Origin of the sequence: Micromonospora lupini, from assembly GCF_026342015.1 — a bacterium.
GTDB lineage: Bacteria > Actinomycetota > Actinomycetes > Mycobacteriales > Micromonosporaceae > Micromonospora > Micromonospora lupini_B.
This window is the reverse complement of record NZ_JAPENL010000003.1, coordinates 168,807-396,535: the sequence shown is the minus strand read 5'-3', so window position 1 is coordinate 396,535 and position 227,729 is coordinate 168,807. Positions and strand designations below refer to the sequence as shown.

The 227,729-nt window shown below is 72.4% G+C and carries 205 protein-coding genes and 2 pseudogenes (2 of these 207 cut by a window edge); 98 read left to right on the top strand and 109 right to left on the bottom strand.

The features are described from left to right. Positions 1-738, bottom strand: partial view of an ABC transporter ATP-binding protein gene (locus OOJ91_RS29895; RefSeq protein ID WP_266251486.1) — the 5' portion only. Its footprint begins 72 nt before the window's first position; only the first 738 of its 810 coding nucleotides appear in the window; its start codon is at positions 736-738; the stop codon falls past the left edge of the window. 4 nt (positions 739-742) lie between these two features. Beyond that, a complete protein-coding gene (locus OOJ91_RS29890; RefSeq protein WP_266250184.1) occupies positions 743-1,636 on the bottom strand; it encodes an ABC transporter permease in 894 nt (297 codons plus the stop codon). Positions 1,637-1,853: 217 nt separating this feature from the next. On the opposite strand from OOJ91_RS29890, the gene OOJ91_RS29885 reads away from it, so the two are divergent. From OOJ91_RS29885 to OOJ91_RS29875, 3 genes are all read left to right on the top strand, one after another. Further along, on the top strand, positions 1,854-2,453 hold the full coding sequence (locus OOJ91_RS29885; protein ID WP_266251484.1) for a TetR/AcrR family transcriptional regulator: 600 nt from the start codon (positions 1,854-1,856) through the stop codon (positions 2,451-2,453). 136 nt (positions 2,454-2,589) lie between these two features. Continuing rightward, positions 2,590-4,722, top strand: coding sequence for a DUF6077 domain-containing protein (locus OOJ91_RS29880; RefSeq protein WP_266250183.1), 2,133 nt, complete (start codon positions 2,590-2,592; stop codon positions 4,720-4,722). A gap of 235 nt (positions 4,723-4,957) precedes the next feature. After that, positions 4,958-6,715 carry a CDP-glycerol glycerophosphotransferase family protein gene (locus tag OOJ91_RS29875; RefSeq protein WP_266250181.1) on the top strand — a complete coding sequence of 586 codons (1,758 nt, stop codon included), beginning with the start codon at positions 4,958-4,960 and terminating at the stop codon, positions 6,713-6,715. Between the two features lie 84 nt (positions 6,716-6,799). On the opposite strand, the gene OOJ91_RS29870 is transcribed toward OOJ91_RS29875, so the two are convergent. Next, positions 6,800-7,138 (bottom strand): DUF952 domain-containing protein, encoded by a 339-nt coding sequence (locus OOJ91_RS29870; RefSeq protein ID WP_266250179.1) that lies wholly within the window; start codon positions 7,136-7,138, stop codon positions 6,800-6,802. Positions 7,139-7,264: 126 nt separating this feature from the next. Here OOJ91_RS29870 and OOJ91_RS29865 point away from each other — a divergent pair, with 126 nt between their 5' ends. The 3 genes from OOJ91_RS29865 (at position 7,265) to OOJ91_RS29855 (ending at position 9,786) form a co-directional block, all read left to right on the top strand. Further along, positions 7,265-7,576, top strand: coding sequence for a hypothetical protein (locus tag OOJ91_RS29865; protein ID WP_007457840.1), 312 nt, complete (start codon positions 7,265-7,267; stop codon positions 7,574-7,576). Between the two features lie 98 nt (positions 7,577-7,674). Further along, the gene (locus tag OOJ91_RS29860) at positions 7,675-8,343 is read left to right on the top strand and encodes a response regulator transcription factor (protein WP_007457842.1); all 669 of its coding nucleotides are present in this window, start codon (positions 7,675-7,677) and stop codon (positions 8,341-8,343) included. Between the two features lie 9 nt (positions 8,344-8,352). Beyond that, positions 8,353-9,786 (top strand): sensor histidine kinase, encoded by a 1,434-nt coding sequence (locus OOJ91_RS29855; RefSeq protein WP_266250176.1) that lies wholly within the window; start codon positions 8,353-8,355, stop codon positions 9,784-9,786. Between the two features lie 66 nt (positions 9,787-9,852). On the opposite strand, the gene OOJ91_RS29850 is transcribed toward OOJ91_RS29855, so the two are convergent. The 4 genes from OOJ91_RS29850 to OOJ91_RS29835 form a co-directional block, all read right to left on the bottom strand. Further along, complete coding sequence (locus OOJ91_RS29850; RefSeq protein ID WP_439117141.1) at positions 9,853-10,806, bottom strand: TAXI family TRAP transporter solute-binding subunit; 954 nt, start codon at positions 10,804-10,806, stop codon at positions 9,853-9,855. A gap of 81 nt (positions 10,807-10,887) precedes the next feature. Further along, entirely contained in the window at positions 10,888-11,568 is a 681-nt protein-coding gene (locus OOJ91_RS29845; protein WP_266250174.1) for a hypothetical protein, read from the bottom strand. 106 nt (positions 11,569-11,674) lie between these two features. After that, complete coding sequence (yaaA, locus tag OOJ91_RS29840) at positions 11,675-12,472, bottom strand: peroxide stress protein YaaA (protein ID WP_266250172.1); 798 nt, start codon at positions 12,470-12,472, stop codon at positions 11,675-11,677. 52 nt (positions 12,473-12,524) lie between these two features. Then, positions 12,525-14,198 carry an ArnT family glycosyltransferase gene (locus tag OOJ91_RS29835; RefSeq protein ID WP_439117140.1) on the bottom strand — a complete coding sequence of 558 codons (1,674 nt, stop codon included), beginning with the start codon at positions 14,196-14,198 and terminating at the stop codon, positions 12,525-12,527. A gap of 229 nt (positions 14,199-14,427) precedes the next feature. Here OOJ91_RS29835 and OOJ91_RS29830 point away from each other — a divergent pair, with 229 nt between their 5' ends. Next, the gene (locus OOJ91_RS29830) at positions 14,428-15,468 is read left to right on the top strand and encodes an App1 family protein (protein ID WP_266250171.1); all 1,041 of its coding nucleotides are present in this window, start codon (positions 14,428-14,430) and stop codon (positions 15,466-15,468) included. Between the two features lie 501 nt (positions 15,469-15,969). Further along, the gene (locus tag OOJ91_RS29825) at positions 15,970-16,257 is read left to right on the top strand and encodes a hypothetical protein (RefSeq protein WP_266250170.1); all 288 of its coding nucleotides are present in this window, start codon (positions 15,970-15,972) and stop codon (positions 16,255-16,257) included. On the opposite strand, the gene OOJ91_RS29820 is transcribed toward OOJ91_RS29825, so the two are convergent. The 4 genes and pseudogenes from OOJ91_RS29820 to OOJ91_RS29805 form a co-directional block, all read right to left on the bottom strand. Beyond that, positions 16,239-16,820 (bottom strand): dihydrofolate reductase family protein, encoded by a 582-nt coding sequence (locus tag OOJ91_RS29820; protein ID WP_266250169.1) that lies wholly within the window; start codon positions 16,818-16,820, stop codon positions 16,239-16,241. The genes OOJ91_RS29825 and OOJ91_RS29820 overlap by 19 nt on opposite strands. A gap of 65 nt (positions 16,821-16,885) precedes the next feature. Next, positions 16,886-17,725, bottom strand: coding sequence for a helix-turn-helix domain-containing protein (locus OOJ91_RS29815; RefSeq protein ID WP_266250168.1), 840 nt, complete (start codon positions 17,723-17,725; stop codon positions 16,886-16,888). A 65-nt stretch (positions 17,726-17,790) separates the two neighbouring features. Continuing rightward, positions 17,791-19,893 (bottom strand): 1,4-alpha-glucan branching protein GlgB, encoded by a 2,103-nt coding sequence (gene glgB / locus OOJ91_RS29810; protein ID WP_266250167.1) that lies wholly within the window; start codon positions 19,891-19,893, stop codon positions 17,791-17,793. Between the two features lie 260 nt (positions 19,894-20,153). Further along, a pseudogene (locus tag OOJ91_RS29805) lies at positions 20,154-22,202 on the bottom strand (maltotransferase domain-containing protein); the annotation flags it as partial. Between the two features lie 314 nt (positions 22,203-22,516). On the opposite strand from OOJ91_RS29805, the gene OOJ91_RS29800 reads away from it, so the two are divergent. After that, positions 22,517-22,705, top strand: coding sequence for a hypothetical protein (locus OOJ91_RS29800; RefSeq protein ID WP_266250165.1), 189 nt, complete (start codon positions 22,517-22,519; stop codon positions 22,703-22,705). Here the strand turns inward: OOJ91_RS29800 and OOJ91_RS34500 are convergent. After that, complete coding sequence (locus OOJ91_RS34500; RefSeq protein ID WP_353962112.1) at positions 22,698-23,066, bottom strand: hypothetical protein; 369 nt, start codon at positions 23,064-23,066, stop codon at positions 22,698-22,700. The two genes, OOJ91_RS29800 and OOJ91_RS34500, sit on opposite strands and share 8 nt — an antisense overlap. A gap of 355 nt (positions 23,067-23,421) precedes the next feature. After that, a complete protein-coding gene (locus OOJ91_RS29795) occupies positions 23,422-24,675 on the bottom strand; it encodes a DUF222 domain-containing protein (protein ID WP_439117139.1) in 1,254 nt (417 codons plus the stop codon). A gap of 338 nt (positions 24,676-25,013) precedes the next feature. Between OOJ91_RS29795 and OOJ91_RS29790 the strand changes: the two genes are divergently transcribed. Continuing rightward, complete coding sequence (locus tag OOJ91_RS29790; protein WP_266250163.1) at positions 25,014-26,057, top strand: inositol-3-phosphate synthase; 1,044 nt, start codon at positions 25,014-25,016, stop codon at positions 26,055-26,057. A gap of 189 nt (positions 26,058-26,246) precedes the next feature. Here the strand turns inward: OOJ91_RS29790 and OOJ91_RS29785 are convergent, their stop codons facing one another. Together OOJ91_RS29785 and glgA are read right to left on the bottom strand one after the other, a co-directional pair. Beyond that, positions 26,247-26,711 carry a hypothetical protein gene (locus OOJ91_RS29785; protein ID WP_266250162.1) on the bottom strand — a complete coding sequence of 155 codons (465 nt, stop codon included), beginning with the start codon at positions 26,709-26,711 and terminating at the stop codon, positions 26,247-26,249. A 14-nt stretch (positions 26,712-26,725) separates the two neighbouring features. Further along, positions 26,726-27,931 (bottom strand): glycogen synthase, encoded by a 1,206-nt coding sequence (glgA, locus tag OOJ91_RS29780; protein ID WP_266250161.1) that lies wholly within the window; start codon positions 27,929-27,931, stop codon positions 26,726-26,728. A 72-nt stretch (positions 27,932-28,003) separates the two neighbouring features. Here glgA and glgC point away from each other — a divergent pair, with 72 nt between their 5' ends. After that, the gene (gene glgC / locus OOJ91_RS29775; RefSeq protein ID WP_007457878.1) at positions 28,004-29,236 is read left to right on the top strand and encodes a glucose-1-phosphate adenylyltransferase; all 1,233 of its coding nucleotides are present in this window, start codon (positions 28,004-28,006) and stop codon (positions 29,234-29,236) included. Between the two features lie 29 nt (positions 29,237-29,265). Then, positions 29,266-30,909, top strand: a complete 1,644-nt coding sequence (gene pgm / locus OOJ91_RS29770) for a phosphoglucomutase (alpha-D-glucose-1,6-bisphosphate-dependent) (protein ID WP_266250160.1) — start codon at positions 29,266-29,268, stop codon at positions 30,907-30,909. Between the two features lie 123 nt (positions 30,910-31,032). Here pgm and OOJ91_RS29765 read toward each other — a convergent pair whose 3' ends face one another. The 3 genes from OOJ91_RS29765 to wecB (OOJ91_RS29755) all read right to left on the bottom strand — a co-directional run bounded on the left by OOJ91_RS29765 (position 31,033) and on the right by wecB (OOJ91_RS29755) (position 36,364). After that, on the bottom strand, positions 31,033-31,944 hold the full coding sequence (locus OOJ91_RS29765) for an NAD(+)/NADH kinase (protein WP_439117156.1): 912 nt from the start codon (positions 31,942-31,944) through the stop codon (positions 31,033-31,035). Between the two features lie 102 nt (positions 31,945-32,046). After that, the gene (locus OOJ91_RS29760; protein ID WP_266250158.1) at positions 32,047-35,148 is read right to left on the bottom strand and encodes a M14 family metallopeptidase; all 3,102 of its coding nucleotides are present in this window, start codon (positions 35,146-35,148) and stop codon (positions 32,047-32,049) included. Between the two features lie 133 nt (positions 35,149-35,281). Beyond that, complete coding sequence (gene wecB, locus OOJ91_RS29755; RefSeq protein ID WP_266250157.1) at positions 35,282-36,364, bottom strand: non-hydrolyzing UDP-N-acetylglucosamine 2-epimerase; 1,083 nt, start codon at positions 36,362-36,364, stop codon at positions 35,282-35,284. Positions 36,365-36,488: 124 nt separating this feature from the next. On the opposite strand from wecB (OOJ91_RS29755), the gene OOJ91_RS29750 reads away from it, so the two are divergent. After that, entirely contained in the window at positions 36,489-38,657 is a 2,169-nt protein-coding gene (locus OOJ91_RS29750; RefSeq protein ID WP_266250156.1) for a Gfo/Idh/MocA family oxidoreductase, read from the top strand. A gap of 30 nt (positions 38,658-38,687) precedes the next feature. Here OOJ91_RS29750 and OOJ91_RS29745 read toward each other — a convergent pair whose 3' ends face one another. Both OOJ91_RS29745 and OOJ91_RS29740 read right to left on the bottom strand, forming a co-directional pair. Further along, positions 38,688-39,875, bottom strand: a complete 1,188-nt coding sequence (locus OOJ91_RS29745) for a glycosyltransferase family 4 protein (RefSeq protein WP_266250155.1) — start codon at positions 39,873-39,875, stop codon at positions 38,688-38,690. After that, on the bottom strand, positions 39,872-41,872 hold the full coding sequence (locus OOJ91_RS29740; protein WP_266250154.1) for a heparinase II/III domain-containing protein: 2,001 nt from the start codon (positions 41,870-41,872) through the stop codon (positions 39,872-39,874). Before OOJ91_RS29740 ends, OOJ91_RS29745 begins: the two co-directional genes overlap by 4 nt. Before the next feature lie 392 nt (positions 41,873-42,264). On the opposite strand from OOJ91_RS29740, the gene OOJ91_RS29735 reads away from it, so the two are divergent. Both OOJ91_RS29735 and OOJ91_RS29730 read left to right on the top strand, forming a co-directional pair. After that, positions 42,265-43,470 carry an O-antigen ligase family protein gene (locus OOJ91_RS29735; protein ID WP_266250153.1) on the top strand — a complete coding sequence of 402 codons (1,206 nt, stop codon included), beginning with the start codon at positions 42,265-42,267 and terminating at the stop codon, positions 43,468-43,470. 206 nt (positions 43,471-43,676) lie between these two features. Then, entirely contained in the window at positions 43,677-45,134 is a 1,458-nt protein-coding gene (locus OOJ91_RS29730; RefSeq protein ID WP_266250152.1) for a hypothetical protein, read from the top strand. Here the strand turns inward: OOJ91_RS29730 and OOJ91_RS29725 are convergent. From OOJ91_RS29725 to OOJ91_RS29700, 6 genes are all read right to left on the bottom strand, one after another. Continuing rightward, complete coding sequence (locus tag OOJ91_RS29725; RefSeq protein WP_266250151.1) at positions 45,092-46,288, bottom strand: glycosyltransferase family protein; 1,197 nt, start codon at positions 46,286-46,288, stop codon at positions 45,092-45,094. The two genes, OOJ91_RS29730 and OOJ91_RS29725, sit on opposite strands and share 43 nt — an antisense overlap. Beyond that, positions 46,285-47,679 (bottom strand): glycosyltransferase family protein, encoded by a 1,395-nt coding sequence (locus OOJ91_RS29720; protein WP_266250150.1) that lies wholly within the window; start codon positions 47,677-47,679, stop codon positions 46,285-46,287. The genes OOJ91_RS29725 and OOJ91_RS29720 overlap by 4 nt, the downstream gene beginning before the upstream one ends. Further along, complete coding sequence (locus OOJ91_RS29715; protein WP_266250149.1) at positions 47,676-49,094, bottom strand: lipopolysaccharide biosynthesis protein; 1,419 nt, start codon at positions 49,092-49,094, stop codon at positions 47,676-47,678. Before OOJ91_RS29715 ends, OOJ91_RS29720 begins: the two co-directional genes overlap by 4 nt. 128 nt (positions 49,095-49,222) lie before the next feature. Continuing rightward, on the bottom strand, positions 49,223-51,097 hold the full coding sequence (locus tag OOJ91_RS29710) for a polysaccharide biosynthesis protein (protein WP_266250148.1): 1,875 nt from the start codon (positions 51,095-51,097) through the stop codon (positions 49,223-49,225). Between the two features lie 235 nt (positions 51,098-51,332). After that, positions 51,333-52,535 (bottom strand): DegT/DnrJ/EryC1/StrS family aminotransferase, encoded by a 1,203-nt coding sequence (locus tag OOJ91_RS29705; RefSeq protein WP_266250147.1) that lies wholly within the window; start codon positions 52,533-52,535, stop codon positions 51,333-51,335. A 202-nt stretch (positions 52,536-52,737) separates the two neighbouring features. Beyond that, positions 52,738-53,835, bottom strand: a complete 1,098-nt coding sequence (locus OOJ91_RS29700; RefSeq protein ID WP_266250146.1) for a hypothetical protein — start codon at positions 53,833-53,835, stop codon at positions 52,738-52,740. 117 nt (positions 53,836-53,952) lie between these two features. On the opposite strand from OOJ91_RS29700, the gene OOJ91_RS34440 reads away from it, so the two are divergent. Next, the gene (locus OOJ91_RS34440; RefSeq protein WP_323178585.1) at positions 53,953-54,651 is read left to right on the top strand and encodes an acyltransferase; all 699 of its coding nucleotides are present in this window, start codon (positions 53,953-53,955) and stop codon (positions 54,649-54,651) included. Between the two features lie 20 nt (positions 54,652-54,671). Here OOJ91_RS34440 and OOJ91_RS29690 read toward each other — a convergent pair. Beyond that, positions 54,672-55,733, bottom strand: a pseudogene (locus OOJ91_RS29690) (glycosyltransferase); the annotation flags it as partial. Positions 55,734-56,069: 336 nt separating this feature from the next. Between OOJ91_RS29690 and OOJ91_RS29685 the strand changes: the two are divergent. Together OOJ91_RS29685 and OOJ91_RS29680 are read left to right on the top strand one after the other, a co-directional pair. Next, positions 56,070-57,173 (top strand): glycosyltransferase family 4 protein, encoded by a 1,104-nt coding sequence (locus tag OOJ91_RS29685; RefSeq protein ID WP_266250144.1) that lies wholly within the window; start codon positions 56,070-56,072, stop codon positions 57,171-57,173. Next, positions 57,170-58,441 (top strand): glycosyltransferase, encoded by a 1,272-nt coding sequence (locus tag OOJ91_RS29680; RefSeq protein ID WP_266250143.1) that lies wholly within the window; start codon positions 57,170-57,172, stop codon positions 58,439-58,441. The genes OOJ91_RS29685 and OOJ91_RS29680 overlap by 4 nt, the downstream gene beginning before the upstream one ends. Positions 58,442-58,484: 43 nt before the next feature. Here OOJ91_RS29680 and OOJ91_RS29675 read toward each other — a convergent pair whose 3' ends face one another. Then, the gene (locus OOJ91_RS29675; protein ID WP_266250142.1) at positions 58,485-59,720 is read right to left on the bottom strand and encodes a glycosyltransferase family 4 protein; all 1,236 of its coding nucleotides are present in this window, start codon (positions 59,718-59,720) and stop codon (positions 58,485-58,487) included. Between the two features lie 220 nt (positions 59,721-59,940). Between OOJ91_RS29675 and OOJ91_RS29670 the strand changes: the two genes are divergently transcribed. From OOJ91_RS29670 to OOJ91_RS29660, 3 genes are read left to right on the top strand one after another with little or no spacing between them, the layout of a single operon-like run. Next, positions 59,941-60,876, top strand: a complete 936-nt coding sequence (locus tag OOJ91_RS29670) for an NAD-dependent epimerase/dehydratase family protein (protein WP_266251479.1) — start codon at positions 59,941-59,943, stop codon at positions 60,874-60,876. Positions 60,877-60,884: 8 nt separating this feature from the next. Beyond that, the gene (locus OOJ91_RS29665; protein ID WP_266250141.1) at positions 60,885-62,288 is read left to right on the top strand and encodes a lipopolysaccharide biosynthesis protein; all 1,404 of its coding nucleotides are present in this window, start codon (positions 60,885-60,887) and stop codon (positions 62,286-62,288) included. Next, positions 62,278-63,717, top strand: coding sequence for a glycosyltransferase family protein (locus tag OOJ91_RS29660; RefSeq protein WP_266250140.1), 1,440 nt, complete (start codon positions 62,278-62,280; stop codon positions 63,715-63,717). Before OOJ91_RS29665 ends, OOJ91_RS29660 begins: the two co-directional genes overlap by 11 nt. 21 nt (positions 63,718-63,738) lie before the next feature. Here the strand turns inward: OOJ91_RS29660 and OOJ91_RS29655 are convergent, their stop codons facing one another. Further along, positions 63,739-65,088: an O-antigen ligase family protein gene (locus OOJ91_RS29655; protein WP_266250139.1), complete on the bottom strand. Its 1,350-nt coding sequence runs from the start codon at positions 65,086-65,088 to the stop codon at positions 63,739-63,741. 405 nt (positions 65,089-65,493) lie between these two features. Here OOJ91_RS29655 and OOJ91_RS29650 point away from each other — a divergent pair, with 405 nt between their 5' ends. Genes OOJ91_RS29650 through wecB (OOJ91_RS29640) form a run of 3 tightly spaced genes read left to right on the top strand, consistent with a single transcriptional unit; the run spans position 65,494 to position 68,799 of the window. Continuing rightward, entirely contained in the window at positions 65,494-66,534 is a 1,041-nt protein-coding gene (locus OOJ91_RS29650; RefSeq protein ID WP_266250138.1) for a polysaccharide biosynthesis protein, read from the top strand. Next, entirely contained in the window at positions 66,528-67,652 is a 1,125-nt protein-coding gene (locus OOJ91_RS29645; RefSeq protein WP_266250137.1) for a polysaccharide biosynthesis C-terminal domain-containing protein, read from the top strand. The genes OOJ91_RS29650 and OOJ91_RS29645 overlap by 7 nt, the downstream gene beginning before the upstream one ends. Before the next feature lie 22 nt (positions 67,653-67,674). Continuing rightward, the gene (gene wecB / locus OOJ91_RS29640; protein ID WP_266250136.1) at positions 67,675-68,799 is read left to right on the top strand and encodes a non-hydrolyzing UDP-N-acetylglucosamine 2-epimerase; all 1,125 of its coding nucleotides are present in this window, start codon (positions 67,675-67,677) and stop codon (positions 68,797-68,799) included. Between the two features lie 82 nt (positions 68,800-68,881). Here wecB (OOJ91_RS29640) and OOJ91_RS29635 read toward each other — a convergent pair whose 3' ends face one another. From OOJ91_RS29635 to OOJ91_RS29620, 4 genes are read right to left on the bottom strand one after another with little or no spacing between them, the layout of a single operon-like run. Then, positions 68,882-70,102, bottom strand: a complete 1,221-nt coding sequence (locus OOJ91_RS29635; RefSeq protein WP_266250135.1) for a glycosyltransferase — start codon at positions 70,100-70,102, stop codon at positions 68,882-68,884. Continuing rightward, positions 70,099-70,746 (bottom strand): acetyltransferase, encoded by a 648-nt coding sequence (locus OOJ91_RS29630; RefSeq protein ID WP_266250134.1) that lies wholly within the window; start codon positions 70,744-70,746, stop codon positions 70,099-70,101. The genes OOJ91_RS29635 and OOJ91_RS29630 overlap by 4 nt, the downstream gene beginning before the upstream one ends. Further along, the gene (locus tag OOJ91_RS29625; RefSeq protein WP_266250133.1) at positions 70,743-71,408 is read right to left on the bottom strand and encodes a sugar transferase; all 666 of its coding nucleotides are present in this window, start codon (positions 71,406-71,408) and stop codon (positions 70,743-70,745) included. Before OOJ91_RS29625 ends, OOJ91_RS29630 begins: the two co-directional genes overlap by 4 nt. Next, positions 71,405-72,589 (bottom strand): DegT/DnrJ/EryC1/StrS family aminotransferase, encoded by a 1,185-nt coding sequence (locus OOJ91_RS29620; RefSeq protein ID WP_266250132.1) that lies wholly within the window; start codon positions 72,587-72,589, stop codon positions 71,405-71,407. The genes OOJ91_RS29625 and OOJ91_RS29620 overlap by 4 nt, the downstream gene beginning before the upstream one ends. A gap of 183 nt (positions 72,590-72,772) precedes the next feature. On the opposite strand from OOJ91_RS29620, the gene OOJ91_RS29615 reads away from it, so the two are divergent. Then, the gene (locus OOJ91_RS29615; RefSeq protein ID WP_266250131.1) at positions 72,773-73,720 is read left to right on the top strand and encodes a DUF389 domain-containing protein; all 948 of its coding nucleotides are present in this window, start codon (positions 72,773-72,775) and stop codon (positions 73,718-73,720) included. Here OOJ91_RS29615 and OOJ91_RS29610 read toward each other — a convergent pair. The 3 genes from OOJ91_RS29610 to OOJ91_RS29600 all read right to left on the bottom strand — a co-directional run bounded on the left by OOJ91_RS29610 (position 73,650) and on the right by OOJ91_RS29600 (position 77,688). After that, complete coding sequence (locus tag OOJ91_RS29610) at positions 73,650-74,117, bottom strand: hypothetical protein (protein ID WP_266250130.1); 468 nt, start codon at positions 74,115-74,117, stop codon at positions 73,650-73,652. The genes OOJ91_RS29615 and OOJ91_RS29610 overlap by 71 nt on opposite strands. A 24-nt stretch (positions 74,118-74,141) precedes the next feature. Further along, the gene (locus OOJ91_RS29605; protein ID WP_266251477.1) at positions 74,142-75,023 is read right to left on the bottom strand and encodes an aminoglycoside phosphotransferase family protein; all 882 of its coding nucleotides are present in this window, start codon (positions 75,021-75,023) and stop codon (positions 74,142-74,144) included. A 178-nt stretch (positions 75,024-75,201) separates the two neighbouring features. Continuing rightward, positions 75,202-77,688 (bottom strand): Tex family protein, encoded by a 2,487-nt coding sequence (locus tag OOJ91_RS29600; protein WP_266250129.1) that lies wholly within the window; start codon positions 77,686-77,688, stop codon positions 75,202-75,204. Between the two features lie 234 nt (positions 77,689-77,922). Here OOJ91_RS29600 and OOJ91_RS29595 point away from each other — a divergent pair, with 234 nt between their 5' ends. Then, positions 77,923-79,434, top strand: a complete 1,512-nt coding sequence (locus OOJ91_RS29595) for a deoxyguanosinetriphosphate triphosphohydrolase family protein (RefSeq protein ID WP_266250128.1) — start codon at positions 77,923-77,925, stop codon at positions 79,432-79,434. Positions 79,435-79,471: 37 nt separating this feature from the next. Here the strand turns inward: OOJ91_RS29595 and OOJ91_RS29590 are convergent, their stop codons facing one another. The 7 genes from OOJ91_RS29590 to OOJ91_RS29560 all read right to left on the bottom strand — a co-directional run bounded on the left by OOJ91_RS29590 (position 79,472) and on the right by OOJ91_RS29560 (position 88,216). Next, a complete protein-coding gene (locus OOJ91_RS29590; protein ID WP_266250127.1) occupies positions 79,472-80,614 on the bottom strand; it encodes an MBL fold metallo-hydrolase in 1,143 nt (380 codons plus the stop codon). A gap of 113 nt (positions 80,615-80,727) precedes the next feature. Continuing rightward, positions 80,728-81,738: a serine hydrolase gene (locus OOJ91_RS29585; protein WP_266250126.1), complete on the bottom strand. Its 1,011-nt coding sequence runs from the start codon at positions 81,736-81,738 to the stop codon at positions 80,728-80,730. A gap of 105 nt (positions 81,739-81,843) precedes the next feature. Beyond that, positions 81,844-82,068, bottom strand: coding sequence for a hypothetical protein (locus tag OOJ91_RS29580; protein WP_266250125.1), 225 nt, complete (start codon positions 82,066-82,068; stop codon positions 81,844-81,846). 76 nt (positions 82,069-82,144) lie between these two features. Next, positions 82,145-83,329, bottom strand: a complete 1,185-nt coding sequence (locus OOJ91_RS29575; protein ID WP_266250124.1) for a zinc-dependent alcohol dehydrogenase — start codon at positions 83,327-83,329, stop codon at positions 82,145-82,147. 1,455 nt (positions 83,330-84,784) lie between these two features. Next, complete coding sequence (locus OOJ91_RS29570; protein ID WP_266250123.1) at positions 84,785-85,549, bottom strand: succinate dehydrogenase/fumarate reductase iron-sulfur subunit; 765 nt, start codon at positions 85,547-85,549, stop codon at positions 84,785-84,787. After that, entirely contained in the window at positions 85,546-87,483 is a 1,938-nt protein-coding gene (locus OOJ91_RS29565) for a fumarate reductase/succinate dehydrogenase flavoprotein subunit (RefSeq protein WP_266250122.1), read from the bottom strand. The genes OOJ91_RS29570 and OOJ91_RS29565 overlap by 4 nt, the downstream gene beginning before the upstream one ends. Before the next feature lies 1 nt (position 87,484). Beyond that, on the bottom strand, positions 87,485-88,216 hold the full coding sequence (locus OOJ91_RS29560) for a succinate dehydrogenase cytochrome b subunit (protein WP_266250121.1): 732 nt from the start codon (positions 88,214-88,216) through the stop codon (positions 87,485-87,487). Positions 88,217-88,251: 35 nt separating this feature from the next. Here OOJ91_RS29560 and OOJ91_RS29555 point away from each other — a divergent pair, with 35 nt between their 5' ends. Both OOJ91_RS29555 and rfbB read left to right on the top strand, forming a co-directional pair. Next, the gene (locus OOJ91_RS29555; RefSeq protein WP_266250120.1) at positions 88,252-89,181 is read left to right on the top strand and encodes a LysR family transcriptional regulator; all 930 of its coding nucleotides are present in this window, start codon (positions 88,252-88,254) and stop codon (positions 89,179-89,181) included. 165 nt (positions 89,182-89,346) lie between these two features. Further along, on the top strand, positions 89,347-90,387 hold the full coding sequence (gene rfbB / locus OOJ91_RS29550) for a dTDP-glucose 4,6-dehydratase (protein ID WP_266250119.1): 1,041 nt from the start codon (positions 89,347-89,349) through the stop codon (positions 90,385-90,387). Between the two features lie 25 nt (positions 90,388-90,412). Here rfbB and hrpA read toward each other — a convergent pair whose 3' ends face one another. After that, positions 90,413-94,486 (bottom strand): ATP-dependent RNA helicase HrpA, encoded by a 4,074-nt coding sequence (hrpA, locus tag OOJ91_RS29545; protein ID WP_266250118.1) that lies wholly within the window; start codon positions 94,484-94,486, stop codon positions 90,413-90,415. Positions 94,487-94,607: 121 nt separating this feature from the next. Here hrpA and OOJ91_RS29540 point away from each other — a divergent pair, with 121 nt between their 5' ends. Then, positions 94,608-94,976 carry a cytidine deaminase gene (locus tag OOJ91_RS29540; RefSeq protein WP_266250117.1) on the top strand — a complete coding sequence of 123 codons (369 nt, stop codon included), beginning with the start codon at positions 94,608-94,610 and terminating at the stop codon, positions 94,974-94,976. 48 nt (positions 94,977-95,024) lie between these two features. On the opposite strand, the gene OOJ91_RS29535 is transcribed toward OOJ91_RS29540, so the two are convergent. Then, on the bottom strand, positions 95,025-95,384 hold the full coding sequence (locus OOJ91_RS29535; protein ID WP_266250116.1) for a YciI family protein: 360 nt from the start codon (positions 95,382-95,384) through the stop codon (positions 95,025-95,027). A 129-nt stretch (positions 95,385-95,513) separates the two neighbouring features. Between OOJ91_RS29535 and OOJ91_RS29530 the strand changes: the two genes are divergently transcribed. Genes OOJ91_RS29530 through OOJ91_RS29510 form a run of 5 tightly spaced genes read left to right on the top strand, consistent with a single transcriptional unit; the run spans position 95,514 to position 101,519 of the window. Continuing rightward, positions 95,514-97,448 (top strand): multicopper oxidase family protein, encoded by a 1,935-nt coding sequence (locus OOJ91_RS29530; RefSeq protein ID WP_266250115.1) that lies wholly within the window; start codon positions 95,514-95,516, stop codon positions 97,446-97,448. Between the two features lie 60 nt (positions 97,449-97,508). Then, the gene (locus tag OOJ91_RS29525; protein ID WP_266250114.1) at positions 97,509-98,555 is read left to right on the top strand and encodes a FecCD family ABC transporter permease; all 1,047 of its coding nucleotides are present in this window, start codon (positions 97,509-97,511) and stop codon (positions 98,553-98,555) included. Further along, positions 98,552-99,649, top strand: a complete 1,098-nt coding sequence (locus OOJ91_RS29520; RefSeq protein ID WP_266250113.1) for a FecCD family ABC transporter permease — start codon at positions 98,552-98,554, stop codon at positions 99,647-99,649. The genes OOJ91_RS29525 and OOJ91_RS29520 overlap by 4 nt, the downstream gene beginning before the upstream one ends. 20 nt (positions 99,650-99,669) lie before the next feature. Next, on the top strand, positions 99,670-100,572 hold the full coding sequence (locus OOJ91_RS29515; RefSeq protein WP_266250112.1) for an ABC transporter ATP-binding protein: 903 nt from the start codon (positions 99,670-99,672) through the stop codon (positions 100,570-100,572). Then, on the top strand, positions 100,572-101,519 hold the full coding sequence (locus OOJ91_RS29510) for an ABC transporter substrate-binding protein (protein ID WP_266250111.1): 948 nt from the start codon (positions 100,572-100,574) through the stop codon (positions 101,517-101,519). The genes OOJ91_RS29515 and OOJ91_RS29510 overlap by 1 nt, the downstream gene beginning before the upstream one ends. 118 nt (positions 101,520-101,637) lie before the next feature. On the opposite strand, the gene OOJ91_RS29505 is transcribed toward OOJ91_RS29510, so the two are convergent. The 4 genes from OOJ91_RS29505 to trmB form a co-directional block, all read right to left on the bottom strand. Then, positions 101,638-102,540 carry a hypothetical protein gene (locus OOJ91_RS29505; protein WP_266250110.1) on the bottom strand — a complete coding sequence of 301 codons (903 nt, stop codon included), beginning with the start codon at positions 102,538-102,540 and terminating at the stop codon, positions 101,638-101,640. Between the two features lie 212 nt (positions 102,541-102,752). Beyond that, complete coding sequence (locus OOJ91_RS29500) at positions 102,753-103,397, bottom strand: hypothetical protein (protein WP_266250109.1); 645 nt, start codon at positions 103,395-103,397, stop codon at positions 102,753-102,755. Positions 103,398-103,553: 156 nt separating this feature from the next. Next, on the bottom strand, positions 103,554-106,067 hold the full coding sequence (locus OOJ91_RS29495; protein ID WP_266250108.1) for a DEAD/DEAH box helicase: 2,514 nt from the start codon (positions 106,065-106,067) through the stop codon (positions 103,554-103,556). 76 nt (positions 106,068-106,143) lie between these two features. Further along, positions 106,144-106,845, bottom strand: a complete 702-nt coding sequence (gene trmB / locus OOJ91_RS29490) for a tRNA (guanosine(46)-N7)-methyltransferase TrmB (RefSeq protein WP_266250107.1) — start codon at positions 106,843-106,845, stop codon at positions 106,144-106,146. Positions 106,846-106,975: 130 nt separating this feature from the next. On the opposite strand from trmB, the gene OOJ91_RS29485 reads away from it, so the two are divergent. Both OOJ91_RS29485 and OOJ91_RS29480 read left to right on the top strand, forming a co-directional pair. Next, positions 106,976-107,602 (top strand): hypothetical protein, encoded by a 627-nt coding sequence (locus OOJ91_RS29485; protein WP_266251475.1) that lies wholly within the window; start codon positions 106,976-106,978, stop codon positions 107,600-107,602. A gap of 157 nt (positions 107,603-107,759) precedes the next feature. Next, on the top strand, positions 107,760-108,425 hold the full coding sequence (locus OOJ91_RS29480) for a class F sortase (protein WP_266250106.1): 666 nt from the start codon (positions 107,760-107,762) through the stop codon (positions 108,423-108,425). A gap of 121 nt (positions 108,426-108,546) precedes the next feature. Here OOJ91_RS29480 and OOJ91_RS29475 read toward each other — a convergent pair whose 3' ends face one another. Next, a complete protein-coding gene (locus OOJ91_RS29475; protein WP_266250105.1) occupies positions 108,547-109,422 on the bottom strand; it encodes an alpha/beta fold hydrolase in 876 nt (291 codons plus the stop codon). Between the two features lie 216 nt (positions 109,423-109,638). Between OOJ91_RS29475 and OOJ91_RS29470 the strand changes: the two genes are divergently transcribed. Then, positions 109,639-110,181: a DUF1877 family protein gene (locus OOJ91_RS29470; RefSeq protein ID WP_266250104.1), complete on the top strand. Its 543-nt coding sequence runs from the start codon at positions 109,639-109,641 to the stop codon at positions 110,179-110,181. 52 nt (positions 110,182-110,233) lie between these two features. Here OOJ91_RS29470 and OOJ91_RS29465 read toward each other — a convergent pair whose 3' ends face one another. Beyond that, entirely contained in the window at positions 110,234-110,464 is a 231-nt protein-coding gene (locus tag OOJ91_RS29465) for a winged helix-turn-helix domain-containing protein (RefSeq protein ID WP_266250103.1), read from the bottom strand. Between the two features lie 679 nt (positions 110,465-111,143). Here OOJ91_RS29465 and OOJ91_RS29460 point away from each other — a divergent pair. Further along, positions 111,144-112,268: an IS30 family transposase gene (locus OOJ91_RS29460; protein WP_266244630.1), complete on the top strand. Its 1,125-nt coding sequence runs from the start codon at positions 111,144-111,146 to the stop codon at positions 112,266-112,268. Positions 112,269-112,384: 116 nt separating this feature from the next. On the opposite strand, the gene OOJ91_RS29455 is transcribed toward OOJ91_RS29460, so the two are convergent. From OOJ91_RS29455 to OOJ91_RS29445, 3 genes are read right to left on the bottom strand one after another with little or no spacing between them, the layout of a single operon-like run. Further along, on the bottom strand, positions 112,385-112,702 hold the full coding sequence (locus OOJ91_RS29455; protein WP_266250102.1) for an antibiotic biosynthesis monooxygenase family protein: 318 nt from the start codon (positions 112,700-112,702) through the stop codon (positions 112,385-112,387). Between the two features lie 28 nt (positions 112,703-112,730). Next, on the bottom strand, positions 112,731-113,528 hold the full coding sequence (locus OOJ91_RS29450; RefSeq protein WP_266250101.1) for an exodeoxyribonuclease III: 798 nt from the start codon (positions 113,526-113,528) through the stop codon (positions 112,731-112,733). Between the two features lie 37 nt (positions 113,529-113,565). Then, the gene (locus OOJ91_RS29445) at positions 113,566-114,486 is read right to left on the bottom strand and encodes a proteasome assembly chaperone family protein (protein ID WP_266250100.1); all 921 of its coding nucleotides are present in this window, start codon (positions 114,484-114,486) and stop codon (positions 113,566-113,568) included. 400 nt (positions 114,487-114,886) lie between these two features. Between OOJ91_RS29445 and OOJ91_RS29440 the strand changes: the two genes are divergently transcribed. From OOJ91_RS29440 to OOJ91_RS29430, 3 genes are all read left to right on the top strand, one after another. Then, entirely contained in the window at positions 114,887-115,735 is an 849-nt protein-coding gene (locus OOJ91_RS29440) for a peptidase M23 (RefSeq protein WP_266250099.1), read from the top strand. Between the two features lie 106 nt (positions 115,736-115,841). Further along, positions 115,842-115,988 carry a hypothetical protein gene (locus tag OOJ91_RS29435; protein WP_007457988.1) on the top strand — a complete coding sequence of 49 codons (147 nt, stop codon included), beginning with the start codon at positions 115,842-115,844 and terminating at the stop codon, positions 115,986-115,988. 49 nt (positions 115,989-116,037) lie between these two features. Beyond that, entirely contained in the window at positions 116,038-116,793 is a 756-nt protein-coding gene (locus tag OOJ91_RS29430; RefSeq protein WP_266250098.1) for an EcsC family protein, read from the top strand. A gap of 21 nt (positions 116,794-116,814) precedes the next feature. On the opposite strand, the gene OOJ91_RS29425 is transcribed toward OOJ91_RS29430, so the two are convergent. Then, complete coding sequence (locus OOJ91_RS29425) at positions 116,815-117,666, bottom strand: GDSL-type esterase/lipase family protein (protein WP_266250097.1); 852 nt, start codon at positions 117,664-117,666, stop codon at positions 116,815-116,817. A 187-nt stretch (positions 117,667-117,853) separates the two neighbouring features. On the opposite strand from OOJ91_RS29425, the gene OOJ91_RS29420 reads away from it, so the two are divergent. From OOJ91_RS29420 to OOJ91_RS29400, 5 genes are read left to right on the top strand one after another with little or no spacing between them, the layout of a single operon-like run. Then, a complete protein-coding gene (locus OOJ91_RS29420; RefSeq protein ID WP_007457994.1) occupies positions 117,854-118,117 on the top strand; it encodes a DUF6343 family protein in 264 nt (87 codons plus the stop codon). Between the two features lie 12 nt (positions 118,118-118,129). Beyond that, positions 118,130-119,545: an NADP-dependent succinic semialdehyde dehydrogenase gene (locus tag OOJ91_RS29415; RefSeq protein WP_266250096.1), complete on the top strand. Its 1,416-nt coding sequence runs from the start codon at positions 118,130-118,132 to the stop codon at positions 119,543-119,545. Positions 119,546-119,598: 53 nt separating this feature from the next. Continuing rightward, entirely contained in the window at positions 119,599-120,564 is a 966-nt protein-coding gene (locus OOJ91_RS29410; RefSeq protein ID WP_266250095.1) for a TIGR03885 family FMN-dependent LLM class oxidoreductase, read from the top strand. Between the two features lie 38 nt (positions 120,565-120,602). Then, entirely contained in the window at positions 120,603-122,177 is a 1,575-nt protein-coding gene (locus OOJ91_RS29405; protein WP_266250094.1) for a Na+/H+ antiporter, read from the top strand. After that, a complete protein-coding gene (locus tag OOJ91_RS29400) occupies positions 122,174-122,431 on the top strand; it encodes a UBP-type zinc finger domain-containing protein (RefSeq protein WP_266250093.1) in 258 nt (85 codons plus the stop codon). The genes OOJ91_RS29405 and OOJ91_RS29400 overlap by 4 nt, the downstream gene beginning before the upstream one ends. Before the next feature lie 276 nt (positions 122,432-122,707). Here OOJ91_RS29400 and OOJ91_RS29395 read toward each other — a convergent pair whose 3' ends face one another. The 3 genes from OOJ91_RS29395 to OOJ91_RS29385 all read right to left on the bottom strand — a co-directional run bounded on the left by OOJ91_RS29395 (position 122,708) and on the right by OOJ91_RS29385 (position 127,549). Next, positions 122,708-123,958, bottom strand: coding sequence for an HNH endonuclease signature motif containing protein (locus tag OOJ91_RS29395; protein WP_266250092.1), 1,251 nt, complete (start codon positions 123,956-123,958; stop codon positions 122,708-122,710). A gap of 642 nt (positions 123,959-124,600) precedes the next feature. Beyond that, the gene (locus OOJ91_RS29390) at positions 124,601-124,864 is read right to left on the bottom strand and encodes a hypothetical protein (protein ID WP_266250091.1); all 264 of its coding nucleotides are present in this window, start codon (positions 124,862-124,864) and stop codon (positions 124,601-124,603) included. A 75-nt stretch (positions 124,865-124,939) separates the two neighbouring features. After that, positions 124,940-127,549 carry a glycoside hydrolase family 9 protein gene (locus OOJ91_RS29385; RefSeq protein WP_266250090.1) on the bottom strand — a complete coding sequence of 870 codons (2,610 nt, stop codon included), beginning with the start codon at positions 127,547-127,549 and terminating at the stop codon, positions 124,940-124,942. Between the two features lie 271 nt (positions 127,550-127,820). Here OOJ91_RS29385 and OOJ91_RS29380 point away from each other — a divergent pair, with 271 nt between their 5' ends. Beyond that, positions 127,821-128,546, top strand: coding sequence for a PP2C family protein-serine/threonine phosphatase (locus OOJ91_RS29380; RefSeq protein WP_266250089.1), 726 nt, complete (start codon positions 127,821-127,823; stop codon positions 128,544-128,546). Positions 128,547-128,553: 7 nt separating this feature from the next. Here the strand turns inward: OOJ91_RS29380 and hrpB are convergent, their stop codons facing one another. The 3 genes from hrpB to OOJ91_RS29365 are packed head-to-tail and all read right to left on the bottom strand — an operon-like array spanning position 128,554 to position 132,246. After that, positions 128,554-131,151: an ATP-dependent helicase HrpB gene (hrpB, locus tag OOJ91_RS29375; protein ID WP_266251473.1), complete on the bottom strand. Its 2,598-nt coding sequence runs from the start codon at positions 131,149-131,151 to the stop codon at positions 128,554-128,556. 28 nt (positions 131,152-131,179) lie between these two features. Continuing rightward, positions 131,180-131,380, bottom strand: a complete 201-nt coding sequence (locus tag OOJ91_RS29370; RefSeq protein WP_266250088.1) for a DUF397 domain-containing protein — start codon at positions 131,378-131,380, stop codon at positions 131,180-131,182. A 41-nt stretch (positions 131,381-131,421) separates the two neighbouring features. Next, positions 131,422-132,246, bottom strand: a complete 825-nt coding sequence (locus OOJ91_RS29365) for a helix-turn-helix domain-containing protein (protein ID WP_266251471.1) — start codon at positions 132,244-132,246, stop codon at positions 131,422-131,424. Positions 132,247-132,431: 185 nt separating this feature from the next. Between OOJ91_RS29365 and OOJ91_RS29360 the strand changes: the two genes are divergently transcribed. The 3 genes from OOJ91_RS29360 to OOJ91_RS29350 are packed head-to-tail and all read left to right on the top strand — an operon-like array spanning position 132,432 to position 135,215. Continuing rightward, complete coding sequence (locus OOJ91_RS29360; protein ID WP_266251469.1) at positions 132,432-133,058, top strand: GOLPH3/VPS74 family protein; 627 nt, start codon at positions 132,432-132,434, stop codon at positions 133,056-133,058. A 46-nt stretch (positions 133,059-133,104) separates the two neighbouring features. Then, positions 133,105-134,628 (top strand): APC family permease, encoded by a 1,524-nt coding sequence (locus OOJ91_RS29355; protein WP_266250087.1) that lies wholly within the window; start codon positions 133,105-133,107, stop codon positions 134,626-134,628. Further along, entirely contained in the window at positions 134,625-135,215 is a 591-nt protein-coding gene (locus OOJ91_RS29350) for a GNAT family N-acetyltransferase (RefSeq protein WP_266250086.1), read from the top strand. Before OOJ91_RS29355 ends, OOJ91_RS29350 begins: the two co-directional genes overlap by 4 nt. Positions 135,216-135,346: 131 nt before the next feature. On the opposite strand, the gene OOJ91_RS29345 is transcribed toward OOJ91_RS29350, so the two are convergent. Then, on the bottom strand, positions 135,347-136,180 hold the full coding sequence (locus tag OOJ91_RS29345) for a SigB/SigF/SigG family RNA polymerase sigma factor (RefSeq protein ID WP_266250085.1): 834 nt from the start codon (positions 136,178-136,180) through the stop codon (positions 135,347-135,349). Between the two features lie 380 nt (positions 136,181-136,560). On the opposite strand from OOJ91_RS29345, the gene OOJ91_RS29340 reads away from it, so the two are divergent. Continuing rightward, entirely contained in the window at positions 136,561-137,316 is a 756-nt protein-coding gene (locus OOJ91_RS29340) for a hypothetical protein (RefSeq protein ID WP_266250084.1), read from the top strand. On the opposite strand, the gene OOJ91_RS29335 is transcribed toward OOJ91_RS29340, so the two are convergent. Beyond that, complete coding sequence (locus tag OOJ91_RS29335) at positions 137,265-138,854, bottom strand: phospholipase D family protein (RefSeq protein WP_266250083.1); 1,590 nt, start codon at positions 138,852-138,854, stop codon at positions 137,265-137,267. The two genes, OOJ91_RS29340 and OOJ91_RS29335, sit on opposite strands and share 52 nt — an antisense overlap. Before the next feature lie 124 nt (positions 138,855-138,978). Here OOJ91_RS29335 and OOJ91_RS29330 point away from each other — a divergent pair, with 124 nt between their 5' ends. After that, positions 138,979-139,107, top strand: a complete 129-nt coding sequence (locus OOJ91_RS29330) for a hypothetical protein (RefSeq protein ID WP_255545605.1) — start codon at positions 138,979-138,981, stop codon at positions 139,105-139,107. A gap of 83 nt (positions 139,108-139,190) precedes the next feature. Here OOJ91_RS29330 and OOJ91_RS29325 read toward each other — a convergent pair whose 3' ends face one another. The 3 genes from OOJ91_RS29325 to OOJ91_RS29315 form a co-directional block, all read right to left on the bottom strand. Continuing rightward, on the bottom strand, positions 139,191-140,315 hold the full coding sequence (locus OOJ91_RS29325; protein WP_266250082.1) for an IS30 family transposase: 1,125 nt from the start codon (positions 140,313-140,315) through the stop codon (positions 139,191-139,193). A 102-nt stretch (positions 140,316-140,417) separates the two neighbouring features. Then, a complete protein-coding gene (locus OOJ91_RS29320) occupies positions 140,418-141,404 on the bottom strand; it encodes a pirin family protein (protein ID WP_266250081.1) in 987 nt (328 codons plus the stop codon). 11 nt (positions 141,405-141,415) lie between these two features. Further along, entirely contained in the window at positions 141,416-141,898 is a 483-nt protein-coding gene (locus OOJ91_RS29315) for a MarR family winged helix-turn-helix transcriptional regulator (RefSeq protein WP_266250080.1), read from the bottom strand. 156 nt (positions 141,899-142,054) lie between these two features. On the opposite strand from OOJ91_RS29315, the gene OOJ91_RS29310 reads away from it, so the two are divergent. Next, positions 142,055-142,588: a GNAT family N-acetyltransferase gene (locus OOJ91_RS29310; protein WP_266250079.1), complete on the top strand. Its 534-nt coding sequence runs from the start codon at positions 142,055-142,057 to the stop codon at positions 142,586-142,588. 179 nt (positions 142,589-142,767) lie between these two features. Here OOJ91_RS29310 and OOJ91_RS29305 read toward each other — a convergent pair whose 3' ends face one another. Continuing rightward, entirely contained in the window at positions 142,768-143,181 is a 414-nt protein-coding gene (locus OOJ91_RS29305; protein ID WP_266250078.1) for a VOC family protein, read from the bottom strand. Beyond that, the gene (locus OOJ91_RS29300) at positions 143,178-144,185 is read right to left on the bottom strand and encodes a hypothetical protein (protein WP_266250077.1); all 1,008 of its coding nucleotides are present in this window, start codon (positions 144,183-144,185) and stop codon (positions 143,178-143,180) included. The genes OOJ91_RS29305 and OOJ91_RS29300 overlap by 4 nt, the downstream gene beginning before the upstream one ends. Before the next feature lie 94 nt (positions 144,186-144,279). On the opposite strand from OOJ91_RS29300, the gene OOJ91_RS29295 reads away from it, so the two are divergent. Both OOJ91_RS29295 and OOJ91_RS29290 read left to right on the top strand, forming a co-directional pair. Next, complete coding sequence (locus OOJ91_RS29295; RefSeq protein WP_266250076.1) at positions 144,280-144,684, top strand: winged helix-turn-helix transcriptional regulator; 405 nt, start codon at positions 144,280-144,282, stop codon at positions 144,682-144,684. Next, entirely contained in the window at positions 144,681-145,268 is a 588-nt protein-coding gene (locus tag OOJ91_RS29290; protein ID WP_266251467.1) for a DUF1684 domain-containing protein, read from the top strand. Before OOJ91_RS29295 ends, OOJ91_RS29290 begins: the two co-directional genes overlap by 4 nt. A gap of 103 nt (positions 145,269-145,371) precedes the next feature. Here OOJ91_RS29290 and OOJ91_RS29285 read toward each other — a convergent pair whose 3' ends face one another. Beyond that, a complete protein-coding gene (locus OOJ91_RS29285) occupies positions 145,372-145,962 on the bottom strand; it encodes a general stress protein (protein WP_266250075.1) in 591 nt (196 codons plus the stop codon). Between the two features lie 119 nt (positions 145,963-146,081). Between OOJ91_RS29285 and OOJ91_RS29280 the strand changes: the two genes are divergently transcribed. Together OOJ91_RS29280 and OOJ91_RS29275 are read left to right on the top strand one after the other, a co-directional pair. Then, positions 146,082-147,911: a glycoside hydrolase family 15 protein gene (locus OOJ91_RS29280; RefSeq protein ID WP_266250074.1), complete on the top strand. Its 1,830-nt coding sequence runs from the start codon at positions 146,082-146,084 to the stop codon at positions 147,909-147,911. 67 nt (positions 147,912-147,978) lie between these two features. After that, a complete protein-coding gene (locus OOJ91_RS29275; RefSeq protein ID WP_266250073.1) occupies positions 147,979-148,479 on the top strand; it encodes a metallophosphoesterase family protein in 501 nt (166 codons plus the stop codon). Positions 148,480-148,488: 9 nt separating this feature from the next. Here OOJ91_RS29275 and OOJ91_RS29270 read toward each other — a convergent pair whose 3' ends face one another. Continuing rightward, positions 148,489-148,704: a DUF3072 domain-containing protein gene (locus tag OOJ91_RS29270; protein ID WP_039905876.1), complete on the bottom strand. Its 216-nt coding sequence runs from the start codon at positions 148,702-148,704 to the stop codon at positions 148,489-148,491. A 115-nt stretch (positions 148,705-148,819) separates the two neighbouring features. Here OOJ91_RS29270 and OOJ91_RS29265 point away from each other — a divergent pair, with 115 nt between their 5' ends. Beyond that, positions 148,820-149,758: an NAD(P)/FAD-dependent oxidoreductase gene (locus OOJ91_RS29265; protein WP_266251465.1), complete on the top strand. Its 939-nt coding sequence runs from the start codon at positions 148,820-148,822 to the stop codon at positions 149,756-149,758. A gap of 21 nt (positions 149,759-149,779) precedes the next feature. Here the strand turns inward: OOJ91_RS29265 and OOJ91_RS29260 are convergent, their stop codons facing one another. From OOJ91_RS29260 to OOJ91_RS29250, 3 genes are all read right to left on the bottom strand, one after another. Next, positions 149,780-151,075, bottom strand: coding sequence for a cation:proton antiporter domain-containing protein (locus OOJ91_RS29260; protein WP_266250072.1), 1,296 nt, complete (start codon positions 151,073-151,075; stop codon positions 149,780-149,782). A gap of 106 nt (positions 151,076-151,181) precedes the next feature. Further along, positions 151,182-151,859: an HAD family hydrolase gene (locus OOJ91_RS29255; RefSeq protein ID WP_266250071.1), complete on the bottom strand. Its 678-nt coding sequence runs from the start codon at positions 151,857-151,859 to the stop codon at positions 151,182-151,184. A gap of 63 nt (positions 151,860-151,922) precedes the next feature. After that, positions 151,923-154,058, bottom strand: coding sequence for an ATP-binding SpoIIE family protein phosphatase (locus OOJ91_RS29250; RefSeq protein WP_266250070.1), 2,136 nt, complete (start codon positions 154,056-154,058; stop codon positions 151,923-151,925). 198 nt (positions 154,059-154,256) lie between these two features. On the opposite strand from OOJ91_RS29250, the gene OOJ91_RS29245 reads away from it, so the two are divergent. Beyond that, positions 154,257-155,120 (top strand): mechanosensitive ion channel family protein, encoded by an 864-nt coding sequence (locus tag OOJ91_RS29245; RefSeq protein ID WP_266250069.1) that lies wholly within the window; start codon positions 154,257-154,259, stop codon positions 155,118-155,120. An 89-nt stretch (positions 155,121-155,209) separates the two neighbouring features. Here the strand turns inward: OOJ91_RS29245 and OOJ91_RS29240 are convergent, their stop codons facing one another. Next, positions 155,210-155,563, bottom strand: coding sequence for a DUF6401 family natural product biosynthesis protein (locus OOJ91_RS29240; RefSeq protein ID WP_007458067.1), 354 nt, complete (start codon positions 155,561-155,563; stop codon positions 155,210-155,212). A 191-nt stretch (positions 155,564-155,754) separates the two neighbouring features. On the opposite strand from OOJ91_RS29240, the gene OOJ91_RS29235 reads away from it, so the two are divergent. Further along, positions 155,755-156,204 (top strand): hypothetical protein, encoded by a 450-nt coding sequence (locus tag OOJ91_RS29235; RefSeq protein ID WP_266250068.1) that lies wholly within the window; start codon positions 155,755-155,757, stop codon positions 156,202-156,204. Here OOJ91_RS29235 and OOJ91_RS29230 read toward each other — a convergent pair. After that, the gene (locus tag OOJ91_RS29230; protein ID WP_266250067.1) at positions 156,201-156,410 is read right to left on the bottom strand and encodes a hypothetical protein; all 210 of its coding nucleotides are present in this window, start codon (positions 156,408-156,410) and stop codon (positions 156,201-156,203) included. The genes OOJ91_RS29235 and OOJ91_RS29230 overlap by 4 nt on opposite strands. A 157-nt stretch (positions 156,411-156,567) precedes the next feature. Between OOJ91_RS29230 and OOJ91_RS29225 the strand changes: the two genes are divergently transcribed. Then, positions 156,568-158,007 (top strand): MFS transporter, encoded by a 1,440-nt coding sequence (locus OOJ91_RS29225; protein ID WP_266250066.1) that lies wholly within the window; start codon positions 156,568-156,570, stop codon positions 158,005-158,007. Here the strand turns inward: OOJ91_RS29225 and OOJ91_RS29220 are convergent. From OOJ91_RS29220 to OOJ91_RS29205, 4 genes are all read right to left on the bottom strand, one after another. Further along, positions 157,962-158,219, bottom strand: a complete 258-nt coding sequence (locus tag OOJ91_RS29220) for a hypothetical protein (RefSeq protein WP_007458074.1) — start codon at positions 158,217-158,219, stop codon at positions 157,962-157,964. The genes OOJ91_RS29225 and OOJ91_RS29220 overlap by 46 nt on opposite strands. 107 nt (positions 158,220-158,326) lie before the next feature. After that, positions 158,327-158,788: an SRPBCC family protein gene (locus tag OOJ91_RS29215; protein ID WP_266250065.1), complete on the bottom strand. Its 462-nt coding sequence runs from the start codon at positions 158,786-158,788 to the stop codon at positions 158,327-158,329. Positions 158,789-158,840: 52 nt separating this feature from the next. Beyond that, the gene (locus tag OOJ91_RS29210; RefSeq protein ID WP_266250064.1) at positions 158,841-159,257 is read right to left on the bottom strand and encodes a DUF2795 domain-containing protein; all 417 of its coding nucleotides are present in this window, start codon (positions 159,255-159,257) and stop codon (positions 158,841-158,843) included. Between the two features lie 91 nt (positions 159,258-159,348). After that, entirely contained in the window at positions 159,349-160,335 is a 987-nt protein-coding gene (locus tag OOJ91_RS29205) for a YihY/virulence factor BrkB family protein (protein ID WP_266250063.1), read from the bottom strand. 194 nt (positions 160,336-160,529) lie between these two features. On the opposite strand from OOJ91_RS29205, the gene OOJ91_RS29200 reads away from it, so the two are divergent. After that, a complete protein-coding gene (locus tag OOJ91_RS29200) occupies positions 160,530-160,931 on the top strand; it encodes a ChaB family protein (protein ID WP_266250062.1) in 402 nt (133 codons plus the stop codon). Positions 160,932-160,986: 55 nt separating this feature from the next. Here OOJ91_RS29200 and OOJ91_RS29195 read toward each other — a convergent pair whose 3' ends face one another. Then, on the bottom strand, positions 160,987-162,420 hold the full coding sequence (locus OOJ91_RS29195) for an aldehyde dehydrogenase family protein (protein WP_266250061.1): 1,434 nt from the start codon (positions 162,418-162,420) through the stop codon (positions 160,987-160,989). A gap of 72 nt (positions 162,421-162,492) precedes the next feature. On the opposite strand from OOJ91_RS29195, the gene OOJ91_RS29190 reads away from it, so the two are divergent. Then, positions 162,493-164,103, top strand: coding sequence for a phytoene desaturase family protein (locus OOJ91_RS29190; RefSeq protein ID WP_266250060.1), 1,611 nt, complete (start codon positions 162,493-162,495; stop codon positions 164,101-164,103). Between the two features lie 75 nt (positions 164,104-164,178). Here OOJ91_RS29190 and OOJ91_RS29185 read toward each other — a convergent pair whose 3' ends face one another. Beyond that, positions 164,179-164,943: a polyprenol monophosphomannose synthase gene (locus OOJ91_RS29185; protein WP_266250059.1), complete on the bottom strand. Its 765-nt coding sequence runs from the start codon at positions 164,941-164,943 to the stop codon at positions 164,179-164,181. Positions 164,944-165,087: 144 nt separating this feature from the next. Then, entirely contained in the window at positions 165,088-165,534 is a 447-nt protein-coding gene (locus tag OOJ91_RS29180; RefSeq protein ID WP_266250058.1) for an SRPBCC family protein, read from the bottom strand. 155 nt (positions 165,535-165,689) lie between these two features. On the opposite strand from OOJ91_RS29180, the gene OOJ91_RS29175 reads away from it, so the two are divergent. Genes OOJ91_RS29175 through OOJ91_RS29140 form a run of 8 tightly spaced genes read left to right on the top strand, consistent with a single transcriptional unit; the run spans position 165,690 to position 174,392 of the window. After that, a complete protein-coding gene (locus tag OOJ91_RS29175) occupies positions 165,690-167,363 on the top strand; it encodes an HAD-IIIA family hydrolase (RefSeq protein WP_439117138.1) in 1,674 nt (557 codons plus the stop codon). Next, a complete protein-coding gene (locus OOJ91_RS29170; RefSeq protein ID WP_266250056.1) occupies positions 167,360-168,334 on the top strand; it encodes a glycosyltransferase family protein in 975 nt (324 codons plus the stop codon). Before OOJ91_RS29175 ends, OOJ91_RS29170 begins: the two co-directional genes overlap by 4 nt. Next, complete coding sequence (locus OOJ91_RS29165) at positions 168,319-169,536, top strand: glycosyltransferase (protein WP_266250055.1); 1,218 nt, start codon at positions 168,319-168,321, stop codon at positions 169,534-169,536. Before OOJ91_RS29170 ends, OOJ91_RS29165 begins: the two co-directional genes overlap by 16 nt. Further along, the gene (locus OOJ91_RS29160; RefSeq protein ID WP_266251463.1) at positions 169,533-170,225 is read left to right on the top strand and encodes a D-sedoheptulose-7-phosphate isomerase; all 693 of its coding nucleotides are present in this window, start codon (positions 169,533-169,535) and stop codon (positions 170,223-170,225) included. Before OOJ91_RS29165 ends, OOJ91_RS29160 begins: the two co-directional genes overlap by 4 nt. 16 nt (positions 170,226-170,241) lie before the next feature. Beyond that, on the top strand, positions 170,242-171,777 hold the full coding sequence (locus tag OOJ91_RS29155; RefSeq protein WP_266250054.1) for a PfkB family carbohydrate kinase: 1,536 nt from the start codon (positions 170,242-170,244) through the stop codon (positions 171,775-171,777). Beyond that, positions 171,774-172,475 (top strand): SDR family oxidoreductase, encoded by a 702-nt coding sequence (locus OOJ91_RS29150; RefSeq protein WP_266250053.1) that lies wholly within the window; start codon positions 171,774-171,776, stop codon positions 172,473-172,475. The genes OOJ91_RS29155 and OOJ91_RS29150 overlap by 4 nt, the downstream gene beginning before the upstream one ends. Further along, on the top strand, positions 172,472-173,425 hold the full coding sequence (locus tag OOJ91_RS29145) for a glycosyltransferase family 9 protein (protein ID WP_266250052.1): 954 nt from the start codon (positions 172,472-172,474) through the stop codon (positions 173,423-173,425). The genes OOJ91_RS29150 and OOJ91_RS29145 overlap by 4 nt, the downstream gene beginning before the upstream one ends. Continuing rightward, positions 173,409-174,392 carry a DNA topoisomerase IB gene (locus OOJ91_RS29140; protein ID WP_266250051.1) on the top strand — a complete coding sequence of 328 codons (984 nt, stop codon included), beginning with the start codon at positions 173,409-173,411 and terminating at the stop codon, positions 174,390-174,392. Before OOJ91_RS29145 ends, OOJ91_RS29140 begins: the two co-directional genes overlap by 17 nt. 169 nt (positions 174,393-174,561) lie before the next feature. Here OOJ91_RS29140 and OOJ91_RS29135 read toward each other — a convergent pair whose 3' ends face one another. Both OOJ91_RS29135 and OOJ91_RS29130 read right to left on the bottom strand, forming a co-directional pair. After that, entirely contained in the window at positions 174,562-175,596 is a 1,035-nt protein-coding gene (locus OOJ91_RS29135; protein ID WP_266250050.1) for a helix-turn-helix domain-containing protein, read from the bottom strand. Between the two features lie 13 nt (positions 175,597-175,609). Continuing rightward, positions 175,610-176,371, bottom strand: a complete 762-nt coding sequence (locus OOJ91_RS29130; RefSeq protein WP_266250049.1) for a TetR/AcrR family transcriptional regulator — start codon at positions 176,369-176,371, stop codon at positions 175,610-175,612. Between the two features lie 82 nt (positions 176,372-176,453). Between OOJ91_RS29130 and OOJ91_RS29125 the strand changes: the two genes are divergently transcribed. Further along, positions 176,454-178,052 carry an MFS transporter gene (locus OOJ91_RS29125; RefSeq protein ID WP_266250048.1) on the top strand — a complete coding sequence of 533 codons (1,599 nt, stop codon included), beginning with the start codon at positions 176,454-176,456 and terminating at the stop codon, positions 178,050-178,052. On the opposite strand, the gene OOJ91_RS29120 is transcribed toward OOJ91_RS29125, so the two are convergent. From OOJ91_RS29120 to OOJ91_RS29105, 4 genes are all read right to left on the bottom strand, one after another. Next, entirely contained in the window at positions 178,042-178,545 is a 504-nt protein-coding gene (locus OOJ91_RS29120) for a hypothetical protein (protein WP_266250047.1), read from the bottom strand. The two genes, OOJ91_RS29125 and OOJ91_RS29120, sit on opposite strands and share 11 nt — an antisense overlap. 67 nt (positions 178,546-178,612) lie before the next feature. Beyond that, on the bottom strand, positions 178,613-180,244 hold the full coding sequence (locus tag OOJ91_RS29115; protein WP_266250046.1) for a RecQ family ATP-dependent DNA helicase: 1,632 nt from the start codon (positions 180,242-180,244) through the stop codon (positions 178,613-178,615). Between the two features lie 74 nt (positions 180,245-180,318). Further along, positions 180,319-181,269 carry a TIGR03557 family F420-dependent LLM class oxidoreductase gene (locus OOJ91_RS29110; protein ID WP_266250045.1) on the bottom strand — a complete coding sequence of 317 codons (951 nt, stop codon included), beginning with the start codon at positions 181,267-181,269 and terminating at the stop codon, positions 180,319-180,321. 90 nt (positions 181,270-181,359) lie between these two features. After that, positions 181,360-181,485, bottom strand: coding sequence for a hypothetical protein (locus tag OOJ91_RS29105; RefSeq protein WP_007458111.1), 126 nt, complete (start codon positions 181,483-181,485; stop codon positions 181,360-181,362). 210 nt (positions 181,486-181,695) lie between these two features. Here OOJ91_RS29105 and OOJ91_RS29100 point away from each other — a divergent pair, with 210 nt between their 5' ends. After that, positions 181,696-183,189, top strand: coding sequence for a glycoside hydrolase family 3 protein (locus OOJ91_RS29100; RefSeq protein ID WP_266250044.1), 1,494 nt, complete (start codon positions 181,696-181,698; stop codon positions 183,187-183,189). A 24-nt stretch (positions 183,190-183,213) separates the two neighbouring features. Here the strand turns inward: OOJ91_RS29100 and OOJ91_RS29095 are convergent, their stop codons facing one another. Together OOJ91_RS29095 and OOJ91_RS29090 are read right to left on the bottom strand one after the other, a co-directional pair. Continuing rightward, positions 183,214-183,501 (bottom strand): GNAT family N-acetyltransferase, encoded by a 288-nt coding sequence (locus tag OOJ91_RS29095; RefSeq protein WP_266250043.1) that lies wholly within the window; start codon positions 183,499-183,501, stop codon positions 183,214-183,216. Further along, complete coding sequence (locus OOJ91_RS29090; RefSeq protein WP_266250042.1) at positions 183,498-184,724, bottom strand: cysteine desulfurase-like protein; 1,227 nt, start codon at positions 184,722-184,724, stop codon at positions 183,498-183,500. Before OOJ91_RS29090 ends, OOJ91_RS29095 begins: the two co-directional genes overlap by 4 nt. Before the next feature lie 75 nt (positions 184,725-184,799). Between OOJ91_RS29090 and OOJ91_RS29085 the strand changes: the two genes are divergently transcribed. The 7 genes from OOJ91_RS29085 to OOJ91_RS29055 all read left to right on the top strand — a co-directional run bounded on the left by OOJ91_RS29085 (position 184,800) and on the right by OOJ91_RS29055 (position 189,208). Then, positions 184,800-185,165, top strand: a complete 366-nt coding sequence (locus OOJ91_RS29085; RefSeq protein WP_007458121.1) for a hypothetical protein — start codon at positions 184,800-184,802, stop codon at positions 185,163-185,165. Positions 185,166-185,223: 58 nt separating this feature from the next. After that, a complete protein-coding gene (locus OOJ91_RS29080; RefSeq protein WP_266250041.1) occupies positions 185,224-186,045 on the top strand; it encodes a DUF1206 domain-containing protein in 822 nt (273 codons plus the stop codon). A gap of 83 nt (positions 186,046-186,128) precedes the next feature. Further along, positions 186,129-187,325: a mechanosensitive ion channel family protein gene (locus OOJ91_RS29075; RefSeq protein WP_266250040.1), complete on the top strand. Its 1,197-nt coding sequence runs from the start codon at positions 186,129-186,131 to the stop codon at positions 187,323-187,325. A gap of 327 nt (positions 187,326-187,652) precedes the next feature. Then, a complete protein-coding gene (locus tag OOJ91_RS29070) occupies positions 187,653-188,087 on the top strand; it encodes a phage holin family protein (RefSeq protein WP_266250039.1) in 435 nt (144 codons plus the stop codon). Then, a complete protein-coding gene (locus OOJ91_RS29065) occupies positions 188,084-188,446 on the top strand; it encodes a DUF3618 domain-containing protein (RefSeq protein WP_007458125.1) in 363 nt (120 codons plus the stop codon). The genes OOJ91_RS29070 and OOJ91_RS29065 overlap by 4 nt, the downstream gene beginning before the upstream one ends. Continuing rightward, positions 188,443-188,715: a DUF4235 domain-containing protein gene (locus OOJ91_RS29060; protein ID WP_266250038.1), complete on the top strand. Its 273-nt coding sequence runs from the start codon at positions 188,443-188,445 to the stop codon at positions 188,713-188,715. The genes OOJ91_RS29065 and OOJ91_RS29060 overlap by 4 nt, the downstream gene beginning before the upstream one ends. A 289-nt stretch (positions 188,716-189,004) precedes the next feature. Further along, positions 189,005-189,208, top strand: coding sequence for a cold-shock protein (locus tag OOJ91_RS29055; RefSeq protein WP_007458127.1), 204 nt, complete (start codon positions 189,005-189,007; stop codon positions 189,206-189,208). A 103-nt stretch (positions 189,209-189,311) separates the two neighbouring features. On the opposite strand, the gene OOJ91_RS29050 is transcribed toward OOJ91_RS29055, so the two are convergent. Together OOJ91_RS29050 and OOJ91_RS29045 are read right to left on the bottom strand one after the other, a co-directional pair. Further along, complete coding sequence (locus OOJ91_RS29050) at positions 189,312-189,506, bottom strand: hypothetical protein (RefSeq protein WP_266250037.1); 195 nt, start codon at positions 189,504-189,506, stop codon at positions 189,312-189,314. A 94-nt stretch (positions 189,507-189,600) separates the two neighbouring features. Continuing rightward, entirely contained in the window at positions 189,601-190,584 is a 984-nt protein-coding gene (locus tag OOJ91_RS29045) for an aldo/keto reductase (RefSeq protein WP_266250036.1), read from the bottom strand. A gap of 82 nt (positions 190,585-190,666) precedes the next feature. On the opposite strand from OOJ91_RS29045, the gene OOJ91_RS29040 reads away from it, so the two are divergent. Together OOJ91_RS29040 and OOJ91_RS29035 are read left to right on the top strand one after the other, a co-directional pair. After that, complete coding sequence (locus OOJ91_RS29040; protein ID WP_266250035.1) at positions 190,667-191,461, top strand: trans-aconitate 2-methyltransferase; 795 nt, start codon at positions 190,667-190,669, stop codon at positions 191,459-191,461. Then, the gene (locus OOJ91_RS29035) at positions 191,458-192,480 is read left to right on the top strand and encodes an adenosine deaminase (RefSeq protein WP_266250034.1); all 1,023 of its coding nucleotides are present in this window, start codon (positions 191,458-191,460) and stop codon (positions 192,478-192,480) included. The genes OOJ91_RS29040 and OOJ91_RS29035 overlap by 4 nt, the downstream gene beginning before the upstream one ends. A gap of 287 nt (positions 192,481-192,767) precedes the next feature. Here the strand turns inward: OOJ91_RS29035 and OOJ91_RS29030 are convergent, their stop codons facing one another. Next, positions 192,768-194,171 (bottom strand): HAMP domain-containing sensor histidine kinase, encoded by a 1,404-nt coding sequence (locus OOJ91_RS29030; RefSeq protein ID WP_266250033.1) that lies wholly within the window; start codon positions 194,169-194,171, stop codon positions 192,768-192,770. Positions 194,172-194,200: 29 nt separating this feature from the next. Further along, positions 194,201-194,890, bottom strand: a complete 690-nt coding sequence (locus tag OOJ91_RS29025; RefSeq protein WP_007458139.1) for a response regulator transcription factor — start codon at positions 194,888-194,890, stop codon at positions 194,201-194,203. Positions 194,891-194,963: 73 nt separating this feature from the next. On the opposite strand from OOJ91_RS29025, the gene OOJ91_RS29020 reads away from it, so the two are divergent. Then, a complete protein-coding gene (locus tag OOJ91_RS29020; protein ID WP_266250032.1) occupies positions 194,964-195,881 on the top strand; it encodes an ADP-ribosylglycohydrolase family protein in 918 nt (305 codons plus the stop codon). 167 nt (positions 195,882-196,048) lie between these two features. On the opposite strand, the gene OOJ91_RS29015 is transcribed toward OOJ91_RS29020, so the two are convergent. Then, entirely contained in the window at positions 196,049-196,993 is a 945-nt protein-coding gene (locus tag OOJ91_RS29015; RefSeq protein WP_266250031.1) for a DUF1775 domain-containing protein, read from the bottom strand. A 177-nt stretch (positions 196,994-197,170) separates the two neighbouring features. On the opposite strand from OOJ91_RS29015, the gene thrS reads away from it, so the two are divergent. After that, positions 197,171-199,180: a threonine--tRNA ligase gene (gene thrS / locus OOJ91_RS29010; protein ID WP_266250030.1), complete on the top strand. Its 2,010-nt coding sequence runs from the start codon at positions 197,171-197,173 to the stop codon at positions 199,178-199,180. 173 nt (positions 199,181-199,353) lie between these two features. Here thrS and OOJ91_RS29005 read toward each other — a convergent pair whose 3' ends face one another. Next, positions 199,354-200,094, bottom strand: coding sequence for a D-Ala-D-Ala carboxypeptidase family metallohydrolase (locus OOJ91_RS29005; RefSeq protein WP_266250029.1), 741 nt, complete (start codon positions 200,092-200,094; stop codon positions 199,354-199,356). A gap of 164 nt (positions 200,095-200,258) precedes the next feature. On the opposite strand from OOJ91_RS29005, the gene OOJ91_RS29000 reads away from it, so the two are divergent. Further along, the gene (locus OOJ91_RS29000; protein ID WP_266251462.1) at positions 200,259-200,771 is read left to right on the top strand and encodes an HIT family protein; all 513 of its coding nucleotides are present in this window, start codon (positions 200,259-200,261) and stop codon (positions 200,769-200,771) included. 46 nt (positions 200,772-200,817) lie between these two features. Here the strand turns inward: OOJ91_RS29000 and OOJ91_RS28995 are convergent, their stop codons facing one another. Then, a complete protein-coding gene (locus OOJ91_RS28995; RefSeq protein WP_266250028.1) occupies positions 200,818-201,312 on the bottom strand; it encodes a hypothetical protein in 495 nt (164 codons plus the stop codon). Between the two features lie 85 nt (positions 201,313-201,397). On the opposite strand from OOJ91_RS28995, the gene OOJ91_RS28990 reads away from it, so the two are divergent. Continuing rightward, positions 201,398-202,456, top strand: coding sequence for an aldo/keto reductase (locus OOJ91_RS28990; RefSeq protein ID WP_266250027.1), 1,059 nt, complete (start codon positions 201,398-201,400; stop codon positions 202,454-202,456). Between the two features lie 39 nt (positions 202,457-202,495). On the opposite strand, the gene OOJ91_RS28985 is transcribed toward OOJ91_RS28990, so the two are convergent. Then, complete coding sequence (locus tag OOJ91_RS28985; RefSeq protein WP_266250026.1) at positions 202,496-204,652, bottom strand: elongation factor G-like protein EF-G2; 2,157 nt, start codon at positions 204,650-204,652, stop codon at positions 202,496-202,498. Between the two features lie 250 nt (positions 204,653-204,902). Between OOJ91_RS28985 and pgsA the strand changes: the two genes are divergently transcribed. From pgsA to OOJ91_RS28950, 7 genes are all read left to right on the top strand, one after another. Continuing rightward, positions 204,903-205,532, top strand: coding sequence for a phosphatidylinositol phosphate synthase (pgsA, locus tag OOJ91_RS28980; RefSeq protein ID WP_266250025.1), 630 nt, complete (start codon positions 204,903-204,905; stop codon positions 205,530-205,532). Positions 205,533-205,581: 49 nt separating this feature from the next. Further along, positions 205,582-206,511: a phosphatidylinositol mannoside acyltransferase gene (locus tag OOJ91_RS28975; protein WP_266250024.1), complete on the top strand. Its 930-nt coding sequence runs from the start codon at positions 205,582-205,584 to the stop codon at positions 206,509-206,511. 16 nt (positions 206,512-206,527) lie between these two features. Then, complete coding sequence (locus OOJ91_RS28970) at positions 206,528-207,688, top strand: glycosyltransferase family 4 protein (RefSeq protein ID WP_266250023.1); 1,161 nt, start codon at positions 206,528-206,530, stop codon at positions 207,686-207,688. A gap of 82 nt (positions 207,689-207,770) precedes the next feature. Then, positions 207,771-208,274, top strand: a complete 504-nt coding sequence (locus OOJ91_RS28965; RefSeq protein ID WP_266250022.1) for a hypothetical protein — start codon at positions 207,771-207,773, stop codon at positions 208,272-208,274. Positions 208,275-208,478: 204 nt separating this feature from the next. After that, positions 208,479-209,396 carry a pyridoxal 5'-phosphate synthase lyase subunit PdxS gene (pdxS, locus tag OOJ91_RS28960; RefSeq protein ID WP_266250021.1) on the top strand — a complete coding sequence of 306 codons (918 nt, stop codon included), beginning with the start codon at positions 208,479-208,481 and terminating at the stop codon, positions 209,394-209,396. A gap of 2 nt (positions 209,397-209,398) precedes the next feature. Then, on the top strand, positions 209,399-210,001 hold the full coding sequence (pdxT, locus tag OOJ91_RS28955) for a pyridoxal 5'-phosphate synthase glutaminase subunit PdxT (RefSeq protein ID WP_266250020.1): 603 nt from the start codon (positions 209,399-209,401) through the stop codon (positions 209,999-210,001). A 259-nt stretch (positions 210,002-210,260) separates the two neighbouring features. After that, a complete protein-coding gene (locus OOJ91_RS28950) occupies positions 210,261-211,013 on the top strand; it encodes a YebC/PmpR family DNA-binding transcriptional regulator (RefSeq protein ID WP_007458175.1) in 753 nt (250 codons plus the stop codon). 100 nt (positions 211,014-211,113) lie between these two features. Here OOJ91_RS28950 and OOJ91_RS28945 read toward each other — a convergent pair whose 3' ends face one another. Beyond that, positions 211,114-211,350 (bottom strand): hypothetical protein, encoded by a 237-nt coding sequence (locus OOJ91_RS28945; protein ID WP_266251460.1) that lies wholly within the window; start codon positions 211,348-211,350, stop codon positions 211,114-211,116. Positions 211,351-211,481: 131 nt separating this feature from the next. Between OOJ91_RS28945 and OOJ91_RS28940 the strand changes: the two genes are divergently transcribed. Then, positions 211,482-212,099 carry a DUF402 domain-containing protein gene (locus OOJ91_RS28940; protein WP_266250019.1) on the top strand — a complete coding sequence of 206 codons (618 nt, stop codon included), beginning with the start codon at positions 211,482-211,484 and terminating at the stop codon, positions 212,097-212,099. Between the two features lie 67 nt (positions 212,100-212,166). Here the strand turns inward: OOJ91_RS28940 and OOJ91_RS28935 are convergent, their stop codons facing one another. Further along, positions 212,167-213,171, bottom strand: a complete 1,005-nt coding sequence (locus tag OOJ91_RS28935) for an RICIN domain-containing protein (protein ID WP_266250018.1) — start codon at positions 213,169-213,171, stop codon at positions 212,167-212,169. Positions 213,172-213,423: 252 nt separating this feature from the next. Here OOJ91_RS28935 and OOJ91_RS28930 point away from each other — a divergent pair, with 252 nt between their 5' ends. Further along, complete coding sequence (locus tag OOJ91_RS28930) at positions 213,424-214,431, top strand: peptidoglycan-binding protein (RefSeq protein WP_266250017.1); 1,008 nt, start codon at positions 213,424-213,426, stop codon at positions 214,429-214,431. A gap of 66 nt (positions 214,432-214,497) precedes the next feature. On the opposite strand, the gene OOJ91_RS28925 is transcribed toward OOJ91_RS28930, so the two are convergent. The 6 genes from OOJ91_RS28925 to OOJ91_RS28900 form a co-directional block, all read right to left on the bottom strand. After that, positions 214,498-216,294 (bottom strand): carbohydrate binding domain-containing protein, encoded by a 1,797-nt coding sequence (locus OOJ91_RS28925; protein ID WP_266250016.1) that lies wholly within the window; start codon positions 216,292-216,294, stop codon positions 214,498-214,500. A gap of 185 nt (positions 216,295-216,479) precedes the next feature. Continuing rightward, positions 216,480-217,541 carry an ABC transporter permease gene (locus OOJ91_RS28920; protein ID WP_266250015.1) on the bottom strand — a complete coding sequence of 354 codons (1,062 nt, stop codon included), beginning with the start codon at positions 217,539-217,541 and terminating at the stop codon, positions 216,480-216,482. Next, the gene (locus OOJ91_RS28915; RefSeq protein ID WP_266250014.1) at positions 217,538-218,431 is read right to left on the bottom strand and encodes an ABC transporter ATP-binding protein; all 894 of its coding nucleotides are present in this window, start codon (positions 218,429-218,431) and stop codon (positions 217,538-217,540) included. The genes OOJ91_RS28920 and OOJ91_RS28915 overlap by 4 nt, the downstream gene beginning before the upstream one ends. A 189-nt stretch (positions 218,432-218,620) precedes the next feature. Next, positions 218,621-219,568 (bottom strand): permease prefix domain 1-containing protein, encoded by a 948-nt coding sequence (locus OOJ91_RS28910; RefSeq protein WP_266250013.1) that lies wholly within the window; start codon positions 219,566-219,568, stop codon positions 218,621-218,623. Further along, a complete protein-coding gene (locus OOJ91_RS28905; protein WP_007458189.1) occupies positions 219,565-219,906 on the bottom strand; it encodes a PadR family transcriptional regulator in 342 nt (113 codons plus the stop codon). The genes OOJ91_RS28910 and OOJ91_RS28905 overlap by 4 nt, the downstream gene beginning before the upstream one ends. 130 nt (positions 219,907-220,036) lie before the next feature. Next, entirely contained in the window at positions 220,037-220,636 is a 600-nt protein-coding gene (locus OOJ91_RS28900) for a hypothetical protein (RefSeq protein WP_266250012.1), read from the bottom strand. A 122-nt stretch (positions 220,637-220,758) separates the two neighbouring features. Here OOJ91_RS28900 and OOJ91_RS28895 point away from each other — a divergent pair, with 122 nt between their 5' ends. Together OOJ91_RS28895 and OOJ91_RS28890 are read left to right on the top strand one after the other, a co-directional pair. Then, positions 220,759-222,189, top strand: coding sequence for a serine/threonine-protein kinase (locus tag OOJ91_RS28895; RefSeq protein ID WP_266250011.1), 1,431 nt, complete (start codon positions 220,759-220,761; stop codon positions 222,187-222,189). 70 nt (positions 222,190-222,259) lie between these two features. After that, complete coding sequence (locus OOJ91_RS28890) at positions 222,260-222,463, top strand: hypothetical protein (RefSeq protein WP_266250010.1); 204 nt, start codon at positions 222,260-222,262, stop codon at positions 222,461-222,463. On the opposite strand, the gene OOJ91_RS28885 is transcribed toward OOJ91_RS28890, so the two are convergent. The 3 genes from OOJ91_RS28885 to OOJ91_RS28875 all read right to left on the bottom strand — a co-directional run bounded on the left by OOJ91_RS28885 (position 222,460) and on the right by OOJ91_RS28875 (position 224,255). Continuing rightward, complete coding sequence (locus tag OOJ91_RS28885; RefSeq protein ID WP_266250009.1) at positions 222,460-223,008, bottom strand: hypothetical protein; 549 nt, start codon at positions 223,006-223,008, stop codon at positions 222,460-222,462. The genes OOJ91_RS28890 and OOJ91_RS28885 overlap by 4 nt on opposite strands. Next, positions 223,005-223,544 (bottom strand): RNA polymerase sigma factor, encoded by a 540-nt coding sequence (locus OOJ91_RS28880; RefSeq protein WP_266250008.1) that lies wholly within the window; start codon positions 223,542-223,544, stop codon positions 223,005-223,007. Before OOJ91_RS28880 ends, OOJ91_RS28885 begins: the two co-directional genes overlap by 4 nt. A 90-nt stretch (positions 223,545-223,634) precedes the next feature. Further along, the gene (locus OOJ91_RS28875; RefSeq protein WP_266250007.1) at positions 223,635-224,255 is read right to left on the bottom strand and encodes an L-threonylcarbamoyladenylate synthase; all 621 of its coding nucleotides are present in this window, start codon (positions 224,253-224,255) and stop codon (positions 223,635-223,637) included. 145 nt (positions 224,256-224,400) lie between these two features. Between OOJ91_RS28875 and dnaE the strand changes: the two genes are divergently transcribed. Beyond that, positions 224,401-227,729 carry the 5' portion of a DNA polymerase III subunit alpha gene (gene dnaE, locus OOJ91_RS28870; protein ID WP_266250006.1) on the top strand. It continues 202 nt past the right edge of the window, so 3,329 of the gene's 3,531 nt are visible here — the first part of the coding sequence; the start codon lies at positions 224,401-224,403; its stop codon lies beyond the right edge, outside the window.

Below are 227,729 nucleotides of genomic sequence, written 5' to 3'. Positions count from 1 at the left end.
CGATTCCAGCCAGATCGTCCGTTCGCAGGTGTCGCGCACCGACGAGAGCTGGTGGCTGACCAGGAACACCGTGCCGGCGCCCTCACGCAGCTCGCGCACGCGCTGCTCGCTGCGCTTGCGGAAGCCCTTGTCGCCGGTGGCGAGCGCCTCGTCGATGAGCAGCACGTCGTGCCTCTTGGCGGCGGCGATGGAGAACCGCAGGCGGGCCGCCATCCCGGAGGAGTACGTGCGCATCGGCAGGCTGGCGAAGTCACCCCGCTCGTTGATGCCGGAGAAGTCGATGATGCCCGCGGCCTGCTTGGCCACCTCGTCGGGGTGCATGCCCATCGCCAGGCAGCCGAGGACGACGTTGCGCTCACCGGAGAGGTCGTTGAGCAGCGCGGCGTTCACGCCGAGCAGCGACGGCTGCCCCTGCGTGTGGATCGCGCCCCGGTTGACCGGCAGCAGGCCCGCGATGGCCCGCAGGATCGTGGACTTGCCCGACCCGTTGCTGCCGATCAGCCCGATCGCCTCGCCCCGGTACGCGGTGAACGAGACGCCCTTGACCGCGTGCACCTCGCGGACGTTCGGCGCGTTGGTGCGCTTGACCAGCCGGCGCAGCGCGGCCACCGGAGTGGTGCCACCGGTGGCGCCCTGGTGGACCCGGTAGATGATGTGCGCGTCGTCCACCACCACTGTGGGGATCCGCTCCGGCGTCAACACGGGCAGGGACACGGTCGCCTCGTCGGCGGCCGGCAGGGAATCAACCACGGCCGTACTCCTGTTCGCCGCGCCAGAAGTAGATGTAGCCACCGATGCCGGCCACCAGCGCCCATCCGGCGGCGACCAGCCAGAGCTGGGTCAGCGACTCGTTGAGCAGTGGCGCCTGCTCCAGCAGCGCGTACCGGGCCAGCTCGATGTAGACCAGCAGGGGATTGAACTGGACGAGCGTCGTCGCCCAGCCGGGCAGCCGCTCGAAGAGGCTGACGCTGTAGAGGACGCCGGAGCCGTACATCCAGGTGCGCATGACGAACGGCATGACCTGCTTCAGGTCGCTGGCCTTGGAGCCCAGCCGGGCGACCAGCAGCACCACGCCGGCGTTGAAGACCGCCTGCAACAGCAGGGCCGGCACCAGCATCAGCCAGTCGAGGGTGATCGGCTCGCCGGTGACAAGCACGATGCCGATCAGCACCACCATCGAGGCCAGCAGTTGCTGGAACTGGGTGATAGTGGTGGACAGCGGCAGGCTGGCCCGGGGGAAGTGCAGCGCCCGGATCAACCCGAGGTTGCTGCTGATCGACTGGGTGCCGGCCAGGATCGCGCTCTGGGTGAAGTTGAAGATGAACAACCCGGTGGTCAGGTACGCGATGAAGTTCGGGATGCTGTTCTGTGCCAGCACCACCCCGAAGATCAGGTAGTAGACCGCCGCGTTGGTCAGGGGTGTGAGCACCTGCCAGAGCTGACCCAGCTTGGCGTTGCTGTACGAGGCGACCAGCTTGGCATTGGCGTACGCGGCGATGAAGTGCCGGTAGGCCCAGAGTCGGCGGCTGTACTCGGCGAGGGTGGGTCGCTCACCGGCGACCCGGAGCCCGTGCCGAGCGGCCAGCTGCGCCTGGGTCAGGCCCGTGTCGGGGTCGACCAGCGCGGTGGTGGCCATGGAAATGGCGCTCCGATCTTTCGTGCAGACGGGTTGCTCGCGACGATGGGATCCTAGTGGGAAGTGTGCGCGGGGCGCCGCCTCGCCGCTGCGTGGACAGTAGTCCGAAACACGTGGGGACGCAACCGTACCGTCGTTGCGCTACTGTAGTGGGCGTGACCTGCGAGAAGAGTCCTTGGTGACGACCGAGAAGAGGCGCGTGCCGGCCGGCGCGGCGGTGCTGCGCGACGAGATCACCACGGCCATCCGGCGCGCGCTCATGCAGGAGCTCGCCGCGGTCGGCTACGGGCGGCTCTCCATCGAGGCGGTGGCCCGCCGGGCCGGCGTCAGCAAGACGGCGATCTACCGCCGGTGGAACTCGAAGCTCGACCTGGTGGTGGAGATCGTCGCCGCCGCGGCGCACGGCAAGCTGCCGGTGCTGGACACCGGCACCCTGCGCGGCGACCTCGCGCTGCTGTTCCAGGCGGTGGCACACGCGCTACGCCATCCCCTGGCGTCGCAGATCATCCCGGACCTGCTGGCCGAGGCAGCCCGCACCCCGGCCATCGACGAGACCCTGCGTCAGGTGCTGCACGCCCGCCAGCAGGAGATCGGCGGCCGCCTGGTCAGCCGCGCCGTGCAGCGCGGCGAGCTGCCCGCCGACACCGACCCGGACACCGCAGTCGACCTCATCGTCGGCCCGCTCTACTGGCGGCTCGCCATCGCCCGGCTGCCGCTCAGCGACAGCTACCTGGAGGGCCTTGTCGACTCGGTGGCCGCCGGACTCGGCGCGACAAGCGACGTACCGCTGCCGAGGGCAGCGCCGATCTCCGGCTGACCGGGCCCGCGACACCACCCGCAGCGGGGACCGGATCCGGCTGCCGCCTCCGCTAGGCTGCCCCCTTGACGCCTGGCCGTCACCAAGTTGACATCCGCCTTTCGCCCTCATATCCCGTCTGACGAGAAGGACGCCCGTGGCCAACGTCGACAGCATCGCCGTCGCGCCAAGCGATTCGGACCCGGTGCCGCGCGCCGAACAGGCACCTCGACCGACCACCGGCCCCGACCGGAGCCCGGCGGCCCGGGTACGCGCACTGGTGGCCGCGGCCCCGGCGCTGCTCACCGACGGTGCGGTGGTCGCGTTCGCACTCTTCACAGTCCTCTACCACGCGGCGTTCCTGGCGGACCTGCGCCCGTCGGTGACGTTCCGGATCTGGCTGCTCGCCTGCGTGCTGCTCGCCGTCGCGGCCCTGCTGCGCGCCCGTCGCCGCTCCGGCGGTGGCCTTCTCGGCGAGCGCGAGACCTCCACACCGAGCGAGACCTCCACGCCTGGCGACTCGACCGAGACGCGGCCAGCCGTCGACAGGCGTCTGCTGTGGGGCGTGCTGGCCGCCGCCGCAGTGGCCGCGATCACCGCGGGCCTGGTCGGATCGGGTGTCGGCATCTCCTGGTGGATTCCGGCGGCGGCCGGCCTGCTCGCGGCGATCGGGGGAATCCTGCTGCTGCGGCGGGTCTGGCTCGCCGGGCCGACGACCACGTCGATCGCGCCGATGCCCACCGCGCCGCAGTCCGCGTACGCGCTCGCCGTCGCGGTGCTGGTCGGGATCTCCTCGTTCTTCCTGGCCCGGAACACCCCCGACGACGTGTACTACGTCGGAAAGTCGGTGTGGATCGCCGAGCGTGACCTCATCCCGCTCAACGACTTCCTGTTCTCCGAGAATGTGCTGCCGGCGATGGGCTCGCAACCGCCGATCCCGTCGATCGAGGTGTTCGACGGCGCGTTGGCCCACGTGCTGGGCATTACCGCCGCCTCGGCCACGTGGTACGTGGCACTGCCGATCATGGCGGTGCTGGCGGTGCTGGCGCTGTGGCGGCTGACCCACAGGTGGGCCCCGCGTCGCCCGGTGCTCGCCTTCAGCGTGGCCATCGCGTACCTCTACCTTGTCGTCGGTGGGGACGCCGCGCTGGGCACGTTCCACCTGCCCCGGCTCTACGAGGGCAAGGGCATGTTCGTCTCGGCCGTCATTCCGCTGATGTGGCTGTACCTGACCGAGTGGTTCGACACCAGGTCGCGGCGGAGCCTGGCGCTCATCGTGGCGCTCTCGATCACCGCGATCGGCCTCACCACCACCGCTGCGATCATCCTGCCGATGCTGGTCGGGGCCGCCGGGTTCGCCATGCTGCTGGTCGGGCGGTGGAAGGCCGCAGTGGTGGCGGGGGTGGCGGCGCTCGCGTACCCGATCGGCTCGCTCGTGGTGTCCCGTCTGGTCCTCGGCGGGCTCGCCGCGGACGGCGCGGACGACGCCTTCTTCGACGCGGCGTACACGTACAAGCGCACCCTGCTGATCGGTGTGGTCGGGGTGATCTCCGGCCTGGCGCTCTGGTGTGGCCCGCTGCTGGCTCGTCGACGCACTCCCGCGCTGCTCACCGCGGGCGCGACCCTCGCTCTGAGCGTGCTGTTCGTCCCCGGCGTGCTGGAGACGTTGAGCGCGCTGAGCGGCATCTCCGTGGTGCTGTGGCGGGTGCCGTGGCTGCTCGCCCTGCCGACGTTGATCGGGCTGCTCTGCACGGTCCGGGTGCCGGCGCCCACGCCGGTGCTGCGCCGCGCGGCGGCCGGTGGGATCGCGGTGCTGTTGGTCGCCTCGTTCGCCCTCTTCGCCACCCCGATGTGGTCGGCGAAGAGTTGGGTCGACGTGCACGATCGGCCCACCTGGAAGTTGCCGCAGCAGCGTCAGTCGATCGCGTTCTGGATCAAGGGACTGGACCGCGCGCCCGGCCTGCTGCTGGCACCGAAGACGATCATGCGGACCTCCCTGGTCGTCACCAGTCAGGTCCGGGTCGTCCTGCCGCGTGACTTCTACCTCGTCGAGTACGACCTCAACTCGCAGTTCGCCAAGGACCGCCTGCTGCTCGCCGGTTTCGCCGATGGTGTCAGCACCGCGTCGCCGACCGAGCTGGCGCCGGCTCTGGCCCGGTTGGACGTGGGCACCATCTGTGTCTACAACGGCAACCAGTACGCCCGTGACATGGCGCCGCAGCTCGGCTACCAGGAGTTCGCCAAGCGTCGGGCGCCCGGTGCGATGACGTGTTTCCGGCGGGTCGGCTGAACGCATCGACGTCCGGGGCTTTGACCCAGATTGGTGCCGGATACCCGAGCGACACCGCCGTGTCCCTTCGCGTTAAGGTCGCAGTCACGCGCTGCCAGTCGCCACACGGGAATCCGGGTCACCGCCACCGTGACCTGATGCAGTCCGGGGGTCGCGGTTGACCATGCGCGACGTGGAGTGGCGTCGACCCACCGCGGGCGTCCGCCCGTCTTGGAAATCGTAGGGAGCGAACTCGTTGTTCGGCACGTTGACAGGACGCATAGGAGTGGCCGCCCGCAGCGCGCTGCTGGTGCTGTCCTACCTGGTCATGCTCGTCGCCGGCGCCTTCGGTTGGGTCGGCCTGTTCGCCGTCGCCGGGCTGGCGGCGGTGCTCGGCGAGTTCGCCGTCGCCCGCTGGTCGCCGCCGTCGCAGCTGCTGCTGGAGAAGGTCGGCCTGCACTGGTCGTACCGGCAGTTGACCCGGGACCTGGCGGCCGTGCTGCTGGTCGCCGCGGAGGTCGCGCTGAACGGCACCGAGCTGAGCCTGCTGTTGATCCTGCCGGCGGCGGTGTGGGTCGTCTCGGTCTTCGCCGGCGCGCTCTCCACCATGATCGACCGTCGTAACCCGCTGTCCGCCCTGGTGCGCAACATCGAGCTGGGTCCGCTGCGGTCGGCCCCGCGTCCCCCGGCCTGGGCGGCGGCGGTCGCGGGCGAGCGGATGCCCCTGCTCAACGTGCTGCTGGTGCCGGCCGCGGTGGCCGCCGCGGTGCAGCACGACACGACGCCGTTCCTCGTCGCCGCCGCGGTGACGGCGACGGCGACCGCCGTGGTGGGCGCGATCATCGCGGTGACCTGGCTGCGCGGCCGGGGTTCCGGGCAGGGCCCGTTGCTGCCGGCCGTCCAGCGGTGGCTCGACACGCACCGGCCCGAGGTGGCGCTCTACTTCGCCGGACCGGCCAAGGACGTCTACCAGGCCAACATGTGGCTCGCGCCGACCGAGGCGCTGGACCAGCGCGCGGTGGTGCTGATGCGCAGCCGGGAGGCGTTCACCGAGCTGGCCGACACCCGGCTGCCGGTGATCTGCGTACCGGCCGGGGTGGACTTCATGAACCTCGAACTCGGCAGCGTCCGCACGGCCCTCTACGCCGCGAACGTCGGCGCGAACATCCACATGCTGCGCGAGCCCGGCATGAAGCACGTCTTCGTCGGGCACGGCGACAGCGACAAGCAGGCAAGCGTCAACCCCTACAGCAAGGTGTACGACGAGGTCTGGGTCGCGGGCCTGGCCGGCCGGGAGCGGTACGCCCGCGCCGGTGTGGGCGTGCTCGACGCGGACATCGTGGAGATCGGCCGGCCGCAGCTGGCCGGGGTGCACACCTTCGGGGCCGAGTCGGTGGACCGGCAGTTCACAGTGCTCTACGCGCCCACCTGGGAGGGTTGGCTCGACGACGACCCGTACCACACCTCGCTGGTGTCGATGGGTGAGCGGATCGTCAAGGGCCTGCTGGCCACCAACCCCCGGGTGCGTCTGGTCTACAAGCCGCACCCGCTCACCGGGTCGCGGTCCAAGGCGGCCAAGGCCGTGCACGACCGGCTGGTGGAGGCGATCCGGGCCGCCGACGGCAACCCGAACGCGTCCTCCCTGGACGGCACCGCGCACCTCGTGGTGACCGGCCGTACGCCTGGGCTGTTCGACTGCTTCAACCAGACCGACCTGCTGATCAGCGACGTGTCCAGTGTGGTCTCCGACTTCGTCCAGAGCCAGCGGCCGTACGTGGTGGCCAACCCGGCCGGTCTGCCGGAGGACGAGTTCCGCCGGGAGTACCCGACCGCGCGGGCCGCGTACCTGCTCTCCGCCGACTGCGGCGAGCTGGAGAAGATCGTGGCGGTCACCCGGGCCGGCGACGACCCGATGACCGAGGCGCGCCGCGACCTGAAGACCTACCTGCTGGGGCCGGCCGAGGCCAACCCCATGGACCGGTTCCAGGAGGAGATCGCCCGCCTCTGCCGCTGACCCACGCACGACGTTCCGCGCCCGGCCCGACACCCGTCGGACCGGGCGCGGTCGCGTGAGCGGAGCAGGGCTGGCGCTGTCGCGTCAGTCGAGCAGGGCGGCGACCGCGTCGGCGACAGGTGTGTCGGCCGGCAACGCCCGTGCCGTCACCACGGCGGTCAGCGGCAGCGGTCCGTACAGGTGCGGGAAGAGCTGCCCACCCCGCGACGGTTCCCAGCGCAGGGCGTCGCCCAGCCGGTCGACGTCCACGCCGAGCAGAGTGAGGCCGGTGGCGCCGTCGAAGTGCCGGCGGGCCGTCTCCACCACCTGGTCGGCGGCGGAGAGGTGGAGGAAACCGTCCTGCCGGTCCACGGCCGAGCCGGCGACGGCGCCGACGGCCTGGGCGGCGTCCCAATCGGCTGTCGGCAACAGCTTGTAGATCATCTCCGCAGACTACGTCGCCGACGTCGCGCTGTGCGAACGTCGGCCGGTACGCGTTTCGGCCGTACCGCCGCCGACGCCGGTCGCGGCCCGGCATGCTCAGGTGGAGCGGCCGTGGAGGGATGGACGATGGCGAGCTACGACGACGACTGGACCGACAGCCAGCGCGGGTTGTACGACGAGTGCTACCGGGCCGGCGGCGAGTGGGCCGAGGACCCGGACACCCCGTCCGACGACGTACAGCATGTGATCAACCTGGCCGAGGCGGACGACGACGCCTTCGACGACGCCGAGATCGACTTCCCGCCCCTGGTCGACGCCGTCACCCAGGCCAGCGGGGTCAACGTCACAAGCGTGCCGGCCCGGCACGACGACCCCGGCTTCCGGGGCTTCGCCGACGGCGTCCGCGACGCGGTCGCCGACGACGTCTTCGGCCTGTAGGGCCCCCTGAGGAAACGGGCCCGGTAGCCGATCCGACCGGAGGCGGCCCTCCCGCTCGCGGCACCCTTCTGCCACCATTCGCAGGACGGCTGCGACGGATGGGGGGCACGGTGCGGATCCTGCTGGTGGAGGACGACCGCCGGGTGGCTGCCGCGCTCTCCTCCGCCCTGACCCGCCGCGGCTACCAGGTCGAGCACGCGGCCACAGTCGCCGCGGCGCTCTCCGCCGCCCCCTGCGACCTGGTGCTGCTCGATCTGACCCTGCCCGACGGAGACGGCACCGACGTGTGTCGGGAGCTGCGCCGACGCAGCAGCCAGCTCGGCATCATCGCGGTGACCGCGCGGGGTGAGGAACGCGACCGGGTGCTCGGGCTGCGCCTCGGCGCGGACGACTACGTGGTCAAACCGTTCTCGATGGTGGAGTTGCAGGCCCGGATCGAGGCGGTGCTGCGTCGGGCCGCGAACGCGGCGCCCGAGCGGCACCTGATCGAGGCGGGGGCGGTACGCATCGACGTGGCCGCCCGCACGGTGACGGTGGCGGGGCGCGCGGTCACGCTCACCCGCAAGGAGTTCGACGTGCTGCTGTCGCTGGCCCGCCAGCCGGGGGTGGCGGTGCCCCGCGACCGCATCCTGCTCGACGCGTGGGGCACCACCTGGGCCGACCGGCACACCGTCGAGGTGCACGTCGGGTCGTTGCGCGGCAAGCTGGGCGACGCGCGCCTGGTGGAGACCGTCCGCGGGGTCGGCTACCGGCTGCGCGATGCGTGAGGGGCAGCCGTGCGCCGTCGACTGGTGATCAGTTACCTGCTGCTGATGGTGCTCGTCCTCATCGCGTTGGAGAGTCCGCTCGCCGTCACCCTGGCCAGCCGGGAGACCGAGCGGGTACGCGCCGACCGGCTCGCCGACGCCACCCGGTTCGCCTCGCTGGCCGGGCCGGCGTTGCGCGGCGGCGAGCCCGGCCCGATCGGTGCGGAGCTGCGCAGCTACGACGAGCTGTACGGGATCGGCGCGGCGGTCGTGGACCGGGACCGGGGCATCGTCGTCGACTCCTCGAGCTGGCAGTCCACCGGGACCGCCACGGTGCTGGACGTCGCGTTGTCCGGGCAGCAGGCAAGCGCCCCCGAGTCGGTCTGGCCCTGGTCGGCCGGGCCGGTGGTGGTGGCGGTGCCGATCAACGACGGCGGTGAGGTCCTCGGCGCGGTGGTGATCGTGACCCCGGCCGACGACATCCGCCGGGCCGTGAGCAGTTGGTGGCTGCTGCTCACCCTGGCCGGCCTGCTCGTCGTGCTGGCCTGCGTGCTCACCGCGTTCGGGTTGGCCGGTTGGGTGCTGCGCCCGGTGACCGAGTTGGACGCCGTCACCCACGAGATCGCCGAGGGTGACCGGGGCGCGCGCGTACAGCACCGGCTCGGCCCGCCGGAGCTGCGCCGACTCGCGGCAAGCTTCAACCACATGGCCGACGTGGTCTCCGACGTGATGGACCGGCAGCGCGCGTTCGTCGCGCACGCAAGCCATCAGCTGCGCAACCCGCTCACGGCGCTGCGGCTGCGGGTGGAGGAGCTGGGTCCCAGCCTCACCGGCGCGGACGGGCGCTCCGAGCACCGGTTGGCGCTTGAGGAGACCGACAGGTTGGCGCTTGTGCTCGACGCGCTGCTCACCCTGGCCCGCGCCGAACGGGAGGAGAACGAGCGCGTCACCGTGGACGCCGCCGCAGTGGCCGCGTCCCGGGTGGCCGCGTGGGCACCGTTGGCCCGGCACCGGTCGGTCGCGCTGCGGATGGCCACGAGCGACGCCCCGGCGTACGCGCGGACCGTGCCGACCGCCGTCGACCAGGCGCTGGACGCGCTCATCGACAACGCGGTGAAGTTCAGCGGGGCGGGCGGGGCGGTGACGGTGACCGTGGCCCGGCGCGACGGCGGGGTGGTCCTGGAGGTGCGCGACACCGGCCCGGGGATGACCGAGAGTCAGCTCGGCCAGGCCACCGAGCGGTTCTGGCGTGCGCCGGACGCGCAGAACGTCGACGGCGCGGGGCTCGGCCTGACCATCGCCGCCGTGCTTGTGGACGCCTCCGACGGGCGGCTGACCATGCGGCCGGCCCAGCCACGCGGGCTGGTCGCCGACCTGTGGTTCCCGGCCCCCGAGCCCGAGCCGGCGGTGGCGTCGGCGGACGAGGACACCGCCGCCGACCTGCGGCCCGCCCCGGCGCGCTAGCGGCTCGCCCCGCCACGGCAGCGACCCGAGTGGGCCGCGAAGCGCCTCGGGCGCGGCCGGCGACGGTCAGGGCTTGGCGGCCCGGTACCAGGCGGCGGCGCCCGGGTGCAGCGGCAGCGGCGCGGTGGCGATCGCCGAGCGGGGGCTCATCCGTCCCGCCGCCGGATGCGCCGCGCCCAGCTCGGCCCGACGCTCCATCAGCAGCCGGGTCACCTCCCGGACCAGCGGCTCCGGCAGGCTGGCCCGCACGATCAGGTAGTTCGGGTCGGCGACGGTGGTCACCGGGTTCATGCCGTACACCGAGCGGGGAATGTCCCGGGAGACGTAGACCTGGCCGTACCGGGCGCGCAGCGGCTCCGTCCACTCACCGAGGCCCACGATGCGTGTGGCGCTGCGCCCGGCCAGCTCCTCGATGCCGCGCACGGGCAGGCCACCGGAGAAGAAGAACGCGTCGATGCGCCCCGCGCGCAGCGCCGCCACCGAGTCGTCAAGGCCGAGCCGTTCCCGGCGTACCGTGTCGCCGCCGAGGTGGGCCACCTCCAGCAGCCGGGTGGCGGTGATCTCGGTGCCCGAGCCGGGCGCACCCACGGAGACCCGGCGGCCCCGCAGGTCGCCGACCGTGCGGACCGGCCCGCCGTCGGTCGTGACCAGATGCAGTTGGTCGTCGTACACCCGAGCCACCGCGTCCACCGACGGGCTCAGCGCCGGACTGGTGGGCAGCACGTCGGCCTGGGTGAAGCCCAGCTCGGCCGCTCCGGAGCCGACCAGGCGCACGTTCTCCGCCGAGGCGGCGGTGATCACCACGCTGGCCCGTACCCCTGGTAGTTCCCGGTTGAGGATGGTCGCGAGGGACTGCCCGAACGCGTAGTAGACGGCGGTGGGGCTGCCGGTGGCGATCCGGATCGATATCGGCTCGGCCGGGTCGTCCCGACAGCCGGCGGCGGTGAGGGCCGCGACAAGCGCCAGCGCCGCCGCCCCCGCGCGGCGCGAACCGCTCCGACCCGACGAGGTACGACTCACGCGGTGCACTGTGCGCGTTCCGGCGAACGCGCGCAAGCCCGTACCCGTCAGTGCCGCCGATGGGTGCGGCGCGGGCTCCGATCAGCAGGCCGGCTCCGGGGCCGCGCCCCGCGCCGGCTCCATCGACGCGCTGCGCAGGATGCGTTCCCGGTCCGGCCCGTCGGCCACGCTGACCAGGAAACAGCCGGTGCCCGGGCGCAGCACGGCCGGCACGTCGAGCACGGCCGCGCTGCGGATCAGCACGGCGGCCAGCTCCCGGTCGGTGAGGCGTACGCCGAGAATGTGCCGCCGCACGTGCCGCCCGCCGGCCAACAGCGCCGACCGCCAGGCCGCCGCCGCGAGCCGGGACATCCACCGGCGGCGGGCCGGCGAGGCACCCGGCACGGGACCGCCCAGCAGCTCCCGACGCCCCTGCCACCAGCCGGCATCCACCATCCGGGCGTACGCCCCCCGGTGCTCCGGCGGCACCCAGAGCCGGTGCAGCTCGTAGCGGCGGCGCAGACCGCCGACGGCCACCTCCTGGGTGACCGGGATGTCGAGGCGGGCGAGCAGTTGCCGCATCCGCAGCGCGGCGTCCTCCCGGTTGAACTCGACCCCCGGCGCGTGCGACGGCAGCGCGGCGGCCGAGCGGACGCCGGCCGCCGGTGCCGTACAGCGCAGCAGGCAGGCGGCCTCGAACGCGTCGCCCAGGGTCAGCCAGTCCAGCGGGGGAGGCGTCGCCGGCGAACGGGGCCGGTCGAGCAGGGCGGGATCGCGGGCCAACGGAGGCTCCTTCGTCGGAGTCTGGGTTCCCCTACCGTGGCCCCTGCACGGCCGCAGCGGAACGCATCCCGCCCAGCCTTGAGGAAAACTTGCGGCTCACGGGCCGCTACAGGTCCGTGACGACCAGGTCCACCTGCCGGACCCGGCCAGCGGCGGCCGGCTCCTCCACCACCGTGTGCTTCAGCTCCCGCAGCGTGCCGATCAACTCCGCGGCGGTACGCGGCCGGGCCCCGGCGACCAGAAGGTCACGAACGAGCCGCCCCTTGGTCGCCTTGTTGAAGTGGCTCACGACCGAGCGGACCGGCACGCCGTCGACCTCCCGCTCGTGCAGCACCCGCACGGTCACCGTCCGCTCGGCCAGCTCACCGCGCGGCGTCCAGGTGGCGGCGTACGCGCCGGACCGCAGGTCCAGCACCGGCCCCCGACCGGCCGCGCCGGCCAGGACCGGGGCCAGCTCCCCGCGCCAGTACGCCGACAGCGCCCCCACGCCCGGCAGGCGGGCGCCGATCGGGCAGCGGTACGGCGGGATCCGGTCGGCGAGACGGACCGCCCCCCACAGCCCGGAGCTGATCAGGATCGACCGGCGTGCCGCCCGCTGCGCCGCCGACGGCAGCGTGGCCAGCTCCAGCGCCTCGTAGAGGACCCCCGTGTAGAGCCGTTCGGCCGGGGCGGTGGCCGCCGCCCGCAGCCGGGTGTTGCGGCGCAGCTCGCCGCGCTGGCCCTCGCTGAGGCCGAGGGCGGCACGTGCGGCCTCCTCGTCGGGCCCGGCGCTGAGGGTCACGAGCGCGTCGAGGACCCGCTCGCGGGCCGGGTTCAGCTCCGGCAGCGAGAGCCGCTCCGGGGTCCACCGCCGTCCGGTGCCGGCGTCGGCCTTCCCCTCCGAGGGCGGCAGCAGGATGAGCATCGGTTCTCCTCGGGCGGGTGCAGCGGCAGCCCGGCCAGCGTACGACCCGCCGCTACCGCCAGGGCCGCACCGGTGTGTCGGGGTGGTACACGCGATAGCCGCCCACCTCGCGCACCGGTGCGGCGTCGGGCCGGTCGCCGAGCAGCCGGCGCAGCCGCCGGTCCATCGGCGAGTCGACCTCCACCACGTAACCCGGCCGGGCGGCCCGCCCGACCTGCCGCCAGTACGGGCGGTAGCGGTTCTGCCCGGGGGACAGGTCCCCGTCGAGCACCCCGCAGACCACCGACTCGTCGGTGTTGAAGATCAGCCGGTTGCAGGTCCAGTAGTCCCCGTACACCTCGTGGGGCCCGTCGGCGCGCAGCGCGGCGGCCAGCTCCCGGGCCTGACGCTCCTCGGTCCGCGACGCGGCGGTGCCGGTGGTCGCGAAGACCACGGTGACCACGAGCGTCGTCGCGGCAAGCGCCGCCAGCACGGCTGTAGCCAGCGCGCCGGCCAACCGGCCGAGCGCTCCCACCGTGCCCCGCCAGCAGGCCAGAGCCGCCACCCAGAGCGGCCAGAGCACCGCCGGCAACGACAGTTGCAGCACCGACAGGTAGCGCGCGTTGTCCAGCGGACTGGTCGCGGCGAGCGGGCTGCGCACGTACGACAGCAGTGTCAACGCCGCACCGACGACAAGCGCGAGCTGCACCACGGGCCCGACCCGCGCGCCCCGCAGCGCGCCCCCGGGCTGCGTGCCGGGCGGGGTGTCTGCGGCCTGCGCGCCCCGCGATGCGTCGGCGGCCCGGCGGTACGCGAGGAGCGCGAGCACGGCGGCGGCCACCAGCAGCACCGGGTAGATCACGCCGAACCACTGCTGCCACCGGCCGCACCCGTCGACCGGGCAGAGCCCGTGCGCCAGTGGCACCCCCTCCAGCAGGCCGCCGGAGATCCGGTCCGACCACTGTGGCAACGGGCCGGCCTTGGTGCTGACCTCCCGGAACACCGTCAGCGAGTCCTCGCCCGGCCCGGCCCGCAGGTTGTCGACGATCATCGGCGCCACCCCGGCCACGAAGCCCGCCACCAGCAGCAGCCCCGACCAGCCGAGCAGCTCCCGCCGCACCGCCCACACCAGGGCCAGGCCGGCCACCGCCAGGTACGGCAGGATCAGCCAGTCCGACCAGGCGGCCAACCCGACCAGCAGCCCGAACAGCGCCACGGCCAGCCGACGGCGGCGCACCGTCCCGGTGGCCAGCCCCACGGTGATCAGCAGCATCAGCAGCACCGCCGGCTTCACCTCCGGACGGCCGCCGACCACGGTGAGCTGGTCGCGCACCACCCGCTCCGGCCCCAGCGCCAGCAGGCCGACGACGAGGACGGCGAACCACGGCGTGTAGAGCCGGCGGGTGAGCCGGTACACCAGGTAGAGGAAGACCGCGTACAGGGCGAGCATCGGCAGCCGCAGCACCGGCCAGCTCGGCCCTGCCACCGCGAGCAGCGGCGCGGCGAGGTACGACTCCAGCATGCCCATGTAGTGCTGGCCGTAGAGGAAGACGGGGCGTTCCCGGCCCTGCCCGATGTGCAGGGCGGCCAGCCCGAAGGTCGCCTCGTCGCTGTTCGACACCGGCACGGTGTACAGCGTGAGGACCAGCCGGTATCCGACACCGACCAACCCGACCAGGAGCGCGACGAGCGCCGGCCGGTCGAGTCGCGGACGCCACCGCCCGCCGTGCTGCACTGGATGCGACACGACCACGCCCCCGTCGTCGTCCCGACCGGAGTGTGTCACGTTCCGCCGGGCTGCCGGGCTGGTTCGGCGCAGCCGGCGCCGGGCTGGTTCGGCGTGGCCGGGGCCCGGCTGGTTCGGCGTGGCCGGGGCCCGGCTGGTTCGGCCGGGTCGACGGCCCAGGGCCGGCTGCGGGGCGGCTCCGCCGGCTGCTCGCGTGGCCGTGACCGGCGACGTGTGGCAGGGTTGGCGCGTGCCACCCACACCCGCCGGCCAGCTGGCCGTGCCGAACCTGCACCGGGCTGCGCGGATCGAGGACGCCGTGCACCAGCTCGTGGAGCGTCGGTTGCGGCGTACCGGCTGGCGGATGAACATCGTCGCGTACACCGGCTACGGCCGTCCCGGGTGGGTGCGGGTGATGTGCCGGGTGCTGCTCGGTCGTCCGGACACCCGTCAGCGGGGTCGGCTGGAGAAGGTCCGTGGCTGGCGCAGCTTCACCACCCTGCCCGCCAAGCACGTCACGGTGCACATCGAGGCCGGCGGGGTGCGGCACGAGACGCGGGCCGACCGCAGCGGCTTCGTCGACACGCTCGTCGAGGCCGACCTGCCGCCCGGGTGGGGCACCGTCCGGGTCAGCGTGCCCGACGCCGAGCCGGTCGACGCGCCCGTGCGCATCCTCGATCCGGACGTCAAGTTCGGCATCCTCTCCGACATCGACGACACGGTGATGGTGACGGCGTTGCCCCGGCCGCTGCTCGCCGCGTGGAACACCTTCGTCCTCGACGAGCACGCCCGCGCCGCAGTGCCCGGCATGGCGGTGCTCTACGAGCGACTGGTCACCGCGCATCCGGGCGCCCCGGTCTTCTACCTGTCCACGGGCGCGTGGAACGTGGCGCCGACGTTGACGCGGTTCCTGTCCCGGCACCTCTACCCGGCCGGGCCGCTGCTGCTCACCGACTGGGGTCCGACCGCCGACCGCTGGTTCCGCAGCGGGATGGAGCACAAGCGGTCCACCCTCGCCCGGCTGGCGAAGGAGTTCCCCGACGTGCGCTGGCTGCTTGTCGGCGACGACGGCCAGCACGACCAGGAGATCTATCGGGAGTTCGCCGCCGCCCACCCGGAGAACGTCGCCGGGGTGGCGATCCGCCGGCTGTCCCCGACCCAGTCCGTGCTTGCCGGTAGCCTGCCCGCCCCGGCGGGCCGCCCGTCGTCGGGGCCGGTGGGGCAGAAGTGGCTGTCCGCCCCGGACGGCGCCGGCCTGTGGATGCTGCTCCGCGACGCCGGCCTGGTCTGACGGCGGAGTACTCCTTGAGCGACCTCATTGCCGAGATGCGAAGGCGGAAGTCCTACCGCCTGTTGGTGTGGTCGTGGCGAACGGTTTTCTTGTCCGCCACCGCCCTGGTCCTGACTCAGGTCTTCTGGGCCAATCACCTGATCAGTCGGCCGGTGATGGTGGCGTTGACCGCGCCGCTCGTGCTGGTCGCCTGTGTATCCGTGTTGCTCGTGATCTCAACGCTCGCTATTCAGGCGGCATACTTCTCCTCGCAGCCACTCGGCAGGGGGCCGATCGAACGCCAGATGCGTTTCACCCAGACGCTCGTGACGGACCTCCTGGCCATCCGAGCGAGGCGCCCCCGCCCTCCGCGACCGTCTCAGGAAAGCCGTCGCTCCGGGAAGCCAACCAGCAGCGACAGGACCTAGGGCGTGGCGTGGAGGCGGCGGCCGGGAGTACGAGGGCGGTCAGCCCTGGCGGAGCCGCCGGCCGGCAGCCCGATCCGGTAGTCGTGCAGCGGCTGTGCGGGGAAGTTGGGCCACTCCGGCCGCGTTCCTGGTGATGTTCCTGTTGGTGGTGATGCTGATCCCGGTCTGGAGAGTGTCGTCCGATCTCGTCACTGTGGTGGTCCGGATGGAAGCCGGCGCGCTCTTCTTCCTCATGCTGTCCATGCCGACGATCATGTGGTGGAACAGGCCACGGTTCCTGGTCCCGCCTCCCTATCGGAGGGAGCCCGGGCTGATCTACCTGTGGCTTCGCCGCCGGGCAGTGGCCAGGGCCGCCGCTCAGCATCAGCGGCGCACTCGATAGCGCAGGTGAAGCACCCGGTTGCCCTGGATCGTCGCGTCCGGATCCTCCAACAGATGCTGTGCCTGGACCGACCCGAAGTACCGCTTGCCGGACCCGAAGACCACGGGTACGACGTCCATGCGTACCTCGTCGACCAGGCCCGCGGCGAGCACCTGGCCACCGACGTCGCCGGCGGCGACCTCGACGATGCGGTCACCCGCGAGCTTCCGCGCCGTGGCCACGGCTGCCTCGACGCCGTCGACGAAGTGGAACGGCGCCTCGGGGTCCCAGCCCTCGGGTTTCGGCCGGTGCGTCACGACGACGACGTGGTCGACCCCACCCGGAGGCACCCCGTCCCAGCCGTCCGTCATGTCGAAGACGTGGCGGCCGACGATCGTCGCCCCGATCTGGTCCCAGTACGGCCGGGTGTAGTCGTACGACGGTTGCGACACCTTCAACTGGCCGCTGGAGTCCAACGGCACGTCACCGCCGAGCAACCAGTCGAACAGTGGTCCGGGCTGGTCGTTCTCGTCCGCGATGAAGCCGTCCACCGATACCGAGCTGTACATGACCACTCTGCCCACGGGCGCTCCTCTGCTGGGGGATGCCCTCAGATTAGGGTTTCGTGGGCTGTCGCTCTTGTAAGAAATCACTCGGTCGGCAGCGGCCAGCCGTCCAGCACGTGGCCGGGATTCTCGCGCAGGAACCGCTGCCGGACTTCGACATATCGTGTCGGTGTGAGCCCGGTGAACGCCCGGAACTCGTGGCCGAAGTGGGCCTGATCGAAGTAGCCCGCGCCGCTGGCGAGGTCGGCCCAGTCGATCGGTTCGGCGGGGTTGATCGACAACACGGTGGCGGCGAAGCGGTAGGTGCGGGCCAGCCGCTTCGGCGTGACGCCGACCAGCTCCTTGAACCGCTGTGCCAGGTGCGTGCTGCTGACACCTGTCGAGACTCTCAGGTCGTCGATGGCCATCGTTCCGCCTGTCGCCGCGATGACGCTGCTCGTGTGGCGGACCAGCCCGAGGCCGGCGGTCTCGCAGAGCCGTCGCATCAGCTCGTCCTCGAGCAGCGTCAGCATCTCGTGCGGTCCGTCCGCCGCGGCCATCCGGTCGCGCAGCTCGGCAGTGGCGGGCCGGCCCCACACCTGCTCCACACTCACCGGTCGGTCACACAGCTCGGCCGCCGGCATCGGCAGGAACGGCGCCAGCCCCCACGGCTTGACGTGCGCCCCGACGGACCGGGTCCGGAGTGGGTAGCCGAAATCGAACGCGCGGGTGGGCGTGGTGATGACGCAGCCGTCGGCGTACTCGGTCGCCTCGACGTCGGTGCCGGCACGCATGAGGAACGGCGGACCGAGGTTGACGATGAGCAGCGCGCCCGGCATCGGCGGCAGCGTCAGCCGGGCGTACGGCGGCGCGCCTTCCAGGTAGTAGAGGTCGTCGATCAGCCCGTCCAGCGGCGGTCGCGGCACTCTGGACACGTACTTCACGCCGACAGTATCGCCGGCATCGCGCCGTCAGGGCTGCGCGGCGCTCGGAGCTCAGCGCCCGGAGCTCAGCTCTGGCGGAGCCAGACGACGCCCAGCGGGGGCACCTGGAGGGCCGCCGAGGCGACCATCCCGTGCCATGGCACGTCCTCGGCGTGCACCTCGCCCAGGTTGCCCACCCCCGACCCGCCGTAGTGGTGGGCGTCGGTGTTGAGCACCTCGGCCCACGTACCGCCCGCCGGGAGGCCGATCCGGTAGTCGTGAAGCGGCTGGGCGGAGAAGTTCGCCACGCACACGAGCGTCGAGCCGTCCGGGGCGATCCGGACGAACGACACGGTGTTGTTGGCGACGTCGTCACCGGCGATCCAGCGGAACCCGGCCGGCTCGGTGTCCTGCGCCCACAGCGCCGGGGTGGCCCGGTAGACGCGGTTGAGGTCACCGACGAGGCGCTGCACGCCCGCGCGGGCCGGGTCGTGCAGCAGGTACCAGTCGAGGCCGCGTTCCTCGCTCCACTCCCGGTCGTCGGCCAGCTCGGAGCCCATGAACAGCAGTTGCTTGCCCGGGTGCGCCCACATGTACGCGAGCAGCGCGCGGACGTTCGCCAGCCGCTGCCAGGTGTCGCCGGGCATCTTGCCGGCAAGCGAGCCCTTGCCGTGCACGACCTCGTCGTGGCTGATCGGCAGCACGTAGTTCTCGCTCCAGGCGTACGCCAGGGAGAACGTGAGCTGGTGGTGGTGGTGCTGGCGGTAGATCGGGTCCTTCGAGGTGTAGAGCAGGGTGTCGTGCATCCAGCCCATGTTCCACTTGAACCCGAAGCCCAGCCCGCCGTCGGCGGTGGGGGCGGTGACGCCCGGCCAGGCGGTGGACTCCTCGGCGATCATCACCACCCCGGCGTGGTGCTTGTAGACAGTCGCGTTCACCTCCTGCATGAGCGCGATGGCCTCCAGGTTCTCCCGACCGCCGTACTGGTTGGGGGCCCACTGGCCCTCGTCACGGGAGTAGTCCAGGTAGAGCATCGACGCGACCGCGTCCACCCGCAGCCCGTCGACGTGGAACTGGTCGCACCAGTAGAGCGCGTTGGCGACCAGGAAGTTGCGCACCTCGCGGCGGCCGAAGTCGAAGACGTACGTGCCCCAGTCGGGGTGCTCGCCGCGGCGCGGGTCGGGGTGCTCGTAGAGCGGGGTGCCGTCGAAGCGGGCGAGGGCCCACTCGTCCTTCGGAAAGTGCGCGGGCACCCAGTCCAGGATCACGCCGATGCCGGCGGTGTGCAGCCGGTCCACCAGGTGGCGGAACTCGTCCGGGTCACCGAAGCGGGACGTCGGCGCGTAGTAGCCGGTCACCTGGTAGCCCCAGGAGCCGCCGAACGGGTGCTCCATCACCGGCAGGAACTCCACGTGCGTGAAGCCCAGCTCGGTGACGTACGCGGTGAGCTGGTCGGCCAGCTCCCGGTAACCCAGGCCGGGCCGCCACGAGCCGAGGTGTACCTCGTACACGCTCATCGGCTCCTGGTGCGGCTTGCGCTCGGCCCGCCGGGCCAACCAGTCCTCGTCGTTCCACAGGTACGTCGAGTGGTGCACCACGGAAGCGGTGGCGGGCGGCACCTCTGCGTACGCCGCCAGGGGGTCCGCCTTGTCCCGCCACTGCCCGTCGGCGCCGAGCACCCGGTACTTGTACCGGGCGCCGACCCGGGCGTTCGGGACGAACAGCTCCCACACGCCGCTGGAGCCGAGCGACCGCATCGGCCAGCCGTCGTCCGGACCCCAGCCGGTGAAGTCACCGACCACCCGCACCCCGCGGGCGCTGGGCGCCCAGACGCTGAACGCGACGCCCTCGTCGAAGACCCGGGCGCCGAGTGCGTCCCACAGCCGCTCGTGCCGGCCCTCACCGATCAGGTGCAGGTCCAGCTCGCCGAGGGTGGGCGGATAGCGGTACGGATCGTCGTGGACGGTGCCGTCGACCTCCACCCGGTAGTCGAGCACGGTGCCCTCGACGTGGGTCTCGAAGACGCCGACGTCGTGCACCCGCTTCATCGGGTGCCGTTCGTCGCCGACGAGGAGCAGCACGTCGCCCGCGCCCCGGCGCATCGTGCGGATCGTCGTCCACCCGTCGGCGGGGTGCGCGCCGAGCAGCGCGTGCGGGTCGTGCGTCACGCCGGTGATCAGCTGGTCCATCGGTCGTCCTTCGGGGCGGCGTCGGTCGGGGCGGAGGCGGACGGGCGGGGCGCGGCGGGCGGGCGGGGCGCGGCCGAGCGGGCCTTCGCCGAGCGGGCAGCGGATCCCCGGGCCGCCACGGAGCGCGGGTCGAACGGGCGGGCCGCCGCGGGACGTGGAGCCGCCGTCGGGCCGGTACCTGCAGCTCGCTCGGCGCTGGCGGCTGGCTCGGCGCTGGCGGCTGGCTCGGCGCTGGCGGCCGGGTCGGTGGCGGCCGTCGGTGCCGGGGTCGTCGGCGCGGTGCCGCCGGACAGCTCGTCCGGGACGTCGGTGACGGTGAGGTCGGCCGGCTCGACGACGGCGGGCGTCGGCGTGGAGGGCGCGACCGGGCGGCGGACGGTCAGCACGTGCGCCGGTTGCAGGTACGGGTCGAGCCGCACCGCGTTGCGCTGCCCCCAGTCGTAGCTGGTGCCGGTCAGCTCGTCGTACACGGTGAACCGCTCGTGCCAGTCGAACCCCAGCTCCGGCATGTCAAGCGTCGTGTTGCCCCACTGCACCACACGTGGGTCGAACGAGCAGATCACGATGACGGTGTTGCCCGTGTCCGGGTCGTGTTTCGACCAGCACAGCAGCGCCGGGTTGTCGATCTCGTGGAAGCGCAGGTTGCGGAGCTGGTGCAGGGCCGGGTTGTCGCGGCGTACCCGGTTGAGGGTCGTCAGGAACGGGGCCAGCGAGCGGCCCTGCGCCTCGGCGCCGGCCCAGTCGCGGGGGCGCAGCTCGTACTTCTCGTTGTCCAGGTACTCCTCCGCGCCCGGCCGGGCCACGTGCTCGAACAGCTCGTAGCCGGCGTACAGGCCCCAGGAGGGGGAGAGCAGCGCCGCCAGCACCGCTCGGATCTTGAACATCGGCGGGCCGCCGTGCTGCAACGACTCGTGCAGGATGTCCGGGGTGTTCGGCCAGAAGTTCGGCCGCATGTGGTCGGCCGACGCGACAAGCTCCTCGCAGTACTCCCGCATCTGCGCGGCCGTCGTGCGCCAGGTGAAATAGGTGTACGACTGCGTGAAGCCGATCTTGCCGAGCCCGTGCATGATGGCCGGCCTGGTGAACGCCTCGGCCAGGAACAGCACGTCCGGGTCGACAGTCTTCACCTCGGCGATCAGCCGGTGCCAGAAGTCGAACGGCTTGGTGTGCGGGTTGTCCACCCGGAAGATCCGGATGCCCTCGCCCACCCAGTGCAGCACCACCCGCAGCACCTCGGCCCGGATGCCCTCCGGGTCGTTGTCAAAGTTGACCGGATAGATGTCCTGGTACTTCTTCGGCGGGTTCTCCGCGTACGCGATGCTGCCGTCGGCCCGGGTGGTGAACCACTCCGGGTGCTCGGTGACCCACGGGTGGTCCGGCGCGCACTGCAACGCCAGGTCCATCGCCACCTCCAGGCCCTGCGCCGCCGCCGCCTCGATGAAGGCGCGGAAGTCCGCAGGCGTACCCAGGTCGGGGTGGATCGTGTCGTGGCCGCCCTCGGCGGCGCCGATCGCCCACGGCGAGCCCACGTCTGTCGGCCCGGCGGTGAGCGCGTTGTTGCGGCCCTTGCGGTTGATCCGGCCGATCGGGTGGATCGGCGGCAGGTAGAGCACGTCGAAGCCCATCGCCGCCACCCCCGGCAGCCGCTCGGTCGCGGTGGCGAAGGTGCCCGACCGGCCACCCGACGCTCCTTCGGAGCGCGGGAAGAACTCGTACCAGGCCGAGAAGAGCGCCCGCTTGCGGTCAACCCAGATGGTGTACGCGTCACCGACCGTCACCAGCTCCCGCACCGGGTGCTCCCAGAGCAGGTCGGCCAGGGCCAGCGCGGGGTCCACCCGCTGCGGCAACGGAAGGTCGGTGTCGACGAGCACGGTGAGCGCGGCGGCGACGCGGGCCCGGTCGGCGGCCGGCACCAGGTCCCGGGCAGCGGCCAGCACCCGCGCGCCCTCGGCGAGGTCGTTGGCGAGATCGGCCGGACCCTGCCCGGCGGCGATCTTCTTGGTGACCGCGTTCTGCCACGTCAGGTACGGGTCCTGGAACGCCTCGACCGAGAAGGTCCAGGGGCCGACGGCGTCCGGACGAATGGTGGCGTGCCAGCGGTCCTGGCCCGGCTCGCCGGGGCGCATCCGGGTGAACGGGCGCCGCACACCGTCCGGGCCGGCCCACACCACGTTGCAGCCCAGCGCGTCGTGCCCCTCCCGGTAGGCGCGCGCCGACACCGGGACCGGCTCGTCGATGACCGCCTTCGCCGGGTACCGCCCGCACGAGACGACGGGGGAGACGTCTTCGATCGGGAACCGTCCTGTCACCCCGCCAACCTACTGTGCGAGATCCCTTCGCGCGCGGCCAAGCACACCAGGCGCCCCGTCCCGACGACCACATCACACCCGCCGCGCGCCCAGTAGCCGTCGGGCCGCCACCGCCTAGATCAACACGCTTTCGCTGAAACGGCGGTATCAGTGCGGCCGGGATGCAGCGACTTCCTGGAAGTCGTGTGGATCTTCGCTGGTGCGGGTGCGGGTGCGGGTGCGGGTGCCGGTGCCGGTGCGGGTGCGGCGAACGCGCTCGGACGGGCGGTTCCGGCACGCTGCCGCCCGAGCACCGGGCGGCGTACCTCCTCGACGTGACGCGCGTGTACGCCCTGGCCGGCGACATGCTCCGGGCCGGCCGGACGCTGCTCGTCGCGGAACGCACCGCCCACAGCGAGGTGCACGACCGGCCCGCGATGCGAAGGCTGGTCGCCGTCGTGTGGCGGTCCACCGACGCGCCCCCCGAACTAACCCAACTCGCCGCAACCCTCCGCCTCACCTGACCCGCGTCCGTCCGAACGCCTCACCGGACGGGTGTCGGCTCGAACGCCATAGCGGACCCGCGTCGGCTCGGCCGGTGTCGGCGCGGCCGGTGTCGGCTCGGCCCGTGCCACTTGGCCCCGCGTTGGCCTGGCCTGCGTTGGCCTGGCCTGCGTTGGCCTGGCCTGCGTTGGCCTGACGCGCCTGACCTGGTGTGTGTCGGCGCGGCCCGTGTCGCCTGGCCTGCGTTGGCCTGGCCCGCGTTGGCCTGACGCGCCTGACCTGGTGTGTGTCGGCGCGGCCCGTGTCACTTGGCCTGCGTTGGCCTGGCCTGCGTTGGCCTGACGCGCCTGACCTGGTGTGTGTCGGCGCGGCCCGTGTCACTTGGCCTGCGTTGGCCTGGCCCGCGTTGGCCTGACGCGCCTGACCTGGTGTGTGTCGGCGCGGCCCGTGTCACTTGGCCTGCGTTGGCCTGGCCCGCGTTGGCCTGACGCGCCTCTCCTGGCCCGCGTTGGCCTGACGCGCCTGACCGGTCCGCGTTGGCCTGACGCGCCTCTCCTGGTCCGCGTTGGCCTGAGGGCGTCGGTTTGAGGGCGTCGATCTGAGGGCAGCGGCTGAGGGCAGTGGCCTGGATGGGCGTTGGCCCGGTCGGTATTGCCTGGCCTTGGGCGCGCTAGCGCTCGCCCCGCGGCGGCGGTGTCAGCACGGGCGCGTGGTGGTCGGCTGGTTGGGCCGTTGCCTATCTACGTCTGTGGTACTCGTTGCGGCGGGGGACCTGCTCGGGGTCGAGCCAGGCAGGTGGGACGAACTCGGGATGGCCGTCGCCGCCGAGCCGGACCGCCCAGTCGCCCTGGTGGACGTGGCGGTGGTGGTGGCCGCAGAGCAGCACCGAGTTGGCCAGGCAGGTCGGGCCGCCGTCGGCCCAGTGCCGGATGTGGTGGGCGTCGCACCAGCGCGGTGGGCGGTCGCAGCCGGGGAACGCGCAGCCACGGTCGCGCAGGACCAGGGCGCGTCGGAGCGACCCGGTGACGAGGCGGCGTTGCCGGCCGACGTCGAGAACCTGACCGGCGCCGCTGAGCACGGCCGGCAGGATGCCTGCGTCGCAGGCGAGGCGACGTACGACATCGGAGGTGAGGTGTGGGCCGATGTCGAGAGCGCCGGCGCCCAACTGCCGCGCCAACCCGTCGTAGCTGGTGGTGACGACGACCTGGGCGACCTCGCCGCCGTTCGCGGGCAGGTCACCGGTGCGCAGGGCGAGCCGGCACACATCCGCGACGGCGTCGTGGCGACGCTGACCCGGGGTGCGAGTGTCGTCGGGACCGGTGGGCGCCGTCAGCGGGTCGATGGCGGCGCGCAGCAGGGCGGCGGCCTCGGCGTCGAGGATGCCGGCGAGGCGCAGCCGACCATCAGGCTGCTCGCTGACGGTGACGTGCCGGTCGCGGGCGGCCCGCGACTCCTGCGCCCGCAGCGCCGCCTCGGCGGCCGCGTCGGCGACCTCCGGGGCGACGTGGTCCAGGATGCGGGTGCCGAGCCGGCGCAACAGCGAGGCGTCGAACCGCGCCGCCCACTCGACGAGGACGCCGACGGCCTTGTCGGCGGCCCCTGCCCCGGCGGCCGAGTGCACGGTCTGGACGGTGTCGGCGATGACGCGGACCTGCTCCACGTCGACCGCCCCACCGGCCAACGCGTCCCGCACGCCACCCGGCGCGCTGTCGAGCGCCGCGGCCAGCTCGACCAGACGGCGAGCGGCGCCGACCCCGAGCCGCAACCGGTCCCGCAGCCACACCGCCGTCGAGGACGCGCCCTGCGCCGTCGCGGTGCCGCGACCGTCCAGCTCGCGCACGAGGGTCAGTTTGACCGCCGCCAGCCGCTGCTCCAGGCGGTGCGTGGCATCCAGCGCCGTGACGAGATCGTGCTCGCTGGCGGCCCAGGAGGCCGCGTCGAAGCAGGCCGCCACTGCGGCCTCCGCCTGCTCCAACGCATCGATCACCACCAAAGACTAGAACAGGTGTACGACACTTTCTCGCGCCTCGCGCCTCGCGCCTCGCGCCTCGCGCCTCGCGCCTCGCGCCTCGCGCCTCGCGCCTCGCGCCTCGCGCCTCGCGCCTCGCGCCTCGCGCCTCGCAGTGTGAGCAGCACCGGCACCGGCGCCGTCACTGGTGCGGCTGGAGCGGCTCACGCGGACCACCGGGTGCGCGTGAGTGGCCACGCCTTTCGGCGTGATCAACACGGGTTCCAGGAAACCGCTGTATCGACGCGGCTCGGATACCGCGGTTTCCTGGAACCCGTGTTGATCTAGGTCGAGGGCGCGGGGTGGCGTAGCCTCCCGCCATGATCGAACGGGTGAGAGTCGCCGTTGTCGGAGTCGGCAACAACACGTCGGCACTGGTGCAGGGTCTTGCGCTCTACCGCCAGAGCGGCAGTCTGGTCGGCATCCGCAGGCCGATGATCGGCGGGCTCGGGGTCGGCGACATCGACATCGTGGCCGCTTTCGCCACGTCCGAGGAGAAGATCGGCCGGGACCTGACCGAGGCCATCTTTCTGCCGCCCAACAATTTTCCGCGGCTGGACTGCGACCTAGCCAGGGCAGGTGTGCCTGTCACCAAGGGCCTCGTCGACGCGACCGAGGTGGAGCGGGTGGTGGCGGCGCTGGCCGGGGCCGAGGTGTTGCTCTACTCGGCGCCGAGTGGCCGGCCGGAGACCGCCCGGGCGTACGCCCAGGCCGCGCGCGCCGCGGGTGTCGCCTTCATCAACACCACCGCCGACCCGGTCGCGCGCGATCCACACGTGTTGAGCGGATTCGAGGCGGCCGGTCTGCCGCTGCTCGGTGATGACCTGGCCAGCCAGTTCGGCACCTCGGTCGTGCACAACGCGTTGCTGCGCCTGCTTGCCGAGCGGGGCCTCACGCTGGTCAGCTCCTACCAGGTCAATCTGGGCGGCACCGAGGACTTCCGCAACCTGGTCGACAACCCCAACACCAAGAAGCAGTCCAAGCTCAACGCCCTGACGGACGGCCACCCCGCCGACCGGCCCGCCGCCGACCGGCCCGCCGCCGACCGGCCCGCCGCCGACCGGCCCGCCAGCGACCGGCCCGCCGCCGACCGGCCCGCCGCCGGGAGGGTCGAGATGGCTCCGCTCGGTTACCTGCCGCACCTGCGCTCGCAGAAGGTGGCCCACCTCAACATCGAGGCGCAGGGTTGGGGCGAGACGGCGGTGAGCCTCGACCTGAAGCTGACGGTGCACGACCCCAGCGGTGCTGCCGGGGTCAACATCGACCTCATCCGCATCGCGGCCAGCGCGCTCCGCAACGGGGATGGCGGTTACTCCGCCGAGGCGACGTCGCTGTTCAAGTCCCCTCCGGGAACAGCGGTCTGAGGCTGACGGGAGCGGCGGTCTGAGGGCTGACGGGTACGGCGGTCTGAGGGCTGACGGGTACGGCGGTCTGAGGGCTGACGGGAACGGCGGTCTGAGGGCGGACGGGAACGGCGGTCCGAGGGCGGACGGGTACGGCGACCTGAGGGCTGACGGGTACGGCGGTCTGAGGGCTGACGGGAAAGGCGAGAGCTAAGCGGTGAGCAGGCCTCTGATTCGCGCGTACTCGCCGGCCATCTCCGCGGTGGCGAGGACGTCGTCGAGGTCGGCCGAGACCTGGAAGTCGACCTCCTCGACGGAGCGGATGGCGAGTTCGTAGAGTTCCCCGCGCTGGTCCTCCTCCAGGTAGGTGGTCCAGTGCTCCAGCGCGGTGATGACGGTCAGGAGCCCCTGGTCCAGGTCGTCGTCCGCGCGGATGCCCTCGTCGACACGCGTCAGCAGGGCGCGCAGCTTGGCCCCGTCGGCCGTCCGGACGTTCTCCCGCGCGCTTGTCAGCGCCGCCCAGCCGTCCTCGGTCAGCTCGTCGTCCCCGGCCGTGTCGAGCAGGTCCGCGCGGACCAGCCGGGTAACGGTCTCGCGGCCGAAGGCGCGCAGCTCGTCCTCACCGGCCGCGACGATGAGCGCAAGGATTGCCGCTTCGAGTTCGTCGTACCGCATGAGCCCGTCTCCCCTCAGCCCGCGGCGACCGAGCGGTAGACCTCCAGGGTCTGGCGGGCGACCGCGTCCCAGGAGAAGTGCTCGACCGCGCGCCGACGGCCGGCCAGTCCGAACCGCTCGGTGCGCGCCGGGTCGGCGAGCAGCGTGTTTACCGCCGCCGCCAGGTCGGCCACGAAGCGTTCCGGGGCCAGCGGGGTGCCGGAGCCGTTGGTGGCCTGCTCGATGGGGACCAGCAGGCCGGTCTCGCCGTCCGCCACCACCTCGGGGATGCCACCGGTGGCGGTGGCCACCACAGCCGTCTCGCAGGCCATCGCCTCCAGGTTGACGATGCCCATCGGCTCGTACACGGAGGGGCAGACGAAGACTGTCGCGTGGGTGAGCACCTGGATCACCTCGGGCTTGGGCAGCATCTCGGCCACCCAGACCACGCCGGAGCGGTTGGCCCGCAGCTCGGCGACCAGCCCCTGAACCTCGGCGGCGATCTCCGGGGTGTCCGGCGCCCCGGCGAGCAGCACGAGCTGGGTGTCCGCCGGCAGCTCGCGGGCGGCCCGCAACAGGTACGGCAGGCCCTTCTGCCGAGTGATCCTTCCCACGTACACCACGCTTGGCAGCACGGGGTCGATGCCGAGCCGGTCGAGCACGTCGGTGCCCTGATCCGGCGCGTACTGCGCGGTGTCGATGCCGTTGTAGACCACGTGGACCCGGTCCGGGTCGATCTGCGGGTAGGCGGTGAGCACGTCGCTGCGCATTCCCCCACTGACCGCGATCACCGCGTCGGCCGCCTCCATGGCGGTGCGCTCGATCCACGAGGAGAGCGTGTAACCGCCGCCGAGCTGCTCGGCCTTCCACGGCCGCAGCGGCTCCAGGCTGTGCGCGGTCAGCACGTGCGGCACGCCGTGCAGCAGCTTCGCTGTGTGCCCGGCCAGGTTCGCGTACCACGTGTGGCTGTGCACCACGTCGGCGCCGGCGGTGCCGGCGGCCATCTCCAGGTCCACACCCATCGTCCGCAGCGCGGCGTTCGCGCCGGTCAGGCCGGGCGGATCGGCGTACGCCGTGACGCCCGGCTCGGTGCGCGGCAGGCCGAAGCAGTGCACGCGGACGTCGGTGAGGTGGCGCAACTCCCGGGCCAGGTACTCGACGTGCACGCCCGCGCCGCCGTAGACCTCCGGTGGGTACTCGCGGGTGAGCAGATCGACGCGCAGCGGGGTGGGTTCCGTCATGACCCCGCACCCTAGTGCAGAAGACTCCCCGTACGAGTGGTGAAGTCCGACGCGGGTGGATAGCGTCGGGGCATGGCTGCCAAGGTGCTCGCGATCGTCCTGGCGGGTGGGGAGGGCAAGCGCCTGATGCCACTCACCACGGACCGGGCCAAGCCGGCCGTCCCGTTCGGCGGGATGTACCGCATGGTCGACTTCGTCCTCTCCAACCTGGCCAACGCCGGCTATCTCAAGATCGTCGTGTTGACCCAGTACAAGTCCCACTCCCTCGACCGGCACATCACCAAGACCTGGCGGATGTCCACGCTGCTCGGCAACTACGTCACCCCGGTGCCCGCGCAGCAGCGTCGCGGCCCGTGGTGGTTCGCCGGCTCGGCCGACGCCATCTACCAGAGCTTCAACCTCATCAACGACGAGCAGCCCGACTACGTGATCGTCTTCGGCGCCGACCACATCTACCGGATGGACCCGCGGCAGATGGTGGAGGACCACATCGCCTCCGGCGCGGCGGTGACAGTCGCCGGCATCCGTCAACCGCTCTCGATGGCCGACCAGTTCGGTGTCATCGAGGTCGGCGAGGACGGCCGGAAGATCCGTGCGTTCCGCGAGAAGCCCACCGACGCGGTCGGCCTGCCGGACGCGCCGGACGAGATCTACGCCTCGATGGGCAACTACGTCTTCACCACCCGCGCTCTCTGCGAGGCGGTCGAGCGTGACGCGGCGGACAAGTCCAGCAAGCACGACATGGGCGGCAGCATCATCCCGATGCTCGTCGAGCGGGGCGAGGCGAACGTCTACGACTTCCGCGACAACGAGGTGCCGGGCAGCAACGACCGCGACCGCGGCTACTGGCGCGACGTGGGGACGCTCGACTCGTTCTACGACGCGCACATGGATCTGATCAACGTGCACCCCGTCTTCAACCTCTACAACTTCGAGTGGCCGATCTACACCGAGCAGCCGCCGTGGCCGCCGGCGAAGTTCGTCCACCAGTGGGGTGAGCGGGTCGGCCGCGCGGTCGGCTCGATGGTCTCCCCGGGTGTGGTGATCTCCGGCTCGCTGGTGGAGAACTCGATCGTGTCGCCGAAGGTGCGGGTGCACTCGTGGGCGCACGTCGAGGGCTCGGTGCTGATGGAGGGTGTCGAGATCGGCAGGCACGCGGTGGTCCGCCGGGCCATCCTGGACAAGAACGTGTTCGTCCCCGAGGGCGCCGAGATCGGGGTCGACCTGGAGAAGGACCGGCAGCGCTACACCGTCTCCGACAACGGCATCGTGGTGATCGGCAAGGGCCAGCGGGTCGAGCCGTGACCGTCGCACTATCGAGGAGGTAGAACCCCGTGACCCATCCCCGTGCCGGCCAGTCCGCCGAGCCCGCCGACCTGGTCGACGTGCCGCGCCTGGTGACCGCCTACTACGCCGAGCATCCGGACCCCGCGGACCCGGCGCAGCAGGTGTCCTTCGGCACCTCCGGCCACCGGGGTTCCAGCCTGCGCAACGCGTTCAACTCCGACCACATCCTCGCGGTCACCCAGGCGCTCTGCGACTACCGGCGGGAGCAGGGCCTCGACGGCCCGCTGTTCCTGGCCCGGGACACGCACGCGCTCTCCGCGCCGGCCGCCGTGGACGCGTTGGAGGTGCTCGCCGCCAACGGGGTCACCGTGCTCGTCGACAGCCGCGACGGCTACACCCCCACCCCGGCGCTGTCGCACGCCATCCTCACCCACAACCGGGGCCGCACCAGCGGGCTCGCCGACGGCATCGTCATCACCCCGTCGCACAACCCGCCCGACGACGGCGGCTTCAAGTACAACCCCACGAACGGCGGGCCCGCCGACACCGACGTCACCCGGTGGATCCAGGACCGGGCCAACACGATCCTCGCCGCCGGGCTCAAGGAGGTCCGCCGGATCACCTACGCGCGTGCTCGCGCCGCCGACACCACCGGGGAGTACGACTTCCTCGCGCACTATGTCGACGACCTGCCGGCGGCGATCGACATCGACGCCATCCGCGACGCCGGCATCCGGATCGGCGCCGACCCGCTCGGCGGGGCCAGCGTGGCGTACTGGGGGGAGATCGCCGAGCGGCACCGGCTGGACCTGACAGTTGTCAACCCGACTGTCGACCCGACCTGGCGGTTCATGACGCTCGACGGCGACGGCAAGATCCGGATGGACTGCTCGTCGCCAAACGCGATGGCGTCCCTGATCGCCGCCCGCGCCGACTACCAGATCTCCACAGGCAACGACGCCGACGCCGACCGGCACGGCATCGTCACCCCGGACGCCGGTCTCATGAACCCCAACCACTACCTGGCGGTGGCGATCGGGCACCTGTTCCGCACCCGCGCCAACTGGGGTCCGGCCGCCGCGGTGGGCAAGACCCTGGTCTCCTCCTCGATGATCGACCGGGTCGCCGCCGACCTGGGCCGGCCGCTGCTGGAGGTGCCGGTCGGCTTCAAGTGGTTCGTCCCCGGCCTGCTCGACGGGGCGGTCGGCTTCGGCGGCGAGGAGAGCGCCGGGGCGTCGTTCCTGCGCCGCGACGGCTCCACCTGGACCACCGACAAGGACGGCATCCTGCTCTGCCTGCTCGCCTCCGAGATCCTGGCCACCACCGGGCGCAGCCCGAGCGAGCACTGGGCGGAGCTGGCCGAGCGGTTCGGTGCGCCCTCGTACGCCCGGATCGACGCCCCGGCCACCCGGGAGCAGAAGGCGGTGCTCGCCAAGCTCTCCCCGGACCAGGTCACCGCCACCGAGCTGGCCGGCGAGGCGATCACCGCGACCCTGACCACCGCCCCCGGCAACAACGCCCCGATCGGCGGCCTCAAGGTGAGCACCGAGTCCGGCTGGTTCGCCGCAAGGCCCTCGGGCACGGAAGACGTCTACAAGATCTACGCCGAGTCCTTCCAGGGCCCCGACCACCTCAAGAAGATCCAGGAAGAAGCCAAGTCCCTGGTGGACCAGGCCCTGACCCAGGCATGACGCGGTGATCAAGAGGTTTGCGTCAGCCCGCCCGGCGTGTCGTGACGCAAACCTCTTGATCACCGAGCCGGGGTGGAGCCGGAGCCGGAGCCGGAGCCGGAGCCGGAGCCGGGTGGGTGGCGGCTAGCAGCGTGGGGGGATTTCTCGTTCGTTGTGGCTCTGGAGTTCCTTCGGGAGTAGCGCCTTGAGCTGTTCGGGGAGGAAGGGCAGGTCGAGCAGGCTCATCTTGAGCTGGTTGCGTTCCTGGTAGCGCAGCGGGTCGAAGCGGACCACCAGCCCGGCGTTGCGCCGGTAGCTGATGTCCACCGCGCCCTCGTCCGCCGCGTCCCGGAACACCAGCCCGTCCATCTCCACCACGACAGCCGACGATTGGGGCTCCAACTCCAGCCGGATCTTCTCGTCCCCGGAGAGCACCACCGACCGGGAGATACCGGCCATCGGCGCCGACGGCGTGATGACCACCGCGTCCGCCGCCGGGGAGATCAGCGGGCCGCCGGCCGCATAGCTGTACGCGGTGGAACCGATAGGCGTGCTCACCACCACGGCGTCGGCGCGGTAGTAGCCGTACTGCTGGCCGTCGACGGCCAGGGTGGCGGTGACGAAGCCCGAACCGGGTCGCCGGACCAGGGCGATGTCGTTGAACGCCACCACGTCGTCGCCGCACACGTCGCAGGCCAGACAGGCGTGTGACTCGATGGTGAAGTCCTTCGACAGCAGCCGGCTCAGCGCCTCGGGCAGCGCCGGCGGCTCGATCTCGACGAGGAAACCGAGTCGGCCCAGGTGCACGCCGAGCACCGGCTTCGGATCGAGGATGGCGGAGCGCAGCGCCCCCAGCATGGTGCCGTCACCGCCGATGCTGATCAAGGCGTCGGCGCGGACGGCCACCTCCTTCTCCGGCACGGGCTCGACGCTGGCCGGCACGCGGTGCTTGTCCTCCGCGCGCACCATGAGCGACTTGTGGTGGCGCGTCGCCCACCGTTCGATGATCCCGACCACCTCGGTGACATCCCGGGTGGGGTGCAGTACCAGTCCCAGCCCCGACACCCGTACAGCTCACCACACAGGCGTCGGACGCGTCCGGCGTACCGGGGAAGGTACGCCGGCCGTCCACGGACCGCCGGCGTACCTTCCGCCCCGTCAGCGGCGCGGCCGGCCGCTCAGGTGGGTCAGCGAGCGGGCGACCAGGTCGTTGCGGGCCGCCGGCGGCAGGCCCTCAAGCCCGAAGCCCAGGTACACGGTGTCGGCGGTGACCACCACCGACCCCTCCTCGAACGCCTGCTGGCTGCGCGACCAGTCGGTGGCGTTACCAGCGGAACCCGCGGGCGGACCGGCCACCGTCCAACCACCGAGGTCCTCGGTCTCGAACGAGGTCTCGGTGACCGTGGACCCGTCGACGAGCACCCGGGCGTCGTCCAGGAAGACGCCCAGGCCCTGGGTGCTCCAGTCGGAGACGTACGAGATCGACACCTCGACCTGCTTGCCGGCGTACGCCGACAGGTCGATCGAGAAGTCCTGCCAGCCTCCGGACGCTCCGGTGACGGCGTGCCACTCGCCGGTGCTGCCGGTGGCCGAGCAGCCCGCGCCCTGGTAGTGCGCGACGAACGGGTGCAGGGTCTGCCAACCCGACTCGCAGCTCTCCCCGGTCTCCCGGCCGGTGTGTCCGTTGGCGTCGGGCAGGGTCGTCCAGTCGTCGCTGCCCACCTCGTGTGCCTCGACGATCAGGAAGTCCCAGTCCGCCTCGACGTCGTACGAGGCGGCGAACCGCAGTTCACCGCTCGTGGCGCCGGAGAGGTCCACGGTGCGGGTGAGGCGCTTGAACGCCTCGTCGGCCTGCCCGCTCCACAGGTACCAGTCACCCGTGCGCGGGTCGAACGGCGCCGCCCCCGGGCGTACCCAGTCCACAGGCGCGGAGCTGGCGAACTGGGGGAACTGGTCGACCGGCAGGAAGCTCGACGTGGTCAGGAACGAGGCGGTGTGGCCCTGGTTGCCCGCCGACCCGGGGGCGTTCAGGGCGCCGTCGAAGCCAACGAACACCCCATCGGAGCCCAGGACCGGGAACGGGCCGTCCGCGTCGGTGCCGCCGTCGCTGACGTAGGTGTGTGCGCCGAGCCAGTACTGCTGGAAGTCGTTGAGCAGCGGTAGGCAGCTGGGATCCTCGCCGTCTGCGCACTCCGGCGGCGCGTCCGGGTGGTACACGTACGACCCGTTGGCACCCTGGGCGTAGAGGGCGTACTGGCCGCTGACGAGCAGCTTGCCGCCCTCGTTGAGGTAGTCCCGCACGGCCAGCTCGGTGTCCAGCGCCGCCCTGGCCGCGGTGCCGGCCACCTGGCCGGGAGAGCGCAGGATGACGTCGTCGCCGGTCTCCCAGACCACCGTCTTGTAGTGCGACAGCACGCCGAGCGGGTGCGGCGCCGTGCGTCGCATGGCGTCGAAGTCGTACACGTCGCTGCTGCGTCCGGCGGCGGTCAGTGACGCGGCGACCTCGTCGGCGTACTTCGCGGTGGTGCCGGTCTGCGTCGGGCTCAGTCCGGTGACGTCCTCCATGGCGAGGACCAGCACGTCGCCGCCGATGTCGGTGTGCACCCGGTAGGTGAAGTGTTCGCTGGCCACCACCTTGGCGCGCTGCTTGACGCCTGTGAACCAGACCTCCACCCGGTCGCCGGGCTTCGTGCCGGTGACCGTGCCGCGTAGTTCGGCGTAGTAGTCGTCGTTGGTGTCGCCGTACCGCTCGCCGCCGCGCCACTCACGGACCCCGACGGTCTTCGGCCGGCCGCCGTTGACGACGTAGTGCATCCGCACGTTCTTGAGGGCCCGGCGGGTGATCGAGGCGACCTGCTGGGTGCGCCCGTACGAGGTGTCGAAGGCGTCCACCACGAAGTCCGGGGTGCTGCGGCCCACCACCGACACCGGGTCGTCCGGGTCGGCCGCGGACCTGGCGACGGCCAGCGCGAACGGCAGGTTCTTGCCCACCTCGCCGGCGATGAGCGTCTCGTCGTCGGGGAAGATGAACTCGCTGACGCAGTCCTCCGGACGCCACCTGTCGTCCGGGTCGACGGCCGCGGCGGACTGGCAGGTCGACATCTCCGGCGTGAAGCCCAACGTGCCGTAGCGGACGGTGGCGTGGCTGTCGGTGTCGCCGTTGGTGGTGTAGAGCTCGGCGGAGATGTCCGGGTCGTAGCCGGGCACGGCCGGGTGGGCGTCGTCACCGACCATCGCCTGGTAGATCACGTCGTCAGGTGTCGGTGTGCTCACCTGCCAGCCCACGCCGTAGAGCAGCAGTTGGGCCGCGGAGTGGTAGTTGACGAAGAACTCGAAGCCGACCCGGCGCAGCAGCCCGTCCAGCGCCTTCGTCTCCGGCTCCGAGGCCGGGCCGGGGCCCCGGTAGGTCTCGCTGTTCTCATCGGGCGAGGAGCCCTCGTTGTCGTACCCCCACTTGTAGGCGAAGTTGCGGTTGAGGTCGACACCGTCGCCGGAGCCGATCTGGCCGTCGCCGTCGTTGTCGCGCAGGTTCTTGCGCCACAACCGGTTGCCGGGGGTGAAGGTGTGGTCGTAGCCGTCCGGGTTGGCCACCGGCAGGAACCACAGCTCGGTCGTGTCGAGCAGCCGGGTGATCTCCCGGTCCGTGCCGTAGCTGTCGAGCACGTGGTGCATCAGCCGGCGGGTCATCTCCGGCGTGATCCACTCGCGGGCGTGCTGGGCACCGGCGTAGAGCACAGCGGGTCGTTGGCCGTCGCGGACCTTGCGCGCGTCCCTGGTCACCTTGATCGCGAGGATCGGCTTGCCCTGCTGGGTCCTGCCGATCGTCTCCAGCTTGGTCAGCTTGGGAAACCGCGCCGCCGTGGCGCTGATCTCGTCGCGCAGGCCACCCGGCTCGCTGTACGGACGAAACGCCGACCAGCCCGCCGCGGCCTGCTCCCGCAGCGCCTGCGACGCGTCCTTGCCGCGGACCTTTTTCACGCTCAGAGGAACGCCCCTGTCGGTCAGCCGCTTCGCCTGCCGGGGAGTGAGGACCGTCTCGACGGTGGTGCGACCTGTGGAATCCGCAGTGGCATCGTGACCGAGGTCCACCCCGGCCTCGCGCAGCAGGTCACGCTGCTTCGCGTCGACAGTGCCGACGTACACCTCCAGGCCCTCGCGGGCACCCGGATCCGACGGTGGCCGCGCGCTCGCCGGTGGGGCGAGCGCCAGGGCGCCGAGCAGGGTGACCACGCCGGCGATCGCCAGTCGTCTCGGTCTCATCGCGCCTCCTTGGGTGAAGGACCTGTAGGCGCGAGCCTTCGGTCTGGCTCGATTGATGTCAATAGGTAGATGGGTCGATAGGTAGCCGACCGTGTCGGTTCCGGTGCCGCACGTGACCACTCGGCGAGGTCGGCTACCGCAGCGTCGCCGCGATGATCCGCGCGATCCGTTCGCCGGCCGCGCCGTCCCACAGCGGCGGCGTGGCCCGTACGGCGAGCCGACCCGTCGCGAGCGTGCTCGCCACCGCCTCGGCGAGCGTCGAGCGGGTGACGAGGCGGTTGGTGCCGTGCGTGATAGTGATCGGGCGTTCGGTGTTGGGCCGCAACGTCAGGCAGGGCACGCCGAGCATCGTCGTCTCCTCCTGCACGCCCCCGGAGTCGGTGACGACGACAGCCGCGCCCCGGACCAGGCTGACGAACTCGAGGTAGCCCAGCGGCTCGATGACCCGCATCGCGCGGTGGGAGAGCAGACCGGCGTTCTCGAGGTGACGCCTGCCGCGCGGGTGCAGCGGCAGGACGACGGGCAGGTGGTCGGCGACGCTGTGCATGGCCTTGACCAGGCCGACGGCGTCCGCCGCGTCGTCGACGTTGCCCGGCCGATGCAGCGTGGCGACGACGTAGCGCTCGGGGAGGGCGAGCGCGGCACGGATGCCGGCGACGTCGAAGCGGTCGAGGTTGGCGAGCAGCGTGTCGATCATCGGATTGCCGACCAGGTGGACCTTCTCCGCCGCGATGCCCTCGGTCTCCAGGTGTGCCAGGGCGTCGGGGCTGGTGGCGAACAGCAGGTCGGACACGTGGTCGACGACGACCCGGTTGATCTCTTCGGGCATGGACCTGTCGAAGCTGCGCAGGCCCGCCTCCACGTGGGCGACGGGGATGCGCAGCTTCGCCGCGACGAGGGCCGCGGCGAGCGCGGAGTTGACGTCGCCGTACACGACTGTGAGCGCCGGGCGGTCGGCGACCATCAGCTCTTCCAGGCCGGTCATGACGGCGGCGGTCTGGCTCGCGTGGCTGCCCGAGCCCACCCCGAGGTTGAGGTCGGGCTCGGGGAGGCGCAGTTGGCGGAAGAAGACCTCGGACATCCGGTCGTCGTAGTGCTGTCCGGTGTGGACCAGGCGTTGCCGGACGCCGTGTCGGTCCAGCGCGCGGATCACGGGCGCCGCCTTGGGGAAGTTGGGGCGTGCGCCCGCGACGTGCAGAACGGCGTCGGCTGGCATGGGTCTCCTCGTAAATTCGGCGTGAATCAGCGGCGTCGTACCAATGGTACAAGTTATCCAATTTGATACCTTTGCTCTCTGTGCAGTGTCGACTGGCTCTTATCTCCGAAGGCAGGCAGACCGCGTGAAGCAGATCGTCCAATCCGTGTCCGGCGGCGAGTTGCGAGTCGTGGAGGTTCCGCAACCGGAGCCCGGCGCGACCGAGGTGCTCGTCGCCACGCGCAGGTCCCTGCTCTCCGCGGGCACCGAGCGCGCCGTGCGGGAGCTGGCCTCGGCGAGCCTGCTGCGCAAGGCCCGGGCCCGGCCGGATCTCGTCCGCCAGGTCGTCAACCGGGCGCGTACCGGGGGAGTCCGCTCGACACTCGCCGCGGTGCGCAGCCGGCTCGACGAGGACATGCCCCTGGGCTACAGCGCGGCCGGCGTCGTCGTCACCGCGGGCGCGGCGACCGACGGGTTGCGCCCAGGGATGCGGGTGGCCACGGCGTCGGCGGGGCACGCCGAGTACCAGGCGGTGCCGGGCCTGCTCGCGGTGCCCGTCCCGGACGCCGTGTCGGACCAGGCGGCCGCCTTCGGCGCGGTGGCGGCGATCGCCCTGCAGGGGCTGCGGCAGGCCGAGGTGGGCGTGGGCGGCTCGATCGCTGTCGTCGGCCTCGGCCTGGTCGGGCAACTGACGGTACGCCTGGCACTCGCCTCCGGGCTCACAGTCGTCGGCATCGACCTGCGCCCGTGGACCGCCGAGCTGGCCGGCGGCGCGGGCGCGCTCGGGCTTGTCGAGGCAGGTGCGGCGACCACGGAACAGGTCATGGAGGCCACCCGTGGTCGAGGCGTCGACGCGGTCCTGATCACGGCGGCGACCACCTCGTCGGAGCCTGTCGCCCGCAGCGCGGAGATCGCCCGCGACCGCGCCCGGCTGGTCGTGGTCGGTGACGTCGGCCTGGACCTCGACCGGCGACGCTTCTACGAGCGCGAGCTGGATCTCCGCTTCGCCCGCAGCTACGGTCCCGGCCGCTACGACCGCGCGTACGAGGAGTGGGGCGTCGACTATCCGATCGGCCACGTGCGCTGGACGGCGCGGCGCAACGTGGAGACCTACCTCGACCTGGTGGCAAGTGGTCGGGTCGAGGTCGACGACATGGTGACCCACGTCTTCGACGTGGAGCGCGCGACGTCGGCGTACGAAGTGCTGGCGTCGGACCCGCGCTCGCTCGCGGTGCATCTCACCTACTCGGCGCCCGCGCAGCCGGCCTCCCGCACGGCCACGATCCGGCCGCGCCACCGGTCGACGTCACCCCGGGCGGGGCTGATCGGGGCCGGCACGTACGCCAAGGCGACCTTCCTGCCCGCCCTCAAGGCGGCCGGCTGGGGCGACGATATCGCCGCCATCACGTCGGCCAAGGGGCTGTCGGCACGCCACGCCGCGGAGCGCAACGACATCGCCGTCGTGGCGCCGACGGTCGAGGACCTGCTCGCCCGCGACGACGTCGACGTGGCGTTCATCCTCAGCCGCCACGACTCCCACGCCGAGCTGGCGGTGCGGGCGCTCGACGCCGGCAAGCACGTCTTCGTGGAGAAGCCACTCGCGCTGACGCGGGACGAGCTCGACGACGTGCTGGCCGCGTACGACCGCAACCCGGGCCACCTGTTCGTCGGGTTCAACAGGCGGCACGCGCCGATGGTGGCGTACACCCGGAAGGTCCTGTCCGCCGGGTCCGGGCCGATCACCATCGCCTACCGGGTCAACGCCGGGCAGTTGCCCGCCGCGCACTGGTACCACGACCGCCGCCAGGGCGGCCGCGTCCGGGGCGAGGTGTGCCACTTCATTGACCTCGCGTCGTGGCTGGTCGGCGAGCAGCCCCGGGTCGTGCACGCGTACGGCAGCGGCCGCGGCGAACCGGGCCTGGAGGAGGACGTGAGTGTCCTGCTCGGATACCCGGACGGCTCCACGGCGACGATCACCTACTCCACCAGGGGGCACCGGCGCACGCCGAAGGAACGGCTGGAGATCCTCGGCCGTGGCCACACAGTGCTCATCGACGACTTCCGACGCCTGGAGATCGACGGCCGGGAGGTCAAGCGGGCGCCCGACGGCAAGGGACACCAGGAGCAGCTCGCCCACGTGCGGGCGGTGATCGCCGGGAACGCGCCCCACCAGCGGGGATTCGAGGCGTCGATCGGTACGACCGAGGCGGCGCTGTCCGCGATAGCCGCCCTGGCCGGCATCTCGCAGCTCCCGGCGCGACTGCCCACACAGGTCGATGTGGACAGCGGCGTGAACGCCGGGATCACCTCGTGACGCGGCGCGGCCGGCGCTGACCCGGGAGGGTCAGCGCCCCGCGTCGTCGGGGTCGTCGACGAGCGTGGCGAGCAGGCGTCCGAGGGCGCCCGACATCGCCGTCCGCGACTGGTTGTCCCGTATCCACCGCCGGCCGGCCGCGCCCATCTTCGCCAACTCGTCCGGGCTCGCCTGCACCATCTGGGCGAGGCCGTGGGCGAGGTGCCCCGGCGGGGTCACCGACCCGGCGTCCGCGCCCAGCACGAGGTCGCCGACGATTCCCGGGCTGTTGGTGACGATCGGCAGACCGGCGGCCATGTAGTCGAACACCTTGTTGGGGCTGACCCCGGCCCGGAACAGCTCGACGTCGGCGAGGACGTGTACGCCGACGTCTGCCGCGTGCAGGAGATCGGGGATCTCGGTCTTCGGCACCGGATCGAGGAACCGCACGGTGGGGATGTCGCGCGCCGCCGCCCGCAGACGTGCCTTCTCGACGCCCGACCCCACGAGCACGACATCGATCTCCGGCACCGCCCGCGCCGCCGTCAGGAGCAGGTCCAGCCCGTTGGCCGGGCCGTGCGCGCCCGCGTAGACAGCCGTCCGGCGGGTGAACCCGTACCGTCGCCGCAGCTCGTCGCGGTCACCCCTGGGGACGAAGTCGTCCGGGTCGGCCGCGTTGGGGATGAACACGATCCGCTCGGGTGACACGCCCTTGCTCTCGATCGCCTCCCGCACGCCCGCCGCCAGGATCACCACCCGGTCGGCGCGTCGGTACAGGAAGCGCTCCAGGCGCTCCAGCGCCAGGTACGCCGTCGACGTCTCGGACAGCGTTCCCATCTCGACGAGCACCCGTGGCCACAGATCCCTGACCTCCAGGACGAACGGCGTACGCCGCAGCGCCGCGACGACGCAGCCCGACAGGCCGGCCAGCAGGTGCGGCGACGACGCGTAGACCACGTCGGGTCGGGGCTGCCGCAGGCCGGCCACTGTGGCCGTGAGCCCGTAGCTGGCCCAGTTGAGCACCCGGCCCAGGCCGTTGCCCCGGTACGGCGTCACGGCGACCGGGTGGAATCCCGGCTCCGGGAGCTGCGGCCGGCCGGTGATCATGTTGCGGCGGCTCGCGATGATCACGTGCGTCCAGCCGGGCAGGCGGCTGAACAGCTCGACGTGCCGGGTGCCGCCCGGATGGCCCGGGGGCACGGCGAAGTGGTTGAGGACGAGGACGCTTCGTCGTGTCATCGCGGTGCTCCCACGTGCTGGACTTCCCCGGAGGCGAGGTGGGTGACGGTCAGGGTGGCGCCCACGTCGGTCCAGGCCACCTCGTAGCGGAGGCCGTCGAGGGTTGTCGCGTCGGGCCGTGGCCCGGGTACGGCCCCGAGCCCCCAGGCGATGGTGTCGGCCCGGCTCTCGGTCGTGATCCACGTCGCCGGCTCCCAGCGCCCGTACGTCCGGCTGTGCCAACCGGCGAACGGCGTGGACCGTCCGCGTACCGCCTCGTACCCGTCCAGGCCGAAGAGGTGGAGTTTGGTGTCGCCGGTGACGAGCACGTCGTTCGCCACCTCGACGTCGGGGTGCAGGGGGATCGTGAGCGACCAGGAGCCGGCGGCCCCCGACGGGTCGGCGAACTCGACGACCGCCACGTACGCGTCGGCCACCACGACGGCGCGGCCGACGCGCACCTGGCGCTCGCCGCGCGCGTACGCGTCGTGCCACCCGAAGAGGATGGTGCGGTCCGGCAGGACGAGCGGCGGTCCGAGGTGACCGCGACCGGTGGCGAGCCAGCGGAACGCGCGGTGCGGGATCAGCTGGTCCTGCCCGTCCGGGCGGCGCACGGGGTGGGCGGCGGAGGTGCGTAGCCCGTTGCGTACCGCCAACGGGCCGTTGTAGGTGCCCGTGCCCGGGTCGGCGATCAGCCAGCGGCCGTTGTGCGTGACCCAGACCGAGGTCAGGTCAGCGTGGCCGTGCGAGGGACCGCCGTCCACCTTGAACCACACCCGCCACGGCCCCCGCTCGACAAGCGCGGTGCCTCCCGAGGTCGTGACGCCGCGCCGGGCCGGCGGATACGACGCCGCGGTGGCCCGCTCCCGGGCGCTCGCGGGCGCGTACCAGGCGAGCTCGTCGAAGTCGGCGTACCACCGCGCCGGCAGCCGTTCGCCGCACAGCGCCAGCCCGAGCGCGGCGGAGCCGGCCACGTCGAGCGGGTCGCCTGAGGACGCGAGCATCCGGCCCTCGTCCCAGTCGCCGTACTGCGGGACGTCCCCGTCGAACACGCCGAGCCGGGCGAGGTGCAGGCTGGCCGCGCGCAGATCGCGGCGCACGCCGGCCGGCGCGCCGCCGAGCAGCGACCGCACGACGAGCATTTCCAGCACGAAGCGGTGGTACGACAGCGAATCCTCGATCATGCGGCCGTCCGGCCCGAAGTGCCGGCGCTGCTGCGTGGCGAACATCCGCTCGCCGGTACGCGCCCACCAGCGGGCTCGTGCGGCGGTGGGGAACATGCGCGACAGCAGGATCAGCCCGAGCGCGTCACCGAGCATGTGGTTGTTGCGCATGCTGCTCACCGTGTACGGCAGCTCGACAAGCAGGTGCCGTGCGCTGGCCAGCAGGTGCCGTTCCATGGCGGTCACCACGTCGCGGGGGAGCCGCTCGCCGGCCAGCGCCAGGATCTGGTTCCAGGCGATCGCGCGCAGCGCCAGTTCGAGGCTGGAGTACCAGTTCACCCCCCGTTCGGGTGGCGACTGGTCGCACCAGGCCCGCAGCAGGTCGCCGAGGCCGTCCCGCCAGGGGCCGGCCGGGTCGAGGCGTGCCGCGCGGGCCAGCACGACCAGGTCGCGGTGGCGGGCCGCCTCCCAGGTGTGCTTCACGTCCGACAGCCGTGCCCCGGAACGGATGTCGACGCGCCACCACGGCGCGTCGGCCGGCCACTGCCGCCCGGTCAGCGGGTCGGTGCTCCACGGCGTCGACACGCCGGTCGCCACCCGGGTACCGAAGACCCGCAGCCCTTCGTGCAGGACGCGGCCGGCGTCGTCGAGGCAGCGCTGCCGTGCCTCGTCGCCGAGCGGCGCCGTACTGCCCAGTGGCACCAGGCTGGCCGGGTGATGCCTGTGCGTCTCGCCGCGGAACAGGACGGCGTGGAATCCGCTGCGCTTGGACGCCTCGTACGCCGCGCGGAGCGGCGCCGACAGGCCGAGGGCGCGCATGTCCACGGCCATCGCACGGAGATCGGGTCTGGCCATCAGGTTCCCCCTGGGCAGGACGACGGAGGCGATCACGGCCTGCGGGAACGCAGGCCACTCGCGGTGCCGAGCGTGGGCAGCTCGACGCAACGGGGAGGGCGACGCTATCAGCTTATCGGCGGCATTTAGCCCATTTCCTCCCGGGCTCGCCGGCGGTCCGGGAAGCTGCATTTCGGCATTAATCGGACATTAGGCACGGTCTCGGAGGCCGGTGCGGCGTGGTGTGCCGCGCGGGCCTCGTCGGTCTGTCGTGTCCAACGTCGCCGGTGCGGCTTCAGTGACGAAGAGGAGTGGTCGTGACATCGCAAACCCGGTCGAGGCTCGGCTCCCACTCGCCGGCCTCGCCCCCAGCCGGTGCCCGCGTCGCGCCCGCAGGTCGAGCTGCGGCGACAGTGACCGGGAGCGGTCCGGCGGGCTGGCGGACGAAGGCGACGACAGTCGCCGTCGGGCTGCTGTGCGTCGCGGCCTTCCAGGCGTCGTCGGCGAACGCCTGGCTGATCGTCGCGCAGGCTTCGGCCGCCGCGATCCTCCTCCGCTGCCGCGTACCCCGTCCCCGGCTGCCCGATGTGCTTGCGGTCGCGATCGCGGCCTGGGCGCAGCTGACTGTCGTCTGGTCAAGTGATGTCGGGCAGACGCGGAGCGTGGCCCTCGCGTACACCTCGGCCTGTCTCCTCTTCGTCGCGGTACGCCACGTCGCCGCGACTCCGAGGCATCTGCTCGCGGTCGGGGGCTCGTACATCGTCGGGTGCGCGATCGCCGCGTGGCGCCTGATCATCGAGGCGCGCGGCGCCGGCGGACAGGCCAGCGCGATGGACATGGCCGTACGCTTCGGCATCGAGGGCACCAACATCAACTTCACGGCATACTCGAGCGTCACCGCGTTCGTCCTGGCACTGGGCCTGTTGAAGATCCGTGGTCAGTCGCGGCTCGTCACCGTCGCTCTGACCGCGGCGCTGCCGGTGCTGGCGTGCGGGGTCTTTCTGAACAGAACCAAGGGCGCCCTTGTCGCTCTGCTGCTCGTGGTGGTGTACGCGCTGCTCAGCGAACTCAATCCGCGCGCGATGTGGGTCGCCGCAGCGGCGGTGGTGCCCACGCTGCTGGTGACGGTGCCGCTCGGCCTGGGCCAGAGCGCCCTGGGGTGGGCGGACGGCGTGATCGGGTCGGCGGCGACCGGCGACGTGCTGAGTCGCATCGAGATGTGGCGGTACGCGACGTCCTACTGGTGGGACGACCTGTGGTTCGGCGGCGGCGCGGGAATCTTCGAGATCGGGAACCCGCTGGGAATCCGCCCGCACAACGCGGTTCTCGCCGTGGCCGTGGACCTGGGCCTGGTGGGGTTGCTGGGCGTTGTCGCCCTGTTCGGATCGGTGCTCGCCACGCGGGCGGCGCAGTGTCCGGTCGGGCTCCGGGTCGCCGGGCTCTTCCTGGTGGGCGGGTTTCCGATCTGGCTGACCGGAGTGTGGGAGTTCGAGCGGGGACCGTGGCTGGCGCTCGCCCTGCTGTCGGTGCTTCCGGTACAGGTCGCCGAGCGCCGGATGAGGCGGTTCGGCCGAGCGGGTCACCTGCCTGCGGGGCCGAATTGGAGCCCGGGCATCTGATCGCTCGCCGACGGCGCGGTCTCGGTCCGCGTCGGGCCATCACTCCGGTGAGTGCACGGTCGTTGGCTCGTTCAGTGACTACTGACAGCCCGGTGCGCAGCCGGGGCGCTCAACCATGTGGAGGGTCGGCGAGTGCCATCTCGGAATCCTGTCCGGGCAGACTCGCCACCACCCAGGGCCAGGTGGCCGGTCGGGGGTGAACCTCGGTGACCGCCCTCGACGGCATCAGCAGTGGCCGACACCGATCGCCGATCGGGAGTGTCCGCGACCGGGATCCCTGGCCGTCACCGCCGGCCGAGGACGGTCCGCGCCGGCCGTCGGTGGTGGACCGCGCGGAGTCGCGACCCCGCACGGTGACGTGGCTGCCGTTGGCGCTGGCCCTGACGTGGATGCTCGGCACGTTCGGCGCGTTCTGGTTGACGAAGCTGGCCCGCCAGGTCGAGAACCCCGACCGGCTCTGCGTCTTCGTGCTCGCGGCGACCGCGCTCTTCGCCTGTGGATACGTGGCGCAGATGGCGCGTCGCGTCCCGGTGGTGGCCGCCACGACCCACTCGACCGACCGCATCCGGCAGGTGCGTCGACTGGTCCTGGCGAGCGCCGTCTACTACGTGATCGTCAGCCTGACCCGGCTGGCCCAGTTCGGTGCCACCGGCCCGCAGAGCGTGTGGGCGAGCATCGAGGCGCCCGCTACCGGTTACGTGAACAAGTTCGACGTCTACCAGCAGGGAGTCACGAGCACCGGCCCGTGGATGACCCTCCTGCTTCCGCTCGGCGTCCTCAGCGCGGCCCTCGTACCGCTGCTGGTGGTGCACTGGCAGAGCCTGCCCGGCTGGTTGCGACTCGCCGGCGTGGTCGGCACGGCGATGCACCTGTCCTTCTACCTCTACATCGGCACCATGAAGGGCCTCGGCGACGTCGTCATCATGCTGGCGGCGGGAATGCTTATCGCGCGGGCGTCTACCCGGCACCGGCGGCGGGCCCGCTCGCGGCGTCGCCGGGCGCTCGCACTGCTCGGCGGGGCGTTCGCGCTCCTGGCGATCTACATGGCCTTCAGTCACGCGACGCGGGCGACGGAGTTCGGCACCACGGGTGAGGTGGTGCGGGTGAATCCCGAGGTCGAACGCGCCATGGGTGAACCGGCGGCTGTGGGCCTCGCCGCCATCATCGGCTACCCAACGCACGGCTACCTCGGGTTGTCGTACAACCTTCAGGTGCCCTTCGAGTGGTCCCACGGTCTCGGTAGCGCGCCGTCCGCCGCCCTCTTCGCCGAGCAGTCCTTCGGGGTGGACCTGACCGAACACCCGACGTACCCCGACCGCACCCAGCACGAGAAGGGGTGGCCGGCGCGCATGTACTGGGCCACCATCTATCCCTGGCTCGCCTCCGATCTCACCTTCCCGGGCGCGGCGTTGTTCATGGGCCTGGTCGGGTGGCTCTTCGCCGGGTCGTGGCGCGCGGCGGTGTCCTCCCGCCGGGTGGTCCCGACGTTGATCTTCGCGCAGCTCTGCATTCTCATCGTCTACGTGCCGGCCAACAACCAGCTCGGCATGGCGCCGGAATCCATCGTCGGGATGGCCACGCTCCTGGTGCTCTACGCGCTCCAGTCGCCCGCCGACGGGCGTCAGTCCCAGCGTCGGAAGAACCGACCCAGGGGCTCGGCGTAGGCCCGGTAGTCGAACGATTCGAGCGCCTGGCTGCGCGCGGCCTGGCGCATCACGCTGCGCTGCGCGTCGCTCAGGCGCGCGGCGGCGCGGAACGCCTCGGTGACCCCGGCCAGCGTGTGGTCCCGGCACACCAGGCCCTCCAGGTCGGGGCGCAGGTACCTCCCCATGTCGCTGGTGAGGTTGGCGATCACCGGGGTGCCGCTGGCCAGACTCTCGCAGAACTTCGTCGAGAAGCCCGCGTTCGTGGCCCGGTCCGGCCTGCGGACGAGGACTGTGAAGTCCGCCGCCTGCAGGGCGCTCGCCACCTCCGCCTGCGGCAGGCGACCCAGGCACCGTACGCCCTCGGGCACCGCCCGACCCTCGACCAGACCGCGTACCTCGTCGACGCTCGGGCCGTAGATCCGCAGCTCGACGCGCGCACCGTCGCGCTGGACACGACCCACCGCCTCGATGACGGTGCCCAGGAGATCCTTCTTGTTCCCGTGCGGGTTGCCCGCGTAGGCGAGCGTGAGGGGGGACGAGCCGTCCGCCGCCGTCTGCCGGGCGTCGAGCGTCAGGCCCTTCACGTCGAGGGTGGGCGGCATCCGAAGCAGCGGGCGACCGGTACGGCGGTAGTGATCCTCCAGGTAGGAGCTGATCACGATGACGCCGTCGCAGCGCGGGTAGTAGTGGTGCAGGGCCAGCTTCATGCTGACGTGCAGCGGTCCGAGGTAGCCGCCGCGCACGTGCCGGCCGTTGAACCAGTCCACGACGTCGACGATCAGCGGCACGCGGTGCCGTCGGCACCACCGCTGGAGGTGGAACATGTACTGGGCCTGACCGCCGTGCACCAGGACGTGCGACGGTCTGGTCGGCTGGGCGTCGAGCCAGCGGACCGTCCGCTGACCCCAGCGCACAAGCGTCTGAATCGAGCTGCCCACCGGCCCGGCCGTCGCCGGCGGTCGCTCCGCCAGGCCGATGTGCGAGACCGACCCCGGGCCGTCGACGCCCGGCAGCGGCGTGCGGACGCTCGGCTCCGGCCCGCCGCTTGCCACCACGACGTCGTAGCCGGCGGCGGCCAACGACGCCACCAGGCCGTGCACCCGCCGCGACCCCGCCTCACCCCACGGGAACAGGAACGGGCCCACACAGGCGACCCATCGTGTACGTCTCATCGCCGCACCCCGCCGCGCCTCGGTGCCAGGTGTACACCTGCCGTGTCGGGGGTGACGGACCCGGCTCGCGCCGCCGCGCGCAACGTGGCGGCGAACCGCGCCGCCACGCTCTCCCCGGCATGTTCCTGACGGGCGAACTCGACCCCGTTGCGGGCGAGCCTCTCCCGCAGCGCCGCGTCGCCGCAGAGGGCCGCGATGTCGTGCACCAGGCTGGCTCGGTCGTTCGTCCCGACGATCACGCCGGCGCCTGCCTGCCGGATGTGGTCCATCGACGCCACCTCGGCGGGACCGTAGCCGAGGATGGGACGGCCCGAGGCGAGGTACTGGGGGATCTTCGTCGAGACCGAGTAGCGGGTGTAGCGGCGGATCTCCTCGTCGAAGGACTCGATGTGCACGAGGACGTCCGCCGACCGTAGCGCCGCGGGCACCTCCTCGCTTGTCAGCGAGGGCCCCAGCCGCACCCGCCGCAGGTCGGCGAAGTGCCGTCCGTACTGGGCGAGGTCCCTCTCCGGGGCGTGGATGGTCAGTCGGACGGCCGGACCGGTCTGCGCGACGTCGTCAAGCGCGGCGCCGATGTCGCGCAGCGACTCCCAGCGGTTGAGGTGCAGGGCGCCGACGTAGACCAGCTCGACGCCGCGCTGCCGGTCGGAGTCGCTGCGGGGCGCGGCGAAGAAACTCTCGTCGACGCAGTTCACGAAGGGACTGAACGGGATCCCGTACCGTCGGGCGTACTCGTCGGCCATCGGCTGACTGATGACCATGCCGAGCGGCGCCAGGCGGACGAGCCGTGCCGTCGTCTCCTGGACGCTGCGGGTGGCCCGGCCGAACAGCTCGCCGTTGGCGTGCAGCGTCGCCGGCCAGTCGTCGGTGAAGTGCGGCACCACCGGGACGCCGCAGGTCCGCGCCGCGAGGGCGGTGATCCTCGTGAGCCGGACGCTGCCCAGCATGGAGTAGACGACGTCGGGACGGAAGTCACGCATCCACCGGATCAGCGCCGGGGGGACACGGATCGGGCTGAGGTCGGCGCTCGCGCGCAGTTGCGCGTAGACCCTGGCCACCGTGGGACGGCTCTCCGCCGCCGCGTGGACCGCGGCGATCGGCCTGCTCTGTTGCAGCGGCGTGTGCCCGTTCCACCCAAGCATCCGCATCGAGTAGTACTGGATGGGCAGGTAGTGGTCCCGTGGTGGGAAGTGGAAGTAGTTCTCGCACACCTCCGTCGACGGCGTGATGTTCCCCGTGTACACCTGCCCGAGGCGGTCCCTGGGCCAGCCGGAGAAGAGATTCGACAGGGTCATGGCGGTACCGCTGACGCGGCTGAAGGGCGTGTGGCTCACCACCAGCACCCGGGGAAATTCCTCGTCCGCAAGCATCGGTACGTCCACCTCTCTCATGTGGTCCGCAGGGTCAGTGCGCGCCGGTAGCCGTAGATGGCGGCCGGGACGACGGTCAGGCTGTAGATGACGACGGCGATGTACGGCGCGGCCCACACGCCCAGCCAGTGCAGGCCGACGAGCTTCCCGAGGACGGAGAGCGGCAGGTACAGCAGGTAGCCCCACAGTTGGGGGCGTACGACCCCTGCCGCGTTCTGCACCATGAAGCGCGGAGAGATCGCCGCCAGCACGATCCACCAGCAGGCGAGGCCCAGCAGGAGGGCCCGGTTCCCGATCGGGATCGGCAGCCAGGCGGCGAAGAACTGCTCACCGAACGCCACCAGCAGGGTCGACGGCACCACGGCGACGAGCGTGGACACGACTGTCATGCGCCGGACGGTCCGGCGTACCCAGTCGAGGTCGCCGCGCGCCAGGGCTTCGCCGTGCATCGGCCACAGCGGCTGGTTGACGAGCGTCACGAGCGCGCCGAGCTGGGTGAACAGCCGGGCCGGCACCGCGTACGCGGTGACGCTGGCCAGCCCCAGCACGTGCGCGATGAGCAGGGGGTCGGCGTTGTCCGCCAGGACCATCACCAGCGTCACCAGGAAGAACAGTCCACCCAGGCCGAACAGGTCACGAATGCCCCGACCGTCGACGAACCGGGGGCGAGGCGCCAGGCGGGGCAGCCGCCACCCGAACGTCCACACCGTGTTGACGATGTTGACCAGCAACGGGGAGATCGCGATGCTGGCGATCACCGCGATGGGGGGCAGCTTCGCGAACACCGCGCCGAGCGCGAGCGGCAACGAGAGCGCGCTCGCGGCCGCCTGCCAGATGTTGCTGACGGCCACCTGCTGATACGCGTACTGCACCCGGGCGACAAGCGACAGCGGAATGTTCAGCAGGAAGGCCGTCAGGCAGACCAGGGCGACGAGGTGCGCGTCGTCGGCCGCCGCCCCGGTGGCGTTGAACAGCGCCGGCCACCTGACGAACCCGCCGACCAGCCAGAGCAGGCCACACGTCGGAAGCGCCACGCCGCAGACCGCCGCGTAGGCGCTGGAGACGTAGCGCCGGGCCGTCGCCCAGTCACCGTCCACCCGGCAGGGCGCGAGCCTGGTCATGAGCCCGAGGCCGACGCCCAGGTCGGCGAAGGCGACCATCCCGGTGACGGCCAGGACCGCCGCCCAGAGTCCGTACAGATCGGTACCGAGATACGACAGCGTCACGGGGAGGAGGAAGAGCGGCACGACGGCGCTCACCGCTCGACTCAGCGCCGCGGTGGCGATCCAGGACAGCAGCCGGCGACCGCGACGCGGGGTCGGGGGAGCGGGGGCGCCCGGCGCGGGCGGCTCCACCGTCTGGACGGCCCGACCGGCCCCCGCCGCCGCGGCGTCCGGCTGTTCCTGCCGCTCGAACCTACTGTCGGGGGCCCGCAATCCTTCGGTCCTATCGATCCGCGGCGGAGGGACGCGCCTGGCGATGCGGATGCCGCTGCGCGGCCTCACGCTGGGGCTGCTTCCTCACCGGCATAACTGCGGGCGAGGGCTTTTGGGTGCGGGATCGGTCACCGCGACTGCAGGGGTACGCCCACCGGACCGTCCACCCTCGGGCCGATCGGCGGGGCGCAGAGCAACGCGAGGTGCTCGATGAGCTTCGCCGTGTCGTCGTACGGGTCGAGCCCGCTCACCTCGCTCGGGTCGAGCGCGGGCACCGCCACGTGCGACACCAGTGGGTGCAACGGCCGGGTGTCTGTCTCACCGGCGCCGAAGAGGTCCTCGTGCAGCTTCTCTCCGGGGCGCAGGCCGGTGTAGACGATGGGCGCCTGGCTGGATGCCTGCTCGGCCATCTGGCGGGCCAGGTCGGCGATGCGGACCGGCTCGCCCATGTCCAGCACCAGCGCCTCCCCGTCCCGGCCGATCTCGGCGGCCTGGAGCACGAGGTGGACGGCCTCCTGGACGGTCATCAGGTAGCGGGTGACCTCGGGGTGGGTGACTGTCAACGGTCGGGAGTCCTCGATCTGCCGCTGGAAGGCCGTCACCACCGAGCCGCGACTGCTCAACACGTTGCCGAACCGGACGCTGAGGAAGGTGCCCGGGAACCGGGACGCCGCGTGCGCGGTCAGTTGCTCGGTGATCCGCTTCGAGTACCCGAGCACGCTTATCGGGTTGGCGGCCTTGTCGGTCGAGATGTTGACGAACTTGGCGACGTCCTGGCAGGCGTCCAGCACCGAGAGGGTGCCCCAGATGTTCGTCTTCACCGCCTCGCCCGGGTGCCGCTGCAACAGGGTCAGGTGCTTGAGTGCCGCCGCGTGCAGGATGATCTCCGGGCGGCGCTCGCGGATGATCCGTCGGATGCCCTCGTCGTCGCGCAGGTCGGCGAGGATCAACTCGGGACCGTCCAGCAGCGCCCGCCCGTTGAGCGACATCTGCAGGCCGTGCAGGGCCGACTCGTCCCGGTCCAGCATCATCAGCTCACCCGGGTCGGCCTTCATCACCTGGCGGCAGAGTTCCGACCCGATCGATCCGCCTGCTCCGGTGACCAGGATCCGCCGTCCGGTCAGGCTGTTCGTTCGCAGCGGCAGGTCACCGACCACCTGGCGGCGGCCGAGCAGGTCGCCGATCTGCACGTCCCGGACATCGGTGACGGTGATCCGGTGGTCGACCAGGTCCCGCACGGGCGGCAGCACCTTGAACACCGCGCCGGCGGCGAGGGCGGCCTCGCGGATCTCGCGGATCAGCGCGGCGTCGGCATTCGCCACCGAGAAGATGACGGCCCCCGCCCCGGTACGCCTGAGCGCCGAGCGCACGTCGTGCCGCCCGCCGAGCACCCGGACTCCTCGAATGCGCAGGTCGCGCTTGTCGGCGTCGTCGTCGAGAGCGCCCACCGGCAGGTACCGGCCCCGCGGATCGCTGAGCATGGCCCGCAGCAGCTCCTGCCCGGCGTCGCCCATCCCGAACAGCAGCACAGGTGTCGACGACCGGACGTCCGGTCGCATCGAGAGGTCCCGACGGTGGCGGTACGCGAACCGAACGCCGAGCATCAGGAGCAGGGCGAGTGCGCCACCGACCAGCGGGGTGCTCGCCGGCACCGGCCGCTCGTCGGAGGGCAGCAGGCCGAGCAGCACGATGGCGGCAGCCAGGACGGCGCCGCCGGCGACGCCCTGCGCATCGTGCAGGCTGCCCAGCGGGTGCCGCCCGGAGTGGAGGCGTCGCACCGCCGCGACTCCCAGGTGTACGGCGGCCGCGAGCACGCCGATCGCCGCCGCCCGGGCCGGTTGGCCGGGCGGGAGGTGGAATTCGAACCGGGTCCACACCGCCGCGACGAAACCGCAGACCCAGGCGGTGGTGTCGGTGGCGAGGAGGGCCGCTGTGGCGCGGCGTGCCCTGGCCCGTCGTGTCCGCCGGTCCACGCGTTCCGTGTGCTCTGTCTCCTGCGGCATGTGCTCGCTTCCTGTCCCGTCGCCCGGCCGGCTTCCACCGCGCGGCCGGGGGAGATATGCGGCCTATGTCCCCGTAACATTCATTTTCTAGATTTCTGGGGTATTTGCTGCTAGATAATGGAATATCCTGCTACTGCCGGGCTCCACGAGCCGGTACGCCTGTCACCGTCACCTGATCGGCCACCCTTCGGGGGCCGAACCCCCCAGCCGTGGCGGACCAGGCCGGGCCGGTCGTTCACGACGGGGACAGGCATGCCCGGGCGCTCAGGAACTCGTCGATCGCCGCGAAGACCCGGGCGATCTGCGGTTCGGTGAGGGCGCTCCCGCTGGGCAGGGTGAGCCCGTCGGTGAAGAGTCGCTCGGCGGCACCGGTGAGCAGGCTCTCCGCACCCGCGTGCATCGGTTGCAGGTGCATCGGCTTCCACACCGGCCGGGTCTCGATGTTCCGTTCCGCGAGGTGCGTCGCGAGGTCGTCGGCCCGCCAACCGCACCGCTGGGGCTCGACGGCGATGACTGTCAGCCAACAGTTGGACTCGGCGTCCTGGGCCCCGACCAGCCGCACGCCGGGCACCGGGGCGAAGAGCTTGGCGTACGTGTCGCGCAGGTGGCGGCGTCGGGCGATCATCTCGTCCAGCCGGATGAGCTGGGCCCGTCCGAGCGCCGCGAGCAGATTGCTGAGTCGGTAGTTGTAGCCCGTCTCGTGGTGCTCGTAGTGCCGTGCCGGTTCGCGGGCCTGGGTGGCGAGGTGGCGGGCGCGGGCCAGGAGCGCGGCGTCGTCGGACACCAGCATTCCACCACCGGAGGTGGTCATGATCTTGTTGCCGTTGAACGACAGCACGCCGACGCGCCCGAAGGAGCCGGCGGCCCGCCCGGCGTGGCAGGCGCCGAGTGCTTCCGCGGCATCCTCCACGAGGGGCACGTCGGTCTCCGCGCACAGGGGGAGCAGGGCGCTGTAGTCGGCGCAGCTGCCGAACATGTCCACTCCGACGATCGCGCCGACCCGCTCGCCGCGCGCCCGCAGCCGTCGGATCAGGTCGGCGGCGAGGTCGACGTCCACATTGCCGGTCTGCGGATCGCAGTCGACGAAGACCGGTCGTGCGCCGATGTACCGGGCGGCGTTCGCGGTGGCGACGAAGGTGAGGGTGGGCACGATGACCACGTCGGTGGGGCCGACTCCCACACCGAGCAGGGCCAGGTGCAGAGCCGCTGTTCCGGAGTTCACGGCGACGGCCCCGCCGGTGCCGACCCTCGTCGCGACGTCGTGTTCGAACGCCTGCAGATCCGGACCGACAGGTGCCACCCAGCCCGAGCGCAGGGCCGCGATCAGGTACGACTCCTCCAGCGGCCCGATGTCGGGCGGCGACAGGTACACGGTGTCGCCCGTGTGCGGGCGCGGCGGGGCATCGGCCACGTCCGCGAGACGACCAGGCACCGGCATGTTCCGACCTCCGCGACGGTGGGCAGTGCGTGTCGACGTCGGGCGGGACGTGGAGGAGAACAGAAACCCCAAATCTTCGCAGTCGGTCGACATCCGCCTGATAAACCCCCAAACCCTCGCGTTGGACACGGCCAGACGGATCCTGGGTCGCACCGGCGAGACCGGACTCGGATGCCGTCGACGGATAAGTGTCGTCGCGGCGTCACCGGCCGGACGGGCGCCGGGTGCCTGATGCCGCGGTGATCGCCTCGGGCGACAGTCGGGGAGGTGCAGGCGCGAACTGCCGCAGGTGCCCCACGATCGCCTCGCAGAACACCGCCTCGATGTCGCACTCCTCCTCGACGTGCTGCCACGTGTCTCCCACCCGCATGTGGTAGCCGGTCGACTTCTCGGCGGTGACCGTCCCGAAGTGCAGGCACTGGAACTCGAGCAGGTGGAAGCGCTCGCCGTCGTGACCGATGTCCAGCGAGGTGAGCGGGGTACCGAGAGTGTCGGAGACCCGTTCCGCGTAGTCGAGCAGCGCGTCGCGGTCGACGCCCGCCAGGTCCTGGAAGTCGACGTCGCCACTGCCGCTGGCGCGGAAGTCGCCGGGCCGGTTGCGGCGGTAGAGCGTGTAGTAGCGCGCACCCATCCGGAGCACCTTGAAGTCTCCGGTCAGCCCGGGGACCAGCGCCTGCACCAGGAACTTCTGCCGGTGCAGGGAGCGGGGATGGTGGTCGCGGCGCAGCAGTCGTCGGCAGTGCTCGCGAACGGCTTCGCCCCGGTCGGAGGTGTCGCTGAGGGTGCGGGCGGTGCGCAGCAGCTCGCGTCGGTCGGCGGCACGGGCCACGAACTGCGAGCCGGCGCCGTACGCCGACTTGAGCACCTTGGGCCACGGACCGTCCAGCTCCGTCGCCGCGAGTTCCTCGTAGGTGCCGAAGGTGCGGGTGTCAAGGAGGCGGGCGTCCGGCGGGAAGAGCCGCGCGCGCAGCGCCTCCATCATCACCTTGTTGTGGTGGGCGCGCAGGTAACGGTAGCCCGGGATGACCCGCGCTCCGGCGGTCTCCAGGGCCAGCACCAGGTCCTCGATCCAGCTCTTGTAGTGCAGCCCGCGGTCCTCCGACGAGGTGTAGAGCACCGGCACCCCGCGCACGTCGCCGGTGAGGTCCAGGTCGGCGAACCGGATGACCTCGGGGTCGAGGCCGGCGCGGGTGAGCTGCGCGGCGATCTTGCCGACGTCCATCGTGCACAGACCGTGCTGCGTGCGCGCGGTGGAGTAGAACGTCCCCCGGTAGTCGGTCAGGACCAGGATTCTTGTCATCTCGTCCTCTCTGCCGGGCTACGACGGACTTCGAGCGGTATACACCTATTGTGGAGGGGGTCGAAACTACCATCGGCCCCTGGCCCGGCCGGTCCAAACCGGGACAAGGAGGGTGAAATGCGCGTCGGCGTCGAGCGACCCGGAACGCTGCTCGGTCCCTTGGCCGGGGCCCTCGACCGTCTCCTGTGTACGGCGACCCGGGCCCGTCGGGCGGTCCGGGGCCTCGCCCTGGCCGGTCGGTTCGCGGCCCGAGGGGACAACTTCACATTCGACCCCGACGGGGTCTACACCTGCGAGACGATCGAGGTCGGGAACAACGTGGATCTCGGTTGGCGGCCGGTCCTGATGGCGGCCCGATCCAGGATCCGGATCGGCGACAACGTCATGTTCGGCCCCGAGGTGACCATCCGGGGCGGCAACCACCGCATCGACCAGGTCGGCGTGCCGATGATCGCGGTCGACAAGGCGCCCGGCGACGACACCCAGGACCGGGGTGTGACGATCGGCGACGACGTCTGGGTGGGCACCCGGGCGGTGATCCTGCACGGCGTGACAATCGGCCGGGGGGCGGTGATCGGCGCGGGCGCTGTCGTCACGCGCTCGGTGCCGCCGTACACGGTGGCCGCCGGCAACCCGGCCCGGGTGATCCGCCTGCGCTGGCCGGTGGAGACCATCCAGGACCACGAGCGGCAGCTCTATCCGGCGCACCGCCGACTGTCCGCCACCGAGCTGGCCGTTCTGGCCGACCTGCCGACGCCCGGACCGACCCCGGCGCCGGTGACGAAGTCGCTGACCACAGGCGTCCAGGCCCGGTAGTCGAAGCAGTGGGCCCGCTCGCGGGCCGCGCGGCTCATCGCCGCCCAGGCCGGGTCGTCGAGCCGCAGCGCCCGCTCGATTCCGTGCCGGACGTCCTCCGCCCCGCAGCCGGCCAGCACGATCCCCTCCCGGCCGTCCACCACGTAGCGCCGGAGGTCACTTGTGTGGTTGAGCAGCACCGGGCACCCGGCGGCCAGACTCTCCGGCACCTTGGACGGGAAACCCGCCTGCGCGTACCCGGCCGGAGGGCGGACCAGGACCGAGAAGTGCGCCCGACGCAGTTCGGCGAGGACCTCGTGGCGCGGGATCCAGCCGAGGAAGCTCACCTGGTCGTCGAGGTCCCGCGGTCCGGCCTCGTCCAGGTCGGAGAGGTGCCCCGCCTGTTCCCGGCTGATCCCCGCGATCACCAGGCGCACCCGGCGCCGGTCGTCGGGGGCGAGGCGGCGGAGGCCCTCCAGCACCACTGCCAACTGGTCCTTGGGCCCGGCCGATCCGGCGTAGAGGAGCCGGAGCCCGCCAGCGAGCGGGAGCGGCGCGTGCTCGGCGTAGTCGGCGCAGTCCACCTGCGGCGGCACGACAAGCGTCGGGCGGCCACGCGCGACGAAACGCCGCCCCAGCGTCTCGGAGATGGCGATGATCCGGTCCGCCAGTCGTCCGGCCAGAAAGGACGCCCACCGGTGCCGGACGAAGTACGGCGTCAGCCACCCCCGGGGAAACTGTGCCCGGTCGTGCCGCTCCAGGACGTCCACGGTCACCGGGCAGCGCACCGTGGCCCGGAGCGCCACCCAGGTGGTCAGGGTGAACAGGCCGGCAGGGAGGAACACGCCGGCCAGCTCGTCCGGGCGGATGCCCGCGCAGCGCAGCGCGGCCAACACCCGCAGGGGCCACAGACGCCTGTGCAGCCAGCGGCCCGGCACCCCGCCGCCGACTCCGCGACGGTGCAGCTCGATCAGCCGTACGCCGGCCGGCAGGTGGGGCGCGACCGGCGGGCGTGATCCGTCCTGCGGCCAGTCGTTGACCACGACTGTCACGCCGCCGACGGGAGTGGCGGACCGGGCCAGGTGCAGCAGACGGTTGGACATGGCGTCGCCGTGCGGGAACCGGTAGGCGGCCAGCGCCAGCACGTGCGGCGTCGCGGCCGGCCGCGAAGCGCGGACGGGTCCCGCGACGGTGGTGGGCTCGCCCACTGTCATCCCCCTTGGGAGAACTCGGGTCAATTGGCCTTTATGGCCGTTTAGTCTAGGCAGTGCTCCGTGCTCCGCGTGCCGTCACCTCGCGCGCCGCGCCGCAGTTGCCGTACATGTGCTGTCAGCGGGCCGGATTCGGCCCGACGCCGAGCCGCCGTCGGAATGAGAGGCCATGCAGCGTCGCGCCGCGCCCGACCCCCGGTGCCGTCAGTCGTCGCGCGGAGTCGAGCCGTGACGCGGCCGGTGGTCGTGCAGCACTCGGCCGGAACCCCGGGCGCCAACGGTCCGTTGACCGCCGTGCAGCGGGTCCTCGCGTCGCCGTTGGCCGAGCGGTACGAGTTCGTCCGGATGCACCAGCACGCGGGCAACGGCAGCCTCAACGTGTCGCTGCTGCGGGAGTGGGTGCGCCTGCTGCGTCGGGTGCGACCCGCGGTGGTGCACGTGCGAGGGCTGCAGAACGAGGGCTTCCACGGTGTCCTCGCCGCCCGGCTCGCCGGCTGTCCCCGTGTCCTGGTCACCGTGCACGGGACCGTACGCGACCTGCGTCAGCCCGGGCCGGCCTGGAAGCGCCGGGCGCTCGTGCACGGCGCAGAGCCCGCGACGCTGCGGCTGGCCAGCCACGTCGGCGCGGTCTGCGAGTACGCCGCCGGTCGGGACTTCCTGCGCCGCCTGGGTCCGAAGTTCGTCGGAGTGATCCCCAACGGGGTTCCGCTGCCGGCGCACCCGCGCGCCGCCCGCGACCGCGTACGCGCCGACCTGGGGCTGCGGCCCGACGACGTGGCCCTGATCGCGGTGTCCCGGCTGACCTGGGAGAAGGGCTTCGGCGTTCTCGCCGACGCGCTGCGACGCCTGCCGCCGTCCACCGCCGGCAGGGGGCCGACGGCCGCGCGCCGGGTGCTGCTTGTCGCGGGCGACGGGCCCGACCGCGACGGGGTGTCGGCCGCGCTGGCCCACGTCGGCGACGTCGAGGTACGCCTGCTCGGCAACCGGCTCGACGTGCCCGACCTGCTCGCCGCGGCGGACCTCTTCGTCTTCCCGACCCTGCACGAGAACCTCTCCAACGCGTTGTTGGAGGCGATGGCGCACGGGCTCCCGGTGGTCGCGTCGGCGGTGGGCGGCAACGTGGAGGTGCTGCGCTCCGGCGGTGGCCGACTGGTGCCACCGGGCGACCCGGACGCCCTCGCCGCCGCGCTGGCCCCACTGCTCGACGACCCCGCCGAGCGCGGGCACCTGGGGGAGTTGGGCCGCAAGGTGGTCGCCGAGGGTTACAGCCTCGACGTCATGCTTGGTGCCCTGGACCGCGTCTACCAGCGGGTGCTCGGGGAGCGGGCGTGACGCCGCCAGGCGGCCCGCGCGTCACGTTCCTGGGCTTCACCGTGCCCGACGACGTGCTCGCCGAGATCATCGCCCGCGACACCATCATGCCCACGCAGACCCACACCTTCGCCTGGGGTCTGGTCCGCGCTCTGCGGGCCGCCGGGTGTCCGGTACACCTGCTCTCCGCGGCGCCGGTGTCGGGCTGGCCCGGCAACCGCCAGCTCCGCTTCCGGGCCGGCCACTTCCGTCAGGACGAGGTGGACGGTCAACTGCTGGCGTTCGTCAACCTGCTCGGTCTCAAGCACCTGACCCGCTTCGTGGCCGCCTGGCGCACCGGAGGCCGGGCGCTTCACGAGCGGCACACCGAGGTGCTGCTGGTGCACGGGGTGCACTCGCCCTTCCTGTGGTTCGGTGTGCTGCGGGCCCGGCGGCGCGGGGTCCGGGTCGTGCCGGTGCTCACCGACCCGCCAGGTGTCGTGCTCCCCACCGACGGTCGTCTGGTCCGGCTGCTGCGCGGGCTCGATGTCGCGCTGGTCCGGGCCGCCCTCGCCCGCTGTGCCGGGGTGATCGCCCTGACCCCCGCGCTCGCCGACGACTTCGCCCCCGGCCGTCCCCGGCTGGTGATGGAGGGCATCTGGGCCGAGCCGACAGCAGCCGACGACAGGGCCGCGAGCGCCGGGTCGACACGCGACATCGTCTACGCCGGCGGACTCAGCCGCGCGTACGGCGTCGATCGGCTCGTCGAGGCGTTCCGCGGCCTGCCCGGGGACGAGCTGCGGCTGTGCCTGTACGGGCGGGGCGAGTTGACCGAATGGCTGCGCGAGCAGGCGGCCGTGGACCAGCGGATCGTGCCGCCCGAGCTGCTGCCCCGGGCGGAGCTGCTGCCCCGCCTGAGCCGTGCCGCAGTGTTGGTGAATCCACGCCCCGTGGACCAGGACTTCGTCCGCTTGTCGTTCCCGTCGAAGATCATCGAGTATCTCGCCGCAGGCGTGCCTGTGGTGAGCACCCGGCTGCCCGGCATCCCGCCCGCGTACGCGCCCTGGCTGTCGTACGCCGAGCCGGACACCCCCGACGGCCTGCGCGCGGCGATCGGCCGGGTGCTGGACCTGCCGGCGGGGGAGGCGCGGGCGCTGGGCGCGGGCGGGGCCCGTTTCGTGCGGGAGACCCGCAACCCGGCCGCGCAGGGTCGCCGGATGCGCGACTTCCTCGTCGGCGTGACCGGGCGTCACGGCCAGCGGGACGCCCTCGACGACGTCGGGGCGACAGTCGGGGAGCAGGCGCGCTGATCCCGTCCGGGATCGCGCCGGTGCGCCGGTGCGCTGGGCCGGGTCAGCCACGCCCGCTTGCGGCGGCCTTGCCGAGCAGATCCTCGATCTGGTCGACGCCGACCCGCAACGACATCCGGTCCAGGTAGAGCTGACGACCCCGCTGGCCCATCACCACCCGCTGCTCGCGCGGCACCTCGGCCGCGGCGACGAACTGGTCGGCAAGCGCCCGCCAGTCGTCCGGCGGGCAGACCAGACCCGCCCCACCGGCGCTGACCAGGCGTGCGGCGTCGCCGTCGGCCGACATCAGCACCGGCACACCGCAGGCCAGCGCGGCCTGCAACTTCGAGGGAACCGTCCCGCGCAACCACGGCAGATCACGCAGCATGACCAACTGGTAGTCGGCGGCGGCGTACAGCTCCGCCATCTCGGCGGGCGGACGGCGGCCGAGGAACCGGACGTTGTCCGCGCACAGCTCGTCGGCGAGCTGCCGGGCCTGTTCCGCGCCCAGCCCGGTGCCGACGAAGACCAGGTCCACCGCGTCCGGCACGGCCGCCGCCGCGCGGATCGCCACGTCGACGCCCTGCAGCAGGCCCAGGTTGCCGGCGAACATCACAGTGGTACGGCCGCGGTGGCCGATCGCCCGGCGGGCGGCGTCGGTGCCGGGCACCGGCCGGAACAGCGCCTCGTCGGTCCAGTTGAAAACGGTACGCACCGCACCCGGGTCCACGCCCCGCTCGACCACCTGTTCCGCCATCGCCGGCGCGATCACCGCGATGCCCGCGCAGGAGCGGTAGATCCGGCGCATGCTGGCGGTGAGCAGGCGGTCCAGCGCCCGGCCGGCCACCCCGCTCGGCGCCATCCCGGACGTCGTCACCGACTCCGGCCACAGGTCCTGCACGTGCAGCACTGTCGGTACGCCCCGCAGCAGGCGCAGCAGGCCGGCGGCGGCGTACGAGGTGGGCGGCGGGTGGTAGACGTACAGCGCGTCGACGCCGTGCAGGTGTCGCGGGGCGGCCAGGGTGCTGGTGGCCGCGAACGACAGGTAGCTCGCCGCCCGACGCAGGCCGGAACGGTCGTGACTCGGGTACGCCGGAACCCGGCGCACGGTCACCCCCCGGTCGGTCGCCCGATGGTTCCACCGCTGCCGCCAGCCGGGATAGGTACGCCCCAGCGGCAGGCTCGGGAAGGTGGTCAGCACCCGGATGTCGTGCCCGCGTCGGGCCAGCTCGGTGGCCAGTTGACCGGGCACGAACGTGCTCTCCGGCGGGTACCACTGACTGATCAGTCCGATCCGCATGTCCGGGCCCTCCCGTCGACTCGCCCACCCGGGGCACACAACTGACGGACGGCGACGAAGGACACGCGGCACCGGGTCCGTTTTGCGTGACGTGCGGGAACAGCGCTCGTTGTCACACTGGTGGGCCGTCGCGCGGTCACCGCCACCGCGCCGCCGGGCGGGCATCGCGCCGCCGGGGCGGCTCGCCGGCCGAGCCGAAACGGGGAGATCGTTGAGAGTAGTGGTGACCGGGGGCGCCGGCTTCATAGGCGCCAACCTGGTGCGGGCGCTCGCCGACACCCCGCAGGTGACCGAGATCGTGGTCGTGGACGACCTCTCCACAGGCCTGCTCGACAACCTTGACGGCCAGCCGGTCCGGCTGCACCGGGGAACCGTGCTCGACCCGGATCTGCTCGACGAGGCGTTCACTGGCGCTACCAGCGTCGTGCACCTGGCCGCCCTCGGGTCCGTGCCGCGCTCCATCGACCGACCGCTGCCCAGTCACCACGCCAACGCCACCGGGACGCTCATGGTGCTGGAGGCGGCCCGCCGTCACGACGTACGCCAACTGATCCTCTCGTCGTCCTCGTCGGTCTACGGCGCGAACCCGGTGCTGCCCCGCCAGGAGGGGCTGCGGCCCATCCCGGTCTCGCCGTACGCGGTGTCCAAGCTGGCCGCCGAGGCGTACGCGCTCGCCTACGCGGCCTGCTACGACCTGACGGTGCTGCCGTTCCGCTTCTTCAACGTCTTCGGCCCCCGGCAGGCCGCGCACCACGCGTACGCCGCGGTGCTGCCCCGCTTCGTCACCGCCGCGCTCGCCGGCGAGCCGTTGCGGGTGCACGGCGACGGCCGGCAGACCCGCGACTTCACATTCGTCGGCAGCGTCACCGCGGTGATCGTCGACGCGATCGTGCGCCGGGTGTCCACCACGGACGTGGTCAATCTGGCCTTCGGCGCGCGGGTCTCCCTGCTCGACCTGGTCGCCGAACTGGAGGACATTCTGGGCCGGCCGTTGTCCGTGGCGCACGAGCCGCCGCGCCCGGGCGACGTGCGGGACTCCCAGGCCGACTGCGCCCGCCTGCGGGAGCTGTTTCCCGCCGTGCGACAGGTGCCGCTGCGCACCGGTCTCGAGCGCACGGTGGCCTGGATGTCCGGTCACGTGCTCGCGGGCCAGTAGGGTCGCCGATGTCGTCCGGGGTCGCCGAGCGGACCCGGCGCGCCCGCACACCTGGCGCACACCGTCGTCGCCCCGACCGTGGCCGCCGACTGCTCTCCGGCGTCGCCACCGCGCTGCTCAGCCGGGTGGCCGGGCTCGTCGTGCCGATCGTGCTGGTGCCGGTGACGCTTCCCTACTTCGGCAACGACCTGTACGGCCTGTGGATGGCGGTCGCCGCGCTGGCCGGCATGGCGGCCTTCGCCGACCTGGGTCTGGGCAGCGGGCTGATGACCAAGCTGGCCCCCTGCTACGCCCGCGGCGACACCGTCCGGGCCCGTCGCTACATCTCCAGCGCGTACCTGACCCTGTCGGTCCTCGCGCTCGCTCTCACAGGTGTGCTCTGGGCCTGCTCCGGCGCGGTGCCGTGGTCGGCGCTGTTCAACGTGACAGGTCAGGTCACCCCGGAGCAGACCCGGATGATCTCGCTGATCTGCCTCACCGCGTTCGCGCTCAACGTCCCGCTCAGCCTGATCGCCCGGGTCCAGTACGCCTACCAGCAGGTCGGCCGGAGCAACGTCTGGCAGACCACCGGCAGCCTGGCCGCGCTCGGCGCGGTGCTGGGTGTGGTCCGGGCCGGCTGGTCGCCGATTCTGGTGGTGGCCGTCTCGGTCACCGCGCCGCTGCTTGTCAACCTGCTCAACACGCTGTGGTTCTTCGGCCGGCAGGAGCCGCGGATCCGGCCCGCGCCCAGCGCCGTGCGTGTCGACACCGCAGTGGAGCTGACCCGGCTCAGCGGGCTGTTCTTCGTGCTCACAGTGGTCATCTCGTTCGCCACAAACGCGGACACGCTGATCATCGCGCACGCGCTCGGCCTGTCCGCGGTGGCCGGGTACGTGGTGCCGGCCAAGTTGCTGTCCCAGCTCGGCCAGCTCGTCGTCCTGGTAAACGTTCCGCTCTGGCCGGCCAACGGCGAGGCCCTGGCACAGGGGCAGGTGGACTGGGTGCGGCGGACCACGCGGCGAATGACAGTGCTGTCCGTGCTCGCCGCCGGTCTGCCCGCGGTGGCCCTGGTGGCCGTCGGCGACCGGCTGTTCGCCGCCTGGCTGCCGGTGCCGATGGGCGGTGACCGGTGGCTGCTCGCCGGGCTGGGCGTCTGGTGGCTGTTGCAGTCGGCGCTCTCACCACGGTTCATGGTGCAGAACGCCGGAGGCGTCCTCGTCCCGCAGTTGTGCGGTTGGCTGGCGTTTCTGGCGCTGTCGGTGCTCGGCAAGTGGTTCGCCGCCGACCGGCTCGGCGTCGCCGCCGTGCCCTGGGTGGGCGCCGTCGGCTACGCGCTTACCGTCGCGCCTGCGGCGCTGTACGGATATCGCCGGACGCTGCGGCGTCACCGCGGCCCGGCCGTCGAGGAGGGACTTGTGGAAAGTGCGCGTTGACGAGTATCCCCGCGTGCTCGTGGTGAGCGCTGCCGTGTTCGACCGCTCCACCGGCACCGGCATCACCCTGTCGAACCTGTTCACCGGCTGGCCGGCGGACCGGCTCGCGCAGCTCTACGCCGAGGACCGCGCTCCGGGTCCGGACGCGGTCGGCACGTTCGCGCGGTTCGCGCCGCGCAACGCCCCGGTGGAGTACCACCTGTTCCGGCAGTGGGAACGCGTCCGCCGGCCACTCCGGGCGGTCGTGAAGGGCTCGCCCGGCCCGACGGGCCCGGTCGGCTCGGCCAGCAACGTCCGCTCGACGGGCCCGGTCGGCCCGGTCGCCGTGGCCCGGAATCCGGCGCCCAGTGCGGTGCGCGCCCACCTGCGCACCCAGTTGCGGGCCTTCGTCGACCTCAGTCCGGTCCGTGTCCCCGCGGACGTCCGTCGCTGGGTGCGCGACCAGCGGCCGGACGTGGTCTACACGACGCTGGGCAGCATCCGGATGATGCGCCTCGCGGTCGCCGCGGCACAGGAGTGCCGGGTGCCGCTGGTCCCGCACTTCATGGACGACTGGCCCACGACGCTCTACACCGGTGGCCAGGTGCTGGGTCTGCCCCGGCTCGCCGTCCGCGCCGGGTTCCGCGACGTTCTGCGGCACTCCTCGTACGGGATGGGGATCAGCGAGGCCATGGCGCGGGAGTTCGAACGCCGCTACCGGCTGCCGTTCGCCGCCTTCGGTAACTGTGTCGACGCCGCCGACTTCGCCGATCCCCGAGGTCGGACGCCGGACCGGCCGGCCGGAACCCCTGTCGAGCTGGTCTACGTGGGTGGGCTGCACCTGGACCGGTGGCGGTCGCTGCGTCGGGTCGGCGCCGCCGTCGACCGGCTGGCCGCCAGGGGCACGCCGGCGCGGCTGACCGTGCACGCCCCGGCGGTCGACGTCGGCCGCTACGCCGGGGCGTTCGCCGGGATGCAAGCCGTCCACCTGGGTCGGTCGTTGGCCAGCGGCGAGGTCGCCGGGGTGCTGCGCCGGGCCGATGTGCTTGTGCACGTCGAGTCGTTCGCCGCCGAGCACCGCAGGTACACCCGCTACTCGCTCTCCACCAAGATCCCGCAGTACCTGGCGGCCGGTCGTCCCGTCCTCGGGTTCGGCCCGGCCGAGTTGGCCTCGATGGCGCACCTGGCGGCGGCCGACGCCGGTGCGGTGGTCGGACGCGACGATCCGGCTGCCCTCGCCGCCGCGCTCGGCCCGCTCTGCGCCGACGCGGAGCTGCGGGCCCGCCTGGGCCGGCGAGGGCTGGCGTACGCGGTGCGCCACCACCGCACCGACCGGGTGGCGGCCCGCTTCGCCCAGGTGCTGCGGGAGGCGGCACGTCTACCGGCCGGCGCGGCGCTGGTGCCCCGACCCGGGCGGGTCGTCGCGTTGGAGGGGTCGGACGTCGGTTGAGAGTCGGTCCCGCCGACGGCGCTACCGGCCGGTCGCCACCGTCCGACCGGCGACCGTGATCGTCGGCGCGACTGTGGTCGGGAGTCGGCGACGGGCGCGGGCGTGTCGCGCAGCGATGCCCGGGGGCCGCCGGGGTCCCCAGATGCCGGGCAGGACGGTGACAAGCGCCAGCGCCAGCCAGAAGGCGAGCGACGTCTCCCACTGGCCGGTCAGCCAGATCGGCAGCATGGCCCCGACGAACGCGCAGGCGGTCAGGAGCCCGGCCCGGCCGGTGCGGGCGGTGACGACGAGCGCCCCGGCCATCGTCGCGAAGTAGAGCGCGACGCCGACCAGGCCCAGATCGTTGCCGACGGTGAGCAGCAGGTTGTGCGGGCCGATCTCGAAGGGGTTGGTGCCGATGAACACGCCCGCCCCGGAGCCGGCCAGCGGGGACTCGGACCAGGTGGACAGCGCGTAGGGCCAGATCGACAGGCGGCCGGAGATGTCGCCTGTGGGCCGCCCGTACAGGCCGTCGAGCCAGAGCAGCTCGGCCTTCGGCGCCAGCCCGAACGGCACCAGCGCGATCAACGCGGCGGCGAAGCCGGCGACGGTGACCGCTGTCAGTCGGGGCGCGATCCGGGTGGCGAGCGCGGCGACGAGACCGAGCAGGACGCCGATGGCGGCCCCCCGCGATCCGGTGAGCAGCACGGCGTACCCGAGCAGGACGATCAACGCCAGCGGGGTGAGGCGCAGCAGCCGCCGGTGCGCGCCGGCCGCGGCGAGCACCAGGGCCAACGCCACCCCGACGGCCAGGGTGTACGCGGTGACGTTCACCTCCTTGCCGTCGACGCCGTACCGCTCGGCGAAGAGCAGCACCTGCCCCTGGGACCGGGCGCCGGTGGCCACCTCGACGGCTACCACCGCACATCCGCCCAGGTACGTCCAGCCGACAAGCAGCAGGTCCCGCCGCCCGCGGACGACGTGCCGGCAGGCCACGAAGAGCACGCAGACGGAGATGTAGCGGTAGGCGGCGGGTCCGGTGAGGTCGGTCCGGCTGCTCCAGAGCAGGCTTGCGGCGGCCCAGCCGCCGGTGAGCAGCGCGACGACGTCGAGCCTGTGCAGCCTGGGCAGTCGACCGGTGAGCACGATCGCGATCACCGCGAGGATCGCGCCGTAGTTGAACGACCACCACGGCGGGCGTGCCGCCAGGAAGGCGACCACGCACAGGGTCAGCACGGCGGGCAGGCTGCCGGCGGGTGGGGACGGCGGGGGCGCGGGGTGGGCATCCACTGCGCGGCGGCGTCGACCGGCAGCCGGCACCAGCCGTTCGGTGGCGGTGGCGCGGTAACGGGGAGTGGTCGTGGGCCCCGTCCCCGGCGGCGCGGCGGTCATCGGCCGCGCCCCGGCTCGGGTTCGGACACCGGGCCGGACAGGTGACCGCGCGGCATGGGGCTCCTTCGGAGGTACCGGATGCGGCTCCACGTGGCGGTGGGCCCAGGAATGGTGTGAACCCCGGTCACGGCTGGGGCGACACCGAACCGTTTGTATCAGGTAACGGGCCGTGAAGAGGGCAATTCATCGCACAAGCGCACGGTCTTTATTGGCTCTGGTAGGTAATTGCACCCCTTTGCCACCGAACGCGTATCTGCTGCTCAGAGCATTCGTTGACCCGGGTGCCGTACCCGGCGCCGGGTCGAACCTGACCGCCGGCGGCCGGTTCCCCGGAACGTGGCGCGTCGTGCTCCGCCCGGGGATGGCGGGTGGAAGCCGCCCGTCGGATGACGAACGGGAGAACGAATGAGCGTGCTGACCGCGGGTCGCCGGGTGTTGATCACCGGCGGGACCGGATCCTTTGGACAGACCATGGCCCGGCGGTTGCTCGACCGTGATGTCGCGGAGGTGCGGATCCTCAGTCGGGACGAGGCCAAGCAGGACGCCATGCGCCGGTCGACAGGCGACGAGCGGGTGCGCTACCACATCGGTGACGTACGCGACGTCGACACCGTGCTGCGCGCCACCCGTGGCGTCGACTTCGTCTTCCACGCGGCGGCGCTCAAGCAGGTGCCGTCCTGCGAGTTCTTCCCCCTCGAAGCGGTACGCACCAACATCCTCGGCAGCGGCAACGTGGTCGAGGCCGCCGCGCACAACGGCGTCAGCTCGGTGGTCGTCCTCAGCACCGACAAGGCCGTCTACCCGGTGAACGCCATGGGCATGAGCAAGGCGCTGATGGAGAAGGTCGCCCAGGCGTACGCCCGGAACAACCCGAACAGCTCCACCACCGTCTCCTGCGTCCGGTACGGCAACGTGATGTACTCCCGCGGCTCGGTGATCCCGCTGTTCATCGAGCAGATCAAGGCCGGCCGCGCGCCCACCGTCACCGAACCCGCCATGACCCGCTTCCTCATGTCGCTTGCCGACTCGGTCGACCTGGTCGAGCACGCGTTCCACCACGCCCGCCCCGGCGACGTGTTCATCCGCAAGGCCGCCGCCTGCACCATCGGCGATCTCGCCGAAGCGGTCTGCCAGCTCTTCGACGTGCCGTTCAAACTGGACGTGATCGGCGTGCGGCACAGCGAGAAGTGGCACGAGACCCTGGCGAGTCACGAGGAGTTGGCCCAGGCGGACGACTTCGGCGACTTCTTCCGGGTGCCGCTGGACGCCCGGGACCTCAACTACGCGCTCTACGTCTCCGAGGGTGAGCTGGGCGAGACTCCCCGCGAGGACTTCAACTCGGCCAACGCCACACGGCTCGGCGTACCCGAGATCGTGGAGCTGCTCAGGACGCTGCCGGAGGTCCGGGCGGAGCTGGCGCTGCGCGATCCGGTGCTGGCGTGCTGAGGCTCGCCGTCACCGGTGCCGGCGGTTTCCTCGGCTGGCACGTGCGCGTCCTGCTGCACGCGCTCGGCTGGCCCGAGCCGACAGTGCTCACCCGCACCGACCTGGCCGACCCGGCGGTGGTCGCCCGCCGGATCGCCGGGGTGGACCGGGTGCTGCACCTGGCCGGGGTCAACCGTGGCGAGCCCGCCGACGTGGCGGCCGGCAACGTGCAGCTCGCCGCGCAGCTCGCCAATGGCCTGCGGGCCTGCCCGGAACCGCCGGCCGGGGTGGTCTTCGCCAACTCGGTCCAGGCCGGCAACGGCACCCCGTACGGCGACGCCAAGGCCACCGCCGCCGGCATCCTCGCCGAGACCGGTGTGGTCCTGGACGACGTGCTGCTGCCCAACCTGTACGGCGAACACGGCCGGCCCTGGTACAACTCGGCGGTCGCCACCTTCTGCCGCGTGCTCGCCGAGGGTGGCCGGCCCGAGGTGCACGCCGACCGGGAGTTGGACCTGGTACACGTCACCGACGCGGCGGCCCGGCTTGCCGGCGTGACGGCGGGCGGCTCCTGGGACCCGGCGCTGCCGCCGCTGCGCATCGGGGTCCGTGACCTCGCCGACCAGCTCACCTCGTACGCCGGCATCTACCGCACCGGCGAGATCCCGCCGCTGCGCGACAGGCACGACGTGCGGCTGTTCAACACGTACCGGTCGCACTGCTTCCCGGCGCACTATCCCCTCGCCCTGCCCAGCCGGGCCGACGCCCGGGGCGCGCTCGTCGAGACGGTCAAGACCCACGGGGGAGCGGGACAGACGTTCTGCTCGACGACCCTCCCCGGCGTCACCCGTGGCGAGCACTTCCACCTGGCCAAGGTGGAACGGTTCGTGGTGCTGCGCGGCACCGCCGAGATCAGCCTGCGCCGGGTCGGCGACACCGACGTCGTCCGGTTCCCGGTCAGCGGCGACGAACCCGTCGTCGTCGACATGCCGACCATGTGGGCGCACAACATCACCAACACCGGCCCGGACGAGCTGCTCACCCTCTTCTGGACCAACGAGCTGTTCGACACGCAGCGACCGGACACCTGGCCGGAACCGGTCGGCGGCGCGCACCGCGTGCCAGCAGGCGTCCGGTGAGCGACAGGCGAAGGGAGACCCCATGACCCGTGTGATGACAGTCGTCGGCACCCGCCCGGAGATCATCCGACTGTCCCGGGTGCTCGCCCGGCTCGACGAGACAGTCGAGCACGTGCTGGTGCACACCGGGCAGAACTGGGACAGCAGCCTCTCCGACGTGTTCTTCTCCGAGCTGCGCCTGCGCGAACCGGACCGGTTCCTCCGTGTCGACACGTCCTCGCTGGGCCGGGTGCTCGGTGGGGTGCTGGTCGGCATGGAGGCGGCGATCGCCGAGGTGCGGCCGGACGCCCTGCTGGTGCTCGGCGACACCAACAGCTGCATCGCCGCCCTGATGGCCCGCCGGATGCGGGTGCCGGTCTACCACATGGAGGCCGGCAACCGCTGCTTCGACCTGAACGTGCCGGAGGAGACCAACCGCCGACTGGTCGACCACGTGGCCGACTTCAATCTCGTCTACACCGAACACGCCCGGCGCAACCTGCTCGCCGAGGGCCTGCACCCGCGCCGGATCCTGCACACCGGCTCGCCGATGCGGGAGGTGCTGGAGCACTACCGGGCGCCCATCGCCGGCTCGACGATCCTGCGTCAGCTGGAACTCGACAGGGGTCGGTACTTCCTGGTCAGCGCGCACCGCGAGGAGAACGTGGACCGGCCCGACCGGCTCCAGCGGCTGCTCGACTGCCTCGTCGCCGTCCGCGACAGGTGGGGGTTCCCAGTGCTGGTCTCCACCCACCCCCGTACCCGCAAGCGCCTGGAGGCGCTCGCCCCGGACGCCACTGCCCTGGACGGCATCGCCTTCCACGACCCGTTCGGCCTGCTCGACTACGTACACCTGCAGACCGGGGCGTATTGCACGTTGTCGGACAGCGGGACGATAAGCGAGGAGGCGGCCATCCTCGGCTTCCCCGCGGTGACCCTGCGGGAGTCGATCGAACGACCGGAAGCGCTCGACGCCGGCGGCATCATCATGACGGGCCTGGACCCGCAGGGGGTCGTCGAGGCGGTCGAGGTGACCGTGGCGCAGGTCGCCGCCCAGGGCGTGCCGTGCCCGGTCGACTACCAGGTGCCCGACACCTCCCGTCGGGTGGTCGATTTCATCCTCTCCACAGTGCGCCGGCACCACGACTGGGCAGGCATCCGACACTGACGCGCGGGGGCGGTCGGTGGTCCGGCGGGACCGGCCACCGGCCGCCCGCAGCCGTGTTCGGCGCCGCCGTCGTGTTCGGCGCTCAGCGCCGTCGTGCCGCCACGTCCTCGACGATGTCCGCCACCTCGGCCGCCGCCCGCAGGTCGTCGAAGGACGCCAGCACGTGCCGACGTGCCAACCGGCCGCGCAGGGGCAGCGTGCCGCCGACCCAGGCGCGGTACGCCGCGTCGAGCGCGCTCACCAGAGCCGCCGGATCGGCCTGTGGAACCACCCAACCGGAGCGTTCGGTGACCGCCTCGGGCAGACCACCGACCGCGCTGACGATGCTCGGCACGCCCATCGAGCCGGCCTCCACCGCGGCCCCCGGCCCGTCGCAGAGCGACGGGGAGACGCTGATGTCGGCGGCGGCGTAGCAGGGCCGGACGTCCGGGACGGACTCCACCCAGGTCACCCCGGGATCGTCGGTGACACCGAAGCGTTCGGCGAGCTGCCGCCGGTAGCTCTCCCCGGCCGCCGTCCAGCCACCCCCGACGAGAAGCAGGTGCGCGTCCGGGTGCCGGCGGCGAAACGTCCGCCAGGCGGTCAGGAGCACGTCGTGCCCCTTCACCCCGCGACCTGAGTGGACCAGGCGCTTGGGCGGATAGACGTAGGAGACCAGTACCGCCAGGAACACGGACTGGTCGATGCCCAGCTCGGCGCGGAGCTTCGCCCGCTGGTCCGGGCCGGTGGCGTCCGGGCTGAACGCGTCGGTGTCCACCCCGTACACGGCGACAGGTCGCCGCTGCGGCGGGCAGCCCAGCTCCCCGTACCTGGCGGAGGCGTACCGGCAGCCACAGACCACCACGTCGTCGAGCCGCCACAGCAGCCGCTCCACCGAGCGGACCAACCCGGACTCCAGGTACGCCGGGCCGGCCACCATGTGCACCCGGCACACCGGCAGACCCAGCGTGGCCAGCCGCACCGCGTACGCCGAGGCGATCAGGTGGTACTGGACCACGTCGGAGCGCAGCCGGCGCAGCAGCGACCGCAGCCGCAGCAGCCCGACCGGCGTGGACCAGCCCAGGGTGAAGTCGTACGGGGAGGGCAGCACCTCGACGCCCCGACGCTCCAACTCGTCGGTCAACCGGCCGGCGCCCGCGGGCAGCACGACGGTCACCTCGTGGCCGCGGTGGCGCAACTCGTCGACCTGGGGCAGCAGCCAGGTCCCGCCCGCGTTGGTCTTGACAAGCACCGCGATCCGTAGCCGGCGCACACCGTGCGGGTGGCCCACGCGTGGGCCGCCGGAGGCGCCGCTCGCGCTCACCGGGCCGGGACTCCCTTGACGACGATGCCGGCCGGCACGTTTCGGACCACGCAGGCGCCCGCACCGACCGTGGCGTCGGCGCCGACCCGCAGCCCCTGCAACACCACCGCACCCGCTCCGATGAGTACGCCGTCGCCCAGCCGGCAGTCGCCGGAGACCGCGCCGAGCGGGTTCACCGACACGTGGTCCCCCACCTCGCAGTCGTGTGCCACGGCGCTGTTCTGGTTGAGGTGCACGTGCCGCCCGAGGGTGACGTTCGTGGTGACCCGGGCGCCGGCGAACGCGACGAGCCCCTCGCCGTAGACGGCGTCCGGGCCGACCGTCGCGTCCGGGTGGATCAGCACCGCCGCGGCCAGTCCGTGGGCGGCCACCCGTTGGTCCACCGCCCGCCGGGCGGCGGGGTCCCCGATGCCCAGTGCCAGGTGCGTGCCGGCGGGCTGGTCGCCGAGACGAGCCGTGCTGCCCAGGTAGGGCACCTCCAGCCGCTGCACCCGCTTCAGGTTGACCTCGCTGGGCGTGTCGTCGACGAAGCCGCGGACCCGCCAGACCGGGTCCCCGTCGGCGGCGGCGTTGACGGCGCGGACGATGCCCAGCACCTCCCGGCCGTGGCCGCCGCAGCCGACGATGACGATGTCCAGGCTCACCGGCGGCCCGCCGCCGGAAGGTGACCGGTGCCGGCGGGGGCCAGTTCGGACGGGCCGAGGTACTCGCGGGCCGTGGCCACGCCCGGCGCCGTGATGCCCTCGCGGCGCAGCACGATCCGTACCGTGCGGAGCAGGATGCGCAGGTCCAGCGCGAGTGAGCGGTGCCGCACGTAGCGCACGTCGAGCGCGAACCGGTCCTCCCAGCTCAACGCGTTGCGCCCGTACGCCTGCTGGAGGCCGGTGATGCCGGGCCGGACGTCGTGGCGGCGGAGCTGCTCGGGCGTGTACCGGGCCAGGTACGCCGGCAGCAGCGGACGCGGCCCGACCAGGCTCATCTCGCCGCGCAGCACGTTCCACAGCTGGGGCAGCTCGTCCAGGCTTGTGGTCCGCAGCCAGCGACCGAACGGGGTGAGCCGCGCCCCGTCGTTGGCCGGCGCGCTGTCCTCGCCGCCGACTGTCATCGAACGGAACTTGACCAGGTGGAACAACCGGCCGTGCCGGCCCGGCCGAGCCTGCCGGAACAGCACCGGCCGGCCCATTGTGACAAGCACGGCCAGCGCCACGGCGGTGAGCACCGGGGCTGCCAGCAGCAGACCGGTGGCGGCCAGGACGACGTCCAGCGCGCGCTTGACGGCGTCGTAGGGGCGGGGTCTGCTCGTCATCGGCGCTCCTGGAGAAACTCGTTGATCGTCGTCAACACCCGGTCCACCTGGTCGCCGGTGAGCGCGGAGCCGCTGGGCAGGGAGAGGCTGGAGGCGAAGAGCTGGTCGGCGACCCCGGTCAGGGCGGCCGGCTGGTCGGCGTACACCGGTTGGCGGTGCATCGGTTTCCACATGGGGCGGCTCTCCACGCCGCGGGTGACCAGGTGCTCGGCCAGGTGGCCGGCCTGCCAGCCGGCGCGCTCGGGCTCGACCACCACGGAGGTCAGCCAGCAGTTCGAGCCGGGATCGCCGGCGCCGAGGATCCGGGTGCCGGGGACGGCGGCGAAGAGATGGGCGTACCGGTCCCGCAGCGCCCGCCGTCGGGCGATCATCGCGTCCAGCCGGCTGAGCTGCGCCCGACCGAGGGCGGCCAGCAGCGTGCTGAGCCGGTAGTTGTAGCCGATGTCGCGGTGCTCGTAGTGCGGCACCGGCTCGCGCGCCTGGGTGGCGAGGTGGCGGGCCCGCGCCACCAGGTCGGGGTCGTCGGAGACGAGCATCCCCCCGGCCGAGGTGGTCATCACCTTGTTGTGGCTGAACGAGTAGATCCCCACCCGGCCGAGGGTGCCGGCGTGGCGGCCCCGGTAGGTGGAGCCGAGGGCCTGCGCCGCGTCCTCGACGACGGGGACGCCTGTCGAGGCGCAGAGCGGCAGCAGCCTGTCGTAGTCGGCGCACCGACCGTTGATGTCCACGCTCAGCACGGCGGCGACCCGCCGGCCGGCCTCGGCGAGTCGTCCGAGCAGGTCGGAGAGCAGATCGACGTCGAGGTTGCCGGTGGCCGCGTCACAGTCGACGAAGACCGGTTCGGCGCCCGTGTAGGTGACCGCGTTGGCGGTGGCGGCGAACGTCAGGGTGGGAACGACCACCACGGAACCGGGTCCGGCGCCGACGGTGAGCAGCGCCAGGTGCAGCGCGGCGGTGCCGGAGGAGAGCCCCAGCGCGTGCCCGACGCCGACCCGCGCGGCGACCTCCCGCTCGAACGCGCCCAGCTCCGGGCCCTCGGGGTCGAAGCGGCCGGCGCGGAAGGCGCGCAGCAGATACGACTCCTCCACCTCGCCGACATCCGGGGGAGAGAGGAAGACCGGGTCGGTGACGGCCGGGCCGCCGCCGCGCGCCTCGGGCGGACGGTGGTGGATGAGCTCCACGGACGGCGCCTCCGATCACATGTGCTGAGAGATCACAATGGTTGTAGCAGTCGCTATGGCGGTGGATGGGCGGTTTCGCCGATCCTGCGCCGATTCCACCCGATCGGCCTTCGCGTTCCGACGAGCCACGGCACGGCCGGTAGAGTGCTGCCGGCCGCGGTACGTCCACACCAGGGAGAACGAGTGCTGCACCTGAGGGTGATCGTCCCGGCGGATCGGACCGATGAGGTCGTCGACCTGCTGTCCGCGGACGCGGGGGTGACCCACCTGGCCGTGCTGCCCGGTGTCGCGCGGCAGCCGAAGGGTGATCTCGTCCTCTGCGACGTGGTGCGGGAGAGCGCCGACGGGGTGCTGCACGGCCTCCAGCGCATCGGAGTGGACACCAGCGGCGGCATCGCTGCGGACGACGTCGAGTTGACCATCTCCGCGGCGGCCGACCGGGCGGCGGAGCTGGCGCCGGGCAGCGGCGCGGACGCGATCGTGTGGGACGAGATCGCCGCGAAGACCGGTGAGCAGACCGAGCTGTCCGGCACCTACCTGGTGCTGATCGTGGTGGCCACCATGATCGCGGGCATCGGTGTGCTGCTGGACCAGCCGATCCTCATCGTCGGGGCGATGGTGGTCGGGCCGGAGTTCGGCCCCCTCGCCGCGCTCTGCGTGGCGCTGCTGCGCCGCCGACTCTCGGTGATCGGCCGATCGGTGCAGGCCCTGACGGTGGGCTTCCTGGCGGCCATGGTGGCGACCGTGCTGAGCACCTGGGCGCTGACCGCCGTCGGTCTGGTGAGCAGGGAGATGCTGCTCGCCGAGCGGCCGCTCACCGACTTCATCTGGCGACCGGACGCGCTGTCCTGGGTCGTCGGCCTGCTCGCCGGGGTCGCGGGCATGCTCTCGTTGACCTCGAAGAAGTCGGGCAGCCTGGTCGGGGTGCTGATCTCGGTGACCACAGTGCCCGCCGCGGCGAACGTCTCTGTCGCCGCCGCCTACGGCGTGTGGGACGAGGCCGGCGGTTCGGCCCTCCAGTTGGTGATCAACCTGTGCGCGATAGTCCTGGCCGGGCTGCTCACGCTCGTGGTGCAGCAGCTCTGGTGGTGGAACCTGGCTCGTCGGTCCCGCCGTCCAGCAACCGCGTGAGCAGCGTCCGCAGCGGAATCGACTCGCCGTCGCGCCCACCCGCCCCGACGACGAGCGGCGCCGGGCTGGGCTCGGGGTCGACGCCGAACAACCGGGCCCGCAGGCCGCCCGGCACGGTCAGCAGATGGAACCGACCGGTCGTGTCCACTGCCCGGGTTCCGGCCCGGTCGACGTACCAGCCGGTCAACCGGGTCCGGTAGCGACCGCGCCCGTCGTAGCCCCGGGCGACCAGCCGCGTGGTGGGCAGGCCCCGTCGGGTCGCCTCGGCAACGAACCAGGCCACCAGCTCCGCCGCCTGCGCCTGCTCGCCGGCCCGCCGCCGCGCCTCCGCGTCGGCGTGCGCCCGCACCGCCCGCTGCTGCCGCTCCCGCCACTCACGGCCGTCGCCCTCGTCCACGAGCCGACGGTACGCGACCCCGACTCAGCTCAGGACGGCCCGCAGGGTGTGCCGCGCGATGCCCGCCATCACCGGGTTGGTCTCGACGTAGTACGGCAGCGCGTTGATCGCCTGTTCCAGGGCCCACCCGCGCCCCCGCTCCCAGGTCGCGTCGTCCACACCCAACGCCCGCCGGTACGTCTCCCGCGACCCCGCGTCGAGCAGGTTCCACGCCGGTATCAGGTCCACCGCGGGGTCGCCCACCCCGACCGTGCCGAGGTCGATGACCGCCACCAGTCGACAGTCGCGGACCAGCAGGTTGCCCGGCATCAGGTCGGCGTGGATCCACACGTCGGGGTCGTCGCGACCCACGTCCCGGCACCTGTCCCACACCTCGGCCAACGCGACGGTGTCGGTCAGTTCGCCGCTGACGGCGAGGGCTGCCCGCACGTCCGCGTCCTGGTCGGCGAGCGGCCCGCCCCGACCGGTTCCCGGCCAGGACCGCCCGCCGGTGTCGATGCCGCGCAGGGCCACCACGACAGCGGCCAGGTCACGGGCGAAGACGTCCGCGTCGTCGATCCGGTCGAGCTGCGCCGTGGCACCGGGGATCCAGCGGTACGCCGCCCACGGCCCCGGGTACCCGGGGCCCGGCTCGCCCAGGCCGAGCGGCTCGGGCACCGCGACCGGCAGGTGCGCGGCGAGCAGCGCGGCGTACTCCTGCTCCCGCGCCAACGCCGCGCGCAGGTCGGGATCGGCCCCGGGACGCAGGGGAAACCGCAGCACGACCTCCGCGCCGAGCCGGAACAGGGCGTGCACCGTCCCGGCCGAGGAGATCGGACGGATGGTCAGGCCCCGCCAGCGGGGAAACTGCTCGGCCACCAGCGCGGCTACCACGTCCACGGGCACGTCCACCTGGTCGGCATGCATCTTCACCCGCGAGATCATCGCTCCGGCGTCCACCCCCGCGCGACCCGATTTTCCGGCCGCCGTGCCGCGCGGTGCCGCAGCAACTCCAGATCTCGGGCAGTTTCCGTTCACGCTGAATAGTTCACGCCGAACGGAAACTGTCCAAGATCTACACCGATACCGCGCGCCGGTCGGCGGATCAGGCCAGTCCGGCGCGGCGCAGGGCCTCGGCCATCGCGTCGTTGGCCGGCGCCGGCCCGCCCTGGCGCTGCTGCCCGCCTCGTCCGCCCTGCCCGCCTCGCCCACCGGCGCCGCCCTGCCCGCCGGATCCGCCCTGCCCGCCGGATCCGCTCTGGCCGCCGCGACCACCCTGCCCGCCGCGACCGCCGGACCCGCTCTGGCTGGTGCGACCGCCGGATTCGCCGCGGCCGCCCTGTGGTCCGCGCTGGGCCGGGCCGCCTCGACCCTCCTGGCTCGTCCGACCACCGCCGCCGGCGGCCGGCTCGTCCTCCAAACGCAGGGTCAGCGAGATGCGTTTACGGGGTACGTCCACGTCGAGCACCCGGACCTTGACCACGTCACCGGACTTCACCACCTCGCGGGGGTCCTTCACGAACGTCCGGGACATCGCCGACACGTGCACCAGACCGTCCTGGTGCACCCCGACGTCGACGAACGCGCCGAACGCGGCCACGTTGGTGACCACGCCCTCCAGCACCATCCCGGGCGTCAGGTCGCCGATCTTCTCCACCCCCTCGACGAAGGTGGCGGTGCGGAACTCCGGCCGCGGGTCCCGGCCCGGCTTCTCCAGCTCGGCGAGGATGTCGGTGACCGTGGGCAGGCCGAACCGGTCGTCGACGAAGTCGGTGGCCCGCAGCCCGCGCAGGATCGCGCTCCTGCCGATCACCGAGCGCAGGTCCTGACCGGTGCTGCCGAGGATGCGACGCACCACCGGGTACGCCTCGGGGTGCACGCTTGACGAATCCAGCGGGTCGTCGCCGTCGGGGATGCGCAGGAAGCCGGCGCACTGCTCGAACGCCTTCGGCCCGAGCCGGGCCACCTTCTTCAGCTGCGTACGCGAGCGGAACGGCCCGTTGGCGTCCCGGTGCAGCACGATGTTCTCCGCCAGCCCGGCCCCGATCCCGGAGACCCGGGTCAGCAGCGGCGCGGAAGCGGTGTTGACGTCCACCCCGACCGCGTTGACGCAGTCCTCAACGACCGCGTCCAGCGACCGGGAGAGCTTCACCTCGGAGAGGTCGTGCTGGTACTGGCCGACCCCGATCGACCGTGGGTCGATCTTGACCAGCTCCGCGAGGGGATCCTGGAGGCGGCGGGCGATGGAGACCGCGCCGCGCAGCGACACGTCCATCCCGGGCAGCTCCTGCGAGGCGTACGCGGACGCCGAGTAGACCGACGCGCCGGCCTCGGAGACCATGACCTTGGTCAGGTTGAGCTGCGGGTGCCGCTTGATCAGGTCGCCGGCCAGCTTGTCGGTCTCCCGGGAGGCCGTGCCGTTGCCGATCGCGATCAACTCCACGCCATGTGCCCCGGCGAGCCGGGCGAGGGTCTCGACCGAGGCGTCCCACTGCCGGCGTGGCTCGTGCGGATAGATCGTGTCGGTGGCGAGCACCTTTCCTGTCGCGTCCACCACCGCCACCTTGACGCCGGTCCGCAGGCCCGGGTCCAGGCCCATCGTCGGCCGGGTACCGGCCGGCGCGGCGAGCAGCAGGTCACGCAGGTTGGTGGCGAAGACCCGCACCGCCTCCTCCTCGGCCGCCTGCCACAGCCGCATGCGCAGATCCGCGCCGAGGTGGATGAGGATCCGGGTACGCCACGCCCAGCGCACCGTGTCGACCAGCCAGCGGTCGGCGGGGCGGCCCGCGTCGGACACCCCGAACCGGCCGGCGATGACCGCCTCGTACCGGCTCGGACCGGTCGGCGCGGCGTCCGCCTCGCCGGCCTCCTCCGGCGCCATGGTCAGGTCGAGCACGCCCTCCTTCTCGCCCCGGAACATGGCCAGGATGCGGTGCGAGGGCAGCTTCGGGTACGGCTCGGAGAAGTCGAAGTAGTCGGAGAACTTGGCGCCGGCCGTCTCCTGACCCTCACGTACCCGGGAAGCCAGCCGGCCCCGCGACCACATCTGCTCGCGCAGCGTGCCGATCAGGTCGGCGTCCTCGGCGAAGGTCTCGATGAGGATCGCCCGCGCGCTCTCCAGCGCGGCGGCCACGTCGGCGACGCCCTTCTCCGCGTCGACGAACCCGGCTGCCGTGACCTTCGGGTCCTGGCCGGGGTCGGCGAGCAGAGTCTCGGCCAGCGGAGCCAACCCGGCCTCGCGGGCGATCTGCGCGCGGGTCCGTCGCTTCGGCTTGTACGGCAGGTAGATGTCCTCCAGCCGCGACTTCGAGTCGGCGGCCATGATCTGCGCTTCCAGTGCGTCGTCCAGCTTGCCCTGGCCGCGGATCGACTCCAGCACGGCGGCCCGCCGCTCGTCCAGCTCGCGCAGGTAGCGCAGTCGCTCCTCCAGAGTGCGCAGCTGGGTGTCGTCGAGCAGGCCGGTGGCCTCCTTGCGGTAACGGGCGATGAACGGCACTGTGGCGCCGCCGTCGAGCAGCTCCACGGCCGCCCGCACCTGACGCTCGGCCACGCCGAGCTCGTCGGCGATCCGCTGATGAACAGACTGGGTCACGATCTCGATCCGCCTTCGACTCGATCCGCCTTCACAGAGCGGGTACCGCCTGCATTGTGCCGGGCGCCCCCGGGCGCTGTCGCCGCGCCCGGCCGGCGCGCCCGTCGCGCCCGGCGGGGACGGCACTGCCGCGCCCGGCCGGCCCGCCTCCGTTCCCCCGGGAGGGGCCGGAGCCCGCGCGCGGCCGGTTGATCCGCCGACGGCCCCCGGTGGGCCTGCGCTAGCGTGGCGATCATGGAATCACCTGCGGAGCCGCGCGCCCGGCGGCTCTTCGGCGGCAGCGCCCGCGCCCTCGGCGACCTCACGGCCAACCCGTTCCGCGCCGACCGGGACCGGATCGTCGGCTCGCCGTTCTTCGCCCGCCTCGGCGGCGTCACCCAGGTGATCAGCCCGGTCGGCTCCGGGCTGCTGGTGCACAACCGGCTCACCCACAGCCTGAAGGTCGCCCAGGTGGCCCGGGCCATCGCCGAGCGCCTGACTGCCGACGACCGGTGGCGCGGCCTGCTGGACAAGCTCGGCGGCTGCGACCCCGACGTGGTGGAGGCCGCGGCGCTCGCCCACGACCTCGGTCACCCGCCGTTCGGGCATCTGGGCGAGCGGGTCCTCGACCGGCTCGCCCGCCAGCGTCTCGGCCTCGCCGACGGTTTCGAGGGCAACGCGCAGTCGTACCGGATCGTCACGAGCACCGAGATCAGGGGCGCGGCCACCACCGGGCTGGACCTGACCGCCGCGGTCCGCGCGGCGATGCTGAAGTACCCGTGGACGCGGCTGGACTACCCCGACCCGCACCCGCGCCTGCTCGACCCGCCGCCCCGCGGCGCCACCCCGCCGCCGGACGACCCGGAGAGCGGCTCGTCGAAGTTCGGGGCGTACCGGACCGAGCTGGACGACCTGCGCCAAGCCCGGGAGCCGTTCGCCGGCCGCATCCCGGACTGGCAGCAGACCGTGGAGGCGTCCGTCATGGACACCGCCGACGACATCGCGTACGCCATCCACGACGTCGAGGACTTCTACCGGGTCGGGGTGCTCCAGCAGGGGGCGGTGTCGGCCGAGCTGATGGCCTGGCAGCGCGAGAGCGGGCACTTCCGGGCGATCACCGACGCGGCGTTGGCCACCGCCTCCCGACGGCCCGGCGCGGCGATCGAACGGCTACGCCGCCAGCTGCACCACAAGGACGCCTGGATCGCCGACGACGACGCGTTCGCCGCCGCCGTCGAGCACGTCCGCGAGGAGCTGGTGGACGGTCTGCTGGCGATGCCGTTCGACGGCTCGATCGAGGCGGAGCAGTACGTGTCGCGGTTCTCCGCCCGCTGGTCCACCCGCTTCGTCGAGGCGATCACGATGACCGACAAGCCGTCGGTGCGCTCCGGGTACGTGCTGCTCGGCTGCGCCCAGTGGCACGAGGTGCAGGTGCTCAAGTTCGTCCACCACCGGTTCGTGCTGGCCCGCCCCGACCTGGCCCTGCACCAGCGTGGTCAGGCCCGGCTGCTGGGCACCCTGGTGGAGGCCCTGTGGGAGTGGCTGCTCGACCCGGAGGAGGAATCCCGGCTGCCCCGCCGGCTGCACGACCTCGTCGAGCTGGCCGAGGCGGAGCTGCACCCGCGCACGCCGCACCGGATCGGCCGCGCGCGGGGCCGCGCCATCGTGGACTTCGTGGCGCAGCTCACCGACGGGCAGGCGGTGGCCATGCTGGACGCGCTCTCCGGCCGCTCCGGCGCGCTGTGGACCGACGCCTTCGTGCTCTGACCCGACCGTCAGGCGTGCCCGCGCCGGCCCGAGGACGTCAGGCGACTGACTGCCACCAGCCGTCGACGGCGGGCGGATCGTCGACCACCACCCGCTCGCCGGGGCGGGGCACGGCCAGCCGGACGTCACGGGCCTTGGCCTCCGCCCAGAGCCGGTCGACCGGCTCGGACCAGTCGTGCAGCGCCAGGTTGAACGTCGCCCAGTGCACCGGGATGAACAGCCCGCCGCGCAGGTCCAGGTGGGCGTCGACCGCCTCCTCCGGGAACATGTGGATTGTCGGCCACGCCCGGTCGTACGCGCCGATCTGCATCAACGTCACGTCGAACGGGCCGTGCTCGGCGCCGATCGCCGCGTACCCGGCGAAGTAGCCGGAGTCGCCTGTGTAGAAGACCTTGCGCCGGGCTCCGGCGACCACCCAGGAACTCCAGAGCGTGCCGTCGCGGCGCAGCCCCCGGCCGGAGAAGTGCTGGGCGGCGGTGGCGGTGATCTCCAGCCCGTCGACCCGGTGGCACTCGGACCAGTCCAGCTCGATGATCCGCTCGGCGGGCACACCCCAGCGGTCCAGGTGGGCACCCACGCCGAGCGGCACCACGAACGGTGCCGACTGCCCGGCCACAAGCGCCCGCACGGTGGGCATGTCCAGGTGGTCGTAGTGGTCGTGCGAGATCAGGATGGCGTCCAGCGGGGGGAGCTCGTCCAGGCGTACCGGAGGCTCGTGCAGTCGGCGGGGGCCGACCAGGCCGGACGGGGAACAGCGGTCACTCCACACCGGGTCGAGCAGCACCCGCCGACCCTCGATCTCGATGAGCGCCGAGGCGTGGCCGTACCAGATGATGTTCAGCTCGCCTGCGGTGTCGGCGGCGGCCGGCGTGCTGGGGCGCAGCAGCGGCACGGGCGCGGTCGGCCGACGCTTCTGCTTGCCGAAGATCAGCTCGCGGACCAGGTTGCGACCCGGCTCGGCGGTCATCGTGCGGGTGTCGGCCTGATTGTGGAAGGTGCCGTCGCGGAACTGCGGCGAGCGGGCCGCCCGCTCGGCGCGGGCGCCGGCGAGCCGACCGCCGAGCGCCGCCGGCACGTCCCGGGCCACCCACGCCAGGCCGGCCAGCGCGGCCAGCCCTGCCGTTCCTCGCATCCGTCGCCCGAGCGTCAGTTGCCCGTCCGTGCGTTTCGCTGGCGCCATCGCCGTCCCTCCGCCGTGTCCCGCACTACACGGTAGTTCCCCGTCGCGGTTCCCGCTCCGGCGGTGGCCCGCGCCGGGCCGGCCGTCCTCCGACGACCGGCCCGGGAGCGGGGTCAGCCGCCGTTGCTGGGGCGTCGGGCGGTGATCCGGAACGTCTTGCCCGTGCCCGCGATCCGGTCCACCGCCGCCAGGAACTTCGGACCCATGGCGGCCCGGGCCTGCACCGCCGGGTGGGTCGCGCCGAAGTTGTCCGGGTCGGCCTGTCCGTCGGCGAACAGCGCGTAGGTGAGCACCGCCGCACCGGACCGGTCGAAGATCACTCCGGCCTCGTGCCGGGCGTCGGCGAACCAGCCGGCCTTGGTGGCGATGCGGGCCCGCTCGTCCGAGGACATGGTGCGCCGGATGCCGTCGGTGAAGGCCACCGGGGAACGCAGCAGCCCGAGCAGGTGCGTCGTCGAGGCCGGCGAGAGCAGCGTGCCGGCGACCAGGGCGCGCAGCAGGTCATGCGTCTCCCGAGGGGTGCTCGTGCCGAGGAAGAACCGGTTCGGGTTGGCCACCGGCTCGACCTGGGTGTTCGGGAAGCCCTTCGCGACCAGGATCGAGTTGATCTCGGCGGCCGGCGCGACCAGCCCGCACAGCCGCACCGCCGTGTCGTCCGAGACGGTCAGCAGGTTGGCCAGCACGTGCCCGAGGGTCACGCTGCTCGGGTACGCGCCGTCCAGGCTGAAGATGCCGTCGCCGCCCGGCACGACGATCGCGGCGGTCACGTCGACCCGCTGGTCGAGCGTCAGCAGCCCTCGGTCGACCTTGTCCAGCACCGCGGTGGCCACCGCGATCTTGTTGACGCTGTACGCCTCGATCCGGCGGTCCTCGTCGGCCGCCACCGCGACGACAGGCGGGCCCGCCGGGTCGGCCACGCTGACGTACGCCTGCCAGTTACCACCGGCCTCGGTGCGGTACCTGTCGAAGACGCTGGCGACCCGACTGGCGGCCCGGGCCGGGGTGGTCGGGGTCTCCTCGGTGTTCGCCGCGGCGCTGGCCGGGGTGGCCGCGCCGAGCACTGTGCCGGCGGTGGCCACCGTCCCCAGCCCGAGTGCCGTCCTGCGGTTCAGTCGGATGGTCAATCGTCTCTCCCGTCGTGGGGCGCCGGAGCGCTTGCCGGCCCACCACCCTAGGCGAGTTGATCGGTCCACAGTGGCCCCCTGCTGTCCCGAACAGTCCCGAACAGGTCAGCCGAGCCGTCGACGCAGCGCGGCGCCGACCGCCCCGGCCGGTCGGGACACGAGCTGCCGCAGGTCGGGCAGATGGCCGCCACGGACCGCCTCACCTGCCGGGTTCGGCGCGAACACCGTGCCGTCGTGCGCCCCGACCGGCCGACCGCTCAGGCCGGCCAGTCGCATCAACGGCCCGACGAGCACGTCATAGACGCCCGGCAGCACTGTGAGCAGCAGCACGTTCAGCGAGGGTCTGCGGCGCGCGGGCCGCGAGCGCCGATCCCGCTGGTCGCGCCGGCGATCACCACCACCCGACTCACGGTGCGAGCACGACCTTGATGCAGCCGTCCTCCTTCTTCTGAAACATGTCGTACGCCCGCGGCGCCTCGCTCAGCGGCAGTCTGTGGGTACGCAGATCCTCCACGCCCAGGGGGTCGTCGTCGCCGGAGAGCAGCGGCAGGATCTCGTCGGTCCACCGGCGCACGTGGCATTGCCCCATGCGCAACTGGATGCCCCTGTCGAACATCTCCATCATCGGCATCGGATCCACCTCGCCGCCGTAGACGCCGGAGATCGACACGGTGCCGCCGCGACGGACCGCCTTGACCGCCGCGTGCAGGACCGAGAGCCGGTCCATGGCCGCCTTGTCGGTCATCGTCCGGGCAAGCTTGTCCGGCAGCAGCCCCACGGCCGCGTGGGCCAGTTTGCCGCCCGGCGAGCCGTGCGCCTCCATGCCCACCGCGTCGATGACGGCGTCCGGCCCCCGCCCGTCGACCAGGTCGATCAGCGCGCCCGGCACGTCTGACAACTCGCGGACGTCGAGCACCTCGATGCCGTGCCGCCGGGCCAGCTCCAGCCGCTCGGGCACCAGATCCAGCCCGATCACCCGCCCCGCGCCGAGGTGGCGACCGATGCGGGCACAGAACTGACCGACCGGGCCCAGCCCGAAGACGGCAAGGGTGCCGCCGGGGGGCGTGTCCGCGTACTTCACCGCCTGCCAGGCGGTGGGCAGGATGTCGGAGAGATAGAGGTACCGCTCGTCGGCGCCGGTCTCGGGAATCTTGATCGGTCCGAAGTGGGCCTGCGGTACGCGCAGGTACTCGGCCTGGCCGCCGGGCACCGAACCGTAGAGCGAGGTGTAGCCGAACAGCGCCGCGCCCTTGCCCTCGCTTGTCACCTGGGTCGTCTCACACTGGGCGTAGAGCTGGTGGCGGCACATCCAGCAACTGCCGCACGAGATGTTGAACGGCACCACCACCCGGTCACCGGGCCTGAGCCCGGTCACCTCCGATCCGACCTCCTCGACGATGCCCATCGGCTCGTGGCCCAGGACGTCGCCGGGCTTCAGGTACGGCCCCAACACCTCGTACAGGTGCAGATCCGAGCCGCAGATCGCCGTGGATGTGATCTTGACGATCGCGTCGGTGGGTGCCTCGATCCGGGGATCCGGCACCTCCTCGACCCGTACGTCCCGCTTCCCCTGCCAGGTCAACGCCTTCATGTCCGGTTGCCCTCCCTCGGTCCTGCCTGACTTGCTACCCGGGAAGGAGCAGTTGAACCGACTCCGCTCCGGTGGCGTCTGGGCCTGGTGGTCTCGGCCTGTTGGTCTGGGCCTGTTGGTCTCGGCCTGTTGGTCTGGGCCTGGGGGTCTGGGCCTGTTGGTCTGGACCTGGGGGTCTAGGCCCGGTGGTCTAGGCCCGGGGGTCTCGGCCTGGTGGTCTCGGTCTTTGTCGCTTGGCTCGGTTTGGCGGTGGTTGCGGTTGGGGCTGGGGGCGACCGTCCCCGGCTCCGGGCGGTCAGGCTTGATTCCTCCGCCGGGCACGGTCGCCCCCAGCCCGTGGCTGGTCGGTCCGTGGCTGGGTCTCGGTCCGTGGCTGGTCGGTCCGTGGCTGGGTCTCGGTCCGTGGCTGGTCGGTCCGTGGCTGGGTCTCGGTCCGTGGCTGGTCGGTCCGTGGCTGGTCGGTCCGTGGCCGGCATCTGTCCGTGGTTGGCTCTGCCTGTGCGCTCATTCGCTGCGGTACCGCCTGGGCCGCACTGTTGGCGGGTGCCGTGTGGTGGCGTCCGCTTGATCGACTCGTCTTCATTGAAGTCGCGGTATCCGGGGCGTTGGGACAGGCCGACTTCATGGAACCTGAGTGGATCATGCCTTTGCGGCCGCCTGTGCAGAGCCCGGTGGATCGATTGGCACCTTACGACCGCTTCTCGGTGCGGCGTCCAGTCACACGACCGCATGATCGACTCCGTGTCGCCGACATGGCGGTTTCCCAACAAGAGGATCCCGCCATGTCGGCGATATGAAGTCGATCATGCAACCGGCTGGGCTGGGCTGGGCTGGGCTGGGCTGGGGTTCGAGCCTGGGCTGGGCTGGGCTGGGCTGGGGTTCGGGCTTGGGCTGGGCTTGGGGTGAGGTTCGGGCTTGGGCTGGGCTCGCGCCGGCTTGGGCTGGCGAGTCGATCGCAGGGGGACCGGGATGCGCGGCGCATCGGCGGTCGGACACCACCGGCGTACCCCAGCGGGAGCGCAACGGGGGGACGCACGGTGACCAGGGTCCGGGTTGGGGCGACCGTCCTCGGCGGAGGGATCAAGCCTGACCGCCCGGAGCCGGGGACGGTCGCCGCAACCCGTCACCGCGGGCAATGACCAGCCGGGGACCGCCGCCGCAACCCGCCACCGTGGGCAATGACCAGCCGGGGACGGTCGCCGCAACCCGTCACCGTGGGCAATGACCAGCCGCAACCCGTCACCGCGGGCAATGACCAGCCGGGGACGGTCGCCGCAACCCGTCACCGCGGGCAAAGACCGGCCGCAACCCGTCACCGCGGGCAAAGACCAGCCGGGGACGGTCGCCCCAACCCGTCACTGCGGGCAAAGAGCCGGCCGCAACCCGCCACCGTGGGCACAGACCGGACCGCCGTAGCCCGAGGCGGGCTACGGCGGTCCGGATGAGGCGGTGGTGTCAGGCGCCGGGGGTGTTGCCGGCGCCCTTCGTGGTCGCCGCGAGGTAGTCGCGGTTGAGGCGGCCGATGGTGTTCAGCGGGATGCCCTTCGGGCAGGCCACCGTGCACTCGCCGGCGTTCGTGCAGCCACCGAAGCCGGCCTCGTCGTGCGCGTCGACCATGCCGATCACGCGGGTGTAGCGCTCCGGCTGGCCCTGAGGCAGCAGCGAGAGCTGGGTGAGCTTGGCGGCGGTGAAGAGCATGCCGGAGCCGTTCGGGCAGGCCGCCACGCAGGCGCCGCAGCCGATGCAGGCCGCCGACTCGAAGGCGGCGTCCGCGTTGGCCTTGGCGACCGGGGTGGAGTGCGCCTCGGGCGCGCTGCCGGTCGGGGCGGTGATGTAGCCACCGGCGGCGATGATCGTGTCGAAGGCGCCCCTGTTGACCACCAGGTCCTTGATGACCGGGAAGGCGCTGGCCCGCCACGGTTCGATGTCGATCGTCTCGCCGTCGGTGAACTGCCGCATGTGCAGTTGGCACGCGGTGGTGCCGCGCTGCGGCCCGTGCGCGTCGCCGTTGATCATCAGGCCGCACATGCCGCAGATGCCCTCGCGGCAGTCGTGGTCGAACGCCACCGGGTCCTCGCCGGCGAGGATCAACCGCTCGTTGAGCACGTCGAGCATCTCCAGGAACGACATGTCCGGGGACACGTCGTCGACCGGGTAGGTCACCATCCGACCCTTGTCCTCGGGGCCCTTCTGGCGCCAGATGCGCAGGGTCAGGTTCACTTGTAGCTCCGCTGCGTGGGGTGGACGTATTCGAACTTCAGGTCTTCCTTGTGCAGCACCGAGGGCTCACCGGTGGCGGTGAACTCCCAGGCCGCCACGTACGCGAACCGGTCGTCGTCGCGCTGCGCCTCGCCGTCGGGGGTCTGGTGTTCGGCCCGGAAGTGCCCACCGCAGGACTCCTCGCGGTGCAGGGCGTCGACGCACATCAGCTCGGCCAGCTCGAAGAAGTCGGCCACCCGGCCGGCCTTCTCCAGCGACTGGTTGAGCTCCTCGCCGGTGCCGGACACCTTGACCCGCTGCCAGAACTGCTCGCGCAGGGCACGGATCTCGTCGATCGCCTTGCGCAGCCCTGCCTCGCTGCGCTCCATGCCGCAGTGTTCCCACATGATCTGGCCCAGCTCGCGGTGGAACGAGTCCACGGTCCGGTCGCCGTTCACCGCCAGCAGCCGCTGGATGCGGTCCTCGACGTCGGTACGCGCCTCGACCGCCGCCGGGTGGCTGGCGTCGACCTTCTCCAAACCGCCCGAGGCCAGGTAGTTGGCGATCGTGGTGGGCAGCACGAAGTAGCCGTCGGCCAGGCCCTGCATGAGCGCCGAGGCGCCGAGGCGGTTGGCGCCGTGGTCGGAGAAGTTCGCCTCGCCGATCACGAACAGGCCGGGGATGCTCGACTGGAGGTCGTAGTCGACCCAGAGGCCGCCCATCGTGTAGTGCACGGCGGGGTAGATGCGCATCGGCACCTCGTACGGGTCCTCGCCGGTGATGCGCTCGTACATCTCGAAGAGGTTGCCGTACTTGGCCTCGATGGCCTTGCGGCCCAGCCGGCCGATCGCGTCGGCGAAGTCGAGGTAGACGCCGAGCTTGGTCGGCCCGACGCCCCGGCCCTCGTCGCAGACGTTCTTCGCGGCGCGGGAGGCGATGTCACGGGGGACCAGGTTGCCGAAGGAGGGGTAGATCCGCTCCAGGTAGTAGTCCCGCTCGTCTTCCGGAATGTCGCGCGGGTTGCGGTCGTCGCCCTTGGTCTTCGGCACCCAGACCCGGCCGTCGTTGCGCAGCGACTCGCTCATCAGGGTCAACTTCGACTGGTGGTCGCCGGAGACGGGGATGCAGGTCGGGTGGATCTGCGTGTAGCAGGGGTTGGCGAAGTACGCGCCCTTGCGGTGCGCCCGCCAGGTGGCGGTGACGTTGCAGCCCTTGGCGTTCGTGGAGAGGTAGAAGACGTTGCCGTAGCCGCCGGAGGCGAGCACGACCGCGTCGGCCATCTCGGTGCTGATCTCGCCGGTGACCAGGTCCCGGACGACGATGCCGCGGGCCTTGCCGTCGACGATGACCAGTTCCAGCATCTCGTGCCTGGCGTTCATCTCCACGTTGCCCAGGCCGATCTGCCGCTCCAGGGCCTGGTACGCGCCGAGCAGCAGTTGCTGGCCCGTCTGGCCCCGGGCGTAGAAGGTGCGCTGCACCTGGGCGCCACCGAAGGAGCGGGTGTCCAGCAGACCGCCGTACTCGCGGGCGAACGGCACGCCCTGGGCGACGCACTGGTCGATGATGTTCACCGACACCTCGGCCAGGCGGTGCACGTTCGACTCGCGGGAGCGGAAGTCGCCGCCCTTGACGGTGTCGTAGAACAGCCGGTGCACCGAGTCGCCGTCGTTGCGGTAGTTCTTCGCCGCGTTGATGCCGCCCTGCGCCGCGATGGAGTGCGCGCGGCGCGGGCTGTCCTGGTAGCAGTAGGACTTGACGTGGTAGCCCTGCTCGGCAAGCGTCGCCGCGGCCGAGCCGCCGGCCAGGCCGGTGCCGACCACGATCACCGTCATCTTGCGGCGGTTGGCCGGGTTGACCAGCTTGGCCTCGAAGCGGCGGGTCTCCCAGCGCTTCTCGACCGGGCCGGCGGGAGCCTTCGTGTCGGCGATCGGGTCGCCCTCGGTGAAGAGTTCCATGTCAGGACACCAATCCGGTGAGAACGGCGAACGGGACCACCAGGTATCCGGCGCAGAGCGCCACGGCGAGGACGAGCGCGCCGGCGCGCGCCCGGCGCTCGCCCCGGGGCGTCTGCTGGCCGAGGCTGCGGAACGCGCTGAACGCGCCGTGGCGCAGGTGGAAGCCCACCGTGACGATCGCCAGGGTGTAGAAGAGCGTGACGTACCAGCGCTCCGGCGCGAAGTCGGCGACGACGTTGCCGTACGGGTTGCTGGCGTCGCCCTGCGGGTTCAGGTGACCGGTGGTCAGGTCCAGGATGTGGTAGATCACGAAGAGCAGGATGATCACGCCACCCCAGCGCATGGTGCGGGCCGCGTAGCTGCCCCGGACCTTCTTGCGGTGGGCGTACTTCACCGGGCGGGCGGCGCGTGCGCGCCGGGCCAGCACTGTGGCGGCGACGATGTGGGCCACCACGGCGACGGTGAGCACGGTGCGCTGGATCCACAGGTACCAGGTGTGGGGCAGCAGTGGCGTGCCGATGTCGCGCAGCCAGTGCGCGTAGTGGTCGAACGAGGTCTCCCCCGTGAAGATCTTCAGGTTCCCCAGCATGTGAACGACGAGGAACAGCACCAGCAGGATGCCCGTCACCGCCATGACGGCCTTGAGGCCGACGTTCGAGCGGATGGGCGACCGAGTTTTCGTGACTACCACGGGACCGACGCTAAGAGCACTTCGATCAGTCGTCCAATGCATCAAACTCGCACCGTTGATAGCCGTAGGCTATGTAGATGCAGCTCCATCAGCTCCGGTACTTCGTTGCGGTGGCCGAAGTACGACATTTCACCCAAGCCGCCGACATCGTGGGCATCACGCAGCCCTCGCTGAGTAAGCAAATTCACGCCCTGGAGACCGACCTCGGCGCTCCGCTGTTCGAGCGGATAAGGGGCAACATCGCCCTCACCGCGGCCGGCGAGGTGCTCCTGCCGCTGGCGACCCGGATCCTCGCCGACGTGGAGACCGCGACGCGGGAGGTGCACGAGTTGGTCGGGCTACGGCGGGGACGCGTCCGGCTCGGCGCGACCCCGAGCCTGGCCACCTCGCTCGCCCCGCCGGTGCTGCGCCGGTTCCGCGACGCGCATCCCACAGTCGACCTGCGCGTCGAGGAGGGTGGTTCCCAGGATCTCGTCCGGAACCTGCTCCGCGGGGATCTCGATCTGGCGCTGATCATCATGCCGGCCCAGGGCGCGGACCCGGGTCTGCGCGCCGATCCGATCCTGCGCGAGAGCCTGGTGGTGGCCTCGGTGGGTGAGGTGCCGACCGCTTCGCCCACCGGGGAGTTGCGTATCACCGACCTGCGCGACCAGCCGATGGTGATGTTCCGGGAGGGCTACGACCTGCGCGACGCCACCATCCAGGCGTGCCGCGAGGCGGGCTTCGAACCCACCTTCGCGGTGGACGGCGGTGAGATGGACGCCGTGCTCAGCTTCGTCGAGGCGGGGCTCGGTATCGCGCTGGTGCCCGGCATCGTGCTGGCCCGCCGGCCCGGCGTACGCATCACGCCGCTGGCGCCCCCCGGGGTGCGGCGGACCATCGCCGTGGCCCGCCGCCGGGACGTGGTGCCGACGCACGCCGGCCGGGAACTGCGGCGGATCCTGCTCGACTACGTGCAGTCCGCGATCGACAGCGACGACCTCCCGCCGGGGGTGGATGCCCGCTGATCGGGCCCGATTACCGACCCGTTGGGGTAAAACGCGCGCAACGCCGGAATATCACCGTCGGTGTCGATAACGATCACCTAAGGTGGGTTCTTGCGCGGGCAAAAGCCCCATTCAACTCAGCGGAGTTTGTCGGTGGGCGCGTCGCGCCGGGCAGGAGGGCCACACATGAGGATCCTGGTTACCGGTGGTGCCGGCTTCATCGGTTCACACTTCGCGCGCAGTCTGCTCGGTGGCGGTTACACCGGGTTCGAGCACTGCGACGTCACGGTGATCGACAAGCTGACGTACGCCAGTGATCGGGCCAACCTGCCGGCCGCGCACCCCCGCCTGACCTTCGTCCGCGGGGACATCTGCGACCCGCAGTTGCTCGCGGACGTGGTTCCCGGCCACGACGCGGTGGTGCACTTCGCCGCCGAGTCGCACGTCGACAGGTCCATCGACGACCCCGCCCCGTTCTTCGAGACCAACGTGATGGGCTCCCACCTGCTGCTGGCCGCCTGCGCGCGCAGTGGTGTCGGCCGGGTCGTGCACGTCTCCACAGACGAGGTGTACGGCTCGATCAGCGAGGGCTCCTGGACCGAGACCTGCGTGCTGGAGCCCAACTCCCCGTACGCGGCGTCGAAGGCGGCCAGCGACTGCGTGGTCCGCTCCTACTGGCGCACCTACGACGTGGACGTCTCCATCACGCGCTGCGCCAACAACTACGGGCCGTACCAGCACGTGGAGAAGGTCATTCCCCGCTTCGTCACCAGCCTGCTCACCGGCCAGGACATCACCCTGCACGGCGACGGCAGCGCCGTGCGCGAGTGGTTGCACGTCGACGACCACTGCCGGGCCATCGCGCTGGTGCTGGCCAAGGGCCGCGCCGGCGAGGTCTACAACATCGGCGGCGACGTCGAGCTGACCAACCGGGCGCTCGCCGAACGGATCCTGCGGCTCGCCGGCGCCGGCTGGGAACGGGTCCGGCACGTGCCGGACCGCAAGGTGCAGGACCAGCGGTACTCGCTGGACTACCGCAAGATCTCCGAGGAGCTCGGCTTCGAGCCGCGGATCCGGTTCTCCGACGGGCTCAGCGAGGTCTTCGACTGGTACCGGGAGAACCAGGCCTGGTGGACGCCCACCGCCGCGGAGTCCCGCGGCGCGGCGCTCACCACGTCGGTGCGTGGCGTCCCGGTCGCCCGAGGGCTCTCGATCCCGGCGCGCTGACGCATCCCGCGCGCCACCCGGCGGGTCAACGGCCCTCCGCGTCGTCCATCGCCCGGTAGATCCGCTGCTCGGAGACGGGGTACGGGGTGCCCAGCGCCTGAGCGAAGACGTTCACCCGCAACTCCTCGATCATCCAGCGGATCTGCCGGACGGCGGTCGCCTGTCGGCGGGCCGGTGGCAGGGCGGCGAGCAGGTCGTCGTACTCCTTCTGCACCACAGCGATCCGGTCCTGTTGCTGGCGGTCCCGCTGCGGGTTGCCGCCCAGGCGGTCCAGTCGACGCTCGATGGCGGTGAGGTAGCGCAGCAGGTCGGGCAGGCGGGCGTACCCGGTCTCGGTGATGAAACCGGCGTGCACCAGCCCGGCGAGCTGCTTGCGGATGTCGGCGAGCGCGGCCACCACGGCGAGGTTGCGGGTGGCGCCGAGCCGCTGTTCGACGGCGTACGCGGCGGCGAGCACCCGGCGGACCCGGTCCATCACCTCGACGACTGTGTCGACCAGGTCGGCGCGGACCTTCTCCCGCAGCGCCGCGAACCCGTTGGCGTCCCAGGCCGGCCCGCCGGCGTCGCCGATCAGCCTGTCGATGGCGGCGCCGGCCGCGTCCTCGATCAGGTCCTGCACGCCGCCGTGCGGGTTGCGGCTCAGCGCCAGCTTCGCCTCGTTGCTGAGCCGCCCCTGGAGGAACCGTGCCGGGGACGGGACGGTGAGCCGCAGCAGCCGGCGGGTGCCGGCCCAGTGCGCCGCCTCCGCCTCGGCGGGGGAGTCGAACACTTTCACCCCGACCGTGGCGCCCTCGTCGACGAGCGCCGGGTAGGCGTTCACCGCGTAGCCGGCGCGCACCTGCTCGATGGTCCGTGGCAGCGTGCCGATGCTCCACTCCCGCAGCCCGGTGCGGGCGATCTCCGGCGCGGCGGCCGCCACCACCTGGCGTACCTCCTGGCGGAGTTGACGTTGCAGGGTCGGCAGGTCCTTGCCCTCGGCGACAGGCTTCTCGTCGTCGCCGAGCACCCGGAAGGTCACCCGCAGGTGCGCCGGCAGCTTGCCCGGCTCCCAGGCGTCGCGGGGCACGGTGACTCCGGTCATCCGGCGCAGCTCACGGGTGAGCGCGTCCAGGAGCGCCTCCTCGCCCGGGGTGATCGCGGCGAGCGCGGCGCGGGCGTAGTCCGGCACCGGGACGAAGTTGCGGCGGATCGCCTTGGGTAGCGTTCGGATCAGCGCGATCACCGTCTCTTCGCGCAGCCCCGGCACCTGCCAGTCGAAGCTCTCCGGCGGCACCTGGTTGAGCAGCGGCAGCGGGATGTCCACTGTGACGCCGTCGTCCGGCGTGCCCGGCTCGAAGCGGTAGGTGAGCGGCAGACTCACCCCGTCGGCCTGCCACTCGTCCGGGTAGTCGTTCTCGTCCACCCCGGGCCGGCCGTCGTTGACAAGCACGTCGCGGGTGAAGGTGAGCAGGTCGGGCTGGTCCCGGCGGGTCTTCTTCCACCAGCTGTCGAAGTGCCGCCCGGAGGAGACGTCGGCGGGGATCCGCTGGTCGTAGAAGCCGAAGATGGTCTCGTCGTCGACAAGGATGTCCCGGCGGCGGGCGCGGCTCTCCAGCTCCTCGATCTCGGCGAGCAGTCGCTTGTTGTCCGCCCAGAACTGGTGGTGGGTCTGCCAGTCGCCCTCGACGAGGGCGTGCCTGATGAACAGCTCCCGGCTCAGGACCGGGTCGACACGCCCGAAGTTGACCTTGCGGGAGGTGACCAGGGGAATGCCGTACAGGGTGACCTTCTCGTAGGCCATCACCGCGGCCTGCTTCTTCTCCCAGTGCGGCTCGCTGTAGCTGCGCTTGACCAGGTGCTGCGCGAGGGGCTCGACCCACTCCGGCTCGACCCGGCCGGCGATGCGACCCCACAGCCGGGAGGTCTCCACCAGCTCGGCGGCCATCACCCAGCGCGGCGGCTTCTTGAACAACGCCGACCCCGGGAAGATCCCGAACTTCGCGCCCCGCGCCCCCAGGTACTCGTGTTTCTGGGCGTCCTTGAGCCCGATGTGCGACAGCAGGCCGGGCAGCAGCGACTGGTGCACCTTCGGGGTGTCGATCTCCTCCGGCAGGTCCGCGCCGCCCCGGCGGCTCGCACCCCGGCCGGCGTCCGAGTCGTCCGCGGTGTCGCGCGCCGGCCGCCCACCCCGCCGGTCGCCCTCCTGCTGCGGGGTACGCAGCACCTGACGCAACTGGCTGACGATGTCCTGCCACTCGCGGATCCGCAGGTAGTTCAGGTACTCCGCCTTGCACATCCGGCGGAACGCGCTCGACGACAGCTCCCGCTGCTGCTCGCGCAGGTAGCGCCACAGGTTGAGGTACGCGACGAAGTCCGACTCCTTGTCGGCGAACCGGGCGTGCGCCTGGTCGGCCTGGGCCTGCTTCTCGGCCGGCCGCTCGCGCGGGTCCTGGATGGACAGCGCGGCGGCGATCACCAGCACCTCGGTGGCGCAGCCGTTGCGTTCGCCCTCGACCACCATCCGGGCCAGGCGTGGGTCGACAGGCAACTGGGCCAGCCGACGGCCCAGCGCGGTGAGCCGCTTCGCCGGGTCGGCCTCGGTCGGGTCCAGCGCGCCCAGCTCGTGCAGCAGGTTGACGCCGTCGGTGATGTTGCGCTTGTCCGGCGGGTCGATGAACGGGAACGCGGCCAGGTCGCCCAGCCCGATCGCGGTCATCTGGAGGATCACCGACGCCAGGTTGGTCCGCAGGATCTCCGGGTCGGTGAACTCGGGCCGGGACAGGAAGTCCTGCTCGTCGTAGAGGCGGATGCAGATGCCGTCCGAGGTACGCCCACAGCGGCCCTTGCGCTGGTTGGCCGACGCCTGGGAGACCGGCTCGATCGGCAGCCGCTGCACCTTGAGCCGGCTGGAGTAGCGGGAGATCCGAGCGGTGCCCGGGTCCACCACGTACTTGATGCCGGGCACGGTCAGCGAGGTCTCCGCGACGTTTGTGGCGAGCACCACCCGACGCGAGGAGTGCGCGGCGAAGACCCGGTGCTGCTCGGCGCTGGACAGCCGCGCGTACAGCGGCAGGATCTCGGTGCCGAGCAGCGAGCGCTTGGACTGCACCAGCTTGCCCAGCGCGTCGGCGGTGTCGCGGATCTCCCGCTCGCCGCTGAGGAAGACCAGGATGTCGCCGGGGCCCTCGGCGGCCAGCTCCTCGACGGCGTCGCCGATCGCCTGGACCTGGTCGCGGACGTTCTCCTCGTCGGCGTCGCCGTCCTCCTCGCCCTCGGCGAACTCGACAAGCGGCCGGTAGCGCACCTCCACCGGGTAGGTGCGCCCGGAGACCTCGACCACCGGCGCGGGCACGCCCTGCGGCTCGTCGGCGGTGGGCGGGCCGGCGAAGTGCCTGGCGAAGCGGTCGGTCTCGATGGTCGCCGAGGTGATGATCACCTTGAGGTCGGGTCGGCGGGGCAGCAGCTCCCGCAGGTACCCGAGGATGAAGTCGATGTTGAGGCTGCGCTCGTGCGCCTCGTCGATGATCAGCGTGTCGTACTGGCGCAGCATCCGGTCGGTCTGCAACTCGGCCAGCAGGATGCCGTCGGTCATCAGCTTCACCAGGCTGCGCTCGCTGACCTGGTCGGTGAAGCGCACCTTGTAGCCGACCACGTCGCCCAGTTCGGTGCCCAGCTCGTCGGCGATGCGGTCGGCCACCGTCCGGGCGGCCAACCGCCGGGGCTGGGTGTGCCCGATCAGGCCGTGCACGCCGCGCCCCAGCTCCAGGCAGATCTTGGGGATCTGGGTGGTCTTGCCGGAGCCGGTCTCGCCGGCCACGATCACCACCTGGTGATCACGGATCGCGGCGGCGATGTCGTCCTTGCGGTCGCTGACCGGCAACCCGGCCGGGTACGTGATCACCGGCACCGCCGCCCGGCGGGTGGCCAGCCGTTGCTCGGCCCGGGCCAGCTCGGCGGTGATCTCGGTCAGCGCCGCCTCCCGGCGCTGCGGGTCGCGCAGCTTGCGGGCACCGTCGAGGCGCCGCTGAAGCCGGCGTTGGTCGCGGAACATCAGGGGAGTGAGGCGGCGGTGCAGCTCGCGGACGGTGTCGGTCGCGGCGGAGGCGGCTGGATTCTGCATGTCGTGCCCAAGGATAGGCAGCGCGGCGGCGGACCGCCCCTGGGTTACCCGCGCGAGGGGTCCGTCGGCGCTCGGACGGCCGTCTAGAGTTGCGGCCGACGTCGAGCGCTGGGGGGCCGGGATGGAGCTGCGGGACACCGACCGGGCGTTGGTGCAGGCCGCCACGGCGGTCGCCAAACTGCGGTGTCGCAGCGAGCGCCACACCGGCGCGTCGGCCGCCCGGACCGCCGACGGTCGGGTCTTCTCCGGCGTGAACGTGCGACACGACAGCGGGGACACCTGCGCGGAACTGGTCGTGATCGGCGCCGCCGCCACGCAGGGCGTGACCGAGCTGGAGACGATCGTCACGGTCGCCGACCGGGGACGCGAGGTCGTCGAGCCGTGCGACAGGTGCGGGCGGGTTCTCGGTGCCTACTTCCCGTCGCTGCGGGTGATCGTCGGCACTGTGGAAGATCTGCGGGTGGTCCCGATCGAGGGCCTGCTCGGCTGACCGCCGAGGGCCCACGCGCCTGACCGCCGAGGGCCGTGGCGGGTGGCCTCAGTCGCCCGCGGCAGCCTCAAGCATCGACCGGGGCATCGGCACGCTCTCGAACCGCACGGTGCCCTCCGGCACCATCCAACTCGTCACCCGTGCGACGAGCAGGCCGGCGCGGACGGCCGGATCGTCGGCGTAGAGCCCGCGTACCTCCTCCGGGGAGATCGAGAACACGACGAAGCCCCGCAGGTGGCAGTCGTCGGCGTCAAGCAGCGGCCCGGCCGCCAGCACCAGCCCCTGCTCCACGAACCCCGCCTGATGGGCCAGGTGGGCGCTCTGCACCCGGTCGAGCGCCTCCGGTGGCAGGTCCGGCGGATCCGCCGGTCGGACCAGGAGGACGACCGTGTGCCTGTCGAATCGCATGGTCACAAGCCTATGGCGCGAGCAGAGCGGAATGTTCCTCTTACGGGTGTCATCGGTGTTCTGTCGCACTTGTCCCCGTCCGCGAAACCCATTCTCTTATGGGGAATGGACGCGAACGGGAGGTGTGGCATGGTCACCAGACGAGGGCTGCTCGGCGTCGGTGCCGCAGGTGGCGCCGCGATGCTGGTCCCGGGGGGCTCCACGGCCGCGGGCCGCGCGCTCGTCGGGCCGGCGCGACTGCACGCCGCCGACATCCCGAAGTACGTCGCGCCGCTGCGGATCCCACCGGCCATGCCAGCGGTGTCGACAGGTCCGGAGCGGGACACGTACGTCATCGCGGTGCGGCAGTTCCGCCAGCAGATCCTGCCGCCGTCCTGGCCGCGTACGACGGTGTGGGGTTACGGCTCCACGGCCCATCCCGGCAGCTTCGGCTACCCGGCGCCCAGCATCGTGGCGCGGGTGAACCACCCGGTGCGGGTGACCTGGGTCAACCAGCTCGTCGACGACCGGGGTGACTTCCTGCCGCACCTGCTGCCGGTCGACCCCACCCTGCACTGGGCCAACCCGGCCGGCGGAAACGCGGACCGGGACCAGCACGGCCACCGCGACGGCGACCCGCGGGGCTACCGCGGGCCGGTGCCCCAGGTGGTGCACCTGCACGGCGGGCACAGCACGCAGGACAGCGACGGGCACGCCGAGGCGTGGTACCTGCCGGTGGCCCGCGACCTACCGTCCGACTTCGCCGTCTGCGGCAGCGCGTACGACGAGTTCCGGTCCCGCTTCGCCGAGCGTTGCGGCCTGCGCTGGGCGCCGGGCTCGGCCACCTTCGAGTACGCCAACGACCAGGCGCCCGGCACCCTCTGGTACCACGACCACACGTTGGGGGTCACCGCCCAGAACGTCTACGCCGGGCCGGCCGGGTTCTACCTGCTCGGCGGCGCCGGCGACCTGCCGGACGGGGTGCTGCCCGGCCCGGGGCCGGCGCACGACGACCCGCCGGACGCCCGGTACCGCGATGTTCCGCTGATGATCCAGGACCGGAGCTTCACCGCCGACGGCGACCTGCTCTACCCGGGCGGGCACGCGTCGCCAGGCGTCGGCTCGACAATCGTCGTCAACGGCCGCACCTGGCCCAGCCTCACGGTGCAGCGGCGGCGCTACCGGTTCCGCCTGCTCAACGCCTCCAACAGCCGCTTCCTGCTGCTGAGCGTGGCAGCCCACGCCACGGCGCGGCCGGCCCGCCCGGTATTGCCGATCTGGCAGATCGGCAGCGACGGCGGGTTCCTGCCCGAGCCGGTGTCACACGAACGCGTGGGCCTCGGCCCCGCCCAGCGGGTCGACGCCATCGTCGACTTCACCGACGTGCCCGCCGGCACCGAGCTGTACCTCGTCAACGAGGGGCCCGACTGGGCGTACCGCGGTGGCCGGCCCGGGGTGGACTTCCCGCCGGCCGACCCACGGACCACCGGCCAGGTGCTGCGCTTCGTGGTCACCGAGGCGACCGACCCGGATGCGAGCGTGCCGCCGGAGCACCTGCGGCTGCCGGCGCGTCCTCGGCTGCCGACTGCCGACCGGGTCCGGCGGTTGTCGCTCAACGAGCGGATGTCCGGCCCGTCGGGGTCGATGATGATGCTGCTCGGCACCCTCGACGAGCGTGGTCGGGGTCGGCCGATGCACTGGAGTGATCCGGTGACCGAGCAGCCCGTCCTGGGCGCCACCGAGGTGTGGGAGGTGCGCAACTTCACCCGACTCGTCCACCCGGTCCACCTGCACCAGGCCCAGTTCGAGCTGCTCGGCCGCGGGCACTCGGGCCGGGTACCGCCGGCTCCGGGGGAGCGGGGGTGGATGGACACGGTGCTCGCGTACCCGTGGGAGGTGACCCGGATCAAGGCGCGCTTCGACCTGCCGGGCCGCTTCGCCTGGCACTGTCACCTGCTGGAGCACGAGGACAACGAGATGATGCGGCCACTGATCGTGCTGCCGGGCGGTGGCGCGGCGGCCGGGGACGGCAGCGCGGCGGGCGGGCCGGAGGCGTCCTCGTCGGTATCGACAGACGCCGGTTAGGTCACTTTCCGCAGGTCGGCTAAGGTTAGGCGAACCTAAGCTCGAACGTGCAGGAGACTCGTGACCGCCCTCGCCGCCCGGCCGACGCCGGCCCGCAACCGGTCCGGTGCCCGTACCGGCCGACGGGTGGCCGTCACCGCCGGCGCCGCGCTGGTGCTGCTGCTCGCCGTGCTGGCGAGCTTCGCGCTGGGCAGCCGGCAGCTCGGTGTCGGTGCGGTCTGGCACGCCCTCGTCGCGCCGGACGGCAGCGACGCCAGCACGATCGTCCGGGAACTGCGCATGCCGCGCACCGCCCTGGGCCTCGCCGTCGGGCTCGCGCTCGCTGTGGCCGGAGTGCTGTTCCAGGCGCTCACCCGTAACCCCCTCGCCGAGCCTCGCATCCTCGGCATCAGCGCCGGCGCGTCGTTCGGCGTGGTGCTCGCCATCTCGGTCTTCGGCGTCGGCACGCTCGCCGGCTACGTGTGGTTCGGCATCGCCGGGGCGCTCGTTGCCGGGCTGCTGGTCTTCGCCATCGCCAGCCGGGCCCGCGAGGGCGCGAGCCCGGTCACCCTCGCGCTTGTCGGCGCGGCGCTCGACGCCAGCCTCGCCTCCGGGGTGTACGCGCTGCTCAGCATCGACGCCCGCACCTTCGAGGAGTACCGGTTCTGGGTGGTCGGCGGGTTGGCCGGCCGGGACCTCGGTGTCACCGCCCAGGTGCTGCCGTTCGTCCTCGTCGGGCTGCTGCTGGCGGCCCTGGTGGCTCGGGGCCTGGACGCGCTGGCTCTCGGCGACGACGTGGCCCGCGGCCTGGGCCACCGCATCGGGCTGGTCCGCCTCACCGGCGGCCTCGCCGCGGTGCTGCTCACCGGCGCCGCGGTGGCCGCCGCCGGGCCGGTCGCCTTCGTCGGGCTGGCCGTGCCGCACCTGGCCCGCGCCCTGGTCGGCGCGGACCACCGCTGGACCCTCGCCGTCTCCGCCCTGCTCGGGCCCGCGCTGCTGCTCGGCGCCGACGTCGTCGGCCGGCTCGTCGCCCCGCCCGGCGAGATACCGGCCGGGATCATCACCGCCCTGATCGGCGCGCCGCTGCTGGCCGTGCTTGTCCGCCGCGCCCGGGTGGTGACCGCGTGACGACCACCCAGCGCCCCGTCCCCGGCCCGGCAGGCCCCGCAGGCTCGGCAGGTGTCGACCGTGCCCGGCTGCCGGGGCGGTCGCTGCTGCGGGTCGGCCCGCTCAGCCTGCAGATCCGCCGCCGAGCGGTGCTGGTCGCCACCGTGCTGACCGTGCTGCTCCTGCTCGCGATGCTGCTCAGCCTCTCCCTCGGCACCCCGTACGTCGCCCCGGCCGACGTGCTGCGCGCGCTCTCCGGCGCCGGCACCCCGTACGACCTCGTCGTTCTTGATCTGCGGTTGCCCCGGATCGTGCTGGCCGCGGTGGCCGGGGCGGCCTTCGGCGTGGCCGGCACGCTGATCCAGAGCGTGGCGCGCAACCCCCTCGCCAGTCCGGACGTCATCGGCATCACCCAGGGCGCCGGCCTTGCCGCGACCGTGGCCCTGACCAGCGGCGCGGCGGCGGTGCTCGTGGCGCCAAGCGCGCTGGTCGGCGGCCTGCTGGCGGCGGTGCTGCTGTTCGCCCTCGGCGCCCGGCACGGCCTGGCCGCGCAGCGGTTCGTCCTCGCCGGCGTGGCTGTCGCGTTCGCCTTCCGGGCGCTCACCGAGGTGGTCATGCTCACCGCCGACCCGATCGACGGCCTGCGGGCGCAGATCTGGCTGATCGGCACCCTGGCCGGCAAGGGCTGGACCGAGGCCGCCTGGATCTCCGGCACCCTGCTGGTGCTGCTGCCGGTGCTGGCCTGGGCCGGCTGGGCTCTGAACAGCACCGCCCTGGACGACGACACCGCGCGCGGTGTCGGGCTGCGTCCGGTGGCCCGCCGGATCGGGCTCGCCGGCACCGGCGTGCTCGTCGCCGCGATGGTCACCGCGCAGGTCGGCGCCGTCGACTTCGTGGCGCTTGTCGCGCCGCAGCTGGCCCGCAGGCTGGTCCGCGCCGAACGGCCGCCGCTCGTCTGCGCCGCGCTGCTCGGCGCGCTGCTGCTCGTGCTGGCCGACCTGGCCGGCCGGCGGCTGCTCGCACCCACCCAACTGCCGGCCGGTGTGCTGACCGCCGCGATCGGCGGCCCGTACCTGATCTTCCTGTTGCTACGTGGACGGCAGCGGTCGTCGTGACGCCCTCAAGGAGTCGTGTGATGCTCTCCACCCGCGACCTGGTCGTCGGCTACGACGAGAGGACAGTGCTCGACGGGCTCACCCTGGACCTGCCGACCGACGCGTTCACAGTCATCGTCGGGCCCAACGCCTGCGGCAAGTCCACACTGCTGCGCACGATGGCCCGGCTGCTCACACCGCGGCGCGGCACGGTCCTGCTGGACGGCGCCGCCATCCGCGACCTGCCCACCCGCGACGTAGCCCGCCGCCTCGGCGTCCTGCCGCAGAGCCCACTGGTGCCCGAGGGTGTCACGGTGGCCGACCTGGTCGGGCGCGGCCGGCAGCCGTACCAGCGGTGGTGGCGGCAGTGGTCGTCCGACGACGGCGCGGCGGTGGACGAGGCGATGAATCTGGCCGACGTGTCCGACCTGGCCGACCGGCCGGTGGACAGCCTCTCCGGCGGCCAGCGGCAACGCGTGTGGATCGCCATGACCCTGGCCCAGGACACCGACGCCCTGTTGCTGGACGAGCCGACCACCTTCCTCGACCTGGCCCACCAGGTGGAGGTGCTGGACCTGCTGCACCGGCTGCGCGTCGAGCGCGGCCGCACAGTGGTCGCCGTGCTGCACGACCTCAACCAGGCCGCCCGCTACGCCGACCACCTGATCGCGATGCGCGCCGGCGCGGTGGTGGCCGCCGGGCCGCCCCGGGAGATCCTCACCGCCGACCTGGTCCGGGACGTCTTCGGGCTGGCCTGCGTGGTCGTGCCCTGCCCGGTGACAGGCGCACCGCTTGTGGTGCCCGCGCACACAGGTGGCAACGCTCCGGCGCCCGCTGTCGCGGGTGACCACTCCTCGCCGACGGCGTCCGTACCGGACGCCCGACCCGCCACCGGCGACGCGGCCAACCCGCTCGCCGGCACGTACCCCTCGAAAGGACTCTGATGCGTCGTCTCGTCGCCGCTCTCGCCGCGGCCGTCGCCCTCGGGGTCGGCCTCACCGCCTGCGGTGAGAGCGACCCGGTCGCCGGCTCCGCCACCGGGGAGACCCGGGAGATCACCCACGCCATGGGCACCACAAAGGTCCCGGCCGAGCCGAAGCGCGTCGTGGTGCTCGACACCGACAAGATCGACACGGCGCTCTCGCTGGGCATCACACCCGTCGGCGCCGCCACCGCAGGCGAGGCGAAGAGCTGGCCGACGTACTTCGGCGCGGACAAGCTCGCCGGCATCAAGGAGGTCGGGGTGCTCGCCGAGCCCGACCTGGAGGCGATCAACGCCCTCAAGCCGGACCTCATCCTCGGCAGCAAGTTCCGTCAGGAGAAGTTCTACGACGAACTGGCCGCCATCGCGCCCACCGTGTTCACCGACAAGGTGGGCATCACCTGGAAGGACAACTTCCTCCTCGACGGCAAGGCGCTCGGCCGCGAGCAGCAGGCCAAGGACCTGCTCGGGGCGTACGAGAAGCGGGCCAAGGACTTCGGCGCCACGCTCGGCGACCCGGCCGCCCGCAAGGTGTCGATCGTGCGGTTCCTGCCTGGCAACATCCGCGTGTACGGCCCGGACTCCTTCTCCGGCATCGTCATCGGCGACACCGGCCTCGGCCGCCCCGAGCGGCAGATGCTCGCCAACAAGGAGGACAAGCGCTTCGACCTGGTCAGCCCCGAGCGGATCAACGAGGTCGACGGCGACGTCATCTTCGTGACCGCGTACGGCGACAAGGCCGCCGCCGAGCAGGCCAAGGTGGCGGGTGGCACCCTCTGGAAGGGCCTCGGCGCGGTCAAGGCCGGCAAGGCGTACCCGGTCTCCGACGAGGTCTGGATGACAGGCATCGGCGTCGGCGCCGCCAACAAGATCCTCGACGACCTCGCGAAGTACCTCGCCGCCGCCTGACCCCCCCGCGCATCGCGCGCGGCGTACTCCCAGGTGGGCGATGATCGTGCTCGATCCAGGAAGTAGTGGCCTCCCTCGACGGGGAGGCCACTACTTCCATGTTCGAGCGCGATCATTGTCACCGGGGGGAGCGCGAGCGTGCCTGTAGGGCCGCCCGGACCTCGGCGAGGAACCCGTCGAAGTCCTCACGGAGGCGCTTGCCTGTCACGTGCAGGACGATCCAGTCGCCGCCGAGCAGTCGGTTGAGCCGTCGACGATCCCGGTGGAACTGCTCCGGGTCGTCGTGCCACAGTCCGTCGTACTCCACCGCGACCTTGAACTGTGGCCAGGCCAGGTCCAGCCGGGCCACGAACCGGCCCTGCTCGGCGACGACCCACTGCGTCTGCGGCCGGGGTAGCCCGGCGAGCACCAGCCGCACCCGGGTACGGGACTCCTGAGGCGACTCCGCACCCGCGTCGGCCAGGTCGACCGCCCGCAGCAAGGACCGCCAGCCTCGGCGACCGGCCCGGCTCAACGCGTACTCGCGCAACGTCGGCACGTCGATGAGCCTGCTGGCCAGCAGTGCGTCGATGACGACCACCGCCTCGACCAGATCGAGCCAGCGAGCGATATCCCAGCAGGTCCGGGCCGGGCTTGTCACTCTGACCCCGGCCCGATCCACCGTGTCGCCGGGGTCGATCTCCCCGCGGTGCACCCTGAGGCCGGTGGTCGGCCCGATCCGGGTGCCCGGGGGGATCAGGACGTCGACCGGCTCGTTCGCGGTCGAGGTGAGGCGGCCGTACAGGGCCGCAGCGGCACGCCCAGCGATGGCCGCCTCGGGCGGAATCAGCCATCGTCCGACGGCGGCGCACCTGATGCTGTGGGTGACTCTGATCCCGGCGTCGGCATAGACGTCGCGGAAGAGCGGCCGCCACGCCGAGCTGCGTAGGTCATTGCGGGTCAGTAGGCCTCGCGAGACGGCGATCGAGCCACGGAAGACCCGACCGCGCAACTGCGGTGGTCGGCGAGGAACTTTCGGCATGGACCCCAGGCTGACCGATCCCCCGCGCCCCCGCCGCCCCTGTGGATAACCGCCGCCATCACCCGGGCGTCGCTGCGCGCCCTTATCCCCATGATCAGGCACGAACATGGATGTAGTGGCCTCCCAGTGGTGCGGAGGCCACTACATCCTGGATCGAGCGCGATCTTGCCGAGTGACCAAAGCGGAGCGGTCGGCGCGACGTGACGGGGGTCTTAGGCGGCGGTGGACCAGATTGCGCGGAAGGCGGCGGCCTCGCCGGAGAGCCAGCGTTCGATCTGTTCGGGCTTGGCGTCGGTGGGCATGCGGTGGGCCTGGCCACGCCGGACGTCGACCAGGACGGGTTCGGCGTGCGGGAGCACCGCGTCCATGTGTCGGGCCATCAGGTGCAGGGTGGCGAGCACCGACTCCTCGCTCGGTGGGGCCTCGTCGAAGTGCAGGCGGATCGCGTCGGCGTGGCCGTCGGCGTGGCGTACACCGAAGTGGGGGTTGATCTTGACGGGTAGGTCGCCGAGCATGGCCAGGGCGTCGCGGGTCTGGGCGAGGTCGACGGCGGCCGGGTCGCCGAGGGAGTGCAGCCAGGCCGTGGCGCCGGGCACCAGCGCCTGGTAGAGCGGACGCCATCGCGGCTTGACGACGTCGACCACCCCGGTCAGGTGGGTGCCGCCGGTGTGGAAGGCGATGTCGGCCTTGAGCGCCTTGACGAACTGGCCGTGCGGGTTGAAGCCGGAGCGGCTGGCGCGCTGCTTGCGCAGACCACCCACGAAGGTCGCCTTGGTGGGGCCGGTGCGGTCGACGTAGCGGGTGAAGCCGAGCAGTGTCGCGTAGGGCGTGAGGGGCGTGGAGGCGGGAGCGGTCACGGACGTCCTCCCTAGTCGTAATCCTGCAGGTCAGGAACTCGATTAGTACATACATTCTAATCGACACCTCTGACATCGCCCAGCCAAAACGGGGGTGCGGAAAACACGACAAAGGGGGCCGCCCGGCGTGCGGACGACCCCCTGTCGAGACCCCTGCTAGAGCTGGCCGACGTCCGTGATCCGGACGACCGCCGCCCCGACCTCGTCCGAGGCGACCAGGTCGATCTCGGCGCTGATGCCCCAGTCGCGGTCGCCGTTGGGGTCGTCGAAGCTCTGCCGGACGGTCCACCGTTCCCGCCCCTGCTCGATCATGAGCAGTGCCGGTCCTCGGGCGTCCGGCCCGACGCCGATCGAGTCGTACTCCTCGAAGTACGGCGCGAGGGCCTCGGCCCACGCGTCGTAGTCCCAGCCGTCCTCGGCGTCCAGTTCGGCGAGCAGGTCCCAGCGGCGCAGCGCGGCCAGCTCGACGCGGCGGAACAGCGCGTTGCGCACCAGCACCCGGAACGCCCGCGCGTTACGGGTCACCGCCGGCGGCCGGTCGGTAAGCGCCGCGTGCGCCTGGGCCACCTCGGCGACGTCGGACGGGTTGCGCAGCCGCTCCCACTCGTCGATGAGGCTGGAGTCGACCTGGCGGACCAGCTCGCCGAGCCACTCGATGAGGTCGATCAGCTCCTCGGTCTTGGCGTCCTCGGGCACGGTCTGGCGCAGCGTCTTGTACGCGTCGGCCAGATAGCGCAGGACCAGGCCCTCCGAGCGGGTCAGCCCGTAGAACTGCACGTACTCGGTGAAGGTCATGGCCCGCTCGTACATGTCGCGGACGACGGCCTTGGGGGAGAGCTGGTGGTCGGCGACCCACGGGTGGCCCTGCCGGTACATCTCGTACGCGGCCTCCAGCAGCTCCGCGAGGGGCTTCGGGTGGGTCACGTCGTCGAGCAGTTCGAGGCGGGCCTCGTACTCGATGCCCTCGGCCTTCATGGCGGCGACCGCCTCGCCGCGCGCCTTGAACTGCTGCGCGGACAGGATCTGCCGGGGGTCGTCGAGGATCGACTCGATCACGCTCAGCACGTCGAGCGCGTACGACGGGGACTCGGCGTCGAGCAGCTCGATGGTGGCCAGGGCGAGGGGGGAGAGCGGCTGGTTGAGCGCGAAGTCGAGCTGGAGGTCGACGGTGAGGCGGATCCGTCGGCCGGTCTCGTCCGGCTCGGGCAGCTCCTCGACGACCCCGCCGGCGCGCAGGGCCCGGTAGATGGCGATGGCCCGGCGGATGTGCCGACGCTGGGCGGTGGGCTCCTCGTGGTTGTCGGTGAGCAGGTGCCGCATCGCGGTGAACGCGTCCCCGGGCCGGCCGATGACGTTGAGCAGCATCGAGTGGCTGACCTGGAAGCTGGAGGTCAGCGGCTCCGGCTCGGCGTCGACGAGTCGGTCGAAGGTGGGCTGCCCCCAGCCGATCGAGCCCTCCGGCGGCTTCTTGCGGACCACCTTGCGCCGCTTCTTCGGGTCGTCGCCGGCCTTCGCGAGAGCCTTCTCGTTGTCGATGACGTGCTCGGGGGCCTGCACGACGACTCGGCCGATGGTGTCGTAGCCGGCCCGGCCGGCTCGCCCGGCGATCTGGTGGAACTCCCGGTTCTTCAGCAGCCGGGTACGGACCCCGTCGTACTTGGACAGGCCGGTGAACAGCACCGTGCGGATCGGCACGTTGATGCCGACGCCGAGGGTGTCGGTGCCACAGATGACCTTGAGCAGGCCGGCCTGGGCCAGGGTCTCGACGAGTCGGCGGTACTTGGGCAGCATGCCCGCGTGGTGCACGCCGATGCCGTGGCGGACCAGCCGGGACAGCGTCTTGCCGAAGCCCGAGGTGAACCGGAAGCCGCCGATCGCCTCGGCGATCATGTCCTTCTCGGCGCGGGTGCAGACGTTCACGCTGGTCAGCGCCTGGGCGCGTTCCAGCGCGGCAGCCTGGGTGAAGTGCACGACGTACACCGGGGCCTGCTTGGTCTCCAGCAGCTCTTCCAGGGTCTCGTGCAGCGGCGTCATGGCGTACGAGAAGATCAGCGGGACCGGCCGCTCCGCCGTGCGCACGACTGCGGTGGGCCGCCCGGTACGGCGGGTCAGGTCGTCGACGAACCGGGTGGTGTCCCCCAGGGTGGCGGACATCAGGATGAACTGGGCCTGCGGCAGCTCGATGATCGGCACCTGCCAGGCCCAGCCCCGGTCGGGCTCGGCGTAGAAGTGGAACTCGTCCATGATCACCTGACCGACGTCGGCCTTGACGCCCTCGCGCAGGGCGAGGTTGGCCAGGATCTCCGCCGTGCAGCAGATGATCGGGGCGTCGGCGTTGACGCTCGCGTCACCGGTGAGCATGCCGACGTTCTCGGCGCCGAAGACCTCGCAGAGCGCGAAGAACTTCTCCGACACCAGTGCCTTGATCGGCGCGGTGTAGAAGGTCGTCCGGCTGTCCGCGAGGGCCGCGAAGTGCGCGGCGATGGCCACCAGGCTCTTACCCGAGCCGGTGGGCGTGTTCATGATCAGGTTGGCGCCGGAGACGATCTCGATGACCGCCTCCTCCTGATGGGGATAGAGGTCGAGGCCGCGCTCCTTCGCCCAACCGGCGAACGCGTCGAAGAGGGTGTCGGGGTCGGCGCTTGTCGGGAGCGCGGCGGTGAGCGTCATATCCCGTCCATGGTGCCTGGATCATGCCCCCGCGCGCCAACCCGGCCTCCGCCGGGCACCCGTCCGGGCCGTCTCGTCACCGTCGGCGGTAGATCAGGTCGGCGACCGGCCGGCCGGCGGTGATCGCCCGCCGCTCGAACTTCGTCACCGGGCGGTGCGCCGGACGCGGTGCGAAGCCGCCGTACGCGTCCACCAGCCCCGGGTCCGCGTCAAGGGTCTCCCGCATCGCCTCGGCGTACTCGGCCCAGTCGGTCGCGCAGTGCAGCGTCCCGCCGGGGACCAGCCGGGAGCGCAGCAGCGCCACGTGCGCCGGCTGGATGATCCTCCGCTTGTGGTGGCGGACCTTCGGCCAGGGGTCGGGGAAGAAGATGTGTACGGCGTCCAGGACACCCTCCGGCAGGCCGCTGACCAGCTCCAACGCGTCGCCCTCGGCCACCCGCACGTTGCCGAGGCCACAGCGGTCCACCAGGTCGAGCAGGTTCGCGATTCCCGGCGTGTGCACCTCGACCGCCAGATAATCTCGATCCGGGTCGGCGGCGGCCATCGCGGCGGTGCTGTCGCCCATGCCCGAGCCGATCTCCAGCACCACCGGGGCCCGGCGGCCGAACAGGGCAGCCAGGTCGACGGGCTCGCCCGACACGTCCCGGCCGTAGGACGACCAGAGCCGCTCCAGCGCCTCGGTCTGGCGGCCGCTCATCCGGCCCCGGCGGGGGTGGAAGGTGCGGATCGGCCGGCCCGCGGGCGGGACGGCGGCGGGGTCAGGGTCGGTGATGGTCACAGCGACCCGAGCGTACGCGACGTCGTCGGCGGATCGGATGTGATGTGCGACCGGGAATGAGAGGATCGATCTGGTACGGCAGGCCGGGCGGTCCGCTGCCCGGCGCGGTCCTACGGCGTCAAGAGGGGGCATCGTGGCAGTGACCCGCGGCGGCGTGACCCTGTCGGTGGTGACCGTGCTCGCCGGCCCCCTGCTGGCCGCCGCCCCCGCACATGCCGCACCCGCCGTTCTCGCGCCCGTCGCCCGCCCGCTCGTGCTCGTCGCGCCGGTGCCCGGGGGCCAGCCCGAGACCCAGCCCGGAGGCGCCGCACCCCAGCCCGCTCCGGCGCTGGACGTCTTCGTCGAGGTGAGCCCCAGCACGGTGCAGCCCGGCTACCTGGTCGGCATCCGGGCCAGCTGTCGGGACAACTCGGCGGGCGCCACAGTCGTCTCCGACGCGTTCGGCGCCGTCGGCGTGCAGCCGCAGCGCGGCGTGCTCACCGCCGCGCCGATGGTGCGCGAGCGGACCCGCCCCGGCAACTACCGGGTCAAGTTGGAGTGCCGCGACGGCGAGACCGCGTCGACAATGCTCCAGGTGGTCAAGAAGGTGCCGTCCCAGCCCAGTCGAGGCCCGGCCACCGGCTTCGGTGGCGGCGCCGGGGGGATGACAGGCAAGCTGCTGCTGCCCGGCGGTGCGGCGCTGACCATCACCGGGCTGATCCTCGCCGTGGTGGCCCTGCGTCGGCCACGTACCGTCCCTGGCGTCACGCGCCGCTGAGCCCGCCATGGAGATCTTCCGCCCCACGCCACCACCCGCCGGCGCCCGTCCGCCCACGGGTTCCGGCCCACCGCCCGGCGCGTGGTCGCCCGACGCAGAACCGGCCGCGGGCTCGCGGCCACCGCGCGATTCGCGTGCCTCCGCCGACCGGCCAGCGGTGGCCTCCCGTCCGCCGACCGCCGTCGCTCCTCGGCGCAGCCGCCCGTCGGGCCGTAGCCCCTGGTCGGTGCCGCTGGCCGTGGTGCTGGTGCTGGTGGGGGTCTTCGCCACCGGCGCGGGGCTGGGCCGCTCGGTCGGCCCGTTCGACTGGGCCCCGGCCGGCGGTGACCGCCCGGCCCGCAGCGAGACCGTCGGGTTGTCGGCGAGTCGCCCGGTGCGGCTCACCGTCCCGGCGATCAAGGTGGAGGCGCCTGTCGCGCCCGTCGGGCAGGCACGCGACGGCTCGATCGCCGTACCGCCGCTGGAGCGGCACAACGAGACCGGCTGGTACGACCGCGGGCCGACACCCGGCGAGCCCGGTCCGGCGGTCATCGTCGGGCACGTGGACACCAAGAGCGGCCCGTCGGTCTTCTACGACCTGGGCAAGCTCAAGCCCGGCGACCTGATCGAGGTGGCCCGGGCGGACCGGTCGACGGTCGTGTTCAAGGTCGACACCGTCGAGCACTTCCCGAAGGACCGGCTGCCCGCCGAGCGGATCTACGGCCACGACGGCCCCGCCGGGCTGCGACTGATCACCTGCGGCGGTCAGTTCATCGGCGGTCGCACAGGCTATGCCGACAACGTGATCGCCTTCGCCACCCTCCAGTCGTCGCGCAAGCCCTGAGACCGACCCGGCCCGCCCGCTGGCGGTTGATCGACTCGGATCCTTGACGTCGCGGTGTCCGGCCAGCCCGGACACCCCCGGTCTCGCCGAACCCGAGTGGATCAATCAGTGCGGGTCGCCGTCAGCGCAGGAAGTCCAGGAGGTGGCGGGTGGTCTCGTCGGGGGCCTCTTCCGGGATGAAGTGCCCGACCGGGACGGGCCCGCCACTGACGTCGTCGGCCCACTGCCGCCAGATCGCGATCGGGTCGTCGTAGAGCTTCGCGACCTGACCCTCCTGGCTCCACAGGAACAGCAGCGGGCAGGCGATCTTCCGCCTGCCGCGGTCCGCCTCGTCCTGCTGGTAGTCCAGGGTCGCCGCCGCGCGGAACTCCTCGCAGATCGCGTGGACCGTCGTCGGGTCGCTGAACTGCCTGACGTACGCCTTCCGGACCTCGGCCGGGAACGCGTCCTTCACCGTCGGCCAGGTCTCCAGCATGAAGTCGACGAGCACCTCGGGCGCCGCGGCGATGAACCGCTCGGGCACCGGCGTGGGCGCCGCCAGGAAGGACCAGACCCAGTAGGAGAGGCTGAACGCCTGGTTGGCGCGGTCGTAGACGTCCCCGATGGGCACGACGTCCATGACGGCCAGCCGGGTGACGACGTCCGGCGCGTCGAGCGCGAGACGGTACGCGCAGCGGGCGCCACGATCGTGGCCGACGAGGTGGAAGCGGTCATGACCCAGGCTGCGCATCACCTCGACCTGGTCGCGGGCGATGGCCCGCATGCTGTACGGCTCGTGGTCGGCGGTGCTCGGCGGCGTGCCGCTGTCACCCCAGCCGCGCAGGTCGGTGGCGACGACTGTGAAGTGCTCGGCGAGCCGGGGCGCCACCCGGTGCCACATGAGGTGCGTCTCGGGTATGCCGTGCAGGAGCAGTACGGGCGGCCCGCTGCCGCCCCGGCGTCCGTGGATCGTCGCGCCGGACGTGCTGATGTCGAATTCCTCGAACCCGTCGAACATGGGCCGGAATTCCTCCCGATTCCCTGGCGTGCCGGCGCCGACACCGTGCCGGGTAGGGCAATGGTGTTGGATGGCCGGACGGCCGCGATCCTGCCGGCGCGCTACGACGAACGCTATCAGCGCCAACGGCTTCCGTCAGGGGTTCAGTCTGGCGGAGGATCCTTGACTGAAATAAGGGCACGGCACGGTGGCGAGGTCCGCGAAAGGTGATGTTCGGTGAGCATTCTTGGTGACTTTGCGCGCCTCGACCCCGAGACGTTGGCGTGGCTCCGCAGGCATCCCATCAAGGCATACCATCAGCTCACTGCCCTTCCCGATGCGAGCAGGCTGGACCTGGGCCCGATGTGGGCTCGACTGTCTGCCCTGATGGATGCTGGGCGCTTTCCGATCAACCCCATCGCGGCCGGATCGCCCTACCCTGATGAGCACACCGCCTGGGGCGCGGAGGGCGACTCTCGATGTTTGATGGCCGAAGAGGTTGCTCAGTCGGCCCTGTACCTGAGTCAGACCCCGTTCGACATCCTCAAACCCCACCTGCGGCAGGTGCTCGAGGCGAAGGCGGCAACCTTGGTCAATCTCGATCCCGATTCGCCTCGCTACCTGGAGCCGCTCTCTCCGGAGGAGGCTGAGCAGGTGCATATGTCAGATGAGAGGGTTCGGGACATTCAGCTCGTCCTTGCCAACCGCTATGAGGCTCTGGTCGCCTTCTTCGACGTCGCCGCCGAGAGCGGCCAGTGCACCGTCTTTTGGGCTGCCTGAAGCAATAAGCAGATGACGGTCAGGCCGGCCTGTGTGCCCCGCCCTGCAGAGGTTAGGGCTTCTCGTCCTCGCGGACGTAGACGCCTCGACCGGGTACTCCTACCACCAAACCCTGAAACTCCAAAACCCTAATGCCCTTCTGAACCGTGGTTACCGCGATGCTGTAGAGCTTTGAAAGCTCCGCATAAGACGGCAGCTTCGAGCCTGGCGGGTACTCACCGCTTCTGATGCGGGAGGCCAAGTCTTCGGCCATCTGACGGTAGCCGCCGGTCGGTATCGGCATGTCGGGGTTCCTTCGGTTCGGGCGACCCCATTCGATCATGATCACGAAACAGCCTCAACGCCAACGTTCCCCTAAGCGTCTAGGACGTCTAGGGTGTCTAGGTGGACACACAGGGCAACTGGCAGCCCACTCGAAGGCGGACCAGGGAGAGGCGGATCCGTGGCGGACCACAGCAGACATGGACCGAAGCGACGAATTCCCCGACTATGGCGCGCGCCCGAGTACATCTCCAACCATGAGACACGCATCGGCTACGCCAAGATGCGAATTGGTCCCGTGCGGCCGTGCTGGAGCAACGGCAGATCGAACGGAGGTCATGGTGCCGATCGATGAGCCAGTCTCCAGGGCGACCGAGTTGTTCATGGTGCAGCGGATACTCGACGCGCACTGGACTCGGGCACTCGACCAGCCGTGGCGGGTGGGCGGGTGCCTGGAGTGCCACGGTCGCAACGACTGTCCGCAGCTCGACTGGGCAATCGAGCTGACCGCGGAAGTTGTCTCAGTCATGTTTCAGAAGCGGTGACTGTCGGGCTGCGGGGATGGCGAGCCGTTGGCGCGACCCAGCGCGCCGCGCCGGGTCCGGTCAAGATCGTGCTCGAACCAGGATGTGGTGGCCTCGAGCTGCCTTGGGCTCAAGTGGTTGTTGCAACGGGGTGGATTCTCGTCAGGATGAGGGGTCATGCCGGGGCAGAGGTTGTCGTCCGCGGAGCGGGCGCAGATTGAGGTGTTGTTCGGTCAGGGGTTGAGTTGTCCGCAGATCGGGCAGGTGATCGGGCGGGATCGCTCGACGGTGTGGCGGGAGTTGTCGCGGAATCACTGCGGTACGGGGGGTCGGGTGCCGACGGGTCAGCGGCATCCGCATGGTCCTGCTCCGGGGTATGTGGCGGGGGTGGGCTACCCGAAGGGGTGGGGTGGGGTGTATCGGTGGAAGTACTGTCACCGCAACGCTCAGGGCAAGGCGGATGAGCGGGCGCGGCGTCTTCGTGAGGGGAAGTTGCGTCCGAGGTGGGGGCGGGCGTGGCCGCCGTTGTGGGAGACGGTCAGGGATCGTCTGACGCAGCGGCATTCGCCGCAGCAGATCGCCCGGTCGTTGCGGCGGGAGTTCCCCGACAGACCGGAGATGTGGGTGTCACACGAGACGATCTACCAGGCGATCTACTTCCAGGCCCGGGGTGGGATGCGCCAAGAACTCGCCCGGCAGGTCGCTCTGCGCTCAGGACGCACCGGCCGCCGCCAGCAGTCACGACAGGCCAGCGCGCTGCGGGGACGCCCGTGGGTGCGTGACTTTCACATCTCGACTCGCCCGGCGGAGGTCGCTGACCGGGCCGTGCCGGGGCACTGGGAAGGTGACCTGGTCATCGGCGCCCGAGGGTCCAGCGCGATCGTCACCCTCGTCGAGCGGGCCACCCGGTATGTGATGCTCGGCGCTCTGCCCGAATCGCGGGTCAGTGAACAGGTCATCGAGACCCTCACCGGTCTCATGCGCCGCCTGCCGGCCGAGTTGCGTAAGACCCTGACCTGGGACCAGGGCATCGAGATGATCCGGCATCCCGTGTTCACCCTGGCCACCGACTGCAAGGTCTACTTCTGCGACCCCCACAGCCCGTGGCAGCGCGGCAGCAACGAAAACACCAACGGTCTCCTACGCCAGTACTTCCCCCGCTCCAGCACCGACTTCCGCACCTGGTCCCAGGACGACCTCGACGCCGTCGCCCGCGAACTCAACGGACGACCACGCCAAACCCTCGACTGGCAGAATCCAGCCGAGGTACTCCACAAGCACCTGGTTGCAACCGCCGCTTGAAACCGCCTGCGGGGAGGGGACTAAATCCAAGATCGAGCACGATCAAGGCGCTGGCCGCCACTCCACACCCGCCCCGACGCGTCCAACGCCCCTGAACCGAGGCCGGGGAGGGCCTATTAAGGCTGGGGCACCTGCAGCGCCACTTCGAACTCCAGGAGGCTGGCGCCTGTGGAGACCGGCGGGCGGGGCGTGTCGCCGGGGGCGGCGGCGTGGGCCTCGCGCGACGGGCCGGAGGCCCAGGCCTGGTAGGCCTCCTCGCTCTCCCACCTGGTGTAGACGAAGTAGCGGGTCTCGCCGGCCACCGGTCGGAGCAGTTCGAAGCCGAGGAAGCCGGGGGAGTTCTCCACCGCGCCGGCCCGTGCCGCGAACCGCTTCTCCAACTCGGCCCCGGCGCTCGGCGGGACGTCGATTGCGTTGATCTTCACGACTGCCATCTGCCCACCCTAACCAGCGGCGGCCGGCTCAGAACGCCTCGACCGCTGGGACGAGGTCCGCGTCGATGACGATCGGTGCGTGATCGGAGGGGCCCTTGCCCTTGCGGGCCTCCCGGTCCACGTACGCCGAGCGGACCCCCCGGACGAACGGCGCGGACGCGTACACCAGGTCGATCCGCATGCCCTTGTTCTGTTGGAACATGCCGGCCCGGTAGTCCCAGTAGGTGAACGGGTGTGGGCCCTTCATCGGCGTCGGCACCACGTCGGCGAGCCCGAGGTCGCGCAGCGCGGCCAGGGCGGCCCGCTCGGCCGGGGTGACGTGCGTGGAATGGGTGAAGACCGCCGGGTCCCAGACGTCCGCGTCGGTCGGTGCGACGTTGAAGTCGCCGCAGACGGCCAGCGGCAGACCGCCGGCCAGTTCCGCCTCCAGCACGTCGCGCAGCGCCGCGAACCAGGCCAGCTTGTACGCGTAGTGCGGGTCGTCCGGCGTCCGGCCGTTGGGCACGTACACCGACCAGACCCGCAGCCCGTCGCAGCTGGCGGAGATCGCGCGGGCCTCCGGCGCGGGGAAGCCCGGCTCACCCGCGAAGCCGACGCGGACGTCGTCCAGGCCGACCCGGGACAGGATCGCCACCCCGTTCCAGCGGCCGTCGCTGTGGCTGGCCACGGAGTAGCCCAGCTCGCCCACCTCGGCCACTGGGAAGGCGCCGTCCGGGCACTTCGTCTCCTGCAGGCAGACGACGTCGGGCCCGGTGCCGGCCAGCCACTCCAACAGCCGGGGCAGCCGGGCCTTCACCGAGTTCACGTTCCAGGTCGCCAGGCGCATGCCTCCACCCTGCCGCATCCGCGCCCGTGTCGCCGGGTCAGCTGCCCGGGGTGTCGCCGGGACGGGTCTGTTCGGCCAGGAACCGTTCCAGCTCCGCGCCGAGCTCGTCGGCGGTGGGCAGCGGACCGGCGTCGGGGGCGAGCAGGTTCCGCTCGCCGCGACCCCGGGCGAACGCGTCGTACTGCTCCTCCAGGGCTTGGACCAGGGCGGCGGCGTCCTCGGTCTGGGCCACCTGCCGGTCGATCTCCACCCGGACCACCTCGGCGGCCGAGCGCAGGCCGTCACCGGGCAGCAGCAGCCCGGTGCTGCGGGACACCGCGCTCAGCAGCACCTCGGCGGCGGCCGGGTACTCGGTCTGGGCCACGTAGTGCGGCACGTGCGCGGCGAACCCGAGCGCGTCGCGGCCCTGCTCGCCGAGGCGGAACTCCAGCAGGTGACCGACGCTGCCGGGCACCTGGACCCGTTGCAGCCAGGGCTCGTAGCCGCTGATCAGCTCCGGACGGGTGGCGTGGGCGGTCACGCCCGTCGGTCGGGTGTGGGGCACCGCCATCGGGATCGAGTTGAGCCCGACGGTGAGCCGTACGTCCAGGCGGGCGGCGAGCCCCGCGACGGCCGCGGTGAACCGCTCCCACTGCAGGTCCGGCTCGGGGCCGGTGAGCAGCAGGAAGGGTGTCTCGTCGTCGTCGTGCAGCAGGTGCAGCTCCAGCTTGGGGGCGTCGAAGCTCTCCCAGTGGTCCTCGACGAAGGTCATGAGCGGTCGTCGGGAGCGGTAGTCGAAGAGCTGGTCCACGTCGAAGGTGGCGATCGGCCGGCCCTCGAGCGAGGTGAGCAACTGCTCGCGGGCCAGCCGGCTGGCGTTGCCGGCGTCCACGAACCCGGTCAAGGCCTGGACCAGGACCGGCTGCCCGAGGTCGGGCAGATCGTCGGTGAGCTGATAGAGCTCGTGTGGGTCGAGCACCGGTGTGGACCTCCCTGGAATGTGCCTACTCGGATGGCGACGCGATGGACGCCACCCGATTCGGGCAACGTACCCGCCATCCTGGCGCATTCCTGCGCGGGGCGATCCGTCGGCCGCCGACGGGCGTGATCGGACGAACCACCTGATTACGCCGATCGGCCGATGGGCGGTTCGGCCCAAAGGCCGAGTTTGTCGATCATGTCGGTCCGGGCGGCCCGATGTCCGCTCCTGTCGTCGTCCGTGCCGGCCCACGTGCCGCGCCGGTTTTCTCCGGTACGCGAGGTCCGTTCCCCGGGCGGGTCGAGCCGTCCCGCTCGTCCACCCGGGGACCCCGATTCTGTGGCGAGGACCACGTGATCACTGTGCGTGATCGGGGTTTCCGTCTGCCTAGCCTCGGCTGATGCGTGACGACGGCACCCTCGACGACCCGTACGCCCCGAGCAGCCCCACTACCGAACCGGAGGAAGGCACCTCAGCCGAACGGACAACCGCCGCGAGTCGGCTTCGGGCGTACGCCCGCGACCTGACCGGTCGCCGCCGGGCCCAGGTCGCCCTCGCCACCGGCGTGGTGTGCTGCCTCGGTCTGGCCGCCGTCGCACAGGTCCGGACCGAGGACGCCGGCGCACAGGCGCGCGAGGAAACCTCCGGCGCCGAGCTGGCGCAGCGGGCCGAGCAGCAGCGCGCGTCCCGCTCTCTCGACCGCGCCGCCACGCCCTCCGCCACCCCGTCCGCCTCCGCGACCTCCGCCGACCCGGACACCACCGCGCGTGCCCGCAAGGTCGTCCCGGCGCAGCCGAGCGACCCGGCGCCGGTCGCCGGACTGGACGACGACCAGATGGAGAACGCCGAGGCGATCGTCCGCGCCGGACGCAAGATGGGCGTCCCGCGTCGGGGCCTGGTGATCGCGGTGGCGACCGCCATGCAGGAGAGCAACCTCTACAACGTCGCCAGCGGCGTCCTGCCCGAGTCGCAGGACTACCCGCATCAGGGCGTCGGCTGGGACCACGACTCGGTCGGGCTGTTCCAGCAGCGCTCCAGCAGCGGCTGGGGCCCGGTCGGCCGGCTGATGGACCCCGAGTTCGCCACCCGGCAGTTCCTCACCGCGCTGGAGCAGGTGCCCGGCTGGCAGCAGATGCGGCTCACCGACGCCGCGCAGGCGGTGCAGGTCTCCGCGTACCCCGACCACTACCAGCAGCACGAGTGGCGGGCCACCCGGGTCGTCGACGCCATCGTGCCGGCCGGGCGGTAGCCTACCGACCACTGTGGACGGTGAGGGTTGAGGCTGTCGCGTCCCGGGTACATCCGTTGCGGGTTCGGGGTACACATGACTGAGGAACCACCGACAGGAGGACGTTATGTCTTTGATGCAGCGGATCAGCACGTTCCTGAGATCGCCGAAGGGTCAGCAGTTGGTGGACCGGGGTCGGCGCGAGCTGGCCAAGCCCGACAACCAGCAGAAGCTCAAGGGGTTGGCGGCACGACTGTCCAACCGCCGTCGCTGACCGCGCCACCGGCCGCCGTCCTACCCGTACCCACCCCTGGGGAGACCCGGTGACCGACACCCCGCCCGCCGGCGGTCAACCCGCCGCACCCACGCCCGAGCCGTCGGCCGACCCGCCTGTCGCGCCGACGGCCGCGCCCGAGGGGCCGCCGGCCCGCCTCTGGGACCGGATGCGCGACGATCCGCAGTACGCCCCGGAGCACCTCGCCCTGGAGGCGGTGCGCCGGCTCGGGCCGGAGGCCGCCCAGTGGGCCGCCCGGGCCCGCAGCGAGCACCCCGATGTCTCGTCCGACGTCCTGGCCGACCAGGCGGCCCGCAAGTTCGTCAACCTCGCCCGGCTGTCCGGAGCGGTCTCCGGAGCGGCCGGGCTGCCCGGCGCCGTCCTCGACGTCGGCGTGCTGGCCTGGACCCAGGCGCGCATGGTTCTGCACATCGCCGCCGCGTACGACGTCGACCCGCTGCACAGCGACCGTGCCACCGACCTGCTCGTGCTCCAGCGGGTGCACAAGGTCGCCGAGAGCGCCCGGCTGGCGCTCGGGGTGGCCGCCGGGCGGGAACGCGCCGACGCGCTCTTCGGCCTGGGCGGCCAGCGTCCGCTCGGCCGGGTCATGTTGCAGCTCGGCGTCCGGCTGGCCCAGATGGCAGGCGTGCGGGCGGCCAAACGACTCGTCGCCAAGATCGTGCCGGGTGCGGCGATCGTGCTCGGCACCTGGGCCAACTCGTCGGCCACCAAGGATCTGGCCGAGCGCTCCCGGGTGCTCTATCGCCGGCGCGGCACCGCCGTCCCGGAGCCGCGCCGCCCGTGAGCCTTCCCCGCGCGCGCCGGTTCAGTCGGCAAGGCCGGAGGAGCGCCAGGTCACCTCGGCCAGCCGGCCCTGACCTGTGGCGTTGGGGTGGAACCAGTCCAGCGGGTTGAGCAGGTCCAGGGTGAAGCGGACCTTGTGCGCGGCGCCGCCGTCGTGCCGGCACCGTGAGCCGTACGCCCGGCAGGCCGCCACCAACTGCGCGTTGTACGCGTCGATGCGGTCCCGGACGGCGGCCCGGCGGGCTTTGTCGGCGGGCGCCGTCGACGTCGCGTTGGCCAGCAGCGCCGGGCAGATGCCCCGCCGCCAGGCGCGTGCCGCCCGTGCGTCGCCGTGCCCGACCTCCCACAGCCGGTAGAGGTCGGGGATGCTCACCACAAGCACCCGGGCCTTCGGCCGGCCGCTGCGCAGCACCCGCAGACCCCTGTCGACGTCGGCCCGGAACTGCGCCACCGGGGTCATCGCGTCGACGCCGCCCCGGCAGATGTCGTTGGCGCCGATCAGCACTGTCACGTAGTCGGGCCGGTCGCGTACCGCTGCCTCGGCCTGGCCAACGAGAGCGTCGGCGCGGGCGCCGGGTCGGGCGTGGTTGTACGCCCGACCGCGGATCGCGGAGTTCTGCTCCAGCAGCCGGCGGTAGTGGCTCTGCACCCGCAGGCCGTCCCCCGTCGACCAGGAGTTGCGCTCGCAGGACGTGAGCACCAGGCAGGAGGCGAAGCCGGTGCTGATCGAGTCGCCGAGCGCGGCGATGCCGCCGGGCCCGCCGGACGACGGCGGGCTCTTCGTGGGACGGGGGGAGGCCGACGTGCCGCCCTCGCAGGCCAGTGCGACAAGCGCCGCGAGACAGGCCAGGGCGGCGACCCAGCGTCGAGGCATGGCATCCCCCGTCTCGCAGCACAGAGCGACAGCGCGGTAACTCTATGCGCTGGACGTGGTGCCGCGGGAAGTTGCTGTCGGGTATGCGGCCGAGCGCCGTCAAAGCCACCGTCGGAGTGCTATAAGCGCCGCCAGTGCACGCGGGGGCTACCGGTTAACGACGCCGATCGGGGGTAGATCAGGAGGTATGACGAGATCGCAGCCCCGGCGCGCCCGTGGCACGGTCGGCCACGCGTACAGCGCGCTGAACCTCCGACTCACCCTCGCCGGTTTCGGGTTGGTGATCATGGTGGTGTTCGCGGTGCTGGCGTTCTGGGCCGGGCTCGCCTGGCTCGGCGTGCTCTGCGCGATCTTCGCGGTGGTCGCCGTGGTCGATCTGGTCGTGATCCAGCGCCGCCGCGCCGCTCGCCGCCGCGAGGAGCCAGGCGTACGGCACTCGCTGTTCGAGTGACAGGAGGACGAGATGCCCCACATCGCCACCACCAACCCCGCCACCGGAGAGGTGCTCAAGACCTACGAGGCGATGTCCACCGAGCAGCTCGACGCCGCCATCGAGCGCGCCGACATCGCGTACCGGCAGTTGCGGGAAACGACTGTCGACAAGCGCGCCCGGTGGATGAACGCCGCCGCCGACCTGCTGGACGCCGAGCGCGACGAGATCGCCCGGATCATGACCACCGAGATGGGCAAGACGTACGTCGCGGCGCAGGCCGAGGTGACCAAGTGCGCCGCAGCGGCCCGCTTCTACGCCGACCGGGCCCCGGGGTTCCTCGCCGACCAGCCGGCCGACGCCGCCGCCGTCAAGGCGACCCGGGCATTCATCCGCTACCAGCCCATCGGCGTGGTGCTCGCGGTGATGCCGTGGAACTTCCCGCTCTGGCAGGTGATGCGCTTCGCCGCCCCGGCGCTGATGGCCGGCAACACCGGCCTGCTCAAGCACGCCTCGAACGTGCCGCAGACGGCGCTGCTGCTGGAGGACGTGTTCCGTCGCGCCGGCTTCCCCGAGGGGGCGTTCACCACAGTGCTGGTCGGCTCGGACGCCGTCGAGCGGATCCTCGCCGACCCCCGGGTACGCGCCGCCACCCTCACCGGCAGTGAGGCGGCCGGGCGTTCCATCGCCCAGATCGCCGGCCGGGAGTTGAAGAAGACAGTGCTGGAGCTGGGCGGCAGCGACCCGTTCGTGGTGATGCCCTCGGCCGACGTGGACCGGGCCGCCGAGGTGGCCACCACCGCCCGTTGCCAGAACAACGGCCAGTCCTGCATCGCCGCGAAGCGGTTCATCGTGCACACCGACGTCTTCGACGCGTTCGCCGAGAAGTTCGCCGCGAACATGGCCGCGCTGCGCGTCGGCGACCCGATGGACCCGGACACCGACGTGGGCCCGCTGGCCAGCGAACGGGGACGCGACGAGGTGCACGCCCAGGTGCGCGACGCGGCGGACAGGGGTGCGACAGTGCTCTGCGGCGGCGAGCTGCCCACCGGCGACGGGTGGTTCTACCCGCCGACGGTGGTCACCGACCTGACGCCCGAGATGCGGATGTGGTCCGAGGAGGTCTTCGGCCCGGCGGCCGGCCTGTACCGGGTGTCCTCGTACGAGGAGGCGATCGAGGTCGCCAACGGCACCAGCTTCGGGCTCGGCTCGAACGCCTGGACCCGCGACACGGCCGAGCAGGAGCGCTTCGCCACCGACCTGGACGCCGGCAACGTCTTCATCAACGGGATGACCACCTCCTACCCGGAGCTGCCGTTCGGCGGCGTGAAGAACTCCGGCTACGGCCGTGAGCTGTCCGAACTGGGCATGCGGGAGTTCTGCAACATCAAGACCGTCTGGGTGGGCGCGGGCGCGGCATCCGCCGGCGCCGGCGCGCACGCCGAGTAGCTTCCGGAAGCGGTACGCATCAGCGAACGACGTCATGGGTAGGAAGTGCGCCCATGACGTCGTTCGGATTCCACGCCTCCCACGAGCAGATCCCTCCCCGCGCGCTGCTGGAGGCGGTGATCCACGCCGAGCGGGCCGGCTTCGACGCCGCCATGTGCTCCGATCACTTCTCCCCGTGGAGCGCCCGGCAGGGTGAGTCCGGCTTCGCCTGGTCCTGGCTGGGCGCCGCGTTGCAGGCCACCGGCATGTCGTTCGGCGTGGTCAACGCCCCCGGTCAGCGCTACCACCCGGCGATCATCGCGCAGGCGATCGGCACCCTCGGCGCGATGTACCCGGGCCGGTTCTGGGCGGCGCTGGGCACCGGCGAGGCCAGCAACGAGCACATCACCGGCGACCCGTGGCCGCGCAAGGACGTCCGCGCCGCCCGGCTGCGCGAGTGCGTGGACGTGATCCGGGCGCTGCTGGCCGGGGAGGAGGTCAGCCACGACGGTCTGGTCCGGGTGGACCGGGCCCGGCTGTGGACCCGCCCCGAGGAGCCGCCCGCGCTCGTCGGCGCCGCCGTCAGCGTGGCCACCGCCCGCTGGTGCGCCGAGTGGGCCGACGGCCTGATCACCGTGAACGCCCCGGTGGCGCACCTGCGCGAGATGATCGACGCGTACCGCGACGCCGGCGGGCGCGGACCACTGCACCTCCAGGTGCACGTCTCCTGGGCGCCGGAGCAGGCGCAGGCCGAGGCGCTCGCGTACGACCAGTGGCGCAGCAACGTGTTCGCCCCGCCGGTCTGCTGGGACCTGGAGACCGTCGAGCACTTCGACGTGGTCTCGGCCGACGTGCCGTCCGAGCGGATCGCCCAGGTGGTGAACGTCTCGGCCGACCTGGGCCGGCACGTCGGCTGGCTGGAGGAGTACGCCGCGCTCGGCTTCGACCAGATCGCCCTGCACCACGTGGGGCAGGAGCAGCGCGGTTTCATCGACGCGTTCGGCGCCGAGGTGCTGCCGAAGCTGCGGCCGACCGGCTGATCAGGATCCGGTCTACCGCACCCCTAGGCTCGTACCCCATGGAAAGCCTGTTTCCGGTCGTCGTCTTCCTGGCGATCGCCACCCTCGGCGCCGCGCTCGCCCGCCGGCTCGGCCTGCTCGCGCCGATCGTGCTTGTGGTGCTCGGCCTGGCGCTCTCCTTCGTGCCCGGCGTCCCGCACGTCGAGCTGGACCCGGAGTTGGTGCTGATCGGCATCCTGCCTCCGCTGCTCTACGTCGCCGCGCTGGAGACGTCGGTGCCGGCGTTCAAGAACAACATTCGGCCCATCCTGTTGCTCGCCGTCGGCCTGGTGCTGTTCACCGCGTTCGTGGTCGGGTTCGTGCTGCACCTGCTGCTGCCGCAGGTGCCGTTCGCGATCTGCCTGGCCCTCGGCGCGGTGGTCGCGCCACCGGACGCCGTGGCCGCCACGGCGGTCGCGCGTCGGGTCGGGCTGCCCCGCCGGGTGGTCACCATCCTGGAGGGGGAGAGCCTGGTCAACGACGCCACCGCGCTGGTGCTGCTGCGGGTCGCCACGATGGCCACCGCGGGCTCGGCGGTCGGCGCCACAGACGTCAGCCTTCAGGTGCTGCGGGCCACCGGCGGCGGCATCCTGATCGGCGCGCTCGGCGCGATGGTCTTCGGTTTCCTGCACCGACGGATCACCGACCCGCTGCTGGACAACGCGCTGTCGTTGATCATCCCGTTCGCTGTGGTGTTCGCCGCCGAGGCGGTGCACTCCTCCGGCGTGGTCGCGGTGGTGGTCACCGGGCTGGCGCTCGGCCACAAGCTGTCCCAACTGCTCTCGGCGGCCTCCCGGTTGCAGGTCGGCGCGTTCTGGCGGCTGGTCCGGTTCCTGCTGGAGGGACTGGTCTTCCTGCTGGTCGGGCTGCAACTGCGGGAGGTGGTGCGCGACCTGGACGAGCCGGCCGGCTCGCTCGTCGTCATCACCGTCGCGGTGCTCGCCACCGTCTTCCTGACCCGTTTCGTCTGGCTCTTCCCGGCCACCTACCTGGCGCGGCTGGTTCCCCGGATCCGTCGCCGCGACCCGGCCCCGTCGGCGAAGATCCCGGTCATCATCGGGTGGGCCGGGATGCGGGGCGTGGTGACGCTCGCCGCCGCCCTGGCCCTGCCGCTGACCCTTGCCGACGACGAGCCGTACCCCCGGGCCCTGTTCATCTGGTTGGCCTTCGCGGTGATCGTGGTCACGCTTGTCGGCCAGGGCGCCACCCTGCCGTTGGTGGCCCGCCGCCTGAAACTGCCTCAGGACGACCCGGTGCAGGACGCGCTGTCGGCCGCCGGGGTACAGCAGCAGGCCAGCAGGGCCGCTCGGGACCGGCTGGAGGAGCTGGCCGAGGGAGCGCCCGCGCCGGTGGTGGACCGGCTGCGCCGGGTGCTTGACGACCGCACCAACATGGCGTGGGAACGGCTCGGTGGCAACGAGCGGGAAACCCCGTCGCAGGCGTACGGTCGGCTCCGACAACAGATGATCGACGCCGAGCGGGACGTGTTCCGGGCCGCCCGGGACTCCGGTCGAATTCCTGAGGAGGTGCTGGTGCGGGCCTATCGTGACCTGGACCTGGAAGAGTCGTTGCTGCGGCAGGAGGTCGAGCAGTGAGCTGTCAGCACCTGACCGAGGCGGGCACCGCCGAACCGCGCACCCCCGACGAGTGCGCCGACTGCGTGGCCATCGGCAACACCTACTGGGTGCACCTGCGCACCTGTCTGAGCTGCGGGCAGGTGGGCTGCTGCGACTCGTCGCCGAACCAGCACGCGAGCAAGCACTACGCGGCCACCACCCACCCCGTGATCCGTTCGGCCCAGCCGGGCGAGGACTGGCGCTGGTGCTTCGTCGACGAGGAGATCGGCTGACCGCTCCCGGACGGCGCTGGCCGGCCGATCGATGCCGTCGGCGCGATGCCGTCGGCGCGATGCCGTCCGCGCGATGCCGGCCGCACGATGCCGGCCTACGTACGACGTCGCTGGTCGGGCGCACCTCTGACGTTCGCGCTCTCTCCTGCGCGCCGGCCGCCGGCTTCGACTGCCGTCAAGCTGGCGAGAGTCCACAAGGGTGTTGCGGGACGGCCAGCGTCGTCCGCTGGGCAGCGGCGTTCGCCACGTCGCCGTACGCCCGGGATGGGGCAGTGGTCACGTGCGCCGGTGGTAGAGGTTGCGGCGGGGGACCTGGTCGGGGTCGAGCCAGGCCGGTGGGACGAAGTCGGGGTGACCGTCGCGGCCGAGGCGGACGGCCCACTCGCCGCGGTGGACGTGCCGGTGGTGGTGGCCGCAGAGCAGCACCGAGTTGGCGAGGCTGGTGTCACCTCCGTCGGCCCAGTGTCTGATGTGGTGGGCGTCGCACCAGCGTGGCGGGCGGTCGCAGCCGGGGAAGGCGCAGCCGCGATCGCGCAGGACCAGGGCGCGTCGTAGGGGCCCGGTGACGAGGCGGCGTTGCCGGCCCACGTCCAGTGCCTGACCGGCGCTGCCGAGGACAGCGGGCAGGACCGCCGCGTCGCAGGCGAGACGGCGGACCGTCTCCGGAGTGAGTCGGAGGCCGGTGTCCAGGGTTCCCACGTCGAGGTGCCGGGCCAGCGCGTCGAAGCGTGTGGTGACCACGAGTTGGGCGGGCTCCCCGCCGTGCTCGGGCAGCTCGCCGGTACGCAGGCTGAGACGGCAGAGGTCGGCGAGCGCGTCGTGGCGTCGTTGCCCGGGACTGCGCGAATCGTCCGGGCCCGATGGTGCCGTCAACGGGTCGATCGCCGCGCGCAGCAGGCCGGCGGCCTCGGCGTCCAGGCTGCCGCTCAACCGCAGGCGGCCATCCGACAGCTCGGACAGGGTGACATGACGATCTCGGGCGGCTCGGCGGGCCTCCGCCTCCAGCGCCGCCCGGGCGGCCGCCTCGGCGACCTCCGGGGCGACGTGGTCGAGAATCCGGGTGCCGAGCCTGCGCAGCAGGGTCGGCTCGAACTGCCCGGCCCACTCGACGAGCACACCGACAGCCTTGTCGGCGGCCTCGGCGCCGGCGGCGGCGTGCACGGTGCCGACCGTGTCGCCGATGACCCGGGCCTGCTCCACACTGATGGCCCCACTGGCCAGGGCGGCCCGCACCCCCGGTGCTCCGGCGTCAAGCGCGCCGGCGAGGTCGACCATTCGGCGGGCGGCGGGAACCGTGAGCCGTAGCCGGTCGCGCAGCCAGACGGCCGTCGAGGACACGCCCTGCGCCTGGGCCGTGCCCCGGCCGTCCAGCTCACGCACCAGGGTCAGTTGCACGGCCGCCAGACGCTGCTCAAGCCGGTGCGCGGCGTCGAGAGCCGCGACGAGGTCGGGCTCGGTGAGAGCCCAGGCCGGCGCGTCGACGCAGGCGGCGATCGCCGCCTGCGCCTGCGCCAGCTCCTCGAACATGGACCGAGAATAGAACAGGTGTACGACAACGTCGGCGACTCGTGGTCGCGGTATCCTCAGCCGGCTGGCCGGTCGTCGGCGGCCCGGTACTCCCTCGCTCGGTCGTGTGCCCACGTCAGCGCGCCGGCTCTCGTCCGGCCGGCAGCGCTGGCACGATCCGCGGGCCGCGCGGTGGTCCGCACGGCCACCATCGGCACCCACGCCGACCGGGCCGGCTCCCGCTCGATCATCTGTGGTGCGCATCGAGCGCGCTCCGCGCCCACGTCAACATCCCGCAGCCGTTGTCCTGGCACTGCGCGCAGCGGCTCGGCGGCTTGTGGTGCTGGTTGAGCACCCTTTGTGCGGTCCAGATCAGCAGCGCTGGCGTCACGGGTCCGTCGTCCATCGGCACGGCTCCACCTCCGAAGACAGGTAATTCTGGTCATCGATCTCCGATGAGGTGACCGGATCCCTCACCGGAAGAGCCCTCACCGGTTGCCGCCGTGTGGGCCGGGGGAACGGTGTGGCTGGGGAAAGGGGAAGCGTTGACTACCGAGCACCGACCCCACGAGGCGCGAGACGGGGACCCTGACGTACGCCGAAACGGCCCGAACCTCGGCGCGGTCCGGACCTCCGCACGTCACTCGATGATGGAAGCTGACGTCAGGGCATCCCGCCGGAGTCGCTGGCGACGCCACTGCTTGACGCCTGGTTGTCGTCTCCGCCGTAGCCCTTGCCGCGCAGGCTGCCACGGCGCTGACGGCGCTGCTCGTACCCGCTGGCCCTGATCGCCTGGCGGGCCCGGCGCATCGTCTCGTCAGGCCCGTGGGCCTGGGTACGACGGCGGCGACGCAGTGCGACGACCAGCAGGGCGGCAAGCAGTAGGGCCGCTGCCGCCGCGGCCAGGATCCACGCTCGTCCATCCATGCTCGCGATCGTCGGTACGGGGGTCCAGCCGAGCTGGTGGCCGCCGAGGGAGGACGGCCACCAGCCCGTGCGCGCTCAGGACAGCGAGCAGGCGTTTCCGTTGACGGTGACCAGGCCCGGGTTCGGGTTGGCGCCGCCGCCTGTCGTCGCGTTGAAGCCGAACGTCACCGTGCCGCCGGGTGCGATCTTGGCGTTGTACGACTCGTTCTTCGCGGTGACCGTCGCGCCGGCCTGCGTGACCTTCGCGAGCCACGCCTCGCGGACGCGCTGGTCACCGGTGAACGCGAACCGCACGCTCCAGCCGTTGACTGCGGTGGCGCCGGTGTTGCGCACGGTCAACTGCGCCGTGAATCCGGTGCCGCCCTGCCAGGCGCCGTAGTTGGCGTAGCTCACCGAGCAGGTGGTCGCCGGCACCGCCCCGGCCTCGCCCTGGTCGGCGAGGAACGAGGAGATCCAGGCCAACGCCGAGTTCCAGTTGATCGCGACCTCGTTTGTCGAGTACGAGTTGATGTCGTCGACGTAGCAGAACTGCGGCGCGCATCCGGCGAGCAACTGCGCCACGAACGGATCCTGCAGGGCCGCGTTCGCGCCACCGGCGAGGGAGCCTGCGGGCGGGTGGGGCAGGTCGGGGTTGAGCTGGTGGCCGAAGATCCGGCTGTGCTGGTTCTGCGCGTTGTGTTCGCCCCAGCCGGTGACGTAGGAGATGTTCAGGGCATTGCGGCCGAGGATGTAGTCCATCGCCTGGACGGCGCCGTCGCGGTACGTGGCGTTCCGGGTCAGGTCGAAGGCGGTCGCCAGGACGATGGCGTTGTTGATGATGCTGCTGTTGCCGCCCCAGAAGTAGCTGTTGGCGTCACCGGGCATCGGCAGCCCGTACGCCTGCCGGCGCAGCTCGGCGAGGTACGCGTCGGCGGCGCCGGTGACCGAGGCGCGGACCCGGGTCAGCTCGGCGGTCGGCAGTCCGTTCGGCACGGTGGCCAGGTCGAGGCGGCCGAGCGCCGCGACGCTCTGCCAGCCGAAGCCCCGGGGGTCGAACACGTCACCTGTGTGGTGCGGCGAGGCGCTCAGGTCGGTCAGGTAGGTCTGCTCCCCGGTGCTGAGGTACAGCTCGACTGCCGCCCAGTAGAACTCGTCGGTGACGGTGCCGTCGTCGTAGGCGCCGCCGCCGGTGCCGTCGGTGGGGCTGGCGTACACCGCGGGGTGGGCCTTGGCGGCGGCGTAGGCAGTCTTCGCGGCAGTGGCGCAGCGGCCGGCGAATGCCGCGTCGTAGGGGGCGAACAGCCGCGCGCACTGGGCGGCGGTGGCGGCCAGGTTGAGGGTGGCCGCGGTCGACGGCGGGTGCAGCTCACGCGGCTGCGGGTCGTCCTGCGGGGCGAGCGGCAGCCCGGTCCAGTTCTGGTCGTGGATCTTGTGGTGGACCATGCCGGCGAGGGGCTTGCCGGCCGGCACCTGCATGCGCAGCAGGAACTCCAGCTCCCAGCGGGCCTCGTCGAGGATGTCCGGGGTGCCGTTGCCACGCTCGGGCACCCGCAGCGTGCTGTCGGCCAGCCCCGCGCCGCCGGCCGCGGTGGCCGCCGTCTTGGTCCGCTCGAACGTGTTGAGCAGCTGGTAGGTGGCGATGCCGCCGTTGACCACGTACTTGCCGTGGTCGCCGGCGTCGTACCAGCCGCCGCGCACGTCGAGGGAGTAGTCGCAGACGCCCGGCTGGCAGGGCACGCTGGTGTCGCCCTTGTTGGGGGCCACACCGAGGTGGCCGGCGGGGCGGGCGTACTCGTCGCCGATCAGGTCACCGTCGATCGCGATGCCGCTGCGCTGGGCGTAGAAGAACTGCATCGAGTCGGCGCGCAGCCGGTCGTAGAGGGTGCCGGAGATGTCGAACGGGTGGCTGGTCTCGCCGTCGACGGTCAGGGTCAGCCCGCTGCCGGGCGTGCGGTAGCTGGAGAAGTCGACTGTCTGCACGTTCTGGGCGGAGGCGGCGTCCACGCCGCGCGCGGTGGTGGTGCCACTGGCCAGGACGGCGCCGGCAGCGGAGCGCAACTGCCAGGGCAGCGGCCCGGTGGCCTCGGTGACCACTGTGGCGTTCTTCGGGCCGCCGGGCAGGTAGCCGACCTGGTTGACGCGCACCCGTGGCCCGGTGTCCGGCTCGTACGGCGCGGGAGGCTCGCCGCCGCGCAGCGAGACGTCGTCGAGGCAGATGGTCTGCGCGGCCGCGCTGCCGCCGACCTGGAAGATCAGTTGGGCGTTCGGGTTGTCGTCCGGGACGGTGAAGGTCTGCTCGACCCGCTGGGCGGTGCCGGTGGCGGTGGCGTCCACGGCCGCGTACGTGGTGTACGGGGCGCTGCCGAGCTGCAGCACGGCCTTGACCGCCGCGCCGGGGGTGGCGGAGACGGCGAAGCCGAGTGTGTATTCGGCGCCCGCGATCAGCGGTACCCCGTCCTGGCCGATGCCGGCGTCCCAGGGGTTGGCCAGCCCGCCGGGGACCGTGGTGCAGAGCCGGCCGTCGGTGACCGCGAGCGCGCCGGTGCCGAAGGAGAACCAGGGGCTCACGCCGGCGCTGAAGTCGCCGTTGTCGATCTGCTCGGGGGCGTCCGGTGGAGGGTCGGCGTGGGCCGCGCCGGCGCCCGCGCCGGTGAGGGCCAGGGTGGTCGCCGCGGCCAGGAGAAGGCGGCGTCGGGATGGCGTCACGGGGAGTCCTTCCGGGACGGGAAGAGGAACGGTGATGGTGGTGCGGAGGGCCAGACACCTGGGAGCGCTCCCAGGTGTCGGATCGATGTTTCCAGCGGCGGATCGCCCTGTCAATTGATCCGACTGAATGGGTTCTGGCGTGCGACGAGGGAGGCCGGTCCGGCCGCGCGCTCCGTCGCGCCGGCCGGGCGACGTGAGATTGGCCGCGCCACGCGCCGTCGTCCTGATCTCCTAGAGACAACTGCGCCCTTCGCCTGGCAGGCTGCCTCCCATGACCCTGAAGCTGCGTTCCGTGGGAACGAGCGACCGTGGGCTGATCCGCAGCGGAAACCAGGACGCCCTGCACGCCGGCACCTGGCTCGTCGCCGTCGCCGACGGCATGGGCGGAATGGCCGCCGGTGACCTGGCCAGCTCGCTCACCATCGACGCGGTCGCACCGCTGGACGTGGAGACACCCGAGGACGCTCTGGTGGCGGCCCTCCAGGACGGCATCGCGCTGGCCACCGCCCGCATCCGGCAGGCGGTCGCCGACGACCCCGAGCGCCAGGGCATGGGCACCACGCTCACCGCTCTGCTCTTCGCCCGTACCGGCAGCTGCCTGGCCCTCGCCCACGTCGGTGACTCCCGGGCCTACCTGTTCCGGGAGGGCGTCCTCAAGCAGGTCACCCGCGACGACACCTTCGTCCAGATGCTCGTCGACCAGGGCGTCATCACCGCGGACCAGGCCAGCAGCCACCCGCGCCGGGCCGTCGTCACCCAGGCGTTGCAGGGCGAGGACGTCTCCCCGTCGTACGCGACGATGGTGCCCCGGGCCGGCGACCGGTGGCTGCTGTGCAGCGACGGCCTCTCCAACGTCGTCCGCCCGGACACCCTGGCCGAGGTGCTCACCGCCTACCCGGACCGGTCCGCCTGCGCCGGCAAGCTGATCGACCTGGCGCTGCACGCCGGCGGGCCGGACAACGTCACAGTTGTGGTGGCCGACGTCGTCGAGGAGTAGCGCCTCCTCAGCGCCGACGCGGCGCGGCGTGCCGGGTGGGCGTCGCCGTGCCCGGGTCCTCCGGCCACGGATGCCGGGGATAGCGACCGCGCAGCTCCGAGCGCACCTGCGGATAGCCGGTACGCCAGAACGACGCGAGATCCGCGGTGACCGCCACCGGCCGGCCGGCGGGGGAGAGCAGGTGCAGCAGCACCGGCACCCGGCCACCACCGATGCGCGGGGCCGCCGGCCAGCCGAACGTCTCCTGGAGCTTGACCGCCAGCACCGGCGCCGCCGGGTCGGCGTAGTCCACCCGGACCCGCGAACCGCTCGGCACCTCGATGCGTTCCGGCGCCAGCTCGTCGAGGCGTGCGGCCTGGGCCCACGGCAGCAGCCGGCGCAGCGCCGAGGTGACGTCCACCCGGTTCAGGTCGGCCCGTCGCCGGGCGGCGGCCAGCTCCGGCCCCAGCCAGGTCGGCGCGGCCGTGAGCAGCGCCTCGTCGCCGACGTCGGGCCACTCGGCGTCGAGGTGGTGCCTGCAGAACGCCATCCGCTCGCGCAGCCCCCGTGCCGCAGGCGTCCACGGCAGCAGCCCCAGCCCCTCCTGGCGCAGGCCAGTCAGCAGCGCCGCCGCCACCTCCGCGCGGTCCGGGCGGTCCAGCCGCCGTGCCACCAGCTCGATCGCGCCCAGGCGGGTCACCTCCCGGGCCACCACGTCCCCGTCGGACCAGCCCACCTCGCGGCGGGTGGACAGCAGCGGGCCCGCCGCCTCCCGGGCGGTCGCCTCGTCCAGCGGGGTGGCCCGGCGGATCCGCGCCGACGGCGCGCCGGGGCGGCGGTCCGCGACTGCCACCGCGAGCCAGTCGGAGCCGGCCAGCCCCGACCCGGCCGCCAGGTCCGCGGCGGTCCCACCCGTCATGAGGTACGCGGACCCGCCCGGCCGTCGCACCCGGGCCAGCCGCTCCGGGTACGCGAGACCGACAAGCAGCCCGGCGGCGAGATCGTCGGTGAGCCCGCCCGAGGCGGTACGCCCACCAGCTTCCCGGCCGGCGGGGTCGGCGGCAGCCCCGGGCGCGGAGCCGGCCCGTCCGCCGGCCGTGCGGCCTGTCGGGTCGGCGGGCAGCGCGGCGCGCAACCGGCGTACCTCGGCACGCCAGCGGGCCGTGGCGCCCGCGTCGGTCCCGGCGCGCAGCCGACGCCAGCCGGCCACCAGGTCGTCGCCCGGGCCGGCCGCGCTCTCCTCGGCGAGCAGGGCCACCACCTCGGCGGCGCGGTCCGCGCCGACCCGGCCGGCGCCGTCGAGCAGCGCCCGGGCCAGCCGTGGGTGCGCCCCGGCGGAGGCGATCACCCGACCCCGCCCGGTGATCCGGCCCGTCCCGTCGACCGCGCCAAGCGTTTCGAGGGTGTCCCGGGCCACCGCCATCGCCGCGGCCGGCGGCGGATCGGGCAGCGCCAGCCCGACGCCGTCCGGGCGCCCCCAGGCGGCCAGCTCAAGCGCGAAACCGGTCAGGTCGGCGGTGGCGATCTCCGGCTCCGCTCGGGCGGGCAGCCGCTCGTGGGTGGCCTCGGACCAGCAGCGGTAGACGTACCCGGGGGCCTCCCGGCCGGCCCTTCCGGCCCGCTGGGTGGCGGCGGCCCGGGAGACCGGCACGGTGATCAGCGCGCCCAACCCACGGGCCAGATCGATGCGGGGCACCCGGGACATCCCGGCGTCCACCACCACCCGCACTCCCGGCACGGTGAGGCTGGTCTCGGCAAGCGCGGTGGACAACACCACGCGTCGCCTGCCGTCCGCGACGCCCGGGCGCAGCGCCGCGTCCTGCTCGGCGCCACGCTGGCGCCCGTGCAACGGCAGCAGGTCGACACTGTCCCGCAGGTCGCCGAGCCGTCCGGCGACCGCGGCGATCTCACCGGCCCCGGGCAGGAAGACGAGGACGTCGCCGTCGTGCTCGCGCAGCGCCCGGCGGACCGTGGCGGCCACGTGGTCGAGCAGGGCGCGGTCCACAGGTCCGGCCCCCGGCGGGGCGACCGGCCGGGCCGGCGGCGCCCAGATCCGCCGTACCGGGTGCAGCGCCGACTCGGCGCGGACCACCGGGGCGGCGGCGGTCCCGCCGAGCAGCGCGGCGAACCGGTCGGTGTCCGGCGTGGCGGACATCGCGAGCAGCCACAGGTCCGGCCGGAGGGTGGCCCGGGCCTCCACAGCGAACGCCAGCGCGAGGTCGGCGTCGAGCTGGCGCTCGTGACACTCGTCGAGCAGCACCGCGCCCGTGCCGGGCAGCTCCGGGTCGTGGTGCAGCCGGCGGACCAGCAGGCCTGTGGTGACCACCTCGATCCGGGTGGCCGGCCCGACCCGACGCTCGCCGCGGACGGCGTAGCCGACCCGGTCGCCGACGCGCTCACCGAGCAGCTCGGCCATCCGGCGGGCCGCGGCGCGCGCCGCCACCCGGCGGGGTTGGGCGATCACGACCCGGCCGTCGACCCGGTCGGCCACCGCCAACGGCGCGAGAGTCGTCTTGCCGGTGCCCGGCGGGGCCACCAGGACCGCGGCGCCGGCCGCGTCGAGCGCGGTCAGCAGCGCCGGCAACGCCGGACGGACCGGCAGGTCCAGGGTTACGTCGGAGAGCACGGCCCAGTCTCGCACCGGTGCGGGAGACTCAGCCGCCACTGACCTCGGCGAGACCGTGCAGGAACGAATGCCAGGCGGCCGGTGCGAACGCGAGCGCCGGGCCGGAGCGATCCTTGCTGTCCCGGACGGCGATCCGACCGTCGACTGTCGCGACCTCCACGCAGTTGCCGTTGCCACTGCTGCGCGTGCTGGTGCGCCAGTCGGCCCGGGTCAGGTCGAGCGCCGTCATCCGTGGTACCCCTCGTCTGCGTCGGCGTGCCGCAGACGCGGTCACGCATAGTTACGAGAAGCCTCCTTGAGGTGGGTCAGCGACGCCCCCGGATCGAGTGCCATCCGGCACAGCTCCTCGTGCAGAAGGCTATACCCGAGCACATGATCGGCATCTTCCAGAGCCAGGCCCATCGTGAGGTTATCCAGGTAAACGACGGACGCGTCGGCGGCGTCGGCGAAGTTGAGGATCACGTACGGGGTGGTCATCGCCGGGTGCTCGCCGGCCGCGAACGGCAGTACCTGAATTGTTACGTTGGGTAACTGGGCGACGTGGCTCATGTGGACCAGTTGCTCGGCCATCACGGCGGGGCCGCCGACCGGGCGCAACAGCACGGCCTCGTTGAGCACCACAGACAACTGCACGGGCTCGTCGCGGCGCAGCACCTCCTGGCGGCGCAGCCGCGCCGCGACCTTGCGCTCCAGGCCGTCCTCGCCGGCGGTGCGGCGGAAGATCGCCCGGGCGTACGCCTCGGTCTGCAGTAGTCCGGGCACGGACTCGGCCTCGTACGTGCGCAGCGCCGCCGCCTCGGCCTCCAGTCCGACGTAGAACTCGAACCACTCCGGCAGCACGTCGCTGTAGTTCTGCCACCAGCCGCGCTGCTGCGCGCCCCGGGCGATCTCGATCAGCGCCTCGGCGTCCGCGCCGGTCACCTGGTAGAGCGCGAGCGCCGCCCGGACGTCGCGGGGTTTGATGCCGATCTGCGCGGTCTCGATCCGGGACAGGTTGCTCTTGGACATGTCGAGCTGGCGGGCGGCCACGTCGAGGGTCATGCCCGCCCGTTCCCGGAGCTGGCGGAGCTCGCGGGCGATGCGTCGACGGCGCACGGTGGGGCTGGCGGCGGGCCGGATGGTGGAGGCGGCGGTCACCGTCCGAGTCTGTCACGACAAGATCCGCAGGTCGCGCCTGCACGGAGTGCAACTATCAAATCTGGGAGTTGCGTTGCAGTAGCTGTCGGTGCATCCTTTTCCGGGTCGCGAACACTGTGGACACACTCGAGCGGGAGGACCGTTTGCTCATCGCCGACGAGTTCTTCCTCATCGCCCACAACGACACCCGCGGCAAGGCCAAGCTCCATCCGGCGGCGACCGGTCTCGGCCTGGCCGCCGGACTCCTCGGTGAGCTGACCCTCTACGGGCACATCACCGTCTCGGGTGGACAGGTCACCGTCATCGACCGGCGCCCACCCGCCGACGCGCTGGCGCACACAGTGCTCGACCAGTTGATCGGCGAGTCCCAGCACCGGGCGGTGAACGTCTGGCTCAGCTTTCTGGCGCAGAGCGCGACGACCTCGGTGGGCGAGCGGCTCGCCCGGGCCGGTGTGCTGCGTCGCCAGGAGAGCCGGCGGCTGCTCCGCACCTCGGTCAGCTATCTCCCGATCGACCTCAACGCCCTGGCCTGGCCGGCCACCCGGCTGCGAGCCCTGCTGGACCGCCCCGACCCGCCGAGCGTGCCGGACGCGCTGCTGCTCGGCTTGGTCGTGGCCGCCGGGCTGACCCGCGAGGTGTTGTGGAGCGCCGGCCCCCGCGCCCACCACCGGCTGAACGTCCTCATCCCCGCGCTGCCGGCGCCCCTGAAGGAGCTTGTCGGGCACACCGAGGCCGCCGTCGGCGCAGCCGTGCTGCGCGGCATCCCCTGATTCCCCCGGTAACCCCAACCCTCCCCTCGACAACCGGAGTAGTCGTATGCCATCGACATCGACAGTCGACCGACCCAGCAACGTCTCCGAAGCCCTCGCGAGGGGCCGCCTCGGCGTCCCCTCGGTCATCTTCTTCGTCCTGTCCGCAGCCGCGCCGCTGACAGTGGTGGCAGGTGTCGTCACCACCGGCTACGGCGTCATCGGCGTCACTGGCATACCGCTGGCCTTCCTGGTGGTCGCCGCGGTGCTCGCCCTGTTCTCGGTCGGCTACGTGGCGATGTCCCGCCGGGTCGAGAACGCTGGCGCCTTCTACGCCTACATCTCGCGTGGCCTCGGCCGGCCGGCCGGCGTCGGCGCCGCCTGGGTGGCGCTTATCGCGTACAACGCGCTCCAGGTCGGGCTGTACGGCACCATCGGCGTCGCCGCCGAGCCGGTGCTCGACCGGATCTTCGGCGGACACCCGCACTGGTCGATCGTCGCCCTGGTGGCGTGGGCGCTGGTCGGGCTGCTCGGCCTGCTGCGGGTGGACATCAACGGCCTGGTGCTCGCCGCGCTGCTGGTCGCCGAGATCGTGGTGATCCTCGTCTTCGACCTGGGTCAGCTCGGCAACCCGGCCGACGGTCAGGTGAGCTTCGCCGCCCTGTCGCCGGACAACCTCTTCGTGCCGGGGGTGGGCGCGGTGCTGGTGCTGGCCATCCTCGGGTTCGTCGGCTTCGAGTCCGCTGTGGTGTTCAGCGAGGAGAGCAAGGACCCGAAGCGGACGGTGCCACTGGCGACGTACCTCTCGGTGGCGATCATCGCCGGGCTGTACGCGCTCTCGTCCTGGACCATGACCGTCGCAGTCGGGCCGGACAAGATCGTCGCCGAGGCCGGCGAGCAGAGCGTCGGGCTGATCTTCAACCTGGCCGCCGCCCAGCTCGGCGACACCGCGGTCACCATCGGGCAGGTGCTCTTCCTGACCTCGGTGCTCGCCGCGATGATCTCGTTCCACAACACCACGGCCCGCTACACCTTCGCGCTGGGCCGGGAGCGGGTGCTGCCGGCGGTGTTCGGGCAGACCTCGCCGCGGACCGGCTCGCCCCGGGCCGCGTCGCTTGCGCAGAGCGTCCTTGGCCTGCTGGTCATCCTGCTCTACGCCGTCAACGGCTGGGACCCGGTGGTCCAGCTGTTCTTCTGGGGCGGCACCACAGGCGGGTTCGGCGTGCTGCTGCTGATCGCCACCACCTCGGTCGCGGTGATCGCCTACTTCGTCCGCCACGGCGGCGAGACCCTCTGGCGGCGGGCCATCGCGCCCGGCCTGGCCACCGTCGCGCTCGTCGTGATCATCTGGTTGGCCGTGTCGAACTTCGCCGACCTGCTGGGCGTCGCACCCGACTCCACCCTGCGCTGGGCACTGCCCGCCGTCTACCCGGTGGCGGCCGCGCTTGGCGTCGCGTGGGCGCTGCTGCTGCGCAGCAACCGTCCGGACACGTACGCCCGGATCGGTCTCGGCGCGGCGAGCGCCGCGGCGGCCGTGCGGTCGGCGGAGCAGCAGGCGCCGACGCCGGCCGGTGCGGAGGCGTCCCGATGAGCGTGACGATCGAACAGCTCGGGCCTGCGGACACGACGATGGTCGCCAACCGGATCGCGGAGGCGTTCACGGTCCTGGAGGTGACCTACTGGCTGGTGCCCGACGCGAGCAAGCGCGAGGCGGTGCTGGCCGGGGACTTCGAGATCCTTGTCGACCACGCGATGCGGCACGGGTTCGTGCACGCCACCGCGGACCGGGCCGGTGTCGCGGTCTGGCTCCCGTCGGTAGGTGAGCCGGCCCCGCCGCCGCCCGACTACGACGCCCGGCTCGCCGCCGCGTGCGGCGAGTGGACCGACCGGTTCCAGCATCTCGACGAGTTGTTCGCGGCGAACCATCCGCATCCGGACCACCACCACATGGCCTTCCTGGCCGTGCAGCCGGGGCGGCAGGGGCAGGGGTTGGGCACCGCGCTGATGAGGCACCACCACGCCTGGTTGGACGCCAACGGGATGCCCGCCTACCTGGAGGCGAGCAGTCCACGCAGCCGGGACCTGTACGCACGGCACGGTTACCGGGCCGGCGAGCCGTTCCGGGTGCCCGACGGCACGCCGTTCTGGCCGATGTGGCGGGAGCCCGCCGGCCGCTGACGGGACCGGCCGGGCCGCCTCCCCGCAGGGGAGCGACCCGGCCGGTACGCCGATCGGACGTCCTGACACACGATGAGGGGCCGGGGCCACGCTGACCCGGCCCCTCATCGTGTGGCGTTCAGGGCAGGCCCTCAGTAGGTGCCGTCGAGCTGACCGCGCAGCTTGGTCAGCGCCCGGGCCAGCAGCCGGGAGACGTGCATCTGCGACACGCCGATCTGGTCGGCGATCTGCGACTGGGTCAGGTTGCCGTAGAACCGCAGAGTGAGGATCTTCTGCTCCCGCTCGTCGAGCGTGGCCAGCGCGGGGCCGAGGGCGACCCGCAGCTCGGCAAGCTCGAACTCGTTGTCCTCGCCGCCGAGCATGTCACCCAGCTCGGTGGCCCGGTCACCGTCGCCGGTCGGGGTGGACAGCGACACCGCGTTGTACGCGCGGGCGCCCTCCAGGCCCTCCAGGACCTCTTCCTCGGTGAGCTTGAGGTGGGCGGCGATGTCGGCGACCGTCGGCGAGCGGCCGAGGGTCTGCAGCAGCGAGCTGTTGGCGTCGGAGATGGCCAGCCGCAGCTCCTGGAGGCGACGCGGCACCCGGATGTCCCAGGTGCGGTCGCGGAAGTGCCGCTTGAGCTCGCCGATGATGGTGGGGATCGCGTAGCCGGCGAAGTCGACGCCGCGGGACGGGTCGAACTTGTCGATGGCCTTGATGAGGCCGACGGCGGCGGTCTGCGCCAGGTCGTCGGTCGGCTCGCCCCGCCCGCTGTAGCGGTGGGCGAGGTGGTTGGCCAGCGGCAGCCAGGCCTCGATCGCCCGGTCGCGCAGCGTGGCGCGCGACGGGTGGTTGGCGGGCAGTGCGGCCATGGCGTTGAGCAGGTCTGCGGCGCTGTCGGTGAGCGCCCGCGGGTCCAGCTTGGTGGTGCTCGTCTGCTCGGCAGCCGTGGTGCTCGCCTGCTCGGTGATCGTTGGCGCGGTCATGGGTGGTCCTCCCTGCACCTCGTCCGCGGACAAAAAGACGTGACGCTTTGGTTTAACTTCGAATGGGCCGTTCGGGACTCACCTTAACCTGATCGGCTCCCGGAAATCTAGCCGAAAGGTTGATGCACTTAAGGCGTGTTGAGCAACAAAACGCCCCAAACGCGGCAACGACCGCGCAGGTTGTGAGGTCTCTTACCCGTTTAGCGCGCGATCCTGCGGCACCCGGTCATCCTGTCCGGCCCGACCGGTCGGTGTGCCACCCTCCGCCGACCGGTCAACATGAAATCCGACAACCGGGCAGCAGTGTCGACTATCCGTCGTTGTCCCGTCGGCGGGACCGGCCGTAGCGTCGCGGGGTAGACACCCGGTTCGGAGGCACCATGCTCGATCCAGCCGCTCCCCAGCTCGTCGTGAACAGTCGCACGCTCTACTTCAGCTGGTTGCCAGCGGATCCGGACGCGGTCGCCGCGCTGGTCCCCGCCGGGCTGCGTCCCCGTGCGGACCGGCAGGTGTTCCTCAACCAGTACGTCGTCGAGGACGAGACGCAGACCTCCGGCTTCGGCGCCTACTCGCTGACGTACCTCGGCGTCTCACTCGCCGGCGTGGACGCGCCCGGCGGGCTCAACGCGGGCGGCTGGTGGACCCACTACGTGGCCTCCAGCCGGCTGGTGCGCGAGTACGCCACCGCGCGGGGCGCCCCCGCGCTCGCCGGCCGGACCAGGATCGAGGTGAACGGCGAGGCGCTGCTCTCCGAGACCGAGGCGGAGGGGACGCCGCTGATCCGCGCCCGGTGTCGGGTGGGGGAGACCGGCCACGTGATCAGCAGCGGGCACCACCGCTACTTCACCTGCCGCGACGGTCAACTGCTCAGCTCGGTCTACCCGTTCGTGGCCGAGCCGGTCGCGCCGTTCGAGATCGAGTCGGTGGAGTTCCTGCAACCCCGGCACCCGATGTACGCGCTGCGCCCCGCGAACCCGCTGACAATCGGCTTCGGCTACTTCTCGCCGCGCTCCTCGTTCGCCTACCCGGGCGGGCTCACCGTGCACCCGGGTGAGGTCGGCCTGCCCGAGCCGGCCCGGCAGATTCACCAGGTGCCGGCCAACCTCGCGCGCAGCGGCCTGCCGTCGGGGTCGTAGACCAGCCGGTACACCGGCAGCGCCCAGGCGCGGGTGTACCAGGGCAGCCGCTCGGGCCGGTGCGGGCGCAGCCGGCCCGGCGGGCGGTCACCGACCTGGCCGCCGTCGTACCACAGTTGCAACGCGTCGGCCGCGGCCGTGACGGCCGCGACGGCGTCCGCCGGGTCGAGCAGGTCGCCGTCGTCCGCGCCGTCCGGGTCCCGGTCCAGGTGCTCGCGCCAGAGCCGCAGGCGCAGGTCCCGGGCGAAGGTCCGTGCCCCGTCGCCCCGACCCGCCGGGTCGGTGGGCGTCCGCTCGTCGCGCGTGTCGTCGAGCACCGCGCAGGACAACTCGCTGTCGTGCGTCCAGGAGCGGCGGTTGAAGTTGTCGCTGCCGACGCTGGCCCAGACGTCGTCGATTACGCAGACCTTCGCGTGCACGTAGACCGGAGTGCCGGCGTGGTTCTCCACGTCGAACACGTGCACCCGGTCCGGCGCGGCACGCTCGCACAACGACAGCGCCTGCTCACGGCCGACCATGTTGGGTGGCAGGGCGAGGCGGCCGTCCACGTCCGGGTGCCGGGGCACCACGGCGACCAGGTGCAGCTCGGGATTCTCCCGCAGCGCCTGGGCGAACAGGTTGGCCACCTCGGTCGACCAGAGGTACTGGTCCTCCAGGTAGATGAGTCGGCGCGCGCGGTGGACCGCCTTGGTGTAGCCCCGGGCAACGGTCCGCTCGCCGTCGGGCGCGAAGGAGTAGCGCGGTCGGACGGCGGGGTAGGTGCGCAGCACCTGGATCTGGTGCGGCCCGCACTCGGGCGGGTCGGCGGGCTGCTCGGGCAGCGGGTCCGGCCGCAGGTCGGCGCCGCGCAGCCGGTCCCGCGCGTACGCCATCGGGTTCTCCGAGTCCAGCGGCATCGGGTCGGTCCAGCGCTCCCGGAACAGGGTGTCCAGCGCGCCGACGACCGGGCCGCGCAGCGCGAGCTGCACGTCGTGCCAGGGCGGGTTCGAGCCGTACCGGGGGGACATCTGCACCGGCTGCGGGTCGCCGCCGTGCGCGGCGTCGTCGCGGCGGCTGTGGCACAGGTCGATCCCGCCGGCGAACGCGATGTCCCGCTCCGGGTCGTCCGGGTGCCGCAGCACCACGAGCTTCTGGTGGTGCGAGCCGCCACGGCGGACCCGCTGGTCGAGCAGCACCTCGCCGCCGGCCGCGGAGACCGTCTCGCTGAGGTTGCGGTTCTCGGCCTCGCTGTAGGCGAGCACGTCGAGGTGTGAGCGCCAGATCAGCCCCTTGACCACCACGCCGCGCTGCGCCGCCTGGGCGAAGAGCTGGGCAACTGTGGGGCCGTCCGGACGCAGTCGCTGGTCGGGGTCGCCCCGCCAGTCGGTGAAGAAGAGGTGGTCGCCGGCGGTCAGCGCCTCCACCTCGTCGACCAGCCGGTCGAAGTACGCCGCGCCGTGAATCAACGGCTCGGCGAGGTTTCCGCTGGTCCAGACGGGTAACCCAGAGACCGGGTTGGCCCGTTCCTGTGCGGTGAGGAACCAGTCCTGTAACGGCAACGTCCAGCCCCCCGGAGGTCGACAACGTCCTCACGGTAGGACCCCGGACGCGGGTCCGCATGCCAGGTCGGCCGACCGGTGACCTGGATGACGCTCACGCGACAACAGCCGAGGAGGCCACACCATGCCCCGCGACACAACGAACCCCGTGACCGAGTACCGCGAGCCGGCGGTGGAGAGCGAACGGGGTGCGCTGGTAGCGGTGTTGCTGATGGTGATTCTCGGGGTGGCGGGGATCTTCGCGGTCTCCTGAGGCGGCGGAGGGGGCAGCCGGTACGGCTCCGGCGCCTTGATCATCTCCAGATCGCCGATGTGGGGGCTTCCTCGCGGGCGGTTTCAAGCGGCGGTTGCAACCAGGTGCTTGTGGAGTACCTCGGCTGGATTCTGCCAGTCGAGGGTTTGGCGTGGTCGTCCGTTGAGTTCGCGGGCGACGGCGTCGAGGTCGTCCTGGGACCAGGTGCGGAAGTCGGTGCTGGAGCGGGGGAAGTACTGGCGTAGGAGACCGTTGGTGTTTTCGTTGCTGCCGCGTTGCCACGGGCTGTGGGGGTCGCAGAAGTAGACCTTGCAGTCGGTGGCCAGGGTGAACACGGGATGCCGGATCATCTCGATGCCCTGGTCCCAGGTCAGGGTCTTACGCAACTCGGCCGGCAGGCGGCGCATGAGACCGGTGAGGGTCTCGATGACCTGTTCACTGACCCGCGATTCGGGCAGAGCGCCGAGCATCACATACCGGGTGGCCCGCTCGACGAGGGTGACGATCGCGCTGGACCCTCGGGCGCCGATGACCAGGTCACCTTCCCAGTGCCCCGGCACGGCCCGGTCAGCGACCTCCGCCGGGCGAGTCGAGATGTGAAAGTCACGCACCCACGGGCGTCCCCGCAGCGCGCTGGCCTGTCGTGACTGCTGGCGGCGGCCGGTGCGTCCTGAGCGCAGAGCGACCTGCCGGGCGAGTTCTTGGCGCATCCCACCCCGGGCCTGGAAGTAAATCGCCTGGTAGATCGTCTCGTGTGACACCCACATCTCCGGTCTGTCGGGGAACTCCCGCCGCAACGACCGGGCGATCTGCTGCGGCGAATGCCGCTGCGTCAGACGATCCCTGACCGTCTCCCACAACGGCGGCCACGCCCGCCCCCACCTCGGACGCAACGTCCCCTCACGAAGACGCCGCGCCCGCTCATCCGCCTTGCCCTGAGCGTTGCGGTGACAGTACTTCCACCGATACACCCCACCCCACCCCTTCGGGTAGCCCACCCCCGCCACATACCCCGGAGCAGGACCATGCGGATGCCGCTGACCCGTCGGCACCCGACCCCCCGTACCGCAGTGATTCCGCGACAACTCCCGCCACACCGTCGAGCGATCCCGCCCGATCACCTGCCCGATCTGCGGACAACTCAACCCCTGACCGAACAACACCTCAATCTGCGCCCGCTCCGCGGACGACAACCTCTGCCCCGGCATGACCCCTCATCCTGACGAGAATCCACCCCGTTGCAACAACCACTTGAGCCCAAGGCGACGAGATGCCCCCACATACCCGGCCTGGAGTGGATCACCTAGCCCTCAGGGACGCGGGCCCTGGCCGTCGGTGTGCGGCACCCGCTCGGTGGGGATGACGCCGAGCCGGCCGGCCTTGAAGTCCTCGAACGCCTGGAGCAGCTCGTCCCGGGTGTTCATCACGAACGGGCCGTACTGCGCCACCGGCTCCCGGATGGGCTGACCACCCATGATGTAGAGGTCCAGCGCCGGCGTGTTGGCGTCCTGGTCACGGTCCGCGCCGAAGCGCAGCGCGTCGCCCGGACCGTGCACCGCGAGCTGACCGGTACGCACCGGCCGACGCTCGACGCCCACCGTTCCGCGCCCGCCCAGCACGTACACAAGCGCGTTGAACTCGGGCTGCCACGGCAGGTCGACCTGGGCGCCCGGCTGCACTGTGACGTGGGTGATGGTGATCGGCGTGAAGGTCGAACCCGGACCCCGGTGCCCGGCGATCTCACCGGCGATCACCCGGACCAGCGCGCCGCCGTCGGGCGTGGTGAGCAACGCCGACTCGCCGCCGCGGATGTCCTGGTAGCGGGGCGGGTTCATCTTGGCCGAGCGGGGCAGGTTGACCCAGAGCTGCGTGCCGTGGAAGAGCCCACCGCTCATCACCAGGTGCTCCGGCGGGGCCTCGATGTGCAGCAGCCCGCTGCCGGCAGTCATCCACTGGGTGTCACCGTCGGTGATGGTCCCGCCGCCACCCTGGGAGTCCTGGTGGTCGAAGATGCCGTCGATGATGTACGTGACGGTCTCGAAGCCGCGGTGCGGGTGCCACGGGGTGCCCTTGGGCTCGCCCGGCGCGTAGTCCACCTCGCCCATCTGGTCGAGGTGGATGAACGGGTCCAGGTCGGCCGTCGACACTCCGGCGAAGGCCCGGCGGACGGGGAAGCCCTCGCCCTCGAAGCCGCTGGGCGCGGTGGTCACCGTGCGGACCTTGCGGAAGGTGGTGGACTCGTCGAGCCGGGGCAGGCGGGGCAGGACGAGGACGTTGTCAACGGTGATCGCGGGCATCGGGAGGCTCCTTAACTCGTGGCGTGCGTGCTCGACGTGGCCCGGGCCGCCCGCAGGCGGGTGCCGAGCCGGTCGAAGATCCGGGTGAGGCAGGCGACCTCGGCGTCGTCGAGGTCGTCCATCAGGTGGGTACGCACCGACGCCAGATGGTGGGGTGCGGCTTCGGACAGGGTGAGCAGCCCGGCGGCGGTGAGCACGGCCTCGCTGCCGCGCCGGTCGTCCGGGCAGGCCTCCTTGCTCACCAGTCCGCGGCGCTGCATGGAGGAGATCTGGTACGTGAGGCGGCTGGGGGAGAAGACAAGTCGGCCGGCCAGCTCGCCCATCCGCAGTCGTTGTCCCGGCGCCTCGGAGAGCAGGACCAGCACGTGGTAGTCGGCGAAGCTGAGGTCGCTGTCGGCGCGCAGGTCGTCTTCCAGCTGGGTGAACAGGCGCTGGCTCGCCTCGATGTAGGCACGCCAGGCGGCCGCTCGGGTGCTGTCCAGGCTCTCTGTCACGCCCATGACGATAGCACTAGTTAAAAATTTAACTAGTGCTGCTGAGCCTCGTGTGCATCACGTCTGTCCGGTTGACTGGGTGATTGCTCCAGCTTTGAAGGAAGCCTGGGCAATCGGGCGGCGGAGCCGGTGCGGTGTGTGCGAGACTCCGGCCTCGTGGAACACGTGGAACTCTCCGCCGCCGACCTGCTGCTGCGCCCGTGGCGGGAGGCGGACGCCCCGGCGGTGCGCGACGCCCTGCGCGACCCGGCCATCGCCCAGTGGAACCCCCAGGGTGGCGGCCCGGTCGACGACCAGGCCGCCCTGTTCTGGGTGCGTCGCCGGGCCGACTGGTCGGGCGGCGACCACGCCTCCCTGGCCGTTGTCGACGCCGCAGGTGGCGAGCTGCTCGGCTCGGTGTCGCTGCACCACATCCACCACGGCGACGCCTCCATCGGCTACTGGACGACACCGGCGGCACGCGGACGCGGGGTGGCGACGCGGGCCGTCCTCCGGCTCACCGACTGGGCCTTCGGCGACCTGCGGCTGCACCGGGTGGAGCTGTGCCACGCCGTGGCCAACCCGGCCTCCTGCCGGGTCGCCGACCGGGCCGGCTACCGCGCCGAGGGGACGTTGCGCGAGTCGTACCAGTACGGTGACGGCCGCCGCTACGACGAGCACCTGCACGCCCGCCTGGCCACCGATCGCTGAGGCGGTAGCAGATCGACCTCGTCCCGGAGACGGCCGCGAGCGCGGGCGTACGGCTCGCCGAGATGACCCGGGCGATCCTGCCCTCGACGCCGTTCTGAGCAACTGGCCGTCACCGTGACGGCCCGGGCGGGCACGACAGGCATGCCCGCCCGGTCCGCACCCGGGTGCCTCCGCGCAGGTCAGGACGTCGTGGGCAGGCTGACGTTCACCAGCCAGTCGGTCCCGAACCTGTCGACGCACCTGCCGTACCGGGTGCCCCACGGCGATCCGGCCAACGGGACGGTGATGACACCGTGCGCGCAGAGCCGCTCCCAGTACCCGACGAGTTCCGCCTCGTCATCGCCGCCGAGGGTGATCGACGTGGTGCCGCGGGCGCCGTCGCCTGGTGTCCGGTCCGAGCCCATCAGCACGATCCCGGTCGCCCCTTTGAGCATCGCGTGCGCGACCAGGTCCTCAGGTGCCCCTTCGGTCGGCGCGCGCAGGTCGCCGAAGGTGGTGATCTGGAGGCTGCCGCCGAACACCGACTGGTAGAACTCCATCGCCTCGCGGGCGTTGCCGCCGAAGCTGAGGTACGGGCTGACGCGGGCGGTCATCGTCCGGCCTCTGCGGCGAGCGGGCGTCGCTGCGCGGTCCGCTGTCGGAGCAGGACGAAGCCCAGCCCCGCCAGGAACCAGGCGGCGAGGACGCCGAGGGGCGCCAGCGTGTGGGAGCCGTTGAAGTAACCGAAGTTGTTGACCGCGCGTACGGCCGCGCCCGGGGGGAGCTTCGCCGAGATCGCCTGTGCCCATCCCGGCAGCAGGTCGACGCCTATCGTCGCTCCGCTCGTCGCGTTGCCGATGGTGGTGAGGGTGAGCACGGCGAGCGCGATACCGATGGGGCCGAGCCAGGCCCCGAGGGCCTTCGTCGTGAAGGCGCTGGCGGCCGACAGCAGGATGAGCGACAGGGCGAGCAGCGGGAACGGTGCGGTCAGTGAGCCGTAGACCGGGCCGGCGACGATGGCCGCGATCACGCCGATCGCGACGGCGAATCCGCCCATCGCGGAGAGCCGGTGACGCAGGCGTACCTTCGTGGCCGCCGCGGTGAGCCCCTGCGCGAGGACGAACGACGAGAGAGTGACCCCGAACACCACGTAGAAGGCGGACAGCCCACGGCTGTCGTACGTCGCCAGCGGCACGATGTCGTTCTCCTGGACGGTCATGCCCGCCTGCCTGCCGAGGCCGGCGACGAGTTGCCTGGCGGCGCCGCTCTCACTGAACCCGCTCGCGCCGGCGTAGTCGAGCGTCAGCGTGCCGGGGGCGGTCCCGCTGAGCACCGCGACGGCGTCGCCGTTGTGGACCAGGGACTCTCCGGCCTCGACGGTGGCGACCTCCCTGACGGCGACGGCATCGCCGAAACCCCCGTGGGCGGTGGTGGCCAGCTGATCGCCGACCACCGCGATCGGCAGGCGGCTCGGCGCGGGATCGCGTTGCAACCCGACGTAGACGGCGATGAACGCCGTACCGATGATCAGCCCGGTGAGCACGAGCGGGATCCAGGCTAGGCGCTGCGTGGTGACGGGCATTTCCGCCCCGGTAGGTGGATCGGTTGGCGACGTCATGGGTGCTTCCTCGGGTAGTGTGGTTTGAATGTCCAACCAGACGAACCGTAGCACCGACGGTTTGAAATCCAAACCGTCGCGGGACACTCTCGCTGTGGCGCTCGACGCAGTGAACGACAGGTGGTCGCTGCACATCGTGCGAGCGCTCGCCTTCGGGGCCTCCCGGTACACCGAGATCCTGCGAGCGGTAGGCGCTCCCCGGGACGTCCTCGCCGCGCGGCTGCGAAAGCTCGCCGAGACCGGCATCCTGCGGGCGCGATCGAGCGAGGACGGCAAGGTCGCGGGGTACGAGCTCACGCAGAAGGGCCGGGATCTCGGGCAGGTCATCCTCGTGCTCAAGCGCTGGGGTGACACCTACAGCGATGCCGACGTGCCCACTGTCGACTTCATCCATGATGTTTGCGATGAGGTGTTCGTCGCGGAAGTCCGTTGCCAGGCGTGCGGCAGGCCCCTCCGGTCCGGAGAGTTGTCCCTCGATCAGGAGTCCGCCGGATGCTGACCGATCTGGAGCTGGCCGACTGGCGGGAGCGGGTGGCCCGGCTGTACCTGTCCGACGTCGACCTGGCCGGCTTCCGCGCCGGCCGCGACCAACTCTTCGCCACCCACCCGCAGAGCCCGATCCCGCCTGCCGAGCGGCCCGGCTTCCCCGGTGTGCGGTACTACCCGCCCAACCCCCAGGCTGTTGTCGAGGCGCCGCTGCGGGCGGCCACCGGCGAGCTGCGGGTGGACACCGGCGGCCCGGACGGGGTCGTCGCGTACCGGCGGGTCGCGGTGGCCGAGACGCCGTGGGGTCCGCTGACGCTGTGGTGGATCGAGGCGTACGGGGGAGGGCTGTTCGTGCCGCTGCGCGACGGCACCTGCGGGCAGGAGACCTACGGCGGAGGGCGGTACCTCACCGACACGGTGAAGGGCACCTTCGGCCGGGGCGTCGAGCTGCTGCCCGGCGACCGGGTCCGGCTGGACGCCAACTACCTCTACAACCCGAGCTGCGCGTACGACGACCGCTGGGCCTGCCCCCTCGCACCGCCGGAGAACCGGGTCGAGGTGCCGTTGGCGGCCGGTGAGCTGGCGTACCACGACTGACCGACCGCCCCGGCGCGCTGCCGGGACGGTCGGTCGCGCCGCACGGCCGGGACTGTCGTGCCGGTGGCTCAGCGCCGCCGGGACGGCCGGTCCGGCCGATGGCTCAGCGGGCGTTCGCGGGCGTCGAGCCGGGCACCTGCATCCGACCCAGCAGCTGCCGGGCCTGGTCGGCGAGCTGCGCGTCGACTGTCACCGCGTACTGGCCGGCGCGCAGCGAACTGGCCGAGGTGAAGTCGCGTTGCCCGCCGGTCATCGCGTGCGCGACAGCGCCGAACACGGCGCCCCAGATCGCACCGATGACCAGGCCGACAAGGATCACCGCCAGCCAGTTGCCCACGGTGAAGATGCCGAACAGCAGGCCGATGAAGAGCCCGAACCAGGCGCCGGTGCCGGCGCCGAGCAGGGCGGCGCGGCCGGTGGTCATCCGCCCGAGCACCGTCTCCACGAGCGTGAGGTTCGTGCCGACGATGGCGCTGTGCTCCACCGGGAAGCGGTTGTCGGCCAGATAGTCGACGACCTTCTGGGCGGACGGATAGTCCGGATACGAGCCGATCGTCACGGTGGCGGGACCGCCCTGCGGCCCGTGCCCGTCCCCGGCCGGCGTCGACAGGTGGCCTGCCGGCCCGGACGGAAGTACGTCGCCACTCTGTGTGCCGGACCGCCACGCGGCGGCCGGCCCCGAAGCTGAGGTCATGAGCATCCTCCCTCGTCAGCCGACCGCGTTCCCGCCAGTGCCGAGCGGTAACGCCCGCCGGGCGTCGGGGGGCGGGGCCGAGCGAGGCATGTGCGGGGACGGTCCGGGTAGGCAGGCGGGTGCAGAGCGGACAGATCAGCGACCACGGTCTCCTCGCCGACGGCCGTACGGCGGCGTTGGTGGACCGCGCGGGCTCGGTGAACTGGTGGTGCCCGGGCCGGTTCGACGCGCCGTCGGTGTTCGCGCGGCTGATCGGCGACAACGCCGGGCACTGGTCGATCCGACCGGAGGGGGACTTCACTGTCGAACGCTGCTACCTCGACGGCACCCTCGTGCTGCGGACCGTCTTCCGCACCGCCCAGGGCGAGGTGGAGTTGACCGACGCGCTCGCACTGGAGCCCGGCGCGCGGGAGCACGACATCGGGCTGCGCTCGCCCCAGGTGCTGGTCCGCAGTGTGCGGGGTCTGTCCGGCGAGGTGCCGATGTGTGTGCAGTACCGACCCCGCTTCGAGTACGGGCGCACCACGCCGTTCCTCGTCGAGCGGGACGGGATCGTGGAGGCCGTCGGCGGGGCCAGTCGGCTCACGCTGGTCAGCGGCCTGGGGCTGACCTTCGGCGACGGCGAGGCCACCGCGACGTTCGCCGTCCGCGCCGGCACCACCCACAACTTCGCCCTCGGGTACGCCCCGACGTACGACGCCCAGCCGCCGCAGGTGCCCGAGGCCGACCAGACGATCGCCGACACGGCCGAGGGATGGCGCTCCTGGGTCCGGCAGCACGAGTACCACGGGGTCTACGCCGAGCAGGTCCGGCGCAGCGCGCTTGTCGTGCAGGGCATGACGTACCGACCAAGCGGCGCGGTGGTCGCCTCGGTGACCACCTCGCTTCCGGAGAAGCTCGGCGGGGACCGGAACTACGACTACCGCTACGTCTGGGTGCGCGACTTCACCCTGACGCTGCGGGCGCTGTGGCGCACCGCCTGTTACGACGAGGTGCAGCGGCAGTTCACCTGGTTGGGTCGGGCGATGGGCCGGATCGACGAGGAGCCGGTGCCGATCATGTACGGGGTACTGGGGGAGCGGGACCTCACCGAGCACCGCCTGGATCAGCTCGCCGGTTACCGCGACAGCCCGCCGGTGATGATCGGCAACGACGCGTGGCGGCAGCGACAGAACGACATCTACGGTGAGGCGTTGGACGCCGCCTGGCTGATGCGCGACCGGCTGGAGCCGTTGGAGCCGGACGTCTACCACCTGCTCCGGTCGCTCGTCGACAAGGCGGAGCGGGACTGGAAGCTGCCGGATGCGGGGATGTGGGAGGAGCGCGGGATCCAACGCCACCACGTGTCCTCGAAGGTGCAGTGCTGGGTGGCCCTGGACCGGGCGGTCCGCTTCGGTGAACGGCTCGGTGGGCCGTCGGACGTGGCCCGCTGGGCGGCAGCCCGCGACGAGGTGCGTGCGGCGGTGCTGGACCAGGGATGGAGCGACAGGCGCGGAGCGTACACCGGCAGTTTCGAGTCCGAGGACCTGGACGCGTCGGTGCTGATCATGCCGCTGGTGGGGTTCCTCCCGGCCGACGACCCGCGGATGCGCTCGACGATCCGCGCGGTGGAGGAGCAGCTGTCGCACGACGGCCTGTTGCGGCGCTGGGACGGCGACCCGGCGGGATTCGTCATCTGCTCGTTCTGGCTGGTGTGCTGCCTGGCGCTCGCCGGTGAGCGGGACCGGGCGCACGAGTTGTTCGACGCGCTGGCCGGGCGGCTCAACGACCTCGGCCTGTTCGCCGAGCAGATCGACCCGTTGACCGGGGAGCAGCTGGGCAACTTCCCCCAGGCGTTCTCGCACATCGGCCTGATCAACGCCGCCGGTGTGCTCAGTGACGTCGAGCAGAACCCGGCCCTGCGCGGTCTCGGCATGCCGCCGGCGTACTTCACCCCGATGTCGCGCTGAACCGCCCGCGGGCGAACGCGCCGAGCGTCCCCGGGTGGACGGGCCCGGCTCGGGGGATGATGCCGGCATGAGGCTGGTGCTCACGGCGGACACGCATCTCCCCAAGCGAGCCCGGGACCTCCCGGGGCCGCTCTGGACGGCGATCGAGGCGGCGGACGTGGTGCTGCACGCAGGCGACTGGGTCGACGAGTCGCTGCTGGACGCCATGACCGCCCGCGCGCGGCGGCTCATCGGCGTGTACGGCAACAACGACGGCCCGGCGCTGCGCGCCCGGCTGCCGGAGGTGGCCCGCGTCGACCTCGACGGGCTGCGGGTCGCCGTGGTGCACGAGACGGGCCCCCGCACCGGCCGGGAGCAGCGGTGCGCGGCTCGCTTTCCCGACGTCGACCTGCTGGTCTTCGGGCACTCGCACATCCCGTGGGACAGCGTGGCGCCCGGTGGGCTGCGCCTGCTCAACCCCGGGTCGCCCACCGACCGCCGCTCCCAGCCGCACGCCACCTACCTGGCGGCCGAGACGACCGGAGCCCGCCTGACGCGCGTCCGGTTGCACACCCTGCCGCGTCCCTGACCCGTCGGCCTACTGGCCGCGGCCCGTCTCGGCCTGGAGCTCGTCGATCCGCTTGGACGCCTCGGCCTTGGTCAGGTCGTCCGGCAGCGTCGCGTCCGCCTCCCGTGCCAGCGTGGCCAGGTACGACTCCTGCGCCGCCGTGGGCGGCTCGTCGCCGGTGACCCACTCGTCGGGGTCCTTGATCGCGCCACGCGGGTCGGGCTGGTCGTTGCTGCGGTCCGTCATCATCATCACCCTTTCTTCGAACAGGTGTGCCAGTACCCCGATCGCCGCCGGTTCATGCCCGTCCGCCGCGACCGTCGGCACCTACGATCACCTGATGAGCGTGAACTCCTCGGGCGTGGTGGTGGTCGGGGCGGGCATCGCCGGAGTGGCCTGCGCGGTGGAACTGGTCCGGGCCGGGGTGCCGGTGCAGGTCCGTGAACGGGGGCACGTCCGCGGCGGCCGGATGGCCAGCAAACGTTTCGACGGCCGTCCCGCCGACATCGGCGCCGCGTACTTCACCGCAAGCGACCCGGACTTCACCGCGGTGGTCGACGAGTGGCGTGCCGCCGGCCTGGCCCGGGAGTGGACCGACACCTTCTGGTCGTACGACGCGAACGGCCGTCACGACGTGCCCGGTCCGCTGCGCTACGCCGCGCCACGCGGGCTGCGGTCGCTTGTCGAGCACCTGGCCGGCGCGGTGCCGGTGACAGTCGACCGGTTGGTGCTCGCCGTGGAGCCCGGCCCGGCAGTCGACGGCGAGCCGTGCGCGGCGGTCGCCCTCGCCATGCCGGGGCCGCAGGCCGCCCTGCTGCTCGATCCCGCCCTGGCCGACGCCACACGTGTCGTACAGGCGCAGACCTGGTCGCCGGCCCTGGCCGCGGTGCTGCGTTTCCCGTCCCGGCGCTGGCCGCGCTTCCACGGCGCGTTCGTCAACGACCATCCGGTGCTCAACCTCATCTGCGACGACGGCGACCGGCGCGGTGACGATGCGCCGGTGCTGGTGGCGCACACCGTGCCGGAGTTCGCCGCCGGGCACCTGGCTCAGCCCTCCGGCGCCGGACCGGCGATCGAGCAGGCAGTCCGGGACCTGCTGGGCCTGGCCGAGAAGGCCACCGACGTGCACGTGCACCGCTGGACGTACGCCAAGCCGGCAGGTGACGTCACCGGGAACACCCACCACCTCGACGCCGACGGGATCGGCCTGGCCGGCGACGCGTTCGGCAAGCCCCGCGTGCAGAGCGCCTGGCGCTCCGGCCGCGACCTCGGCCGGGCGCTGGCGGCCCGCCTGGGCTGACCGCCGCCCGGCCGCTCGCGCTCACGGGCGCCCGGCGGCGGCGACGGGCTCGGCGGACTCGTCCCGTTCGGACGGGTCCTCGGTCCGCTCACCCTCCCGGTCCAGCAACTGCATGACCGGGGTCGCCGCGACGCCGTGCACCACCACCGAGACGAGGACCACCAGCCCGACCATCGCCCACAGCAGCTCCGCCTGCGGAAAGTCCGCCTTCGTGGTGGCGTACGCCAGGTAGTAGAACGAGCCCACGCCGCGGATGCCGAACAGCGAGATCACCCAGTGCTCGGCCGGTCGGCCCGGCGCACCGCGCAGCGACAACCAGCCGAAGGCCGGCCGGACCAGGAAGACAAGCGCCAGCCCGACGGCCGCGGCCGGCCAGGTCAGCGGTGCGAGCAGGCCGCCCACGATCGCGCCGCCGAGCAGCAACAGCAAGACCAGGGTGAGCAGCCGTTCGACCTGCTCGGCGAAGTCGTGCAGCACCGAATGGAACTCGTGGGTCCGTTCGGCGGCCCGGATGGCGCGCGCGGCCACGAACACCGCCAGGAAGCCGTACCCGCCGGCCACCTCCACCAGCCCGTACGCCAGGAAGGTGGCGGCCAGCGCCAGGAAACCCTCGGCGTGCCGGGCCAGCCGCAGCTTGCTGGGCGCCCGGAAGAACAACTTGCCGAGCAACCAGCCGATGAGCAGGCCGCCGCCCACACCGACGCCCACCTTCCAGAGCACGTCGACGGTGAACCACTCGGCCAGCCACGCGCGCGGGGCGAGGCTTGTCGAGGCGATCGCGATGGCCGCGTAGACGAACGGGAACGCCAGCCCGTCGTTGAGGCCCGCCTCCGAGGTCAGGGCGAAGCGGACCTCGTCCTCGGAGTCCTCCACGTCGGTCGGCTCGCCGACCTGCACGTCGGCGGCGAGCACCGGATCGGTGGGCGCCAGCGCGGCGCCCAACAGCAGCGCCGCGGCCGGCACCAGGCCGGCCCACCACCATCCGAGCAGCGCCACCGCCGCGATGCACAGCGGCATCGCGATGGCCAGCAGCCGCCAAGTGGACGACCACCGGGCCCAGCTCAACGGCCTGTCGATCTTCAACCCGGCGCCCATCAGGGCGACGATCACCCCGATCTCGGTCAGGTGGGTGGTCAGCTCGGGATGTGCCAGCGGATCCGGTGTCGGGAGCCCGACCGGCAGGAGGAAGACCAGCATGCCGAGGGCGAGGAACGCGATAGGCATGGACAGTGGGCGGCGCTCCAACACCCGGGGCAGGATGCCCGCGAGCAGCGCGCCCACTCCCACAAGCGCGAACGCGACGTCTACCGGCTCCACGGACACCACCTCTCGCCGCACCCGCGCGGTGCGGGCAGGTGGCCACAGTCCATGCCCCGCAAGACTTCCGGCTATGCGTGTGCGCCGCGGTCAACCGGTGTGACAGTCACCTCGGCCGGGCGAGCGGGGAATCCGCCAGCTCGGCCAGGAGCGCGGCCGGATCGTCGTAGACCGCCACCGCGCCGGCGCCGGCGAGTTCCCCCCGGCTGGTGCCGCCGCAGGTCAAGCCGACGCACGGGATGTTCAGCTTGCCGGCCGCGGCGACGTCCCAGACCGAGTCGCCGACGAAGACGACGCGCTCGGCGGTCAACCCGGACTGCTCCAGCGCGGCCTCGAGAATGTCCGGCGCGGGTTTGCTCTCCTGCGCGTCCGCCGAGGAGGTGACCGTGTCCACGACGTCGTCGGCGTTCAGGGCCCGGCGCAGCGCACCCACCTCGTGTTCCGCGGCGGAGCTGGCGAGCACCACCCGCAGTCCCCGCTCGGCGCACGCCCGCAGGAGGTCCGCCGCCCCGGGCAGCGGAGTCAGCCGTTCCCAGTACTCGGTGTACAGGGTGTCGTGCGCATCGCGCAGCTTCGGGTCGTCGTCGCGGTCGCGCTCCGGGCCGAGCAGGTGGTCCAGCAGCTTGTCCGAGCCCATCCCGATCGAGCGGTGCACGGTCGCCATCGGCACCTGGTGGTCGGCCTGGCGCAGCGCCTCCCACCAGCTCACCGTGTGCAGGTAGGTGGTGTCGACGAGCGTCCCGTCGATGTCGAAGAGCACTCCGTGGGGTTGTTCGGTGGCCATGGGCGCACTCCTACCCGTTCCGCGGTCGGCTGATTCGTCCGGGCCCGCCGACGCCGGCCGACCTCAGCGGGGCTCGGCCGGCGGGACGAGGATCTCGAACCAGACTGTGGACCCACGGACCGACGGGTCGGTGCCCCAGGCGTCGCTCAGCTCCTCGATCAGGCCCAACCCGCGCCCGCGACTGCTCAACGTGTCGGTGCGGGCCCGGGTCACGGTGCCCCGGGTCCCGGAATCGGCGACCGAGACCAGCAGCCGCTCCGGACTGAGGTCGATCTCCACACGGGCGGCCGTGCCGGCGTGCAACAGCGCGTTCGTGGTCAGCTCGCTGGTGCACAGGACCGCTGCGCCGATCACCGACTCGGGCACCTGCCACTCGGTGAGCTGGCCGGTCATCCAGTGCCGGACCCGGCTGGGCGCGGTCGGCTCGGCCGGCACCTCCATCGCCGTCGACCGGCTCGGCTTGAGCGCGTGCTCGACCGCCAGCACTGCCACGTCGTCCTCGGTGCCGCCGGACACCGCGGCGGTGGCCACCGCGCAGAGGGCGCGCGGGTCACTGGTGCCGGCCTTGGCCACGGCGTCGCCCAGGGCGTCCAGCCCGGCGGTCAGGCTCTGCCGCCGGCGCTCCACCACCCCGTCGCTGAACAGCAGAAGGGTGTCGCCGGGCGGGAACGCGACAGTGACGGTGGTCGGCCGCCCAGCCAGCCCCAGCGGGGGACCGGCCGGCAGGTCCACGTACTCGGCGTGCGACAGGCCGTCCGCTGTGCAGCGGCGGATCAGCGGAGCGGGATGACCGGCGCTGGCCAGGGTCAGCTCCCGCCGGTCGGCGTCGATGACCCCGAACGCGACGGTGACGAACAGCTCGTGGGTGCCGGCCTCCACGCCGAGGCTGGTCACCAGCCGGTCCAGCCCGGCCAGCACCGCGTCCGGCGCGGGGTCGGCCAGGGCCAGTGCCCGCAGTGCCGCCCGTACCTGCCCCATCCGCGCCGCGGCCTGCACGTCGTGCCCGGCGACGTCGCCCAACACCACGCCCAGCGCGCCGGTGGGCAGCAGGAACGCGTCGTAGAAGTCGCCGCCGGCCGCGTTGCCGTCCACCCCCGGGTCGTAGCGGGCCGCGATCCGCAGCCGGGGCAGGTCGGGGAGGTGCTCCGGCAGCATGCTTCGTTGCAGCAACTGGGCGGTGCCGTGCTGGGTCTCGAACCGCCGGGCCCGCTCCGCGGCCTGACCGATCAGCTCGGCAGAGGCGGCCAGCAGTGCCCGTTCGGCGGCCGACCAGGAGTGCGGGACCTGGTAACCGACAGTCAGCCCACCCCGGATCACCGCCGTGCCCAGCGGCAGCACGGCCATCGACCGGACCTTCTGGTCGTGACGGTCCACGGCCGTCTCGCGCAGCGGCTGTCCGTCGCGCGTGAACGACGGCTCGCCCGAGCGGGCCGCGAGCGCGACCGGGCTCGACCAGTCCGCCGGCGCCCGCCGCCACAGCGGCGGCAACCGCTCGTCGGCCTCGTCCATCAGCTCGCCACGGACCCGGCGCACCATCCGCCAGCCGCCGCCACCCTCGTCGACCACGAACGCGACCCGGTCGGCGTCGAACGTGGTGATGGTGTGACGCAGCGCGACCCGAGCCACGTCGTCGAGGGTGAGGGTGCCGGCGAGCGCGGCGGCGACCTCGCTGAGACTCTGCAACTGCTCGGTCACGTGTGTGGTTTCGGCGGCGACCGTCAGGATTCCCACGATCTGCCCGGCGCTGTCCCGTACGGCGGAGTGCCCCCGGGTGAAGACCACCTGCTCGACCACCCCGGAGCTGTCCCGGACCAGGGGGAGCATTGACTCCTTCTCCAGGAACGGCACACCCTGCCGGTAGGCGCGTTCGATCACGTCACCGAAGCCGGGCAGCGCCCAGACCTCCGCGTACACCTCGGCGGCCGGGCGGCCGAGGGCAGCCGGGTGTTTGCTCCCCAACAACTCGGCGTAGCCGTCGTTGTAGAGCAGGACGAGGTCGTCGCCGTACGCCAGTGCCATCGGCATCGGCGAGGCGAGGACAAGCTCGACCACGGCGCGGACCGCCGGATCCCACCTCGCACGCGGCCCGAGGGGGGTGTCGGACCAGTCGTGGGCGAGCACGGCGGCCGCACCGGGCCCGGTGGATGCGCCGGGGACCGGAATCGCTGGCGTGGGGACTCGCCCGACCGTTCCTGGCATGGTCGCAGCCTAGCCGGCCGTCGGCCAGCCGCATCCGATCATGTGCGCGGGTCGCGGCCGACCGCCGCGTGGTGACTGTTCGGGCAGGTCAGGGCCCCTGTTTGTCGACTTGTCGGAAAAATGGCAGCGAGCCGCGCGGACTGCCGTACCGGTGGCCGGGTATGCGCCCGGCGCAGTCCATGCGACAGGAGGGACATCATGCTGAAAACCCTCGCGGTTCGGCAGGCCGACATCGGCGATGCCATCGCCGACACCTGGAGGTCGGTGCTGCTCTTCATCCCGAAGGCAGTGGCCTTCATCGTCATCCTCGTGGTCGGCTGGCTCATCGCCAGAGCGGTCCTCAAGATCGTGGATGCGGTGTTGGAACGGGTGCGGTTCGACCAGGCGGTCGAACGCGGAGGCATCAAACGGGCACTTGAGAGAACGAAGTACGACGCCAGCGACATCCTGGCCAGGCTGGCGTACTACGCCGTCCTGCTGTTCACCCTGCAGTTCGCCTTCGGAGTCTGGGGACCCAACGCGATCAGTGACCTGATCAGCGGTGTGGTGGCCTGGCTGCCGCGCGCGTTCATCGCGATCGTCATCGTGGTGGTCGCGGCAGCGATCGCCAACGCTGCCCGGGATCTGGTCACCGGGGCGCTGGGCGGGCTCTCGTACGGCAAGGTCCTGGCCGACCTGACGGCGATCTTCATCATCGCGCTTGGCGTGATCGCCGCGCTGAACCAGGTGGGTATCGCCACCACGGTCACCACTCCGGTGCTGATCGCGGTGCTCGCCACGGTCGCCGGCATCCTGATCGTCGGCGTCGGCGGTGGTCTCGTGAAGCCGATGCAGAACCGCTGGGACGGCTGGCTCGACCGGGCCGCACAGGAAGCCCGGGCGGTGCAGGAGCACCGGCGGGCCAACGCTGCCGGGCGCGGCGACATGGAGCGGCAGATGGCCGACCGTGGCGGCGACCGGACCCAGGCCATGCCCCGGGTCGACGAGCAGTCGACGATGTCCGGTGGGCGCGGCACGTACCAGTCCGGTGCGGCCGACGAGACCCAGCAGTACCGCCCGTAGCGGGGCGCGACGGCACGATCGTGAGGGGGAGGGCGTCCGCGTCGCGGACGCCCTCCCCGCGTCGCGAGTGGTACGGGGTGACCGGCAGGTCAGGAACGGTCGAGCGAACGGGCCAGCGCGCAGACGGCGACGAGCCGGGCGAGCGGCCACTCCGGCTCGCTCCAGTCCACCGGCCCCCGCGGGGGCGTCCACCCGTGCTCCAGGGCGGCCTCGCGTACTCCCTCGGCGTAGCCGGCGAGCGTCGCGGCGGTCAACGGCCGCCGGTCACCGTCCAGGCTGTCCCGCACGGCGGCGGCGTGCTGGTCGACAAGCGCCAGCAGTCCGGGACGCGCGGCGGCGGCGGCGAGGCCGGCGGTGCCCACGGAGACGGTGAGGGCAGCCAGGGTGGACCGCGCCGACTCGACTGCGGTCCGGGAGGCGACCCGGTTGAACGACACACGCATGGTGACCGAGGCTAACCGACAGGTGACCGGGTCGGCCTCGGCCGCTCGGCGGGTGTCGGCTGTGTCACCGGACGAGTCGGGGCTGGCCGCGGGGGTTGATCCGGCACAGACGGGGCAGCAGTCAAGGGACGGCGCAGCGTGGCACGGACCACGGGCGACGCCTGGTGAGCGACAGCAGCAGGGAGGCACCGATGGGGGAACCGACGGACGGGCCGGACGAGCGGCACCGGCGGCCGGCGGGCGTGAGCGACCAGACTGTCGCCGCGCTGGGCAAGCTCAGCGAGGCGCTGGAGTGCGTGGAACGGGCCCGTGGCCACCTGTACTCGCTACACCAGCTGATCGGGCACGCCGACCTGATGCTCGACGAGGCGGTGGAGCAGTTTCGTGCCGCCGGCCATCCGCACATCGCCGAACGGATCGACACCGAACTGCTCGGCCGCAACGTGATCGCCGGCCGGTGGACGTTCCAGATCGTCGAGGACTTCGACGACGGCTACCACGCGCTGTTCCGCGAGCTGGACCGGCAGGCCCGTGACGAGTTGGTGGGCGGGCGGCGTCACCTGTACGAGGCGGAGATGAAGGAGCGCCGCCGCACCCGGGGTCGGCCGGGACACGAGGCCCGGCCGGCCGAAGCGCGCTAGTCGCCTGTCGCGTTGGCCGGCCGGCGGCGGGCTGCGTCGTCGGCGATGATCACGGTCGCCACCATGAGCGCGACGCAGAGGCTGAACAGCCAGGACTCGTCGGAGACGAGCCAGGCCGACAGGGGCGCCTGCAGCGCGGCGAGCAGGAAGCCGAGCCAGGCGAGGCGGCGCTGACGCGTGGAGAGGATTCCGGAGCCTTGATGCATCCCGAAATTCTTACGCGAACTGGCCCGTTTGCCGTCCCCCGATCGGCCGATTCTGGCTGAGCTGTCCGCTTTCCCAGCCGTCCGGACACCAGTTCTTGTCGCGACGCACGAGCGGCTCCCACCTTCGATAGGGTGCGCTGCGGCAGGATGGTCTGCCGTGTCCATCTCGCCCGCGCCACCGCGCGCCACGCTGCTCCTGCTGGCCTACCTCGCGTTCGTCAGCCTCGGCCTGCCCGACGGGCTGCTCGGCGTCGGCTGGCCGTCGATCCGAGCGGACCTCGGCGTACCCACCGAGGCCGTCGGGCTGCTGCTCACCGCAGGCACTGTCGGCTACCTCACCTCCAGCGTGCTGGCCGGGTTCACGCTGGCCCGCGTCGGCGTGGGCGCGCTGCTCGCCGGCAGCACCCTGCTTGCCAGCCTGGCGCTCACCGGTTACGCCGTGAGTCCCGGGCTGGTCGTGCTCGTGGGCTGCGCCCTGCTGCTGGGGCTGGGCTCCGGCGCGGTCGACTCCGGGCTCAACGCGTACGCCGCCGGGGCCTTCGGCCCGCGACACATGAACTGGCTGCACGCCTTCTTCGGCCTCGGCGTGGCGATCGGTCCACTGATCATGACGGCGGCGCTCAGCGCCGGGCTGGCGTGGCGGTGGGGGTACGGCATCGTGTCCGGCGCGCAACTCGCCCTCGCCACCGCCTTCGCGCTCACCGTACGCGCGTGGCAGCGCCGCGATCCGGCCCCCGAGGCGGGCGGGGCGACGACAGGCGCCGCGCAGGCGGTCCGGGTGCCCGTTCTCGCCACGCTGCGGCTGCCGGCGGTCTGGTCCGGGGCGCTGGCCTTCGCGCTGTACGTGGCCATCGAGGTGTCCGCCGGACTCTGGGCGTTCCTGCTGCTCACGCAGGGTCGTGGTCTGAGCGCCGCTGTGGCGGGCGGCTGCGTCTCCGCGTACTGGGGCAGTCTCTTCGTCGGCCGGGTGGTGCAGGGCGTGGTGGCCGAGCGGCTGGGGCCCCGGTTGGTGTTGCGGGTCAGCCTGGCCGGCATGGCCGTCGGTGCGGCGCTGATCGCGGTGCCCGGGTCGGCGGCGCTGGCCGTGCTCGGCCTGGTCGTGGTCGGCTTCGCCGCCGCGCCGGTGTTTCCGCTGCTCACCCTCACCACCGCCGACCGGGTCGGCGCGGCGCACGCCGACCGGGCCATCGGGCTCCAGATCGGCGCCTCCGGTCTGGGCGCGGCGCTCGTCCCCGGCGGGCTCGGCGTGCTGATCAGCACCATGTCCGTGCAGGTGCTCGGCCCGGCCCTGGTGGTGCTCGCGCTGGCGCTGATCCTGCTCTACGAGCTGGGCGCCCGCCGGCCCGCCGCCGGAGGCGGGCCGGGGCAGACCGACGCCGCCGCCGGGTCGGAGCGGACCGGTGCCACCAGCGGGCCAGGACAGACCGCCGCCGGGTCGGAGCGGACCGGTGCCACCAGCGGGCCAGGACAGACCGCCGCCGGGTCGGAGCGGACCGGTTCCGGTGCGGCCGGGGCGCCGGCCCAGTCTCGGACCTCGGCGCCCGACGCGGACTATCCGTTGTCCGGTCCGGTCCGGCCGGTCGTCGACGGGCGGTAGGCGCGCTGGGGGTCGGTCGGCTCCCGGCCCGCGCCCTCGGCCTGACCGTCGCGGTCGGCCGCCGCGGGTCCGTGCCCGAAGGCAGCCTCCTCACCGGCGTCGTTGCCGGTCACGTCGTCGGCCTGCCCGTCGATGCTGGAGCCCGCCACGGCGCGCTCCAACTCCTCAAGCGGAAGCCGTTCCTCGTCGCGCCACACCCTGTCGTCGGTCATGACATCAGCCGTACCCGGGCGCGATGATCGCAAACGGGCGCCGGCCCGGCCCGGAACGCCACGATGGCCGCCGGACATCCGGCGGCCATCGTCGTTGGTGCGTGGGATCACGGCTGCGGGCGGTCCACCGAGCCACGCCACGCGCCGGTCTCCTGACCGCGACGCTCGATGTACGTCTTGAACCGCTCCAGGTCGCCCTTGGCCCGCCTGTCGACGATGCCGAGCTTGTCGCCGGCCTGCTCGACCACCCCGTGCGGCTCGAACTCGAGCTGGAGGGTGACCCGGGTCTTGCTCTCGTCCAGGCGGTGGAAGGTCACCACACCGGCCTGCTGGGTGCCGCCCGTGGAGCGCCAGGCGACCCGCTCGTCGGGGAGCTGCTCGGTGATCTCGGCGTCGAACTCGCGCTTCACACCGGCGATGTCCACGGTCCAGTGGGTCATCGTGTCGGAGACCTGCCGGACCTCCTGCACACCCTCCATGAACTGGGGGAACTCCTCGAACTGCGTCCACTGGTCGTACGCGGTGCGTACGGGTACGGAAACGTCCACGTGTTCGGTAACGCCACTCATCAGGAAACCTCCATCAGTCGCTGGTGATGACCGGGTCGGGGGACGACCCTGCTCACCAGCGGGTTGTCTCGTTCTTGTGGCCGAGCGCGGCCCACACCTCGGAGACCGTCTGGTACTCGGTGCCCTCGGGCAGCCGCTCCAGCGCCGCCACGACGTCGTCCGGCGCCTCGTTCTCGCGGGCGCTGGCGATGAGCACCAGTCGGTCGCCCGGCAGCGCGCTCATCGAGATGAACCGGCCGAGCCGGCTGCGTTGCTCGACGTCTGTGGAACTCATCCCCTGCGGGGTGCCGGTGCGCAGGTCGCCCGCCGGGGCCGTGGTGGGCTCCGGCTGGTCCTCGCCTGCCGGTTCCGGCACCCGGGACTCGTCGACCCGAGAGCCACCGGTCCCCGGCCCCTGGACGAGGCCGCTGACCTCCCGGCTCATCTGCTCGTCGATCCTCGGTCCGTGCTTGCTGTTGCCACGCTCCATGCCTTCTGCGCTACCCGGCACCCCGGCCGGTAAACCGGCACCGGGTCACGAACCGGCCCGGGGCCCGGACATCCGGGTGGACACCGGGCGCTCAGGAGTCGGCGGGCCTGCGCGGCGGCAACACCGGCGCCTCCGGGTCCGGATCGCCCGCCTGCAACTGTCGCCCCCGCTGCACCTCGGCGTTGATCTGCACGCCAAGCATGAGGGCCGAGTTGGACAGGTAGAGCCAGACCAGGAACGCGATGGCCGCGCCCAGGCTCCCGTACGTCGTGTTGTACGAGGCGAAGTTGGTCACGTAGAGGCCGAAGCCGAAGGAGACCGCCGCCCAGGAGACCAGGGCCACCGCGCCGCCGGGGGTGAGCCAGCGGAAGCGGGGTTGGCGCACGTTCGGGGCGATCCAGAACAGCAGGGACAGCAGCACCATCACGACCATGGCGAGCACCGGCCACTTCGCCACGCTCCACACCGTGCGGGCCAGGCCACCGGCGTGGATCAGGTCGCCTACCGCGTCGGTGACCGGGCCGCTGACGATCAGCGCCAGGGCGACCACCGCGAGCAGCACCAACGTCAGCGCGGCCAGGCCGATCTGCACCGGCCGCAGCTTCCAGACCGGCCGGCCCTCGGTCACCCCGTAGATCGCGTTCGAGGCGCGGGTGAACGCTCCGATGAAGCCCGACGCCGACCACAGGGCGCCCAGCAGACCGAAGCTCAGCAGCACCTTGACGTTGCTCTGCTGCACCACCACGGCCCGGATCACCCCGATCATGCCGCCGTCCTTGTCGGCCACCACCGACCCGGCACCCACCTGCCTGGCGAGGTCGACCACCGTGTCCAGGGTCCGCTCGCCGTCGGAGACCAGACCGACCAGGGCCACCACCACGATGGCGGACGGAAAGAGCGCCAGCACGCCGTAGTAGGTGAGCGCCGCGGCCCAGTCGGAGCAGTTGTCGTTGACGAAGTTCTGCACGCTGCGGACCAGCACGCCACGCCAGGTTCGCCAGCTCAGCTGTCGCATCCGCCGGGGCACCCGCGTGCCCGGCGTGCCGGCGCGCGTCGTACCGGGCTCCGTGGTCGTCATGCCCGCTCCCTGTGCCCCGGCCACCGGATGACCGGTCGTCCGGTCGGGCCTGGCCCGGCCGGTACCCGCAGCGGGACATCGACAAACCGGCGCCGACGCCGCCGGCGTGCCGTCCCGCCCGCGGGGCGCCGTGGTTTGCCGTCGCACGCGCGGGGAATCCTCACAGTCACCCTGTCGACACGGAGGAGGACGAGATGCCCGGGCGCGAAGACCTGCCCAGCACGCTGCGACGCTCCCCAGACAAGGCGCAGCGCACCTGGGAGAAGACACACGACTCGGCGGTGGAGACCTACGGCGAGGGCGAACGGTCGCACCGCACCGCCTTCGCGGCGGTGAAGCACCAGTTCGAGAAGGTGGGCGACCACTGGGAGCCGAAGGGCCGCAAGGGCCCGAGCGACAGCCAGGCCGCCGGCGGCGGCCCGGAGCGGCGCGCACCCACCGCAGGTGGGGTGGACGCCAACGCCAGCAAGGGCCACCTCATGTCGGTGGCCCGCAGGCTTGACGTCCCCGGCCGGTCGAGCATGACCAAGCCGGAGCTGGTCAGGGCCATCGAGAAGGCCAACGACCGGGCCACCCGCAAGGCTCGCGGCGACTGACCCACGCACAGCGCGGTACGGGCGGACGCGCCACCCCTGCGTCCGCCCGTACCGTTCACCAGTGCCCGCCGCCGGGCGCCTCGATGTGCACCGCCTTCGTGGCGCTGAACTCGTCCAGCAGCTCCGGGCCGTATCCGAAGCCCTGCCCGCTGGCCCGGCGCGGATGCGCGGCGCCGCCGGGCGCCCCGCCGAACACCGAGTTGACCTTCACGGTGCCCACCGGCAGCTCCCGCCAGGCCCGCTGCGCATGGCTCATCGATGCGGTCAGCACTGTGGCGGCCAGCCCGTACGGGGAGTCCGCCGCGCAGGTCAACGCCTCGTCGAAGGAGTCGACCACCACCACCGGGGCGACCGGCCCGAACGTCTCCTCCCGCACCAGCACCATGTCGTGCCGGCAGTCGGTGACCACTGTCGCCGGGTAGTACGCCCCGGGCCCGTCCGGCACCTCCCCGCCGGTACGTACCCGCGCGCCGGACGCCACCGCCGCGCTCACCTGCCCGTGCACGTGGTCGCGGTGCCGTCGGTCGACAAGCGGGCCCAGCTCGGTGCCCGGGTCCCGACCCGGCCCGACCCGCAGGGCACCGGCCCGCCGCACGAGCGCCGCCACGAAGGCGTCGGCCACGTCCCGGTGCACGTAGATCCGCTCCACCGCCACACAGATCTGCCCGGCGTTCGCGAACGCCCCGAGCGCGGCCTGCTCGGCCGCCCAGTCGGGGTCGACACCCGCGTCGACGACAAGCGGGTCGCTGCCGCCGTTCTCCAGCAGCACCTTCGCGCCGGTACGGGCCGCGGCGGCGGCGATCGTGCGCCCGGTGGCGGTGGAACCCACGTGGGCGACCACGTCCACGTCCTGTGCGGCAAGCGCCGCGCCGACCTCCGGACCGCCGGTGAGCAGGGACAGCACCCCGGCGGGCAGCGCCTCGTCAAGGGCTCGCGCCAGCAGCCAGCCCGTCGCCGGTGTCCGCTCGCTGGGTTTGTAGAGCACCACGTTGCCGGTGACCAGCGCCGCGCCGAGCAGGCCGCAGGAGACCGCCACCGGGTCGTTCCAGGGGGTGATGGCGGCGACCACGCCGCGCGGCTGGGGAGTCAGGAAGTCCACGGCGTCAAGTGCGCCGTTGAGCGTCCGCCCGCCGCGCAGGGGGGCCAGTTCCGCGTACTGTCGCATCGTGCCGATGCCCGCCTCGACGCCGCCGCGGGCGTCCGCGAGCGGCTTGCCCATCTCCGCGGTGACCGCCGTCGCCAGTTCGTCGATGACCGCGGCGACGGCGTCCGCGGCCCGGTGCAGCGCCGCCGCCCGCTCCGCCGACGCGGTCGCCGCCCACTCCGCGGCCGACTCCCGGGCCGCCTGGGCCGCCTTGCCGACCTCGTCGGCAGTGGCGACAGGCACCGAGCTGACCGGTTCGCCGTCCGCCGGATCGTGGACGACCAGCTCGCCCCCGGCGCCGCCCGCGCCCCACACCCCGCCCACCAGCTGCGCAACCGTGTACATGCGGCGCTGGATGCCCCCGCCCCGACGAGACAAACGCGTTTCGCCCGGTTGCGCGCCGGGTAGGCGGATCGGGTGACTACCCCCGGCGCGCAGAGCGCGGACGCCGTCGTCGTCGGAGCCGGGCACAACGGCCTCGTCGCGGCGAACCTGCTTGCCGACGCCGGTTGGGACGTGGTGGTGCTGGAGGCTACCGCCGTACCCGGCGGCGCGGTCCAGTCCGCCGAGGTGACCGCGCCGGGCTACCTGAGCGACCTCTACAGCTCGTTCTACCCCCTGGGGTACGCCTCGCCGGTGCTGAACGGCCTCGACCTGGGCGAGTACGGGCTGTCCTGGAGGCACGCCCCGGACGTGCTGGCGCACCTGCTTCCCGACGGTCGGGCCGCGGTGATCAACCGAGACCCGGACGTCACGGCGGCCTCGCTGGAGCAGTTCGCCCCCGGCGACGGCAAGCGCTGGCTGAACGCGTACTCCGACTGGCTCGACGTGGCCGAGCCGATGCTGACCACGATCACCACGCCGTTCCCGCCGGTACGCGGCGGGCTGGGCCTGCTGCGCCGGCTGCGGATCGCGGGCGCCCTGCGGCTGGCGCGGCGACTCGTGGTGCCGGTGCGCAAGCTCGGCGACGAGCTCTTCGACGGCCCCGGCGGTCCGGCGCTGCTGGCCGGGTGCGCCCTGCACACCGACCTGTCCCCCGAGGAGGCCGGCTCCGGCGTGTACGGCTGGCTCCTTGCCATGCTCGGCCAGCAGGTCGGCTGGCCGGTGCCCGACGGCGGCGCGCGGCAGATCACCAACGCGCTCGTGGCCCGCCTGGCGCAACGCGGTGGCCGCATCCTCTACGGCGCGCGGGTCGACCGGGTGCTCACCGCGCGCGGCCGGGCGATGGGCGTCCGCACCGAGGGCGGCGCGCTGTGGCGGGCCCGTCGGGCCGTCCTCGCCGACGTGCCGGCCCCGGCCCTCTACCTCGACCTCGTCGGGGCGGCGGCGCTGCCGTCGCGGCTGGTCGAGGACCTGGCGCACTTCAGGTGGGACGGCTCGACGCTGAAGGTGGACTGGGCGCTGTCCGCCCCGGTGCCGTGGACCAACCGGGACATCGCCGGCGCCGGCACGGTGCATCTCGGCGCGGACCTCGACGGGCTGACCCGCTACGCCGGCGAGCTGGCCCGCGGCGAACTGCCCCGCGACCCGTTCCTGCTGGTCGGGCAGATGTCCGTGGCCGACCCCAGCCACTCACCGCCGGGCACCGAGTCGCTCTGGTCGTACACCCATCTGCCGTTCCGACACGACTGGCGGGCCGAGGAGATCGCCGGGCACGTGCAGCGGATGGAGGACGTGCTGGAGGCGGCGGCCCCGGGCTTCCGGCAGCTCATCGTGGGCCGCCACGTGGCCGGGCCCGCCGACCTGGAGAAGGGCGATCCGAGCCTGGTCGGTGGCGCGCTCGGCGGGGGCACCGCCGCCGCGTACCAGCAGCTCTTCCTGCGCCCGATTCCCGGCCTGGGCCGGGCGGACACCCCGGTGGACCGGCTCTTCCTGGCCAGCTCGTCGGCGCACCCGGGCGGTGGGGTGCACGGCGCCCCGGGCGCGAACGCGGCCCGCGCGGCCCTGGCCCGCGACCGCGCCCTGACGGGCATCGCCTACGCAAAGGCCATCTCGACGGCCCACAAGGCCGTCTACCCCCCGACCTGAAGCGGTGATCAAGAGGTTTGCGTCACCGGCGAGCCGGAATCTGACGCAAACCTCTTGATCAACAAGCGGTGGGGGTTAGGTGATGTTGCGGTGTTTGCTGCGGAGGCGGAACGGCATCAGGGCGCTCTCGACCTTGGTCGCCGTGGTCATCTTGGAGACGCCGTCGCGCCGCTCCTCGAAGCGGATCGGGACCTCCAGGATCGTGTGCCCCAACTTGGTGGCCAGGTAGTGCATCTCGACCTGGAAGCTGTAGCCGTTGGACTGCACCCGGTGCAGGCCGATGTCCTTCAGCGCGTCGGCCCGCCAGATCTTGAAGCCGGCGGTCAGGTCCCGGATGCGCACCCGCAGCAGCGTGTGCACGTAGAGGTTCGCCCATCCGCTGAGCGCACGCCTGTACAGCGGCCAGTTCTCGTCCAGCTCACCACCGGGCACGTACCGGGAGCCGATCACCACACCGGCCTGGGTGGAGAGCAGCGCGCCCAGCATCCCCGGCAGCGCCTCCGGCGGGTGCGACAGGTCGGCGTCCATCTGCGCCACGAACTCGGCGCCACCCTCAAGAGCCCGGCTCATCCCGTCGACGTACGCCCGACCCAGGCCCTCCTTGCCGGCCCGGTGCATCACCTCGATCCGCTCCGGATACTCGATGGCCAGCTTGTCGGCCACCTCGCCGGTGCCGTCGGGGGAGTTGTCGTCGGCGACGAGGATGCGCAGCCCCGGCAGCGGCAGCGCGAGCAGCCGCTCGACAAGCGCCGGGAGGTTGCCCGCCTCGTTGTAGGTGGGCACGACGACTGTCAGGTGTGCGTCTCGCCACGGCGACGGCAGCTGGACGGGCTCGATCATGTCGGACATCCTCGGTTTGCGGACTGGGCTACCTGAGAGGGTAGCCAGTTGCCCGATCCGGATTGAAAAGGCTCCCCGTCGGTCGGGCCGGCCGCAGGTGGCGACGCGCTCAGCGCAGCGCGCCGGTCACCACCACCGTCTGCGTCACGGGGAGACCTTCCGTCGTACGGCGATGTCGGAGAGCCGGTCCAGCGTCTCCCGGTTACGCAGGTGCAGCACCAGGTCGTTGGCCTTGTTGCGGACCCAGCGCAGCGGGCCGGCGGCGAAGTCCTCCCCGAGGCGGACGCGGGTGGCGCCGCCGTCGACCGGTTGCAGGGTGAACGCCACGATCGCCTCGCCGGCCGGCCACAGGCCGGCACGCAGCACCAGCCGGTGCGGGGGCTCGCAGGCCAGCACCGTCGACGCGTCCTGCAACGAGAACGGCCACGGCCCGGCGCGGTGGTGCAGTTGGCTGCCCACCCGGGGCCAGGCGTCATCCACGTCGCGCACGTGCGCGGTCCCGACAACCCAGTCGCTGTACGTCCATCCGTCGGCCAGCACGTCGAACACCTGCTGCGGGGGAGCGTCGATCACTTTCTCCACTATCGCCACTGGGCTCCCATACCCGCCTCCCGACGGAGGCTAACGGGCCGGCGGGTTAGCTTCTCGGGAGCGGCGGGTAAGGCCGACCCGGGCACCGTCGGCGGCGTTGGCCCACGGCACCGACGACGACGTTTACTCCTCGGGGCGCCGGGAACCCGCCGGCTGTGCGACAGGACCAGGAGGATCCGTATCAGCGCAGGTCAGCCCGGGTGTACGCCGGTGTTGGCCGGGCTGGCCACGGGCCTGCCGAACCCCCCGCGGGAGTCCTGTACGACGCGGTCCTGCTCGACCGCGACGGCACCCTGATCGAGGACGTGCCGTACAACGGCGACCCGGAGAAGGTACGCCCGGTCCCGGGGGCGCGGGCGGCGCTGGACCGGCTACGGGCCGCCGGGCTGCGCCTGGCGGTGGTGACCAACCAGTCGGGCCTGGCCCGGGGTTACTTCAGCGAGGAGCAGATGCGGGCGGTGCACGCCCGCGTGGAGGAGCTGCTGGGCGACTTCGACGCCTGGCTGGTCTGCCCGCACGACGACTCCGACAGGTGCGACTGCCGTAAACCCGCGCCCGGTCTGGTCTACGCCGCCGCCCGTGAGCTGGGCACGAGCGCGTCGCGCTGCGTGCTGGTGGGCGACATCGGCCGCGACGTGGGCGCCGCGCTGGCCGCCGGGGCGGCCGGGGTGCTGGTGCCCACCCCGGTGACCCGACCGGAGGAGATCGCCGCCGCCGGCTGGGTGGCCGCGGACCTGCCCTCGGCCGTGGACGAGATCCTGCGCCGCCAGCGGGCCGTGCAACCCGCCGAGGTCGCCGAGCGGGTGGGCACGACGTTGGTGGTGCGTTCGGACTCGGCCGGGGACGTGCTCGTCACCGGGCCGGCGATCCGGGCCGTCGCGGCCGGCGCACGGCGGGTGGTGCTGCTGTGCGGCCCTCGCGGACGCGCCGCCGCCGAGCTGCTGCCCGGTGTCGACGAGATCATCGAGCACCCGCTGCCGTGGATCGACCCCGCGCCGGCGCCTGTCGACCCGGACGCCCTGCGGGGCCTGACGTCCCGCCTCGCCGCCGTCGGCGCGGACCAGGCGGTGGTGTTCACGTCGTTCCACCAGTCCGCCCTGCCGCTCGCGCTGCTGCTGCGGATGGCCGGGATCACCCGGATCGCCGCGATCAGCGACGACTACCCGGGCTCCCTGGTGGACATCCGCCACCGGGTACCGGTGGGCGTCCCCGAACCCGAGCGGGCGCTCTCCCTCGCCGCCGCCGCCGGCTATCGGCTGCCGGTCGGCGACGAACCCGTGCTCCGGCTCCGCGACGATGCCGTGGCGCCCCGACCGGCCGCTGCCGGTGACCCCGGCTACGTGGTGCTGCACCCCGGGTCGGCCGCGTCGAGCCGGGCCTGCCCGACCGAGCTGGCGGCGCGGATCGCCGCGGCGCTCACCGACGCCGGGCATCGGGTGCTGGTCACCGGCGGACCCGACGAGCGTACGGTCACCGCCCGGGTCGCCGCGGCGGGCGGCACCGACCTGGGCGGCCGGACGGACCTGGCCGGGTTGGCCGGGCTCGTCACCGACGCCGCCGCCGTGGTGGTCGGCAACACCGGGCCCGCGCACCTGGCCGCCGCGGCCGGGGTGCCGGTCGTGAGCCTGTTCGCGCCGACAGTCCCCTTCGGGCAGTGGGCGCCCTACCGGGTGCCCACCGTCCGGCTCGGCGACGCGGGGGCGCCCTGCCGGGACACCCGGGCGGCGAGCTGCCCGGTCCCGGGGCACCCGTGCCTCAGCGGCGTCGACCCGGCCGAGGTGGTCGAGGCGGTACGCACGCTCGTGCCCAGCGGTGGTGGCATCCGATGAACATCCTGCTCTGGCACGTGCACGGCTCCTGGACCACGTCCTTCGTGCACGGCAAACACCGCTACCTGATCCCCACCACACCCGACCGTGGCGCGTACGGCCTCGGCCGGGCCCGCACCTACCCGTGGCCGGAAAGCGCCGTCGAGGTGGCTCCCGACGACCTGCCCGGCAGCGACGTCGACCTGGTCATCCTGCAACGCCCGGAGGAGATCGACCTGGCCGAGCAGTGGCTGGGGCGGCGTCCCGGGCGCGACGTGCCCGCCATCTACGTCGAGCACAACACCCCCAAGGGCGACGTGCCGAACACCCGCCACCCGATGGCCGACCGTGGTGACCTGCTCGTCGCCCACGTCACCGGGTTCAACCAGATCTTCTGGGACACCGGCGTGACCCGCACCCGCGTGGTCGACCACGGCATCGTCGCGCCGGCGGTGTCGTACACGGGTGAACTGGACCGGCTCGCCGTGGTGATCAACGAGCCGGTGCGGCGGGGCCGGGTCACCGGCACGGACCTGCTGCCCCGCTTCGCCGAGATCGCGCCGCTGGACGTGTTCGGCATGGGCGTGGCAGGTCTCGCCGACCACCTCGGACTGCCCGCCGACCGGCTCACCAGCCACGACGACGTGCCCCAGGACCGGATGCACGCCGAGTTGGCCCGCCGGCGCGCGTACCTGCACCTGTGCCGCTGGACCTCCCTCGGGCTCAGCCTCATCGAGGCGATGGCGATCGGCATGCCTGTCGTCGCGCTCGCCACCACCGAGGCGGTGACCGCGGTGCCACCGGAGGCGGGAGCGCTCGCCACCCGGATGGACACCCTGCTCGACGCCGCCAGCCGGTTCATCGCCGAGCCGGCGGCCGCACGTCAGGCCGGCGTGGCGGCACGGGCCGCCGCGCGCGACAGATACGGCCTCGACCGTTTCCTCGCTGACTGGGACCGGCTGCTGGAGGAGGAAGTATGCGGATCGCGATGATCTCGGAGCACGCCAGCCCGCTCGCCATCCTCGGAGGCGAGGACGCCGGCGGCCAGAACACGCACGTCGCCGAGCTGTCCGCCGCCCTCGTCGCCGCCGGGCACGAGGTGCGGGTCTACACCCGCCGCGACGCCCTGGACCTGCCGGTGACCGTACGCGCCCCGGACGGGTACGACGTGGTGCACGTGCCGGCCGGTCCCGCCGAGCCGGTCGCGAAGGACGCGCTCCTGCCGCACATGCGGGAGTTCAGCCGGTGGCTGGTCGAGCGGTGGCGCGGCGGGGACTGGACGCCCGAGGTGATCCACGCGCACTTCTGGATGAGCGGCCTGGCCGCGTTGACCGCCGGTCGGCAGACCGGGGTGCCGGTGGTGCAGACGTACCACGCGTTGGGCACTGTCAAGCGCCGCTACCAGGGCGTGCAGGACACCAGCCCGGCCCGGCGCATCTCCTACGAGCGGGAGTTGGGCCGCTCGGTGGACCGGGTGGTCGCCCAGTGCCGCGACGAGGTCGGGGAGCTGGTCCGGATGGGGGTGCCCCGGTCCCGGATGACAGTCGTGCCCTCCGGGGTCAACCTCGCCTCGTTCGCCCCGCTCGGGTCGGTCGCCGACCGTGAGCCGGGCCGAGCCCGGATCCTGACCGTGGGCCGGCTGGTCGAGCGCAAGGGTTTCCAGACGGTGGTCCGCGCGATGGCGCTGGTGCCCGACGCCGAGTGTGTCGTGGTCGGCGGCCCGCCCGAGGGTCTGCTGGAGACCGATCCGTACGCCCGGAGGCTGCGCGCCCTGGCCGAGTCGTGCGGCGTCGCCGACCGGGTGCACCTGGTCGGCGCGGTACCCCGGGAGGAGATGGGCCGCTGGTACCGCTCGGCGGACCTGCTGGTCGCCGCACCCTGGTACGAGCCGTTCGGGTTGACCCCGCTGGAGGCGATGGCGTGCGGCGTGCCTGTCGTCGGCACCGCAGTCGGCGGCATCCGCGACACGGTGGTCGACGGCACGACGGGTGACCTGGTGCCGGCCCGGGATCCGCAGGCCCTCGCCACAGCGATCCAGCGGCTGCTCGACGACCGGATCCGCCGCTTCCGGTACGCCACGGCGGCGCGTGAGCGGGCCCGGTCGCGCTACTCGTGGGCGGTCGCCGCCGAACGTCTGGCCGAGGTCTACGGCGAGGTCGCCGCGGTGCGCCGGCCGGCCCGGGTGGTGGCCTGATGCCGGCGGGCAGCCCGCTCGACGAGCACCTGACCAACCTCGCCGCGGCACTGACGCCCTACCGCCGGTGTGAACCGCAACTGGCGCGCTGGGGCGCTGACCTGGCGCACCGGCTGGCCGGCGGCGGACGGCTGCTGGTGGCCGGCAACGGTGGCAGCGCCGCCGAGGCCCAGCACCTCACCGCCGAGCTGGTGGGCAAGCTGCACGACGACCGCCAGCCCCTGTCGGCCATCGCCCTGCACGCCGAGACCAGCGCCGTGACCGCAATCGCCAACGACTACGGATACGCCGACATCTACGCCCGCCAGGTTCGTGCCCACGGCCGCCCCGGCGATGTCCTGTTGCTGCTCAGCACCAGCGGCACCAGCCCCAACCTGCTCACCGCCGCGCACGCCGCGCGCGATGCCGGCCTCACCACGTGGGCGCTGACCGGGCCCGCCCCCAACCCTCTCGCCGACGCCTGCGACGAGGTGCTCGCCGTGCCGTCGGCCGACAGTCAGGTCGTCCAGGAGCTGCATCTCGTGACCAGCCACCTGATCTGCGAGTACCTCGAACAGGAACTGGCCGCCGCCGGTGCCGGACGCGTGCCCGCCGAGCCGGCGCCGGCCGGTCGGCTCGCGTCCGGGCCGGTGCGGACCGGGGTCGAGGTGGTGCTCGACGGTGGGGCCGGACAGCAGGTCGACGCGTGAGGATGAGGAGGACAGCGTGAGGGGACCGGTGGTGGTGGTCGGGGACACCCTGCTCGACCGGGACGTGGAAGGGGTGGTGAACCGCCTCTGCCCGGACTCCCCGGTGCCGGTGCTCGACGAGACCTCGGCCGTCGACAGGCCCGGCGGCGCCGGCCTCGCGGCGGTGTTCGCGGCCGCGCAGGGCGCCGACGTGGTGCTGGTCACCGCCCTCGCCGACGACGCCGGGGGCGCGCGGCTCAGTGCGCTGCTCGCCGCCGCAGGCGTGCGGGTGTACCCGCTGAGCCTGTCCGGCGCCACGCCGGAGAAGATCCGGCTGCGGGCGCGGGGCCGGGTGCTGCTGCGGCACGACCGGGGCGGCGCCTCCGATGAGCCGGGCCAGCCCTCCGACGAGGTGTTGCGGGTGCTCGCCACGGCGTCGGCGGTGCTGGTCAGCGACTATGGCCGGGGGGTGGCCCGCCAGCCCGCGTTGCGCGCCGCGCTGGCCGCCACCCGCGCGCCAGTCGTGTGGGACCCGCACCCGCGCGGTCCGGCGGCGGTGCCCGGCGTGCACCTGGTCACTCCGAACGAGTCCGAGGTGCGCGAGCTGGTCCCCGCGCTGCCCGGCGCGTCCCGGCTGGCCACCGCGTCCCGGGGCGCGCAGGGGCTGCGTCGGCGATGGCGGGCGGGCGCGGTCGCCGTGACGTTGGGCGGGGACGGCGCACTGCTCTGCCACGCCGGATCGACGCCGCTTGTGGTGCCCACCCCGGGCAGCGCCGAGGGCGACACCTGTGGGGCCGGTGACCGGTTCGCCGCCGCGGCCAGTTTCGCGCTGGCCCAGGGCGCGCTGGTCTCCGAGGCGGTGCAGGTGGCGGTCGCCGAGGCGTCCGCGTACGTGGCGGGTGGGGGAGTGGCCACGGCCCTGCCGCCACCGGAGCAGCCGTCTCCGCGTGTCGTGCGGGCGGGATCATCGAACCGCGGACCGGCGAGCGGGCACGGGGTCGCCGGCCCGGGTGGTGAGCGGGTGGGCGTCGCGGCGGTCGCCACGCTGCTCGCCGAGGTGCGGGGCGCCGGCGGCACGGTGGTGGCCACCGGAGGCTGCTTCGACCTGCTGCACGCCGGGCACGTGGCCACGCTGCAGGCCGCCCGGCAGCTCGGCGACGCTCTGATCGTCTGCGTGAACTCCGACACCAGCGTGGCCGGGTTGAAGGGGCCGGACCGGCCGGTCATGGCCGAGGGCGATCGTGCCCGGCTGCTGGCCGCGCTGAGCTGCGTCGACGCGGTCCTCGTCTTCGACGAGCCGACGCCGGAGGCGGTGCTGTCCTGGCTGCGCCCGGACGTCTGGGTCAAGGGCGGCGACTACGCGACAGGCGGCGACGACGCGGTCGGGCTTCCCGAGGCGGAGGTCCTGCGCCGCTGGGGCGGGAACACGGTGGTGGTGCCGTACCTGGACGGTCGTTCCACAAGCGACCTGATCGCCCGCTCGGCCGGGCCGGCCAGCGACGCGGGCGGGCGGGCGCAGCAGCCGGCCGGCGTCGCCGTGCCGGTGTCGACGACGCGGGAGCGCACCCGATGACCGCCACGAGGTCCGGCGCCGGGCCCACGGTCCTGGTGACCGGCGGCTCCAGCGGGCTCGGCGCGGCGGTGGTCGCGGCGGTGGCCGCCTCCGGTGGCCGCCCGCTCGTGCTGGACCGGCAGCCACCTGTCGACGGCGTGTCCTGGACCGAGTGCGACCTCGCCGACACCCGCGCCGCCGAGGTGGCCACCCAGCACCTCGCCGAGCAGGCCGGCGGCCTGGACGCGGTGGTCACGGCCGCCGGCATGGACGTGCCGGGTCGGCTCCTCGACGTGCCGGGGGAGACCTGGGACCGGATCGTCGCCGTGGACCTGCTGGCCACCGCGGCGGTGATCCGGGCCGCGCTGCCGTTCCTGCTGACCTCGGGGGGTCGCATCGTCACTGTCGCCTCCACTTTGGGCGTCAAGGCGGTCAGCGACGCCACTGCGTACTGCGCGGCGAAGTTCGGCGTGGTCGGGTTCACCCGCGCCCTGGCCGCCGAGCTTGCCGGCCAGGTCGGGGTCACCCTGCTCGTTCCCGGTGGGATGCGCACCGCGTTCTTCGACGAGCGCGACCCGCAGTACCGGCCGGGGCCGGACGCCATCCTCAACGACCCCGTCGACACGGCCGCTGCGATCATGTTCGCGCTCAACCAGCCGCCCGGCTGCGCGGTGCGCGAGCTGGTGGTCTGCGCCGAGCAGGAGACGTCGTACCCGTGATCCTCGTGCTGCGCGCCCTCGGCGTCGGCGACCTGGTCACCGCGGTGCCCGCCCTGCGGGCGCTGCGGGCCGCGTACCCCGGTAGGGAGCTGGCGCTCGCCGCGCCCGCCGGCCTGGCCCCGCTCGTCGACCTGGTGGGTGGCGTCGACCGGTTGGTGGACACCGCCGGCCTGGACGGGCCGTCCTGGCCCGGCCCCGTCCCGGAGGTCGCGGTGAACCTGCACGGGCGCGGCCCGCAGTCGCACCGGCTGCTGGCCGCCGCACGCCCGCGGCGCCTGGTCGCCTTCGCGAACGCCGACGCCGGGTTCGGCGACGGGCCGCTGTGGGTCGACGACGAGCACGAGGTGGACCGCTGGTGCCGGCTGCTGTCCTGGTACGACATCCCGTCCGACCGCGGCGACCTCGGCCTGCGCCGACCGGGCTCGACGGGCCGGCCGGCCGGCGCCACAGTGCTGCACCCGGGCAGCAAGGTGCCCGCCAAGCGGTGGCCCGCCGAACGGTTCGCCGCGCTGGCCCGGGCGCTCGACGAACGGGGGCACCGGGTGCTGGTCACCGGGTCGGCGGACGAACACGCGCTGGCCGCCCGGGTCGCCGACGCCGCCGGCCTGTCGCCGGACGCCGTGCTGGCCGGCCGGACCGACCTCGACGCGCTTGCCGCGCTGGTCGCCGATGCCCGGCTGGTGGTCAGCGGGGACACCGGTGTGGCCCACCTGGCCACCGCGTACGGGACCCCGTCGGTGGTGCTCTTCGGGCCGGTGCCTCCGGCGGCGTGGGGGCCGCCGTCGGACCGGCCCCGACACCGGGCGCTCTGGGTCGGTGCGGGGGATTGGCGCCAGTGGGACGGGGTAGGAAGCCACCCGACATTGATTGCCCTGCGCCTCGACGAGGTGCTGACCGCCGTGGACGAGGTGGAGAGGGCGGCGCGGGTGTCCGGTGCGGTTGCGGCGTAGCGACCCGGGTCGGCCCGGTTACGGGCGACGCCGGCGCGGTAGGGGCTGGACCTTCGTCGATCCGAGCGGTGCCGCCGTACGGGATCCCGCGACCCTGGCGCGGCTGCGGGAGCTGGTGATCCCCCCGGCCTGGCAGAACGTGTGGATCGCGCCGCACCGGAACGGGCACATCCAGGCGACAGGCATCGACGCGGCCGGCCGCAAGCAGTACGTCTACCACCCGGTGTGGCGGGAGAAGCAGGACGCGGCCAAGTTCGACCACATGCTTGAGGTGGCCCGGCGGCTGCCGGCGCTGCGGGAACGGGTGGGGCAGGACCTGGGCGGGCGTGGGCTGGGTCGGGACCGGGTGCTGGCCACCGTGGCCCGCCTGCTCGACATGGGGATGTTCCGGGTCGGCAGCGACCAGTACGCGGCCGGCGACGACCCGACGTTCGGGGTGTCCACCCTGCGCCCCGAGCACGCCCGCAGGCGCGGCGGTTGCGTGGTCTTCGAGTTCCCGGCCAAGGGCGGCATCGAGCAGGTGCGTCGGATCGAGGACCCGGAGCTGTGCGAGGTGCTTGTCAACCTGCGGCGGCGTCGCCGTCGGGCGGACCGGCTGTTCGGCTACTGGGACGGCCGGGACTGGCGCGACGTGCGCAGCGACGAGGTCAACGGCTACCTGCGCGAGGCCAGTGGCGGCGAGATGACCGCCAAGGACTTCCGCACCTGGCACGCCACGGTGCTGGCCGCCGCCGAGTTGGCCGTGGCCGACCCGGCCCGCTCGGTCACCGCCCGGCGCAGGGCGGTGGCGGCGGTGATGCGGGCGGTGGCCGACCTGCTGGGCAACACCCCCACGGTCGCGCGGACGTCCTACGTGGATCCCCGGGTCGTCGACCTTTACCACGACGACGTGGTGGCGCCGCTCGACCCGGGCGCCCCACGCGAGGAGGTCGAACGGATCGTGTTGGAGTTGCTGGAGAGGGCCTGACCGGCCCCGCCGACGATCCTGGGGGGAAGCGACGGGGCCGGGGTCTCGGCCCGGGGGCGGCACCGGGCGGCCGCCCGCCGCACCCCGCGGCGGGCGCCTCGCCACGGCCCCCGTTCGTGGCCGTCGTCGAGCCCCGGTGCGGGGGCGCCGCCTCGGGCCACGTCAGTGGTCAGTCTGTCCCGGACGAGTTGACTCTGGACGCCAGGTGGTTGACGGCCCGCGCCGCAAGCGCGTCGCCGTCGCGACACGCCTGCGGACCCATTCCGTACGCCGCCCGGAACACCCGACTGAAGTGGGCCTTGTCGCCGAATCCCCACCGCGCCGCGATGACCTGCACGGGCTGGGCCCGCAGCGTCGGGTCGGTCAGGTCGCGTCGGCACCGGGCGAGCCGAAGGTCTCGGATGTACGACGCCACGGTGGAGTTCTCGGCCTCGAAGAGGCGGTGCAGTGTGCGCAGCGAGATGTGGTGGGCGTCCGCGACGGCCTGGGGGCCGAGCGTCGCGTCGCCCAGGTGACGGTGGACGTACGACTGCACCTGGGTGAGCAGCGCCCGGCGGCGGACCTCGGTCGGCACGGCGTCCTCGGCGGCGAGGTGCCGGCCGAGCATTGTGGTGGCCAGGTCGAGCCCCACCGCGCCGAGCCGGCCTGCGTCGGCGGCGTGATACTCCTCGGGGTGCCCGGTCACCCGGTGCAGGAACTGCGCCAGCAGCGCCCCGATGCCCTCGCTGCCGGACATCCGGCCTCCGTAGAGGGCGGCCATCCGCTGTGGTGGCAGCGGCAGCGCGGAGTGCGGGATCATCGTGATGATCGAGGTGGCCTGGTCCCGTTCCGGCTCCGTCGCGTGGTGGCGCACGTCGTGCGGCCGGGACGCGTCGTAGAAGGTGAACTCGCCGGTCAGGATCTCGCTGCGGCGACCGTCCTGGCTGGACGCGCCGATGCCGCCGGTGGTGAGGGCGAGGATGTACAACTCCCGGTCGGACTGCCGGACCAGCTTCCGGGTCCGGGTGACGTCCAGCGACGGGTACTCGTACTGCACCAGTTCGATCGGCCCGAGCCCGATGAAGTCGGCGCGGGCGGCGAAGTTGTGGCTGTGCCCGGAGTGGATCCGCACCGGCACCGAGGTGCGCGCGATCAGGTCCAGCCACATGCCGAACCGTTCGCCCGGCGGCAGGACCGTGGTGTCGATGGTGTCTCTCGGCAGCATCGGGGCTCCTCGCTCAGCCCGCCCGGCGTCGGATCAGCGCCTCGACGCCGTCGAGGATCCGGTCCAGGCCGAAGGTGAACTCGTCGTCGGGGTCGTCGTCCTGGTTGAGCACACCGGCGCTCAGCACGCGGTGCAGCGCGGGGAAGCGGGCACTGTCGATGAGCCGGGCCACCAGCCGACCGTACGCCGGCATCATCTCGCCGGGCTCGACGCCGGCCGCCCGGCTGCCCTCGGCGATCTGCGACGTGAGGGTGGCCTCGTTGCGGACGTACCCGGTGATCAGCAGGAGCACCGACATCTTCTCGCCCTCGGCGAGGGTGGTGCCGTCGAGGCAGCGCAGCCCGTCCTCCATCCAGCCGAGCTGCTGCGGGGTGATCGGTGGGCCGCTGATCGGCACGTGCAGCAGCCAGGACCGTTGCCGGAGAACCTCGTGCTCGGCCCAGGCCCAGCGGGTGAGGCCGGCACGCCAGTCGTCCTGGGGCGGAGGCGGCCCGGGGGAGGGGCCGTAACCGGTGTCCACCATGAGCATGAGCAGCTCGTCCTTCGATCCGACGTACCGGTAGAGGGCCATGGTGGCGGCGCCCAGCTCCTTGGCCACCCGACTCATCGAGACGGCCGCCAGGCCGTCGGCGTCGGCCACGCGTACGGCGGCGTCCACGATGGTGGGCACGCTCATGCCCGGCCGGGGGCCCTTGGGTGGTCGGTCCCGCAGCCCCCACGCGCTCTCGATCGCCGGCGGGAGTACCGGCCCGCTGTCGTCTGTCTTCGCCGCCACATTTCCTCCTTGCTTCGCCATCCTAGTTCTGCGTATGGTCTACGCATAACAGCGTACGACATACGCAGAGGAGAAGCTGATCATGACTACCCCCACCACACAGGCACCCCGCGCGGGCCGGCGGGAATGGATCGGGTTCGCGGTGCTGATGCTGCCGCTGCTCCTGGTCTCGATGGACGTGTCGGTGCTCTACTTCGCCGTCCCGTTCATCAGCGAGGAGCTGCGGCCCAGCGCCACCCAGCAGCTCTGGATCTTCGACATCTACGGCTTCGTGCTCGCCGGGCTGCTCATCACCATGGGCGCCCTCGGCGACCGGATCGGCAGGCGTCGGCTCCTGCTGCTGGGCGCCACCGCGTTCGGCGCCGCGTCCCTACTCGCCGCGTACGCCGACAGCGCCGCGACGCTTATCGCCGCCCGCGCCGTGCTCGGCGTCGGCGGGGCCACCCTGATGCCGTCCACCCTCGCCCTGGTGCGCAACATGTTCCACGACGCCAAGCAGCGGGGCGCCGCGATCGGCATCTGGACCGCCACGCTCACCGGTGGCATCGCCATCGGCCCCGTGCTCAGCGGCGTTCTGCTCGAACACTTCTGGTGGGGCTCCATCTTCCTGATCAACATCCCGGCGATGCTGTTGCTGCTCCTGCTCGCCCCGGTCCTGGTGCCCGAGTTCCGCAACGCCGTGCGCGGGCGGTTCGACCTGCTCAGCGCGGCGCTGTCGCTCGGCGCGCTGCTGCCGGTGATCTACGGCATCAAGGAGATGGCCCGCGACGGCGTCAGCCCGGTCCGGGTGCTGGCCGTCGTCGCCGGCCTGCTCGTCGGGGCGCTCTTCCTGCACCGGCAGCGGACCCGGGCGTACCCGATGGTCGACCTGGCACTCTTTCGCCACCACGGCTTCGCCGGGGCGCTCGCGGTCAACCTGCTGGCGATGTTCGCCATGGTCGGGTTCGCCATCTTCACCACCCAGCACCTGCAACTGGTGCTCGGCCTGAGCCCGCTGCGGGCGGCGCTGTGGAGCCTCGTGCCGTCCCTCGCGGTGGGCGGCGTCGCCCCGGCAGCCGCCGCGCTCGCCCAGCGTGTCGAGCGGGCGTACCTGATCGGCGCCGGCTTCGCGGTCGCCGTTGCCGGCTTCGCGGTGCTGACCCGGGTCACGCCCGAGACGCCGCTCGGGCTGCTGCTGCTCGGCGCCAGCGTGTACGCGGGCGGTCTGGTGATGGTGATGTCGCTCGTCACCGAGCTGGTCCTCGGTGCGGCGCCGGCGGAGCAGGCGGGTGTCGCCTCCGCGCTCACCGAGTCGAGCAGTGAGCTGGGCGGCGCGCTGGGAATGGCAATCCTGGGAAGCGTGGGCGCCGCGATCTACCGCCGCGAGGTCCTCGACGAACTGCCGGCCGGGCTGCCGGACCAGGCCCGCGGCGCGGCCGGTGAGACGCTCGGCGGCGCCCTGGCCGTGACCCGGGGGCTGCCGGCGGAGGTGGGTGACGCGGTGCTGCACGCCGCCCGGTTCGCCTTCACCGACGGACTCCACCTCGCCGCGATCGCGGCCATGGTGGCGATGGTCCTGGGCGCGGTGACCGCGCTGGTGACGCTGCGCGGCGTCCGGCCGGCCGACCCGGTGGCGCTCGCCGCCGAGCCGACCGGTCCGGTCGGTCAGTCGCTGTCGGACGCGTCGTCGGTCAGTCGGTGAGCACGTGGGCGAGCCGGTCGCGGAAGCGCCGCTCGGAGTCGCTCACCGTCTCGCCGCCGAGGCCCAGCAGCCCGCCGCTGGACGCGGCGCCGACCACCTGCTCGGCGATCTTCACCAGCCAGTGCTTGTACGCGCCGGCCTCGCCCTCGTCGACGCGGGCGGCCAGCAGCGCGGACGCCTCGCCGGCCCGCACCAGCACGTCGTCGATCATCGCGGCCGGATCGGCGGGCGCGATGACCGGCAGCTCCTCGCCACTGTCCGGGTCGCCGACCCGGCTCACGATCTCGCCGGCCACGGCGGCGACAAGCGGGCTGGCCGACTCCCGGCCCGCGGCGATGGTCTCCAGCCCGGCCGCGTTCTCCGCCATGGTCCGGCGGGTGCCGTCGGACTCGGCGGCGCTCGCCGCGGTCAGCACCGACTGCGGCAGGCCGACCAGCAGCCCCCACTCCCCGTCGGAGAAACCGAAACCGGTGTACGCCGGCTGCTCGATCACGGCAATGCCCCTTCCGCCCTGCTCAGTGTGGTCAATCCACGGGCCCCGCACCGGTGCCCGGGTCAGGCTAGTCCAGGGTCAGCAGACCCTGCTCGGACACCACGCGCACCGACAGCGTCTTGTACCCGACCTCATCGAAGAGAACCGTCATCTTGTCGTCCTCGTAGGAGAGCACCAGGCCGTTGCCCCACTCCGCGTGGCGTACCTGGCTGTGCACCGGGAACGGCCCGACCGCGCCCTGGTCGGCAACGCTGGTGCCCCGGTGGCAGTTGTCGCAGTGCGCGCAGACCTCGGTCATCTGCTCGCCGAAGTAGGCAAGCAGCGTCTGCCCGCGACAGGCGTTGGTCTCGGCGAAGGCCCGCATCATGTCGGTGCGGGAACGGGTCACCGTCTGCTGGCGTTCCGCCTCGGCAAGCGCGGCGGCGGCCGCGTCGGTCGGGGTGGGCGAGTAGCGGGGCGCGCCGATGCGCTGCCGGGCGCGCGGCTCGGCGGCGCCGACCTGCTCCAGCAGCGAGAGGTACTGGCCCAGCTTGCGCGGGCCGAGGCCGGTGGTCTCACGCAGCTCGGTCTTGGTGGCCGGCTTGCGGCGCAGCAGCGCGGCCAGGTCACGCAGCTCGTCGGCGTCCGGCAGGCCGCCGCTGAAGAACCGTTGCAGGCCCACGTCCTCGGCACGCCAGAGCAGCAGCACCCGGGCCGGCTGCCCGTCGCGGCCGGCCCGGCCGATCTCCTGGAAGTAGCTGTCCGGCGAGTCGGGCAGCGCCATGTGCACCACCCAGGCGATGTTCGGCTTGTCGATGCCCATCCCGAACGCCGAGGTGGCCACCATGATCGGCACCTGGTCGGCGAGGAACGCCTCGTGCAGTTCGTTGCGCGCGCCGGTGGGCATCCCACCGTGGTAGAACTGCGCCGGGAAGCCCGCGCCTGTCAACCGGGCGGCCAGCTCCTCGGCGGAGCGGCGGGTCGGCACGTAGATGATCCCCGGCCGTTCGTCGTCGCGCAGCAACGCGATCAGCCGCCGCCACCGGTAGTCCTCGGTGGGGCAGTGCGCCACCTCGAGGAACAGGTTGGGCCGGTCCAGCCCGGAGACCACCACCTCGGGGTCGCGCAGCCGCAGCCGGGCGATGATGTCGTCGCGTACCGGCGGGGAGGCGGTGGCGGTCAGCGCGACCACCGGCGGCCGGCCGATGCCCTCGATGAGGTGACCAAGCGCCAGGTAGTCCGGCCGGAAGTCGTGCCCCCAGGCGGAGATGCAGTGCGCCTCGTCGATCGCCACCAGCGCCGGCTTCAGCGCGGCGACCTCGGCCATCCGATCGGGGTTGCTCAACTGCTCAGGCGTGATGAACAGGAACTCCGCCCGGCCCGACTGAATCTCGGCGATCGCCTCCGCCTGCTGCGTGGCAGACTCGTTCGAGCTGATCCGCACCGCCCGCAGCTCCGGACGCTGGCGCTCGTTGAGCGCCGCGATCTGGTCCTGCTGGAGGGCCAGCAGCGGGGAGATCACCACGGTCGGGCCGGGGATCAGGCTGGCCGGGATCTGGTAGATCGCCGACTTGCCGGCGCCGGTGGGCAACACCACCAGGGCGTCACGTCGCTTCATCACCGCGCGCATGGCGGCGAGCTGGTTGGGCCGCAGCGCCTTCCAGCCGAAGAGGCTCCGCGCCGCGCGGCGCAACGTCATCGAGTGCGTGGACAGTTTCATCGAGGGCCGGAGGTACCCGAGCCCACGACCGCCGAAACGCGTGGGGCGATCATGGGCTCGGGCTGATTCGAGGCTCAGCGCAGACGGGGGAGCACCGCGCGCTGGTAGAGGTCGAACAGGCCCGCGAAGTGCGGGCCGGTGTTGGCCACGTACACCTCGTCGAAGCCGGCCTTGGCGTACTTGTCGATCATCTCCAGGTGCGCGTCGGCGCTGTTGCCGCAGACGAACGCGTCCCGCACCATCTCCGGCGTGACCAGCTCGGCGGCCTGCTCGAAGTGGCGCGGCGAGGGCAGCACCTGGGACAGCTCACCCGGCACCCCGGCGTTGGGCCAGCGCTCGTACGCGATCCGCGCGCCCTCCTCCTCGCTGGCCGCGTACGCCGCCTTGAAGCCGGCCTGGCACGGCTTGTCGCCGCCGCCGTTCTCCCGGAAGCGCCGGACCATCTCGCCGTCGGGCATGGTGCTCACGTAGCCGTCGCCGATGCGCGCGGCCAGGTCGATCGCCTTCGGGCCGAAACCGGAGACGTAGATCGACGGCGGCGTGTCGGGCAGCGTGTAGATGCGGGCGTTCTCCACCGTGTAGTGCGTGCCGCGGTGGTTGACGAAGCCGCCGCCCCACAGCTCCCGCAGCACCTCGACGGCCTCCTCAAGCATCTCCAGCCGCACGTCGGCCTGCGGCCAGGCGTCGCCGAAGATGTGCTCGTTGAGCGCCTCGCCGGTGCCGACGCCGAGCACGAACCGGCCGCCGTGCAGCACCGCGCTCGTCGCCGCCGCCTGGGCGATCACGGCCGGGTGGATCCGCACCGTCGGGCAGGTCACCGCCGTGGTCACCGGCAGCGAGCAGACCTGGCTGAGCGCGCCGATCATCGACCAGACGAACGGGCTCTGCCCCTGCGCGTCCACCCAGGGGTGATAGTGGTCGGAGATCCACAGCGCCTCGAAGCCGGCCTCCTCGGCGCCGCGGGCCTGCGCCAGCAACTCGGCAGGCGTGTACTCCTCACTGGACAGAAAGTAACCGATCTTCATCGCTTCCCCTTCGGCGCGCGGACCTGCTGATGGGAAGAGCCGTACCCCGGTGGTCGTCGGCCACACCCGGCGCCGGTCGGCGGCACGCGCTCAGCGGCGGCCGAACATCGCGCGGATCGCGGCGAGCAGCAGCAGGGCGCCGACCACCAGGCCGAGCAGGCGTACGCCGGGGATGTCGGCCGGGCTCGTGGCGTCGGCCAGCAGGGCGGAGTCCATCCCCGCACTCTCCCGGGAACGGTGCCCGCCGGCAACTGTAAGGTTTATTGACTATTGAATCGCTCGGTGTGACCATGGCAGCACCGCCTGCCGGTGGCGGTGCGCCGAGGGCGCGCGAGAGATGGGGTACGGGGGCCGCATGAGCGAGCGCAACCAGCGGGTCGGCGGCAACGCGCCCGCGACCGACGCCTACCGCTTCGAGGGGACGGCGTGACCGCGCCCGCCGGGCACCTTCCGGCACTGGCCGCCGCCGTCCTGCAACCCGGGTTCGTCGGCACCACGCCGCCACCCTGGGTGTGCCGCTGGCTCGGCGAGGGGCTCGGCTCGGTGGTGCTCTTCGCCCGCAACGTCGTCGACACCGCCCAGGTGGCGGCGTTGACCGCCACACTGCGCGCCGAGCGGCCGGACGTCATCGTGGCGATCGACGAGGAGGCCGGCGACGTCACCCGCATCGAGTCCGCCCGGGGCAGTTCCCGGCCGGGCAACTTCGCACTCGGCGCGGTCGACGACCCGGCGCTTACCGAGGCGGTCGCCCGCGACCTCGGCGTCGAACTGGCGGCGGCCGGGGTCACCCTCGACTACGCGCCGGACGCCGACGTCAACTCCAACCCGGCCAACCCGGTGATCGGCGTCCGCTCGTTCGGGGCCGACCCGGCGCTCGTCGCGCGGCACACCGCCGCCTGGATCCGTGGCCTGCAGCGCGGCGGCGTGGCCGCCTGCGCCAAGCACTTCCCCGGGCACGGTGACACCCGCGTCGACTCCCACCACGACCTGCCCCGGATCACCGCCGACCGGGCCCGCCTGGACTCCTGCGAGCTGGCGCCGTTCCGCGCCGCCGTGGCGGCAGGCGTGCAGGCGGTGATGACCGGTCACCTGCTGGTGCCCGCGCTCGACGACCAACTGCCGGCCACGCTGAGCCAGCGCATCCTGGGCGGGCTGCTCCGCGACGAGATGGGCTTCTCAGGAGTGGTGGTGACCGACGCGGTGGAGATGCGCGCGGTCGCCGACCGGTACGGCTTCGCCGGCGCGGCGGTGCGGGCGCTCGCCGCCGGGGCCGACGCGATCTGCGTCGGTGGTGAGCGGGCCGACGAAGGGGCGGCCCGGGAGCTGCGTGACGCCATCGTGGCCGCAGTCGTCTCCGGAGCGCTGCCCGAGGAACGCCTCGCCGAGGCCGCCAAGCGCGTCGGTCAGCTCGCCGCCTGGACGGTGGCCGCCCGCGCCGGCCGCCCGGACGCCGCCCCCGGGGCCGCCGACGTCGGGCTGGTCGCCGCCCGCCGCGCCGTACGGGTCACCACCGGCCCGGACGCGCCCCGCGCGCTGCCGCTGACCCGCGCCGCGTACGTCGTCGAGTTCGAGCCGCCGCGCAACATCGCCATCGGCGCGGAGACCCCGTGGGGCATCGGGGAGCCGCTGGGCGAGCTGCTACCGGGCACGACGACAATCCGGCACGCCGAGCGCGACGTGCCCGCCGACCCGGGCGCCGGGGCCGGGGACCGCCCCCTCGTCCTGGTGGTCCGTGACCTGCACCGGCACGAGTGGATGCGCGCGGCGGTCCGGCGGGCGCTCGACGCCCGGCCCGACGCCGTCGTGGTCGAGCTGGGCGTGCCCGAGCTGGTCACCGGGTCGGTGCACCTGGCCACCCACGGCGCCACCCGGGCCAGTGGCCAGGCCGCCGCCGAGGTGCTCACCGGCCGGGCCGGCTGAGCCGCCGTCGCCGGGCCGGCCGGGTTACGGCTGTTCGGCGACCAGGTCGGCGTACTCGGGGTGCTTGTCGATGAATGCGGCGACGAACGGGCACTGCGGCACCACCCGACCGCCGCGGGCGCGCACCTGATCCAGGGTGCCCCGGACCAACGCGCCGCCGACGCCCCTGCCCTGGAAGCCGCGGTCCACCTCCGTGTGCGTGAAGACCAGCACCTCCCCACGGGGCACGTACGCGGTGAAGCCGGCCAACGCGTCGTCGACCAGGATCTCGAAGCGGTTCTTGGCGGGGTTGTCCTCGACGAGGGTGCTCACCGGGCCATTGTCCCCGTCCGGTCGACCACCGTGTCGAGTTCGGCAAGCAACAGGTCCACCTCGTCGGCCGTGTTGTAGTGGTAGATGCTTGCCCGCACCGCGCCGCCGCTGTCGCGCAACCCCATCGTCTGGAAGTACTCGTAGGCGTAGTAGTCGCCGGACGACAGGCAGAAACCGGCGTCGCCGAGCGCCTGCTGGGTCGCCGCCGGCGACATCCCGGCGACCCGGAAGGAGACAGTCGGGCAGCGCCGGGCCGGCGAGCCGTAGACGGTGATCGCGGACCGCGCGGCGAGGCCGGCGAGCAGCCGGTCCAGCAACGCCTCCTCGTGCGACTGCGCGGCGGCCAGGCCGGCCCGCAGCCGCGCCCGGCGGTCGCCTACCGCGTCCGGGTCCAGCCCCGCGAGGTGGTCCACCGCGGCGGTCACGCCGGCCAGCAGCGCGAAGCTCGGGGTGCCGTACTCGAAGCGGTCCGGGACCGCGTCCGAGGACGGGACCAGCTTCGCCGGGTGCAGCGTCGCCCACCGGGCCGGGTCGGCCACCATCGCCGCCAGGTGCGGCCCGGACCACTTGTACGCGCTTGTGACAAGCACGTCGGCGCCGAGCGAGGCGAGGTCGGTCGGGCCGTGCGGCACGGAGTGCACCCCGTCGACGCAAACCAGCGCGCCGACGGCGTGCGCGGCCTTGGCGATCGCCGGCACGTCCGGCACGGTGCCGATGGCGTTGCTGCCGGCGGTCACCGCGACCAGCCTGGTCCGCTCACCGACCAGGTCGGCGTACTGGCCGGTGGGCAGCTCACCTGTGTTCCTGTCGAACTCGGCCCAGCGCACCGTCGCGCCGGCCGCCTCGGCGGCCTGCACCCACGGGCGGACGTTCGCGTCGTGGTCCAGCCGGGAGACGACCACCTCGTCGCCCGGCCGCCAGCCCGCGCCGAGGGTACGGGCCAGGGTGTACGTCAGCGCGGTGGCGCTCGGGCCCAGCACCACCCCGTCCGGCTCGGCCCCGAGCAGGTCGGCGACCGCCTGGCGGGCCGCCGCCACCACCTCCAGCGAGCGTCGACCCGGCGCGAACGCCGCGCTGCGATTGCCGACGGCGGCGCGCATGACGTCGGTGACCGCGTCGATCACACAGGCCGCGGTCTGGGTCCCTCCGGCGCCGTCGAAGTGGACGAAGCCCTCGGTCAGGGCGGGATAGGCGGCCCGGGTACGGGCGATGTCGAAGGCCATGCCGGGACCCTAGCCGGGGTGCCCTCGGCGCTCGCTCTCGCCTCGGCGTCGCGGACGTCTCGTACCCTTGGCGAGGTGACGAACCGACCCGCCACCATCCCCCCGCCCCCCGTCCGCCGCGCCGCCGGGCTGTTCGCCGGTCTGGCGCTCGGCCTCGCCGTGCTCGCCGGTTGCAGCTCCCAGGGCGCCTCCACCGACTGCGGGCTGGACGCCTGCACTGTCACCTTCGAGCGGGGTGTCGACGCGAGCGCCACCATCCTGGGTGTCGAGGCCAAGCTTGTCGGCGCCGAGGGCGACCAGGTGACCGTCGAGGTCGCGGGCGAGCAGCTCACCCTCACCACCGGCCAGCAGGCCACCGAGGCCGGCGGCTTCGCGGTCACGCTTGACAGCGTCACCGACCAGCAGGTCAAGATCCGCGTCTCCCGCAATCCGGGCAACTGACCTGGCGGGAGGCGGTGGCCGACGTTTGGGGATCTTCGAAATCGGAGAATGTGGCGGCATGTCACTCACCCGTAGCGCCGAAGCCACCGCCTCCCGAACGGCGGACAGCCGGTGGCTGGAACTCCTCGCCCGGGCCGGCTTCATCGGCTACGGCATCGTCCACCTGCTCTTCGCCTGGCTGGCCCTGCAGATCGCGTTCGGCACGTCGTCCGACGACGGCGACCAGTCCGGCGCGCTGCGGACCCTCTCCGAGCAGCCCCTCGGTAAGTTCCTGGTCATCGCCGTGGCGGTCGGTCTGCTCGCGATGGCGATCTGGCAGGGGCTTGAGGCGGCGGCCGGGCACCGCGCCGAGCGCGGCAAGGAGCGGGTCACCGAGCGGCTGGCCTCGGCCGGCCGGACAATCGTCTACCTCTACTTCGCGTGGACCGCGTTCAAGGTCTTCTCCGACGCCGGCTCCAACAGCGCCGACAACCAGGAGGCGCTGACCGGCAAGCTGATGACCTCCACCGGAGGCCGCTGGTTGGTCGGCCTGGCCGGGCTGGTGGTCGCCGCGATCGGCGTCGGCCTGGTGATCTACGGGCTCAAGAAGTCGTTCGAGAAACACCTCAAGACCGGCGAGATGAGCCCGAAGACCCGCACGCTCGCCCGCCGACTCGGCGTCGCCGGGTACGTCGCCAAGGGCGTCGCGTACGGCATCGCCGGCCTGCTGGTGATCGTCGCGGCGGTGAACTACGACCCGAAGAAGGCCCGAGGTCTGGACGCCGCGCTGCACACGTTGCGCGAGCAGTCGTACGGCACGTTCCTGCTGATCCTTGTCGCCCTGGGCATCGCCTGCTTCGGCGTCTACTGCTTCCTCCAGTCCCGGTACCGCAAGGTCTGACGCTGGTCGATACCGGAGACGTCGGGCACTATTGGGCTTTTGCCCGAAGTACCGACCCCCGGTCGAAGGGAAGCGACAGACCCGTGCAGAGCTATCTCGGAACGGCCGTCGCCGCGCTCGCCGCGGCGGCGGTCGCCCTTTTCCTGGTCGAGGTCATCCACCGGCTCACCCGACGGTTCGGCCGTCGGTCGCTGTTGATGACCGAGCTGACCGACCACGCGCACCGCCCGTTCCAGGTCGCCGCGACGGTCCTCGCGGTGCAGTTCGCCGTCCGCTTCAGCACCGGGTACGCGGTGGGTGTGAGCTGGCGAAGGCTGCTGCTGCACCTGCTGGTGCTCTGCGTGATCGCCAGCGCGGCCTGGTTGGTGGCGGCGCTGCTGATCGTGGTGGAGGACACCGCGCTCGCCCGGTTCCGCGTCGACGTGCCGAACAACAGGCACGCGCGGCGGGTGCGTACCCAGGTGGTGATGCTGCGGCGGCTGACCGTCGCGGTGATCGTCATCCTGACCGTTGGCGTGATGCTCATGACGTTCCCGAGCGTGCGCGGCATCGGCGCCGGTGTGCTGACGTCCGCCGGTGTGGTCGGTGTGGTCGCCGCGCTGGCCGCCCAGAGTCTGCTCGGCAACGTCTTCGCCGGGCTGCAACTCGCCTTCAGTGACGCCGTCCGCCTCGACGACGTGGTGGTCGTCGAGGGGGAGTGGGGTCGGATCGAGGAGCTGACCCTCAGCTACGTGGTGGTCCAGATCTGGGACGACCGGCGGTTGATCCTGCCCACCTCGTACTTCACCAGCACGCCCTTCCAGAACTGGACCCGGACCGAGGCGGCCGTGCTCGGCACCGCCGAGTTCGACGTCGACTGGGCGGTGCCGGTGCAGACCATGCGGGAGGAGCTGCGCCGGCTGGTCGAGGGCACCGAGCTGTGGGACGGCCGGGTCTGCGTCCTCCAGGTCACCGACGCCACCGGCGGGACGGTACGGGTGCGCGCGCTTGTCAGCGCCGCCGACGCCGGCAGTCTCTGGGATCTGCGCTGCCTCGTCCGCGAACACCTGGTGGCCTGGATCCGGGACAATCGGCCCACCGCGATGCCCCGGATGCGCGCCGAGCTGGGCGACGCCGGCAGCAACCTGCCCTGGCAGTGGGTGCAGCCGCGGCGGCCGACCCGCCGTCCGGGCGCCACGGAGGCCGCCGACGACGCCCGCGTCTTCGGCGGCAGCGACGACGGCGACGCTCGCAGCGAGGCCTTCGTCGGCCCCGAGGAGAACGCACCCTCCCGCGCCTGACGCCACCGCCGCGGCCGACCCGGCCAGATTCGCGCTCGATCGGAAATCGGGGGCCTCCTCGCGTCGAGGGGGCCCCCGAGGCATCTCCGTGGGCGATCTCAGCGCTCTGCCGGACGAGGGTTCGTGATCGGCGGGGTGGGTGAGAGGTTTGGGCGGGCTTGGGTGGGGGATGTGCTGCCGGGCGTCTCTTCGGCGATTGCGGGGTTCGGCCGCCGGTCGCGCGGCGCGGCGATCGGACAACGGGAACGGTCACCGACCCGGGGCGCTCTAGGATTGACGGGCGGCAACTCCGGGCATACAGCGCGGTGATGAGGAAAGGAGGACAGCATGGCTGACGTGGCAAATGCCCGCACATCCCGCGATGGGAGCGAGCCCTCCACCGCCGAGCTGGTGCAGCGGGCCACCGAACAGGTCTCCCGTCTGGTGCGAGACGAACTGGCGCTGGCCCGGGCGGAGTTGACCCAGAAGGGCAAGCACGCAGGCATCGGGATCGGCCTGTTCGGCGGCGGCGGCGCGCTGGCGTTCTACGGCCTGGGGGCGCTCGTCGTCACGGCGATCCTGCTGCTCGACCTGGTGCTGCCCGCCTGGGCCGCCGCGCTGATCGTGGCGGTGGCGCTCTTCCTGGTGGCCGGCATTCTCGCGCTGGTGGGAAAGAAGCAGGTCAGCCGTGCCGTCCCGCCGATGCCGGCGGCAGCGGTCCGCAGCCTCCGGGCTGACGTGGACACCGTCGCCGCCGCCGTGAAGGACAGGGGCCGGGCATGACGGGCAACGGAACGGGCGACACCGAGGCCCTCCGCGAGGAGATCCGCCGCACCCGGGTCGAGCTGGGCGAGACGATGGAGGCGCTGGCCGCCAAGGCGGACGTCAAGGCCCGCCTGAAGGAGTCCGCAGAGCAGGCGCGGGAGCGGATGCGCGAGCAGGCGGCGCAGACCGTGGCCCGGGTCCGCGGGCAGGCCGCGCGCGGCGCCGGGATGGCACGCGCGCAGGCGTACGACAAGGGCGGCCTGGTCCGCGAGAAGAGTGAGCTGGTTCGACGCAACCCGGTGCCGTGGGCGGCGATCGCCGCCGGAGCGGTGGCCACCGTGGTCGTGCTGATGATCGTGCGGGGGAGGCGTAGGTGAGCAAGAGCATCGGCAAGGTGGCGTACCGGCCGGTCGGCGTGTTGTTGGGTATCGCCGCGGGCACGGTGGCCGGCGCGATCTTCCGGCAGGTCTGGAAGGTCACGGCGGGCGACGGCGAGGCGCCCAACGCCACCGACGAGGACCGCGGCTGGGGCGAGATCCTGGCCGCCGCGGCGTTGCAGGGGGCCATCTTCGCCGTGGTCCGCGCCGCCGTGGACAGGGGCGGAGCGGTGGGTGTCCGCCGGATGACCGGCCACTGGCCGGACTGACCGGCACATCGACTCAGGCCCCCTTCCCGCATCGACGGGAAGGGGGCCTTTCGCACGGCTCGGCACGCCGCCCGACGATCTCAGACATCCGTCAGGTCACATGTCGGAGAAATTCGTGGGAGAGGTCGTGACAGACTTTTCGGGTCCGTGATTTGCTGTTCCACGCTGCTGCGAGATGGCGTGGGTTGAGAGAAGTTCCCTTCGTGGGGGGCCGCCTCAGGCGCCGCTGCTCGAAACGGCCAATCGGCCGCACGGCGTGCACGGCCACCAGTTTTAGAAGGAGATACACATGGCGCAGGGAACCGTGAAGTGGTTCAACGCTGACAAGGGCTTCGGCTTCATCACCGTCGACGGCGGGGGTGCTGACGTGTTCGTCCACTTCTCGGCCATCCAGACGAGCGGCTACCGCTCGCTGGAGGAGAACCAGCGGGTGGAGTTCGAGATCGCTCAGGGTCAGAAGGGCCCGCAGGCCGAGCAGGTCCGTCCGCTCTGATCAGAGTGGCTGGCCCTCGTCGGTCAGTGGACGACCCGGCCAGGGGTCGTTGTAGTAAAGCCCCGTATCCCTTCCGGGATGCGGGGCTTCCCACTTCCGCCCGTCAGAGTCGGCGGCGCGAGCGCAGGCCCAGCCAGAGCACGACCAGCCCGACCACGACCACGATCGGGCCGATCACCGCCCAGGTCCGCTCGCCGGTCATCCCGCTGCCGCCGACGTAGCCGAGGCCCTGCACCGTCCACACCGCACCGATCACCACGGCCAGCAGGCCGAGGGTGAGCGTCAGCCAACCTCTCATCGTTCGCCCTCCTTCCCGGATGGGGCGCCACACCGCCCCCGGGTACCAGCATCGCCGCTGTGGCGGCGCAACGCGAGTACCCGGGGTGGGCGGCTCACCACCTGTCGTGCACCTGCGGGCGGATCAGCTCGTCGTAGACCTCGCGTACACCTGTCTGTTGGCCGGCCGTGAGCGGCGGCAGGTCGGCCGCGGCGGCGTTGCGCCGGGCCTGCTCGGCGTCGCGGGCGCCGGGGATGACGACCGTGACACCGGCCTGGTCCAGCACCCACCGCAGCGCGAACTGCGCCATCGTGCGGTCGGAGTCGACGAGTGGCGCCAGCCGGCGTACGGCCGCGAGCCCCTGCGTGTAGTCGACGCCGGAGAACGTCTCGCCCACGTCGAACGCCTCGCCGTGCCGGTTGTAGTTGCGGTGGTCGTCGGCGGCGAACTCGGTGTGCTCGTCGTAGCGACCGGAGAGCAGGCCGCTTGCCAGGGGCACCCGGGCGATGATGCCGACGCCGGCCTGCGCGGCTGTCGGCAGCACACGCTCCAGCGGCTTGTGCCGGACGGCGTTGAGGATGATCTGGACGCTTGCCACACCGGGACGGGCGATGGCGGTGAGCGCCTGGTCGCACGTCTCCACGCTGACCCCGTACCCCGCGATGGCCTTCTCGGCGACGAGGGTGTCCAGGGCGTCGAACACGGCGTCGTCGGCGAACACGGCGCTCGGCGGGCAGTGCAGCTGGACCAGGTCCAGAGTGTCCACCCCGAGGTTGGCCCGGGACCTGTCGGTCCACTCTCGGAAGTGGGCCAGGGTGTACGCCTCCGGTCGCTGCTCGACGCGCCGGCCCATCTTGGTGGCGACGGTCAGGCCGGCGTCCGGACGGGAGCGCAGGAAGCGGCCGATCAACTGCTCGCTGCGGCCGTCGCCGTAGACGTCGGCGGTGTCGAGGAAGGTGACTCCGGCGTCCACCGCGGCGGCGAGCACCGCCAGGGCGTCGGCCTCGCTGACGGTGCCCCAGTCGGCGCCGAGCTGCCAGGCGCCCAGGCCGACCACTCCGACGGTCCGGCCGAGCCGGTTGAAGCTGCGCTGTTCCATGCCCCGAGCCTAGTGATCGGGTTGCCGGCCTGCCACGCGAGCCGTACGGTAAACAAGACGGACGTACGGTTTGGAGGCGACGATGTGGGATCCGACGACGTACCTGCGCTACGGCGACGAGCGCTCCCGGCCGTTTCACGACCTGGTAGCCCGGGTCCCCGCCGCCCGGCCCCGGACTGTGGTCGACCTCGGCTGCGGCCCCGGCCAGCTCACCGCCACCCTCGCCGAGCGCTGGCCGACCGCCCGGGTCCTCGGCCTCGACTCCGCGCCGGAGATGATCGGCAGGGCGCGCGCCCTGCCGACACCTGTCGAGTTCGCCGTCGCCGACCTGCGCGACTGGCGGCCGGCCGGCGACGAGGACGTGGTGGTCACCAACGCGGCGTTGCAGTGGGTGCCCGGCCACCAGAAGTTGCTGCGCCGCTGGGCCACCGAGCTGCCCGCCGGCGCCTGGCTCGCCATGCAGGTCCCCGGCAACTTCGACGCCCCGTCGCACCGGGCGCTGCGCGAGGTCGCCGGCCGTCCGGCCTGGCGTGCCCAGGTGGCCCCGCTGCTGCGCGCCGAACCCGTCGACGACCCGGCCGACTACGCGGAGCTGCTGACCGCCGCCGGCTGCGCGGTCGACGCCTGGGAGACTACCTACGTGCACCTGCTGCCGGCCGAACCCGCCGCCGACCACCCGGTGCTGGCCTGGATGGAGGGCACCGCGCTGCGCCCCGTCCGGGCCGCCCTGGACGCCGCCGGCTGGTCGGCCTTCCGCGCCGAACTGGGAGTACGGCTCACCGCCGCGTACCCGGCGCGGCACGGTCAGGTGTCTTTCCCGTTCCGCCGCGTCTTCGTCGTCGCCCGCACCGGCGCCCAAGCCCAGGAGAACCCGTGACCGACCTGTCCACAGTTATCGCCGGCCTGCCCAAGGTGGAGCTGCACGTGCACCACGTCGGCTCCGCCTCGCCCCGGATCGTCGCCGAGCTGGCCGCCCGGCACGAGGGCCGCTCGCCGGTGCCGGCCGACCCGGCGGCCCTCGCCGACTACTTCGAGTTCCGCGACTTCGCGCACTTCATCGAGGTCTACCTGAGCGTCGTCGACCTCATCCGCGATCCGGAGGACGTCTGGCTCCTCACCCACGAGGTGGCCCGGGAGCTGGCCCGCCAACAGGTCCGCTACGCGGAGCTGACCATCACCCCGTACTCGCACGTGCGGCGGGGCATCCCCGCGCCCGCGTTCTGCGAGGCCATCGAGGACGCCCGTAAGCGCGCCGCCGCCGACTTCGGCCTCGACCTGCGCTGGTGCTTCGACATCCCCGGCGAGGCCGGCCTCCCGGCGGCCGAGGAGACGCTGCGCATCGCGCTTGACGAGCGCCCGGACGGCCTGATCAGCTTCGGTCTCGGCGGCCCGGAGATCGGTGTACCCCGGCCGCAGTTCCGGCCCTTCTTCGACAAGGCCCGCGCCGCCGGGCTGCGCTCGGTGCCGCACGCCGGGGAGACCACCGGCCCGCAGACGATCTGGGACGCGCTCAACGAGCTGGGCGCCGAGCGCATCGGGCACGGCATCTCCGCCGCACAGGACCCGGAGCTGCTCACGTACCTCGCCGAGCGGCAGATCGGGATGGAGATCTGCCCGACGTCAAACGTGCGGACCAGGGCCGTGGCCAGCCTCGACGAACACCCGCTGCCCCGGCTGGTCGAGGCCGGGCTGCTCGTCACCATCAACTCCGACGACCCGCCGATGTTCGGCACCACCCTCAACGACGAGTACGCGGTGGCGGCCCGGCTGCTCGGGGCGGGCCCGGAGGAACTGGCCGCGCTGGCCCGCAACGCGGTGACCGCGTCCTTCCTCGACCCGGCCGGCAAGCAGCGGATCAGCGCCGAGATCGACGCGTACGTCGCCACCGTCGGCTGACACCGGGCGGGACGGGTGAGCGGGGCGCGCGGCGGGAGCGTGGGTGTGGGGGGACCTGAGACTCCCGCCGCGCGCGCGGCTCCACCGGCCGGTGGGTGCGTGGTGCGCTGACCGGTGGAACTGGTGGGTTCGTGCTCTGATCCTGTCAGCCCGCGAGCGTCCGACAGGCGTCGTTAACCGCGATCTAAGGAAGACTTGCGCCGCCGCACAGCCCCGGTCGGCTCAGCCGATCGGAGCGCCCGCCTCAGCCGATCGGCGCGGGGTGCTCAGTCGTCGGTGGAGGGTGCTCAGTCGTCGGTGGGGCGCTGGCGGGGCCAGCGACGGCCGCTCGTCTTCTGGTCCCGGGCGTCGCGCGCCATCCGGCCCACGAGGCCGAACCGGTTGACCTGCCGGGGCGTCGCCTCCGGGTCGGCGAGCAGCATCACCACGCTGGCGCCGCCCAACCGGGCCCGGTCGATGCTCACCGAGCCGTTGGCCTGCAACGCCACCCGCTTGGCGATGTCCAGGCCGAGCCCGGTCGAGCCCTGGTCGCTGGTGCCCCGCCGCAGCGCCCGGTCCGGGTTGGCGATGCCCGGGCCCGCGTCGTCGATGCGGATGGCCACGTACCCGTCGCGGCGGGACACGGCCACCTCGAACGCCGTGCCCTGCGGGGTGTAGCGGAAGACGTTGCCGATCACCGCGTCCAGCGCGGCGGCCAGCTCGGCGCGCGGCACCGGCGCGGGGATGCGCAACTGGGCGCCGTTGACCCGGTGCGGCCGGTTCTGGTCACCGGCGAGCGCCGCCCAGAACACCATCCGGTCCCGGACGACCTCGCTGACGTCGCACATCGCCGGGCCGGCCTCGTGGGCCACCGACTTACGGGTGGTCTTGATCAGCACGTCGATCTCACCTTCGAGGGTGACGATCGCCTGCCGGATCCGCCGGATGCCCCGCAGCCGGTCCAGCTCCGCCGGGCTGAACGAGCCCACGCTCGTGTCGTCGGACTCCAGCGCCTCCGCGTCCAGCCGGAGCACAGTCAACGGCGTCCGCAGCCGGTGCGAAAGGTCGGCCACCAACTCCCGCTCGTCGGTGCGCGCCGCGTCCAGCCGGTCGGCCATCCGGTTGAAGGCGTACCCGGCCTCCGCCAGCTCACGGGGGCCCGTCGGCTCCACGCGTACGCCCAGGTCGCCGTCGCCTATCGACAGGGCGGCCTGGACCAGACCTCGCGTGGCGTCCACCGCGCGGGCGGCCACCCGATCGACCACAAGCACCGCCGCGCCGGCCATCGCCGCGCCCACCCCGAACAGCAGCAGCCAGGTGCCGCCGGCGCCCTCGCCCAACGTGGAGTCCGCCACGAACACCTCGACCACCGCGGTCTTGTCGCCGAGGACCACCGGGTCGAGCCGGACCACCCCGCCGTCGACGTCGGTGACGAGCGAGCGCCGCTCGGCGCGGGCCCGGTCCAGGTCGCTGCCGCTGGCGCGGGCTGCGGACTCGTCCAACCCCAGCCCGTGCACCACCGGCCGGGTCGACGTGCCGTCACCACTTGCCACCACGGCGCGTTCCACCACCGCCGGGTCCGTGCTCACCGCCAGCGCGCCTGTCACCAGCGCGCTGCGTCGGGCCGCGTCGGCGATCGCCTCCTCCCGCGTCTGCCCCCGCAGGCTCAACCCGAGCGGGATCAGGAACGCGAGCGCGACGAGACTGCACATGCCGGCCGTGAGCAGGGCCAGCGCCGTCCTCAGTCCGGTGCCACCAGCCGGAACCCGACCCCCCGCACGGTGCGCAGGTAGCGCGGCTTCGCCGCGGACTCGCCCATCTTTCGGCGGAGCCAGTACAGGTGCACGTCGATGGTCTGATCCTCGCCGACCGATGGCTGCCGCCATACCTCCTCCAAGAGTTCCCGGCGGGACACTACCCGCCCGGGTCGTGCGGCGAGATACGCCAGCAGGTCGAATTCCTTACGGGTCAGCGCCAGCGGCTCCCCGTCGAGTTGGGCGCTGCGCTCACCGACGTCGACACGCAACCCGCCGACCGTGTGCACCGCGGGCTGCACCGTCCGGCTGGCCCGCCCGGCGCGTCGCAGCACCGTGGTGATGCGGGCGTCCAGGTGCGCGCCCGTGAACGGCTTCACCATGTAGTCGTCGGCCCCGGCGCGCAGCAGCTTGACCACCGACTGCTCGTCGTCGCGGGCGGTGGCGATGATGATCGGGACGTCGGTGATGCCGCGCAGCATCCGCAGCGCGTCGGAGCCGTCCAGATCGGGCAGGCCGAGGTCCAACACCACCAGGTCGGGCGTCTCCGCGGCGACCCGGCGCAACGCGTCCAGGGCGGTGCCCACGGCGTGCACGGCGTGCCCCCGGTCAGCGAGGGACCGCAGCATCGCGCCGCGTACGACGTGATCGTCTTCGACCAGGAGCACGGAGGCCACGAGAAGACCGTACTTGGCCTGGCAAGTTGATCGCGTTGCGACGTACCTGGGAACCGGGCAAGCTGGTACGACGATGTCCTTCACCCTCTTCGCCGACGCCCGACTGGCGCTCGCCCGGGACAGCCTCGCCGGCCTCTCCACAGGCGACGCGCTAGGCGCGCAGTACTTCCTGCCGGGGCCGCCGGAGGACCTCACCGACGCCACGCTGCCGCCCGCCCCCTGGGAGTGGACCGACGACACCGAGATGGCCTGCTCGGTCCTCGCCGAGCTGGCCCACTCCGGTGGCGTCGACCGCGACCGGCTGGCAGTGGCCTTCGCCGAGCGGTGTGCTCCACGCCGGGGCTACGGGGCTGGCGCGATGGCGATCCTGCGGCTGATCCGCACCGGCACCCCGTGGCCGGTGGCCGCCGCGTCCGCCTTCGACGGCCAGGGCTCCTGCGGCAACGGCGCGGCGATGCGGGTGGGCCCGCTGGGCGCGTACTTCGCCGACTCCACCGCGCATGCCGCGGCGCAGGCCCGCGCCTCGGCCGAGGTGACCCACGCGCACCCGGAGGGGATCGCCGGCGCCATCGCGGTTGCCGTGGCCGCCGCGATGGCCGCCCGGGGTCGCCTCGACGGGCACCGGCCGGCCCCGGACCGCCTGCTCGCCGGGATCGCCGCCGCCCTGGACCCGGGCAGCGAGGTGCACCGGAGCGTGAGCCGGGCGGCTGCGCTGCTCGGCCGACCGGTGGACCGGGTGGTGGCGGAACTGGGCAACGGTTCCCGGGTGACCGCGCAGGACACCGTCGGATTCACCCTCTGGGTGGCCGCCACCCACCTCGACGACTATCCGACGGCGATCCGGAGGTGTGTCCGGGCGGGCGGTGACATGGACACCACGGCCGCCATCGTCGGGGCGATCGTGGCCGCGTACACGGGTGTCGGCACCCCGGGCGGGGTGCCCGAGGCGTGGCTGGCCGCCCGCGAGCCGCTACCCACCTGGCTCCCCTGACAGGCGCCCCCTTGGGCGCCGTACCGCCGCCGAGTCCGCAGCTTGTGGACGTGATCCACTCGACATCGCCGATATTGGGGTAACCCGGCGGCGGGATACCCCGATATCGGCGATGTCGTGTCGATCAGCTCGGCGTGGAGGCCGCGGTTTCCGGGAAGCGGAGTGGATCACCGCGATGCTGTGGGAACGGCGGGCTGGCGGTCGGCGGGCGCGGCGGTGTCGCCGGTCACCTCGGCCAGGGCCGCGTCCTCGGCCGGGTCGCCGGTGATCTCGGCCAGGGCCGCGTCCTCGGCCGGGTCGCCGGTGATCTCGGCCAGGGCCGCGTCCTCGGCCGGGTCGCGTCGCCGCCACCGGCTGACAAGCCAACCGATCGCCGCGCCGCCGCCCAGGCCGGCCAGCAGCCCGCCGGCCAGCATCCCGTCGGCGTTGCCGGAGTCCTCGTCGGCGCCACCCGACCCGCCCGCCGCCGCGCCACCGGCGGTGTCGCCGGCAGCGGCGTCGCCGCCGCCGGGACCGTTCGCCGCGCCGGCCGCGGGAGCGCCGTGCCCGCCGTGTCCGGCCGGTCCGGCCGCGCCCGCCGCCGGCAGCAGCGTCAGCACCGGGGCCCGGTGTGTGCCGCTGGCGTCCGCCCACCTGACGACCGTGCCGTCGGCGTACGTCTGGACGACCTCGAAGGTGAGCCGCTCCGCCTGCGGCAGCGGGCCCATGGACAGGGCCAGCCGGGCCGGGCCGGACGCGCCCGTGCCGACGCGTACCCAGGTCACCGCCGTGGTCACGGTGCTCACCCCGGACGAGTGGATGCCGGCCACCGGCGTGTCAAGCGTCCGAGAGCTGATCTTGGGAGCCCAGCCGTCGACAGACATCGGATAGACCTCGGCAACCGGGGCGTCGGCCGGCAACCGCACCTCGATCCGGGTGGTCTTCGTGCCGGCCCGCTCCTCGGGCACGGAGAACTCCAGCCGTACGGCGTCACCCTGCCGTGCCTCGGTCGGCGTGGTCGTGACGTCCGCGGCGTGCGCCGCCGCACCGGGCCAGAGCAGCAGCCCCGCGGCGGTCAGCGCGGTCACCGCCGCGATCCGCCGCGGACGGCCTCCGCCGTGCGTGCTCGCCATCTCGTGCCCCCATCCGTCTCGACGCGACCGGCACCGGTTTCCGGCCACACCACTTAGTTCGGATCCGAGGCGCGAAAGGTTCAACGCGAGCCGTCTGGAAGGCGCCGACGGTGCGACCGATAGCATCGGCCAAGAGCCGAGGATCGGCACCGTTTCGTACCGCTTGGAGGAGTCACCGTGTCCGCACCCCGTACCCCCGCCGTGGCCGACCCTGTCGTCGTCGCCGCCGGGACGACGGCGGCCGACGCGGTGGCCGCGGCCGGACTGCCCGCGAACGGCCCCAAGGCGATCGTCGTGGTCCGCGACCCGCAGGGTCAGCTCCGCGACCTGGACTGGGCACCGGCCGAGGAGACCACGGTCGAGCCGGTCAGCCTGGACTCGCCGGACGGGCTCAACGTCCTGCGTCACTCCACCGCGCACGTGCTCGCCCAGGCCGTGCAGGACGTCTTCCCCGAGGCCAAGCTGGGCATCGGCCCGCCCATCGAGAACGGCTTCTACTACGACTTCGACGTCGCCAAGCCGTTCCAGCCCGATGACCTCAGCAAGATCGAAAAGCGCATGCAGGAGATCGTCAAGAGCGGGCAGCGGTTCCGTCGCCGCCGCTTCGGCAGCCTGGACGAGGCGCGCGCCGAGCTGGCCGACGAGCCGTTCAAGCTGGAGCTGATCGAGGTCAAGGGCGAGGGCCTGGACACCGACGAGGTGATGGAGGTCGGCGGCGGCGAGCTGACGATCTACGACAACCTCGACGCCAAGGAGGACAAGGTCTGCTGGTCGGACCTGTGCCGGGGCCCGCACCTGCCGACCACCCGACTGATCGGCGCGTTCAAGCTGATGCGCTCCGCCGCCGCGTACTGGCGCGGGTCGGAGAAGAACCCCCAACTGCAGCGGGTGTACGGCACCGCGTGGCCGACCCGCGACGAGCTCAAGGCGTACCTGAAGCTGTTGGAGGAGGCCGCCCGGCGCGACCACCGCAAGCTCGGCGCGGACCTGGACCTGTTCAGCTTCCCCGACGAGATCGGCTCCGGCCTCGCGGTCTTCCACCCCAAGGGCGGCATCATCCGCCGGGAGATGGAGCACTACTCGCGGCGGCGGCACGAGGAGGCGGGGTACGAGTTCGTCAACACCCCGCACATCACCAAGGCACAGCTGTTCCAGACCTCCGGTCACCTGCCGTACTACGCGGACACGATGTTCCCGCCCATGCAGTTGGAGGGCGCGGACTACTACCTCAAGGCCATGAACTGCCCGATGCACAACCTGATCTTCAGGGCGCGCGGGCGGTCGTACCGGGAGCTGCCGCTGCGGATGTTCGAGTTCGGCACGGTCTACCGGTACGAGAAGTCCGGCGTGGTGCACGGCCTGACCCGGGTCCGCGGGCTGACCCAGGACGACTCGCACATCTACTGCACCCGCGAGCAGATGGCCGGGGAGCTGACCACGCTGCTCAGCTTCGTGCTGGACCTGCTGCGTGACTACGGCCTCGACGACTTCTACCTGGAGCTGTCGACCCGCGACGACTCGCCGAAGTTCATCGGCGCCGACGAGGACTGGGAGGAGGCCACCGAGGCGCTGCGGACCGCTGCCGAGACCTCCGGCCTGGACCTGGTGCCCGACCCGGGTGGCGCGGCGTTCTACGGGCCGAAGATCTCGGTGCAGGCGCGGGACGCGATCGGCCGGACGTGGCAGTTGTCCACCCTTCAGGTCGACTTCAACCAGCCGGAGCGGTTCGGGTTGGAGTACCAGGCCGCCGACGGCAGCCGCCAGCGGCCCGTGATGATCCACCGGGCGCTGTTCGGGTCGATCGAGCGGTTCTTCGGGGTGCTCACCGAGCACTACGCGGGGGCGTTCCCGGCCTGGCTGGCGCCGGTGCAGGTGGTCGGCATCCCGATCCGGGAGGACCACACCGACTACCTGCACGGCTTCGTCGCGGCGCTGCGCGCCGAGGGCATCCGGGCCCAGGTGGACGGGGGTGACGACCGGATGCAGAAGAAGATCCGGACGGCCCAGCAGCAGAAGATCCCGTTCATGGTGATCGCGGGCGACGACGACGTGGCCGCCGGCACGGTCTCGTTCCGCTACCGCGACGGCTCGCAGCGCAACGGCGTGCCGGTCGCCGAGGCGGTGACCCACGTCCTCGACGTGGTGACCTCCCGCACGAACATCGGCCCGTCGGCCGCCGCCGAGTAGCGCGACGACGGCACGGCCGGCGAGCCGCTCGCGTGCCGCGTGATCGCGCTCGATCCAGGAAGTAGTGGCCTCCCCGACGTGGGAGGCCACTACTTCCATGTTCGAGCGCGATCTTCGCCCGCAGCCCGCAGCCCGCAGCCCGCAGCCCGGCGTCGGAGGAGGCGCTGGCCGAGTCAGATGCCGCAGGTGGGCGCGGACCAGCCGCCGACGGCCGCCACGTGGGTGTGGTCGTTGTGGTCCGGGTAGCCGGGGCCGAGGATCTGGCCGAAGCCGTGGTTGCGGGCCTGCTGGGCGAGCCGGCACAGCGACGGTGAGCCGACCAGGTCCACCGCGTCGCCGTACAGGTGCCTGCTGTTCGACGCCCCGCCGACCGCGCTGTTGCAGGAGTAGCTGCGGAAACTGCTGCTGATCGCGATGGGCACGTCGCCGAGGGCGTGCCGCAGCGCCTGGAGCTTCCACATCGAGACGAGCGCGTTGGCGCGGGCGGTGCTCGCCGCGACCGCTCCGCCGGCCCAGGTGCTGTTGCAGTTGTTCAGCTCGGCGTAGCTGAAGTTGACGGGTGTGCAGTCGTCGTCCTGGAGGGCGTACAGCCGGTTGAAGGTCTGCGGGCCGGCGATGCCGTCCGCGCCCAGCCCGTACGCCTGCTGGAAGCGGATCACCGCGGACCGGGTCGCCGGGCCGTAGGCGCCGTCGATGGTGAGCACGGCCCCGTAGCCGGGGTAGCCGGCGACGCGGATCTGGAGTTGCCTGACGTCCTCGCCGGACATCCCCTGGGAGAGGGTGCGACCCCAGGTGTAGCAGCCGTCGGCGTGTGCCGCGCTGGCGGTGAGGGTGACCCCGGTCACAGTGGTGGCGGCGGCCAGCGCGAGCGCCGCGATGACCCTGCCGAGCCGTCGGATCATGAAGCTCTCCATCCATTGATTCAAGTGCCTGAATGTATGGAAGTTTCAGGTCTGGGCGTCAATCCGTCAACAACTTGCAGCAAGGAGTTTCCCGGTGACGGGTGTCGCGGCCGGCCCGCACGGCTCCGTAGGATCGGCTCGTGACAGGGGCGGAGCGGCACACGGACAGCGACGGCATGGCGGACGGCCTGGAGCGGCTCTGGACGCCGCACCGGATGACCTACATCTCCGGCGAGGACCGCCCGGCCGAGGGCTACGAGAAACCGACTGGTTGCCCGTTCTGTCTGGCCCCCGGGCTCCCGCCGGAGGAGAGCCTGGTGGTGGCCCGCGGCGAGCACGTCTTCGTGGTGCTCAACCTCTACCCGTACAACCCGGGGCACCTGCTCGTCTGCCCGTACCGGCACGTCGCCGACTACACCGACCTCGACGAGCCGGAGACCGCCGAGCTTGCCTCGTACACCCAGTCGGCGATGCGTGTGGTCCGCAAGGTGAGCAACGCGCACGGCTTCAACCTGGGCATGAACCAGGGCGGGGTGGCCGGCGCCGGCATCGCCGCCCACCTGCACCAGCACGTCGTGCCGCGCTGGGGCGGCGACGCGAACTTCATGCCGGTGATCGGCCGCACCAAGGTGCTGCCGCAACTGCTCGGCGACACCCGCGACCTGCTCGCCCGCGCCTGGCCGTCCTGACCCGCCGGGCCTGACCCCCGCCGGCTCGAGGACCGCGCCGGTCCGGCTATTCGGCGCGCAGCAGGTCGGTCAGCTCCGGCCAGCTCTCCACCCGGTGTACGCCGGGCAGCAGCGCGGCGTGTGCGGCGACCTCCGCCGGGCGGGGCCGGAACAGGTAGCGGTGCGGCACCGAGTCGAGATAGCCGAGCACCTCCAGCCTGTCGTCCACGAAATGGGTCAGGCCGAGCCGCCGGGCGATCGGCGCCTTGGCCGGCCGCGTCCGGCAGAAGTGCACCCGTTCGGCGGGGATGCCGGTGCGCGCCACGAAGTCGTGGTGCGCCAGCCACTCCCGGGTCCGCCGCTCGGTGGACTCGCCGCACTTGGAGACGAGGTGCACCTCGTCGAACGCCGGCCCGAGCGCCGCGAGCGCGTCGAACGCCCCGTCGACCATGGGCGTACGCAGGTAGTGCGCGCCGAAGAACGACGTGTCGGCGTCCTCGTCGGCCGGTTCGATGAGCACACCGCCGATGTCCACGCCCAGCCGCCGCATGGCGTCGATCATGCCGTACGGCGTCGGGGCGCGCGTACCGCGTTTCCGCGTCCGGAGTTGCTACGCCCAGGCCCGGTGAAGGTGGCACGATCGGCCGATGGCAGTGACGACACGGGTGTTGGGGCGCAGCGGCATCGAGGTCAGCGCCCTCGGCATGGGGTGCTGGGCGATCGCCGGTCCCTGGGCGGAGGGCGGTCAGCCGCTGGGCTGGGGCGCGGTCGACGACGACGAGTCCGTTAGCGCGGTACGTCGTGCGCTCGAGGAGGGCATCACCCTCTTCGACACCGCCGACACGTACGGCGCGGGGCACGGCGAGCGGGTGCTCGGGCGGGCCCTCGCCGGCCGCCGGGACGAGGCCGTGATCGCCACCAAGTGGGGTTACACGTTCGACGAGGCGACCCGGCAGGCGACCGGGGAGGACGCGTCAGAGGCGTACCTGCGGCGGGCCGTGACCGCCTCGCTGCGCCGGTTGGGCACCGACCGCATCGACCTCTACCAGCTGCACCTGGCCGACCTGCCGGTGCCCCGCGCCCAGGCGCTTGTCGGCGTCTGCGAGGACCTGGTCGCCGAGGGCCTGATCCGGACGTACGGGTGGAGCACCGACCGCCCGGACCGGGCCGCCGCGTTCGGGCATGCGGCCCTCGGCGCCACCGCCGTGCAGCACGCCCTGTCGGTGCTGCGCGACGCCCCCGAGGTGCTCGCCGTCTGCGACAAGTACGACCTGGCCAGCGTCAACCAGGGGCCGCTGGGGATGGGCCTGCTCACCGGCAAGTACACGGCCGCGTCGACGTTGCCCCGCGACGACGTGCGCGGGTTGGCACCGGGCTGGCTGGAGTGGTTCCGGGGCGGCCGCCCCGCGCCGGAGTGGCTGCGCCGGGTCGGCGCGGTGCGCGCCGCGCTGACCGCCGACGGGCGCACCCTCGCCCAGGGCGCGCTGGGTTGGATCTGGGCGCGCAGCGGGCGCACCATCCCGATCCCCGGCTGCCGTACGGTCGCCCAGGTCGAGGAGAACGCCGCCGCGCTGCGCTGGGGGCCGTTGGCGCCGGACCAGTTCGTCGAGGTGGAACGTCAACTCGCCGCCCTGCGCACCGCCGCGCTCCGTGACGCCGACCGCCCACACTGGCCCCGCCCCACCCACCCCATCACCCACCCCTGAGCACCGGGGCGGGGGACGGGGCGCGGCCACGGCGTGGACTCAGGGGGTGTGTTCCTTGCGGGCCTGGTCCGCCAGGTGGGTGGGCATGGGGTCGTGGCGGACGAAGTGGCGGCGGAAGGTGCCCGTGCCGGCGGTCATCGAGCGCAGCTCGACGGCGTAGCGCAGCAGTTCGGTGGCCGGCACCTCGGCGCGCACGACGGTCCTGCCCTCGGTGTCCTCGTCGGGTTCGGTGCCGAGCACTCGGCCGCGCCGGCTGGACAGGTCGCCCAGCACCGCGCCCACCGAGCCGTCCGGCACCCGGACTGTCACCTCGTCGATCGGTTCCAGCAACGCCGGCTGGCCCCGCTCGGCGGCGTCGCGCAGCGCCAGCGCGCCGGCGGTCTGGAAGGCCGCGTCGGAGGAGTCGACGCTGTGCGCCTTGCCGTCGACGAGGGTGACCCGCAGGTCCACCACGGGGTGACCGGCGACCAGCCCGCGTTCCAGCTGGGCGCGGACGCCCTTCTCCACGGACGGGATGTAGTGGTGGGGCACCGCGCCGCCGACGATCCGGTCGACGAACTCGAAGCCGGCGCCGCGGGGCAGCGGCTCCACCTCGATGTCGCAGACCGCGTACTGGCCGTGGCCGCCGGACTGCTTGACGTGCCGTCCGTGGCCGGATGCCGGCACGGTGAGCGTCTCGCGCAGCGACACCCTGACCGGTTCGGTGTCCAGCTCGACGCCTCCGGCGCGCAGCCGGTCCAGCACGACGTCGGCGTGCGCCTCGCCCATGCACCAGAGCACCAGCTGGTGGGTCTCCGGGTTGCGCTCCAACCGCAGGGTGGGGTCGCCGGCGACGAGCCGGGCGAGGTTGCGGGCCAGCGCGTCCTCGTCGGCGCGGCTGCGGGCGACGATCGCCACCGGCAGCAGTGGCTCCGGCATCTCCCACGGCGCGATCAGCAGCGGGTCGTCCTTGGCCGAGACGGTGTCCCCGGTCTCCGCGCTGCCCGACTTGGTGATCGCGCAGATGTCGCCTGCCACGCACTGCGACACCTCACGCAGGGTGGCGCCCAGCGGGGTGTAGATGTGCCCGACCCGCTCGTCGGCGTCGTGGTCGGGGTGCCCGCGCTCGGCCATGCCGTGTCCGCAGATGTGCACTGTCTGGTCCGGGCGCAGCGTGCCGGAGAAGACCCGGACCAGCGAGACCCGACCGACGTGGCGGTCGACTGTGGTCTTGACGACCTCGGCCACGAGCGGGCCGTCCGGGTCGCAGGTCAGCGGCGGGCGGGGCGAGCCGTCCACGCCTGTGACGGCCGGAAGCTCGTGCTCCAGCGGTGACGGGAACGCGGCGGTCAGCACCTCCAGCAGCGTGTCCAGACCGACGCCGGTCTCGGCGCAGACCGGCACGACCGGGTAGAAGTGACCCCGGGCGACGGCCTTCTCCAGGTCGTCGATGAGCACCTCGGTGCTGATCTCCTCGCCGTCGAGGTAGCGGTCCATGAGGGTCTCGTCCTCGCTCTCGGCGATGATCCCCTCGATCAGCTCGTTGCGGGACTCGTCGATGGCCCGCTGGTGCTCCGGGTCCGGGTCGCGGACGTCGGCGGGGAGCCCGGCGGAGTAGTCGAAGACCCGTCGGGTGATCAGCCCGAGCAGACCCTCGGTGGAGACACCGTCGTCGCCGAGCATCGGCAGGTACAGGGGCATCACGTTGTCGCCGAAGAGGCGCTGGCAGAGCGCCACCGTCTCGTCGAAGTCGGCGCGGGGCTGGTCCAGTCGGGCCACCGCGACGGCGCGCGGCAGGTCGACAGCCGCGCACTCCTCCCACAGGGCCACCGTGGCGGCGTCCATCCCGCCGGCCGCCGAGACGACGAACAGCGCGGCGTCGGCGGCCCGCAGGCCGGCCCGCAGCTCACCGACGAAGTCGGCGTACCCGGGGGTGTCCAGCAGGTTGACCTTGATGCCGTTGTGCAGCAGCGGCGCGCAGGACAGGCTGACCGAGCGCTGCTGGCGTACGGCCGCGGGGTCGTGGTCACCGACTGTGGTGCCGTCGACGACGCTGCCGGCCCGGCCGATCGTGCCGGTGGCCGCGAGCAGGGCCTCGACAAGCGTCGTCTTGCCCGCCCCGGAGTGCCCGACGAGCACCACGTTGCGAACCCGCGCGGGTTCGGTCACCACAGGCGTGCCGCCCGTGGAGCCCTTCTCCTGACTTTTCTGCGCCATGGGGCGCACCTCCCTCAGCCGGTGGTGGGTGGCGACTGCCGCGCGAGGTGGAAGCGGCCCGGGGCGAGTGCGCGGCAGTATCCTCCGGTGGTCTGCTGCACAACGGGAACGGGACGGGCGGGCGGGTGAGCTGGCTCACCCTCCGGCTCGATCTCACACCCGTTGTCGGGTAGGCACAAGCCTCTCCCGGGCGGGTCGGAGGGGCGGCCGTATCGGCGGACCTGGGCGGACCGTTATCGTGGGGACCGCCATGGCGAAGATCTTCCAAGTGTCGGCCCGCGCGGGGATGACCCGCGTCGTCGAGCCGATTGCCCGTGCCCTTCTGCGCGCGGGCGTCACTCCCAATGCCGTCACCGTCGCGGGCACCGTTGGTGTGCTCGTCGGCGCGCTCGGCTTCGGTGCTCGCGGCCACCTGGTCGCGGGCGCGTTGATCGTAACTTTTTTCGCGCTCACCGACCTGCTCGACGGGACGATGGCCCGGATGAGCGGCGGCTCCACCAGGTTCGGCGCGTTCCTCGACTCGAGCATGGATCGGGTCGCCGACAGCGCGGTCTTCGGCGCGGTCGCGTACTGGCTGGCCACGCGGGGTGACCACTCCGGGGTGGCCGCCGCGCTGATCTGCCTTGCCGCCGGCAGTCTGGTCTCCTACGTGAAGGCGCGTGCCGAGGGGCTCGGCATGACCTGCAACGTGGGCATCGCCGAGCGCACCGAGCGGCTGCTGATCGTCGGGGTCGGCGGGATCCTCACCGGTGTCGGCGTGAAGCCGGCGCTGGAGATCGCGCTCTGGCTGCTCGCCGCCATCTCGATCTTCACGGTGGGGCAGCGGATGGCGCACGTCTACCGCCAGGCCCAGCAACTCCAGCCGGACGGTCAGGCGTGAGCGCGGTCGCCACGCGGCCGGCCCGCCGAACGACCGGCGGCCGGGCCGCGTGAACCTCACCGAGCTTGGCTACGTCGCCGGCTGGCGGGTGGTCCGTGCGCTACCCCGGCCGCTGGTGGCGGCGGCTTTCCGGGCGGGCGCGGACCGCGCCCACCGACGCCCCGGCGGGAGTACGGCCCGACTGCGCGCGAACCTGCGCCGGGTGGTCGGCCCGGAGCTGCCCGAGGCCGAGCTGGACGATCTCGTCAAGCGTGGGCTCCGCTCGTACGCCAGGTACTGGATGGAGGCGTTCCGGCTCCCCGCGTTGAGTCGGGCGCAGATCCTTGCCGGCTTCCGACTCGACGGCGCGGAGTTGCTCGCCGCCGACGTGGCCGCCGGCCGGGGCGCCGTGGTGGCGCTGCCGCACGCCGGTAACTGGGACGCCGCGGGCGCCTGGGTGGCGGCCACCGGCTGGCCGATCACCACTGTCGCGGAGCGGCTCGCGTCGGAGGGGATGTACAAGCGTTTCATGGCCTTCCGGGAGGCCCTGGGGATGGAGATCCTGCCGAACCGCGGCGGGTCACGTCCGGCGTTCGACGTGCTGCTGGACCGGCTACGTGCCGGTGCGGTGGTGCCGTTGCTGGCCGACCGGGACCTCTCCGCCCGGGGGGTGGAGGTCGACTTCTTCGGTGGGAAGACCCGTATGCCGGCCGGACCGGCGCTGCTCGCGCTGCACACCGGAGCGCCGCTGTACGTGGCCTCGATGTGGTACGAGCAGGACGCGGCGTGCGCCTCGCTCAGTGGTCCGCTGCCGGTGCCGGGGCCCGAGACGGGGCCTCTGGACCAGCGTGCCCGGTCGCTGACCCAGCTGATCGCCGACGGTCTGGCGGCGGGTATCGCCCGGCATCCGGAAGACTGGCACATGTTGCAGCGGATGTGGCTGGACCAGCGTGGCGCGGGGGGCGCGGAGTTGTCGGCACCGGCCCCGGGCCGGTCCTGAAGGGGGTGGCTGACGCGTGCGGATCGGCATCGTCTGCCCGTACTCCTTCGACGTTCCCGGCGGGGTGCAGAACCACGTCATGGACCTCGCGGAGGCGCTGATCACCCTCGGGCACGAGGTAAGCGTGCTCGCGCCCGCCGACGAGGACTCCCCGCTGCCGGCGTACGTGGTGTCCGCCGGCCGGGCGGTGCCGCTGCCGTACAACGGGTCGGTGGCCCGGATCGCGTTCGGCCCGGTCTCCACGGCCCGGGTCCGGCGCTGGCTCACCAACGGTGACTTCGACGTGCTGCACGTGCACGAGCCGCTGACGTTGAGCCTGTCGCTGCTGGCGGTGCTCTCCGCACGGGGGCCGGTGGTGGCCACGTTCCACACGGCGATGACCCGTTCGCGGGTGCTGGCCGCCGCGCAGGGCGTGCTGCAGATCGTGTTGGAGCGGATCACCGCCCGGATCGCGGTGAGCGCGCTGGCCCGGAAGGTGCAGGTCGAGCACATGGACGGCGGCGCGGTGGAGATCCCCAACGGGGTGGCGGTGGCGAAGTTCGCGGACGCCGAGCCGCTGCCGGACTGGCCGGGGGAGTGCGGGCCGGGCGTCGGCGGCACGCTGGGCTTCCTGGGGCGCTTCACGGAGGCGCGCAAGGGCTTCCCGGTGCTGCGGGACGCCTTCGTGGCGCTGGCGGCGACCCGCCCGGGGCTGCGGCTGCTGGTCGCCGGACCGGGCGACCCGGACGACCTGTACGACCAGTTCCCGGCCGCGCTGCGGGAGCGGGTGACGTTCCTCGGTCTGGTCTCCGAGGCGGACAAGGCCCGGATGCTGCGCAGCGTGCACCTGTACGTGGCGCCGAACACCGGCGGCGAGTCGTTCGGGATGATCCTCACCGAGGCGCTGGCCGCCGGGACCACTGTCGTGGCGAGTGACCTGGACGCGTTCCGCCGGGTGCTGGACGGCGGACGGGCGGGGCGGCTGTTCCCGACCGGGGACGCGGTGGGGCTGCGCGACGCCCTGTCCGAGCTGCTCGACGATCCGGCCGGGCGGGTTGCGCTGAGCGCCTGCGGCGATCAGGTGGTGGCGAATTTCGACTGGCCGGTGGTTGCGCGGCGTGTTCTGGAGGTATACGCAGCGGCGATCGAGGCGACCGACGGGCGGGTCATCGACCAGGAGTGGGTGGGGCTGGGCTGATCCGGGGGACGGATGGTGCGGCTGGTGACGCCGGTGACCGGCGCGGGCGCGCGCAACGGAGGAGAAACGGAGCAGCACTACGATGCCGCACATGTGGTGGGTGGTGGCCGCGAGTGTGCTCGTGGGGGTGCTTGCGGCGTACCTCATCTGGACCGCCGGCCGGGTCGAGCGGCTGCAGGGCCGCGCGGAGCTGGCGGCGCGGGCCCTCGACGCCCACCTGCTGCGCCGGGCGGCGGCCGCCGCGGTCCTGGCGGAGCGGCGTTTCGGGGTCGAGCTGTACGCGGCGGCCCGGATCGCGCTTGACGCTCCGCCACAGGAGCGGGAGGCGGCCGAGAACGACCTGACCTGGCAGTTGCGCTCGGTACGGCTGGACCCGGCCGATCCGGACTGCACGGCTGTCATCGCGGCGAGCCGCCGTCTCGCGCTGTCCCGACAGGTGCACACCGACCTGGTTCGCGACGCCCGCTCGGCACGTAGTCGTCCGCTGGTGCGGGTGTTGCGGATGGGGCGGGGCCGGGAGTGGCCGCGCTACTTCGACATCGACGACCCGACGCTCGTCGTGCCGGCGGACGTCCCGGCCGGCTGACCGAACTGGCCGGCGCAAGCTGACCGGCGGGGCCGGCGCAAGCTGACCGGCGGGGCCGGCGCGGGCTGAACGGCGGGGCCGGCGCGGCGGTGAGCAGGGCCACAGTGCAGGCCACCGGGGGTCTGATTGGCTGTCGGCGCGGCGTTGAGTAGTGCGTAGCATTTTCGCTGCCACCCTCACCGCACGTCCAAGGAGCGATGACCCGTGTCCGAAAACACCGCCTCGACCACCGGCACCGCCCCCGTCGTCGGCACGGCCCGCGTGAAGCGGGGCATGGCCGAGATGCTCAAGGGCGGCGTGATCATGGACGTCGTCAACGCCGAGCAGGCCAAGATCGCCGAGGACGCCGGCGCGGTCGCGGTGATGGCCCTGGAGCGGGTGCCCGCCGACATCCGCGCGCAGGGCGGGGTGTCCCGGATGAGCGACCCCGACATGATCGACGGGATCATCGAGGCGGTGTCCATCCCGGTGATGGCCAAGGCCCGGATCGGGCACTTCGTGGAGGCGCGGATCCTCCAGTCGCTCGGCGTGGACTATGTCGACGAGTCCGAGGTGCTGACCCCGGCCGACTACGCGAACCACATCGACAAGTGGGCCTTCACGGTGCCCTTCGTCTGTGGCGCGACAAACCTGGGCGAGGCGCTGCGCCGGATCACCGAGGGCGCGGCCATGATCCGCTCCAAGGGCGAGGCGGGCACCGGTGACGTCTCCAACGCCACCACCCACATGCGCAGGATTCGTCAGGAGATCGCCCGGCTGGCCTCGCTGCCGGCCGACGAGCTGTACGTCGCGGCCAAGGAGCTGCAGGCCCCGTACGAGCTGGTCAAGGAGGTCGCCGAGAGCGGCAAGCTGCCCGTGGTGCTGTTCACCGCCGGCGGGATCGCCACGCCCGCCGACGCGGCGATGATGATGCAGCTCGGCGCGGAGGGCGTCTTCGTCGGCTCCGGCATCTTCAAGGCCGGCAACCCGGCTCAGCGGGCCGCCGCGATCGTCAAGGCCACCACCTTCCACGACGACCCGGACGTGCTGGCGAAGGTCTCCCGGGGTCTGGGTGAGGCGATGGTCGGCATCAACGTCGACGAGATCCCGCAGCCGCACCGCCTGGCCGAGCGCGGTTGGTGAGCATGAACCGCCCCACCATCGGTGTGCTCGCGCTTCAGGGTGACGTCCGGGAGCACGTGGCGGCGCTGGCCGCGGCGGGCGCGGATGCCCGCCCGGTGCGCCGCCCGAGCGAGCTGGACGCGGTCGACGGGTTGGTGCTCCCGGGGGGCGAGTCCACCACCATCAGCAAGCTCGCCGACATCTTCGAGATGCGCGAGCCGATCGACAAGCGGATCGCCGACGGCATGCCGGTCTACGGCTCCTGCGCCGGCATGATCATGCTGGCCACCGAGGTGCTGGACGGCCGGGCCGACCAGCGTGGCTTCGCAGGCATCGAGATGACGGTACGGCGTAACGCGTTCGGCCGGCAGGTCGACTCGTTCGAGGCGCCGGTGGAGATCGCCGGTGTGCCGGGGGAGCCGTTCCACGCGGTGTTCATCCGCGCGCCGTGGGTCGAGCGCGTCGGCGCGGCCGTCCAGGTGATCGGGAAGGTGACCGGCGGCCCGGCCGCCGAGCGGATCGTGGCGGTGCGCCAGGGCAACCTGCTGGCCACCTCGTTCCACCCGGAGCTGACAGGTGACCTGCGCGTACACGCGTACTTCGTGGAGCTGGTGCGGGCCGCCTGAGCGGCGGACGCGGGCGGAAGGGCATGGATCCCGGCCCCCGATCGTTGGTCCTGGGCGGGCCCTGCGCCGTTTCGGCGCCCCGGGCAGGTCCCGGGTGTGACATGGCGCGGCGTGACCTCGGTAAGATTGCCGCGGTTCGGCAGGGCCGTCGCCCGGCGCGGCACTTCCCGCGGGGCCGACCGGCCGCCGGATCGCCGGATGCGGCGCGGAATCGGTGCGGCAGTCGACGCAGGCGTGCAATGACAGACGGAGGTAGAAGATGTCCGGCCACTCAAAGTGGGCGACGACCAAGCACAAGAAGGCCGTCATCGACGCCAAGCGCGGCAAGATGTTCGCCAAGCTGATCAAGAACGTCGAGGTGGCCGCGCGCACCGGCGGCGGCGACCCGTCCGGTAACCCGACGCTTTTCGACGCCATCCAGAAGGCGAAGAAGAGCTCCGTTCCCAACGACAACATCGACCGCGCGGTCAAGCGCGGCTCCGGCCTGGAGGCCGGCGGCGCCGACTGGCAGACCATCATGTACGAGGGCTACGGCCCCAACGGCGTGGCGATGCTCATCGAGTGCCTCACCGACAACCGCAACCGGGCCGCGACCGAGGTGCGCACCGCCCTCACCCGCAACGGCGGCTCGCTTGCCGACGCCGGCTCGGTGTCGTACATGTTCTCCCGCAAGGGCGTGGTGATCGTGCCCAAGGAGGGCACCAGCGAGGACGACGTCATGATGGCGGTCCTCGACGCCGGTGCCGAGGAGGTCAACGACCTCGGTGAGGCGTACGAGGTGGTCTCCGAGCCGACCGACCTGATTCCGGTGCGGACCGCGCTGCAGGACGCCGGCATCGAGTACGAGTCGGCCGAGTCCTCCCTCGTGCCCAGCATGAACGTGCCGCTTGACGAAGAGGGCGCCCGCAAGATCTTCAAGCTGATCGACGTCCTGGAGGACTGCGACGACGTGCAGAACGTCTACGCGAACTTCGACGTCAGCGACGACGTGATGGCAGCCGTCGACGCCTGAGGTCCGGGCCGTCCGGCCCGTTCAGCGTGATCCACACCAGGTCGCCGATGTGGGGGTGTCCGCGCGAGCGGTTGCCCCCACATCGGCGACCTGACGTGTGTCAGCGTGCCCTCGATCGTGGCGGGACCACCGGTGCCACCGGCCGTAGTCCGGCGGGCCGCACGAAGATCGACCGGCGGGCGATCGCGTCCAGTCTCGGCCCCACCTCGTAGCCGTCGAGCCAGACCCACCCGTCATAGATTGGCCGGTCGAGAACGCGGATGACGCGGAACAGGATCGGCCGGCTGAACTGGATACGCGCCGCGCGGGTGACCTGAAAGAGGTCACCCGCCCGCACGGTCGCCGGACTTCCGGTCGCGCCACGCCCTGAGCACCAACGCGTGATCGACTCGATCACGCGCGCCGTCGTCGAGCGGCCGTGACCGGGCCGTACGCTTCCTCGGGGACGAACGAGGAGGTTCCGGGGAGATGGTGGGACGCCGATTCGCGTTGGGTGACGTGGTCGTCCGGCGCGAGATCCTGCGGGGCGAGGTCTGGTTCGGCTGCCCGACGATCTGCGTCGAGGACTCGTCCGACCTGCTCGCCCTGTACCTCCCGCCGGGGGCGGAGTTCGGCTTCCCCACCGACGGCGAATTCCCCTGTGGGCGGCACCCGTGGGAGACGGCAGGTCACCGCTCCTGGTCGGGGCACGGCAAGTTGATGCTGCACCGGCCGGGCGAGGCGCACTCGGTGGACGTGTTCTGGACGGGCCCGCAGCGCGACTTCGCCGGCTGGTACTTCAACCTGCAGGATCCGCTGCGGCGTACCCCGATCGGGGTGGACACGCTTGACCACGAGCTGGACCTGTGGTGGGGCGCGGACGACGACAGGTACGTCTGGAAGGACGTCGAGATGTTCGCCAAGCGCCTGGTCGAGGGGCGCTACCCGGGCATGGCGGACGCGATCCGCGGCGAGGGTGACCGGATCGCCGCCCTGCTCGACGCGGGGCAGCGCTGGTGGGACCCGGCGTGGGCGCGGTGGCAACCCGACCCGGCCTGGCCGGCGCCCCGGCTGCCCGCCGGCTGGGCCGCGGTGCCCGCCCGCTGACGACGAGCGGCGGCCGTGCGGGCCGTGCCGGGCGGTGCGGGCCGTGGCACGTGTGACCGGCGGGGCGTCAGCCCTCCGGCACCGCGTCGACGAGGAACACCTGGTCGGGTTGACCTGTGCACGGCTCGGCCGCCGCTTCGGCCGGCACCTCGCTGGCGTCGTCCTGGATGCCCACGCACAGGTCGCTGTCCGACGGGCGGAGACGGTACGCGTCCGGCGCCGCCCCGGTCGGTTCGAAGCGGAACAGCTGCTCGGCGGTGTCGGCGCTGCACTTGTTCCGGGGCTCGATCAGGTTGCGGCCGGGATCGCCCTGCCGGACGGTGAGGCAGCCCGCCCCGTGCACCGGATGCTCCCACTTCACGAAGTAGAGGTAATCGGCGACCGGCACCAGGTACGTCTCCGGTGGGGTGGCGCCGGCGCAGGGGCGCTGCACCGCGACCGCATCTTTGTAGCCGCCGCTGCGGTCGCGCCCCTCGCTGATGCAGAGCTGCGGGGCTTGGGCGGGACGGATCCGGCTCCGGCCACCGGCCGGCGGCGTGCCGGTGCCACTGGCCGAGGCGCTGCCACCCGGCGTGGCCGTCGAGGTGGCGGCCGGCTTCTCCGCCGTCCGTTGTTCGTCGTCGTCGGGCCACAGGAACCAGGTGCCGAACGCGGCCAGCACGGCGACGGCGACGAACGCCGCCAGCGGCGCGGGTCGGGCGAACCACCACGACCGTGCCTCGTCGGGGCCGCCTGTCAACACGTCGCCCGCGCTCGTCGGCGGCGCGGTCGCGAACGCAGCGGGCGCGGCGTACCCGCCGGCGGCGAGCCGGTCCCGTGCCCGCAGCCACTCGTCGACCTGGTCGCCCGCGCCGCAGGCGCGTACGAACGCCGCCAGCACCTCGGGGCGCGGCAGGGTGGACCGGCGCAGGACGTCGGCGGCGGTGCTGCGGGCCAGCACGTCGCCGGCCGCGACGGCGTGTTGTTCCAGTTGCCGGAACGTCAGCCGGGACCGGTCCTTCAGGTGGCGCAGCAGGTCGACGAACTCGGCCGGGTCGGCCGCCTCGCCCGGTCGTAGATCCCCCGTGGTCATCATCTGATTCTCCCGACCCCACGCCCCCCGGTGCAAGGCACCGTGCGGCGTCTGTCCGAGATGGTCGGACAAGACCCGGACAGAAGGCCCTGAGCTGCTCGGACACTGCGGCGCCCCGACCAGGGCATTGTCTCCGACCACCCGGTTATCTAGCGTTTTTCCCAACGGCCGCGCCACTGACCGGCGTACCGGTGGACGGGCTCCGGCCGGCGCCGGTCCGGGCCTGACCACATCGACGACGCGGGGGATCCGATGATTGACGCTGCCCGGGATCGGGTGCCGCAGGTGACCACGGCGGGGGAGTTCGTGGTGTCACTTCGGGACGTACGACGACGCTCCGGCCTGACGTACCGGGAGATCTCGCGCCGGGCCTCGGCGGCCGGGCACTGGCTGCCTCCGAGCACCCTCGCCACGATGCTGGGGCGGAACACCCTGCCCCGTGAGCGGACAGTCGTGGCGTTGCTCGCCGCCTGCGGCACTCCGGCAGCGGACATCGAGCGGTGGGTCGGCCTGCGCCGCGAGGTCGAGGCCCGGCTCAGCGAGCCGGCGCGCCGGGAGGACGAGCCGACGCCACCCGACCCGACGTCTGCCGAGCCGGACGGCACACGTCGGACACCTGCTGACAGGCGTCGGGTGGCCCGACCGGCACGTCGACGGCTGCGGATGGGGGCGCTCGCCCTGGTCGGCGCGTTGACGGTCGGGGCGCTGCTGCCGCGTGGTGAGGCCACGACGTCCGCGTCGGGCACCGCCTGCCCGCTCGTCCTCCGCCAGGGCATGTACGGCCCCTGTGTGCTGGATCTGCAGGAGCGTCTGGTCGACAGCGGGTTGCAGGTCCCCGTGGACGGTTGGTTCGGCCCGGACACGACCAGCCGGGTGATCGCCTTCCAGGCGATGGCCGGCCTGTCGGTGAGCGGCACTGTGGACCAGGCGGTCCTCGACGCCCTGTCAGGTGACCCGGTGCTGCCGGTCAGGTGGCCGGAGAACCGCGTCAGCGTCTCCCTGCGGGAGACCTTCGCCCAGGACCCGGCCGAGGCGGTGCGGCTTGCGCGGTGCCTGTCCGGGTTGGACCCGCTGCGGGTGGAGGTGATGGCCGACGGGTCGCGCCGCTGGGGTCTGTTCCAGTTCAGCGACATGGAGCTGTCGAGGCGCGGCGTCGACCGTCGGACCGCCCTGGACGCGGGCTGGAACATCGCCGCGGCGCGGGACGTCTGGTCGCGTACCGGCGACTTCGGTCACTGGCACTGCCCGCCGTCACCCTGATCGGACGCCGCTCCCCGCCCAGGTCGGCAGACCGGGCGGGGAGCCCCCTTCAGGCCGGCGGACGACTCACGGTCGCAGCCGGGTGGCGAAGACGTACGCGCCGACGGAATTGCCTGTGGCCATGCCGGCCACCGCGTCGAAGCGGTAGTGCACGCCCAGGTAGATCCGGCTGAGCGCGTTCTCCCAGGCGGCCTCGTCGAAGCCGCTCATGTGTCGGACGACCCCCCGGGCGTGCGGGTCGTCGGTGGTGGCGTCGAAGGCGATGGCGTTGGTGCCGAAGAAGCCCTTCATCACCGCCGCCCAGGCGCCGGCGAAGGTGGCGTGCCCGGAGATGTACGCGGGGAAGGCAGGTGAGAACGAGACCCCGGCCTCATCCTGCGACAGCGGCTGCCAACCGTTGCCGATGGCGGTCTCCGGCCGCCACAGATCGATAGTCGTCAGGTACTTGGCGTCCCAGGCGGCGATCGCGGCGTCGGCGAGGGCCAGGGCGACGAGGCCGAACAGGCGGGCGTTGGCAAGGATGCCGAGTTTCCGCTGCTCCGACACGATCCGGGTGTGCGCGAAGAGTTGGCCCGGTGGTCGGTAGGTCACGGGCAGGTCGTTGGCCCAGAAGAACGCGATCTGCGTCTGTTCCGTGGTGCGCTGCGACGACGTCTTGCCGCCCAGGGTGCGGACCTCCTCGACCTGCTCGCGGTATTCGTTCCTGGCGAGCAGGTCCGCGTAGTCGGACGCGCCGGCCGGCAGGCCGGGTCGGAACTGGTCGCCCGCCGTCAACGCGAACGGGGTGACGCGCCCCCAGTTCGGGCTGACCGCGGGCTTTTGGTCGGTAGGCCGCCAGGAGCCGTCGACCCCGTCCAACGTGTATCCGCCGGTGGTGCTGGAGCCGTCGTTGGCACGGGCCTGGAGGTTCGCGGCGGCGGCCGCGGCGCCGACCGTCTCGCCGCGCGCGACCTCCGCGCTGTTCACGCCGGACGGTCGCCGCGTCACGGCCGTGCCGTAGGCAGCCACGAAGGTCGTGCGCCGGCTCGGGTACAGGGTGCTCAACACGTCGAAGGCCGCCTTGTCGATGGCCGCGTGCAGCGACGGTGCCACGACGTCGTCGAGCGTGCCCGGATAGCTGACCGGCACCCGCACCCGGTAGGGGTTGCCGACGCCGGTGACCGACACGGCGGCGTCCTGCATCGCCGCGTGCAGGATGGCCGCGTGGCGGGACAGCTCGGTCGGTGGCAGGTCCATCCCCTTGAAGGCGCCCAGCAGGATGCCGTTCCAGTAGAGGATCGGGTCGGTGGCCGGGTCGATGGCCAGTGGGGTGAGCGAGATGTTGTCCAACCGCACCGTCGACGCGGCATGGTTGCCGAAGTGGAACAGCAGCACCGCCTTCGGATCGCCGAACGGCGACGTGAAGTCGAAGGTGAAGCGGCGCATCGTGGAGGTGAGCGCGACGGACTGGTCGAAGGCCGAGGTGAAGGGCGTGTCCGCCCGGGAGACCGAGACGCGTACGTCGCGGCTGACGTCGGCGGAGGCGTCGAACTGCAGGCGGTACGGCTGGGCGGCGGTCACCCCGAACTCGAAGTGTCCGACCAGGTCCTCCCACACGTCGGCGCCGACCGTCGCGCTGGTGCGGATGCGGAGTTGCCCGGCGTTGACAGTGGTGCTGGTCGAGGCGAGTCGGGTCCACCAGGGCGCGGTGCTGCCGTTGTCGAACGTGCCGTTGAGGATCAGGTTGCCCGCCGCGGCGTGGACCGGCGCGGAGCGGACGAGGGTGGTGAGCGTGCTGGTGAGCACTACCGCCAGCACCACGCTGAGCAGACGCCGCAGGCGTCCTGCGGTGCCGGAGCGCAGCCTGTCGATCGGTGGGGTCATGGAGAGCCTTTCCGGTCCGGAGCAGGCGACGACCAGGTCGTTGCCGTGAGGATCGGCTCACCGTAGGAGTGTTTTCCCTGTTCACAGCCACCGAACGGGCGTTCGGGCCGGTGCCGTACTGGCCGGGACGGCGACGGGCGTCGGCGTCCGCTCAGGACACCGACGTCAGTCGTGGGCGTCGCCGGTCAGCCGATGCTCTCCCGCTCCCGCCAGGCGGCGCGCAGCGAGGTCCGGCCGTTGGTCCGCAGCAGCGATCCCTCGTAGACGCGGGCCCCGGCGGCCAGGAAGGCGCCGGCGGCGGCCAGCAGGATGACCAGCGACACGATCGGCTCCCAGCCGGCCGCGTCGCCGGTGAACAGCCGCAGCGGCATGGCGGTGGGCGACGACAACGGCAGGTACGACAGCACCCGCATCGCCGTCGCGTTGTCGTTCAGGAAGATCACCGCGCCGAACGGCAGCATGATGGCGAGCTGTACAGGTGTCGACACGCCGGCGATGTCCTCCTGGCGGTTGACCAGGGCGCCGGCCGCCGCCCACATCGCGGCCAGCAGCACGAAGCCGAGCAGGAAGAACGGCACGAACCAGCCGATCGCCGGTGCGAGCAGGGTGAGCAGGTCCACGCTGTCGCCGATCCGCATGCCGACGACGGCCACGAGACCGATCAACACGATCTGCCCGAGCGCCAGGATGCCGCCGGCGATCACCTTGCCGGCCAGCAGCGCCCGTACCGGCACGGCCGCGACCAGGATCTCCACGATCCGGGTCTGCTTCTCCTCGGTGACGCTCTGCGCGATCTGCAGGCCGAAGGTCTGCGAGGTGATGAAGAAGACGAACGCGAACACGAACGGCACCAGGAACGCCACCACCGGGTCGACCGCGTCCGGATCGAGCAGGCGCACCGGAGGCGCGGTGCTCAACGCCCGGACCACCTCGTCGGGGGCCTCGTCCATGGCGAGCACCGCCGGGCCACTGACGACCGCGGCGTCCACGTCGCCGTCGCGAACGGCCTGCTCGGCGGCACTGTCGTCGGCAACCACCCGGACGTCGAGCCCGGCGGCGCGCAGCGGGCCGGCCGCGTCCTGGGTGACGGCCACGCTCTTCGGGCCGCCGGAGAGCAGCGGCGGCAGGATGGTACCGGCGGCGGCGAGCACCAGGAAGAAGAGCGTGCCGAACAGGAAGGTACGGTCGCGGAGCTTGACCCGGATCTCGCGTTCGGCGACAAGCCTGGTGGCCTGGGTGACGTTCACTGGGTGACCTCTCGGAAGATCTCGGTGAGCGAGGGGCTGACCGGGCGGAAGGCGCGAACCGGGCCGTGGGCGAGGGCCGCGTGCAGGACGGGCTGCTCGTCGGCGCCGACCGGCAGGTCGAAGACCGCCCGCGCGCCGTCCAGCTCGACCAGGGTGACCCCGGGCTGGTCGCGCACCCAGCCGGCGTCGGTCCCCACCACCAGCTCGAACCGCGGCGAGGTGTACGAGTCGCGCAGCTGCTGGCGGCTGCCGGCGGCCCGGATCACCCCGTCGTTGATGATCACCAGGTCGTCGCAGAGGCGCTCCACCACGTCGAGCTGGTGGCTGGAGAACAGCACCGGCACTCCGGCGGCGGCGCGTTCCCGCAACACGGCGACGACCGTGTCGACGGCCAACGGATCGAGGCCGGAGAACGGCTCGTCGAGCACCAGCACCTCGGGGTCGTGCACCAGCGCGGCGGCGATCTGGGCCCGTTGCTGGTTGCCCAGCGACAGCGTCTCCAGCAGATCGTCGCCGCGATCGCCGAGCCCGACCCGCTCCAGCAACGCGTCCGTGGCGCGCCGGGCGGCGGGGGCGTCCAGGCCGTGCAACCGACCCAGGTAGGTGACCTGCTCCCGCGTGGTCATCTTCGGGTACAGGCCCCGCTCCTCCGGCATGTAGCCGAAGCGGCGCCGGTCCTGCCTGGTGAGAGTCGCGCCGCCCCAGGTCACCTCGCCGGCGTCGGGGGCGAGCACACCCAGGATGATCCGCATGGTGGTGGTCTTGCCGGCGCCGTTGGCGCCGACGAAGCCTGTCATCCGGCCTGCCGCCACCTCGAAGGACACGTTCTTGAGCACCTGCCGGTCGCCGAAGCTGCGGTCGACGCCGTCCAGGCGAAGCGTTCTGGTCACGCGTACACGCTAGATCGAGCGTGTCGTCCCGGCGATCCCGGCGGGCTCGTCGCGCTGTGCCCCGGTCATCCGGGAACGATGCCCCGTCGTCCGCCGCGTCCGCTATCCGGACGGACCTGCGGTGACAGCGCGCCGACGTGCGGCTGCCCGACGCGGTGTCCGCGCCGGGCCGCCGTCTGACGGGTTCGCTCAGGTCGCCTGGCGGCGGGTCTTGAGGGCCGTGTCGACCAGGTCCCACACCAGCACCACGGCGGCGCCCAGCGCGATGAGGGCGTTGAGGAGGCCGCGGTTGTCCGCGTCCGCCAGCCAGGTCAGCCGCTCGCCCAGGGCCGGATTGAGCAGCGCGTCGGAGAGGGCCAGCCACATCAGCGGCACCGTGAACGCCAGGTTGAGCAGCGCCTTCACCGCGAACAGCGGCCAGGTCCAGCGCCCGATCCGGTACTTGACGATCTCGAACACCACGTCGGCGACCAGGACGACGATCAGCGCCGGCAGCCAGAACGACCAGAGCGCCGGGTCGAGCAGGGGGATGTTGTCGCCGTCGGTGGTGTGCACCCAGGACTGGTAGTGCTGGAACGGCAGGTAGCCGATGGTCACCACAAGCATCACCACCGACGCGATGGTGTCGACGAGCGAGATGCCGCGGTGCGCGGGGACGTCGGGCAGCTCGTCGACGTTCCACTCGGGCAGGTCGGCGGTGGGCTGGGCCCGCTCGATGAGGACGAAGGTCAGGGTGAGCCAGAAGCTGATGTGCACGGCCACGTGCAGGGCGACGACGAGGCCCGGTCCGATGGCGCCGAAGCCCCTGCCCTCGGCGACCGCGACGACCGCGACGACAGTGCCGGCGAGCGCCGGGATGAAGCTGAGCAGCAGCTTCAGCAGCCGCAGCCAGACCAGGTAGTACGTCGGGCCGATGAGCTGGAGCCGGCGGTCGGCGTAGCGGGCGGCCAGCTCGTCGGGGTTGCCCAGCTCGGTGAGCACCTCTCGCTCGGCGGCCGCCGTGTCCTCGCCGCCCCCGGTCCGGTCCTCGATCATGTCCTCGATCGAGGCGCGCAGCTCGGTGGCGATCTCGTCGCGACGTTGCGCGGGCACCGAGCGCAGGGTGGCGGCAAGGTAGCGGTCGGTCAGGGTGTTCATCGGTCCACTCCTTGGATCAGCCCGGTGATGGAGGTCTGTACGGCGGCGAGGTCGTCGAGGAGCCGGTTCAGCATCGACTCGCCCTCGTCGCTGGTCCGGTAGAACTTGCGCGGCCGGCTCTCCTCGGTGTTCCACTCGCTGGTCAGCAGGCCCTGGTCCTCCAGGCGGCGCAGCAGTGGGTAGAGCGTGTTGGCGTCGACCGGGAAGCCGTGGTCGGTGAGCCGTTGCAGCAGTGCGTAGCCGTAGTCCGGTCGGCGGAGCGCAACCAGGCTGGCCACCACGACGGTGCCTCGACGCAGCTCCTGGAGGTGCGTCCGTAGAACATCCTCGCTAACCATGTGTCACACTATACTGTGTGCCACACAGTGTTGTCCACTACGACATCATCGTGTCCGCCCAGCCTCTGTCCGGTCCGGTACGCGCCGCGGGGCGCCCGGCAGACGCCGGACGCCCCGCGGCCGGGCCGAATCAGCAGGCCGCGCCCTGGCGGAAGTTCAGCTCGACGAAGCTGGCCGGCCCGACCTGGAAGTAGCCCACGCCCGGCCGGATCGGGTGGCCGGTGAACAACTCCACCCGCGACCCGACGCGAACCAGGTACGCCTCGGCGTTCCCCGCGTCGTTGCGGATCAGCGACCCGCGCGTGCCGTAGATCGCCTCCAACTCGGCGAAGGACATGCCGACCTGGGCCCCGGCCGGCGACTGTGGCGGTGCGGTGGCCGTACCGACCTCCACGAGTCGACCGTCGCGGAAGGCGAGGAGGAGAACACCGGCCCAGGAACCGGTCACGCCGGCGTGCACCACCCCGTCGCAACCCGGGGCGGTCCAGTCGATGCGGCCGGCTGCGGTGAGCGCGGCCAGGCTGGCGCCGATCCGGTAGACGCCGGCGCCGCCGACGCTGAGGACCTGCGGGTGGCTGTGCCCGACGGCGGTGGCGAGCGGACCGCCCGCCGAGGCGGACGTGGCGCCGCCGACAAGCGGCGCCGCCGCTGCCGGTCCCGCGGTGGTCACCGCGACGAGCGTGCTGAGCGTCAGCGCGGTGGCGGTGCGGAGGATCGAGGGACGGTTCATGGTGTGCTCCTTCGGCGATGGGTCTCCTGCCCTGTTAGTCACCGCGCAGGGGTCAGCGGTTCGTCGGGTTCCCGACCGGCCCGGTCTACTGTGCAGAGACCGTCCTGGCCGGGGGTGACACGGTGACGGCTCCGCAGCGGATCGGGCCCTACGCCATCGAGCGACTGCTGGGCGTCGGCTCGTTCGCGACGGTCTGGTTGGGCTACGACGCGGTGCTCGACGCGCGTGTGGCGATCAAGGTGCTGGCCGAGAACTGGAGCCACGACCTGCGGGTCCGGGAACGTTTCCTCGACGAGGCCCGGCTGTTGCGCCGCCTGGAGCACGAGCGGCTGATCCGGGTGCACACCGTCGGTGAGTTGCCCGACGGCCGGCCGTACGCGGTCCTGGCCTGGGCGGACGGGGGCAGCCTGCGGGACCGCCTCGCCGCCGGCGACCTTCCCGCGCCGAGCGCGCTGCGGCTGCTGGGCGAGATCTGCGCCGGGGTCGCCGTGCTGCACCGGCACGGCGTCGTGCACCGTGACCTCACGCCGGGCAACGTCCTGTTCCGCTCCGCAGGCCCGGACGACCCCGACGCCGAACAGGTGCTGATCGCCGACCTCGGCCTCGCCAAGGCGCTCGCCACCGCCTCGGGGCTGACCGCGCGGGCCGGCACCCCCGGTTACATGGCCCCCGAGCAGGACGACCCGGGCGCCGTGGTCGACACCCGCGCCGACGTGTACGGGCTCGGCCGGCTCGGCATCCGGCTGCTGGCCGCCGATCCGCCGGACGCGCACCCGCCCCGGCCCGGTCCGCCCCCGGACCTTCGACTCCGCGCGAACGTGCCACCGGCGGTGGCGGCGGTGCTCGCGCGGGCGACGGCGTACGACCCGGCCGACCGCTATCCCGACGCCGCAGCCCTGCGGGCCGCGCTGACCCGGGCGATCGACCCGATGGTACGGCCCGTCGCGCCCACCCGGGCACCAGGAGCACGGTCGCCGTCGCCTCGGCCGGGGGCCCGCCGCCCGTACCGCTTGCGGCTGGCCGGGGCCGCTGTCGTGGCCGTCGTCGCGGTGGGTGGGGTGGGCGCCGAACCGGGTGGCACGGGGTCGGGTCGACCCGGGGACGGCACGTACACGACAGGGCCGCTGACCGTGGCGCTGCCGCCGGGCTGGTCCGCCACGGGGGCCACCTGGGCCGGGCAGTACGACGCCGACGGCGATCCGGAACCGGCGCTGGTGATGTCCCCGCAGCCCCGGCGCTGGGCCGCCGATCCCCGCCTGCCCGGCGCGTTCGTCGGCCTCTCCGCCACCACGGCGGCGCGCACCACCCCGGCCGGGTTCCTGGCCGAGCGCACGCATGGGGACTGCGCCCCCGCCCCGGCACGCACCACCAGGCAGGCGGGCGTCGAGTGGACTGTGGTGACGTACCGCTGCGACCGGGGCCGGCCGAGCATCGTCGAGTCGGCGGGCCTGCATCCCGCCCGACGAGCCCTGGTGTACGTGCAGATCGCCCCGCCTGCGGACAGCGGGCAAGACTTCGTGGACACCCTGCTCGGCGGAGTGCGCCTGCGGTAGGTGCGGCTGAACGCGCCCGGCGGCGACCCCTGGGGTGTGAAGCTGTCACCGTGGCGCAGGAGGCGAGCCGATGACGGGCGGCACGCGTCGAGCGCCGATCCGCACGCCGAAGCGGTTGCCGTTGTCCCACGTCGTCGGCGTCGTCGTGACGATCGCTCTCGCCCCGGTCGCGCCGCACCTGTCCGGCCTGGCGGTGAGCGTCGCCGCCGGTCTGGTGCTGCTGGGGGTCGCCGCCGCCGAGTTCCTCCGGGCCCGGCGCCGACCCACCGGCTAGCGGACCACCACGGTGATGGTGTGCTCCCGACCCTCCTGGGGGATCGTCACGGCGACGGTGCCCGTGCGGACGAAGCGGATGTCCACCACGCCCGCCTCGTACTGCTGGGAGACCAGCTCCGGGCGGTCCACGGTGACGAGCCCGGGCCCGATGCCCTGAATCCGTAGCACCGCGCCGGTGGCGAAGCAGAGCGATGTCAGCAGCTCGACCTCGGTCTCGGCGAGCGGCAGGTCGTAGCGGACCGCGCCCTGACAGGCCGGGGTCGCGGCTGTCGGCGGGGGAGTCGTGCGGGGCGTACCCCTTGTTGTGGCTGGTCGGGGCGGCGCCGCGCCCGGCGGCTCGCTTGTCGGCGGCGGCGGTCGGGCCGGCGACCCGGTGGGCGCGGGCGTCGCCGGGGCCGCGACGATCGCGGACGGTGTCGGCGCGGAACGGGTCGGGCCGGGCGGTTGGACGGGCAGTGGCGCGACGGCGTCGGCGCCGCAGGCGGCCACCCCCACGGTGGCAGTGAGGACGACGACGAGCCGGCGGAACGACGCCCGGCTCATTCCGCGCCGAGCCGCTGCCGGACCTGCCGCCGGGCCAGGTGCAACCGGGACTTCACAGTGCCCACGGGGACGTCGAGCAGGGCCGCGATCTCGGGGTAGCTCAGCCCGAGGACGTCGCGCAGGGCCACCACCTCGGCGTGGTCGGGGTGGACCGAGTCGAACGCGTCGAGCAGGTCGAGGCGGGTGCCCGCGACGACGCTTGTCCGTCGCGGGTCGGCCCGGTCGGGCAGCGGTACGCCGCCGGCCTCCAGCCGACAGCGGCGGCGCAGGGTGCGATAGGTCGAGCGGGCCCGGTTGGCGGTCAGCCGGTGCAGCCACGTGCGGAACGACGAGCGTCCCTCGAACCGGGTGATGCCGCCGGCCAGGGCCAGGAGCGTGTCCTGGCAGGCTTCCTCGGCGTCCTCCCGGCTGGGCAGGAACCGGGCGCACAGCCGCAGCACCTCCGGGCGCACCGCGACCAGCAGGGCGTCCAGCGCCGTGGGGTCACCCTGCGCGGCGCGGCGGGCCAGGGCGTCGAGGTCGTCCGGAGCAGGCATGCCGGGTGTCCAATGCTCGCCGGTGCCGATCCTCAAGCGTACGGCCGTCGGCGCTGCCCGACCCTCCTCCGGTCCGTCACCCGACCCGCGCTACTCGAACCGGGAGACGTCCCCCGCGCCGTGGCGCAGGATCTCCGGCTCGGGCCCGGACAGGTCGATCACCGTCGTCGGCTCCTTGCCGCAGTCACCGGCGTCGAGCACCGCGTCGAGCTGGTGGTCGAGCCGTTCCTTGATCTCCCAGCCCTGGGTCATCGGCTCGTCCTCGCCGGGCAGCGCCAGGGTGCTCGACACCAGCGGCTCGCCCAACTCGGCCAGCAGCGCCTGGGTCACTGTGTGCCGGGGTACGCGCACACCGACTGTGCGCTTGCGCGGGTGCAGCATCCGGCGCGGCACCTCCCTGGTGGCCGGCAGGATGAACGTGTAGCTGCCCGGCGTGGACGCCTTCACCAGCCGGAAGACCGCGTTGTTGATCTGCACGAACTGGCCGAGCTGGGCGAAGTCCCGGCAGACCAGGGTGAAGTGGTGCCTGTCGTCGAGGCGGCGGATCTGGCGGATCCGGTCCAGGCCGTCCTGGTTGCCCAACTGGATGCCGAACGCGTAGCAGGAGTCCGTCGGGTACGCGACGAGCCCGCCACCGCGGATCAGGTCGGCGACCTGGCCGATGATCCGGGGCTGCGGGTTCTCCGGGTGTACGTCGTAGTACCTCGCCATGCGCAAGAGCCTATGCCTGTCGGGATGCGATCAGGAGACGGACGCCACCCTCGGCGCGGACGGTGGAGCCACCGAGATCACCTCGGTAGGGTAGGTCCCGGTCGGCTCCGACCACCTAGATCCACACCGCCGGGGGGCGCCAGGCATGGCCGATTCGTTCGCGCATCTGCACGTGCACACGGAATACTCGATGCTCGACGGAGCGGCCCGGCTGAAGGACCTGTTCGCCGAGGCCAACCGGTTGGGCATGCCGGCGGTGGCGATCACCGACCACGGCAACATGCACGGCGCGAACGACTTCTACAACCAGGCGATGGCCGCCGGGATCACCCCGATCCTGGGCGTCGAGGCGTACGTGGCGCCGGAGTCGCGCTATCACAAGGCGCGGGTCAAGTGGGGTCGGCCGGAGCAGAAGAGCGACGACGTCTCCGGTAACGGCGCGATCACCCACAAGACCATGTGGGCGAAGAACGCGCAGGGCCTGAAGAACCTGTTCACGCTCAACTCGCGGGCGTCCATGGAGGGGCACTACGTCAAGTGGCCCCGGATGGACATGGAGCTGATCGCCGAGCACGCCGAGGGGATCATGGCGACCACCGGCTGCCCGTCCGGCGCGGTGCAGACCCGGCTGCGGCTGGGCCAGTTCGACGAGGCGCTCAAGGTCGCCGCGAGCTACCAGGACATCTTCGGCAAGGACAACTACTTCCTGGAGATCATGGATCACGGCCTCTCCATCGAGAGCCGGGTCCGTGAGGGGCTCACCGAGATCGCCCGCAAGCTCGACATTCCGCCGGTGGTCACCAACGACTCGCACTACACCCACGAGGCGCAGGCCACCGCCCACGACGTGCTGCTCTGCGTACAGACCGGCAGCAACATCGACGACCCGAACCGGTTCCGTTTCGAGGGCGGCGGCTACTTCGTCAAGAGCGCCGACCAGATGCGCGCGGTGGACTCGTCGGAGCTGTGGCAGCAGGGTTGCCGCAACACCCTGCTGGTGGCCGAGAAGGTCGACCCGAAGGGCATGTTCGAGTTCCACAACCTGATGCCGCGCTTCCCGGTGCCCGAGGGCGAGACCGAGGAGTCCTGGTTCCGCAAGGAGACATTCGTCGGGCTGGGCCGCCGCTACCCGAACGGCATCCCCGAGGGGCACGTCGTCCAGGCCGAGTACGAGCTGGGCGTCATCAACCAGATGGGCTTCCCGTCGTACTTCCTCGTGGTCGCCGACTTCATCCAGTGGGCGAAGAACCAGGGCATCGCCGTGGGGCCGGGTCGTGGCTCGGCCGCCGGCTCGCTCGTCGCGTACGCGTTGGGCATCACCGACCTGGACCCGATCCTGCACGGGCTGATCTTCGAGCGGTTCCTCAACCCCGAGCGCGTCTCGATGCCTGATGTCGACATCGACTTCGACGAGCGTCGGCGCGGTGAGGTGATCAAGTACGTCACCGACAAGTGGGGTGAGGACAAGGTCGCCCAGATCGCGACCTTCGGCACGATCAAGGCGAAGGCCGCGATCAAGGACTCGGCCCGGGTGCTGGGCTTCCCGTACGCGGTGGGCGACCGGATCACCAAGGCGATGCCGCCGGCCGTGATGGGCAAGGACATCCCGCTCACCGGCATCTTCGACCCGAAGCACCCCCGCTACGCTGAGGCCGGCGAGATCCGCGGCCTGTACGACTCCGACCCGGACGTCCGCAAGGTGATCGACACGGCCAAGGGCATCGAGGGGCTGATCCGGCAGACAGGTGTGCACGCCGCCGGCGTCATCATGTCCGCCGAGCCGATCATCGAGCACATCCCGTTGATGCGCCGCGACGCCGACGGGGCGATCATCACGCAGTTCGACTACCCGACCTGCGAGTCGCTCGGGCTGCTGAAGATGGACTTCCTCGGCCTGCGCAACCTGACGATCATCGACGACGCGGTCAAGAACATCGAGCTGAACCACGGCCTCAAGCTCGACCTGCTGGGCCTGCCGCTTAACGACAAGGCCGCGTACGAGTTGCTGGCCAGGGGTGACACCCTGGGCGTGTTCCAGCTCGACGGCGGGCCGATGCGGTCGCTGCTGCGGTTGATGAAGCCGGACAACTTCGAGGACATCTCCGCCGTCCTGGCGCTGTACCGGCCCGGCCCGATGGGCGTCGACTCGCACACCAACTACGCGCTGCGCAAGAACGGCCTCCAGGAGATCACGCCGATCCACCCGGAGCTGGAGGAGCCGCTGCGGGAGATCCTGGCACCCACCCACGGCCTGATCGTGTACCAGGAGCAGGTGCAGCGCGCCGCGCAGATCCTCGCCGGCTACACGCTCGGTCAGGCGGACCTGCTGCGCCGGGCGATGGGTAAGAAGAAGAAGGAGATCCTCGACAAGGAGTTCATCCCGTTCCGGGACGGCTGCCGCGAGCGCGGCTACTCCGACGAGGCGATCCAGGCCGTGTGGGACGTCCTGGTGCCCTTCGCCGGGTACGCCTTCAACAAGGCGCACTCCGCCGCGTACGGCCTGGTCTCCTACTGGACCGCGTACCTCAAGGCGCACTACCCGGCCGAGTACATGGCCGGGCTGCTCACGTCCGTCGGTGACGACAAGGACAAGATGGCGCTGTACCTGTCCGAGTGCCGCCGGATGCGCATCCAGGTGCTGCCGCCGGACGTGAACACGTCGGCCGGGCCGTTCACCCCGGTCGGCAAGGACATCCGCTTCGGCCTGGCGGCCGTCCGCAACGTCGGCGCGAACGTGGTCGCCTCGATCATGCGGTGCCGCCAGGAGAAGGGGGACTACGCCGACTTCTACGACTTCCTGTCCAAGGTGGACGCGGTGGTCTGCAACAAGAAGACAATCGAATCGCTGATCAAGGCCGGGGCGTTCGACTCGTTGAAGCACCCCCGCAAGGGTCTGCTCGCGGTGCACGCCGACGCCATCGACGCGTACGCCGACGTCAAGCGCAAGGAGGCGGTCGGCCAGTACGACCTCTTCGGCGCCGGCTTCGGCGACGCCGACACCGGCAGCACGACTGTGATGCCCGTCATCAGCGAGAGCGAGTGGGACAAGCGCGACAAGCTGGCCTTCGAGCGCGAGATGCTCGGCCTGTACGTCTCCGACCACCCGCTGTTCGGCCTGGAGCACATCCTCGGCGCGGCGGCCGACACCACAATCGCCTCCCTGGCCGAGGAGGGCGCGGTCCCCGACGGGGCTGTCGTCACCCTCGCCGGCATCCTCTCCGGGGTGCAGCGGCGGGTCACCAAGCAGGGGCGGGCCTGGGCCTCGGCCACCCTGGAGGACCTGGCCGGTGGGGTGGAGACGCTGTTCTTCCCCAACACCTACGAGGTGATCGGGCAGTACATCGCCGAGGACGCCATCGTGGTCGTCAAGGGCCGCGTGGATCGCCGCGACGACACCCCACGGATCATGGCGATGGACATGTCCATGCCGGACGTCAGCACCAGCGCCACCAACAAGCCGGTCACTCTGACCAT

Excerpts from the sequence above, each read along its gene's own strand:
- OOJ91_RS29890 (WP_266250184.1), bottom strand. The coding sequence starts at position 1,636 with ATGGCCACCACCGCGCTGGTCGACCCCGACACGGGCCTGACCCAGGCG.
- OOJ91_RS29870 (WP_266250179.1), bottom strand. The coding sequence starts at position 7,138 with ATGATCTACAAGCTGTTGCCGACAGCCGATTGGGACGCCGCCCAGGCC.
- OOJ91_RS29865 (WP_007457840.1), top strand. The coding sequence starts at position 7,265 with ATGGCGAGCTACGACGACGACTGGACCGACAGCCAGCGCGGGTTGTAC.
- OOJ91_RS29860 (WP_007457842.1), top strand. The coding sequence starts at position 7,675 with ATGGGGGGCACGGTGCGGATCCTGCTGGTGGAGGACGACCGCCGGGTG.
- yaaA (WP_266250172.1), bottom strand. The coding sequence starts at position 12,472 with ATGCTCATCCTGCTGCCGCCCTCGGAGGGGAAGGCCGACGCCGGCACC.
- glgB (WP_266250167.1), bottom strand. The coding sequence starts at position 19,893 with ATGGACCAGCTGATCACCGGCGTGACGCACGACCCGCACGCGCTGCTC.
- OOJ91_RS29790 (WP_266250163.1), top strand. The coding sequence starts at position 25,014 with ATGATCGAACGGGTGAGAGTCGCCGTTGTCGGAGTCGGCAACAACACG.
- OOJ91_RS29785 (WP_266250162.1), bottom strand. The coding sequence starts at position 26,711 with ATGCGGTACGACGAACTCGAAGCGGCAATCCTTGCGCTCATCGTCGCG.
- glgA (WP_266250161.1), bottom strand. The coding sequence starts at position 27,931 with ATGACGGAACCCACCCCGCTGCGCGTCGATCTGCTCACCCGCGAGTAC.
- glgC (WP_007457878.1), top strand. The coding sequence starts at position 28,004 with ATGGCTGCCAAGGTGCTCGCGATCGTCCTGGCGGGTGGGGAGGGCAAG.
- OOJ91_RS29760 (WP_266250158.1), bottom strand. The coding sequence starts at position 35,148 with ATGAGACCGAGACGACTGGCGATCGCCGGCGTGGTCACCCTGCTCGGC.
- wecB (WP_266250157.1), bottom strand. The coding sequence starts at position 36,364 with ATGCCAGCCGACGCCGTTCTGCACGTCGCGGGCGCACGCCCCAACTTC.
- OOJ91_RS29745 (WP_266250155.1), bottom strand. The coding sequence starts at position 39,875 with ATGACACGACGAAGCGTCCTCGTCCTCAACCACTTCGCCGTGCCCCCG.
- OOJ91_RS29740 (WP_266250154.1), bottom strand. The coding sequence starts at position 41,872 with ATGGCCAGACCCGATCTCCGTGCGATGGCCGTGGACATGCGCGCCCTC.
- OOJ91_RS29725 (WP_266250151.1), bottom strand. The coding sequence starts at position 46,288 with ATGAGACGTACACGATGGGTCGCCTGTGTGGGCCCGTTCCTGTTCCCG.
- OOJ91_RS29720 (WP_266250150.1), bottom strand. The coding sequence starts at position 47,679 with ATGAGAGAGGTGGACGTACCGATGCTTGCGGACGAGGAATTTCCCCGG.
- OOJ91_RS29710 (WP_266250148.1), bottom strand. The coding sequence starts at position 51,097 with ATGCCGCAGGAGACAGAGCACACGGAACGCGTGGACCGGCGGACACGA.
- OOJ91_RS29705 (WP_266250147.1), bottom strand. The coding sequence starts at position 52,535 with ATGCCGGTGCCTGGTCGTCTCGCGGACGTGGCCGATGCCCCGCCGCGC.
- OOJ91_RS29700 (WP_266250146.1), bottom strand. The coding sequence starts at position 53,835 with ATGACAAGAATCCTGGTCCTGACCGACTACCGGGGGACGTTCTACTCC.
- OOJ91_RS34440 (WP_323178585.1), top strand. The coding sequence starts at position 53,953 with ATGCGCGTCGGCGTCGAGCGACCCGGAACGCTGCTCGGTCCCTTGGCC.
- OOJ91_RS29675 (WP_266250142.1), bottom strand. The coding sequence starts at position 59,720 with ATGCGGATCGGACTGATCAGTCAGTGGTACCCGCCGGAGAGCACGTTC.
- OOJ91_RS29665 (WP_266250141.1), top strand. The coding sequence starts at position 60,885 with ATGTCGTCCGGGGTCGCCGAGCGGACCCGGCGCGCCCGCACACCTGGC.
- OOJ91_RS29655 (WP_266250139.1), bottom strand. The coding sequence starts at position 65,088 with ATGACCGCCGCGCCGCCGGGGACGGGGCCCACGACCACTCCCCGTTAC.
- OOJ91_RS29650 (WP_266250138.1), top strand. The coding sequence starts at position 65,494 with ATGAGCGTGCTGACCGCGGGTCGCCGGGTGTTGATCACCGGCGGGACC.
- wecB (WP_266250136.1), top strand. The coding sequence starts at position 67,675 with ATGACCCGTGTGATGACAGTCGTCGGCACCCGCCCGGAGATCATCCGA.
- OOJ91_RS29625 (WP_266250133.1), bottom strand. The coding sequence starts at position 71,408 with ATGACGAGCAGACCCCGCCCCTACGACGCCGTCAAGCGCGCGCTGGAC.
- OOJ91_RS29605 (WP_266251477.1), bottom strand. The coding sequence starts at position 75,023 with ATGCATGCCGACCAGGTGGACGTGCCCGTGGACGTGGTAGCCGCGCTG.
- OOJ91_RS29595 (WP_266250128.1), top strand. The coding sequence starts at position 77,923 with ATGGAATCACCTGCGGAGCCGCGCGCCCGGCGGCTCTTCGGCGGCAGC.
- OOJ91_RS29590 (WP_266250127.1), bottom strand. The coding sequence starts at position 80,614 with ATGGCGCCAGCGAAACGCACGGACGGGCAACTGACGCTCGGGCGACGG.
- OOJ91_RS29575 (WP_266250124.1), bottom strand. The coding sequence starts at position 83,329 with ATGAAGGCGTTGACCTGGCAGGGGAAGCGGGACGTACGGGTCGAGGAG.
- OOJ91_RS29565 (WP_266250122.1), bottom strand. The coding sequence starts at position 87,483 with ATGGAACTCTTCACCGAGGGCGACCCGATCGCCGACACGAAGGCTCCC.
- OOJ91_RS29560 (WP_266250121.1), bottom strand. The coding sequence starts at position 88,216 with ATGCATTGGACGACTGATCGAAGTGCTCTTAGCGTCGGTCCCGTGGTA.
- OOJ91_RS29555 (WP_266250120.1), top strand. The coding sequence starts at position 88,252 with ATGCAGCTCCATCAGCTCCGGTACTTCGTTGCGGTGGCCGAAGTACGA.
- rfbB (WP_266250119.1), top strand. The coding sequence starts at position 89,347 with ATGAGGATCCTGGTTACCGGTGGTGCCGGCTTCATCGGTTCACACTTC.
- hrpA (WP_266250118.1), bottom strand. The coding sequence starts at position 94,486 with ATGCAGAATCCAGCCGCCTCCGCCGCGACCGACACCGTCCGCGAGCTG.
- OOJ91_RS29540 (WP_266250117.1), top strand. The coding sequence starts at position 94,608 with ATGGAGCTGCGGGACACCGACCGGGCGTTGGTGCAGGCCGCCACGGCG.
- OOJ91_RS29535 (WP_266250116.1), bottom strand. The coding sequence starts at position 95,384 with ATGCGATTCGACAGGCACACGGTCGTCCTCCTGGTCCGACCGGCGGAT.
- OOJ91_RS29530 (WP_266250115.1), top strand. The coding sequence starts at position 95,514 with ATGGTCACCAGACGAGGGCTGCTCGGCGTCGGTGCCGCAGGTGGCGCC.
- OOJ91_RS29515 (WP_266250112.1), top strand. The coding sequence starts at position 99,670 with ATGCTCTCCACCCGCGACCTGGTCGTCGGCTACGACGAGAGGACAGTG.
- OOJ91_RS29510 (WP_266250111.1), top strand. The coding sequence starts at position 100,572 with ATGCGTCGTCTCGTCGCCGCTCTCGCCGCGGCCGTCGCCCTCGGGGTC.
- OOJ91_RS29505 (WP_266250110.1), bottom strand. The coding sequence starts at position 102,540 with ATGCCGAAAGTTCCTCGCCGACCACCGCAGTTGCGCGGTCGGGTCTTC.
- OOJ91_RS29495 (WP_266250108.1), bottom strand. The coding sequence starts at position 106,067 with ATGACGCTCACCGCCGCGCTCCCGACAAGCGCCGACCCCGACACCCTC.
- OOJ91_RS29475 (WP_266250105.1), bottom strand. The coding sequence starts at position 109,422 with ATGTTCGACGGGTTCGAGGAATTCGACATCAGCACGTCCGGCGCGACG.
- OOJ91_RS29465 (WP_266250103.1), bottom strand. The coding sequence starts at position 110,464 with ATGCCGATACCGACCGGCGGCTACCGTCAGATGGCCGAAGACTTGGCC.
- OOJ91_RS29460 (WP_266244630.1), top strand. The coding sequence starts at position 111,144 with ATGCCGGGGCAGAGGTTGTCGTCCGCGGAGCGGGCGCAGATTGAGGTG.
- OOJ91_RS29455 (WP_266250102.1), bottom strand. The coding sequence starts at position 112,702 with ATGGCAGTCGTGAAGATCAACGCAATCGACGTCCCGCCGAGCGCCGGG.
- OOJ91_RS29450 (WP_266250101.1), bottom strand. The coding sequence starts at position 113,528 with ATGCGCCTGGCGACCTGGAACGTGAACTCGGTGAAGGCCCGGCTGCCC.
- OOJ91_RS29440 (WP_266250099.1), top strand. The coding sequence starts at position 114,887 with ATGCGTGACGACGGCACCCTCGACGACCCGTACGCCCCGAGCAGCCCC.
- OOJ91_RS29435 (WP_007457988.1), top strand. The coding sequence starts at position 115,842 with ATGTCTTTGATGCAGCGGATCAGCACGTTCCTGAGATCGCCGAAGGGT.
- OOJ91_RS29425 (WP_266250097.1), bottom strand. The coding sequence starts at position 117,666 with ATGCCTCGACGCTGGGTCGCCGCCCTGGCCTGTCTCGCGGCGCTTGTC.
- OOJ91_RS29420 (WP_007457994.1), top strand. The coding sequence starts at position 117,854 with ATGACGAGATCGCAGCCCCGGCGCGCCCGTGGCACGGTCGGCCACGCG.
- OOJ91_RS29415 (WP_266250096.1), top strand. The coding sequence starts at position 118,130 with ATGCCCCACATCGCCACCACCAACCCCGCCACCGGAGAGGTGCTCAAG.
- OOJ91_RS29410 (WP_266250095.1), top strand. The coding sequence starts at position 119,599 with ATGACGTCGTTCGGATTCCACGCCTCCCACGAGCAGATCCCTCCCCGC.
- OOJ91_RS29405 (WP_266250094.1), top strand. The coding sequence starts at position 120,603 with ATGGAAAGCCTGTTTCCGGTCGTCGTCTTCCTGGCGATCGCCACCCTC.
- OOJ91_RS29395 (WP_266250092.1), bottom strand. The coding sequence starts at position 123,958 with ATGTTCGAGGAGCTGGCGCAGGCGCAGGCGGCGATCGCCGCCTGCGTC.
- OOJ91_RS29390 (WP_266250091.1), bottom strand. The coding sequence starts at position 124,864 with ATGGATGGACGAGCGTGGATCCTGGCCGCGGCGGCAGCGGCCCTACTG.
- OOJ91_RS29380 (WP_266250089.1), top strand. The coding sequence starts at position 127,821 with ATGACCCTGAAGCTGCGTTCCGTGGGAACGAGCGACCGTGGGCTGATC.
- OOJ91_RS29370 (WP_266250088.1), bottom strand. The coding sequence starts at position 131,380 with ATGACGGCGCTCGACCTGACCCGGGCCGACTGGCGCACCAGCACGCGC.
- OOJ91_RS29355 (WP_266250087.1), top strand. The coding sequence starts at position 133,105 with ATGCCATCGACATCGACAGTCGACCGACCCAGCAACGTCTCCGAAGCC.
- OOJ91_RS29350 (WP_266250086.1), top strand. The coding sequence starts at position 134,625 with ATGAGCGTGACGATCGAACAGCTCGGGCCTGCGGACACGACGATGGTC.
- OOJ91_RS29345 (WP_266250085.1), bottom strand. The coding sequence starts at position 136,180 with ATGACCGCGCCAACGATCACCGAGCAGGCGAGCACCACGGCTGCCGAG.
- OOJ91_RS29340 (WP_266250084.1), top strand. The coding sequence starts at position 136,561 with ATGCTCGATCCAGCCGCTCCCCAGCTCGTCGTGAACAGTCGCACGCTC.
- OOJ91_RS29330 (WP_255545605.1), top strand. The coding sequence starts at position 138,979 with ATGCCCCGCGACACAACGAACCCCGTGACCGAGTACCGCGAGCCGGCG.
- OOJ91_RS29325 (WP_266250082.1), bottom strand. The coding sequence starts at position 140,315 with ATGCCGGGGCAGAGGTTGTCGTCCGCGGAGCGGGCGCAGATTGAGGTG.
- OOJ91_RS29320 (WP_266250081.1), bottom strand. The coding sequence starts at position 141,404 with ATGCCCGCGATCACCGTTGACAACGTCCTCGTCCTGCCCCGCCTGCCC.
- OOJ91_RS29305 (WP_266250078.1), bottom strand. The coding sequence starts at position 143,181 with ATGACCGCCCGCGTCAGCCCGTACCTCAGCTTCGGCGGCAACGCCCGC.
- OOJ91_RS29300 (WP_266250077.1), bottom strand. The coding sequence starts at position 144,185 with ATGACGTCGCCAACCGATCCACCTACCGGGGCGGAAATGCCCGTCACC.
- OOJ91_RS29285 (WP_266250075.1), bottom strand. The coding sequence starts at position 145,962 with ATGACCTCAGCTTCGGGGCCGGCCGCCGCGTGGCGGTCCGGCACACAG.
- OOJ91_RS29275 (WP_266250073.1), top strand. The coding sequence starts at position 147,979 with ATGAGGCTGGTGCTCACGGCGGACACGCATCTCCCCAAGCGAGCCCGG.
- OOJ91_RS29270 (WP_039905876.1), bottom strand. The coding sequence starts at position 148,704 with ATGACGGACCGCAGCAACGACCAGCCCGACCCGCGTGGCGCGATCAAG.
- OOJ91_RS29255 (WP_266250071.1), bottom strand. The coding sequence starts at position 151,859 with ATGGCCACCGAACAACCCCACGGAGTGCTCTTCGACATCGACGGGACG.
- OOJ91_RS29250 (WP_266250070.1), bottom strand. The coding sequence starts at position 154,058 with ATGCCAGGAACGGTCGGGCGAGTCCCCACGCCAGCGATTCCGGTCCCC.
- OOJ91_RS29245 (WP_266250069.1), top strand. The coding sequence starts at position 154,257 with ATGCTGAAAACCCTCGCGGTTCGGCAGGCCGACATCGGCGATGCCATC.
- OOJ91_RS29240 (WP_007458067.1), bottom strand. The coding sequence starts at position 155,563 with ATGCGTGTGTCGTTCAACCGGGTCGCCTCCCGGACCGCAGTCGAGTCG.
- OOJ91_RS29235 (WP_266250068.1), top strand. The coding sequence starts at position 155,755 with ATGGGGGAACCGACGGACGGGCCGGACGAGCGGCACCGGCGGCCGGCG.
- OOJ91_RS29230 (WP_266250067.1), bottom strand. The coding sequence starts at position 156,410 with ATGCATCAAGGCTCCGGAATCCTCTCCACGCGTCAGCGCCGCCTCGCC.
- OOJ91_RS29220 (WP_007458074.1), bottom strand. The coding sequence starts at position 158,219 with ATGACCGACGACAGGGTGTGGCGCGACGAGGAACGGCTTCCGCTTGAG.
- OOJ91_RS29215 (WP_266250065.1), bottom strand. The coding sequence starts at position 158,788 with ATGAGTGGCGTTACCGAACACGTGGACGTTTCCGTACCCGTACGCACC.
- OOJ91_RS29210 (WP_266250064.1), bottom strand. The coding sequence starts at position 159,257 with ATGGAGCGTGGCAACAGCAAGCACGGACCGAGGATCGACGAGCAGATG.
- OOJ91_RS29205 (WP_266250063.1), bottom strand. The coding sequence starts at position 160,335 with ATGACGACCACGGAGCCCGGTACGACGCGCGCCGGCACGCCGGGCACG.
- OOJ91_RS29200 (WP_266250062.1), top strand. The coding sequence starts at position 160,530 with ATGCCCGGGCGCGAAGACCTGCCCAGCACGCTGCGACGCTCCCCAGAC.
- OOJ91_RS29195 (WP_266250061.1), bottom strand. The coding sequence starts at position 162,420 with ATGTACACGGTTGCGCAGCTGGTGGGCGGGGTGTGGGGCGCGGGCGGC.
- OOJ91_RS29185 (WP_266250059.1), bottom strand. The coding sequence starts at position 164,943 with ATGATCGAGCCCGTCCAGCTGCCGTCGCCGTGGCGAGACGCACACCTG.
- OOJ91_RS29170 (WP_266250056.1), top strand. The coding sequence starts at position 167,360 with ATGAACATCCTGCTCTGGCACGTGCACGGCTCCTGGACCACGTCCTTC.
- OOJ91_RS29165 (WP_266250055.1), top strand. The coding sequence starts at position 168,319 with ATGCGGATCGCGATGATCTCGGAGCACGCCAGCCCGCTCGCCATCCTC.
- OOJ91_RS29150 (WP_266250053.1), top strand. The coding sequence starts at position 171,774 with ATGACCGCCACGAGGTCCGGCGCCGGGCCCACGGTCCTGGTGACCGGC.
- OOJ91_RS29135 (WP_266250050.1), bottom strand. The coding sequence starts at position 175,596 with ATGCTGCCGAGAGACACCATCGACACCACGGTCCTGCCGCCGGGCGAA.
- OOJ91_RS29125 (WP_266250048.1), top strand. The coding sequence starts at position 176,454 with ATGACTACCCCCACCACACAGGCACCCCGCGCGGGCCGGCGGGAATGG.
- OOJ91_RS29115 (WP_266250046.1), bottom strand. The coding sequence starts at position 180,244 with ATGAAACTGTCCACGCACTCGATGACGTTGCGCCGCGCGGCGCGGAGC.
- OOJ91_RS29110 (WP_266250045.1), bottom strand. The coding sequence starts at position 181,269 with ATGAAGATCGGTTACTTTCTGTCCAGTGAGGAGTACACGCCTGCCGAG.
- OOJ91_RS29105 (WP_007458111.1), bottom strand. The coding sequence starts at position 181,485 with ATGGACTCCGCCCTGCTGGCCGACGCCACGAGCCCGGCCGACATCCCC.
- OOJ91_RS29090 (WP_266250042.1), bottom strand. The coding sequence starts at position 184,724 with ATGGCCTTCGACATCGCCCGTACCCGGGCCGCCTATCCCGCCCTGACC.
- OOJ91_RS29080 (WP_266250041.1), top strand. The coding sequence starts at position 185,224 with ATGTCACTCACCCGTAGCGCCGAAGCCACCGCCTCCCGAACGGCGGAC.
- OOJ91_RS29070 (WP_266250039.1), top strand. The coding sequence starts at position 187,653 with ATGGCTGACGTGGCAAATGCCCGCACATCCCGCGATGGGAGCGAGCCC.
- OOJ91_RS29065 (WP_007458125.1), top strand. The coding sequence starts at position 188,084 with ATGACGGGCAACGGAACGGGCGACACCGAGGCCCTCCGCGAGGAGATC.
- OOJ91_RS29055 (WP_007458127.1), top strand. The coding sequence starts at position 189,005 with ATGGCGCAGGGAACCGTGAAGTGGTTCAACGCTGACAAGGGCTTCGGC.
- OOJ91_RS29050 (WP_266250037.1), bottom strand. The coding sequence starts at position 189,506 with ATGAGAGGTTGGCTGACGCTCACCCTCGGCCTGCTGGCCGTGGTGATC.
- OOJ91_RS29045 (WP_266250036.1), bottom strand. The coding sequence starts at position 190,584 with ATGGAACAGCGCAGCTTCAACCGGCTCGGCCGGACCGTCGGAGTGGTC.
- OOJ91_RS29040 (WP_266250035.1), top strand. The coding sequence starts at position 190,667 with ATGTGGGATCCGACGACGTACCTGCGCTACGGCGACGAGCGCTCCCGG.
- OOJ91_RS29030 (WP_266250033.1), bottom strand. The coding sequence starts at position 194,171 with ATGTGCAGTCTCGTCGCGCTCGCGTTCCTGATCCCGCTCGGGTTGAGC.
- OOJ91_RS29020 (WP_266250032.1), top strand. The coding sequence starts at position 194,964 with ATGTCCTTCACCCTCTTCGCCGACGCCCGACTGGCGCTCGCCCGGGAC.
- OOJ91_RS29015 (WP_266250031.1), bottom strand. The coding sequence starts at position 196,993 with ATGGCGAGCACGCACGGCGGAGGCCGTCCGCGGCGGATCGCGGCGGTG.
- OOJ91_RS29005 (WP_266250029.1), bottom strand. The coding sequence starts at position 200,094 with ATGGAGAGCTTCATGATCCGACGGCTCGGCAGGGTCATCGCGGCGCTC.
- OOJ91_RS29000 (WP_266251462.1), top strand. The coding sequence starts at position 200,259 with ATGGCGGACGGCCTGGAGCGGCTCTGGACGCCGCACCGGATGACCTAC.
- OOJ91_RS28995 (WP_266250028.1), bottom strand. The coding sequence starts at position 201,312 with ATGATCGACGCCATGCGGCGGCTGGGCGTGGACATCGGCGGTGTGCTC.
- OOJ91_RS28990 (WP_266250027.1), top strand. The coding sequence starts at position 201,398 with ATGGCAGTGACGACACGGGTGTTGGGGCGCAGCGGCATCGAGGTCAGC.
- OOJ91_RS28985 (WP_266250026.1), bottom strand. The coding sequence starts at position 204,652 with ATGGCGCAGAAAAGTCAGGAGAAGGGCTCCACGGGCGGCACGCCTGTG.
- pgsA (WP_266250025.1), top strand. The coding sequence starts at position 204,903 with ATGGCGAAGATCTTCCAAGTGTCGGCCCGCGCGGGGATGACCCGCGTC.
- OOJ91_RS28965 (WP_266250022.1), top strand. The coding sequence starts at position 207,771 with ATGCCGCACATGTGGTGGGTGGTGGCCGCGAGTGTGCTCGTGGGGGTG.
- pdxT (WP_266250020.1), top strand. The coding sequence starts at position 209,399 with ATGAACCGCCCCACCATCGGTGTGCTCGCGCTTCAGGGTGACGTCCGG.
- OOJ91_RS28950 (WP_007458175.1), top strand. The coding sequence starts at position 210,261 with ATGTCCGGCCACTCAAAGTGGGCGACGACCAAGCACAAGAAGGCCGTC.
- OOJ91_RS28940 (WP_266250019.1), top strand. The coding sequence starts at position 211,482 with ATGGTGGGACGCCGATTCGCGTTGGGTGACGTGGTCGTCCGGCGCGAG.
- OOJ91_RS28935 (WP_266250018.1), bottom strand. The coding sequence starts at position 213,171 with ATGACCACGGGGGATCTACGACCGGGCGAGGCGGCCGACCCGGCCGAG.
- OOJ91_RS28930 (WP_266250017.1), top strand. The coding sequence starts at position 213,424 with ATGATTGACGCTGCCCGGGATCGGGTGCCGCAGGTGACCACGGCGGGG.
- OOJ91_RS28925 (WP_266250016.1), bottom strand. The coding sequence starts at position 216,294 with ATGACCCCACCGATCGACAGGCTGCGCTCCGGCACCGCAGGACGCCTG.
- OOJ91_RS28910 (WP_266250013.1), bottom strand. The coding sequence starts at position 219,568 with ATGAACACCCTGACCGACCGCTACCTTGCCGCCACCCTGCGCTCGGTG.
- OOJ91_RS28905 (WP_007458189.1), bottom strand. The coding sequence starts at position 219,906 with ATGGTTAGCGAGGATGTTCTACGGACGCACCTCCAGGAGCTGCGTCGA.
- OOJ91_RS28900 (WP_266250012.1), bottom strand. The coding sequence starts at position 220,636 with ATGAACCGTCCCTCGATCCTCCGCACCGCCACCGCGCTGACGCTCAGC.
- OOJ91_RS28890 (WP_266250010.1), top strand. The coding sequence starts at position 222,260 with ATGACGGGCGGCACGCGTCGAGCGCCGATCCGCACGCCGAAGCGGTTG.
- OOJ91_RS28885 (WP_266250009.1), bottom strand. The coding sequence starts at position 223,008 with ATGAGCCGGGCGTCGTTCCGCCGGCTCGTCGTCGTCCTCACTGCCACC.
- OOJ91_RS28880 (WP_266250008.1), bottom strand. The coding sequence starts at position 223,544 with ATGCCTGCTCCGGACGACCTCGACGCCCTGGCCCGCCGCGCCGCGCAG.
- OOJ91_RS28875 (WP_266250007.1), bottom strand. The coding sequence starts at position 224,255 with ATGGCGAGGTACTACGACGTACACCCGGAGAACCCGCAGCCCCGGATC.